Origin of the sequence: Hydrogenovibrio crunogenus (assembly GCF_004786015.1) — a bacterium.
Taxonomy (GTDB): domain Bacteria; phylum Pseudomonadota; class Gammaproteobacteria; order Thiomicrospirales; family Thiomicrospiraceae; genus Hydrogenovibrio; species Hydrogenovibrio crunogenus.
Genome location: NZ_CP032096.1, coordinates 980,416 through 1,209,715, shown reverse-complemented (window position 1 = coordinate 1,209,715; position 229,300 = coordinate 980,416). Strand labels below are relative to the sequence as shown.

At 42.3% G+C, this 229,300-nt stretch carries 237 protein-coding genes, 2 tRNA genes and 3 riboswitches (1 of these 242 cut by a window edge); of the genes, 88 read left to right on the top strand and 151 right to left on the bottom strand.

The genetic code is table 11. From position 1 onward, the window contains the following. The first annotated feature begins 115 nt into the window (after positions 1-115). Positions 116-685, top strand: a complete 570-nt coding sequence (locus GHNINEIG_RS05840; protein ID WP_135795780.1) for a PhnA domain-containing protein — start codon at positions 116-118, stop codon at positions 683-685. 65 nt (positions 686-750) lie between these two features. Here the strand turns inward: GHNINEIG_RS05840 and GHNINEIG_RS05835 are convergent, their stop codons facing one another. The 4 genes from GHNINEIG_RS05835 to GHNINEIG_RS05820 form a co-directional block, all read right to left on the bottom strand. Then, the gene (locus GHNINEIG_RS05835; RefSeq protein WP_135795779.1) at positions 751-2,109 is read right to left on the bottom strand and encodes a GGDEF domain-containing response regulator; all 1,359 of its coding nucleotides are present in this window, start codon (positions 2,107-2,109) and stop codon (positions 751-753) included. Positions 2,110-2,252: 143 nt separating this feature from the next. Then, positions 2,253-3,197 carry an alpha-L-glutamate ligase-like protein gene (locus tag GHNINEIG_RS05830; protein ID WP_135795778.1) on the bottom strand — a complete coding sequence of 315 codons (945 nt, stop codon included), beginning with the start codon at positions 3,195-3,197 and terminating at the stop codon, positions 2,253-2,255. Beyond that, positions 3,197-4,714, bottom strand: coding sequence for an inactive transglutaminase family protein (locus tag GHNINEIG_RS05825; RefSeq protein WP_135795777.1), 1,518 nt, complete (start codon positions 4,712-4,714; stop codon positions 3,197-3,199). Before GHNINEIG_RS05825 ends, GHNINEIG_RS05830 begins: the two co-directional genes overlap by 1 nt. Further along, positions 4,714-5,517 (bottom strand): ATP-dependent zinc protease family protein, encoded by an 804-nt coding sequence (locus GHNINEIG_RS05820; RefSeq protein ID WP_223260953.1) that lies wholly within the window; start codon positions 5,515-5,517, stop codon positions 4,714-4,716. Before GHNINEIG_RS05820 ends, GHNINEIG_RS05825 begins: the two co-directional genes overlap by 1 nt. Before the next feature lie 279 nt (positions 5,518-5,796). Between GHNINEIG_RS05820 and GHNINEIG_RS05815 the strand changes: the two genes are divergently transcribed. Beyond that, entirely contained in the window at positions 5,797-6,516 is a 720-nt protein-coding gene (locus tag GHNINEIG_RS05815) for a YebC/PmpR family DNA-binding transcriptional regulator (protein ID WP_135795775.1), read from the top strand. 46 nt (positions 6,517-6,562) lie between these two features. Here the strand turns inward: GHNINEIG_RS05815 and GHNINEIG_RS05810 are convergent, their stop codons facing one another. The 6 genes from GHNINEIG_RS05810 to GHNINEIG_RS05785 form a co-directional block, all read right to left on the bottom strand. After that, positions 6,563-6,826, bottom strand: a complete 264-nt coding sequence (locus GHNINEIG_RS05810; RefSeq protein ID WP_135795774.1) for a GIY-YIG nuclease family protein — start codon at positions 6,824-6,826, stop codon at positions 6,563-6,565. A gap of 129 nt (positions 6,827-6,955) precedes the next feature. Next, positions 6,956-7,600: a DUF4145 domain-containing protein gene (locus tag GHNINEIG_RS05805; RefSeq protein WP_135795773.1), complete on the bottom strand. Its 645-nt coding sequence runs from the start codon at positions 7,598-7,600 to the stop codon at positions 6,956-6,958. A gap of 9 nt (positions 7,601-7,609) precedes the next feature. Then, positions 7,610-7,981, bottom strand: coding sequence for a hypothetical protein (locus GHNINEIG_RS05800; RefSeq protein WP_189636937.1), 372 nt, complete (start codon positions 7,979-7,981; stop codon positions 7,610-7,612). Positions 7,982-8,228: 247 nt separating this feature from the next. Further along, positions 8,229-8,873, bottom strand: a complete 645-nt coding sequence (locus tag GHNINEIG_RS05795; protein WP_135795772.1) for a hypothetical protein — start codon at positions 8,871-8,873, stop codon at positions 8,229-8,231. Positions 8,874-8,962: 89 nt separating this feature from the next. Continuing rightward, positions 8,963-9,580, bottom strand: a complete 618-nt coding sequence (locus tag GHNINEIG_RS05790) for a uracil-DNA glycosylase family protein (RefSeq protein WP_135795771.1) — start codon at positions 9,578-9,580, stop codon at positions 8,963-8,965. A gap of 460 nt (positions 9,581-10,040) precedes the next feature. Beyond that, on the bottom strand, positions 10,041-12,260 hold the full coding sequence (locus tag GHNINEIG_RS05785; protein WP_135795770.1) for an NADP-dependent isocitrate dehydrogenase: 2,220 nt from the start codon (positions 12,258-12,260) through the stop codon (positions 10,041-10,043). Positions 12,261-12,364: 104 nt separating this feature from the next. Here GHNINEIG_RS05785 and GHNINEIG_RS05780 point away from each other — a divergent pair, with 104 nt between their 5' ends. From GHNINEIG_RS05780 to GHNINEIG_RS05765, 4 genes are read left to right on the top strand one after another with little or no spacing between them, the layout of a single operon-like run. Beyond that, positions 12,365-12,922, top strand: coding sequence for an rRNA large subunit pseudouridine synthase E (locus tag GHNINEIG_RS05780; RefSeq protein ID WP_135795769.1), 558 nt, complete (start codon positions 12,365-12,367; stop codon positions 12,920-12,922). Between the two features lie 12 nt (positions 12,923-12,934). Then, positions 12,935-14,074, top strand: a complete 1,140-nt coding sequence (gene mnmA / locus GHNINEIG_RS05775; RefSeq protein ID WP_135795768.1) for a tRNA 2-thiouridine(34) synthase MnmA — start codon at positions 12,935-12,937, stop codon at positions 14,072-14,074. A 9-nt stretch (positions 14,075-14,083) separates the two neighbouring features. Further along, positions 14,084-14,770 (top strand): high frequency lysogenization protein HflD, encoded by a 687-nt coding sequence (hflD, locus tag GHNINEIG_RS05770; RefSeq protein WP_135795767.1) that lies wholly within the window; start codon positions 14,084-14,086, stop codon positions 14,768-14,770. Between the two features lie 29 nt (positions 14,771-14,799). Next, positions 14,800-15,078 (top strand): cupin domain-containing protein, encoded by a 279-nt coding sequence (locus GHNINEIG_RS05765; protein WP_135795766.1) that lies wholly within the window; start codon positions 14,800-14,802, stop codon positions 15,076-15,078. 110 nt (positions 15,079-15,188) lie between these two features. Here GHNINEIG_RS05765 and GHNINEIG_RS05760 read toward each other — a convergent pair whose 3' ends face one another. Then, positions 15,189-17,105 (bottom strand): SurA N-terminal domain-containing protein, encoded by a 1,917-nt coding sequence (locus GHNINEIG_RS05760; protein WP_135795765.1) that lies wholly within the window; start codon positions 17,103-17,105, stop codon positions 15,189-15,191. A gap of 129 nt (positions 17,106-17,234) precedes the next feature. On the opposite strand from GHNINEIG_RS05760, the gene GHNINEIG_RS05755 reads away from it, so the two are divergent. Beyond that, entirely contained in the window at positions 17,235-17,591 is a 357-nt protein-coding gene (locus GHNINEIG_RS05755; RefSeq protein ID WP_135795764.1) for a response regulator, read from the top strand. 90 nt (positions 17,592-17,681) lie between these two features. On the opposite strand, the gene GHNINEIG_RS05750 is transcribed toward GHNINEIG_RS05755, so the two are convergent. The 13 genes from GHNINEIG_RS05750 to tsaE all read right to left on the bottom strand — a co-directional run bounded on the left by GHNINEIG_RS05750 (position 17,682) and on the right by tsaE (position 32,931). Beyond that, entirely contained in the window at positions 17,682-19,004 is a 1,323-nt protein-coding gene (locus tag GHNINEIG_RS05750) for an adenylosuccinate synthase (protein ID WP_135795763.1), read from the bottom strand. A 23-nt stretch (positions 19,005-19,027) separates the two neighbouring features. Continuing rightward, positions 19,028-20,197 (bottom strand): ATP phosphoribosyltransferase regulatory subunit, encoded by a 1,170-nt coding sequence (locus tag GHNINEIG_RS05745; RefSeq protein WP_135795762.1) that lies wholly within the window; start codon positions 20,195-20,197, stop codon positions 19,028-19,030. 10 nt (positions 20,198-20,207) lie between these two features. Continuing rightward, positions 20,208-20,396 carry a DUF2065 domain-containing protein gene (locus GHNINEIG_RS05740; RefSeq protein ID WP_135795761.1) on the bottom strand — a complete coding sequence of 63 codons (189 nt, stop codon included), beginning with the start codon at positions 20,394-20,396 and terminating at the stop codon, positions 20,208-20,210. 117 nt (positions 20,397-20,513) lie between these two features. After that, a complete protein-coding gene (gene hflC / locus GHNINEIG_RS05735; protein ID WP_135795760.1) occupies positions 20,514-21,368 on the bottom strand; it encodes a protease modulator HflC in 855 nt (284 codons plus the stop codon). A 1-nt stretch (position 21,369) separates the two neighbouring features. Continuing rightward, positions 21,370-22,587, bottom strand: coding sequence for an FtsH protease activity modulator HflK (gene hflK / locus GHNINEIG_RS05730; RefSeq protein WP_135795759.1), 1,218 nt, complete (start codon positions 22,585-22,587; stop codon positions 21,370-21,372). Positions 22,588-22,717: 130 nt separating this feature from the next. Further along, on the bottom strand, positions 22,718-24,775 hold the full coding sequence (locus tag GHNINEIG_RS05725) for a bifunctional diguanylate cyclase/phosphodiesterase (protein ID WP_223260952.1): 2,058 nt from the start codon (positions 24,773-24,775) through the stop codon (positions 22,718-22,720). Then, positions 24,768-25,724 carry an ABC transporter substrate-binding protein gene (locus tag GHNINEIG_RS05720; RefSeq protein ID WP_223260951.1) on the bottom strand — a complete coding sequence of 319 codons (957 nt, stop codon included), beginning with the start codon at positions 25,722-25,724 and terminating at the stop codon, positions 24,768-24,770. Before GHNINEIG_RS05720 ends, GHNINEIG_RS05725 begins: the two co-directional genes overlap by 8 nt. A 99-nt stretch (positions 25,725-25,823) precedes the next feature. Then, complete coding sequence (gene hflX, locus GHNINEIG_RS05715; RefSeq protein ID WP_135795758.1) at positions 25,824-27,134, bottom strand: ribosome rescue GTPase HflX; 1,311 nt, start codon at positions 27,132-27,134, stop codon at positions 25,824-25,826. Positions 27,135-27,336: 202 nt separating this feature from the next. Further along, entirely contained in the window at positions 27,337-27,606 is a 270-nt protein-coding gene (hfq, locus tag GHNINEIG_RS05710; protein ID WP_189636936.1) for an RNA chaperone Hfq, read from the bottom strand. Between the two features lie 163 nt (positions 27,607-27,769). Continuing rightward, complete coding sequence (miaA, locus tag GHNINEIG_RS05705) at positions 27,770-28,744, bottom strand: tRNA (adenosine(37)-N6)-dimethylallyltransferase MiaA (protein WP_135795757.1); 975 nt, start codon at positions 28,742-28,744, stop codon at positions 27,770-27,772. Beyond that, entirely contained in the window at positions 28,745-30,622 is a 1,878-nt protein-coding gene (gene mutL / locus GHNINEIG_RS05700) for a DNA mismatch repair endonuclease MutL (RefSeq protein WP_135795756.1), read from the bottom strand. A 201-nt stretch (positions 30,623-30,823) separates the two neighbouring features. After that, positions 30,824-32,305 (bottom strand): N-acetylmuramoyl-L-alanine amidase, encoded by a 1,482-nt coding sequence (locus GHNINEIG_RS05695; protein WP_223260950.1) that lies wholly within the window; start codon positions 32,303-32,305, stop codon positions 30,824-30,826. A 74-nt stretch (positions 32,306-32,379) separates the two neighbouring features. Further along, the gene (gene tsaE, locus GHNINEIG_RS05690) at positions 32,380-32,931 is read right to left on the bottom strand and encodes a tRNA (adenosine(37)-N6)-threonylcarbamoyltransferase complex ATPase subunit type 1 TsaE (protein ID WP_135795754.1); all 552 of its coding nucleotides are present in this window, start codon (positions 32,929-32,931) and stop codon (positions 32,380-32,382) included. Between the two features lie 71 nt (positions 32,932-33,002). Between tsaE and queG the strand changes: the two genes are divergently transcribed. After that, complete coding sequence (gene queG, locus GHNINEIG_RS05685; protein WP_135795753.1) at positions 33,003-34,214, top strand: tRNA epoxyqueuosine(34) reductase QueG; 1,212 nt, start codon at positions 33,003-33,005, stop codon at positions 34,212-34,214. Between the two features lie 116 nt (positions 34,215-34,330). Continuing rightward, positions 34,331-36,616 (top strand): bifunctional diguanylate cyclase/phosphodiesterase, encoded by a 2,286-nt coding sequence (locus tag GHNINEIG_RS05680; protein WP_135795752.1) that lies wholly within the window; start codon positions 34,331-34,333, stop codon positions 36,614-36,616. Here GHNINEIG_RS05680 and GHNINEIG_RS05675 read toward each other — a convergent pair. Further along, on the bottom strand, positions 36,613-37,971 hold the full coding sequence (locus GHNINEIG_RS05675; protein WP_135795751.1) for an anti-phage deoxyguanosine triphosphatase: 1,359 nt from the start codon (positions 37,969-37,971) through the stop codon (positions 36,613-36,615). The genes GHNINEIG_RS05680 and GHNINEIG_RS05675 overlap by 4 nt on opposite strands. A 267-nt stretch (positions 37,972-38,238) precedes the next feature. On the opposite strand from GHNINEIG_RS05675, the gene GHNINEIG_RS05670 reads away from it, so the two are divergent. From GHNINEIG_RS05670 to GHNINEIG_RS05645, 6 genes are all read left to right on the top strand, one after another. Beyond that, positions 38,239-38,442, top strand: coding sequence for a hypothetical protein (locus GHNINEIG_RS05670; RefSeq protein ID WP_135795750.1), 204 nt, complete (start codon positions 38,239-38,241; stop codon positions 38,440-38,442). Between the two features lie 27 nt (positions 38,443-38,469). Then, positions 38,470-39,015, top strand: coding sequence for a hypothetical protein (locus GHNINEIG_RS05665; protein ID WP_135795749.1), 546 nt, complete (start codon positions 38,470-38,472; stop codon positions 39,013-39,015). Between the two features lie 97 nt (positions 39,016-39,112). Next, positions 39,113-39,796, top strand: a complete 684-nt coding sequence (locus tag GHNINEIG_RS05660; RefSeq protein ID WP_135795748.1) for a YoaK family protein — start codon at positions 39,113-39,115, stop codon at positions 39,794-39,796. A gap of 164 nt (positions 39,797-39,960) precedes the next feature. Continuing rightward, positions 39,961-40,587: a PAQR family membrane homeostasis protein TrhA gene (gene trhA / locus GHNINEIG_RS05655; RefSeq protein ID WP_135795747.1), complete on the top strand. Its 627-nt coding sequence runs from the start codon at positions 39,961-39,963 to the stop codon at positions 40,585-40,587. Between the two features lie 100 nt (positions 40,588-40,687). Beyond that, a complete protein-coding gene (locus tag GHNINEIG_RS05650) occupies positions 40,688-42,406 on the top strand; it encodes a proline--tRNA ligase (RefSeq protein WP_135795746.1) in 1,719 nt (572 codons plus the stop codon). A 371-nt stretch (positions 42,407-42,777) separates the two neighbouring features. Next, the gene (locus GHNINEIG_RS05645) at positions 42,778-43,005 is read left to right on the top strand and encodes a hypothetical protein (protein ID WP_135795745.1); all 228 of its coding nucleotides are present in this window, start codon (positions 42,778-42,780) and stop codon (positions 43,003-43,005) included. 332 nt (positions 43,006-43,337) lie between these two features. On the opposite strand, the gene GHNINEIG_RS05640 is transcribed toward GHNINEIG_RS05645, so the two are convergent. Continuing rightward, complete coding sequence (locus GHNINEIG_RS05640) at positions 43,338-43,886, bottom strand: DUF2058 domain-containing protein (RefSeq protein ID WP_135795744.1); 549 nt, start codon at positions 43,884-43,886, stop codon at positions 43,338-43,340. Between the two features lie 45 nt (positions 43,887-43,931). Then, positions 43,932-45,986 carry a protein-L-isoaspartate(D-aspartate) O-methyltransferase gene (locus GHNINEIG_RS05635; RefSeq protein WP_223260949.1) on the bottom strand — a complete coding sequence of 685 codons (2,055 nt, stop codon included), beginning with the start codon at positions 45,984-45,986 and terminating at the stop codon, positions 43,932-43,934. A gap of 128 nt (positions 45,987-46,114) precedes the next feature. Between GHNINEIG_RS05635 and GHNINEIG_RS05630 the strand changes: the two genes are divergently transcribed. After that, positions 46,115-47,041, top strand: coding sequence for a DMT family transporter (locus GHNINEIG_RS05630; protein WP_135795743.1), 927 nt, complete (start codon positions 46,115-46,117; stop codon positions 47,039-47,041). Between the two features lie 70 nt (positions 47,042-47,111). Here the strand turns inward: GHNINEIG_RS05630 and GHNINEIG_RS05625 are convergent, their stop codons facing one another. Next, positions 47,112-48,374, bottom strand: coding sequence for an MgtC/SapB family protein (locus GHNINEIG_RS05625; protein WP_135795742.1), 1,263 nt, complete (start codon positions 48,372-48,374; stop codon positions 47,112-47,114). 126 nt (positions 48,375-48,500) lie between these two features. Here GHNINEIG_RS05625 and GHNINEIG_RS11755 point away from each other — a divergent pair, with 126 nt between their 5' ends. Further along, positions 48,501-48,770: a hypothetical protein gene (locus tag GHNINEIG_RS11755; RefSeq protein WP_223260948.1), complete on the top strand. Its 270-nt coding sequence runs from the start codon at positions 48,501-48,503 to the stop codon at positions 48,768-48,770. Between the two features lie 8 nt (positions 48,771-48,778). Beyond that, a complete protein-coding gene (locus GHNINEIG_RS05620; RefSeq protein ID WP_223260947.1) occupies positions 48,779-49,783 on the top strand; it encodes an APC family permease in 1,005 nt (334 codons plus the stop codon). Here GHNINEIG_RS05620 and GHNINEIG_RS05615 read toward each other — a convergent pair. From GHNINEIG_RS05615 to GHNINEIG_RS05600, 4 genes are all read right to left on the bottom strand, one after another. After that, the gene (locus tag GHNINEIG_RS05615; protein ID WP_135795741.1) at positions 49,780-52,458 is read right to left on the bottom strand and encodes a cation-translocating P-type ATPase; all 2,679 of its coding nucleotides are present in this window, start codon (positions 52,456-52,458) and stop codon (positions 49,780-49,782) included. The two genes, GHNINEIG_RS05620 and GHNINEIG_RS05615, sit on opposite strands and share 4 nt — an antisense overlap. A 2-nt stretch (positions 52,459-52,460) precedes the next feature. Further along, entirely contained in the window at positions 52,461-53,222 is a 762-nt protein-coding gene (locus GHNINEIG_RS05610; protein ID WP_135795740.1) for a universal stress protein, read from the bottom strand. A gap of 78 nt (positions 53,223-53,300) precedes the next feature. Next, entirely contained in the window at positions 53,301-55,256 is a 1,956-nt protein-coding gene (locus tag GHNINEIG_RS05605) for a hypothetical protein (RefSeq protein WP_135795739.1), read from the bottom strand. Positions 55,257-55,382: 126 nt separating this feature from the next. Further along, positions 55,383-56,522 carry a sensor domain-containing diguanylate cyclase gene (locus tag GHNINEIG_RS05600; protein ID WP_223260946.1) on the bottom strand — a complete coding sequence of 380 codons (1,140 nt, stop codon included), beginning with the start codon at positions 56,520-56,522 and terminating at the stop codon, positions 55,383-55,385. A gap of 86 nt (positions 56,523-56,608) precedes the next feature. On the opposite strand from GHNINEIG_RS05600, the gene GHNINEIG_RS05595 reads away from it, so the two are divergent. Next, a complete protein-coding gene (locus GHNINEIG_RS05595; protein WP_135796803.1) occupies positions 56,609-57,817 on the top strand; it encodes an IS256 family transposase in 1,209 nt (402 codons plus the stop codon). A 12-nt stretch (positions 57,818-57,829) separates the two neighbouring features. Here the strand turns inward: GHNINEIG_RS05595 and GHNINEIG_RS05590 are convergent, their stop codons facing one another. From GHNINEIG_RS05590 to GHNINEIG_RS05580, 3 genes are all read right to left on the bottom strand, one after another. Further along, the gene (locus GHNINEIG_RS05590) at positions 57,830-58,396 is read right to left on the bottom strand and encodes a 7TMR-DISMED2 domain-containing protein (protein ID WP_223260945.1); all 567 of its coding nucleotides are present in this window, start codon (positions 58,394-58,396) and stop codon (positions 57,830-57,832) included. Positions 58,397-58,533: 137 nt separating this feature from the next. Then, complete coding sequence (locus GHNINEIG_RS05585) at positions 58,534-59,472, bottom strand: DUF808 domain-containing protein (RefSeq protein ID WP_135795737.1); 939 nt, start codon at positions 59,470-59,472, stop codon at positions 58,534-58,536. A 20-nt stretch (positions 59,473-59,492) separates the two neighbouring features. Continuing rightward, positions 59,493-60,068: a hypothetical protein gene (locus GHNINEIG_RS05580; protein ID WP_135795736.1), complete on the bottom strand. Its 576-nt coding sequence runs from the start codon at positions 60,066-60,068 to the stop codon at positions 59,493-59,495. Positions 60,069-60,252: 184 nt separating this feature from the next. On the opposite strand from GHNINEIG_RS05580, the gene GHNINEIG_RS05575 reads away from it, so the two are divergent. Together GHNINEIG_RS05575 and GHNINEIG_RS05570 are read left to right on the top strand one after the other, a co-directional pair. Next, positions 60,253-60,483 carry a YrhK family protein gene (locus GHNINEIG_RS05575; RefSeq protein WP_135795735.1) on the top strand — a complete coding sequence of 77 codons (231 nt, stop codon included), beginning with the start codon at positions 60,253-60,255 and terminating at the stop codon, positions 60,481-60,483. A gap of 266 nt (positions 60,484-60,749) precedes the next feature. Then, positions 60,750-60,956 carry a cold-shock protein gene (locus tag GHNINEIG_RS05570; protein WP_135795734.1) on the top strand — a complete coding sequence of 69 codons (207 nt, stop codon included), beginning with the start codon at positions 60,750-60,752 and terminating at the stop codon, positions 60,954-60,956. Between the two features lie 127 nt (positions 60,957-61,083). Here the strand turns inward: GHNINEIG_RS05570 and GHNINEIG_RS05565 are convergent, their stop codons facing one another. Beyond that, on the bottom strand, positions 61,084-61,404 hold the full coding sequence (locus GHNINEIG_RS05565; RefSeq protein WP_135795733.1) for a hypothetical protein: 321 nt from the start codon (positions 61,402-61,404) through the stop codon (positions 61,084-61,086). A gap of 232 nt (positions 61,405-61,636) precedes the next feature. On the opposite strand from GHNINEIG_RS05565, the gene GHNINEIG_RS05560 reads away from it, so the two are divergent. The 3 genes from GHNINEIG_RS05560 (at position 61,637) to GHNINEIG_RS05550 (ending at position 63,784) form a co-directional block, all read left to right on the top strand. After that, positions 61,637-61,876, top strand: a complete 240-nt coding sequence (locus GHNINEIG_RS05560) for a hypothetical protein (RefSeq protein ID WP_135795732.1) — start codon at positions 61,637-61,639, stop codon at positions 61,874-61,876. Positions 61,877-61,955: 79 nt separating this feature from the next. Then, positions 61,956-62,903: a ribosome biogenesis GTPase YlqF gene (gene ylqF, locus GHNINEIG_RS05555; RefSeq protein ID WP_135795731.1), complete on the top strand. Its 948-nt coding sequence runs from the start codon at positions 61,956-61,958 to the stop codon at positions 62,901-62,903. A 32-nt stretch (positions 62,904-62,935) separates the two neighbouring features. After that, positions 62,936-63,784 carry a 23S rRNA (adenine(2030)-N(6))-methyltransferase RlmJ gene (locus tag GHNINEIG_RS05550; protein WP_135795730.1) on the top strand — a complete coding sequence of 283 codons (849 nt, stop codon included), beginning with the start codon at positions 62,936-62,938 and terminating at the stop codon, positions 63,782-63,784. Positions 63,785-63,790: 6 nt separating this feature from the next. Here GHNINEIG_RS05550 and GHNINEIG_RS05545 read toward each other — a convergent pair whose 3' ends face one another. The 6 genes from GHNINEIG_RS05545 to GHNINEIG_RS05520 form a co-directional block, all read right to left on the bottom strand. Beyond that, entirely contained in the window at positions 63,791-64,687 is an 897-nt protein-coding gene (locus tag GHNINEIG_RS05545; RefSeq protein WP_135795729.1) for a hypothetical protein, read from the bottom strand. A 5-nt stretch (positions 64,688-64,692) separates the two neighbouring features. Continuing rightward, positions 64,693-65,514, bottom strand: a complete 822-nt coding sequence (locus tag GHNINEIG_RS05540; protein ID WP_135795728.1) for a PilZ domain-containing protein — start codon at positions 65,512-65,514, stop codon at positions 64,693-64,695. Positions 65,515-65,522: 8 nt separating this feature from the next. Then, entirely contained in the window at positions 65,523-65,804 is a 282-nt protein-coding gene (locus GHNINEIG_RS05535; protein WP_135795727.1) for a hypothetical protein, read from the bottom strand. 81 nt (positions 65,805-65,885) lie between these two features. After that, complete coding sequence (locus GHNINEIG_RS05530) at positions 65,886-66,389, bottom strand: TlpA family protein disulfide reductase (RefSeq protein WP_135795726.1); 504 nt, start codon at positions 66,387-66,389, stop codon at positions 65,886-65,888. Positions 66,390-66,464: 75 nt separating this feature from the next. After that, complete coding sequence (gene hda / locus GHNINEIG_RS05525) at positions 66,465-67,178, bottom strand: DnaA regulatory inactivator Hda (RefSeq protein WP_135795725.1); 714 nt, start codon at positions 67,176-67,178, stop codon at positions 66,465-66,467. Between the two features lie 53 nt (positions 67,179-67,231). Further along, positions 67,232-68,281, bottom strand: a complete 1,050-nt coding sequence (locus GHNINEIG_RS05520) for a DUF2066 domain-containing protein (protein ID WP_135795724.1) — start codon at positions 68,279-68,281, stop codon at positions 67,232-67,234. A 221-nt stretch (positions 68,282-68,502) separates the two neighbouring features. Here GHNINEIG_RS05520 and purM point away from each other — a divergent pair, with 221 nt between their 5' ends. The 5 genes from purM to apbC all read left to right on the top strand — a co-directional run bounded on the left by purM (position 68,503) and on the right by apbC (position 72,897). Beyond that, complete coding sequence (gene purM, locus GHNINEIG_RS05515; protein WP_135795723.1) at positions 68,503-69,546, top strand: phosphoribosylformylglycinamidine cyclo-ligase; 1,044 nt, start codon at positions 68,503-68,505, stop codon at positions 69,544-69,546. Between the two features lie 109 nt (positions 69,547-69,655). Beyond that, positions 69,656-70,288, top strand: a complete 633-nt coding sequence (gene purN / locus GHNINEIG_RS05510) for a phosphoribosylglycinamide formyltransferase (protein ID WP_223260944.1) — start codon at positions 69,656-69,658, stop codon at positions 70,286-70,288. Between the two features lie 4 nt (positions 70,289-70,292). Continuing rightward, the gene (locus GHNINEIG_RS05505) at positions 70,293-71,039 is read left to right on the top strand and encodes a DUF3108 domain-containing protein (RefSeq protein ID WP_135795721.1); all 747 of its coding nucleotides are present in this window, start codon (positions 70,293-70,295) and stop codon (positions 71,037-71,039) included. Continuing rightward, complete coding sequence (dcd, locus tag GHNINEIG_RS05500) at positions 71,036-71,659, top strand: dCTP deaminase (protein ID WP_135795720.1); 624 nt, start codon at positions 71,036-71,038, stop codon at positions 71,657-71,659. Before GHNINEIG_RS05505 ends, dcd begins: the two co-directional genes overlap by 4 nt. Positions 71,660-71,772: 113 nt before the next feature. Next, positions 71,773-72,897 carry an iron-sulfur cluster carrier protein ApbC gene (gene apbC / locus GHNINEIG_RS05495; protein WP_189636935.1) on the top strand — a complete coding sequence of 375 codons (1,125 nt, stop codon included), beginning with the start codon at positions 71,773-71,775 and terminating at the stop codon, positions 72,895-72,897. 2 nt (positions 72,898-72,899) lie between these two features. On the opposite strand, the gene GHNINEIG_RS05490 is transcribed toward apbC, so the two are convergent. From GHNINEIG_RS05490 to GHNINEIG_RS05475, 4 genes are read right to left on the bottom strand one after another with little or no spacing between them, the layout of a single operon-like run. Further along, entirely contained in the window at positions 72,900-74,483 is a 1,584-nt protein-coding gene (locus GHNINEIG_RS05490; protein ID WP_135795719.1) for an ATP-binding protein, read from the bottom strand. Positions 74,484-74,488: 5 nt separating this feature from the next. Further along, complete coding sequence (locus GHNINEIG_RS05485) at positions 74,489-75,748, bottom strand: ATP-binding protein (protein WP_189636934.1); 1,260 nt, start codon at positions 75,746-75,748, stop codon at positions 74,489-74,491. Then, entirely contained in the window at positions 75,738-77,441 is a 1,704-nt protein-coding gene (locus tag GHNINEIG_RS05480) for a fused response regulator/phosphatase (RefSeq protein WP_135795717.1), read from the bottom strand. Before GHNINEIG_RS05480 ends, GHNINEIG_RS05485 begins: the two co-directional genes overlap by 11 nt. A 17-nt stretch (positions 77,442-77,458) precedes the next feature. Further along, positions 77,459-77,761, bottom strand: coding sequence for an STAS domain-containing protein (locus tag GHNINEIG_RS05475; protein ID WP_135795716.1), 303 nt, complete (start codon positions 77,759-77,761; stop codon positions 77,459-77,461). Between the two features lie 368 nt (positions 77,762-78,129). On the opposite strand from GHNINEIG_RS05475, the gene metG reads away from it, so the two are divergent. The 9 genes from metG to GHNINEIG_RS05430 all read left to right on the top strand — a co-directional run bounded on the left by metG (position 78,130) and on the right by GHNINEIG_RS05430 (position 86,929). Continuing rightward, positions 78,130-80,172 (top strand): methionine--tRNA ligase, encoded by a 2,043-nt coding sequence (gene metG / locus GHNINEIG_RS05470; RefSeq protein WP_135795715.1) that lies wholly within the window; start codon positions 78,130-78,132, stop codon positions 80,170-80,172. A 32-nt stretch (positions 80,173-80,204) separates the two neighbouring features. After that, positions 80,205-80,783: an electron transport complex subunit RsxA gene (gene rsxA / locus GHNINEIG_RS05465; protein WP_011370458.1), complete on the top strand. Its 579-nt coding sequence runs from the start codon at positions 80,205-80,207 to the stop codon at positions 80,781-80,783. Continuing rightward, positions 80,780-81,352 carry an electron transport complex subunit RsxB gene (rsxB, locus tag GHNINEIG_RS05460; RefSeq protein ID WP_135795714.1) on the top strand — a complete coding sequence of 191 codons (573 nt, stop codon included), beginning with the start codon at positions 80,780-80,782 and terminating at the stop codon, positions 81,350-81,352. The genes rsxA and rsxB overlap by 4 nt, the downstream gene beginning before the upstream one ends. Positions 81,353-81,363: 11 nt before the next feature. Next, a complete protein-coding gene (gene rsxC, locus GHNINEIG_RS05455; RefSeq protein ID WP_135795713.1) occupies positions 81,364-83,451 on the top strand; it encodes an electron transport complex subunit RsxC in 2,088 nt (695 codons plus the stop codon). 72 nt (positions 83,452-83,523) lie between these two features. Then, positions 83,524-84,555 carry an RnfABCDGE type electron transport complex subunit D gene (locus GHNINEIG_RS05450; RefSeq protein WP_135795712.1) on the top strand — a complete coding sequence of 344 codons (1,032 nt, stop codon included), beginning with the start codon at positions 83,524-83,526 and terminating at the stop codon, positions 84,553-84,555. Between the two features lie 2 nt (positions 84,556-84,557). Next, entirely contained in the window at positions 84,558-85,211 is a 654-nt protein-coding gene (gene rsxG, locus GHNINEIG_RS05445) for an electron transport complex subunit RsxG (RefSeq protein WP_135795711.1), read from the top strand. After that, complete coding sequence (locus GHNINEIG_RS05440; RefSeq protein WP_135795710.1) at positions 85,204-85,935, top strand: electron transport complex subunit E; 732 nt, start codon at positions 85,204-85,206, stop codon at positions 85,933-85,935. Before rsxG ends, GHNINEIG_RS05440 begins: the two co-directional genes overlap by 8 nt. Positions 85,936-85,946: 11 nt before the next feature. Then, entirely contained in the window at positions 85,947-86,579 is a 633-nt protein-coding gene (nth, locus tag GHNINEIG_RS05435; protein WP_135795709.1) for an endonuclease III, read from the top strand. Positions 86,580-86,695: 116 nt separating this feature from the next. Continuing rightward, on the top strand, positions 86,696-86,929 hold the full coding sequence (locus tag GHNINEIG_RS05430; RefSeq protein WP_135795708.1) for a DUF2789 domain-containing protein: 234 nt from the start codon (positions 86,696-86,698) through the stop codon (positions 86,927-86,929). 13 nt (positions 86,930-86,942) lie between these two features. Here GHNINEIG_RS05430 and GHNINEIG_RS05425 read toward each other — a convergent pair whose 3' ends face one another. Continuing rightward, on the bottom strand, positions 86,943-87,380 hold the full coding sequence (locus GHNINEIG_RS05425; RefSeq protein WP_135795707.1) for a hypothetical protein: 438 nt from the start codon (positions 87,378-87,380) through the stop codon (positions 86,943-86,945). Positions 87,381-87,546: 166 nt separating this feature from the next. Here GHNINEIG_RS05425 and GHNINEIG_RS05420 point away from each other — a divergent pair, with 166 nt between their 5' ends. Further along, positions 87,547-87,837 carry a hypothetical protein gene (locus GHNINEIG_RS05420; protein ID WP_135795706.1) on the top strand — a complete coding sequence of 97 codons (291 nt, stop codon included), beginning with the start codon at positions 87,547-87,549 and terminating at the stop codon, positions 87,835-87,837. An 87-nt stretch (positions 87,838-87,924) separates the two neighbouring features. On the opposite strand, the gene GHNINEIG_RS05415 is transcribed toward GHNINEIG_RS05420, so the two are convergent. After that, positions 87,925-88,539, bottom strand: a complete 615-nt coding sequence (locus tag GHNINEIG_RS05415; protein ID WP_135795705.1) for an FKBP-type peptidyl-prolyl cis-trans isomerase — start codon at positions 88,537-88,539, stop codon at positions 87,925-87,927. A gap of 127 nt (positions 88,540-88,666) precedes the next feature. On the opposite strand from GHNINEIG_RS05415, the gene GHNINEIG_RS05410 reads away from it, so the two are divergent. Beyond that, entirely contained in the window at positions 88,667-89,278 is a 612-nt protein-coding gene (locus GHNINEIG_RS05410) for a DUF938 domain-containing protein (RefSeq protein WP_135795704.1), read from the top strand. 44 nt (positions 89,279-89,322) lie between these two features. Here GHNINEIG_RS05410 and nfsB read toward each other — a convergent pair whose 3' ends face one another. The 8 genes from nfsB to GHNINEIG_RS05370 form a co-directional block, all read right to left on the bottom strand. Continuing rightward, positions 89,323-89,979, bottom strand: a complete 657-nt coding sequence (nfsB, locus tag GHNINEIG_RS05405; protein WP_135795703.1) for an oxygen-insensitive NAD(P)H nitroreductase — start codon at positions 89,977-89,979, stop codon at positions 89,323-89,325. Positions 89,980-90,406: 427 nt separating this feature from the next. Continuing rightward, the gene (locus GHNINEIG_RS05400; protein ID WP_135796833.1) at positions 90,407-91,309 is read right to left on the bottom strand and encodes a GGDEF domain-containing protein; all 903 of its coding nucleotides are present in this window, start codon (positions 91,307-91,309) and stop codon (positions 90,407-90,409) included. A 123-nt stretch (positions 91,310-91,432) separates the two neighbouring features. Further along, entirely contained in the window at positions 91,433-92,518 is a 1,086-nt protein-coding gene (locus GHNINEIG_RS05395; protein ID WP_135795702.1) for an acyl-CoA dehydrogenase family protein, read from the bottom strand. Between the two features lie 213 nt (positions 92,519-92,731). Further along, on the bottom strand, positions 92,732-92,968 hold the full coding sequence (locus tag GHNINEIG_RS05390; RefSeq protein WP_135795701.1) for a hypothetical protein: 237 nt from the start codon (positions 92,966-92,968) through the stop codon (positions 92,732-92,734). After that, on the bottom strand, positions 92,965-93,597 hold the full coding sequence (gene parA, locus GHNINEIG_RS05385; protein ID WP_135795700.1) for a ParA family partition ATPase: 633 nt from the start codon (positions 93,595-93,597) through the stop codon (positions 92,965-92,967). The genes GHNINEIG_RS05390 and parA overlap by 4 nt, the downstream gene beginning before the upstream one ends. Positions 93,598-93,882: 285 nt before the next feature. Continuing rightward, complete coding sequence (locus GHNINEIG_RS05380; protein ID WP_135795699.1) at positions 93,883-94,182, bottom strand: hypothetical protein; 300 nt, start codon at positions 94,180-94,182, stop codon at positions 93,883-93,885. Positions 94,183-94,335: 153 nt separating this feature from the next. Further along, on the bottom strand, positions 94,336-94,776 hold the full coding sequence (locus GHNINEIG_RS05375) for a hypothetical protein (protein ID WP_135795698.1): 441 nt from the start codon (positions 94,774-94,776) through the stop codon (positions 94,336-94,338). Between the two features lie 228 nt (positions 94,777-95,004). Further along, entirely contained in the window at positions 95,005-96,654 is a 1,650-nt protein-coding gene (locus tag GHNINEIG_RS05370) for a sensor domain-containing diguanylate cyclase (protein ID WP_135795697.1), read from the bottom strand. A 329-nt stretch (positions 96,655-96,983) separates the two neighbouring features. Here GHNINEIG_RS05370 and GHNINEIG_RS05365 point away from each other — a divergent pair, with 329 nt between their 5' ends. Both GHNINEIG_RS05365 and GHNINEIG_RS05360 read left to right on the top strand, forming a co-directional pair. Further along, complete coding sequence (locus GHNINEIG_RS05365) at positions 96,984-97,238, top strand: hypothetical protein (RefSeq protein ID WP_135795696.1); 255 nt, start codon at positions 96,984-96,986, stop codon at positions 97,236-97,238. A gap of 124 nt (positions 97,239-97,362) precedes the next feature. After that, complete coding sequence (locus tag GHNINEIG_RS05360; RefSeq protein WP_135795695.1) at positions 97,363-98,256, top strand: NHL repeat-containing protein; 894 nt, start codon at positions 97,363-97,365, stop codon at positions 98,254-98,256. A 157-nt stretch (positions 98,257-98,413) separates the two neighbouring features. On the opposite strand, the gene wrbA is transcribed toward GHNINEIG_RS05360, so the two are convergent. From wrbA to GHNINEIG_RS05285, 15 genes are all read right to left on the bottom strand, one after another. Then, positions 98,414-99,019 carry an NAD(P)H:quinone oxidoreductase gene (gene wrbA, locus GHNINEIG_RS05355; RefSeq protein ID WP_135795694.1) on the bottom strand — a complete coding sequence of 202 codons (606 nt, stop codon included), beginning with the start codon at positions 99,017-99,019 and terminating at the stop codon, positions 98,414-98,416. 161 nt (positions 99,020-99,180) lie between these two features. Next, positions 99,181-100,266, bottom strand: a complete 1,086-nt coding sequence (locus tag GHNINEIG_RS05350) for an ADP-ribosylglycohydrolase family protein (RefSeq protein ID WP_135795693.1) — start codon at positions 100,264-100,266, stop codon at positions 99,181-99,183. A gap of 227 nt (positions 100,267-100,493) precedes the next feature. Next, a complete protein-coding gene (locus tag GHNINEIG_RS05345; RefSeq protein WP_135795692.1) occupies positions 100,494-101,069 on the bottom strand; it encodes a hypothetical protein in 576 nt (191 codons plus the stop codon). 147 nt (positions 101,070-101,216) lie between these two features. Beyond that, on the bottom strand, positions 101,217-101,687 hold the full coding sequence (locus tag GHNINEIG_RS05340) for a GNAT family N-acetyltransferase (RefSeq protein WP_189636933.1): 471 nt from the start codon (positions 101,685-101,687) through the stop codon (positions 101,217-101,219). A 77-nt stretch (positions 101,688-101,764) separates the two neighbouring features. Further along, positions 101,765-101,974, bottom strand: a complete 210-nt coding sequence (locus GHNINEIG_RS05335; RefSeq protein ID WP_135795690.1) for a DUF3820 family protein — start codon at positions 101,972-101,974, stop codon at positions 101,765-101,767. Positions 101,975-102,110: 136 nt separating this feature from the next. Then, positions 102,111-102,536, bottom strand: coding sequence for a hypothetical protein (locus GHNINEIG_RS05330; protein WP_135795689.1), 426 nt, complete (start codon positions 102,534-102,536; stop codon positions 102,111-102,113). A 23-nt stretch (positions 102,537-102,559) separates the two neighbouring features. Continuing rightward, positions 102,560-103,201 carry a hypothetical protein gene (locus GHNINEIG_RS05325; RefSeq protein ID WP_135795688.1) on the bottom strand — a complete coding sequence of 214 codons (642 nt, stop codon included), beginning with the start codon at positions 103,199-103,201 and terminating at the stop codon, positions 102,560-102,562. A 64-nt stretch (positions 103,202-103,265) separates the two neighbouring features. Continuing rightward, positions 103,266-103,709: a hypothetical protein gene (locus tag GHNINEIG_RS05320; RefSeq protein WP_135795687.1), complete on the bottom strand. Its 444-nt coding sequence runs from the start codon at positions 103,707-103,709 to the stop codon at positions 103,266-103,268. A gap of 119 nt (positions 103,710-103,828) precedes the next feature. After that, on the bottom strand, positions 103,829-104,329 hold the full coding sequence (locus GHNINEIG_RS05315; protein WP_135795686.1) for a hypothetical protein: 501 nt from the start codon (positions 104,327-104,329) through the stop codon (positions 103,829-103,831). Between the two features lie 69 nt (positions 104,330-104,398). After that, the gene (locus tag GHNINEIG_RS05310) at positions 104,399-104,869 is read right to left on the bottom strand and encodes a hypothetical protein (protein ID WP_135795685.1); all 471 of its coding nucleotides are present in this window, start codon (positions 104,867-104,869) and stop codon (positions 104,399-104,401) included. A gap of 78 nt (positions 104,870-104,947) precedes the next feature. Beyond that, the gene (locus GHNINEIG_RS05305; protein WP_135795684.1) at positions 104,948-105,265 is read right to left on the bottom strand and encodes a hypothetical protein; all 318 of its coding nucleotides are present in this window, start codon (positions 105,263-105,265) and stop codon (positions 104,948-104,950) included. A gap of 333 nt (positions 105,266-105,598) precedes the next feature. Next, positions 105,599-107,365 (bottom strand): dihydrolipoyl dehydrogenase, encoded by a 1,767-nt coding sequence (gene lpdA, locus GHNINEIG_RS05300; RefSeq protein WP_135795683.1) that lies wholly within the window; start codon positions 107,363-107,365, stop codon positions 105,599-105,601. 12 nt (positions 107,366-107,377) lie between these two features. Further along, a complete protein-coding gene (aceF, locus tag GHNINEIG_RS05295; RefSeq protein ID WP_135795682.1) occupies positions 107,378-108,700 on the bottom strand; it encodes a dihydrolipoyllysine-residue acetyltransferase in 1,323 nt (440 codons plus the stop codon). 116 nt (positions 108,701-108,816) lie between these two features. Continuing rightward, a complete protein-coding gene (gene aceE, locus GHNINEIG_RS05290) occupies positions 108,817-111,477 on the bottom strand; it encodes a pyruvate dehydrogenase (acetyl-transferring), homodimeric type (protein WP_135795681.1) in 2,661 nt (886 codons plus the stop codon). A gap of 427 nt (positions 111,478-111,904) precedes the next feature. Further along, positions 111,905-112,402 carry an RNA pyrophosphohydrolase gene (locus GHNINEIG_RS05285; protein ID WP_011370422.1) on the bottom strand — a complete coding sequence of 166 codons (498 nt, stop codon included), beginning with the start codon at positions 112,400-112,402 and terminating at the stop codon, positions 111,905-111,907. A gap of 297 nt (positions 112,403-112,699) precedes the next feature. Here GHNINEIG_RS05285 and GHNINEIG_RS05280 point away from each other — a divergent pair, with 297 nt between their 5' ends. After that, positions 112,700-113,356, top strand: coding sequence for a histidinol-phosphatase (locus tag GHNINEIG_RS05280; protein ID WP_135795680.1), 657 nt, complete (start codon positions 112,700-112,702; stop codon positions 113,354-113,356). Positions 113,357-113,404: 48 nt separating this feature from the next. Here the strand turns inward: GHNINEIG_RS05280 and ffh are convergent, their stop codons facing one another. Then, positions 113,405-114,784, bottom strand: coding sequence for a signal recognition particle protein (gene ffh / locus GHNINEIG_RS05275; protein ID WP_135795679.1), 1,380 nt, complete (start codon positions 114,782-114,784; stop codon positions 113,405-113,407). Between the two features lie 216 nt (positions 114,785-115,000). On the opposite strand from ffh, the gene GHNINEIG_RS05270 reads away from it, so the two are divergent. From GHNINEIG_RS05270 to GHNINEIG_RS05260, 3 genes are all read left to right on the top strand, one after another. Next, positions 115,001-115,810 (top strand): cytochrome C assembly family protein, encoded by an 810-nt coding sequence (locus GHNINEIG_RS05270; protein ID WP_135795678.1) that lies wholly within the window; start codon positions 115,001-115,003, stop codon positions 115,808-115,810. 98 nt (positions 115,811-115,908) lie between these two features. Beyond that, positions 115,909-117,195: an HlyC/CorC family transporter gene (locus tag GHNINEIG_RS05265; RefSeq protein ID WP_135795677.1), complete on the top strand. Its 1,287-nt coding sequence runs from the start codon at positions 115,909-115,911 to the stop codon at positions 117,193-117,195. A 13-nt stretch (positions 117,196-117,208) separates the two neighbouring features. Next, on the top strand, positions 117,209-118,009 hold the full coding sequence (locus GHNINEIG_RS05260) for an inositol monophosphatase family protein (RefSeq protein WP_135795676.1): 801 nt from the start codon (positions 117,209-117,211) through the stop codon (positions 118,007-118,009). A gap of 76 nt (positions 118,010-118,085) precedes the next feature. Here the strand turns inward: GHNINEIG_RS05260 and radA are convergent, their stop codons facing one another. The 17 genes from radA to GHNINEIG_RS05175 all read right to left on the bottom strand — a co-directional run bounded on the left by radA (position 118,086) and on the right by GHNINEIG_RS05175 (position 132,316). Next, the gene (radA, locus tag GHNINEIG_RS05255) at positions 118,086-119,459 is read right to left on the bottom strand and encodes a DNA repair protein RadA (RefSeq protein ID WP_135795675.1); all 1,374 of its coding nucleotides are present in this window, start codon (positions 119,457-119,459) and stop codon (positions 118,086-118,088) included. Between the two features lie 54 nt (positions 119,460-119,513). Further along, on the bottom strand, positions 119,514-120,173 hold the full coding sequence (locus tag GHNINEIG_RS05250; protein ID WP_135795674.1) for a cytochrome c1: 660 nt from the start codon (positions 120,171-120,173) through the stop codon (positions 119,514-119,516). Then, the gene (locus GHNINEIG_RS05245; protein WP_135795673.1) at positions 120,174-121,406 is read right to left on the bottom strand and encodes a cytochrome b; all 1,233 of its coding nucleotides are present in this window, start codon (positions 121,404-121,406) and stop codon (positions 120,174-120,176) included. Further along, the gene (petA, locus tag GHNINEIG_RS05240) at positions 121,406-122,014 is read right to left on the bottom strand and encodes a ubiquinol-cytochrome c reductase iron-sulfur subunit (protein WP_135795672.1); all 609 of its coding nucleotides are present in this window, start codon (positions 122,012-122,014) and stop codon (positions 121,406-121,408) included. The genes GHNINEIG_RS05245 and petA overlap by 1 nt, the downstream gene beginning before the upstream one ends. Positions 122,015-122,302: 288 nt before the next feature. Beyond that, positions 122,303-123,043: a Nif3-like dinuclear metal center hexameric protein gene (locus GHNINEIG_RS05235; protein WP_135795671.1), complete on the bottom strand. Its 741-nt coding sequence runs from the start codon at positions 123,041-123,043 to the stop codon at positions 122,303-122,305. A gap of 121 nt (positions 123,044-123,164) precedes the next feature. Further along, positions 123,165-124,466, bottom strand: a complete 1,302-nt coding sequence (gene hisD, locus GHNINEIG_RS05230; protein WP_135795670.1) for a histidinol dehydrogenase — start codon at positions 124,464-124,466, stop codon at positions 123,165-123,167. A 95-nt stretch (positions 124,467-124,561) separates the two neighbouring features. Next, positions 124,562-125,188 (bottom strand): ATP phosphoribosyltransferase, encoded by a 627-nt coding sequence (gene hisG, locus GHNINEIG_RS05225; RefSeq protein WP_135795669.1) that lies wholly within the window; start codon positions 125,186-125,188, stop codon positions 124,562-124,564. Positions 125,189-125,263: 75 nt separating this feature from the next. Beyond that, positions 125,264-126,520, bottom strand: a complete 1,257-nt coding sequence (gene murA / locus GHNINEIG_RS05220; RefSeq protein ID WP_135795668.1) for a UDP-N-acetylglucosamine 1-carboxyvinyltransferase — start codon at positions 126,518-126,520, stop codon at positions 125,264-125,266. A gap of 3 nt (positions 126,521-126,523) precedes the next feature. Then, a complete protein-coding gene (locus GHNINEIG_RS05215) occupies positions 126,524-126,745 on the bottom strand; it encodes a BolA family protein (RefSeq protein WP_135795667.1) in 222 nt (73 codons plus the stop codon). 44 nt (positions 126,746-126,789) lie between these two features. Next, positions 126,790-127,557, bottom strand: a complete 768-nt coding sequence (locus tag GHNINEIG_RS05210; RefSeq protein WP_135795666.1) for an ABC transporter permease — start codon at positions 127,555-127,557, stop codon at positions 126,790-126,792. A 1-nt stretch (position 127,558) separates the two neighbouring features. Then, a complete protein-coding gene (locus GHNINEIG_RS05205; RefSeq protein WP_135795665.1) occupies positions 127,559-128,485 on the bottom strand; it encodes an ABC transporter ATP-binding protein in 927 nt (308 codons plus the stop codon). A gap of 79 nt (positions 128,486-128,564) precedes the next feature. Further along, the gene (locus GHNINEIG_RS05200; RefSeq protein WP_135795664.1) at positions 128,565-128,867 is read right to left on the bottom strand and encodes an STAS domain-containing protein; all 303 of its coding nucleotides are present in this window, start codon (positions 128,865-128,867) and stop codon (positions 128,565-128,567) included. Between the two features lie 3 nt (positions 128,868-128,870). Next, complete coding sequence (locus GHNINEIG_RS05195; RefSeq protein ID WP_135795663.1) at positions 128,871-129,515, bottom strand: MlaC/ttg2D family ABC transporter substrate-binding protein; 645 nt, start codon at positions 129,513-129,515, stop codon at positions 128,871-128,873. Continuing rightward, positions 129,512-129,988, bottom strand: coding sequence for an outer membrane lipid asymmetry maintenance protein MlaD (gene mlaD / locus GHNINEIG_RS05190; RefSeq protein ID WP_135795662.1), 477 nt, complete (start codon positions 129,986-129,988; stop codon positions 129,512-129,514). Before mlaD ends, GHNINEIG_RS05195 begins: the two co-directional genes overlap by 4 nt. Positions 129,989-130,034: 46 nt before the next feature. Beyond that, positions 130,035-130,820 carry a lipid asymmetry maintenance ABC transporter permease subunit MlaE gene (gene mlaE / locus GHNINEIG_RS05185; protein WP_189636932.1) on the bottom strand — a complete coding sequence of 262 codons (786 nt, stop codon included), beginning with the start codon at positions 130,818-130,820 and terminating at the stop codon, positions 130,035-130,037. After that, entirely contained in the window at positions 130,817-131,614 is a 798-nt protein-coding gene (locus GHNINEIG_RS05180) for an ATP-binding cassette domain-containing protein (protein ID WP_135796831.1), read from the bottom strand. Before GHNINEIG_RS05180 ends, mlaE begins: the two co-directional genes overlap by 4 nt. 96 nt (positions 131,615-131,710) lie before the next feature. Further along, entirely contained in the window at positions 131,711-132,316 is a 606-nt protein-coding gene (locus GHNINEIG_RS05175; RefSeq protein WP_135795661.1) for a DUF72 domain-containing protein, read from the bottom strand. A 109-nt stretch (positions 132,317-132,425) separates the two neighbouring features. Here GHNINEIG_RS05175 and GHNINEIG_RS05170 point away from each other — a divergent pair, with 109 nt between their 5' ends. The 7 genes from GHNINEIG_RS05170 (at position 132,426) to mgtE (ending at position 137,978) form a co-directional block, all read left to right on the top strand. Beyond that, positions 132,426-133,415, top strand: a complete 990-nt coding sequence (locus GHNINEIG_RS05170) for a calcium/sodium antiporter (RefSeq protein ID WP_135795660.1) — start codon at positions 132,426-132,428, stop codon at positions 133,413-133,415. A gap of 12 nt (positions 133,416-133,427) precedes the next feature. Beyond that, positions 133,428-133,970 carry a KdsC family phosphatase gene (locus tag GHNINEIG_RS05165; protein ID WP_135795659.1) on the top strand — a complete coding sequence of 181 codons (543 nt, stop codon included), beginning with the start codon at positions 133,428-133,430 and terminating at the stop codon, positions 133,968-133,970. 88 nt (positions 133,971-134,058) lie between these two features. Beyond that, the gene (lptC, locus tag GHNINEIG_RS05160) at positions 134,059-134,643 is read left to right on the top strand and encodes an LPS export ABC transporter periplasmic protein LptC (RefSeq protein ID WP_135795658.1); all 585 of its coding nucleotides are present in this window, start codon (positions 134,059-134,061) and stop codon (positions 134,641-134,643) included. Positions 134,644-134,685: 42 nt separating this feature from the next. Beyond that, positions 134,686-135,237, top strand: coding sequence for a lipopolysaccharide transport periplasmic protein LptA (gene lptA / locus GHNINEIG_RS05155; protein WP_135795657.1), 552 nt, complete (start codon positions 134,686-134,688; stop codon positions 135,235-135,237). Continuing rightward, positions 135,238-135,960 (top strand): LPS export ABC transporter ATP-binding protein, encoded by a 723-nt coding sequence (lptB, locus tag GHNINEIG_RS05150; protein WP_135795656.1) that lies wholly within the window; start codon positions 135,238-135,240, stop codon positions 135,958-135,960. A gap of 154 nt (positions 135,961-136,114) precedes the next feature. After that, positions 136,115-136,450 (top strand): ribosome hibernation-promoting factor, HPF/YfiA family, encoded by a 336-nt coding sequence (gene hpf, locus GHNINEIG_RS05145; protein ID WP_011370394.1) that lies wholly within the window; start codon positions 136,115-136,117, stop codon positions 136,448-136,450. A gap of 166 nt (positions 136,451-136,616) precedes the next feature. Then, on the top strand, positions 136,617-137,978 hold the full coding sequence (gene mgtE / locus GHNINEIG_RS05140) for a magnesium transporter (RefSeq protein ID WP_135795655.1): 1,362 nt from the start codon (positions 136,617-136,619) through the stop codon (positions 137,976-137,978). 15 nt (positions 137,979-137,993) lie between these two features. Here mgtE and GHNINEIG_RS11670 read toward each other — a convergent pair whose 3' ends face one another. The 5 genes from GHNINEIG_RS11670 to GHNINEIG_RS05120 all read right to left on the bottom strand — a co-directional run bounded on the left by GHNINEIG_RS11670 (position 137,994) and on the right by GHNINEIG_RS05120 (position 143,515). After that, entirely contained in the window at positions 137,994-138,134 is a 141-nt protein-coding gene (locus GHNINEIG_RS11670) for a hypothetical protein (protein WP_189636931.1), read from the bottom strand. A 94-nt stretch (positions 138,135-138,228) separates the two neighbouring features. After that, positions 138,229-138,312: riboswitch (cyclic di-GMP riboswitch) on the bottom strand. Positions 138,313-138,583: 271 nt separating this feature from the next. Further along, entirely contained in the window at positions 138,584-140,158 is a 1,575-nt protein-coding gene (locus tag GHNINEIG_RS05135) for a peptide chain release factor 3 (protein WP_135795654.1), read from the bottom strand. A 491-nt stretch (positions 140,159-140,649) separates the two neighbouring features. Further along, a riboswitch (cyclic di-GMP riboswitch) is annotated at positions 140,650-140,724 on the bottom strand. Between the two features lie 95 nt (positions 140,725-140,819). Next, positions 140,820-141,494 (bottom strand): response regulator, encoded by a 675-nt coding sequence (locus GHNINEIG_RS05130; RefSeq protein ID WP_135795653.1) that lies wholly within the window; start codon positions 141,492-141,494, stop codon positions 140,820-140,822. An 11-nt stretch (positions 141,495-141,505) separates the two neighbouring features. Further along, on the bottom strand, positions 141,506-142,924 hold the full coding sequence (locus GHNINEIG_RS05125; protein ID WP_223260943.1) for an ATP-binding protein: 1,419 nt from the start codon (positions 142,922-142,924) through the stop codon (positions 141,506-141,508). A 45-nt stretch (positions 142,925-142,969) separates the two neighbouring features. Next, positions 142,970-143,515: a cytochrome b gene (locus GHNINEIG_RS05120; RefSeq protein ID WP_135795652.1), complete on the bottom strand. Its 546-nt coding sequence runs from the start codon at positions 143,513-143,515 to the stop codon at positions 142,970-142,972. A 274-nt stretch (positions 143,516-143,789) separates the two neighbouring features. Between GHNINEIG_RS05120 and GHNINEIG_RS05115 the strand changes: the two genes are divergently transcribed. The 6 genes from GHNINEIG_RS05115 to GHNINEIG_RS05090 all read left to right on the top strand — a co-directional run bounded on the left by GHNINEIG_RS05115 (position 143,790) and on the right by GHNINEIG_RS05090 (position 149,073). Further along, entirely contained in the window at positions 143,790-144,224 is a 435-nt protein-coding gene (locus GHNINEIG_RS05115) for a DUF1841 family protein (protein ID WP_135795651.1), read from the top strand. 19 nt (positions 144,225-144,243) lie between these two features. Then, positions 144,244-145,113: a sulfurtransferase gene (locus GHNINEIG_RS05110; RefSeq protein WP_135795650.1), complete on the top strand. Its 870-nt coding sequence runs from the start codon at positions 144,244-144,246 to the stop codon at positions 145,111-145,113. Then, positions 145,110-145,322, top strand: a complete 213-nt coding sequence (locus GHNINEIG_RS05105; RefSeq protein WP_135795649.1) for a hypothetical protein — start codon at positions 145,110-145,112, stop codon at positions 145,320-145,322. Before GHNINEIG_RS05110 ends, GHNINEIG_RS05105 begins: the two co-directional genes overlap by 4 nt. A 64-nt stretch (positions 145,323-145,386) precedes the next feature. After that, positions 145,387-145,902: a DsrE/DsrF/DrsH-like family protein gene (locus GHNINEIG_RS05100; RefSeq protein WP_135795648.1), complete on the top strand. Its 516-nt coding sequence runs from the start codon at positions 145,387-145,389 to the stop codon at positions 145,900-145,902. A gap of 58 nt (positions 145,903-145,960) precedes the next feature. Beyond that, positions 145,961-146,186, top strand: a riboswitch (cobalamin riboswitch). A gap of 172 nt (positions 146,187-146,358) precedes the next feature. Next, a complete protein-coding gene (locus GHNINEIG_RS05095) occupies positions 146,359-148,203 on the top strand; it encodes a TonB-dependent receptor plug domain-containing protein (protein ID WP_135795647.1) in 1,845 nt (614 codons plus the stop codon). A 3-nt stretch (positions 148,204-148,206) separates the two neighbouring features. Further along, the gene (locus GHNINEIG_RS05090; protein WP_135795646.1) at positions 148,207-149,073 is read left to right on the top strand and encodes a cobalamin-binding protein; all 867 of its coding nucleotides are present in this window, start codon (positions 148,207-148,209) and stop codon (positions 149,071-149,073) included. Positions 149,074-149,105: 32 nt separating this feature from the next. On the opposite strand, the gene GHNINEIG_RS05085 is transcribed toward GHNINEIG_RS05090, so the two are convergent. The 5 genes from GHNINEIG_RS05085 to GHNINEIG_RS05065 are packed head-to-tail and all read right to left on the bottom strand — an operon-like array spanning position 149,106 to position 153,932. Then, the gene (locus tag GHNINEIG_RS05085) at positions 149,106-149,315 is read right to left on the bottom strand and encodes a hypothetical protein (protein ID WP_135795645.1); all 210 of its coding nucleotides are present in this window, start codon (positions 149,313-149,315) and stop codon (positions 149,106-149,108) included. Then, positions 149,316-150,095, bottom strand: coding sequence for a 3-deoxy-manno-octulosonate cytidylyltransferase (gene kdsB / locus GHNINEIG_RS05080; protein ID WP_135795644.1), 780 nt, complete (start codon positions 150,093-150,095; stop codon positions 149,316-149,318). A gap of 24 nt (positions 150,096-150,119) precedes the next feature. Next, positions 150,120-150,323, bottom strand: a complete 204-nt coding sequence (locus GHNINEIG_RS05075) for a Trm112 family protein (protein WP_135795643.1) — start codon at positions 150,321-150,323, stop codon at positions 150,120-150,122. A gap of 41 nt (positions 150,324-150,364) precedes the next feature. Beyond that, positions 150,365-151,372, bottom strand: a complete 1,008-nt coding sequence (gene lpxK, locus GHNINEIG_RS05070) for a tetraacyldisaccharide 4'-kinase (RefSeq protein ID WP_135795642.1) — start codon at positions 151,370-151,372, stop codon at positions 150,365-150,367. 31 nt (positions 151,373-151,403) lie between these two features. Then, positions 151,404-153,932: a DNA internalization-related competence protein ComEC/Rec2 gene (locus tag GHNINEIG_RS05065; RefSeq protein WP_135795641.1), complete on the bottom strand. Its 2,529-nt coding sequence runs from the start codon at positions 153,930-153,932 to the stop codon at positions 151,404-151,406. Between GHNINEIG_RS05065 and GHNINEIG_RS05060 the strand changes: the two genes are divergently transcribed. Continuing rightward, positions 153,933-154,466: a DUF2062 domain-containing protein gene (locus GHNINEIG_RS05060; RefSeq protein ID WP_135795640.1), complete on the top strand. Its 534-nt coding sequence runs from the start codon at positions 153,933-153,935 to the stop codon at positions 154,464-154,466. 3 nt (positions 154,467-154,469) lie between these two features. On the opposite strand, the gene GHNINEIG_RS05055 is transcribed toward GHNINEIG_RS05060, so the two are convergent. Both GHNINEIG_RS05055 and GHNINEIG_RS05050 read right to left on the bottom strand, forming a co-directional pair. Then, positions 154,470-156,863 (bottom strand): Lon protease family protein, encoded by a 2,394-nt coding sequence (locus GHNINEIG_RS05055; RefSeq protein WP_135795639.1) that lies wholly within the window; start codon positions 156,861-156,863, stop codon positions 154,470-154,472. A gap of 84 nt (positions 156,864-156,947) precedes the next feature. Beyond that, positions 156,948-158,165 (bottom strand): ammonium transporter, encoded by a 1,218-nt coding sequence (locus GHNINEIG_RS05050; RefSeq protein ID WP_135795638.1) that lies wholly within the window; start codon positions 158,163-158,165, stop codon positions 156,948-156,950. Positions 158,166-158,271: 106 nt separating this feature from the next. Between GHNINEIG_RS05050 and GHNINEIG_RS05045 the strand changes: the two genes are divergently transcribed. Further along, the gene (locus GHNINEIG_RS05045; RefSeq protein WP_135795637.1) at positions 158,272-159,216 is read left to right on the top strand and encodes a 1-aminocyclopropane-1-carboxylate deaminase/D-cysteine desulfhydrase; all 945 of its coding nucleotides are present in this window, start codon (positions 158,272-158,274) and stop codon (positions 159,214-159,216) included. A 51-nt stretch (positions 159,217-159,267) separates the two neighbouring features. Here GHNINEIG_RS05045 and GHNINEIG_RS11750 read toward each other — a convergent pair whose 3' ends face one another. The 3 genes from GHNINEIG_RS11750 to hrpA form a co-directional block, all read right to left on the bottom strand. After that, positions 159,268-159,846, bottom strand: coding sequence for a c-type cytochrome (locus tag GHNINEIG_RS11750; RefSeq protein ID WP_223260942.1), 579 nt, complete (start codon positions 159,844-159,846; stop codon positions 159,268-159,270). A 100-nt stretch (positions 159,847-159,946) separates the two neighbouring features. After that, entirely contained in the window at positions 159,947-160,180 is a 234-nt protein-coding gene (locus tag GHNINEIG_RS05035) for a hypothetical protein (protein WP_135795636.1), read from the bottom strand. A gap of 191 nt (positions 160,181-160,371) precedes the next feature. After that, positions 160,372-164,358 carry an ATP-dependent RNA helicase HrpA gene (gene hrpA, locus GHNINEIG_RS05030; RefSeq protein ID WP_189636930.1) on the bottom strand — a complete coding sequence of 1,329 codons (3,987 nt, stop codon included), beginning with the start codon at positions 164,356-164,358 and terminating at the stop codon, positions 160,372-160,374. Between the two features lie 299 nt (positions 164,359-164,657). Here hrpA and GHNINEIG_RS05025 point away from each other — a divergent pair, with 299 nt between their 5' ends. Together GHNINEIG_RS05025 and dbpA are read left to right on the top strand one after the other, a co-directional pair. Further along, a complete protein-coding gene (locus tag GHNINEIG_RS05025) occupies positions 164,658-165,110 on the top strand; it encodes a DUF302 domain-containing protein (protein WP_135795634.1) in 453 nt (150 codons plus the stop codon). Positions 165,111-165,264: 154 nt separating this feature from the next. Continuing rightward, positions 165,265-166,674, top strand: a complete 1,410-nt coding sequence (gene dbpA, locus GHNINEIG_RS05020) for an ATP-dependent RNA helicase DbpA (protein WP_135795633.1) — start codon at positions 165,265-165,267, stop codon at positions 166,672-166,674. A gap of 49 nt (positions 166,675-166,723) precedes the next feature. On the opposite strand, the gene GHNINEIG_RS05015 is transcribed toward dbpA, so the two are convergent. Then, complete coding sequence (locus tag GHNINEIG_RS05015; protein WP_135795632.1) at positions 166,724-167,467, bottom strand: slipin family protein; 744 nt, start codon at positions 167,465-167,467, stop codon at positions 166,724-166,726. After that, positions 167,454-168,854 (bottom strand): NfeD family protein, encoded by a 1,401-nt coding sequence (locus tag GHNINEIG_RS05010; protein WP_135795631.1) that lies wholly within the window; start codon positions 168,852-168,854, stop codon positions 167,454-167,456. The genes GHNINEIG_RS05015 and GHNINEIG_RS05010 overlap by 14 nt, the downstream gene beginning before the upstream one ends. A gap of 202 nt (positions 168,855-169,056) precedes the next feature. On the opposite strand from GHNINEIG_RS05010, the gene GHNINEIG_RS05005 reads away from it, so the two are divergent. Next, positions 169,057-169,755: an SDR family NAD(P)-dependent oxidoreductase gene (locus tag GHNINEIG_RS05005; RefSeq protein ID WP_135795630.1), complete on the top strand. Its 699-nt coding sequence runs from the start codon at positions 169,057-169,059 to the stop codon at positions 169,753-169,755. Between the two features lie 3 nt (positions 169,756-169,758). Here GHNINEIG_RS05005 and GHNINEIG_RS05000 read toward each other — a convergent pair whose 3' ends face one another. Next, positions 169,759-170,487 carry a pseudouridine synthase gene (locus tag GHNINEIG_RS05000; RefSeq protein ID WP_223260941.1) on the bottom strand — a complete coding sequence of 243 codons (729 nt, stop codon included), beginning with the start codon at positions 170,485-170,487 and terminating at the stop codon, positions 169,759-169,761. Between the two features lie 189 nt (positions 170,488-170,676). Here GHNINEIG_RS05000 and GHNINEIG_RS04995 point away from each other — a divergent pair, with 189 nt between their 5' ends. After that, complete coding sequence (locus GHNINEIG_RS04995) at positions 170,677-172,689, top strand: copper-translocating P-type ATPase (protein WP_135795629.1); 2,013 nt, start codon at positions 170,677-170,679, stop codon at positions 172,687-172,689. A gap of 86 nt (positions 172,690-172,775) precedes the next feature. Next, positions 172,776-173,090: a hypothetical protein gene (locus tag GHNINEIG_RS04990; RefSeq protein WP_135795628.1), complete on the top strand. Its 315-nt coding sequence runs from the start codon at positions 172,776-172,778 to the stop codon at positions 173,088-173,090. A gap of 75 nt (positions 173,091-173,165) precedes the next feature. On the opposite strand, the gene GHNINEIG_RS04985 is transcribed toward GHNINEIG_RS04990, so the two are convergent. The 5 genes from GHNINEIG_RS04985 to GHNINEIG_RS04965 form a co-directional block, all read right to left on the bottom strand. Further along, complete coding sequence (locus tag GHNINEIG_RS04985) at positions 173,166-173,795, bottom strand: OmpH family outer membrane protein (RefSeq protein ID WP_135795627.1); 630 nt, start codon at positions 173,793-173,795, stop codon at positions 173,166-173,168. Positions 173,796-174,201: 406 nt separating this feature from the next. After that, on the bottom strand, positions 174,202-174,711 hold the full coding sequence (locus tag GHNINEIG_RS04980; RefSeq protein ID WP_135795626.1) for a hypothetical protein: 510 nt from the start codon (positions 174,709-174,711) through the stop codon (positions 174,202-174,204). A 17-nt stretch (positions 174,712-174,728) separates the two neighbouring features. Beyond that, entirely contained in the window at positions 174,729-175,019 is a 291-nt protein-coding gene (locus tag GHNINEIG_RS04975) for a hypothetical protein (RefSeq protein WP_135795625.1), read from the bottom strand. Beyond that, positions 175,001-175,285: a hypothetical protein gene (locus GHNINEIG_RS04970; RefSeq protein WP_135795624.1), complete on the bottom strand. Its 285-nt coding sequence runs from the start codon at positions 175,283-175,285 to the stop codon at positions 175,001-175,003. The genes GHNINEIG_RS04975 and GHNINEIG_RS04970 overlap by 19 nt, the downstream gene beginning before the upstream one ends. Beyond that, a complete protein-coding gene (locus tag GHNINEIG_RS04965; protein ID WP_135795623.1) occupies positions 175,286-175,582 on the bottom strand; it encodes a DUF883 family protein in 297 nt (98 codons plus the stop codon). A 387-nt stretch (positions 175,583-175,969) separates the two neighbouring features. Here GHNINEIG_RS04965 and GHNINEIG_RS04960 point away from each other — a divergent pair, with 387 nt between their 5' ends. From GHNINEIG_RS04960 to GHNINEIG_RS04940, 5 genes are all read left to right on the top strand, one after another. After that, entirely contained in the window at positions 175,970-176,371 is a 402-nt protein-coding gene (locus tag GHNINEIG_RS04960) for a hypothetical protein (RefSeq protein ID WP_135795622.1), read from the top strand. A 184-nt stretch (positions 176,372-176,555) separates the two neighbouring features. After that, positions 176,556-177,539, top strand: coding sequence for a zinc transporter ZntB (gene zntB / locus GHNINEIG_RS04955; RefSeq protein ID WP_135795621.1), 984 nt, complete (start codon positions 176,556-176,558; stop codon positions 177,537-177,539). An 81-nt stretch (positions 177,540-177,620) separates the two neighbouring features. After that, the gene (cls, locus tag GHNINEIG_RS04950) at positions 177,621-179,027 is read left to right on the top strand and encodes a cardiolipin synthase (protein WP_135795620.1); all 1,407 of its coding nucleotides are present in this window, start codon (positions 177,621-177,623) and stop codon (positions 179,025-179,027) included. A gap of 17 nt (positions 179,028-179,044) precedes the next feature. Next, positions 179,045-179,788: an endonuclease/exonuclease/phosphatase family protein gene (locus tag GHNINEIG_RS04945; protein WP_135795619.1), complete on the top strand. Its 744-nt coding sequence runs from the start codon at positions 179,045-179,047 to the stop codon at positions 179,786-179,788. Positions 179,789-180,003: 215 nt separating this feature from the next. Further along, positions 180,004-180,693: an MBL fold metallo-hydrolase gene (locus tag GHNINEIG_RS04940; protein ID WP_135795618.1), complete on the top strand. Its 690-nt coding sequence runs from the start codon at positions 180,004-180,006 to the stop codon at positions 180,691-180,693. 76 nt (positions 180,694-180,769) lie between these two features. On the opposite strand, the gene GHNINEIG_RS04935 is transcribed toward GHNINEIG_RS04940, so the two are convergent. After that, complete coding sequence (locus tag GHNINEIG_RS04935; RefSeq protein ID WP_135795617.1) at positions 180,770-181,195, bottom strand: FKBP-type peptidyl-prolyl cis-trans isomerase; 426 nt, start codon at positions 181,193-181,195, stop codon at positions 180,770-180,772. A 93-nt stretch (positions 181,196-181,288) separates the two neighbouring features. Between GHNINEIG_RS04935 and dnaQ the strand changes: the two genes are divergently transcribed. Both dnaQ and GHNINEIG_RS04925 read left to right on the top strand, forming a co-directional pair. Further along, positions 181,289-181,984, top strand: a complete 696-nt coding sequence (dnaQ, locus tag GHNINEIG_RS04930) for a DNA polymerase III subunit epsilon (RefSeq protein ID WP_135795616.1) — start codon at positions 181,289-181,291, stop codon at positions 181,982-181,984. Positions 181,985-182,042: 58 nt separating this feature from the next. Further along, positions 182,043-182,624, top strand: a complete 582-nt coding sequence (locus tag GHNINEIG_RS04925) for a pyrophosphohydrolase domain-containing protein (protein WP_189636929.1) — start codon at positions 182,043-182,045, stop codon at positions 182,622-182,624. A 4-nt stretch (positions 182,625-182,628) separates the two neighbouring features. Here the strand turns inward: GHNINEIG_RS04925 and rnhA are convergent, their stop codons facing one another. Further along, the gene (rnhA, locus tag GHNINEIG_RS04920) at positions 182,629-183,066 is read right to left on the bottom strand and encodes a ribonuclease HI (RefSeq protein WP_135795614.1); all 438 of its coding nucleotides are present in this window, start codon (positions 183,064-183,066) and stop codon (positions 182,629-182,631) included. A 4-nt stretch (positions 183,067-183,070) separates the two neighbouring features. Next, positions 183,071-183,856 carry a class I SAM-dependent methyltransferase gene (locus GHNINEIG_RS04915; RefSeq protein ID WP_135795613.1) on the bottom strand — a complete coding sequence of 262 codons (786 nt, stop codon included), beginning with the start codon at positions 183,854-183,856 and terminating at the stop codon, positions 183,071-183,073. A gap of 57 nt (positions 183,857-183,913) precedes the next feature. Here GHNINEIG_RS04915 and gloB point away from each other — a divergent pair, with 57 nt between their 5' ends. From gloB to GHNINEIG_RS04900, 3 genes are read left to right on the top strand one after another with little or no spacing between them, the layout of a single operon-like run. Next, entirely contained in the window at positions 183,914-184,720 is an 807-nt protein-coding gene (gene gloB / locus GHNINEIG_RS04910; protein WP_135795612.1) for a hydroxyacylglutathione hydrolase, read from the top strand. Further along, the gene (locus GHNINEIG_RS04905; RefSeq protein WP_135795611.1) at positions 184,713-186,353 is read left to right on the top strand and encodes a lytic transglycosylase; all 1,641 of its coding nucleotides are present in this window, start codon (positions 184,713-184,715) and stop codon (positions 186,351-186,353) included. Before gloB ends, GHNINEIG_RS04905 begins: the two co-directional genes overlap by 8 nt. 4 nt (positions 186,354-186,357) lie before the next feature. Beyond that, positions 186,358-188,349, top strand: a complete 1,992-nt coding sequence (locus GHNINEIG_RS04900) for a lytic transglycosylase domain-containing protein (RefSeq protein ID WP_135795610.1) — start codon at positions 186,358-186,360, stop codon at positions 188,347-188,349. A 207-nt stretch (positions 188,350-188,556) separates the two neighbouring features. On the opposite strand, the gene cysS is transcribed toward GHNINEIG_RS04900, so the two are convergent. Beyond that, on the bottom strand, positions 188,557-189,927 hold the full coding sequence (gene cysS, locus GHNINEIG_RS04895; protein ID WP_135795609.1) for a cysteine--tRNA ligase: 1,371 nt from the start codon (positions 189,925-189,927) through the stop codon (positions 188,557-188,559). Then, the gene (locus tag GHNINEIG_RS04890) at positions 189,927-191,606 is read right to left on the bottom strand and encodes a glutamine--tRNA ligase/YqeY domain fusion protein (RefSeq protein ID WP_135795608.1); all 1,680 of its coding nucleotides are present in this window, start codon (positions 191,604-191,606) and stop codon (positions 189,927-189,929) included. The genes cysS and GHNINEIG_RS04890 overlap by 1 nt, the downstream gene beginning before the upstream one ends. Positions 191,607-191,911: 305 nt before the next feature. Between GHNINEIG_RS04890 and GHNINEIG_RS04885 the strand changes: the two genes are divergently transcribed. The 3 genes from GHNINEIG_RS04885 to GHNINEIG_RS04875 all read left to right on the top strand — a co-directional run bounded on the left by GHNINEIG_RS04885 (position 191,912) and on the right by GHNINEIG_RS04875 (position 193,890). Further along, positions 191,912-192,487 (top strand): peptidylprolyl isomerase, encoded by a 576-nt coding sequence (locus GHNINEIG_RS04885; RefSeq protein ID WP_135795607.1) that lies wholly within the window; start codon positions 191,912-191,914, stop codon positions 192,485-192,487. Positions 192,488-192,574: 87 nt separating this feature from the next. Continuing rightward, a complete protein-coding gene (locus GHNINEIG_RS04880) occupies positions 192,575-193,081 on the top strand; it encodes a peptidylprolyl isomerase (RefSeq protein ID WP_135795606.1) in 507 nt (168 codons plus the stop codon). Between the two features lie 71 nt (positions 193,082-193,152). Then, complete coding sequence (locus tag GHNINEIG_RS04875) at positions 193,153-193,890, top strand: UDP-2,3-diacylglucosamine diphosphatase (RefSeq protein WP_135795605.1); 738 nt, start codon at positions 193,153-193,155, stop codon at positions 193,888-193,890. Here the strand turns inward: GHNINEIG_RS04875 and dmeF are convergent. The 6 genes from dmeF to GHNINEIG_RS04845 form a co-directional block, all read right to left on the bottom strand. Continuing rightward, positions 193,887-194,840, bottom strand: a complete 954-nt coding sequence (gene dmeF / locus GHNINEIG_RS04870; RefSeq protein ID WP_135795604.1) for a CDF family Co(II)/Ni(II) efflux transporter DmeF — start codon at positions 194,838-194,840, stop codon at positions 193,887-193,889. The genes GHNINEIG_RS04875 and dmeF overlap by 4 nt on opposite strands. A 34-nt stretch (positions 194,841-194,874) precedes the next feature. After that, complete coding sequence (locus GHNINEIG_RS04865) at positions 194,875-195,219, bottom strand: hypothetical protein (RefSeq protein ID WP_135795603.1); 345 nt, start codon at positions 195,217-195,219, stop codon at positions 194,875-194,877. A gap of 24 nt (positions 195,220-195,243) precedes the next feature. After that, a complete protein-coding gene (locus tag GHNINEIG_RS04860; protein WP_135795602.1) occupies positions 195,244-196,506 on the bottom strand; it encodes a dicarboxylate/amino acid:cation symporter in 1,263 nt (420 codons plus the stop codon). A 124-nt stretch (positions 196,507-196,630) separates the two neighbouring features. After that, the gene (locus GHNINEIG_RS04855; RefSeq protein WP_135795601.1) at positions 196,631-196,927 is read right to left on the bottom strand and encodes a rhodanese-like domain-containing protein; all 297 of its coding nucleotides are present in this window, start codon (positions 196,925-196,927) and stop codon (positions 196,631-196,633) included. A 54-nt stretch (positions 196,928-196,981) separates the two neighbouring features. Next, entirely contained in the window at positions 196,982-197,485 is a 504-nt protein-coding gene (locus GHNINEIG_RS04850; protein WP_135795600.1) for a phosphatidylglycerophosphatase A family protein, read from the bottom strand. A gap of 79 nt (positions 197,486-197,564) precedes the next feature. Beyond that, positions 197,565-198,773 (bottom strand): argininosuccinate synthase, encoded by a 1,209-nt coding sequence (locus GHNINEIG_RS04845; protein WP_135795599.1) that lies wholly within the window; start codon positions 198,771-198,773, stop codon positions 197,565-197,567. Positions 198,774-199,016: 243 nt separating this feature from the next. Here GHNINEIG_RS04845 and asd point away from each other — a divergent pair, with 243 nt between their 5' ends. From asd to GHNINEIG_RS04815, 6 genes are all read left to right on the top strand, one after another. Further along, positions 199,017-199,913, top strand: coding sequence for an archaetidylserine decarboxylase (asd, locus tag GHNINEIG_RS04840; protein ID WP_223260940.1), 897 nt, complete (start codon positions 199,017-199,019; stop codon positions 199,911-199,913). Between the two features lie 105 nt (positions 199,914-200,018). Further along, a complete protein-coding gene (locus GHNINEIG_RS04835) occupies positions 200,019-200,357 on the top strand; it encodes a P-II family nitrogen regulator (protein WP_135795597.1) in 339 nt (112 codons plus the stop codon). A gap of 223 nt (positions 200,358-200,580) precedes the next feature. Continuing rightward, complete coding sequence (locus tag GHNINEIG_RS04830; protein WP_135795596.1) at positions 200,581-200,940, top strand: hypothetical protein; 360 nt, start codon at positions 200,581-200,583, stop codon at positions 200,938-200,940. 35 nt (positions 200,941-200,975) lie between these two features. After that, positions 200,976-201,806: a DUF6502 family protein gene (locus tag GHNINEIG_RS04825; protein WP_135795595.1), complete on the top strand. Its 831-nt coding sequence runs from the start codon at positions 200,976-200,978 to the stop codon at positions 201,804-201,806. Next, positions 201,793-202,719, top strand: coding sequence for a DUF5666 domain-containing protein (locus GHNINEIG_RS04820; RefSeq protein ID WP_135795594.1), 927 nt, complete (start codon positions 201,793-201,795; stop codon positions 202,717-202,719). Before GHNINEIG_RS04825 ends, GHNINEIG_RS04820 begins: the two co-directional genes overlap by 14 nt. A gap of 19 nt (positions 202,720-202,738) precedes the next feature. Beyond that, the gene (locus GHNINEIG_RS04815; protein WP_135795593.1) at positions 202,739-203,497 is read left to right on the top strand and encodes a hypothetical protein; all 759 of its coding nucleotides are present in this window, start codon (positions 202,739-202,741) and stop codon (positions 203,495-203,497) included. A gap of 32 nt (positions 203,498-203,529) precedes the next feature. On the opposite strand, the gene GHNINEIG_RS04810 is transcribed toward GHNINEIG_RS04815, so the two are convergent. From GHNINEIG_RS04810 to GHNINEIG_RS04790, 5 genes are read right to left on the bottom strand one after another with little or no spacing between them, the layout of a single operon-like run. Continuing rightward, positions 203,530-204,300, bottom strand: coding sequence for a hypothetical protein (locus GHNINEIG_RS04810; RefSeq protein WP_135795592.1), 771 nt, complete (start codon positions 204,298-204,300; stop codon positions 203,530-203,532). An 18-nt stretch (positions 204,301-204,318) separates the two neighbouring features. Continuing rightward, positions 204,319-205,782, bottom strand: a complete 1,464-nt coding sequence (gene ntrC / locus GHNINEIG_RS04805; RefSeq protein ID WP_135795591.1) for a nitrogen regulation protein NR(I) — start codon at positions 205,780-205,782, stop codon at positions 204,319-204,321. A 37-nt stretch (positions 205,783-205,819) separates the two neighbouring features. Beyond that, complete coding sequence (gene glnL / locus GHNINEIG_RS04800) at positions 205,820-206,902, bottom strand: nitrogen regulation protein NR(II) (RefSeq protein WP_135795590.1); 1,083 nt, start codon at positions 206,900-206,902, stop codon at positions 205,820-205,822. A 27-nt stretch (positions 206,903-206,929) separates the two neighbouring features. Continuing rightward, positions 206,930-207,586, bottom strand: coding sequence for a metal-dependent transcriptional regulator (locus GHNINEIG_RS04795; protein WP_135795589.1), 657 nt, complete (start codon positions 207,584-207,586; stop codon positions 206,930-206,932). Between the two features lie 10 nt (positions 207,587-207,596). Continuing rightward, positions 207,597-207,860 carry a hypothetical protein gene (locus GHNINEIG_RS04790; RefSeq protein ID WP_135795588.1) on the bottom strand — a complete coding sequence of 88 codons (264 nt, stop codon included), beginning with the start codon at positions 207,858-207,860 and terminating at the stop codon, positions 207,597-207,599. A 186-nt stretch (positions 207,861-208,046) separates the two neighbouring features. Between GHNINEIG_RS04790 and GHNINEIG_RS04785 the strand changes: the two genes are divergently transcribed. Next, a complete protein-coding gene (locus GHNINEIG_RS04785; protein WP_135795587.1) occupies positions 208,047-208,814 on the top strand; it encodes a hypothetical protein in 768 nt (255 codons plus the stop codon). A 166-nt stretch (positions 208,815-208,980) separates the two neighbouring features. On the opposite strand, the gene GHNINEIG_RS04780 is transcribed toward GHNINEIG_RS04785, so the two are convergent. From GHNINEIG_RS04780 to GHNINEIG_RS04710, 15 genes are all read right to left on the bottom strand, one after another. Next, positions 208,981-209,056: transfer RNA gene (locus tag GHNINEIG_RS04780), tRNA-Lys, on the bottom strand. 45 nt (positions 209,057-209,101) lie between these two features. Then, positions 209,102-209,177, bottom strand: a tRNA-Lys gene (locus GHNINEIG_RS04775). A gap of 72 nt (positions 209,178-209,249) precedes the next feature. Continuing rightward, positions 209,250-209,948 (bottom strand): 7-cyano-7-deazaguanine synthase QueC, encoded by a 699-nt coding sequence (gene queC, locus GHNINEIG_RS04770; RefSeq protein WP_135795586.1) that lies wholly within the window; start codon positions 209,946-209,948, stop codon positions 209,250-209,252. Next, positions 209,948-210,757, bottom strand: coding sequence for a tol-pal system protein YbgF (gene ybgF, locus GHNINEIG_RS04765; protein ID WP_135795585.1), 810 nt, complete (start codon positions 210,755-210,757; stop codon positions 209,948-209,950). The genes queC and ybgF overlap by 1 nt, the downstream gene beginning before the upstream one ends. 17 nt (positions 210,758-210,774) lie before the next feature. Beyond that, on the bottom strand, positions 210,775-211,392 hold the full coding sequence (gene pal, locus GHNINEIG_RS04760) for a peptidoglycan-associated lipoprotein Pal (RefSeq protein ID WP_135795584.1): 618 nt from the start codon (positions 211,390-211,392) through the stop codon (positions 210,775-210,777). Between the two features lie 59 nt (positions 211,393-211,451). After that, positions 211,452-212,750, bottom strand: a complete 1,299-nt coding sequence (gene tolB, locus GHNINEIG_RS04755; RefSeq protein WP_135795583.1) for a Tol-Pal system beta propeller repeat protein TolB — start codon at positions 212,748-212,750, stop codon at positions 211,452-211,454. Between the two features lie 33 nt (positions 212,751-212,783). Next, complete coding sequence (gene tolA, locus GHNINEIG_RS04750; RefSeq protein ID WP_135795582.1) at positions 212,784-213,809, bottom strand: cell envelope integrity protein TolA; 1,026 nt, start codon at positions 213,807-213,809, stop codon at positions 212,784-212,786. 1 nt (position 213,810) lies between these two features. Continuing rightward, a complete protein-coding gene (locus GHNINEIG_RS04745) occupies positions 213,811-214,224 on the bottom strand; it encodes an ExbD/TolR family protein (protein ID WP_223260939.1) in 414 nt (137 codons plus the stop codon). Between the two features lie 52 nt (positions 214,225-214,276). Next, a complete protein-coding gene (gene tolQ, locus GHNINEIG_RS04740; RefSeq protein ID WP_135795581.1) occupies positions 214,277-214,966 on the bottom strand; it encodes a protein TolQ in 690 nt (229 codons plus the stop codon). Next, complete coding sequence (ruvB, locus tag GHNINEIG_RS04735) at positions 214,959-215,981, bottom strand: Holliday junction branch migration DNA helicase RuvB (protein ID WP_135795580.1); 1,023 nt, start codon at positions 215,979-215,981, stop codon at positions 214,959-214,961. Before ruvB ends, tolQ begins: the two co-directional genes overlap by 8 nt. A gap of 216 nt (positions 215,982-216,197) precedes the next feature. Continuing rightward, complete coding sequence (gene ruvA / locus GHNINEIG_RS04730; RefSeq protein ID WP_135795579.1) at positions 216,198-216,800, bottom strand: Holliday junction branch migration protein RuvA; 603 nt, start codon at positions 216,798-216,800, stop codon at positions 216,198-216,200. Positions 216,801-216,809: 9 nt separating this feature from the next. Then, positions 216,810-217,328 carry a crossover junction endodeoxyribonuclease RuvC gene (gene ruvC, locus GHNINEIG_RS04725; protein ID WP_135795578.1) on the bottom strand — a complete coding sequence of 173 codons (519 nt, stop codon included), beginning with the start codon at positions 217,326-217,328 and terminating at the stop codon, positions 216,810-216,812. A 126-nt stretch (positions 217,329-217,454) separates the two neighbouring features. After that, a complete protein-coding gene (gene nadA / locus GHNINEIG_RS04720) occupies positions 217,455-218,531 on the bottom strand; it encodes a quinolinate synthase NadA (RefSeq protein ID WP_135795577.1) in 1,077 nt (358 codons plus the stop codon). Positions 218,532-218,559: 28 nt separating this feature from the next. Beyond that, positions 218,560-220,347, bottom strand: a complete 1,788-nt coding sequence (aspS, locus tag GHNINEIG_RS04715; protein WP_189636949.1) for an aspartate--tRNA ligase — start codon at positions 220,345-220,347, stop codon at positions 218,560-218,562. Between the two features lie 94 nt (positions 220,348-220,441). Next, a complete protein-coding gene (locus GHNINEIG_RS04710) occupies positions 220,442-221,134 on the bottom strand; it encodes a DUF502 domain-containing protein (protein WP_135795575.1) in 693 nt (230 codons plus the stop codon). Positions 221,135-221,374: 240 nt separating this feature from the next. Between GHNINEIG_RS04710 and GHNINEIG_RS04705 the strand changes: the two genes are divergently transcribed. Together GHNINEIG_RS04705 and GHNINEIG_RS04700 are read left to right on the top strand one after the other, a co-directional pair. Next, positions 221,375-222,223, top strand: coding sequence for an SDR family NAD(P)-dependent oxidoreductase (locus GHNINEIG_RS04705; protein WP_135795574.1), 849 nt, complete (start codon positions 221,375-221,377; stop codon positions 222,221-222,223). Further along, positions 222,210-224,453 (top strand): patatin-like phospholipase family protein, encoded by a 2,244-nt coding sequence (locus GHNINEIG_RS04700; protein ID WP_135795573.1) that lies wholly within the window; start codon positions 222,210-222,212, stop codon positions 224,451-224,453. The genes GHNINEIG_RS04705 and GHNINEIG_RS04700 overlap by 14 nt, the downstream gene beginning before the upstream one ends. A 9-nt stretch (positions 224,454-224,462) precedes the next feature. Here GHNINEIG_RS04700 and GHNINEIG_RS04695 read toward each other — a convergent pair whose 3' ends face one another. The 8 genes from GHNINEIG_RS04695 to carB form a co-directional block, all read right to left on the bottom strand. Next, complete coding sequence (locus GHNINEIG_RS04695; RefSeq protein ID WP_135795572.1) at positions 224,463-224,795, bottom strand: thioredoxin family protein; 333 nt, start codon at positions 224,793-224,795, stop codon at positions 224,463-224,465. A gap of 57 nt (positions 224,796-224,852) precedes the next feature. Next, the gene (locus GHNINEIG_RS04690) at positions 224,853-225,749 is read right to left on the bottom strand and encodes an ROK family protein (RefSeq protein ID WP_317616032.1); all 897 of its coding nucleotides are present in this window, start codon (positions 225,747-225,749) and stop codon (positions 224,853-224,855) included. Between the two features lies 1 nt (position 225,750). Further along, positions 225,751-226,404, bottom strand: coding sequence for a class I SAM-dependent methyltransferase (locus GHNINEIG_RS04685; RefSeq protein ID WP_135795570.1), 654 nt, complete (start codon positions 226,402-226,404; stop codon positions 225,751-225,753). A gap of 24 nt (positions 226,405-226,428) precedes the next feature. Continuing rightward, the gene (locus GHNINEIG_RS04680) at positions 226,429-227,244 is read right to left on the bottom strand and encodes a ferritin-like domain-containing protein (RefSeq protein WP_396278661.1); all 816 of its coding nucleotides are present in this window, start codon (positions 227,242-227,244) and stop codon (positions 226,429-226,431) included. An 87-nt stretch (positions 227,245-227,331) separates the two neighbouring features. Continuing rightward, positions 227,332-227,694 (bottom strand): hypothetical protein, encoded by a 363-nt coding sequence (locus GHNINEIG_RS04675; protein WP_135795569.1) that lies wholly within the window; start codon positions 227,692-227,694, stop codon positions 227,332-227,334. A 138-nt stretch (positions 227,695-227,832) separates the two neighbouring features. Then, positions 227,833-228,264, bottom strand: coding sequence for a DUF4149 domain-containing protein (locus GHNINEIG_RS04670; RefSeq protein ID WP_135795568.1), 432 nt, complete (start codon positions 228,262-228,264; stop codon positions 227,833-227,835). A gap of 31 nt (positions 228,265-228,295) precedes the next feature. Next, entirely contained in the window at positions 228,296-228,772 is a 477-nt protein-coding gene (gene greA, locus GHNINEIG_RS04665; protein ID WP_135795567.1) for a transcription elongation factor GreA, read from the bottom strand. 82 nt (positions 228,773-228,854) lie between these two features. Continuing rightward, positions 228,855-229,300, bottom strand: partial view of a carbamoyl-phosphate synthase large subunit gene (gene carB, locus GHNINEIG_RS04660; protein WP_135795566.1) — the final stretch only. The gene runs 2,767 nt beyond the window's last position; 446 of the gene's 3,213 nt are visible here — the last part of the coding sequence; its start codon lies beyond the right edge, outside the window — the gene reads right to left on this strand; it ends in the stop codon at positions 228,855-228,857.

Here is a 229,300-nt window from a genome sequence, read left to right as displayed (position 1 = left end):
AACGTCAATCTTTCCATTCACAACTCTTTCATTTTGGAAACCGACCTATTGATTCACCTTTAAAAAAACGTACTTTCTGTGCATAATATGCATTCTCATTTTAAAAGGAAAAGACATGACGATTGAACAAAGCCTATTGGATAGAAGCGGCTCTAAATGTGAACTATGTGGCTCTGAAGAACAATTAAGCACTTATGAAGTCCCTCCTTCAGATGGCTCAACAGATCAAACAATTGTGGTCTGTCAAACATGTAAAAACCAGATTGGAGAGCCTGACACTATGGACGCAAATCACTGGCGCTGTTTGAATGACAGCATGTGGTCTCCTGTTCCTGCTGTTCAAGTCATGGCTTACCGTTTATTGAATGCACTTCGTGCAGAAGGCTGGCCACAAGACCTTTTAGACATGATGTATTTAGAAGATGAAACCAAAGCCTGGGCTGAAGCCGGCATGCCAGACGAAGATGAAGAGACCATTATCCATAAAGACAGCAACGGTACGATTCTACAAGAAGGCGATGATGTCACTTTAATCAAGGATTTAGATGTAAAAGGTGCAGGATTCACTGCCAAACGCGGCACCTTGGTGAAGAATATTCACTTGACTGACAACCCTCTTCACATCGAAGGAAAAGTCAACGGAACACAGATCGTTCTAGTGGCTGCTTTTTTAAAGAAAGCTTAAACTTTTCCTGGGACTTAGCCTCAAAAATGGCCAGGCCTGGCCATTTTTGATGGCCCTGGCTCATTCTATTCTGAGTGTTCAACGTCCATGAGCGAATTAACACACACCTGATCCCTACCTGATTGCTTTGCCATATAAAGCGAATCGTCTGCCGCTTTAAATAAAGTTTTCAAATCCACACTGACATTGTCCGCATCACCATTTTGGCTTCTCAATAACTGCATCAGCTCTGGTTTATTCTTCTTATCACAAGCAGTCGCACCAATTGTCACCGTCACAGGCACATTAACCGGGTTTAATCGAGCTACCTCTGCTCTAATCACTTCCAAACGCTCGGCGGCCATCGTTTGATCTACATCTGTCATTAAAATCAATAACTCATCGCCCCCATACCGAACCACCAGATCATTGGAATGACAATGGCTTTTTACCAGGCTTGAAACCTGTTTCAATACAGCATCCCCTGTCGCATGACCTAATGAGTCATTGACACTTTTAAAGTGATCGATATCAACCAGCGCAAGTGTAATCCCTTCATTGCGATTACATGAATCCGCCACCATTTTTTCGCCATATTCTTCTAGGTAATGACGATTATTCAAACCTGTAGCGGCATCTATATTCGCTTTTAAGTATAAGGCCTTCTTAGCGGTTTTTACGGTATCTAACTGTTTTTTATTCAAGATCAAGTTAATGGCGCGTGCTAAGAAGTCTGTTTCATGAAAGGGCTTGGCAATAAAATCCCCGGCACCATGCTTTAGCACATAAACCTGCCGTAATAAATCATTCCAACCTGATACAGCAAGTATTGGAATATCGCGAATACTCTCGTGCCCTTGTCGAATTAAGTTAATCAAGCCGATACCACTCACATTACCTTCCAAAACCAGGTCGGTAACCACTAAATCGTAATGCCCTTTACGCTTATCCAGCAACTCGGCTGCCGCTTCGCCACTTTTAACATGATCGACTTCCCAGCCTGCTGAATACATAATATGGCTGGTGTAATCTGCCGTGCTTTGCGTATCTTCTACATATAACACCTTCGCCGAAATATGCATCGTTGCATATAACATCAAACTTTTTAACGCACGCTTTAAGGTTGGGAAATCAGATTTTACAAAAATCTCTGTAAAACCAGCATCATAAGCTTCTCTTTTAAATTCTTTCGAGGCATTAGAAGTTAATAAAAACTTCGGAACATTACATAAAATGGTATTTAAATTGACCTTTTTTAAAAACTTAAAGCTGTCCATATCCCCCAGTTCATGAGCGATGCTGATCGCACTTGGGGTTTTATGTTTTAAATAAGTAAAAGCTTCTTGGCCGCTTTTTGCTTCAATGACTTTCACATCATCGTTCGACAAGATTTGTTTGACAACTTCCCGATAACTTTTGGACGGATCCACAATTAAAATATTCATTTAGAGTGCACTATTCGTTTTTTTATAGTTGATAATCAAAATTATGGCGTCATATTATATGGGTTACAGCAGGAATGCATGTTTATTTATGATATAAATCAAGATCATAATAAAGAAATGTGAAAGGAAAATGATTTTTTAAATTACTTCAATGACTTCAAAACATAAGCCACACGGTCTTCTGCGTTCATATGTGTTTCTTCTAACGCTTCAACTTGGCGCAATCTGGGGAGCAGTCCTTTTCCATTAGCAAGCTGAATAGATAAGCCTGGCCGCGCATTTAACTCCAGCAACATGGGTCCCTTATCTTTGTCGAGGACAATATCTGCTCCCAGATATCCCAGTCCAATCATGTCATAGCATTTAGCGGCTAGCAATAATAAATCAGACCAGTTTGGAATTTCAATATCATTCAACACCTGTCCCGTATCAGGATGATGCTCTAATCGTTTTTCAAACTGAACAGCATAAGCTGCTTTGCCAGTTGCCATATCCAACCCAACCCCCACCGCACCTTGGTGAAAATTGGCTTTACCGTCAGAGACTCTTGTGGACAGGCGTAACATTGCCATAACCGGATACCCTTTAAAGACGATAATACGAATGTCAGGCACCCCTTGGTAGGAATATTTATCAAATAAAGGATCCGCCTGAATCAAGTCTTCGATCAACGCCACATCCGGTGCACCCGCTAAGGAATAGAGCCCAGCAAGAACATTAGTCACATGGCGCTCAATACTCTCTAACGTCATTTCTTTGCCAGAAGCACGCACAAAGCAATCCCCTTTTCGGCCAGTGATCACTAATATGCCCTTTCCTCCTGACCCTCGTGCTGGTTTAATTGCAAACCCTTCTTTATTGGCCAACAAATTCACCAATGTTTTTACTTCATATTGGTGCTCGATCACACCATGCAGTTTCGGTGCAATGACTTTATATTTCTGCGCCATTTGCTTGGTTTTGAACTTATTGTCCACCAAAGGGTAAAGAGAACGGTCATTATAACGACCGATATAATCGATGTTTCGGCCATTCATTCCCAAAATACCGATTTCATTCAAACGGCGGGGGCTAATCCACTTGAACATTATTGCTGATCCATTGCCTGAAAGCGGCGTAGTTCAAGCAAACGATATCCCGTGTATCGGCCTAACAGCATAATCAAAGCCACGACCACCAGATTCAATTCCGGGAAGTTAAAACTCAAATACCCTACCCAAGGAGATTGCATGCCCAAATATGCCATGACCGCAACAAGCAAGCTTCCTCCACCGCGAATCAAAACCTGCCTGGCCCCCTCTTCTTCCCAAAGAATCGACATCCGCTCAATGGTCCAAGCCAAGATAATAATTGGGAAAAAGGCGACGGTCATGCCCGTGTTAAACCCAAGCTTATACCCAACCAGACTCATCAAACCGATAATAAAAATCACAATGACAATAATGGTGGCTATTCGAGCTACCAATAACAGATTCAATGCAGAGAGGTAACTTCGTAACATCAACCCAATGGCAACAATCGCAATGAAATTAATCAGTCCTAATCCCAGAGAGGTTTGTATAAAGGCCATGGCAATCAGAACCGGCATAAAGGTTCCCGAGGTTTTAATGCCAACCAAAACCCGCATCATGACTGTTATTAAAGCCCCTATTGGCAACAGCAGCAACAGCTTGAACACACTCTGCTCTTCAATCGGTAGATGATGGATGCTTAGAATACCGAACCCTTCATCGCTGGAATATTCCTGAGCCAACTCAACAGGCGGCATTTTCTGCTCTATCATCGAAAAACTGACATGTGCATCTTCTCCCCCCATCAGCTCAATAAGAGACCGACCTCCACGATTCCATAATAAGAAATTTTCAGGTAAGCCTTGCACCCCTGTGTTCGGGTCAAACAAATGCCATTTTCCAGCCGTATAAATTTCTATCATAGAGACCAGTGACTGATTGCGTCGGCGATCCTCAAGATACAACCCCATCGGCACACGAACTGTAATACCCGCATCCGTCAGCAACTTTTGTAAAACTTCAGCTTTACTATGCCCTTCCAATAATAACGCCGCATTTTGCTTTTCAGAACGACTTGAAAGTAACTTAATCAACTCTCTGGTCAAACTTTCATCTGTACTGGACTGGTTATACGCCTTAGAGAGTAACTGCTCAGCTGCGATTTTTTCAGCCTGGTCCCAAATAAGATTAATCGTTTTCACAGCTGCTTCAGGCTTAGGCTGTATGACACCTTTCTCATTCTTATCAACCACCACCTGAACCTTATAATATAACGTTTGAGGTCCGGAAGCTTCTCGGATACTCCACTCTCCGCGTCGTACCCCCTCTCTATCAACAATGGTGAATCCATAACCTGGTGATGCAGTCTGTTCAAAAAACAACCGGAATCCAGGAATATGTTTGGGTAAATTCAAACTCGCCAAAACAGGTTTATCATCCATAGCCTTAAAATCAACGCGCGCTTCAATCATCCAGGCAGATGCTTTTTCCCCCGGTTTTAATGGAATGCCCGTATCAACATGCCGCATCCAAGCGGTTAGCAACCCAATCACCACTAACAAAACAATAAAAATATAAAATGAAGAACGAGACATTAATGAGCACTCTCTTTTTGCGGAGATGAAATTTCAGGCGGGGCAATTTTTTGTTTACTGATATCAACCAACATCAAATCTTTTAATACGTTTCGGCCGATCAACACTGAAAAATCTAAATGAGAACGATCGGTTAACGTGAACTCCACCACTTGCGACACATTACCAATGGTTAAGTTAAAAGCCACGACTGGGCGACGATCCTTCTCTTGTGTATTGGATTGAATAATCAACACAAACCGGCTCACAGGACGCTCAATTTCATGAACCTCTTTCGTTTGACGATCCACAAAGTTAAATTTCACCCACTCTTTACCATCACGCTCAAAAACTGTTAAATTCTGTGCATCTAAAGAAGAAGTTTGTGCCCCCGTATCGATTCGTCCTTCAAGTTCAAGGTTCACAGGTCTTAGATATATATCTTCAATTTCACCGATGACCAGCTTGTCACCTACATATAAATAACCTGATTGATTCTTTATTTGTTTAGTATCTGTTGGGCGGGTTTGGGTCTTTTTTTCGGCACGGCTTTCTGCTTCGGCTGCCATCTGTTTTTTCAATGACGAGACATCCGCTTCAATTTTTTTCAACACCGCTTGTTGTTTCTCAACCGAAGTCTGATAGTCTCCAACCAGTTTAAAATGCGCTTGATCCCTTTGAATTAGAGTTTGATCAAGCTTGGTCAAGCGCTGATCTATTGAATCCAACTGTGCTTTTTTCACAGTCATCTCCGAAGGAAGACAACCACTTAGCCCCAAAAAGACAGGTAAAAAAACACCCCAAAGTGCGTGATTAGCTCTCACAAAAAAACCCTTTTTTATATAAAACACACAAGCGCAGAATAATAGCATGCACCTGAACAATGACTATTGAAACAACCTGATTATCACGGAATCGCCATTGACATTTTCACTTCATTCAACACAAATCAAATGTAATCAAAATCACGTAACAAGTCAATTTACTCACTCTTAATATCTTTCTTTAAAATCAAAATCTTTATTTCAAAAGCTAAAGTTCGGCAACACAGCGTCTGATTGTGTAAAATTTACGTTTTAAAAAATTCGAACGGAAAAGAAAAGATGGGTAGAGCCTACCAAAACCGCAAAGAATCGATGGCGAAAACATCGGACGCCAAAGCCAAAGTCTATAGTAAATTCAGCCGAGAAATTTATGTCACCGCAAAAAGTGGCGGCGTGGAACCTGAAAGCAATCTGGCCTTACAAGGCTTAATTGAACGCGCTAAAAAAGCACAAGTGCCAGCGCACGTAATCGACAAAGCATTAGACAAAGCCAAAGGCGGTGGCGGAGAAGATTTTGCCATTGCGCGTTATGAAGGGTATGGACCAGGCAACAGCATGGTCATCATTGAATGCCTGACCGACAACCCGAATCGTACCTTTGGGGATGTTCGTAGTTGCTTTACCAAAACCAAAACCAAAATCGGCACACAAGGCAGTGTCAGCCACATGTTCGACCACGCCGCTATTTTGGTGTTTGCAGGGGAAGATGAAGAAGCCGTGTTGGAAGCTTTACTGATGGCCGATGTCGATGTATCCGACATTGAAAATGAAGACGGTAAAATCAGTGTCTTTGTACCGCATACCGAATATGCCAAAGCCAAAACCGCTTTAGTCGATGCATTTGGTACGATTGACTTTGAAGTGGATGAAATCCAATTCTTACCCCATATGACCAAACCCATCGAAAACGAAGAAGATCGTGAACTGTTCGAGAAATTCCTAGAGATGCTGGAAGACTTGGACGATGTGCAAAACGTTTATTACGACGTAGAGTTATAAACTTAACACACGCATTCCCTTTAAAAACGGCCAGGCCTGGTCGTTTTTAAGCCCCTCTCTCAAACAACCTTTCTTTTTGAATTCTCGATAGCTGTTTAAGATTATATTCGCGCTTCATAGCACTGCTTTTATCTTCACACCCTTCCTGATAAACCAACTCACAAGGCCTTCTTGCTTGGGTATATTTCGCCCCACCTTTAATCTCGCCATTGTGCTGACGTAAACGACGACTTAAATCATTCGTCACTCCACAATACAAACTATTGTCGCGGCACTTTAGCAAATACACTACCCAAGTTTTTTCAGCCATCACTTAAGCCTTTTTGAGTCTTCTCAAACAAAAAGCCCGTAAAAACAGCCAGGCCTGGTGGTTTTTTATTTTTCAATCAAAGGGTAACGTCCCCTTTTCTAAGCGAACTTGATGCTTTAGTTATGCATGTCATTCCCTCTTAGGCGTCGAGCTAGTAATTTCAATTAGCTTGTTTTCTAATGAGATTGACTTAAGTAGATGTTCGACAATATCCATAACTGAGTGCATAACTTCTTCACTTGGATTGTACCCTCGATGTGCTGTTGCACTACCTGCATCAATAGCGGCATCGAGTAAATCTACTTGGGTAGAATTGATTAAATGTAGCTTCTTCAACTCTAGTAATTTCTTTTTAAATCCCCCAATGTCTCCAACCTTCTCTTGCATAAAGATATCAAATATTGCTCTAACGCCCATCAATGCCAGTCTAAAAGAACCATTATTAAATGCTGTATATACCTCCGCCAGTAACTCAATATATGGCCGTTCCAGTGAAAATATCCAAGAAGGAACAACCCTTCTGGATTTGCCGGGCATTTGTTTTTTTGATGTATTTGAATTACCTATGTGAATTGTCTCTATTTCCAAGTTAAGCATTTCACAACCTAAACATTTGGATAGATTCCATAGCCTTTGTTCAACTACCCACCGAGATTCTCCTTGAAGCTTTTCGAAAAACACTTCACGGGTATCATATTCCGTCTCTGCGAATAACAAAGTTTGATTCGTATCTTGTCGACACTTATGGCAATAGGCCTTTTTTTTAGTATTCATTCGAAGAACTCACCCTATGTTCGGTACATACATGCAAACGACTAAGCTAAGCGAGCTGCGCTTTAGCGCAGTCCGCTTGAGTGCCTTGTTAGAAGCCTTATGCAACTGCTGTTTTGTATACTGTTGCATTTCATTCCATGAACTAAACGAAGTATTTCCTACGATAAATTCCTCCCACTCATCATCAGGGATTTCGGCAAAATCTTCAGGACTTTCAATAGAAAATCCGCTGGCATCAAATAAATCTTCAATTGAGTCGAACTTTGAACAACTGGCAACAAAACTAGGATTCATAAGTTCAGTAAGTTTTATTTCCGTTTTTTCACTTAGTTCGTGCATATTCTTTTGTAACTTTTCAAGACCTTTAAAATTTGACGGCATTTGTTTCACCTTATATTTGATTTGAAGTTGGGAGGATTACGGACTTATAAAGGGCTGCGGATAAGCGGCATGTCCGTTGAAAATTTATTTTCATAAGGTCTGTCCGCCCCATTCGCTTGCTAGTCCAGCGCTTGCGCGGGACACAAGTGGATGGCAATCCGCAACCCGTTAGTTCCGACGCGCAAGCATCGGAACTAACGTTTAAGCTAACCCGCCGCGCGTTAGCGCGGTCGGGTTGAGTATTTTGTTAGCCAAATGTTTCAACAACATACAAAATATTTTGAATACCGATAATCGTAAAGCAAATAAAACCAACAACATAGAAAATAAGCGAAGACCATATCCATGGTTGCCCATGTGTATCTGATAATTCATATACATAATAGAATGCGTTGCTATTTTTCCCTTCAATATCGGAAATATTCTCCAATAGGGAAACTCCGTCTTTATTGAGGTTTTCATCACTATACTGTAAGGGTAGCTTGCTGTATGTTTGAAGATATTTTTTCACAAATGAAACATATTTCTCTTTGAATTTTTTGTCTGATTGGTCCCAAGCCATATCTTTTAAAGCTGAATTAATTTGCAACCTGGTTTTACCATCAGATTCAAACTGAGCATGATTCTCATAGTTTTTAACTATTTCAGGACATGCAATTGAATAAATTATTCCTGCAATAGTAAAAGATATTGCCGCAAAAAATAATAATTGCCACGAAAATGGCAGAACAGTCGAAATAGAAATAGAGCCTTCAAAAATTGTAAGTTGTATTACATCATCAATGGTTGATAGTAATTTAGCAACAAACGGGACTATAAATAGCCAAATAACAGATGTTTTAACGATTCTGCTATTCGCGATAGTTCTTTGACTACTCCACTTTAAAGTCATTTGATTACCTTGATGGCTAACGCCATGCTAAGGGTCACGAGCGAAGCAAGTGTCCCAGTGAGCGAAAGCGAACGAACTTGAGCATTTTGTTAGATGATTTCATTCATACCTTCTATGAACTCGGATTTCCCACCGAAAGACGGATGCCTTATGTATTTGACCGAAACTCCCGGAAAAGCGCGTTTCGCACAATTTAGACCTGAATTACCAATGCCAGCCACTAACTCTGGTTTGAATATTTCATACAATGTACGTAAGAACATAACCCCATATTCAATTTCATCATCTGTTGGCGCTCGATTTTTATTTTCATTGCCTTCCGGGTGTGGATGAAAAGGAAATGAGTTCCAAAACAAAGGGGTGGTTGTTTTCGTTGATAAGTAGTTCCAGACAATAGTTGCCGTATTCTCTGCTTCAATTTCTGTAAGAACTAACTTCTCTTTAATTTTTAGCAAGAGTGGATGTTTGACTTTTTCAAAGACCTTTCCACTTGTAAAGGGAATGCCCGTAATTTTACATCCTTTATAACCCGGCGCTTCTCCAACCAATATAACTCTTTTCCCATCAATACTTAACATTGAATCTAGGTAGGCTTCGAGATTCTCTGCTACACCAGCCACAAGATATGGGTTTGAGACTGTAGGGGTGTTTTTCTGCTTCTTCAGCTCACTAATAAAGTTTGAAATCGCATCCATATCTTTTTTCATCTAACTATTATTAGACATCCTAACTTATATTTTTTACGTAGGTCAATAACTTATAAAATTGATGTTTTTTGTTATATTTTTGGTGAGGCATAATATGTAACTAATTGTTTTATTAACTTAATTAAAATAAAAAGTTATTTTATAAGGCCTAAACAATAGTGCCTAAACCATGTTTTTTGCCTTTGATGTGTGAATACATCCGAACTAAGTATTATTCTATACGAAAATAGGCTTAGTTTGCTGTTTATGCATAAAAAATGGAGCATGCATTCGATTAAAATGTGACACGAGCAAAACAGTCACACTTTTTTCCTCTCAGTTTAACAACAAGTGACGTCATTCCTTTAAAAAACGGATAAATCTACATTAAAAAACCCGCATAAAGCGGGCTTTTAATATCAAAAACAGCCAGGCCTGGCTGTTTTTACGGGCTCTCGTTTTAAACGATTTGAAAGATTATTTAGACAGCATCAATCAAAGTGTTTAGCGTAGCACTTGGGCGCATTGCCTGACTCGCCAACTCACCATTGAATTTGTAGTAACCACCGATATCAACTGACTTGCCTTGTGCCCCATTCAATTCCGACATAATTGCGTCTTCATTTTGCGTTAAGGCATCCGCCACTTTTTCAAAACGGGCTTTCAGCTCCGCATCGGTTTCTTGCGCCGCCAACTCTTGCGCCCAATACATCGCCAAGTAGAAATGACTGCCTCGGTTATCAATTTCCCCCACTTTACGAGAAGGCGATTTATTGTTTTCTAGGAAACGCCCAGTCGCTTTGTCCAGCGTATCCGCCAGCACTTGTGCTTTCGGATTACTGAAATGGGTCGCCAAATGTTCCAGCGAGACAGCTAAAGCCAAGAATTCTCCCAAAGAATCCCAACGCAAATGGTTTTCTTCCATGAATTGTTGAACATGTTTTGGCGCCGACCCACCCGCACCGGTTTCAAACAAGCCACCACCATTCATCAATGGCACAATCGATAACATTTTTGCAGACGTTCCGAGTTCTAAAATCGGGAATAAATCGGTTAGATAATCTCGCAACACGTTCCCCGTTACGGAAATGACATCCTTGCCTTCTTTTACATGGCGCAAAGTAAAGCGCGTCGCTTCCTCTGGCGACATAATGTGAATTTCCAAGCCTGTTGTGTCGTGATCCAATAGGTAGTGGTTCACTTTTTCAATCAATTGGTGATCATGCGCGCGGTTTGTATCCAGCCAGAAAACAGCCGGTGTATTGGTAGCTCTTGCACGGTTTACCGCCAGTTTAACCCAGTCTTGAATCGGTGCATCTTTAACCTGACACATACGGAAAATATCGCCTGCTTCAACCGTTTGCTCCAGCAACACATTACCATTCGGTTCAACCACTCTAACTGTTCCAGCACCGTCCATTTGGAAGGTTTTATCATGTGAACCATATTCTTCGGCTTTCTGAGCCATTAAGCCCACATTCGGCACAGTTCCCATTGTGGTTGGATCAAATGCACCGTGGTGCTTACAGAAATTAATGGTTTCCTGATACACACCCGCATAACAACGATCTGGAATCACCGCCAAAGTATCTTGTTGTTGTCCGTCTTTATTCCACATCTGTCCCGAAGTACGGATCATAGCGGGCATTGACGCATCAACAATAACGTCAGATGGCACATGTAAGTTGGTAATACCTTTATCCGAGTCCACCATCGCGATATCCGCTTTGTCTTCAATGGTTTTGGCAATGGCCGCTTCAATTTCGGCTTGCTTATCTGCTGACAAGGATTCGATTTTAGAATAAACATCACCCAATCCGTTGTTGGTGTTTACCCCTAACTGCTCAAACTCATCGGCATATTTTTTAAAGACGTCTTCAAAGAAAACTGACACAGCTTGACCGAAAATAATCGGGTCAGATACTTTCATCATGGTGGCTTTCAAATGAATCGAGAATAAAATACCTTGTTCTTTCGCTTCAGCCACGGCTTTGGCAAGAAAGTCTCTTAAAGCTTTCTGACTCATGACGGCCGCATCGATTACTTCCCCTGCTTGCAATGGCGCTGTGCCTTTCAATTCTTTAATGTCACCAGAGTCAGACACGAATTCGATTTTGAATTCCGTGGCTTCTGGTAAAGTCATCGACTTTTCTGAACCGTAAAAATCGCCTTCGGTCATGTGCGCCACTTTTGATTTTGAGTTTTCAGACCAAGCGCCCATTGAGTGCGGGTGCTTTTTGGCAAAATTTTTCACTGAAGTGGGGGCACGACGATCGGAATTCCCTTCACGCAGAACAGGGTTGACTGCACTTCCAAGCACTTTGGCATAAGCCGCTTTGATTTTTTCTTCTTCAGGTGTTTTCGGGTTGGCCGGATAATCGGGAATGTCATATCCCTGGCTTTGTAATTCTTTAATAGCGGCATTCAATTGCGGCACGGAAGCACTGATATTCGGTAGCTTAATAATGTTCGCTTCCGGCGTTTTCGCTAAATTACCCAACTCGGTTAAAGCATCCCCTACTTTTTGAGCCTCGCTCAGCTTGTCAGGAACGTTTGCAAGAATACGACCTGCTAACGAAATATCCTGTGTTTCAACCGACACGCCAGCCGCCTTGGTAAAGGCTTCAACAATCGGTAAAAGTGAATAAGTCGCTAGTGCAGGTGCTTCATCCGTTAATGTATAAATAATCTTTGCGGTCATTAGAGTTTCCTAATTAGAGTGCTTCAACGTTACGCGTTGAATTGTATTAAAGATGTTAGAATAGGCGTTATTTTACCCCACCAGCCGGAAAAATATAAGTCAACATGAGTGAACTGCTGCTTTTTAACAAACCTTTTAACGTGCTGTGTCAATTTACGGATGAACCGGAGTTTAGGGATCAGCGTCAAACACTGGCTGATTTCATCAATCAACCCGGGTTTTATGCGGCCGGTCGACTAGACCGTGATTCCGAAGGTCTATTGCTGCTCACTAATGATGGCAAGCTGCAACAACACATTGCCAACCCAAAACATAAATTACCCAAAACCTACCTGGTTCAGGTAGAGGGTGACATCAGCAAAGATGCCATCAGGCAATTGCAACAAGGGGTGACCTTAAAAGATGGTCTGACCCGCCCTGCTAAAGCACGGAAAATACCGGAACCCAAATGGTTATGGCCAAGAAATCCGCCGATTCGTGAACGTAAAAATATACCAACGTCCTGGGTGGAACTGATTATTACCGAAGGCAAAAATCGCCAAGTCCGTCGAATGACCGCTGCTGTTGGGTTTCCGACTTTGCGTTTGATTCGTACTCAGATTGGTGATTACCAACTTAAAAAGTTACAACCGGGCGAATCCATGCTCATCAAAAATTCGTGATAAAATAACAACATGCAAACATCAAAACAAGACAACTCAAATATAAAAGTCATCGTCGGATTATCCGGCGGTGTAGATTCTTCTGTCACAGCTTTACTGCTTAAGCAACAAGGCTATGATGTCGAAGGATTGTTTATGAAAAACTGGGAAGGCGATGACACTGAAGACTATTGCCCGGCCGCCGAAGATTTAAAAGACGTATTAGCCATTTGTGAAAAACTCGACATTCCTCTACACGTGGAAAACTTTTCAGGCGAATATTGGGATCGGGTTTTTGAACATTTTCTCGCGGAATATCAATCAGGCCGAACACCGAACCCAGATATCCTCTGTAATAAAGAGGTGAAATTTAAAGCCTTTTTAGAACATGCCATGACATTGGGCGCCGATTATATCGCCACCGGGCATTATGCTCGTATCAACCGGGATGAGAATGGCCAATGCTATTTACTGAAAGGTTTGGATAACAATAAAGATCAAAGTTACTTTCTTTACACGTTACAGCAACATCAGTTGTCAAAATCTCTGTTCCCGATTGGAGAGCTGGAAAAACCTTACGTTCGACAATTAGCGGAAGAAGCGCATTTAATCACGCATGATAAGAAAGACAGCACCGGCATCTGCTTTATCGGTGAGCGGAAATTCAAAGATTTCTTACAACAGTTTTTACCGGCGCAACCTGGGGATATCGTCAATACCGAGGGCGACGTGATTGGTCATCATGAAGGATTGATGTACCACACGCTGGGTCAACGCAAAGGCTTGGGGATTGGCGGTGGTTTCGGAGATTCTGGCTTGCCTTGGTTCTCAGCGGATAAAAATTTGGAAACCAATCAATTGATAGCCGTGCAAGGATCGGACCACCCATTGTTGAACCATGCGTTTTTAACGGCCGACACTTGTGATTGGGTATCCGGTCAATGCCCATCCTTAAAACAACCATTAAAGGCCAAAGTCCGTTATCGTCAACCGGAGCAGCCTTGCCAAATCCTTTCTGAGAAAGATGGCGAAATTATTGTACAATTTGATGAAGCACAAACGGCAATTACTCCTGGTCAATCCGTTGTGTTTTATGAGGGTGAGATCTGTTTAGGGGGTGCCATTATCACTGGACGCTACCATTCTTTATCTGAAATCAACAAAGACAAGTAATTACTATTTATGACATATACTGATCAAGACAAAGCGATTGCACTGATAGGCATTTACCAAGTTGCACAGCAAGTATTTCAGCTGGCAACAACAGGAAAAACGGACGAAAAAGCATTCCAAACCAGTATCAACTCACTTTTTTGTGAAAATCCACAAGACACGTTGGATGTATTCGGTGGAGAAGTTATGAATATTCAATTAGGAGTTGATACCCTATTGTCGCAAATGAGTTCCAATCAAGCTGTTTCATCACGTAATATTGAAATTACCAAATATGTTTTAAGTTTGATGATCTTGGACAAGAATGTCTCTAAAACGGAAGGCGCTTTGCAGAAAGTGTCTCGCGTTATTGAATCGGCTCGCTCACAGAGAGAGCATTTTAGCGATTTTCATGACAATGTTATCGCGACACTTGCAAGAGCCTATTCCGAAAACATCAGTCAAATCAGCCCAAGAATTATCGTCAACGGCCAACACGGACATTTGCAAAATCCAAAAACTGCGAATAAAATCAGGGCATTATTGCTGGCAGGCATTCGAGCAACGCTTTTATGGCGTCAAGTTGGCGGGACGCGATGGGGACTACTCTGGAGCCGCAAGAAATACCTGCAATCAGCTCAATCACTCTATCGAGTCCCACTCAAAAATGAACCGAAATCATTTGACGACAACGAGCCGCCGTCATCGCAATCATAGCAACGTAATCCGACCCAAGGAGCACGAACATGGATCAAGATGTAACAATTGAGTCAACGCCAAATGAAGACCGACTGAGCGCTCTCGGGGCGAGAGAATGGCCTATTTGGGAAAAGGAAGTTTCGAATTTTCCTTGGCATTACGATGAACAAGAAGTGTGTTATGTGCTTGAAGGTGAAGTGACGGTAACGGTTGAAGACGGCACACAATATCATATTAAGCCTGGTGATTTAGTAACTTTCCGTCAAGGGCTTAATTGCTACTGGTCGGTCGAAACGCCCATCAAAAAACATTATAAATTTGGGTAAACAACTCCCTCATTTTATTTACCCTCGCTATAAAAAAAGCCCTACTCTCTAATGAGAACAGGGCTTTTTTATGGGTTTAAAACGACCAGGCCTGGTCGTTTTACATTATGTTATCTTGCTGACTTAATCGTTTTATAGTTTTCTTTACGCTCAATGTCTGCAGCAGCCACCATCGCTTTGATACGCGCATCGGCCTCAGAAACCCCTGCCAATTGAACCAAAGCCGCTTTCATTTGCGCTAACTGCGCTTTATCATCCGGCAAGCTACCTTCTTTAACAGCCGATACTTCAATCACAACCGAATCACCAGTTGGCAAAGCATAAGTGGTATAAGTTGACTGCCCTTCTTTCGGCTTAGGTGCTTTGAAGATTGCTTGAGTCAACTGCGGCAGTACACGTTGGTTTTCACGCTCTAACCAGCCAACATTTGAATACTCTACACCGTCTTTTTCCAAGTCAGCCATTTTTTGCTCACCCTTTAAAAGTTTTTCGCGCAATGTTTTTGCAAGTTCGGCAGACGCTTTTACACCTGCTTTACGCTTTAGAATTTTTTCAATGTCGACTTTTACATCTGCTAATGATTGTTGTTTTTCATCAATCACTTTCTTAACACGAATGACAACAGAAGTATCCGGTGAAATTTCGATTGCAGTGCTGTTCAAGCCCGACTTCTTGACATCTTCAGAGAACGCAGCTGAAAGAACTTTAGCGTTAGAAGTCACTTCATCATCTCCACCCACTCTAGAGAAGGGTTCTGTGGTTTGAATTTTTAAACCGACCGCATCAGCAGCAGGAATCAACGAATCCGCTTGCTCATAAGCAATGGTATTCAACTGTTCCAGTTCATCAAAATACTGCTTATCAGCCTGCTGGCGACGATAAAGTGTTTCAGCCTCGGCTTTCACTTCGGCAAACGGTTGTATTTTCTTAGGTTGAATCTTGGTCAACTTAATCAAGTGGTATCCAAATTCTGTTTTGACAGGAGTACTGATTTCATTCAGTTTCATTGAAAACACCGCTTTATCAAATGCCGGAACCATCATCCCCTGCTGGAAAAGACCTAAGTCACCTCCCATATTGGCTGAACCAGGATCATCCGAATAGGCTTTCGCCAATGCCGCAAAGTCTTGCCCGTCGGCTAACTTCGCTTGAATTTCTTTAATTGTTTTTTGCGCTTCGGCATCCTGAGATTCTGCATCCACTTTGACCAAAATATGACTGGCTTGTCGCTTCTCAGGCTGGGTGAATTGGTCTTTATTATCTTGATAATAACGCTTTAGGGTCGCTTCATCCACACTGACCTTATCTGCCAAATCTTTCTTTGACAATAAAACATAACTCAACACCACTTGTTCAGGCGTAATGAAATCATCTTTATGTTGATTGTAATAGGCTTGAATTTCATCATCCGTGATTTGAGCTTCTTGCATGAACGGACGCTGATCCACTCTCAAATAGCTAACATTACGTTGCTGAAACTGAAGTGCCGCAAGTTGTGCTAATTGGGTATCGTTAGAGATAGCAGAAGCCATCGTCAATTGACGGTTTTGATTTTCAATCAAAAACTGTCTTTGCTCATGTTCAAAACGAGCCACATTCAACCCATTTTGCAACAAGATATCTTGATACCGTTGCTGGTCAAACTGTCCGTCTTTCTGAAAAACTTCCGCTGACTCAATGGTTGCTGAAAGCTGTTGGTTTGAAATCATCATGTTATGTGAATCAGCCCATTGGCGTACCACTTCTGATTCAATCAAAGCATCCATCACTTCATCACGCAACTGCTCATCTTTGACCACCTGGTCATACATTTCACCAAACTGGTTTTTAAGACGTGCTTGTTGTCGACTGTAAAGCGTTAAAAATTCATTGGCAGTGACGTCTTCTCCATTCACTTCTGCAACGACAACAATTTTGTCCCCTTTGGCATACTGATCAATTCCAAAAAGTGCAAAAGTTAGAATAATCAATCCAACAATAACCCAGGCTATCCAACCTTGAGCATGGTCTCTAATGCTTTGTAACATCTTGTTTCAATACCTTAAAAGTAAAAAAAATTATTGTAACAATGTCTGCCCTTGGTTTCAGATAAATTTTAGAAATATCGCTTATCTTTGTATGCTAAAGTTAAATTGATTTGAAACGGGAAAACCAGAATGAATAAAGTGCTTTATATTGATGATGCTTCGTCTATGCGAAAATTAGTCAATTTGGTGATTGGCAAGGAGTTTGACCTAACGCTTGCAGAAAACGGTCAACAAGGGCTGGAGGCGTTGGATAAAGAGACTTTTGATGTGATCCTTTCCGATGTCAATATGCCCGTGATGGATGGACTGACCTTTCTTAAAAAAGCGAGAGAACTTGATGCTTATCGGTTTGTCCCCATTTTAATGATGACGACTGAAGCCAGCCCAGAAATGAAGGCGCAAGGCAAAGCTTTAGGCGCGACCGGCTGGATTGTCAAACCCTTTAACCCTGACAATTTGGCCAATACAATTCGAAAAGTTATTTAAACCACCAGGCCTGGCCGATTTTTATGAGCTGAAACCCATAAAAAAAGCCGCTTTAAAGAGCGGCTTTTTATAAGCTAAAACATTAGCTGGTTATACGTCGAACGGATCTTGTAGAACCAGTGTTTCAGAACGATCCGGTCCTGTAGACAAAATTGAAACCGCCACACCCATTTCTTTTTCTAAGAAACGAATATACACTTTTGCTTCTTCTGGTAAAGCATCCCAAGAATCGATTCCAACCGTTGAGGTATTCCACCCCTTTAATGTTTCATAATGTGGTTCAACCAGTTCATATTCATCTGCACTCGAAGGAGGCAAAAATACATCCTGACCATCTTTACGATACTTCGTACACACTTTGATTTCTTCTAGCTCATCCAGAACGTCCAGCTTAGTAAGACAAACCCCTGTTAGCCCATTGACTTGCGCAGAACGACGCAACGCTACCGCATCAAACCAACCGCAACGACGCTGACGCCCTGTTGTTGCACCAAATTCACGACCACGCGTTCCTAGCTCTTTTCCAACCGCATCACCTTTGTCGGTCGCAACATCATATTGCAGTTCGGTCGGGAAAGGGCCGCCACCAACACGGGTTGCATAAGCTTTAGTAATCCCTAAAACATAATCTAACTGGCAAGGGCCAATACCGCTTCCTGAGGCTGCACCACCCGCTGTTGTATTTGAGGAGGTTACATAAGGATACGTGCCTTGATCAATATCCAACAAAGTCCCTTGTGCTCCTTCAAACATCAGGTTTTTGCCTTCTTTATTATACAAGTCAATCAAGTTTGGAATATCGGCCAGCATGGGCACAATCAAGTCGGCATAGGCTTGACATTTTTCCCATAAGGTTTCAAAGTCAACAGGATCTGCATCATAGTAATTGGTCAGCATGTAATTATGATATTCCATCGCTGCTTGCAGTTTCTGCTTGAACTGAGGCATATTTTTTAAGTCTCCAGCACGCAATCCGCGCCTTGCAACTTTATCTTCATAGGCAGGTCCAATACCGCGTCCAGTCGTACCAATGGCTTTATTGCCTCTCGCCAACTCTCTTGCTTGATCTAACGCAACGTGATAATCCAAAATTAAAGGACAGGCGTCACTGACTTTTAAGCGGTGTTTGACTTTAAGTCCGGTTGCTTCCAGTTGACTGACTTCTTTTTCCAACGCTTCCGGTGCCAATACAACACCATTACCGATAAAACACTCCACTTCTTCACGTAAGATGCCTGACGGAATTAAATGTAAAACGGTCTTTTGTCCATCAATTACTAAGGTATGACCCGCATTGTGTCCGCCTTGAAAACGAACAACAGCAGCAACTCTATCTGTTAATAGATCAACAATTTTTCCTTTACCTTCATCGCCCCACTGCGTACCGACAACGACAATATTTTTTTTAGCCATTTCTTTCTCTTTATTCTAACGAATTATTTAACAGATAAAATCCACTGCGAAGATTGCAGTGCCAAATAACGACTGCCTTTTTCCAAGTCATCAAACTCGTAAAAACGTTTTACAATCGTTTTTTGCTGTTTCAATGTTTCAATTTCAGCTTGCAAATCAGCATCATAGACATTAGGCGCATAGACAATTTCTTTGGTCGCTTCTGCAGGAGACGTCAATAAATCCAAAGCGCCACGTAAATCCAAGCTGAAACCTGTCGCCAATTGAGCTGACCCGAACTCGGAACCAATTCCATCGTATCGTCCGCCACGGGCTAATTGGTACATTTTTCGGCCTGCTGCATAACAACTGAAAATCATGCCTGTATGATACTGATAGCCTCTTAAATCGGCTAAATCCATGTGAATTTTCAACCCGTCAAACCCAGCAAAGTGATCGACAACCGACTGAAGGTGAGCCAAATGACCTTGCATGGCTTCAGAAAGTCCGGCAAGACCTTGCATCGCTTTCGAAACAGAAGCAATGTCACCACACAAAGACAATAAAAGTTCAAATGCCTGTTTTTGAGCATCCGTTACTGTCAATTCAGCAATAAAATCGGTGTACTCTGGCACAGCTTTACGTAAAAGAATATCGACCAGCGTTTCTTTTTGAGAAACACTCAAGCCCGCAAGGTTCATCAGTTCATCCACAACTGAAACATGCCCCAGACTCAATGTCAGATCTTGCAATCCGATGTTTCGTAACGAAGAAACCATCAGTTCAATCACTTCAATATCACTTTCAACACCTGAGTGGCCAAATAACTCAGCACCCACTTCAATTGGGCTGCGAGACCCTTTCGCCTTATTGTTCCGAGTCTTAAGTACTTCACCGACATAACACAAACGTTGAATTCCCGACTGCTTGATACGATTCGTTGCAATACGGGCAACCTGCGGTGTCATATCCGCACGAACCCCCATCATCTTACCGCTTTCTTGATCGGTAAAACGACAGGTATCAACCGCCAAATGTCGGCCTTTTCCTGTTAATAGCGAATCGGTAAATTCGGCAATAGGAGGCAGCACCAAGTCGTAACCTGATAATTCGAAACCGTCCAATAACTGACGGCGATAGAACTCAAGCTTTTTTGCCTCTTCCGGCAATAAGTCTTCAATTCCTTCTGGAGTGAACCAAATATTTTGTTGCATTGAACTCTTCTTAACTAAAAATAAATAATAAAATCATACCGATGGTGATGCTAATCAACCCCATCATTCTCAATTTTTTGTCATCCATCTGAACCAGCTCTATCATCGTTTTTCGCCACACACCAGGAAAAACAAATGGGAGCAACCCTTCTAAAATAAACACCAATGCTATCGCACTGAGTAAGGCTTCTACCAACATGAAATTTCTCCCAACGGTTCAGATGAGTCGTTAATCAATTTCTAAAAATTCGGCATAAAAAAGGTGGACTGAACCACCTTTTTAAAATTTAACCGAATGATTTAGAGTTCGTTAACATTACTTTTGCTGATTAAAAAACTTAAAGAAATCAGATTTAGGATCGACCACCATAACATCCGACTTATCTTTGAAAGCTTCTTGATAAGCCGTTAGGCTTTGGTAAAAAGAATAGAACTCAGCATCTTTGGAATAGGCTTTCGCATAAATTCCGGCTGCTTTCGCATCCCCTTCCCCTCGAATCGTTTCGGCATCACGGAATGCATCCGCGATAATAATCGTTCTTTGTCTATCAGCATCTGCTCGAATGCGCTCCGCGGCTTCAGCCCCTTGAGAACGCAAATCTTTTGCGACACGATTACGCTCTGCTTCCATACGCTGGTAAACAGATTCACTCACGTTTTGCGGCAAGTCGACACGCTTGATACGAACATCGATAATGTCAATCCCGAAATCAGCAACCGATTGGCGCGTATCCGCTTGGATGTCTTTAACAATCACTTTACGATCTTGTGAAATCACTTCTTGCACGGTACGGCTACCGAATTCGGCACGAAGGCCATCTTTAATAATCTGAGCCAAACGCATATTCGCTAAACGAATGTCACCGTTCATAGCGGTATAGAAACGTTTCGCATCACTGATACGCCACTGAACAAAAGAATCAACCAATAGGTTTTTCTTCTCACTGGTTAAATAACGCTCAGGATCAGCATCCAGTGTTTGTAGACGCGCATCAAATTTACGCACATTGTTCACAAACGGCGTTTTGAAGTGCAATCCCGGTTTTAAGTTATCTTCAACGATTTCACCAAAACGGAATACCAATGCCGTTTCACCTTGTTGAACGGTAAATAAAGCGCTGCTTCCAATAAACAAGAGCGCTGCAATTAAAATAGATAATGCTGACTTCATCTTAACGTAGCTCCCTTGTTCTTAAATAATCACGAATATTCCCTTTTTGCTGGGTATTTGACTGTGTATTGGTGTTATTCGTTGTATTTGAAGACGACTGAGCTGCATCCGCCGGAATTCTGTAAGGCACAGAATTACCTGCTCCACCTGTCACCATTTTATCTAATGGTAAATAAAGTAAGTTAGACCCGCTGTCAGATCCCACAAACACTTTCGATGTTGCACCTAGAACACCCGAAATAGCATCAATATAAAGACGCTCGCGTGTTACTTTTGGTGCCTTCGTGTACTCACTTAGAATACTCGTGAAGCGATTTGCCTGACCTGTTGCACGTGCAATCACTTGATCATGATAGGCACGTGCTTCTTCAATCTGACGTGCCGCCTGACCTCTTGCCTTCGGCAAGATATCGTTTGAATAAGCTTCCGCTTCATTGATCAGTCTTTCTCTATCTTCTCGAGACTTGACCACATCAGCAAAGGCGTCTTGAACTTGTTCAGGTGGCTGTGCATCCTGCAAGTTTAATGAAGTAATCATTAAACCAGTATTATAGTTGTCTAGTTTTTCTTGCGTTAGGTTTCTCACCTTATTGACAACTTCATCACGCCCTTCAGTTAAAACGAAATCCATTGTGTTACGCCCGACAACTTCTCTTAATGCACTTTCAGTCACATCACGCAAAGTCATATCTGGCACCGCGACATCAAATAGATATTTCTTTGCATCACTGACTTTGTACTGCACAGCAATTCGGATATCGACAATATTTTCATCCTTAGAAAGCATTAATGCTTCTGAAGGCACACTGCCATTTCGATTGCGGCTGTCAGAGCGATACCCAATTTCAGCTGTTCGAATTTGGTCAACATTGACAATAGTGACCGTTTCAATTGGCCAAGGGATATGCCAGTGTAACCCAGCTGTGGTTTGCTCGGAGTATGCACCAAACTGTTTAACCACCCCTCTTTCTGGAGAGTCCACTGTGTAGATACCGCTTAATAACCAAATGATGATTAAAGCAACAACAACCAGAAACGATCCCTTTCCTCCGCCAAACTTATCATTAGATCCGCCTAAAAAATCTTGTGCCTTTTTTAAGATCTCTTGTAAGTCAGGGTCATTCGGCCCATTTGGTTTTCTTGAATCATTCGGACGATTACCGTTCCCTGAGTTGCCCCAAGGATCTTGTCCAGGTTTTCCCGGCTCATTCCACGCCATTAGTTTCTCCAGAAGATTAAAAATCAGTGGGTCATTTTAAATTTTATCGAGCTAAATGTCATCAATTAATCCAATTCCGCTCAGGATTAATTTTTTCTATAAGCTATTTTCGAAATAATTTTAACTATTTTCAAGCAACTTTTGAATGTTTAGAATGGGGTAACGGTCCCGGACGACCCGTTAAATACCCTTGGATGATGTGACAGTCTTGCGCTTGTAAAAAGGTGAGTTGCTGTTCCGTTTCAACCCCCTCCGATACGACTTCTAACTGAAGTTTCGACGCCATTGCAATAATGGTTTCAATAATAGCATTATCATTTAAATCCACATCAATATCACGCACAAAAGACTGATCAATCTTCAAACGATCCAAAGGTAGTTTTTTAAGATAACTTAAAGAAGAATATCCCGTACCAAAGTCATCAATCGCGATTTGGATGCCTCTCGCTTTAATGGCTTCTAGAATTGGAAGTTTCGATTCAATATTGCCAATAAAAATGCCTTCGGTAATTTCTAACTCCAGGCAGCTCGAAATGGCTTTAAATTGCGTTAACAACCGGTCTAGATTCTTCAAAAAATCCATATGATTGATTTGCATAATCGATAAGTTTAACGATAAAGACGGAAGAGGTGCTGGCTTTTGCTCTAGAACCCATCGCTGAAATTCAGACATGGCATTCTGGTACATCACATTGGAAAAGTCTACCATCCATCCATTTTCTTCAATAACAGGAATAAATTGAGCAGGGCTGATCCAGTTACCTGTTTCATCTTTCATTCTAGCCAATGCCTCAAACCCGACAATCTGCTGGGTTCGAACATCTACCTGAGGTTGAAAAAGTGGATAGACCTCACCCGCTTCTATCGATTGTTTAATGTACGTTCTAAACGACAAGTAGTTCAAGGTATTGTGATCAAATGATTCTTGATAAAAACTCATCGCCACTGCATCTTGAGATTTCACTTGATACATTGCAATATCGGCTGCTTTTATCAGTTCATGAATCGTTCGGCCATCCTGCGGAAAAAGAGAAATCCCAACACTGGCGGAAGTAAACAGGTTCTGTCCGTTAACCTCTACTTGTTTTGATAATGCCTTTAACAAACTCTCTGTTTTGGTTTGAATCTCAGTCTTTGACGAAACAGATTCTAAACACAAAACAAACTCGTCCCCCCCAAACCGAGAGACAATGTCTTTTGAGGCAGTATTCTCTAACAAGCGGCGTCCAATCACTTTTAAGTGCTCATCTCCTGTTTGGTGCCCTAAGGTATCATTAATAATTTTAAAACGGTCTAAATCAATGAATAACAATGCGAACATCTTATTCGGATACGCATGAATACGTTTTTCGAGTAGCCGATAAAACTTGTAACGATTTGTCAGCCCTGTCAGGGAATCCTGTTCTGCCAACACTGTCAATTGTTTGGTTTTACTTTCCAGCGAAGCCGCCATTCGATCAATGGACTTTGCAATCAGACCGAATTCATTTTTTTCTTTTAAATTGATTCGGTAATCATATTGCCCGTGAGTGAGTTTCTTGGTTCCAGTTAAAATCTGTCTTATTTTTTGCTTAAACCCAAAATATAAAACAGAAAACCCCAAACTTAAGATAATGAATAAAACGCCCCAAGTATAAAACAACTCTTGTTGATGTCGGTATCGAAGCAATTCGATGTCGCCTGATAAATCGAACTCAGCATATAAATAAGCGCTATCCAATACTTTTTCTGGTTTATTCAAAGATAGCGATTCAAGAGGAAACACACCGACAACGGTTGAATCATTCGGCGTTAACCAAACTTTTCCAGGACGTGTTGAGTCTAAATTCTCCAATGTCTTTAGAACAGTAGATTGAGGTGAAAGCGAGGTGTTTCTCAATGCTGGGCGAGAGGCATGATAAATAAAACCATCTGCGCCAACAATTAAAATCAGTCGTAAATTCTTGTTCGACGTGAGCCGGGACACCTCTCGAGTGATTGCGCGATGGTTTTCTCGGCGATTAAAGTCATTAATCGTTCCTTGAAGTTCAACCAGTCGCTGTTGTATTTCCTGAAGACGGGTCTCTTTAAGCACTTCTTTTTGTTCTAAATAACTTAACCCGAAACTAAACAACCCGACAACCAGCCCCGTCATCAGCGTCACGATGAAGAAAGACAACGCAATAGGCAGTTTCGATAGGCTATTCATTTGGAAGAAAACGACCGTTTAAGTGTTGTGAGAGCAGCAAGGCATCATGTTCCGCTGGATTCACGAGCCCTAAACTGAATAAGGTTTTTTTCAATTTAGGTTCTAATTCGTACAGTGGACTTTTTGAAGAATTTAATAGCACTTTATTTTCTGCTAATGAAGTAAATTTGAGACCAGAAAGCGATTTTAAATATTCTTCGGTTGAAACCTTATAACGTGGCAAAGCATATTCTGCCGCTTTTTTAGGGTTTGCTTTTTGAAAGGCCAGCGCTTTAAACCACCCTTTGACCAACTGACGAATCACTTTGGGGTTATTCTGGACCACATCCGTTCGTACCACCAAAACATCTATGATTTCATTCGGAATGCTTTTAGAGGTAAAGATAGGCTGTTTACCGGCTTGGATTAACTCGGTGCGATACGGATCAAAAGTTACAGCTGCAACGACTTCGCCGTTCTTAAATGCTTGTTGCTGTTCCATGGCATGGGTTGAAATGACATCAATATCATTTAAGGTCAGTCCATTTAATTCTAGTGCCCGCTGTAACACATAAGCGCCTACGGCAGAACTTTCTACAGCAACCGGACGCCCCTTCAAATCTGAAATGGATTGTATATCCGGGTTCGCCAAAATCACATCCCCTCCATCAGAGGTGTCCATAACCAACACAATCTGGACATCTACCCCATCAGCAAGCAGTTGCAACGTCTCATCCAGCGTAAACGCACCGGCTTCCAAGCTATGATTTTTAAATGCGGCTATCGCATCCGTATTAGAGAGGTAATCGAGAATTTTAATCGGCGCTTCTTGAAAATAGCCAAGCTTTTCCGCTAAAACAAGTGGTTCATAACCCGGCCAAAGCAGTGAACTGATACGTAATTCTTGCTGCGGCTTTGAAGCACAAGATGACAACAGAAGCCCGCTCAACAAGGTTAATAAAAAAAACACCCACTTCGTTTTTTTCAGGAATATCATCAATATAGCCACACAACTATTAAAAGTACTTAAAAATATACCACTTTATATGAGGTTTAACAAATAAGCGACTTAAACGTTTTCCTCCGAGAGCTCTTTAAAGCTGAGCACTTCTTTCCACTGTTTTACCTGTTCCCACTCGTTTTCAGTCAAACTCATCTTGAAAACACTGTTACCTTCCTCATCAAACCCTTCATCCAGAATGGTGCCTAATGTATACAGTTCCGCTCTTTTTTTACCCGCTTTAACATCCAAAACCAACTCGACAGTTTTGAATTTGCCACGAAAGTGCGCCGCCACTGCATCAAGCATTAATTCAATACCTTCCGATTCCTTGGCAGAAATCCAAACACGGTCAGGCAACCCTTCATCATTCAAGTCAACATGCGGTTGAATTTCAGGATCTTTCAAGCGGTCAATTTTGTTAAAGACGGTTAATTGCGGCACCTCTTCGGCACCGACTTCCTTAATGACCTCTTCAACATCCGCCATTTTTTCAGTACGATGCGGATCCGCGGCATCAACCAGATGAATCAATAAATCCGCCTCACTGGTTTCTTCCAATGTGGAGCGGAACGCAGCGACTAAATCATGTGGAATGTGACGGATAAACCCAACCGTATCTGCAAAAATAACCGGGCCTGCACCAGGCAAATGCACTTTTCGAAGGGTTGAATCCAGGGTCGCAAACAGCCGGTCTTCTGCATAAACACTGGCGCGCGTCATCTGGTTAAACAAAGTCGACTTTCCAGCATTGGTATAGCCGATAATCGTAATTGTCGGTAAATCTGATTTCTTTCTTGAGCGGCGCCCTAAGCTTCGTTGTTGTCGAACTTTCTCAATACGAGCTTCCAGTTGTTTGATTTTACCCTGAACTAAACGACGGTCGGTTTCCAACTGAGTTTCCCCGGGGCCTCTCGCACCAATCCCGCCTTGGCGATCCAAATGCGACCAGCCTTTTACGAGACGAGTTGACATCCGCTTTAATTGTGCCAGTTCCACTTGAAGTTTCCCCTCATGTGAACGAGCTCTTTGCGCGAAGATGTCCAAAATCAAACCGACTCTATCCAATACTTGGCAGTCTAGAAACTGACTTAAGTTTCGCTCTTGAGCGGGGCTTAAAGCATGATTCACAATCACAACATCCGCTTGATGTGTTTCAACCGCTTCTTTAATTTCCTCAGCCTTCCCTTTCCCAATAAAAAACTTAGGATCGGGAGACTGGCGTTTTGTTGTAATCAGCTCTGCCACTTCCGCTCCGGCAGAATCGACTAATTCATAAAATTCTTCCAAAACTTCACGGTCAGCTTCGTGATAAAAATCAACATGAACCAATATCGCTTTTTCGAGTTGCTTTTGTTCAAGCTTGCCAAATAATTCCATGGATACTGTCGGACACCTGTGTTAAATCGTCATAATATTCTCCTGTTAATAGCCTCGATGATGACTAAAGGAGAGCGTAAAGAGTAAGTGTTGGGGGACTTAAGAGTCCCTATATCGGGTTGTTCGAGACCAAACGATATAGGGAAAAGTCAGTGGAGATAAGTCTTTGATTTATGGGAATCAAAGAAAACAAAAAAGAACGTTATTCAGAATCTTTTGCTTCCGTTTCCTGTGCGTCAAATTCATACGCTTTTGGGTCGCGGGCAGGCACAATCGTTGAGATAGCGTGCTTATAAACCATTTGTGTGACGTTACTGCGCAACAACACCACAAACTGATCAAAAGAATCCACTCGACCCTGAAGCTTAACCCCATTTACAAGATAAATTGCGACATTAATCTTTTCTTTTCTCAGCGCATTTAAGTAAGGATCTTGTATTGGTAAAGCTTTTGCCACTTTTTTATTCTCCATGATTATTTCCTATATTTATTTTTTATTATTTAATTGAAAGTGTTTTAAAAAAAACCGGAAACACTTTAAAACCGCCCTTTTTTAAAAACAAGGGAAAAAACGGTATCTTGTTTAGTTCTTGACGCCAAAAACCATTGAAATCATAACATAAACATTTCATTATTTAAGCATTTTTCGCTAAGCCAGACAAGTAATCTAAAACAGCTTCAACCCTATCGTCAACATTTGTTTTAAAGGGATCTAACACCAGTAAATCTTGCTCTTTTCTTAGCCAGGTTATCTGGCGTTTTGCCAACTGACGGGTGGCCACAATGCTTTTTTCGACAAAGGTATCGTAATCATATTCTTGTGCAAAAAACAGCCAGGCCTGGCGATAACCGACACTGCGAATGGCAGGTAAATCGGCACTTAAACCGTCTAAAGAAAACACCTTTTCCGCTTCTTTTAAAAACCCGTTATTCAGCATTTCATCAAACCTGACAGCAATTTGTTCATGCAGTTTTTTACGGTCTTCAGGAATCAAAGCCACTTTCGCCAGTTTAAATTCAGTCAACCCTTCTTGCTGACCTTCTCGCTGCAACTGTGTCAGCGGTTTTCCCGTCATTTCATAGACTTCTAAAGCGCGAATTAAACGCTGCGGATCATTTTGATGAATACGTTCCGCAGCTTCAGGATCCACTTGCTTCAAGCGCTCATGAAGTGCAGCAGGGTCTTTTTGCCAGGCCTGGTGGATTTTGGCACGAATCGCTTCATCCGCTGAAGGCAGTTTTGCCATCCCTTGTTGTAGGGCGTTAAAGTACATCATGGTACCACCCCCCAAGACGGGTAAGTTTCCTCGTGCAAAAATCTCTTTTACCAGTTCGTGCGTATCTTCAACGAAATCTGCTGCCGAATAACTTTCTGTTGGTTCCAAAATATCGATTAAATGGTGCGGCACAGCAACCTGTTCATCTCGTGTTGGTTTGGCGGTTCCAATATCCATTCCACGATAAATCAACGCAGAATCTACACTGATGATTTCAATCGGAAGATGTTTGGCCAATGCCATAGTCAATCCACTTTTACCCGAGGCCGTTGGCCCCATAATCGCGAGACAGGTTTTTTCTTTAATGAGTTCCGCCACATTCACCGATTGCATTTATTGTCCTCTCATAAACAGCCCGTCTAACTGTTCCATACTTAATTGAACCCAGGTCGGACGGCCATGATTACACTGAGCGGAACTTTCGGTTGCCTCCATATCTCGCAACAAGGCATTCATTTCATCCAAGGTGAGGTGACGGTTGGCTCGAACCGAACCATGACATGCCATGGTACTTAAAATGGCATTGATTTTTTCATCCACTAGCTGAGTTTGTCCTGCAACCGCCAAATCAGCAATCATATCATTCACTAAAAGCGGAATATCGGACTTCGCCAACAAACTCGGCACCATGGTAAATTTTAATTGTTCGGGCCCAAAAGCTTCTGCTTCAAACCCCAGTTTTTGAAACTCTTCTTGATAGGTCTCCCACACCTGAACCTGTGAAGACTCTAGGCTCACCACAATCGGCACCAATAGCGGTTGAGAAATCAAACGATCCTGTTGCCACTGCTGCTTCATACGCTCATACACAATACGTTCATGCGCTGCATGCATATCCACCAGCACCAACCCTTTTTCGTTTTCCGCCAGAATAAACACGCCATGAATTTGCGCTTTTGCATACCCGAGTATGGCCGTGTCATTTTGAGAGGCCGAGCGGTCATCGTGAAAACGATTTTTCAAGGAATCAACCGTTTCTGCATCAGGCGCCATCGCATAGTAAGGTACAGATTCAGACACGCCTATACTGGAACTTCCCGTTGAAGACGATGGCATTTGAAATTGCATCGCTGATTGCGAGATTTGAGGGTCTACCGGTCTAGATTCCGCTGAATAATCACCTGAAAAAGCGGATGAAGGTGTTAAGGTTGCATTATTTTGATTGGAAGCCACACCAACAGGCTGAGTGACCGCCTCACGGACTGAGCGGCGTAAAAAGTCATAGACCCAACGTCCATTTGCAAAACGCACCTCATATTTTGCAGGGTGCACATTCACATCGACCAAATCATGCGGAATCTCTAAGAACAATAAATAAGCAGGATGGCGTCCATGGTAAAGTACGTCCGCATAGGCTTGTTTAACTGCATAAGAAAGTAACCGGTCTCTTACAATACGTCCATTCACAAATAAATACTGCATGTCCGTTTGGCTACGGTTAAAAGTCGCTTGTCCGACCCAACCACTGAGCTGAATATCCTGTGCTTCAAAATTCAATTCCAGACTTTGATCCACAAAAGGTGTGCCCATCAATTGTTTCAAGCGTTGTTTTAACGCGACCTCATCATGTGCAGCATGCACTTGTCGAACAACTTTTTGGTTATGCACCAGTTTCATGGAAATTTCAGGACGACTCAGCATCACCCGCTTAACCAGCTGGTCAATATGCATGAATTCCGTGCGTGCGGCTCTCAAGAACTTTTTACGCGCTGGTGTGTTGAAGAACAAGTCTTTGACTTCAACATGTGTACCTTGCGGATGTGCCGTTGGCTTTGGATCTGACCAACGCCCCTCTCCTTCGCCACTTAATTGCCAAGCGGCGGTTTCACCCTGAAACTTACTGGTTAAGGTTAAGCGGGAAACCGAGCTGATACTCGCCAATGCTTCGCCTCGAAATCCTAATGTACTCACTGCAGCCAAATCTTGAGCCGTATGAATTTTGCTGGTGGCATGCCGACTCACTGCCAACATCAATTGTGACTGACGGATGCCCATGCCGTTATCAATCACAGAAATCAGCTTCTCACCGCCTTCTTCAATCTGAATGTCTATTTGAGTCGCCCCGGAATCCAACGCATTTTCCAGCAACTCCTTAACAACGGAAGCCGGTCTTTCAACCACTTCTCCAGCCGCAATCTGATCGGCTAAATGCGAAGGCAACAAGGAAATATCAAGACATTTTTCTGACGGAGTATTGGACAATTGAGACACGACTTTTCTTTTATGAACGAATGAAAAAGAGATTCAAAATTAAATTGTAATGCACGCTATTATAACGATTTATAAAATGATTGATAGGAATGGGATCAAGTTGATAGACACTGGCATGCCCTATCAACAAAAAACCACCAGGCCTGGTGGTTTTTTATGTCGGAATTTTGACAAAGTTAAGCTTCCGCTTGGTTTAGCCCTTTACAAGGTCGCAATAACATCTTCTGAAACCGGAATACGGAGTTTTTTACCAACGTATAAACGATCTGCTTTTTTAATTCCGTTAATTTTTTTCAACTTATAGGTTGAGATATTATAGTTCTCTGCAATTTCCGACAAAGTATCGCCACTTTGAACACGGTAATGAACATACAGCTGCTCTCCCCAGCGAGGCTTGGTTGCATTGTGCTGAACAAATTTATCAAGTCCGCTCACGATAGACTTCGCCATTTGCGTTTGAAAGTGGTCAGAGCTTAATTTTCTCGCTTCTACCGGGTTGGAAATAAACGCGGTCTCGATCAAAAGAGACGGCATGTCAATAGACTTCAATACCGCAAAGTCAGCCGATTGTACCGATTTTTTATGCAGGCGAACCGAACGTGCCATCTCACCTAGTACAGCCTGACCTAACTTACGACTGGCACGAATGTTAGCCGAACGAGTTAAATCAGATAACACAAACGCCACATCCGCATCACGCCCTTTTAATTTCACGTCTTGAAGAGAAGCGTTTTCAGATTTGGCCAGGATACGAGCCATCACACTACTCGCCCCATTAGTTGACAAGATATAGACAGATCCTCCTCGAGCACGTGCATCAGGGAAAGCATCCGCGTGCAATGATAAAAAGATATCCGCATCTTTTTTGTGCGCAATTCGCACACGTTTATGCAGCGGAATAAAGACATCTTTATCTCTTGTCAAAACAGCACGCATACCCGGTTGCGCATCAATATATTTTTTCAATTTTTTAGCCAATTTCAAAACAACGACTTTTTCACGTAAGTTGTTATGCCCAATTGCGCCGGTGTCTTTTCCACCATGCCCGGCATCAATCGCGACAACCAAGTCTTTATTTTTTGTCTGAAACACATCACTGCCGCTGTTCAGCATAGAACGTGTTACGCGGTTATTGGCAACATCCTCTTTACGAGAAGATTTATTGGTTTTAGGTTTGGTACTAAAAGAAGCTTGAGCGACTTGACGCGTTACTTTTTCTGGCGCTGCTTTTTTAGCAACGACGATTTTTTTGGCGGTTTTCTTGGTGTTTTTAACCGTTTTTTTAGCGACATGTTTGGTTACTTTTCGGTTCGTAACGTCAATCACAACACGCTCTGCACCACTTTTGTTTTTGGCTAGAGCGAAATAGCTGTAATCAAAATCGTCACGCAAATCCAAAACAACGCGAGTGCGTTTAGCTTGATTCTTGACGCGAGCCTGTTTCACTCGTGCGTCTAGGAATTTCATTTTTGAAAACGTCAGCTGGTTTTCGGCTTTGTAAAAGTCCACCACAATACGAGCCGGATTTTTCAACGTAGTAATCTCAAAACGATGGTTTTGTTTGATTTCGAATACCACTCGGGTTTTATCTTCACCTTGCCCCATTCGCATCTTCACCAAAGATGTCTTGGCAAAGACTGAAGTCGACATCACAACCACTAACATTGCAGCCATTACTGTCATGAAAGCTTTTAAAGGATTTACGTTATTTTTTCTGATCATGGCACTACCCACTCAATATTTTTGTTTTGATTGTGCTAGTCACTATCAAGTTCCATGCCAACTTTTTCTGTCAGCTTTTTGACGAAACCATTTGCGCGGTCCTGACAGGCAGAAATCGTCACTTTTCGAGCCTCTCTCAACACATTCAACTCAATCAGAATATCTGCTTCAGGAAGGACGCCCTTTCCTTTCGACGGCCACTCTACCAGCGCCACAAATGGAGGCGTCAATAAGTCACGAATGGCTAAAAATTCTAATTCTTCCGGGTCACATAAACGATAAAGATCGAAATGCTGAATGGTTCCCAATGACGTGGGATAATTTTCAACTAACGCATACGTTGGACTTTTTACTTTCTGCCCAGGTACAAAGGATTGCACAAAAGCGCGAGAAAAGAAAGACTTACCTGCACCTAAATCGCCTTTTAAATAAATCATCCACCCTAAATCAAACGTCTTTAGCTCTTCGCATAACTGCGCAAAAATATGCGCCAACTGCTGCGTATCTGCTTCCGTTTCTAGCAATAAGCCACATTCAAGCAAATCATCCGTACTTTTAGGGTGTGCTGTTGATTTGGTAAAATTCATCAATAGGTATTCTCAAAAGGCACTAAAATAGAGGTGTCATTCATAATTCTTGAAGTTTAAAGCGAACATCCATGCCAAAAAACGCTCCAACGACCCTCAAAAACTCAACTGATTCAGCATTATACCAGCTTGCGGAAAAGATTAAACAATGGGGGCTGTCGCTTGGTTTTGCTGATGTCGGCATTACCGACATTGATTTAGGTCAGTATGAATCCAGTTACTTTGAATGGCTTGAAAAACGGTTTCATGCCGACATGGAGTATATGGTAAAGCACGGCACGAAACGAACGCGCCCAGAAGAATTGGAGCCTGGAACGCGTCGAGTCATCAGTGTTCGTATGAATTATTTTGATACTGAGGCTTACTCACCGATTCCTCAACTGCAAGCCAGCGATCACGCCTATATTTCCCGCTATGCCTTGCACAAGGATTACCACAAACTGATGCGGAAGCGCTTGCAACAGCTTGCAGAAAAAATCAATCAAACGATTGAAAATGATTTTCACTACCGCGCTTTCTGTGATTCAGCCCCTGTATTGGAACGCCCTTTAGCGGAAAAGGCCGGGCTTGGGTTTATCGGTAAAAACAGTTTAATCATTCATCCACGCGCCGGCTCTTGGTTTTTCCTGGGAGAACTGTACACCAACCTACCCTTACCGATTGATCCTCCTTTTGAAAAACAAGGGTGTGGTCCATGCACTGCGTGCATTCAAGAATGCCCGACTCAAGCAATTGTGGCCGATGGCGTAGTGGATTCCAGGCGCTGTATTTCTTATTTAACCATTGAAAACAAAGGTTCCATTCCTGCGTCGCTTCGGGAAAAAATGGGAAACCGAATTTACGGTTGTGATGACTGTCAGCTTGTCTGCCCTTGGAATAAGTTCACACAAGACACGAATGAAACTGCTTTCAAAGCCAATTCATTATTAGATGCCAGTACCTTACTTGAATTGTTCAATTGGTCTGAAAAAGACTTTCTCAAACAGCTTGAAGGTTCTCCTATTCGTCGTATTGGCTTTGAACAATGGCAACGTAATCTTTGCGTTGCTATAGGTAATGCGCTAGAAAATTCAACACTAAGCGAAGAGATCATTCATGCTTTAGAAAGCCATCAGAGTGATTCAGACCTCGTCAATGAACACAAACACTGGGCATTGCAACGCCAAAGGCACTTTTTGAAGGCGCCGGAAGAAATAACCAGGCCTGGTCATTTTTCATCTCCTTCAAAGCCGCATAAAGCCAAAAAATACTATTTACCGAAAACCATTGCCGTGCGGAAGTAATCCCCTTATCAAAGATAGGAATCAGAATTTTCTTATAATGCTTGAATATCTTTTCAATTGGGTTAAAGTTTCACATCTAACTATATAAACAAAAGAAACAGCACCCGTTTTACAATATGCGTCAATTTAAAGCCAATATCTGGACCCTCTTCTACCTGATTGCCTTCAGTGGCTTTGGATTGTTAATTTGGTTGTCCATCAACACCTTTCAGCACGAAAAAAAGGAATTACATGATCATCTTTTAGTGGATGCGAAGTTTTTATCGCAAATGGCGCATGCATCCTTAGCTGAAAAGGAGCTTTCGTTGGATGTGCTCGGCTCCAGACTATTTGAGGACCAAACCTATCAAGATAAAACAGAATCTCAAAAAATTTTGGACAAAGCGCTGGAATTAACGCCAAGTTTGACGGGGTTTGGTGTTTTTTCTCCGGACGGCAAAATCCTAGCCAGCACTTCAAACATGGAACACAATATCATCCCCAACCTCAAAACGCATGCTGCGACCAGAGATAGCTTTACAAGAACGCTTCAAAGCCACAATATGGTGATTGGAAAAACGTATTTTTTCAAGCCGCTCAACGAATGGATCATCCCGATTCGTAAAGCCGTTAGAAATCATCAGGGGAAAGTAATAGGCGTCATCACTGCAGGTTTAAAAATCGGTAAAAACGGATTTATCAATCAGGAACACGCCTTAAAAAATCGTAATATCCTTATTGTAAATGACGTCACTAAGAACCGCATCCTGCTGACAGGTATGTCTCAAAAAGCCTACACCACACTTTATCGAGATGCTATCCCGACTCAAACGATTGAACAGGTCGAGCAATTCTTTAAAGAAGAATACAACCTGTCAATCGAAGACGTGAAACAACATAAAGAAACCACCTTTTTAGAATTTTACTCAATAAACACTGGGCAAGAAGTCGCTGCCGCCACCCTGTTTGACCCGCTATATCAAGTCTGGTTTGTGTTATTTCAAGACAAACAAAAATTACATGACGAAGTGTTCCATACGATTACGATTTACTTTTTGGTTTTTATGATCATTCTGGTCTTGATCTATCAATTGTTTAGTGTCATTTATCGTAATGAAAGAGAAACGAAACAAAAACTGATTCATCAACTAACGCATGACCCTTTAACGGGACTACCCAACCGTGAATATATTGATATTGAGCTCAAGGATGAATTAGCAAATCCTCAAAACCGTTATGACTTGCTGTTTTTAGATTTAGACAATTTCAAAGACATCAATGATAACTTTGGTCACGAAATTGGTGACAAAGTGCTCATTGAAGTGGCAAACCGATTTAAAACCGTGCTTGGAGAACAAGGCTGGTTGATTCGTTTTGGTGGGGATGAGTTCGTGTTTATTAAACTGCCTGTCAAAACTGAACTCAGCCTTTTTGCAGAGCAAATTATCAAAGTGCTTTCCGACCCTTTCATTATTGAAGACATGAACTTCAACATTGGTGCCAGTATTGGAATGGCATCCTATCCAAACGATTCAGACGACCTGAAAACCCTTCTGAGCTTTGCCGATTTGGCAATGTATGAAGCAAAAAAACAAAAAAATACCTTTGCCCATTTCTCAAGTCATTTACGCGAAGATGCTCTACAGAAGGTTTTGATTGAACACTTACTGAAACAAGCCATTATTGATAATGAAATCAGCATTGTTTACCAACCGCAGCTCAATGTAAAAGAAGAATTGATTGGCGCAGAAGCGCTTGTTCGCTGGCATAACGAAACATTAGGCGAGGTGCCCCCCAGTACTTTCATTCCCATCGCAGAAGAAATGGGCTTTATGCCTGAATTAGGACGGCATATTGCAGATTTAACACTCTCTGAAATAGGACCACTACAAAGCAAACTGCGCCAGTCATTTGAAGTTTCCATGAATATTTCTGTACGCCAATTTATGTCTATCGGTTTTTACGAAGATATCACTCGTATGATTAACGAAAGCACTTTGAAACCAGAGTTGATTATGCTTGAGGTGACAGAGTCGATCTTTATGGAAGAATTAGACTTTGTTATCGACATTTTAGAAAAACTTAAATCACACGGCATCATGCTTTCAATGGACGATTTTGGTACGGGGTTCTCATCCCTCAGCTTACTGAGAACATTGCCTATTCATGAACTCAAAATCGATAAAAGCTTTATTGATGACATTCTTCATGAAGAAAAAAATTACGGCCTGGTAGAGAACATTATTGAAATAGCTCAGAAATTGAAGATGCAAACCGTTGCTGAAGGGATTGAAAGTGAAGCACAAGCCAAACTGCTTACACAATTTGGTTGCGATATTTTCCAGGGATATTACTTCTCGAAACCGTTGACCTATTCACAATTAGAAGACTACTTACAAACCACCCCAATTGGAAAGCTTTAAATACGATCGAAAATCGACCCTTGTGAAGCGGTAAAGAACTTTTCGTACATCCTTGAAGCATACGTATTGGTCATGCCCGCGATATAATCAGAAAGCACTCTAAGCTGCCCTCTTTCCGTTTCTGAACTGACAAATTTTGTATAGGTATTACGCGGCAATAACGCTTCAGGGTTCGCTCTTAACGATTTAAACAAATCCAACACTATCAACTGCCCTTTGTATTCCATCCCTTTGACTTCCGGCAGCGTAATCACATGAACATATACAAATGTTTTTAACAATTCCAGCACCGCCATTTCTGATGTTCCTAGCTTCGCCTGATAGCGTAACAAAGGGTGTTCAAACACGGTGTTTTCATCCATATAAATACTTTCAACCATGATGCCCACCATTTTGCTGATGGCATGCTTTCGGTCTTTTGAGCGAGAACTGAACAAACGTTCAGACATGGTGTGATCCCATAAAGGATGTTCTTGAAAGATGGGGTTCTCCATCACCTCAGCTTGCCATAAATCACGTGACACCATTCCCATCGCCACAGCATCTTCCAAGTCATGAATACCATAAGCGATGTCATCCGCCAGTTCCATAATCGTGGTATCCAACGCCTTATATTGCGTTTTATGAAACCCTTTGTCGTCCGGTTTGAGTTGTGTAAACAGCTTCCTATCGGTTTCGGAAAACATGCCCAAAACCCACTCAAACTGTTCTTTCTCTTCCAAATACACACTGGCTTTGGGCGGATACCAGCGACTCATGTCTAAGGTGCGAAAATCATGTGCATCCTTTTCTTGCATCTGAATTTGATAATCTTTGTTTAACGCCACAACTTCATCGTAAATAGCCGGATATTTCAAAACGCCTAGTGTCGCTCGACGAGACAGGTCAATACCATTTTTGGGCGTATATTCACCTAGTCTCGACAAAATACGCAAGGTTTGTGCATTACCTTCAAATCCACCATGACGTCGCATCATATAGTTCAAAGCCACTTCGCCCCCATGTCCATAAGGAGGGTGTCCCAGATCATGTGCCAGGCAAATCGCTTCAATCAAATAAAAAGAAGGCAACCAATCCAAATACTCTTGCCCTTCTCCCACCGTAATCAGCTGTTCAACCAAACCGGAACCGATCTGTGCCACTTCCATGGAGTGGGTTAAACGCGTACGGTAGAAATCAGATTCATTCAATCCAAAAATCTGAGTTTTGGCTTGTAACCGCCGAAATGATGCGGAATGAATGACTCGAGCACGATCCCGCTGATAAACGATTCGAGCCTCTCGCGAAGCCTTACCTTCCAAAAAATCCGTATAACGTTGCGTCCAATCTCTTTCTTCTTGGTGCGCCTGATGCATTGATGCACTCCTGCTACAAATCAAATAAGGATTCCCGTATATTTTTCGACAGATACGCTCACCCCGATCCTATTAAATTATCATTACTGGCGTTATCATACTGAAAACAAAGCCATTCCTCTAATTAAATACAGTGAATCCATTCATCAAAGTAAAATCCTTCCCTTTGTAATGAAATTAATCCACACAAAAATGAGTAAAATTACTTGTTCAAGTATAAAGATTTGGTAAACTTTAATCTCAACCTAATTTAAAAGTGAAAAGTCCATGAATTCAATCATGCTCCGAACTGTTTTGATTACATTTTTTTTATCCTCTTTATCTGTCTTAATGACAGGTTGTGGAAACCCCGAACTGGATGAGTGTAAAGCCAAAGCCAGTGCATACTGGGACACGACAAAAGATAATCCTAAAGACAATAAAGCATACTGGGATGCTATCCAGCGTTGCAAAGACAGATACGACAAATAACGCTTTTCGTTTTATTTAAAGTAACCTATGAAAAACCTTAAAGGCATTCTCATCTACACTTTGTCTGTTTTTGGAGTGTCTATCGCCTATTATTTCTATGCCCGAAACACCCTACCCCGACAAGAATCAGAAACCTTTTTATCTGAAATTGGCGAAGGGTTTGGAGAAATCGCCTTATGGATGCTTCTGTTCATTTATGCGCGCACACTGCTCAAACTGTTATTTGAAAAAGGGGCATTACAAGAACGAATATTACCGAATTATGTCTATGAACCGACGCAAACACTCGTTCAAAAAATTTTAATCCCTCTTAATCGCACCCATGTTTATGTTGGAATCGCAACCCTAGCGGTGACATTCCTACATATTATTATGGTTGGATTTCATTTCGAAATCGTATTGTTTCAAGTGGTAATGATTTTATTGATCTGGCAAGGCATTTTCGGTTTTTTTCTGCGATGGAAATTTTCTCCCAAACAACTCAAGCAATTTTCGTATTTAGTTCACGCTCAATTTTTAACCGGTATCATGATCGGCATCTTTGCCTATGTTGGTCACTGGATGGTGGATTAACACGAGCTCCCTAGAACCCAAAAAACCAAACAATTAACTTTATATAATTTTAATAACTGACTCATAATTAATCATGAATTCATAGGTACTGAACAAAATGCCCTACCCAAAAATGGTCTCTGATTACTCTAAACCCATCGTGTTTGCCATTGCGTTCATAATGGCAGCCATTGCAGGTTACATCAACAGCATTATGCTGATTGAGTTCGGGATGCCAGTCAGCCAAATGACAGGGATTGCATCTCACCTCAGTGAAAGCGGGTTTTATTTTGAATGGCAGACGTTCATGACCAGTTTATTAATTCTGTTCAGCTTTATCGCTGGTGCATTTTTATCGGGCTGGATTATCGATCATGGTCAATATCAAGAAGATAGAAGTTATGGCATCGCACTTTTTTTCAATGGTCTTATCCTACTCATATCCACCCTGTTTATGTTTTATTTCACCGCACTCGCACTCATGTTCAGCGCTGTCGCCTGTGGCTTACAAAATGCAATGGTCGCCAGCTACAAGGGCTTACAGGTTCGTACGACCCATGTCACTGGCATTTCAACCGATATCGGTGTTCATCTGGCACATCGTTTTAAAAACAAAACACCTTTCAGCTGGCGGGTTTGGTTATTGTTTTGTATTTTAGCTGGTTTCATACTGGGCGGACTGTTCGGTATTCTATGCCTTCAATTTTTTGGCAACTTCGCCTTAATGATTCCTGCTTTAACGGATGCTTTACTGGCCATTCTTTATTTCCATTTCATTCCCTCCACATCACTCCCTCATTAATGCTTTAATCGAGTTCAAAATTCATTAAACAACCAGGCCTGGCTGTTTTTAACATTCATTCTAAGGTTGAATCGCATGAATTTTTAGCTTAATCAGAAGCAGTTTGTTACACTCACATCACATTTAACTTCCCTCTTTAAGATAGAAAAGGTTGCTAAAACGTTATGTATGATTCCGAAAAATTTAACAGTATTTCGCATCTAGTCGGCGCCATTTTTTCGATAATGGGGCTGGGCGCACTCCTTACAGTCAGTTTTTACGAACAGAACCTGCTCCTGTTTATCGGTTTTTTAACGTTTGGTTTGACACTGGTCATGCTGTATATTTTTTCGACACTCTATCATAGTCTCCGAGCCCCTTATGCCAAACGCGTGTTTCAAAAACTCGACCATGTCGCCATTTATTTATTGATTGCCGGAACCTATACCCCCTTTACCTTAGTTACTTTAATCGACAGTAGCGGCATCAGTATGCTCATTGCCGTCTGGTCACTGGCACTTATTGGTATCAGTCTCGACTTGTTTGTTAAAAACCGCATTGAACTGATTCAAATTGCCATTTATCTGATTATGGGATGGTTAGTGGTCGTTGATTTCTCCGAGCTCCAGCAAGCGTTACCTGCTGCAGGTATCTTTTGGCTTACCGCTGGCGGCATCGCATACACGGTCGGCATCACTTTTTATGTACTCGACCATCAAAATCGGTTGCGACATGCGCACGGCATCTGGCATCTATTTGTGCTGGCGGGCTCCATTAGCCATTTCATTGCTATCATCGGCTACGTGCGTTGAATCATTCCCTTTTATCATCGCTACATTTCAATTAAAGCGCGTATCATTCATGTTAAAATGCTCCTTTTTAAAACGTAATTTAAAGAGTCTCATTTAAACCATGAAAACATCATCGCTTTTACTTGCTACCACGCGTGAAACCCCGGCCGACGCGGTTGTTATCAGTCACCAACTTATGCTCCGTGCGGGCATCATTCGCCCATTGGCGGGGGGATTGTACAACTGGTTACCACTTGGTGTCCGCGTGCTACGCAAAGTGGAAGCCATTATTCGTGAAGAAATGAATAAGGCACAAGCACAAGAAGTCTTAATGCCGGTTGTTCAACCAATGGAACTTTGGGAAGAATCCGGACGAGCGGAAGCCTATGGCCCGGAACTACTGCGATTTAAAGACCGTCACCAAAGAGACTTTGCGCTAGGCCCGACGCATGAAGAAATCATTACCGACTTGGTACGTAAAGAAATCCGCAGTTACAAACAGTTACCTGCCAACTTCTATCAAATCCAAACCAAATTCCGTGATGAAATCCGTCCTCGTTTCGGAGTAATGCGCTCTCGTGAATTCATTATGAAAGATGCTTACTCTTTCCATATGGACAAAGACAGCCTCCAAGATACTTATGAAGAGATGTATGACACCTATAACCGTATCTTCACACGTCTAGGGTTAGACTTCCGTCCGGTACAGGCAGATACCGGTTCGATTGGGGGCGAAGGCTCGCATGAATTCCATGTTTTGGCTGATTCAGGAGAAGATGATATTGCCTTCTCAAGCGATTCCGATTATGCCGCAAACATTGAGCTTGCAGAAGCCCTTGCCCCTCGTGGAGAGCGCGCAGCAGCAACCGAAGAATTGACCAAAATTGAAACGCCTAATAAACACAGCATCGAAGACGTATGTGACTTCCTGCAACTGAAGAAAAAGAAAGTGGCGAAAACATTGGTGGTGAAAGGCGCAACGGAAGAGCATCCTGTTGTCGCCCTTTTGATCCGCGGTGACCATGATTTAAATGAAATCAAAGCGGAAAAGCTCGACTTAGTGGCAGAACCGTTTGAAATGGCCAGTGATGAAGACATTCAAAATGCCGTAGGCTGTAAAGCCGGCTCCATTGGCCCGGTGAACTTAAACATTCCAGTTATTGTCGATCGCACGGCGGCACATATGGCCGATTTTGTTTGTGGCGCCAATGAAGATGGATTCCACTTCACCGGCGCGAACTGGGACAGAGATGCCACACAGACGTTAGTGGCCGATATTCGCAATGTGGTCAAAGGCGACCCAAGCCCTTGTGGAAAAGGCAAAATCGAAATCCGCCGCGGGATTGAAGTCGGTCACATCTTCCAACTAGGCAACAAGTATTCTGAAGCATTGAACGCGACTGTGTTGAATGAAAATAGCCGTGCTCAAATTCTGGAAATGGGATGCTATGGAATCGGTGTCACCCGTGTTGTGGCAGCAGCAATTGAACAGAACTACGATGATAAAGGCATTATCTGGCCAGAAGCCATCGCACCTTTCCAAGTGTGTATTGTGCCGATGCAAATGCACAAATCCCCTCGTGTAGAAGAAGCTGTTATGGCACTTTATAACGAACTGACAGCCAAAGGCATTGAAGTCCTGCTGGACGACCGTAAAGAACGCCCAGGCGTCATGTTCAACGATATGGAATTGATTGGAATTCCGCACCGTATTGTTATTGGCGAACGCGGTCTGGATAAGGGCGAAATCGAATACAAACATCGTCGGGATGAAAAATCACAGGATATTCCCGAAGCAGATTTCATAAGTTTTCTAATGGAAAAACTCAGCCAAAAATAACGCCTAAAAAAGCGGCTTTTAGCCGCTTTTTTATTACATTGTAATTATGTTCCCCTCAGCTTTTTAAGGACATTATTGCATCTTTAACCATCAATGAACTGCATTCATTAATTGCTATTCAACTCAATTAAATCGAGCATGCTTTACTCACCCTGTCTGATGAATTCTGAACTAAAGTCAACCTGATGTTTTTTAACCTACAAAGGGTTGACACAACTTGATAAAAAGATGACTGATTCCTGAAGATGTCGGCAATCATATTTGGTACCCCCTTAATATTTTCAGCTATTCGGCGTATAGTTGGAAGTGAGTGAAGAATTCACTCAAGTGATTTTTTTAACTTACGCTACGATAAATTCAGAGGTGAACGTATGAAAACACAACTGATTGGAATCATGTTAGCTGCCGTCTTTAGTTCAACTGCTTTTGCAGCAGATGATCAAAGCCCTGTCGAAGTAAAAGGCTCGGGATCTGCCATTGGGGCGGGTTTTGAAAATTGGGCACAGGACAATTTAAAATATGGAGATTCAGGCGGACAAATTATTGCCGCTGAAGTAGAGGCTTGGATTAAGACAAGCAAAAAAATAGGAAGAGTCTAGCGTCATCAATGCCTATTTCACCCTCCTAGAAAATCAAGCGGCTTATACAGCCGCTTTTTTTATATGAAAAAGTTATCCTGACAAAATTTAACCACCTTGCCATTACATTTAAGACTGACTTACTTTTGTTCATCGTTTGTGCTATGCCGATACTAAAAGTCTCTGCCATTATCACCGTTTGGAATCGTCTCAAGGCTGGTGCGGCGTCCATAATATGCTCTCGCCGGCAGGAAGATATGAGAGACTTGGACTAAAGCGGCCATTAAGAAAGAGTTCAAATCAGGCCTGGCTGATTTTAACGATTTTAAACGTTAAATCTTGCACCAGTCCATTTACCAGATCAAATCATCCGGCACTTCAAACTGCGCGTAATATTCTTCGTCTTCTTTGGAAAGCGAGTCATCCTTTTTGGCAATGGGAATCAGTACGTTTTCATCACGTTGCGCTACTTTTTCAGCGACGGTTTCTGGAAGTAATGCATAGCCACTTTTAAATTTCGCAATCCGAATCTTATCGCTCACCAGGCGTTTATGTATTTCGGCGGTTACATTCAACGTTTTCACCACTGTTCCATCGACAAAATTATAGGCAATGTCGCCATCCACCTTTTTTAAACGGTTGGAATCGATTAACTGATACAATTCCGCTTTCGCTGCTTTTTGCGCTTGCTGTTGTTGGCGTTCTTGGTTCAGCTGTCGATCGCGCTCGGCTTTTTTCTGTGCCGCCTCCGCAGCAAGTTTAGTCGCTTCGGTTTGGGTCGTCTGCCCTTTTTTGTTTTTGCTTTGCTTAGATTGCTGATACTTTTCTCGTTTGACTTTTTTGGCCTTTTTTTCATCGACCAAGCCCGATTTTTTCAGTTGATCAAATAACGATCCCGCCATATCTTTTGCTCACCTATACTTTTGAATGGCAGGCATTTTACCTTATTAAACCCCGAATGGGTAAGTGTCAGGCACGCCACTGATTTCTTCGGTGGTTAAAGGCGTAACCGCTTGTGTTTCGTCAATCCAAATATACTCATCAAATTGAAGGGGTAAGACCGCTTCGAAATAATGACTGGCAAGCTCGGTCTCTGGACGGTAAATCACCCCAATAGCTCGTTCTAATCGTGGTTTATTTAACTCTTGAATCAACTGAGGGTCTGAATTGTGACGTAAAGGCAGAATCAATCCAGCCTGTTGAGTTTGATGAAAAAGGTTTTCATAACTTTGCGAATGAGAGGGTTGGACTTGTTTAACCTCCATAGGTTGATCCCAGTTGGAAGCGGCTGCGACAGTGCCATGATCGGTGCCAAATCCGATTCGGTAAGCATCCTCACCAAATGCTTGGCGACACAATTGACCAATATTATGCTCGCCCCGTTTGGACATTTCCGTGGCAGAAGCATCTCCAATATGAGAATTATGCGCCCAAACAATCGCTTTTTCTTCTTCACCACGCGACTGCATAACACGGTTCAAAGTATCGAACATATGTTGATCTCGTAAGTTCCATGAGGCATGAGAACCATAATACATAACACGATAATAACGTTCCGCATTGGCAATCAATTCGGCATTTTGACTGGCGTCTAAAAATCGCTCTCCGTCATTAAGTACATAAGATTGACGCTTTTTGTATAACTCCGTCAACATCTGCGCCACATCATTTTCACAATCTTGATATTGATCACTTAATGCCGCCCTGCCGTAGGCTGCAGGGTTAGCTTCCCACGGGCTCAAACAACCGTATCGCCAACGCGCCACTTCTGCCAAGTCTGGATCAAGTTCTTCTAAATACTCCACCACTGCATTAATGGACGTGAATAGACTGTACATATCCAGTCCATAAAACCCGGTGCGTTGCTCCATATCCAATGTTTTATTGTATTCATGCAACCAGTCGATAAAATCACGCGTTTCCGTATTACGCCACATCCAAGTCGGAAAACGTGAAAATGCAGTCCATTCGGAAGGTGATGTGTCTCGATGCCTTACATAATGATCAATTTGGGCTGCATCTGGCCAATCAGCTTCAGCGGCCACGATTGTAAACCCTTTTTCTTCGATTAAACGCTGGGTAATGCGCGCACGCATGGCATAGAACTCTGACGTACCATGACTGGCTTCGCCTATCAGAACCACTTTAGCATTGCCTATACGTTCTATTAAGCCATCTAAGTCGGCATTCTCTACTGATTCAAACGTCTCACTGTTTTGTAGAATCTGGTCGGGCAAAGATTGGTTAACAATTGGCCTGGTCTGAATGACACGAGGGCTGGTTTCTTGAGACAGACCAGCTTCCAATTCCCATCCTTGTTCTCCAATTAAAGGAACAAAGCGAACATCCGCCAATTTTTCCAGATCGAACTGCGCTTGACCTCGACGTGTTATTCGAACCAACTCTTGTACATTTTTATGCGCTCCGACGGGAACCACCATACAACCCCCAATGGCAAGTTGATGCTTAAGGCTTTCAGGAATACTCGGGGCACCCGCCGACACCAATATGGCATCAAACGGTGCGACTTCTTTCCAGCCTGTGGTGCCATCCCCACTAATGACTGTTACATTGTCATAACCCTCCTGAGAGAGACTTTTAGCTGCGTTTTCGGCCAATTCATCAATACGTTCCACCGTATAAACTTGACTGGCAATTTCGGCCAGCACGGCAGCGGCGTAACCTGAACCGCCTCCTATTTCGAGAACTTTTTCTCCTCCTTTCAATCCTAACGCTTCAATCATATAACCCACGATGTAGGGTTGAGAAATGGTTTGACCTGCGCCTATCGGTAAAGGCGAATCTCGATAACTCAAGTCTTGCATATCTTCTGGTACAAAAGCTTCTCGATGAACGGTTCGCATTGCTTGCAACACCTTAGAGTCGCGAACACCTCGCGCTTCAATTTGGTCGTTAACCATCAGGTCACGTGTTCTTTCAAAATCAATCATCCCCACCCCCACAAATTGAACAGGTCTTAATGCATTTATAGAATCAAACACTTACGGTTATGTTAAAAAGATACTCTTAGGTAATGAAATTCTCAAGACAAAAACATAAAAGTTTTGCTTCCTCGCCGGCATTCATTAGAATATGCTGATTCTTCAGACCCCGCAACGCTAGGAATCCTATGACACCTGCTTTATTGATACAAACGGCTTTATTGACCCTCTTTGCGATGATTGCATTCGCTGCCAACGCCGTCATTTGTCGCTGGGCATTGGATGGCGGTTGGATCGATCCGGTCAGTTTCACCAGCCTGCGATTAGGATCAGGGGCAGTCATGCTGTTTATTGTTATGACTCTATTTGCATGGAAAAATTCACAAAATAAAACCAACCAGCCCATTGAAAAAAATATCAGCAGAGGCAGCTGGAAAGCCGCATTTATCTTATTTGTTTATGCGTTGACCTTCTCTTATGGTTATGTGGCAATCAGCACGGCCACCGGCGCTTTGATTTTAGCGGGAGTAGTGCAATTAACGATGATTGGCTATGCTTTAAAAAATGGTGACAAGCTACACGGTGCAGAATGGGTTGGTGTGGCCTTAGCACTATTGGGGTTGTTGTATTTAATGTATCCAAAACTGACCACGCCCTCTTGGTGGGGCTTGGTCATGGTAATTATTTCAGCTTATACTTGGGCACTGTACAGTTTGAAAGGTCGGCAATCTTTAGCCCCTTTAAAAGATACCGCGTATAATTTTTATCGAACCTTGCCAATGATAGCGATTGCAAGCGGCATCAGTTTACTGTTTATCGACGTAGTACATTTAACGCCTTTTGGCGTGGGAATGGCAATATTTTCAGGAGGCGTCACTTCCGGATTAGGCTATATACTTTGGTATAAAGCCCTTCCACGAATATCTTCAAGTCTCGCCTCTGCCGCCCAACTTTTGGTGCCCCTATTTGCTGCTATCGGCGCAACCTTACTGATTTCAGAACCAATTACGCTGCGACTGACATTGGCAGCCATCATGATGCTGGGTGGGCTTGGATTGGTACTGATTGGACGAAACCAACATCGCAAAGCGGCTATTAAAAATTTATCGCAATAAGAAAGTTAAAAATGAAAGATCGCTAATACAAAAATTAGCCAGGCCTGGTCAATTTTAACCTTTCCCCTCATCACCACACAAAGAACCAAACCGTCAATCCACCCCCTAAGCTACTGATGGCTAAAGGTAATCCTACTTTTATAGCCATTTCTTTCCCACCAATAAAACTGGCCATCATCGCTTTGACCAAATTATTACTTACGGCAGCTATAACCAGCGCTGTTACGGTGACATTCAAGGCCAAACTATCCTGACTCATTCTGGCCAAAGACAAAGTAATGGCATCAACATCAAAAACACCGGATGCAGCAGCCAAAGACAGTATGCCGGCATCACCGTAGGTTTGTTTTAAAAATGCGCTTAGTAGCATAATCAGCACCAGAATCCCTCCAAAGGCTAATGCTACCTTTAAATCCAACGGGTTGGTTAAAACCGATGTCGTGTCAATATTTTTCCCGGTCTGAGTTCGCCAGTACAAAATGGCTGGAAGATAAACCAATAACGCCATGACGGTTGCTGGTAACCACAATTGATTAACCAAGTTTAAATTGAATACGCCCGCCACCAACATCATACGAGGTAACATTGTTCCGCACGCTAGGAGCACGCCTATCGACAGCATTGAACGCATATTGGCATCTTTACGTGCCAACTGCGAAAACCGAAGTGTCACTGCCGTAGAGGCTGACAATCCACCAAACACCCCTGTAAACACCACCCCTCTTTTAGCTCCACCAATTTTAATAGCGAAATACCCGACAAAAGAAATCAATGCGATTAGTACAATCATCCAACCGATGATATAAGGGTTTAGAGTTTGCCAAGGACCATAGCCTTCATTGGGTAGAATAGGTAACAGCACAACTGTCAACAACAAAAGCTTAAGCCCCGCACGCAACTCTTTTTTTTCAAGAGCACCAACCCAGCGATGCAATATCGGTTTATACCCTAAAAGTAACGTCATCACCACCGCTGACGTTGATGCCAATATCACTTGGTCCATGACCGCTAATGCACCGAGAATAAAGGTTAATAATGCTGCGATAAGGGTTGTGATACCCAAATCCTGGTTTTGTTTTAATGCTGCAATATATGCTGATGCTAAGATGACGGTCAAACCTATAAAAACAGTACCGAACACTAGCGCACCAAAGGTTTGTGACAGCAATGCTGTGACGCCGCCTAGCAACCCAATTAACCCGAAAGTTCGCACACCTGCGATGCGTGTTCCTTCAATAGACTCACGCTTTTTCCAGCCGCGCTCAATACCTATCAACAAGCCAATTGAAAGGGCCACAGCTAAAGTATAAAAAAGCTCTAAAGACGTATTCATTATTCAATATTATCACTCTAAGATACGATTATCATTATCGAAAAAGATAATTGGCATTTTTTATGGGTTATTTTTAACATACGTATAATTATTCATAAAAAAGATTTCATATTATTTAGGAATCCGATGACACAATCAAAAACAAAACTCGGCTTTAACGGTACTTGGTCAATGGCCGTTGGTGGCATGATCGGGGGCGGAATCTTCTCAACATTGGGCGTTGTCGTCGCTATTGCTGGTGCTTGGGCCTGGCTGAGCTTTTTAGCTGCAGGTCTAATCGCTTTAGCAGCAGGATACAGCTATGTTAAGCTCGCTACTTTTTATGATGAAGGCGGCGGCGCATTCACTTTTCTGAGGAAAGTCGATGCAGAAGGGTTTGCAGGCAGCTTAGCTTAGCTTGGATTTTGATTATCGGTTATGTTTTAACAAATGCCGTCTATGCTTTCACTTTTGGACAATACCTGGGCAATTTGTTAGATCTTAATAGTTGGTTTCCTCGTGCGTCTGCTGTTGCCATTATTGCCTTGTTCATTGCTCTCAACCTAAAAGGGGTTGCCGAAGCCAGTGGCGTTGAAATTTTTCTTGTCTGGTTTAAGCTGGTCGTGCTGGCTGGCTTGTCGGCTTGGGGACTCTCTTACTGGGACATCCCAATGTTGTCACAAGGGGTAAGCGTGCCAGATGCAGGGTTAGCCGCAGCGCTATTTGGTGCTGCAGCCGTCTTTATGGCCTATGAAGGATTTCAGCTACTGACCTATGATTATAATGATATAGAGGCGCCTAAAAAGACCCTACCACGCGCTGTATTATCAGCCATTATCACGGTTATTCTGGTGTATATTTTAGTGACACTGGGGACTGCGATGCTGATTGGGGCAGATGAGATTGTCAAGCATGAAGAAGTTGCATTAGCCATTGCAGGCGAAAAAGCGTTTGGAATAACGGGACTGGTTGTTGTTACCATCGCGGCAGCTTTTTCAACAGGCTCTGCAATCAACGCAACCTTGTTTGCCACAGCGAGATTAGCTCATAAGGTTGCTGAAGCTCATGAACTGCCAGCGGCATTCTCACACACCAACTCAGAGGGCATTCCTGATCGAGCGGTCATCTGGTTAGGCAGTATTGCTGCTTTACTGGCAGCTATCGGAAATTTAACTTCTTTGGTTGAAGCAGCCAGCTTAGCTTTTTTATTTACCTTTACGGTAGTTTGTGGACTGGCTTTCAAGCAGAAAGCCGGTTCTCGTTGGATTACAGGGTTTGGAGCACTGTCTGCCTCAGCAGCATCTATCGCATTAATTGTTCAATTAACGCAGACCGATTTATCTGCATTGCTGTTTCTAACCGCTTTGATTGCCGTCTCGGTTTTCGGACGCCCAGCCATCTTACGGTATTTAAAAAACTCACGCTTTTAAGCTATGGCCTTCTGCCATTTAGCTTTCTGACGAATTTTATACCATTCATGATTTAATACTAATAGTATTGGAAATGGCAATAAAAGCCATAAATTTTCAAGCGGAACCATTGCGGTATTAAAAATAGATTGAATCATGGGCACATATAAAATGGCAAGAATAAAGACCATTTCCATAGCAACACCGAACCAAATCATTTTATTGATACGGGTTAAATGCCATAAAGAATCCTCCCAGGATCGTAAGGTAAAGACATTTGCCATTTGACACGTTATCGCTCCTAACAGCGTCATGGTCATAGCTTGACGGTGAAACTCCTGAGACAAATCTAAATCACCATATTGCCAACCATTCAAGAATAAGAACCCTAAAAAAGCAAACATGGCGGCCATTCCTTCAAATACCCCAGCCATAAAATAGCCACGTTTGAAAACTTCCCAATCAAGGATTTTTTCATGCCTTCCAATCGGCGGGCGCTGCATAATATGCTTTTCAGGCTTTTCGGCTCCCAACCCTAATCCCGGTAATTGGTCGGTTCCCAAGTCAATAAGTAAGATTTGAATCACGGATAACGGCATCGGTATCTTTAAAAAGAACTGTAAGACATAAGGCACAATTTCAGGCACATTGGAGCTCAAAATATAAGTAGTCAGCTTTTTGATATTGAAGTAAACCGTACGTCCCTCTTCCACTGCTGACACAATGGATTTGAAATTATCATCCAACAAGACCATGTCACCCGCTTCTTTTGCCACATCAGTTCCAGACCCCATCGCGATACCGATATCAGCTTGTTTAAGAGCTGGTGAATCATTAACGCCATCGCCAGTCATCGCAACAACTTCACCATTTTCCTGTAACAATTTGGCAATACGTAACTTTTGTGCTGAAGCCATTCGGGCAAAGAGAATACGCTTGGTTTTTAATTTTTCTTGTAACACCGTATTCGATAAATGTTTCACCTCCGGTCCGGTTAAAACCTCATCTACCCTCAAACCGATATGTTCACCAATCGCTCGTGCAGTCACCGGATTATCGCCCGTAATCATCATGACCTCTATCTGGGCTGAATGACACTGCTTAATCGCTTCTTTCACACCAGGTCGAGCTGGATCGATTAAACCGACTAACCCAAGAAAAACAAGGTCATGCTCTCCATCCCCTACTTTCATTGCAATCGCCAGAACCCGATAAGATTGTTCGGCTAATTGTTTATTCTTTTTTTCAATTTTTGACTGTTCACCAGAGGTCAAACCAACCTTTCCAGAAGAGTGCTGCACTTGAGAACATAAAGGCAAAACACTCTCGACAGCTCCCTTAACAAACAATTCATCATGGTCATTCTTCTTAACCAAAGTAGACATCATCTTCCGGTCGGAAGAAAAAGCATACTCTTTGATTTTGTCATATGGGTTGAAAGCGCCATATTTGTTAGCTGCTACAACCAAGGCAATTTCTGTTGGATCCCCTATCACGGTTCCTTGTTCAAGGTTAATCGTTGCGTGAGTGTTATTAGCTGCCACTGTTAAAAGTTGTTGTAAGTTATCTTCACTGTCTTCTGATGCTCTCCGCTCAAACTTAAGCTGACCTGATTCCAGATAACCGCCCCCGGAAATGGAAACCTCACTGCCATCCGCTAAATAAATGGCTTTTGCTGTCATTTCATTTTGAGTCAAAGTACCGGTTTTATCTGTACAAATCACGGTTGCTGATCCAAGCGTTTCAACAGAATTTAAGTTTTTAATAAGTGCCTGGCGTTTGGCCATTCTCTGGGAAGCTAACGATAAAGATAAGGTGATCGTCGGCAACAACCCTTCAGGGACATTCGCTACAATTAAAGACAAGGCAAAAATGGCTGAAATTAAAACGCCTCGTTCTGAAAACCAACCTAATAAAAAGAACACAACCCCTGCTGCCAAAGCTAACAAAGTCAGTACGGAAGTCATGTGCCTGATTTCTTTTTCAATCGGCGTTACCGTCACGGCCACTTCAGCCGTCATTCGGGCAATTTTTCCGAATTCAGTGGCGTTCCCTGTTGCAATAACAATGGCGAGACCATTTCCATTGGTCACAGCAGAGCCGGCAAATACCATATTTTTAGCATCCAGTTCGCGTTGGGCATCACCAGGCATTAAGTTTCGAGCTGAAGGCGTTGATTCTCCATTTAAAACCGATAGATTCAAATACAGATCATTGGCCTCTAGTAAAATCGCATCGGCTGCAATTTTTTCACCTTCATTCAATTGCAAAATGTCACCTGGTACAACTTTTGTCGCATCAATTGTCTGCCATTCACCATCCCGTAGCACGGTGGCCTCAGACCTGATCAACTTCAACAAGGCTTCCATTGCTTTATCTGCTTTAAACTTCTGCCAAAAGGTAAACGTTGCATTTAGAAAGACAGCACCAAATACAGCATAAGCCAATATATCATTACCTTGATTGGGTTGATAATAGTCGGCAATTAGCGCCAAAATAGCAGCCACTTCCAACAGTATGGGAAAAAATGAAATGTATTCCTTGAGGTATTCAACACGGTAATCTTTATGTTTTTTTTGAGCGATTTGATTTAGACCAAAAGATTGCAGACGTTGTTTCGCCTCCACTTGAGACAAGCCTGCCTTAGAGCTTTGTAATGATTTTAAAACATGGTCAATCGGTTGGCGAAAGAGCATTATTACGCCTTCCAGGGGTAAAACAAGATACTGTTAATGCAGGACTGGTCTGTAACTTGGTTTAATGTTTTCCTTGAATAGGAATCGGCGTTATACACAACCAAATCCATGTCATTTTCAATCAAATAACTCTCCATTAAAGACGGATTGATTGGTTGCAATACCTGGACAACTTCAACTTGTTGTTTGAGCATCCCGGCCAATTGAACATATGGAGCCGCTTGGTATTTAAGGCCGGACTTACTCGAGGCCTTTTTAACAGTTCGACTGTTTTGCAAATACAACTTACCTCGTGCCTGATTTGCTGAGATGAGTGCAATCCATAAAAGGTAGCAATGCGGGTTAATCTTTTCTCCTGCTGCCAACAATACTCGATGAAAGGAACGCACTTGAGATACATTCTTGACCTTCACGACGGCAATGGCTGTTTCAATACCGGAACGGACGATTTTTTCACTAAAAGAATGTGTGTTTGATTGTTTTCGTGTTGCACAAAACAGAGTATCGATTGAATAGAGTTGAGCAAAGTGCTTTAGTTGCTCAATGACATCCCCTTTTAAAATAACGGCCTCAAAAGAAAGTCCACTGGCTTCAGCAATTTCTTCCAATGTTGCCAAAGAGGACTGGAACTTTTCAATAGATTCCAGTCCATTATCAACAAACAAAAAAGTAAGCGGCAATTCAATCGATTTTGCATAAGAAATGGCATAAACACTTGCTGCTTCAGACAGTAATGAACCATTTACTAACGATACCACTCGCATAGGAACCTCTCTTAAGAATAAACTGTCTGAATTCCTGCAAAACACGCCTTAGACGTGTTTAACATTACGCTTCGCATTTTAAAGAGAAGGATAGGTTGCTAAAACTTCCGGTTCCGGTGGGGTGTTTTTATACATTGCTTTAAAACGCCCCACATAGCTGTCCCCTTCTATTTCATCATCGGCGTGCATGCTGTCTACAAAACTCGGACGAATGGTCTGATAAAGCAATTCTGCTTCCACTGAAAATGGCGCTGAAAACCCTGTCGTATTAACCTGGTAGGTTACCGTATCCTTACCATCTGACCCCGCCCCTGTTTTGCCTGAGGCAAAATTAGCATCACTCACCGCCGCACCGACAATGTCATCATCATAAAGGGTTTGATCGACCGGGTTCTGATGTCGCCCTGCTTCGGTCCAACCTTTAGGAGGAATGCGGTTGTCTTTTAAATACTGACGTGCGTGCAGCAGAACATGCGTAATGTCCTGATTCACATCTCCCAAGACATCTTCATAAATCATCACCTGATCTGATGAGGTAATCACGTCATGATGCGGCTCGTAACATTGATTGGTCAAAGAATCAAACCCGCTGATTTTATGACTTGCCAAACAGGTACTGGACGTAAACAAATCATCTTTCCCTTCAATTCGCCCTTCTTCATGCTTGCCAGATTCAAACACCACCTGACCCGCGCTGTCTGTCACTTTTAAATGAACCCAAACACGACGAGATGGAAAACTGGTAGGCAACTTATGCCCCGCATTATTTGTAATCACCACAGGAACCGTCAGAGTGTTTCCTGACAAGGATTGGGATAAGGTAAAGTCTACCGCTTTTCGGAGCATCGATTGTGTTTGAGCGATTTTCTCATTAAACCCTGCTTCTGTGGTTTTATCAGCAATGCCGAGCTCTACCATATATTTACTTAACAGCCCTAGTAAGTAAGTATTACCTCCAACCATTTCATGTTCTGAAAAATTACTACGCTCCCACGCATTGGCTGGTCGAGTTGTTACTGCTGTTTGATAAGGAGGCGAACTGACAGGTTCCGGCATATGGCAGGCCTGGCAGGTTTTTCCATCTGCAAGGTATCGGCTGTTTAACCATTCCCAATAAGGGGCCTGCTCAGGAAATTGAGCTATCTGACCAGTCGGATCATAATTCCCTGTTGCCGGATCGATTTTATGAAGTTCCCCATCCAAGTTTAAGGTGGGCGTATAAAGGTTATGGCAAGTGGCACATTTAGCTGAGTCACTCATGTGCGCTGCATATTCGGGAATATATTGCGTTGCATTCTGCATTGCTTGGTAATATGGATTGAGAACAATGGGGCCAAAAATTTTAGGATCAGTTGAACCATTTTCAGCAGGAGAGTTGATTTTGTAGTTTCCACTCATATTAGAAAGCGGCATCTCTGTTTCGGTTAGCCCTGTTGTTTGGTTCACCATTGGATCTTGCATCTGATGACATGCAGTACACGAAATGCCTTCCCGACTATGCGGATCGGTCATCGCCGTCTCAAAAGCATAACCACCATCTGACAATAACCCAGTTGGATCTGGCACTAATAATTCTGGATTTTGATGGGCATGAGTATATCCCATTGGGGCATGGCATCTTAAACAAGTATTTTCGATAAAAACTTTTTTATCCGGGAAAAGATGTCCTTCTTCTTCGACCACCGCATTATAGTAAGGGTCATTTAAAGAATGTGCCATCACACCATGCTTCCATTGAGTGGCCGGACTAATATCTTTACCGTCAAATTCCATCACCGTCGTGCCATTTCCAGTATGGCAGCTGGCACAAGTTGTCGCATTGGCAAAAACACCTAGCACGCCCCAGTTTGCGGTGTAGCTGGGACTGTTAAATATCTCCGAAGTTACCTGATCATTTTGAGATGTGTCATCACCATTAGAAGCTGATGTGCCACTGTCATCACTTCCTCCAAAGCAGGAGGCTAACAATACTGAAACCAACACGATTGATAAAGATGGAATGGCTTGAAAGTTGGGCGGGAAGAAGGCTTTCATGATGACAGCTCCAGTAAAAAATGAGTATCCTTAAGTAAATTACAGCACTTTCAAGAAAGACTGTCAAAGACAACTGATTCTTTTAAGTCGAAAGATGATTTGAATTAATAAAACATTCCTCCTGGCTTAACGAACAGCCAACACGACTTTATTTCGACCCGAGCGCTTCGCATCATAAAGTGCTTTATCCGCTAATTGAATGGTGGAGATCAAACTGATATCTTCCATCAGAACTTCTGCCATACCGATACTTGTCGTAATGGAAATGGCACTACCGTTTTTATCAGTCACCATTTCTTCAATCGCAAGCCTGATTCTCTCTGCTACTTTTTGTGCATTTTCAATATCAGTGTCAGGCAATAAAATCAAAAATTCCTCTCCCCCCATCCGGAAGATTTGGTCTGTACTTTTTGTATTGCTTCTCAGCAGATTAGCCACTTTTTGCAACACGATATCACCCACCGAGTGACCATAAGTGTCATTAATTTCTTTAAAGAAATCGATATCCAGCATCATGGCCACCAGTTTTTCTCGATAGAACTTTTGAGAACCACTGTCAAATTGTTCGCAGAAATGATTGAAAGCACGACGATTTGCCACATTCGTCAAAGCATCGGTATTGGCAGAGATTTCTGCCAACAGTTTTTCTTTCTCGGTACTTTTGACTCGGTCAACCAACGCAAAAGACAAGAGAATCGAATCAATCGCCAATCCATAATCTACGGCTTGATAACCGACATGGCTATAAGGAATAATGGCCATCACCGTTAAAGCCGTCACACTGGTTCCGACTAAACCGGCCGTGGTACCCAATAAGAAAAACCGAGCCGTTTTATTCCCTTTGACATAGCTCAAAAAAGCAATAACAAAGACATACAAACTGAAGATCACCGACATGCCGATCGCAAACATCACATGCGCGTGATAACCGAAAAACACTGTAATCAGCATAACACTGACAAACAGCCATATCATGCCTTTTGTAATTTTATAAGCCAGTGGAATATATTTTTCTAAGTTAAGGAAAGCTTTTGCAAACAACAGCCCTGCAATTGCAAACAAAAAGATAGTCGTCCCTTGTATCCAGTTTTGAATAACCGGGGAGTCTTGCAATAAAAACTGAAAAGTATAGCCGTTATAACTGACATTCATTGCCAGAAACGACATCAAATAAAGCACGTAATATGCATAGTATCGTAATTGAATACTGGCAAATAAAATAAAATGATACAAAATCATCGCGATAATGATGCCGTAGATAAACATCGAGGTCGCAAAAAGGGCCTGTAAACCAAATTGTGTAAACGCTCATAGTTTAAAATTCCCCGAAAAGGAAAATCACTATGAGCAACATCGACCAAGAAAAACTCAAAGCCATGGCCGCTGAGCTGGCCAAGGATATCAAAACTCAGAGCGACTTGTCTGACCTCTCAGCCAGTCTGCTTAAAATGACCGTTGAAGCCGCCCTCGGTGCTGAAATGGAAGAGCACCTGGGCTATCCCAAGCACCACAGTTCCGACAGCGACAACAGCCGAAACGGCTATTCATTTAAAACCCTCAAAGGCGACCATGGCGAAGTGGAAATCGCCATCCCTCGGGATCGCCAGAGTGAGTTTAACCCCACCATTATCAAAAAAGGCGAAACCCGCCTGACCAGCATGGATGACCAGATACTGGCGCTTTATGCCAAAGGCATGACCACCCGAGACATTGTGGCAACGTTCAAAGAGATGTATGGCGCTGATGTCTCGCCAACACTGATCTCCAAGGTCACCGAAGCGGTCATGGAAAAAGTCACCCTCTGGCGTTCTCGTCCGTTGGACGAAGTCTATCCGCTGCTGTATCTCGATGGTATTGTCATCAAGGTCCGCCAGGACAAACAGGTGGTGCGAAAAACCATGTATGTAGCGCTTGGCGTCAATACCGACGGCCAAAAAGAATGCCTGGGCCTGTGGCTGTCTGAGACCGAGTCATCCAAGTTCTGGTTGAGCGTTTTAAACGACCTTGAAGCCCGAGGCGTCAAGGACATACTGGTCGCAAGCGTTGATGGCCTGACGGGCTTTCCTGAGGCCATCAATACCGTCTACCCTCAGGCAGATGTTCAACTTTGCATTGTGCACATGGTGCGCAATTCCCTGCGTTATGTTGGCTACAAAGAGCGCAAACAGGTCGCCAACGACCTCAAACAGGTTTACCAGTCAGTGACCGAAGAAGAAGCTCTGTTGGCGCTTGAGCAGTTCGAGACCAAATGGGATGACAAATTCCCCAATATCGGTCGTTCCTGGCGCAACAACTGGGACAATGTGGCCACGCTGTTCCAGTACCCTCAGGCGATCCGCAAGGTGATCTATACGACGAATGCGATTGAATCTTTGAACTCGGTGATTCGCAAAGCCACCAAGAATCGCAAGATCTTCAGCCATGATAACTCGGCCTTTAAAATCATTTTTCTGGCCATTGAATCGGCCTCAAAAAAATGGACCATGCCGATTCGAGACTGGAAATTAGCCATGAACCAGTTTATGATTCTGCATGAAGAACGCTTGAAACCTTATGTTTGATCAACCGAGCGTTTACACAGAATTATTTACAGGCTCCGCAAAAACAGAAACATAGTTCTTAAATAACGATTCTCTATCTAAAATTGAAATCGGCACAATAAAGGGATCGCGTGTTTTGATTTGAACATACACCGTTGAGACTCCTGGCTTAAATTCATGTTCAACATTAGGATATGGATGCTCTGCCGCTCGTTGCTTGAAAGGAAATAACGTCCCTGTCAAAAATGTTTGTTGCGTTTGATCAGGCGAAATAACTTTGACTTGAATGGAATCCAGCCAAGGCGTTTCAAAAACCAATAAACGGTTTAATGCGCTTGAGTGAGTATTCACAACTTTAAACTTGTAATACAAAGTTGAACGCGTAAACAAATAAGAGCAAATGTCTTCATCAACAGGTTCAAACCGAGCATCAGGTATCTTTTCTATTTCAGCAAAAGAAAGGCTACTGTCTTCATCCTCCAGAAACAGCATGGATTTACCGATTTGGTAATGTGGCTGGGACAGATCAATCAACGGCATGGCATGGGATTGAATCACCACACCCAACAAAAGAAAAAGAAAGCTGACAGTTTTAAACATGGACAAGTGCATCAATTAATTCGTAATTATGCCCTGATAATACCATATTCTTTATGGAAAATATCATTCTAAACAAAAGTGCGTATCAGAAAATAGAATCAAAGCGTCCAAGCCTGATGCCAATAAGAAATGAGGTGCTATTTAGATGCCTGAACCCTACTTTTGACCCAGCTACCACTGATAACCAGCAATAATACGATGGCACCCAAAACCACCCCTGTCAAAGCATTAAAGCCTTGTGAGGCTAAAAAGATAGCCCACCCGGTCATGTCACGGGTCAAGATCTCCACCAGTGGATGCAAAAAAGGTATTCCATGAACAATTATGCCGCCGCCCACTAAAAACATGGCGATCATTCCTACAACGGAAAGCGTTTTCATGAGTTTCGGTGCAAAACTGAGCATGCCATGACCTAAAGAGCGTTTAAACCGCCCCCACTGACTGGGTCCCGAACTCTGAATCAATGCTAAACCACCGTCATCTATCCGAACAATTCCTGTCACGAGTCCATAAACAAGTATCGTGATCAGAATAGCAACCACCGAAACGGTTAGAGCCTGCGTTAAAAAAACGGCTCCTTGGGTTGCGCCCAAGACCAACACAATAATTTCCGCTGACAAAATAAAGTCCGTTCGAATCGCCCCTTTGATTTTTTGCTTTTCAAAAGCAACGATGTCAACCTTGTCGTCCTTAATGGCATCGGTCAAGGCACGTTGATGTGACTGGTCAGATTCTGGCGAATGTAGCCAACGGTGGGCAATTTTTTCAAATCCTTCATAGCAAAGGAAAGTTCCCCCTAGCATCAACAAAGGCATAATCAGCCAAGGTAAAAAAGCGCTGATTAACAAGGCCAGCGGTACCAAAATCAATTTATTGAGAAATGACCCCTTCGCCACAGCCCAAACCACAGGCAACTCTCGATCCGCTTTCACGCCGGTCAGCTGCTGTGCGTTCAGTGCTAAATCATCACCCAACACCCCTGCGGTTTTCTTTGCAGCGACCTTGGACAGTACGGCAACGTCATCTAATAATGTAGCGATATCATCAATGAGAGCAAGTAACCCGACGCTGGCCATACAGCCTCCTCAAATGATCTTTATTGCAGAGCTTCTTTAGGTGTTTCTACCATTTTTAGTTTTAGCAACCGAATTTCTTCTCCATTATCTGGATTACGATAAATATCATGCATCGGTTCTTCTCGAACCAATTCATAATTCTCCTGCATATAAAGGGTACGCTCTTCATAAAAGCGCTTTAATATCGACACTTCTATTGCCCAGCCTTTTGGGAAAGCCACACCATCAATCTTTTCTTCCGACTGGAGTGCCGCCACACAAATCAAAGTATCGTCTTTTAGCTTAGTAAATTGCACACTCAACCAAGGACAGGTCACATTGATCTCACCGAACTGGGTTACCATTACAATGTCCCGGGCTATTTCTTCGCCATTTTCCATACTGTTATAACGCAACCCGGCACTTTCCAATGCCATGACAAATTCATTAGCATCTTTCAAATCCATAAACCCGATACGTAGCAATCCGGCATCAGAACAGATCGCCATTGGCTGGAGGGTTCCCTCTACCGAGGCCAAAGCAGAAAGCGCCTCTTGGTTTTTCATAGCTTGCGCCTTATTAATAATGATGGAATACCCTTCAACTAAAACGGCCACTTAATGACTCCTTTCGATAAAAATGAATGTCATTATTCTAGCACCACTTTTGTATTTGTTAAAAATAGACGGCTGAAAAATTCATGACGATTAGTTAAATGGCGGCACTTAGACACATCTAGGTTGCTTGAAGTGAAAATAAAAACATTTACACTGTGCATTCAAAATAAAAAGCGGTGTTTAAATGAAAAATTTTTTAAGAATATTGGTTCAAGACTACGGGTGGATTCATCTTTCGCTTGGATTATTCGGCAACCTGATGTTTTTTATCGGCAGTATTTTATTCCTGCCTTCATTTGAAATGTATCGGACCTTCGCTGTTTGGCTTTTTATTGTCGGTTCGTTGTTTATGTTAATAGGCTCTGTCGGCCGATTACTGGTTGATCTTTGGGATCGATCTTTTCTGAAAAAATAATTTCTAGTTAAAACTTGATATAGAACAAGGGCTTTGAAAGATTTTTTTCTTAAGCATCAAACATTTACATAAATAAAGATTGACAGATTCGCGAAACTAGCGTCTAATGGATTTCACTAAGAAAGAAATTCTATTGTTTATCTGCTCGACTTCGTTGTTTTATTCGTAATAATTCTCCGTGCTGTGTAGTTTTAAGTACAAGTTTATTTTTCTGATGTTCACGCCGTAAGGCACTCTTTAATATTATAAATTTACAGGATATTATTATGTCTAATACAACAGGAACTGTTAAGTGGTTCAACGAAGCTAAAGGGTTTGGTTTTATCGAGCAAGAGTCTGGTCCAGACGTTTTCGCTCATTTCAGCGCAATTGTAAGCTCAGGCTTCAAAACTTTAGCTGAAGGCCAAAAAGTTGAATTTACTGTAACTGACGGGCCAAAAGGTCCTCAAGCAGAAAACATCGTTGCTCTTTAATCCTTTGCGTTAATTCGTAATCGCTTAAAGCAATAATAAAAAGCAAGGCATCAAGCCTTGCTTTTTTTTCGTCTTCAATAAATGATTTTAGCCAGGCCTGGCAATATTTAATGGCACAAACACCCTCTTATTCCACCAAATAATCCATTAACTGTATATACAACTTTTCTAATACCTTAATATTGTATTGTGTGGCTTCAATGTCGCAATCAGGATGCGATAAAGCATCTTTATTCAACTGCCAAACCCGTTTACAGGTTTGAATTGTTGTACGCAATTCATAGGGCGATGGATTTCCCGGGTCACGCCAATCTCCTGGCATCATATCAACCTCTTTTGGAACAAACTCGCAGACCTTCCCTTCGTTTGCTTCATTGGGTGTTGGTAAAAAAAGAGGCTTATAGCCGCTAATCGTTTCGTTCGGAACTCTCTTTCTCGCTCTTGGCATAATTGACTCCTAACCACTCGTTTAAAAACATTAAGAAAATTTATACCTCGACACCAGTATATAACCTAGTTAACAGGTAGGAAATAGATTTTTTTATTCAAATCATGCAGACCAAGCATTTTTTCTATAAGATTTAGTTCTAAAAACAAGTTCGATAACAGTGTGTTATTGCCTTTTTTCACCCTATTTTCGGTACAATTATTATCCGTTAAAAACATCAACGAGGATCATCATGGACATTTGGCAAAAATTGTTTTTATATTTAGGTGCTTTGATTGGCGCAGCTTTTTTACTGGTGGTCATGATTGTGTTGGGCACGGCCGAAAACGGTCAACTGACAACGGAAGGATTGCAACATCTTCAAGCGTCCTTAACCTCGTTTTATGAGCTCTTTCGCTGGTTTGTCTACATCTGGCTAATAGCCGGTGCTGTGTTATTGGTGCGTTTCTTAAAAAGCTTCTTTTCTAAATAGTTATTTACAGTTTAAAAATCTTTAAAACGCTATAATTCTTTTTATTTTGAACGCTTAACCAACTTTCTCAGGAATCACTATGCAAATCCAATGGTATCCCGGCCACATGCACAAGGCACAAAAAGAGATTCGCGAAATCTTGCCACAGGTCGACATGATTATCGAAGTGCTGGATGCTCGTATTCCCTTCAGTAGTGAAAACCCTATGATCGCCAGTCTACGAGGCGATAAACCTACCCTGAAAATATTTAACAAATCCGATTTGGCCGATCCGGCTCAAACCGAAGCTTGGCAAACTTATTTTGAGCAATCAAAAAACATCAAGACCTTAGCGCTGAATGCTCAACAAGCTGACCGGAAAACCCAAGTGTTAGACATCATCAAAAAGATGATTCCTCGCAAAGCCGACTCTGTCAAAGTAATTCATGCCCTAATCATGGGGATTCCAAATGTTGGGAAATCGACTCTAATCAATACCCTTGCCAGTCGCCCGATTGCCAAAACAGGAAATGAGCCCGCGGTGACTAAAATACTCCAACGCATCAAACTGGAAGACGGTATTACATTATTTGACTCACCAGGCATGCTTTGGCCAAACATTGAAAATGAACACTCCGGATATCGTTTGGCGATTACTGGTGGCATTAAAGAAACCGCATTTGAGCTACCGGACATTGCCAGTTATGCTGCAGAATATTTAATGCAAACCTATCCGCAACGCCTATTGGAACGTTATGATTTAGATGAATTGCCCATTCATGACCCTGCGCCGGACGTCGCTTTTCTTGAGCAAATCGGTCGAACTCGTGGCTGCTTGGTCAGTGAAGGACAAGTAAATCTAGATAAAATCTCACGCATATTCATTACTGAAATTCGCGATGGTTTATTGGGGCGCTTAACCCTAGAGACCCCTGATCTAATGGAAGAAGAATGTCGCCAAGTGGAAATACAACGCATCAAAAAAGCGGAAAAAAAACAAGCGCGCCTTGATGCTCGCAAACAAAAGAAAAACAAACGTAACCGCTAAGCACCAATTGTTAGCCTTCTCAAAGGAATTTTATGCTCAGCTATCTGCACTCGTTTCATGCTGGGAATTTTGCTGATGTACTCAAGCACAGTGTCAGCGTCCAAATTTTAAGCTACTTAACACAAAAACCTAAACCGCTTTATTATCTAGACACTCATTCCGGTGCAGGGGCTTTCGCTTTAGAGCAAACAGAAGCACAAAAAAATAAAGAATATGAGAATGGTATCGGTCAATTATGGGAACTCGATCCAAATGCTGAAAACCTGCCAGGCCTGGTCTCTGAATACCTTACGCTTACCCATACTTTCAACCCGGACAATAAGCTAACACGATACCCAGGCTCTCCCTGGTTTGCACAACAACAGCTTCGCGAACAGGATCGGCTCGGATTGTTTGAACTCCACCCCAGAGAACAGGCAACTTTACGACAGAACTTTGCTGGTGACCGACGCATTCATGTTTTTCAAGACGATGGATTTCATGGCTGCATCAGCCAGCTACCGCCTAAAGAAAGGCGTGGTTATGTCTTGATGGACCCGCCTTATGAAGTCAAGCAAGACTACCAAACCGCGGTCAGCAGCTTAATCAAAGCGCATAAGAAATTCACAAACTGTACCTATGCTTTATGGTATCCAATGGTTGATAGATACCGTATTAACGCAATGGAAAAAGCATTTAAAGACAGTGGCATCCGCAACATTCAGTTATTTGAATTAGGGATTAAGAAAGACAGCGAAAAAGGCATGACAGCCAGCGGTATGATTATTATAAACCCTCCTTGGACATTGATGAAAATCATGCAAGAAGGCTTACCATTTTTAAGTAAACAACTCGGTGGTAAACATGGTCATTTCCGTATTGAGCAACTGGTAGCGGAATAACCTCAATCAAAATTGATAATCCAGTTTCAGCCCTCCACCCCAACTCGGCTGGACTTTATACTGATCTTGCCTAATACCTTCACGGTTATAGAAAGCGAACCGATAATCAGCTGAGTAATGGCCGAATACGCCGACTCGCCAGTGAGCATCTGGTTGGAAAGACACCATCACATCGCCCTTCCAACTTTGCAGTTCCACATAGCCTTGCGGTTCAATGCTACTGTCATTTGCCAACTTTGCCATAAACTGTCGATATGAGATTCCACTGCTGACTTTCCACTGCTCGGTCAGTCCATAAGCAACAAACAAACGTGGAAAACCAATAACGGCCGACACCCCCTGCTTGGCATTTGCTCGATAAGATGCTCCGACAATAGGATACAATCGACTTCGAACCGAATGGTAGTTATACATTGCACCCGCTAAGAGTGTGACATCTGAGTGATATTGATACATCACAAAACTGCGCAGGTTCACACTATAAGAATCCTCCATTTCAGCCTCATAAGCGGATGAAGCGCCGATAACATTAATCCAGCGCATTCTATCGTTTAACCGTTTGCCCAGCTTTCCACCAAGTTTCAGTTTATGCAAATGGTTAATGGGTTGATCTTGTCCATTACCAAACGGAAGCTGTTCGGCGTTGTACCAATCCAAATTCCATTGAGTATAACCAAAATAACCAACCGCATTTTGTATCTGGAAGTCATAGAAATGGTCGGAAAACTTACCGTTGGATCCCTGAATGCCACCTTGGTTCAAAAAACCATATTCTAAAGTGACTTTGGGGTCAAAAGGACTTGTCTGGGAGGGAGTATCGGCAATTGATACATTTGAAAGACTGAACCAAAACGGCCATAGCGAAAGCATCCAAGCCAATCGAATAGAATATCGACGCCCCATCGCGATTACTTCTTAAGGTATTCTTGTGCGATTTCCAAAGCTTCTTCTGCGTCTAACCCCTGATGCATAAAATCATAAGCGACTTGTTGTTCTTCACTCAAAAAACGGGTTTCGAAGTCTGAAATCAGGGTTTTCCATGCAAGCTTATCTTGCGGCTCAGCTGGTGTATGTGCCAAAAGCTTTGCCAAGGTTGCAAAAGCAATGGTGCTTTCATTCATTTTCCCTAGATACTGCTTAAAATCTTCAAACTCTTCTTTTAAATCTTGTAACTTCATATCTGATGATTGTGTACTGGCAAAGATCGACTCTACCGATTGTACAAAGCGTGCCACTTCTTGTTGGTTCGACTCTGATTGAGACACCGCCAAGTTGAGAGCCATACTCGCTTCTTGAAAGTCCGATTCATCGGTTGATAATTCAGAACCATCTTCCATAAAATTAAATTCAGACAGCTTTGAAGTTTCCATGGAAACTAAGGCTGTTTCTGCATCGGTCATCACCAAGCGGTGATGTGCCAATAATTGATTACTGGTAACATGAGAAATATGACAACCGCAAAGATACTTGCCGCTATCATCAGGTCGTAAATGAATCACTTCGACCCCTTCCAAACAATAGACTTCATCTGTCTGTTCGTTTTTGATTCGTAAGCTTAGGCGTTGCTGCGGTAAAAATAGATCTGGATCATCAATAAAGAACCCTAACCCGGTCAGGTTTACATCAGCCCCTTCAAAAGCGGCTGAAAAAGTTTCATCTTCATGATTCGTCACCTGAAAAGGCCGCACAAACCGCGAGGACTGTCTTTGTTCAAGATCCATTTGAATCATAAACGCAATTACCTTTGACTCTTTTTAGCAATCTGTTTTTGATAGCCCAAAGCTTCACAGTCCGCTTGTGGAATCCAACCTAAACAACTCCTGACTTTTAATGACTGGTAATTACGCAGGATCGGCATGATCGTGACAATCCCCCATAATATTTGATACCAACGCCATCCAATCGCAGAAGGCTGTTTGGCCCACCAGAGGTTGTTCACGCCAAAATGTTGTGTTTTAAAAATTAGATGAATGGCGAGTCGCCAATACTTTATGCCGAAGCGAATTTGTGTTGTATTCATAGCGCCCTATTCTAACATAACGAAAATATTCAACGGATAGGGCGAAAAGCAGCCTTAACTTGCCTTTCATCCCATTTAAACTTACTTCGTATTATTGAATTTTTTAATAAAATCTTCTAGCATTTTTTGATCCACCATACCGGTTCTGGCAGCAACAACTTCTCCTTTTGGAGAGATCATATAGGTTGTCGGCAATCCTCTCAAAGGACCAAAGTAAGTGTTCTTGCCATCCAGTTTCCCAACTTGTCTGACAATCGGAAATTTAATCATTTCCTGATCCAAGAATTTTTGCACAACACTCGTATCGACATCTTCATAATTCACGCCCAAAACAATTGCATCATTGTTTTTGTGCGCATCATGAAAAAAACCTAGCTCAGGCATTTCCACTCTGCAAGGCGGACACCAGGTTGCCCAATAGTTCACAACAACCCACTTGCCTCGAAAATCCGACAATTTAACGGTTTCCCCTTTAAGGGTTTTAAATTCAAAATCGACTGCGGCTTGCGCTGCAAAACTTCCGACAACCAATACGATCGCAAGGAAAGATTGAATAAGTTTGGCTTGTAAAGATGATTGCGTCATTCTGTATCCTTCTTTTGTATCATCAACGCTTTAGTGCATTGAAACAATCTATGTTAGTGAGTTGTTTATTTAAAACTATGAATGCTTCGTTAATATCTGCTTCACAAATGGTAACGTCATGCGTCGCTTTTCAACAAACGTGGCCTGTTCTAAAATTCTTAACACCGATAACAGTTCCTGTAAATCCGTCGAAAACTGTTTAATCAAATAATTCCCGACCTCCAACGGTAGTTCAAAACCGAGTTTGAGAGCATGTCTTTGCATCGCTAAAACAATATCAGATTTATTGGTTAATGGTTTAAGTGTAATTGGAAGAACCGACATCATTGCATGCGTTAATTCCGTTGTTGCAATAGGCCAGTTTCCGGCAGGCGTTGTTCCCGACAATACGACTTTATGACCAAGCTCTTTAGAACGCATCAACAAGCTCGTTAGTGCATGTTCCCACTCTGGTTGTCCGATAATCTTCTCGACATCATCCAAGCACACTAATAACGTCTGTTCCAGTCCATTCAACACATCAGGAATTAAAGGTAAACTGTCATCCCCTAGTGGCAAATAGACACTGGAAGATTTCTTTTCCGTCATAAAACGACAGGCTGCTTGCAAGATATGAGTCTTACCAGAACCTGATTCTCCTTGAAAATAGAAAGCCTCACCGTTATTACTTTTCAACAATGTCTGTTGAAAGCGGTTTAACGCCAGAACCACACCTTCTTCTTCAGCAATAAACGTATCAAAACAGACTTCTTCTCTTAACCCTATCTTTAAAGGCAGTTGTACAAACACACACTCTTCCTAACTAAGTTGGTGGGCTGACGAATATTCAACCCTATATTGTTTTATAACCACTTGGCAATCACTTGACCAATCACAGCATCATCTTGGATCAATTGCAAATCATCTATTTTTTGCAAATGTTCCAAAAGGCGATTGTAATCGCCTTGATAGACAATCTCAAAAATGGCTTGTTTCTCTGAAACAGATGATAAACGGGCTTGGTGCACAATCGGTTTTAAATTAATCAATGCCTCTTCTGCCTTTGTCAGTCGTTCAACCGAAGTCATATCTTTAACCACTAAAGTCAAAGACCCTAAAAATTCAGCTTGTTCTCGATAAGATGCTGAATAAGCCTGCATCAATTGCTGTAACGTTGTTTCAAAATAGACACTTGGTGAACTGCCTGAGGCCTCTGCCTGCATCAGACTTTGACCATTGCGATTAAACAACTGCCACTTGAATCGCTCAGAACCATCCATGTCAGAAATCACTTGAAAGCTAAGCAGATAAACCGCATCCGTCCCTTGCAACAAATCCGGAATACGCGGATTGAATCCGTCGGTTGAATCAGGATAAATCCACTGTCCTTGGTTTGCCGGTATCTCGAAAGGCAGCCCTAACTGATTTGCTTTATTTCTAAAATCCAGCTTGGGTGAATAGCTTAAATTTTGTCGATTAAGTTTCACCAACGTGCCAGCAATCAATTGAGACCCCATCACATATGTCACAGGACGGTTCACATAAGGCCAGATCACCAACCCTTGTTTTTGGAAATAATCATAAAAACGTTCTTGATCAAACTCAAACACTAAAAAAGTGCCGACTCTAACACCATCTTGTTCGTAAGGTTCATATCGATAACTTTTCAACCAGGCTTTAGGGGTTTGAATAAAGGTTTGTGCCTCAGGCTGAAGAATGAATTCCGGGTTGCCTGTTAAACGAACCAGTTCGATTTTAATGGCATCTAATAAACTGTCATCGAGACTTTTTTTACTGTCTGCCGCTTCATTTTGCAAAATACGAACATCAAATAAATCCGTCTTCGGATCGGCATAACCATAAACCGTATGCGTTATCAGCATAAAAAATACAATTGAGACAAAACTTCTCATATCTACCTCATCATTTTTGGTTACAATATAGTATCCGATTTTGCTGTAAAACTCTGGTTAATTCAAAATGGGTTTGGGTAATAAATACCAAATGATTGCTTTAAAGATATTCTACTTTGATTGAAATCCTTTAATGCATTGAATTCATTTTGAATGCGCCTTTGAAATACCAATAGGCAATAATTTTCATTTAAATTTAAGTAAGTTTTTAAATTCCTCTTATGACGACAAATAACCAATCTATAAGCTACAAAGATGCTGGTGTTGATATTGACGCTGGTAACGCCCTTGTTGAAGCCATCAAGCCTATCGCAAAAGCAACCGCCAGACCAGAAGTCTCAACTTCCTTAGGAGGGTTTGGTGCACTTTTTGAACTTCCTATGGATAAATATAAAAACCCTTTATTGGTTTCAGGAACAGATGGTGTCGGCACCAAGCTTCGTCTAGCCATCGAAAGCGGCAAGCATGATCAGGTTGGGATTGATTTGGTGGCCATGTGCGTTAACGATCTGATCGTACAAGGCGCAGAACCTCTTTTCTTTCTAGATTATTACGCTACCGGCAAACTGGATATTTATACCGCTCGAGACGTGGTCGCCGGTATTGGTGAAGGGTGTCAGCAATCTGGTTGCGCATTAATTGGCGGAGAAACAGCTGAAATGCCAGGCATGTACCCTGATGGCGATTATGATTTAGCTGGCTTCTGTGTTGGTATTGTTGAAAAGGCGGACTTAATCGATGGTACAAAAGTCAAAGCGGGAGACGTATTACTGGGGCTAGCCTCTTCAGGACCTCATTCCAATGGTTACTCCTTAATTCGAAAAATCATTGAAGTAAATGCTGCGAATCTGAATGACGATTGCGATGGACAGCCTTTAATTGATGCTTTAATGGCTCCAACACGAATTTATGTTAAGTCGATCCTGGCATTAATGAAACAAATCGAAATCCATGCGATCTCTCACATTACCGGAGGCGGGTTACTCGAAAACCTACCGCGTGTTATGCCAAACAACACTAAGGCAAAAATTGATACCAAAACCTGGAATCGTCCGGCAGTATTTGATTGGATTCAAACACACGGGAATGTTGAGTTCCATGAAATGCACCGTACCTTAAACTGCGGTATCGGCATGGTTGTCGTTGTGGATGAGAAAGACCAACAAGCCGCTATTGATGCGTTAACCGCACAGGGTGAAGTGGTTTCAGTCATCGGTAAAATCGAAAGCAGCGACACAGAAACCCCAGAAGTCGATTTAGTTTAATTTTGTCATTCTGGGAGCCAAAGCTTATCTCTTCATGGCTTCCAGAAAAGACAATCTCTATTATGCATTCCCATTTAAGCGTTAACTCTCATAACTCATGACTACTAAAATGCGTATCGCTGTTTTAATTTCAGGCAAAGGCTCAAACCTACAGGCTTTGATCGATCAAGCCGATCAAGCGCAATATGAAATCGGTCTAGTGTTATCAAACCGCCCTCATGCAGAGGGTCTTCAAAAGGCTAAAAAAGCAGGGATACCGACGGCCATATTAGATCATGCTCAATTTGATTCTCGAGAAGCCTTTGATACGGCGATGATCCAAATCATCGACAGCCATAAAATCGAAGCTGTTATTCTCGCGGGGTTTATGCGCATTCTAACCCCGATCTTCACAGACCACTTTTTAGGCAGAATGCTCAATATCCACCCTTCTCTTCTCCCTAAATACCCAGGCTTGAACACCCATCAACGTGCATTAGAGGCTCATGATAAAGAACATGGACTCAGCATTCATTTTGTCACCTCCGAGTTAGATGGAGGGCCTGTCATCCTTCAGGCAAAAATAGCGATCACCCAAGACGATACGATTGATTCTTTACAGAAAAAAGTCCAAGTCCAAGAACATATCGCCTACCCTTTAGTGACAAATTGGCTTGCCAGTGGCGACCTAATGTTTAAAAATAACCAGGTCTGGTATAAAAATACCCCTCTTACAACACCGATACAATTAACGGAGCTGTAATACCATGAGCTGGTCAAATGACACCCTCTCCTCTATTAAACCTAAAATCATGGCCTTCTTTTTGATGACCATATGGTCACCTGTTACGCTAGCTGAACAGCTACCAGACTTTAATGCCAGTTTTGATATTCGAGTACTCGGTTTCCACATTGGTGAAGCCCACCAAGAAATGACATGCCAAGGCTCCGAGTGCTTGCTAACCAGCAAAGCGGAACCCCCCGGTTGGGCACGTCAATTTATCAATGAATCCGCTATTGAAAAAATATGTCTAAAACAAACGAATGACCAGCTTAAATGGCTAGAGTATAAAAAGTTCCTAACACGCTATTATGATGATAAAACCATCCATAAAACCTATACATTAGTGCGTAAAGAAAAACTTAATAAAGTCGAATACATTGAAAAAAACAAGTCTTGGCCAAACCAAAAACACCTGTATGATGTCATCTCAATGGCTTACGGAATCCAGTTCCAGGTTCTCAATAAAAAACCACTGACTAATCTTTATTTACAAGATGATAAAATCCAACAAAAAATGAACTTCACCGCGAAAAATGAAGACGATGAAATCGACTTACCTTTTCAAGACGAAGCACAAACAAAACTTTTTGCCTTTCATAATGGTAAAATTGATGCCCAATTGTGGCTAATGCCAAAACTTAACTACTTTCCGGTTCGAATCATCATCTTAAACAAAGAAGAAGATCGAAAAATCGAACTGGAACTTAATCATAAGCCGACACTCAAATGAAATTAAGCGATAGAGATATTATTCAACACTTAAAAATTGGTAAGATTGGAATTGATCCCATGCCTGAACAGCATAAGATTAAAGGCATCAGTGTTGACTTACGTTTAGCCAATAAATTCCGCGTGTTCAATGATCATACTGCGCCTTTTATCGACTTAAGCGGCGCCTCGGATGAAATGCAGAAAATGATGGACATCATTATGGGCGATGAAGTGGTCATTGAAGAAGGACAAGCTTTTTTCCTGCACCCTGGAGAGCTGGCATTGGCTTCTACATTTGAATCGGTTTCTATCCCTGACGACCTTGTTGGTTGGCTTGACGGTCGATCCAGTTTAGCGAGATTGGGATTAATGGTTCATGTCACTGCGCATCGAATCGACCCCGGCTGGCAAGGGCAAATTGTTCTGGAAATATTCAACAGTGGAAAATTGCCTCTGGCACTGCGACCAGGAATGGATATTTGCGCCATTAACTTTGAAACGCTATCCAGTGCAGCAATAAAACCTTACAACAAACGTGCCGACGCAAAATACCGAAACCAAAAAGGACCAACAGCCAGCCGCATCACGCAAGATCAGGCATCACATCAAGACGAAAGACAACTCGACTTACTCTCTTAATACCCCTTCTTTTATTAACGTAGAGTTTGACGACTCCCTTGTTTTCCCCTATTAAATGAGCAAAATTGACCAGGCCTGGTCAATTTTGTGACCGACTGTTTACGGAGACCCATATGAGCATTCTTAAAAAATTATTTGGTAATGGCATTTCAGAGTCTTTGCAAGAAGCCATCACCAACGCTATTACGGATTTAGCAATTGAACCTTTTGAAGCAGGCGCCTTAAATTCAAAAAACATTGAATCGGCTGAAATGAAGAAAGGACACTTAAAGCTCTCTCTTGCTCTCCCATTTCCAGCAAAAAGCATGTGGCCCGCATTTGATCAAGCATTACAGGATAGTTTATTAAAACTGGAAGGGGTTGAAAGTGTATCCATCGACTTCACAACACGCATTCAAGCTCATGAAGTACAAGGTAACACGACCCCTTTGAAAGGCGTCAAAAACATTATCGCGGTCGCATCCGGTAAAGGTGGGGTTGGAAAATCCACTACCAGCGTCAACTTAGCATTGGCTTTGCAGCAGGAAGGAGCTCACGTCGGAGTATTGGATGCCGACATTTATGGTCCAAGCATTCCGACAATGCTAGGAGTTCACAATAAGCCTGAAACCAAAGACGGTAAAAGTATGGAACCAATCTCCGCTTATGGTTTACAACTCATGTCCATTGGCTTCTTAATCAATCCGGATGACCCAATGATCTGGCGAGGCCCCATTGTAACCTCTACCTTGACGCAACTGCTCAACGAAACCAACTGGCAGGATTTGGATTACCTTATCATCGACTTACCTCCGGGAACAGGAGATGTGCAATTGACTTTGTCGCAACAGATTCCTGTAACCGGCTCCATCATCGTTACCACACCACAAGAAGTGGCATTAATTGATGCCCGTAAAGGCTTACGAATGTTTGAAAAAGTGAACATTCCTGTTCTAGGTGTGGTTGAAAATATGGGTACACACATCTGTAGTCAATGCGGGCACGAAGAAGCTATTTTTGGCGAACATGGTGGGGAACGTCTTGCTGAAAAGCATCAGGTAAAATTTTTAGGCGCTTTACCACTTAACAGCAAAATTAGACAACAAGCTGATGAAGGCAAACCAACCGTCGTAGCTGAACCAGCTGGCGACATTACATTAAAATATCGTCATATCGCTTACTCTGTTACCAGTCAGATCGCTTTAAAACGCCGTAACTTCAGTTCAGCGTTCCCTAACATTGTGGTAGAGAACTCTTAAAATTAAATTTCAGATAGGCTTATTGGAAAAGTTAAAGTAAAACATGCGCCATTGTCTTTGGATGATGTTACTTCAACTTTTCCACCGCTCTTATTCATGAAGTTGGCTACTGAGTGCAAACCATGCCCAGAACCTCCCGCTTTCGTGGTATAGCCATAATTAAATATCTCTGTTAAATTTGACATTTCCACCCCGCCTCCTGAGTCCTGGACACTCAATAGCACTTCACTTTCCGTTTGACATGTTTGCAAGGTAATCTGACGAATCTCCTTAGCTGAAACTTCAATCGCCTCCACAGCATTTTTAATCAAATTCAATAGTGCTTGATGTAACTGATTATGGGAAAGTTTCAAAAAAATTGAGGGGTCGGTATTTAACACCTGAATATTAATCTGCTTCTCATTCAGCAAAGCTTGACTCGATAGAACCACTTCCTGAATAAGGTTATATAAATTGATCACTTCCTTGGCGCTTTCAACGGGTAAGATCTGTTGTTTCGTCCCCACCGCATCAATTAATAACGCCAAATCATTTTTCAAGGCAAGCGTGGTTTTTGAAAAATGCTTATCTAATATAAAATGACAACTATTTTCAATGGCTTCAATGAAATTATAAGAGGTTTCAACGGGTAAACTTAGTGACTGCTTTTCTTCACACCAACGTTCTATATAATTGGCTACGCCTTTAAGCTGTTCAACGCCAGACGCTAACACGCCATAAGTCGCATTCATACTGTTTAACGTATTACCGATATCATGAATCAAATCACTCTTGGCTTTCAGTATCCCTTCTTGGTAGTTCTCATACTGAAGTCGTCGAGCAAATTGCTTTTGCTCGGTAATGTCTTTACCAACAAAATAAAAAAAACTGCCATTTTCTTCTTTAATTTTTTTAACTTGAGCAAAAGCCCATCTTTGTTTTCCCTCGTTATCAAAATAACGCGTTTCACCGGAAAATGTTTCAAAATATTGAACAATGCCCGAACCATCATTAGACCACAACACAATATCATGAATAGAGGTACCTAATACCTCGGCATTACGCCACCCCATCTCCTTAGTACCATGTGGGTTAATACTGATTATGTGTCCTTCCAAGTCGAACTTAATGACACTCAAAAGATTATTAAATAGTTTGCCGCGTACATCGAGTTTCTGTTGAACCGTCTCAAGCTGATCCGACTTTTTTGCAATTTCTGATTGCAAGTCTGCCAACCGAGCAATCTGAATTTCGGCTTGTTTTAACAATACATATTCAGGCTTTTCGTCAAGAATCACCACTTGATTCTTCATTGCTTTCTGCAACTTTATTAACAACTCTTCATTCAAACCAGAACAGCAAACCAGATAAAATAATTTAGGATTCACTTCATGCAATCGCTTCAGAAATGATTCAACATCCGATTTAGAAAACACCGATTCATCAATGAAAACCAAGCGATATGACTGCTTTTTACCGGTACCGCTTTTTACCAGCTCAAGCAAATCCGAAAAACTGTCACACACTGTCAGATTATCGGTATCATTTTGTTCAAAGTACGTTAAGAAATAAGGCTCTTTTGTTAATGCAAGAACATTTTTTTGCATAACGCTCACGCCATATCAACCCGAAAAGGAAAGTGTAAAACAACCTCCGCGCCTTGGTCTCTTCCGGCACTGTCAAATAACACATCACCTGATACCCTATCAATAAACTGTTGAACAAGAGTGAGACCAACTCCAGACCCTTCTTTTTTACTTGAATACCCTTCTTTAAACACCTTTTTAAGATCCGGTTCATTAACGCCAAGCCCGTTATCACTCAATCGTATCGTGACAAACTTGCTTTCACTGTGATTAGCCTTTTCAATCACTAACCGAACTTTCCCTTTAAAACCTGGGCGTTTAAGAGCTTTTGCAAATACTGAGTCCAAGGCGTTTCGAATAACCGAACTGATGGCCAATATTAAACAACTATAAGGTAATTGAAATGAAACCTCTTGGTCTAAATGGCATTCAATTTCAAATTCAATATGCTCTGGTAAAGCATTGAGTTCCGGCATCAAACTTAAAATATAATTCACTAAATCTTTTACTGAAAAAACCATCACTTTGTCTGAAGACATCGAAAGGCGTTGCAAAGAACTGACCATCTGAGATAGCAACTGAGCTTCACCAAAAATTGTTTGCGTGATTTGTTTGTAAGCCGACCTTTGTTCCGGTAAAACATCGAACTCTTTATTTAAATAGGAAATCAACCCAGCTTGTGCATTCACATTATCCGCCAGAATTGCCAAAAGCGAATTGGATACTTCATACATAGAGGCTTCAAACAGGTTTTGTTTAACCTTATGCCCTAACGTCTGTGTTATCTGCTCAATATAACGATCTTTATCCCAAGCCCGCACAAAATTGAGCGCCATCTGCTCAATTTCTTCACTTTGGAACGGTTTACGCACAAAAAGTACATTCTCTTGTAAAGACTGAGTAATTTCGAACAAATCAAAATCCGAATATGCTGTTACCATAACAATATAGACACGCGGATCTATCTCTCGAATTTTCTTCGCAGCATCTAAACCATTCATACCCGGAGGCATACGAACATCGATAAAAGCCACCTTAATGGGTTTTTCTTCCGCTAAAGAAGCCGATACTTTTTCAATCGCTTCCTCCCCTTGCAGGGCCGTCACTAGTTGAAGTCCTCCTAACAAGAGAGCACTAGAATGAGTATCATTTTCTTCCTGATGTTCCGTATCAGAAAAAAACGATCCTAAAGTATTCACTGGCTGATTATCATCCAACTTAAACAGAGATTTATAGGCCTCTATTTGTCTGACATCATCATCCACGACCAAAATTTTATGAGGCATATTGACCATTCCCCCATTCATAAACCGCTTCAACCTGAGCGCCGCCTTTCTCAAAATAAAAGCCCTTACAAAGCGACTGAATAATCTTAATTCCTCTTCCAAAGAAAGCCTTATCCGATATGCGTTTCTCTACTTCTAAGTCGACTTTTCCCTTCCCGCTATGAGAAACAATAAAGTGCATATTTCCTTTCTGTGCTGAAAGAGCCACATGTTTAATCTGAATAATAATTTCACCACTTTCAAGGCCGCTTAAAGCGCGTTTTCTTTGCTTAACGTACTCAAAAAAACCATTCTCTTGCTGTTTTATAGTCGAATCCAACTGCAATAGACCATGTTCCAACGCATTGTTAAATAATTCACTTAAAATGATGTGAAAATCTTCTTTAAAGTTCACTAACGACTGAATGCCCATCATCGCATCTATGATAGATTCAATCGGGTTATCATTTTGCTTTAGAACATTTGCACTTAAACAATAAGACAGGCTCCAGTCCGCTGGCGCAGGAATCTTTTCAGAGACCACTTCAGCAATTTCGTTGGATTCAGCTTTGAATATTTCATCCACATCCAATTTGATAATACTGACATCATCTAAAAAAGGTTCATGGCTACAAAAATTTTGGCTGTCATGCACTAAAAGCTCTATATCTAGTGCATCTGTATTCAGAAGCGCATCAATTAAACGAGACAAGCCAAACAGTTCGCCATCACAGTTCATGGCCTCAACCACACCATCCGTATACAAAATGAACTGTTCACGCCCTCTTAAATTTACCTCCGTTAACTCTATTCCTAACAAGTCACTGGCAATGACTCCTAAAGGAACGCAAGTAGACTGGTACTGTATGACTTCACGGGTTTTCTCATCGATCATGATTAAAGGTTGCATTCCCGCATTAAGCAATTTAGCCGTTTGATGTCTTGGAGAAACTTGCACAACTGTGCAACTAAAGAAGACATGTACCGGCAAAATCAATAAAAGTTTTTCATTAATGACGGACACTATTTCTTTAAGCGTTCGGCCTTTTCGAACCATGGAATAGAACACTTCTGCTACCGGAATCGCTCCAATCGATGCAGGGAGTCCATGCCCAGTGAAATCGCCTAATAAAGTCACCACATTTCCTGCGGGCGAAATGGAAGATAAAAACACATCTCCATTAAAGATGGACGCTGAAGAGATATGCGTTTTGAGCCCAGGTACTTCTTTTCTTGGCCCATGCACAAACTTTTCAAAAATACGTTCAGCCGACTTATGCTCTAACTCTAAACTGGAATGCAAACTAGACACCAGTTCTTTAGAATTTTTTAAATCATTATAAAAGTCCAAATTGCGTAGCAAAGAAGCGACCTTGGCGAGAAAGAGTTTTTCAGGGTAAGGTTTTTGCAAGAAATCGTCAGCACCGGCTTCTAGAATTTCTTGAATGGATTCCGGGCTGGTCGCATTAGTGACAACAAAGATCGGGTAGAACGTTTCTTCTGTCAGGGATTTAATTTCTGAAACTAATGATTCGCCTGATAGTAATGGCAACTCAATTTCGGTAATGATGAGATTAGGATGAATCTGGTTAAATTGATTAAGAGCTTCTTCTCCATCTTTGGCTTCAAAGACTTGATAACCTGCTCTTTCAAGTGTCAGTTTTAGATAAAGTCGATTAGAATAGGACGGATCAACAACTAGAATACGAATCATAACGCGAAAGAGCGAAATTATGAATTAATAGTGAAAAGTTGATCAAACTTCGCATCACATAAAATTTTCATCACTGAATCATTAACATTGATGAATTCCACTTTTGAAGATTGCCCGCCCAGTTTTTCTCGCAGTAGCAACATCATACCTAAGGCTGAACTATCCATGTATGTGGCTTTTGACAAATCGATCACAAATTTAGAGCTGGTTTCCAAGTTGTCATTCAGTGCCTTATTGAAGTCATCATAACAACCGATGTCAAAATTACCTTCAACATAAATATGGACGGCATCTTCAGTCACCCGACTCATTAAACTCATTCCCCCACCTCCGGCAGCCCGTAAATCATTTTTTGTTTTCTTTAAACTATGAACAAATTATTGAATTCATCATAATTTATCATATTTAAACATACTAAAAACATAACTCATATGAAATTTTACCCTTATTTCTTAGTCAAGTTTAGGGTAATCCCATAAAAATTATGTATGTTCTACAAAACAAAATTGCCTTACAATTTTAGACACCTCAAAATATTGGTTTTGAAGCGTCTCGCGATTTGATGAAAACTCGACATTTTTCATACAAATTTGACAAAAAAATTCCCAGATTCACTCGGATTACACAAGCTAAAACCTTCAAAAAAGCTTATAATTGTGCGATTGATTTTTGGACTTAGAGTATAAAAATGAGCAATACGAGAAAAATATTAATTACCAGTGCACTGCCTTACGCCAATGGCCCGATCCATTTAGGTCATTTAGTGGAATATATTCAAACAGACATCTGGTCTCGCTTCCAAAAAATGCGTGGTCATGAATGCTACTATGTTTGTGCTGATGATGCGCACGGCACGCCAATCATGTTGCGAGCGCAGGCTGAGGGTATCGACCCTGAGGATCTCATTGCGCGAATTTCTGAAGAACACCAAACCGACTTTGCTGGCTTTAATATTAACTTTGATTTTTATCACAGCACGAATTCACCAGAAAACAAACATTTCGCCAGCTACATTTATACTCAACTCAAAGAACAAAATCACATCAGTCGCAAGACCATCAAGCAGTTCTACGATCCGGAAAAAAAGATGTTCTTACCGGACCGTTTCATTAAAGGCACCTGCCCGAAATGTAAAACGGAAGACCAATATGGTGATAACTGTGAAGCCTGCGGGGCAACCTATAGCCCAACTGACTTGCTAAACCCGAAGTCTGCGGTATCCGGCGCAACACCAGTAGAAAAAGAAACCGACCACCTTTTCTTCGAATTGTCCCATTTTGAAGACATGCTTAAAGGATGGACACACCAAGGTCACTTACAGACTCAAATTGCCAACAAATTGGATGAGTGGTTTGAATCGGGATTGCGTGCTTGGGACATATCACGCGATGCGCCTTATTTCGGGTTTGAAATTCCTGGCGAAAAAGACAAATTTTTCTATGTCTGGCTCGATGCACCTGTTGGTTACATGGCAAGCTTTAAAGCCCTTTGTGACAAAACCGGATTAGATTTTGATGAATTTTGGAAAGCCGACTCCACCACGGAACTTTACCACTTTATCGGGAAAGACATTATTTATTTCCATGCGCTTTTCTGGCCAGCCATGTTATCAGGCGCCGGCTTTAGAACGCCTAACGCGATTTTTTCACATGGTTTCTTAACGGTCGATGGTCAAAAGATGTCTAAGTCACGTGGCACCTTTATTATGGCAAAAACGTATTTGGATCATCTAAACCCTGAATATTTACGTTACTACTTTGCAGCCAAATTAAATAGTCGTATTGATGACATTGACCTAAGCTTGGAAGACTTTGCACAACGTGTTAACTCTGATCTTGTCGGGAAAGTGGTAAACATCGCCAGCCGTTGTGCCGGCTTTGTCGTTAAGAAATTCGATGGCAAATTGAGCCAGGCCTGGTCAGATTCTGCTTCAACGCTTTATCAAAGCTTCATCGATAAGTCTGAAACAATCGCTAACCTATATGAACAACGCGAATATGCCCAAGCCATGCGTGAAATCATGGCATTGGCTGACAAAGCGAATGAATATATTGATGAAACTGCACCTTGGGTTTTAGCCAAACAGGAAGGTAAAGAGGCAGAGTTGTATGAATCTGTCAGCTTAGGCATCAACTTGTTCAGGGTGTTAATCACTTACTTAGCGCCGGTCATCCCCACCACGGCGGAAAAGGCTCAAGCGTTCTTACAAGTTGACACCTTAAATTGGAAAGACATTAGCACCCCTTTGAAAAATCATGAAATCACCAAATTCAAAGCCTTAATGACACGGGTTGAAATGGAAGCCATTGAAAAAATGACCGACGCCTCAAAGCAAGATATGAAAAAAATGCCTCCGATGAAACCGGAAATCAAAGAAGAAGCTTCGGATCTAGACCCTATTGCGGATGAAATCACCTTTGATGAGTTCGCTAAGGTCGACTTCCGCATTGCCAAAATCGTCAATGCAGAACAGGTTCCCGAAGCCGACAAACTCATTAAACTGACACTGGATATCGGCTTGGGAGAGCGCCAGGTATTTGCTGGCATTAAATCCGCTTACAAGCCTGAAGAGTTAGTGGGTAAATTGACCGTGATGGTCGCCAACTTAAAACCTAGAAAAATGCGCTTTGGCTTATCAGAAGGTATGGTTTTAGCTGCTGGCCCAGGCGGTAAGGATTTATTCTTACTTAACCCTGATGAAGGTGCTCAGCCAGGTATGAGAGTTAAATAATTTATAACCTCAAATAAAAGATTCGCTCATTTATGATGGAATACATTCTCATTATTATCAGCACGGTTTTGGTCAACAATTTCGTGCTGGTCAAGTTTTTAGGCCTCTGCCCATTCATGGGCGTGTCTAAAAAAACCGATGCCGCTTTGGGAATGGGCATGGCGACGACATTCGTCATGACACTTTCTTCCGTCTTAAGTTATCTTATCAATACTTACCTGTTAGTGCCTTTTGGGCTAGAATTCCTGCAAACCATTGGGTTTATTCTTGCCATCGCCGCCGTGGTCGGGTTTACTGAAATGGCCATACACAAAACCAGTCCGGTGCTATATCAAGTGCTTGGAATCTACATTCCTTTAATCACTACAAACTGTGCTGTTCTCGGTGTTGCCTTGCTAAACGTAGGAGAACGTCATGACTTTATCGAATCGGCGTTCTATGGCTTTGGAGCAGCACTCGGGTTTACGTTAGTGATGATTTTATTTGCCTCTATTCGTGAACGCATTGCCTATGCCGATGTACCAAAGCCGTTTCAAGGAGCTCCCATTGCTTTAATTACGGCTGGACTGATGTCGGTTGCCTTTATGGGATTTGGTGGTCTCGTTAAATGATCTCAGCAATATTGATTTTCTTAGCGCTGGCGATCATCTTTGGAATTCTGTTGGGATACGCCTCTGTTCGCTTTAAAGTGGAAGGCAACCCGGTTGCGGAACAAATAGACAACGTCCTGCCACAAACACAGTGCGGACAGTGCGGTTTTCCAGGGTGCAAACCTTATGCCGAAGCCTTAGCAAAAGGCGAATCTGAGGTGAATTTATGCGTTCCAGGCGGACATGAAGTCATGATCCAGATTTCTGAAATCACCCACCGTGAACCGAAGGAAATGGAAGCGGAACCCGAAGACATTGCTCAGAAAATCGTTGCCAAAATAGATGAGGACATTTGTATTGGCTGTGTTCATTGCATCAAAGCTTGTCCGGTAGACGCCATCTTAGGTGCCACCAAAATGATGCATACCGTGATTGAAAGCGAATGTACCGGCTGCGAAAAATGCATCCCGGTGTGTCCGGTCGACTGCATCGACATGATTCCACAAGAAGTGACACCGCAAACATGGGGTTGGCCTGAACCCACGCCTCAAGAAGCACCATTGATTCAAACTTTTCCGTCAAAGGAATAGATTCACATTCTATGAAAACCACACTGACACAAACTTTAAAGCAAAAACTGATTATCGGTTTGTCTAGGCTTTATCCTATGGCTAAGCGAGCTTTGTATCGTTTTCATGGTGGTGTGTTTCCCCGCTATAATAAAGAATTATCTTTGAGTCACCCGCTGGTGACTGACTTTATTCCTGAAATTTTGGTTTTACCGCTTCAACAGCATGTTGGTATCAGCACTGAACCATTAGTCAAACCGGGTGACCACGTCTTAAAAAACCAGTTGTTAGCCGATACTGAAAAAGGATTGGCCGCGCCTATCCATGCACCGACCTCCGGGAAAATCATTGCAATTGAACCCCGTACATTACCACATGCATCCGGTTTATCAGGATTAAGCATTATTTTAGAAAGCGACCAAAAAGATGAGGTCATCGAAAACAGTTTAGAGGTGGACGGTTCCACGCCAGACACGCCCAACAAACTGAAAGCACTGGTTCACAAAGCCGGCATCGTCGGCATGGGTGGAGCTGGATTCCCCACTTTCGCTAAGATCCCTTCTCAACCAGGACAAATCAAATATCTGCTAATCAACGGGGCTGAGTGTGAACCGTTTATTACTTGTGACGACATGTTGATGCAAACCCGTGCGGAAGAAATCGTCCAAGGCGCCTTAATTGTTGCTCAATCTTTAGGGATTAATCAGATTTTATGTGGCATAGAGGACAATAAAGCCAAAGCCATCAAAGCCATGCAAAAAGCCGCCGCCAATACATCAGTTCAAATCAAAGTTGTGGTCACCGCTTACCCGATGGGTGGGCAAACACAACTCACACAAGAGCTGACTGGCATTGAGTTACCCGCTCATACGCATGCGATTGATGTCGGAGTCTTGATGATGAATGTCGCGACGTTCGCTGCCATCTACCAAGCAACCGTTCACGGCAACCCTCTCACATCAAGATACATCACCGTCTCTGGTTTAGGGTTAAACAAACCCTTTAACATTGATGCTCGTTTGGGCACTTCCTTTAAAGAACTGGCGCTTTTAGCCGATCCTAAAACACCATTAGAGTATCCACTTATCAAGGGCGGACCAATGATGGGAATTGAAATGCAAAGCAATGATGTGCCTGTCATCAAAACCACGAACTGCATTTTAGCCACCCCACCAGAACCCATGGAAGAACCGATGCCTTGCATTCGTTGTGGCGAATGTATGGATGCTTGCCCAGTCAACTTATTACCTCAACAATTATATTGGCATAGCCGCAGTCATGAATTTGATAAAGTAGAATCGCTCAAGGTGTTTGATTGCATCGAATGCGGTTGTTGCAGTTTTGTCTGCCCAAGCCACATACCACTGGTACAGTACTATCGTTTTGCCAAATCTGAAATCAAACACATCAAACAAGAAGAAGCCACCGCCGAGCTGGCCAAAAAACGCCATGAATTCAGGCAAGAACGCTTAGAACGCGAAAAAAGAGAACGTGAAGCACGCATTAAAGCGAAAAAAGAAGCGGTCAAACAAAGGGCCGCACAACAAGCTAAGAGCGAAACCACCGAAACGGACAAACCTAAAACCAGCGCAGCCGCAGCGGCCGCTGCGCGTGCAGCTAAAGCACGTGCCGAAAAAGCAGGAAAAGATACTTCCGGTAGCGTAGAGCCAAAACTGTCAGCACGAGATAAAGCCATTGCCGCGGCTAAAAAACGCGCTGAAGCTGCAAACAAATCTTCCGCTTCAAAAACATCAGAAGCCGCAGAAGAAAAAAGTAGCCCGAAACCAAAAGATCCGAAAGCCGCAGCGATGGCGGCGGCTAAAAAGCGCGCTGCACAAAAAGCGAAAGAAAAACAATCATCCAATCATCATGTCGCCGATCAAGCTCAGTCTGATACAGTCGAAGACAAACGTGCTGCAGCCATTAAAGCCGCCCGCCAAAAAGCCGCTGAGAAAAAACGTACAGAACTATCGGAACAGTCAGAAAATGACGTTCCACCGGAAGAAAAAACAAAAACCGCTTCCAGTAAAACCACTCATGCAAAACAGAAAGCGGCAATGGCAGCCGCCAAAGCGCGGGCAAAAAAACAACACTCTAAATCCGGTGAAGAAAAAGACTAAAGCATTTAAAACGGTTTACAAAATACATTATGATGACAAACAACATTTACAAAGGCTGAAATAGGTTCAATCATGGCAACCATTCCGCATACTTCCCCATTCACGCATAACGCCAGTAGCGTTAGAAAAGTGATGCTACAAGTCCAAATCGCTGCTTTTCCAGCATTGATGACGCACATCTATTTTTTCGGGTTTGGCATCACGATTCAATGGACGCTAGCGGTGCTGACCCTGATTATCGTCGAAACCGCATTACTAAAATTACGAAACCGCCCTGTTGCTCCCTATATATTCGATTTGAGTGGTTTGATTACCGTTACTGGCATTGTATTCTGTATCCCACCAGAGTCACCTTGGTGGGTGATCGTATCAGGGGTGACCTTCGCACTTATTTTTGGGAAGCACCTTTATGGGGGCTTAGGTTACAACCCTTTTAACCCTGCCATGCTGGGCTATGCTTTCTTATTGATTTCCTTTCCGGCGGAATTAACGCAATGGACATTACCATCCGAGGTGTCTGGTCATCACATCAGCTTCATTGAATCATTCCATTTGATTTTTACTGGTCAATCCCTGAATTTATCTTTTGACCAACTCACTGGCGCTACGCCGCTTGATGAAGTGAAAACGGCTTTATCCATGGGCGTACCGGTAACCACCACACTTAACAGTAGCAACTTCAATGGTGAACAAATCCCCTACGGTTGGGCATGGATTAATATGGCTTTCTTTTTGGGTGGTTTATGGATGCTGTATAAACGTGCCATCCGCTGGCAATATCCAGTCGGCTTTCTAGGCACCTTAGCGGCCATTGCCTACATCTTTAACTGGATTGATCCGAACACTTACGCCCCTGCCAGTTTCCATTTATTAACGGGGGGTATCATGTTGGCGGCATTTTTTATTATTACCGACCCTGTTACTTCCAGCACCACCCCGCTTGGGCGGTTCATTTATGCTGCTGGTATTGCCGTACTGGTATATGTCATCAGAAACTGGGGGGCTTTCCCGGATGGCATTGCGTTTGGAATCTTAATCATGAATATGTTTGTTCCCTTAATTGATCAATATACGCAACCGCGTGTCGTTGGATATCAGAGATAAATATGGCTAACAAAGATACGACGAAAAAATCTCAACCCAAACAAGAGCTCTGGCAAAGAATGCTGCGTGCCGCGCGTTTACTCAGCATCTACACCGTCATTGGTGTCGGGCTATTACTATTGGTCAAACAATTAACCGACAAACCGATTCAAACCGCAGAGAAACGCGTTTTGCTTGAAACCATTAACCAGCTGCTCCCTTCAGAAGAGTATGATAATGCGTTATTAAATGACACTACTGAAGTCACGGCACCCAAATACTTAAATACGACCGACCCCGTAACGGTTTATCGAGCACGTAAAAATGGCCAACCGGTCGCATTAATTTTGACTACACACGCGCCAGATGGATACAACGGAGATATTAAAATCATGTTGGCAGTTTATAAAGATGGCCGTATTGCGGGAGTTCGTGTATTAAAACACAAAGAAACCCCGGGGTTAGGCGACAAAATCGAACTGAAAAAATCCAATTGGATTCTTGGCTTCAACGGCCTGAAACTGCGTGAAGACAACGCCAACCTCTGGGCGGTCCGAAAAGACGGAGGCGGATTTGATCAATTTACTGGGGCCACCATTACCCCGCGTGCGGTCATTAAAGCCGTTAAAAACGCACTCCAATTTATTCAGGAGAAAGGAGCGAAATTGTATGAGTAACTCTTCTGAGAATATTCTGACCCATAAATGGACGGAATACCAAAAAATTGCTCGAAACGGTCTTTGGAATAACAACCAGGCACTTGTCGCTTTATTGGGGTTGTGTCCTCTTCTCGCCGTAACCAACAACACAGTCAATGGTATTGGATTAGGATTAGCGACCATGGCGGTTCTGATTGTCTCCAATGTACTCGTCTCTCTGATTCGGGATCATGTGTCCGATGAGGTACGCATTCCCGTTTTTATCGCCATCATCGCTTCAGCCGTGACAGTGATAGATCTCCTAATGGAAGCCTATTTGCATACCTTACACGGCATCCTCGGTATTTTCATTCCGTTGATTGTCACCAACTGTGCCATCCTTGGACGTGCTGAAGCCTATGCCTCTAAAAATTCGGTCGATAAATCGTTAATCGACGCATTTTTCATGGGCTTAGGTTTTGCGTTGGTGTTGATTGTATTAGGCGCGTTACGCGAAATTATCGGCAATGGCACTCTGTTCGACCAAATGGACTTGATGTTCGGTGAATCGGCCAAAGCGTTGACCATTCACTTATGGGAAGATTACCATCCGGTTCTATTAGCCATTCTGCCACCGGGTGCCTTTATTGGACTTGGCTTACTGGTCGCCTTGAAGAATGCCATTGAACAACGAAAAGCCGCCAAAGCGCAAAATGTGTTGGGCGTCCAGGTATCGGTTAACCCACTAAGAGCACCAGAATAAGATAGAAAACCATGAACAAGCAAAAACGCCTAGAAATTTTCCAACGTTTAGCTGAAGCCATCCCGGAACCGGAAACAGAGCTGAATTACAGCACGCCCTTCGAGCTGCTGATTGCCGTGATTCTGTCGGCACAAGCCACTGATAAAGGCGTCAATATTGCCACCGACAAACTCTTTCCCGTTGCCAACACGCCGGAAGCCATTTATGCGTTGGGTGAAGAAGGATTGAAAGAATACATCAAAACCATTGGCTTGTTTAATACCAAAGGCGCCAATATCATCAAAACCTGCAAAATGCTGATTGAGCTGCACAATTCACAGGTGCCTGATAATCGAAAGGACTTGGAAGCCCTACCCGGTGTGGGTCGCAAAACCGCCAATGTTGTTCTCAATACCGCATTTGGCCATCCTACGATGGCGGTCGATACTCATATTTTTCGAGTCTCAAACCGCACCAAGCTCGCACCAGGCAAAAATGTTTTGGAAGTGGAACAAAAACTCCTGAAAAACGTGCCAAAAGAATACATTATCCCCGCCCATCATTTACTGATTCTTCATGGCCGTTATACCTGCACGGCTCGCAAACCCAGATGCGGCGCCTGCTGTATTTACGACCTGTGTGAATACAAAGAGAAAACAGCTTAAAATAGCCAGGCCTGGCTGTTTTAACGTTTTAACATCACCGTTTTCATTCTGGTTTTCATTTTCTTTTTTCAGGTGTAGAATAAATAATCATTCAGCACAATAAGGAAGATAAACAGATGGATACGTCCGCTCACGACTTAAATGCATTATTCTCTCAACTGGGATTAGACAATTCGGATGAAGCCATTGAAGCTTTCTTAAGCAAGCAACCCAAACTGTCTCAAGTCACTTTGTTACATGAAGCCTCTATCTGGAATCCTTCTCAGGCAGCATTCTTGAAGGAAGCCGTAGAAGAAGATGCCGCTTGGGTGGATGCGGTCAACCACCTAGATACTCTGCTGAGAAAATAAAGTACGTTTTACGTTACTCTAAGATAGGAAACCAAGGCGAGGATTCGGTTTTTTGATACAAATGACGAAAATCCGTCTTTAATGTATCCTCCAATCCTTTTTCTCGGGCCTGTTGGCAACCGCCAAGCTGGTAAATCTCGGCATAAAGTTCTTTTTTTAACGCCGCTTCCGTTTCTCTCGGATCACGGGTTAAAAACTGTTTGATAAAGTTATTAATCGTTAAATTATACTTCTCGATAAACAACCGATTTACTTTCGCTTCCTTTTGGGAGGCGCTGACCCCACGGCAACGTTGATTAAAATAATCATACTTTAATGCGGTTTTCACCAACGCCACATGAAGAGCTTCGCCTTTCAATTCTTGATCGGGTGATGCGGAAACGGGTAAAACCAACATCCACCCCATCAAAACCAATCCATAAATAAACCTGGTTTTCTGCATAGCAATCATCTTATTTTAACCTTCATTCCTTCAAGCAGATAATAGCAAAACTTTACCATATAAAAGCGAACGACAGGCTGATTCTTATCAGAAAGCGGTTACTTTTCAAGAAGTGCCCATACACCTTCAAACATCCCTATAATAGAAAGGTAATATCATTAAAGAGTCATTATTTATGAAAACATTCTTCACTAAACTGTTCTCTCCCATTCTTAATATATTTGAAAAAGGCGAGGAACCAGAACATTACACCCCTTCACACCGAAAAATTCTGCTGATCATGGGCATCTTGTTTTCGATTTTATCAGTGGTGTCCGTCTATTTTGGCTTTCGCACCGAGGTGATGGCGGCACTGTTCCCTGCCATCCTTTTTGCAGGCATAGGGATAGTTTGTGTGATAATCGCTTTATTAGGAAGTGATCGCGCCGTAACGAATATTTGGCAAAGCACTCGACAAAGTCGCTAATAATCGACGTAGCTCATCGCGAACGCTATGTTATAGAAACAAAAAAGCCCACAAATGTGGGCTTTTTTAAACTCGGCCGGTCTTTACTTAAGACACGATATCCAATAATTCCACATCAAAGATCAATGCAGAATATGGTGGAATCTTCCCACCCGAACCTTGCGGGCCATATGCCAAATCTTGCGGAATATATAAACGCCATTTAGACCCTTTTGGCATCATCTGTAAGGCTTCTGTCCAACCTGGAATCACTCGATTCACTGGAAACTCAGCAGGCTGACCACGCTCTACCGAACTGTCAAATACAGAGCCATCCACTAACATACCGTGATAATGCGTTGATACCACCGATTCTGCTGATGGCTTATCACCCTCGCCTTCCACCAAAATCTCATATTGCAGTCCAGATTCTGTCACCACAATATTGTCTTTTTTGGCATTCTCAGTCAAAAAGGCTTCGCCTTCTGCCGCTGCGGCTTCAGCGCGCTCAGCTTCTTTGGCTTGCATCATGTCATTGATTTCTTGAAACGCCTGTCTGAATTGTTCATCCGCAATCGGGCTGGCTTTACCTTGTAAAGCATCCATTAGCCCTTGCGCCATCGCTTCGGCATTCAATCCTTCAAACGGGTCAGCGGCTAATTGGTCACCAAACTGACGACCTAAACCATAACTTACAATATCCGGTGTGGTGGTATAAGACATAATTCAACACTCATTTATTCAAAAAAAAGCATCATAGCATAAAAGCACTCTCTAGACTAAAAAGCCGCCTCATAAAAGGCTGTGCCCTTTTTGTTATAATAAAACCCATTACATTAAAAGGTGCTCCATGTCATTAACCGCCACTTTTGCAAAACCGTTTGCGCAATCCAGCGATGAAAACAAACACGTCATTTTAAAGGCGATTCATCCCTTTTTAAAAGACCGGTCGTCCGTGTTAGAAATTGCCAGTGGCACTGGCCAACATGCGGTTTATTTTGCCGAAAAAATGCCGCATCTTACTTGGCAGACATCTGACTTAATGGAAGCCCACACCGGCATCAAACAGTGGATAACAGAAGCCGGTTTAGACAATGTGCTACCACCGCTTAAGTTGAATGTATCAGAAGATAACTGGCCCAGTTGTCAGTACGATGCGCTTTTCAGCGCCAATAGCTTTCACATTATGGCAAAACACCATATTGAAGATTTCTTTAAGAACGTCTCTCAAGTACTTGAGAAAAAAGGCATCGTGATGATTTACGGCCCTTTTAATTATCAAGGACACTTCACCAGTGAGAGCAATGAACGGTTTGATGCCTGGTTAAAACAACGCAACCCACAAAGCGGCATTAAAGCGTTTGAATGGTGTAACCAATTGGCTGAGAACGCTGAACTAATGCTCTTAAAAGACATTGAAATGCCGCAAAATAATCGTATTTTGATTTGGGAAAAGAAATGACGTCAACTCATCGCCCAACACATAAGCATCGGGCGTAGCTTGCATCATTTTAAGAAAGTAAAAATCTCTGCTTCTGGAAATCTGGACTTGGGTAACGCCGCATTAAAATCGTCTTCAGCGCGATAGCCTAATGCCACCACCGCAACAGTGGTGAAGCCTAGATTTTTAAGGTCAAACTCTTCGTTCAACACGTCAAGATCCACGCCTTCAATTGGAACAGCATCAATTCCTAACGCTGCGGCGCCCAACAATAAATTCCCCATATTCAGATATACCTGGTTTTGTGTCCAACACGCCACATCATCTCGTTCTTTTCGATGAAGGTCGGCATAAAAACCACGTACCTTTAAAGCCATCTCTTTTCCTTCCGGTTTAGGAAAACGCCCATCCATATCTTCTTGATCGGTTATCTTTTCCAGATATGCGTCCGTGATCTCTGTTTTAGCGCAAAACAGCACCACATGCGATGCGTCTAAAATCTTCGGATTATTCGCCGCATACGCCCCTTCAGCGCCTTTGGCAATGCGTGCTTTCCCCTCAGCTGAATCAGCAATGATAAAGTGCCACGGCTGAGAATTAACTGATGACGGGCTTAGATGTAATAATGCCTTAATCTGCGCAAATTGCTCATCGGTAATACGCTGATTTGGATCAAATTTTTTCGTGGCATAACGCGAGTTTAATATTTCAGTTACGTTCATAATTTCTCTCATGGTAAACAAAAGCCATTCTTTTGGCGTTTTTAAAATTTTATCCTGATGATATAGATAATAGCATTCTGACTGGCCAGCAATCGAGCCTGATTCTATTGAATTTTTATTTTTTCTGTCAATTAATACCAGTTTTAGTATCTATTGGAAACAACAATAGCCGTCTTCCAATACGGTTTTTTGAGTAATTAAGCATCATTTATTATAAAAAAATAACCAGGTCTGGCCATTTTTCAGAAAGATAAGCGAATTATCCTCTTATAAATCCCACACTGTCAATTAGCGCAAAGCTTCACGACTACGATCCTACATCAATAACAATGACATGGTCAGAGATAGCGAGCATGGGCGTCGGACTCGTATTGATTTGTAATTTAATCAATAGAAACTCAATAGTGTAGGCTGGAAGAAACTCAAATCAGTCGATAACGATTTGGTTTTTACCGTTTTTCTTAGCGGTATATAAAGCTTTGTCGACACGCTTCAAGGTGTCTTGGTAAGATTCATCTACTGGCTTAATGGTTGTCATGCCCATACTGACACTGACCTTAATGCCATCAACACAAAAAGGAGTCAGCCCCCGTTTAAATTCTGCAGACAGCTTTTCAGATAAAGACACCGCTTCTTCCAGTTCGGTTCCTGGTAAAACGACGATGAATTCATCTCCCCCAAAACGGCAGGCGATATCATTTTTATTTAAATGAGACCGGCAGATACGGGTAACGGCAAGAATCACATCATCCCCGGCATGATGCCCAAAACGGTCGTTGACCTGTTTTAAATTATCAAGGTCAAACATCAATATGGAAGTTGGCGTGGCATGTTGTGCAAAAGCGTCAAAATGCAAAAGGAGGTCATGTTCCAATCGTCTTCGGTTGAAAATGCCGGTCAATTGATCAGTATCACTTAATGCACGTAATTTAACTTCCAAATCATGTCGTTCGGAAATATTGCTCGCCACCCATAAAACCACTTCTTCTTCATCAACAAGAAAATCCAGTGCTTGAATACGCCCTTCAAACCAAATAGGGTTTTGCGGCCCTTCATCTGGCAACCCTTTCACATCTTTATTACTGAGCTCATACTCTTCAATCAACAGTTTTTTAGACCACAAAGCTTCTTCAATTTTTGCTAAAAACCAATTCGATTTTTCCGCTTCAATTAAATCAGCAATATACAACCCGACAAGACCACTGCCATCATGGTAATAACGATTGTCTCGGCCACCGTAAACCGCCACATATTTACCACTTCTTGAGAACAAAAAGGCCGGATCCGGCAAGGCATCAAGAACGGCGGGCATTTTTTCAAGACTGATCATATCTTCTTTCTTTATGCTCATTGAAAGGTAATGAAACCCTAGCGTGATAATTCAAAACGGCTCACAATTTATCATTCGCCATAGAATAATATTACCACTATTTTTTGAAAAAACTTAGATTAATCAATCAGTAGGGCTGACAATGACATGTTGACTCAAGGTGTGTAAATCACGCCAAGCTCTGCCAAATTCAGAGGTTGTAAACACGGCCATCATGCCCGAACGAGCTTTCAAAGCATCAACCCCTTTTAGGCAATTCTGAACCATTTCGATTACTTCTTCTGAAATCTTCTCACGCAATTCCTCCGATGGAGGCTGTCTTGTTTCAGCTACTTGCCAAACCTGTTCCGCACGTTGATACAGTCGGGTACGTGCTTCATCAAGTAACCGCTGTGCTTGCGTGCATTGCTGTTGAATTTCTACTTTATCCATCAAGGAGTCGGTAGCACCGAAAACCTGTTTTTGCTTGGCAAACCCCATGAACGCTTCAATGGCATGATGCGTAATGCCGATGGCCACACTGCCAAAAGACAGACTGGCTAAGGTTTCCAATGGACAAAAGAAAATCGGGTCCTGCAATAAAGGAGGCTTAGCCAACGAAAACGTATGAGCCTTTGGAACGTCAATCGAATCGATACTGAAATCATGGCTACCAGTGGCTTTCATGCCAATCACATCCCAAGTGTGGTGCACCGTCACTTCAGCGGCCGGCACGGCAATGGATAAAATCTCATTATCGCTCCCTGCAACTTTGCAATTTGCCGTAAACCAGCTGGCATAATCCGACCCACTGGCATAAGCCCACCTTCCCGAAATCTCAAACCCATCTTTTAAAGGAATGGCTTCTCCACTGGGCATACCCGACCCGGCAATGACTGCTCGCTCCGGTGAAAAAATGTCATGCGCCGCCTGTTCTTCCAGAAAACCGGAAAACAAACCACCCCCCGCACCAATCATGACCAACCAACCGGTCGCGCCATCTGCAGAGGCCACACACTCAAACACTTTTAACGCCGTGGTTAAATCGGTGGCTTCTCCGTCAAATTTTTCAGGAATAAACAAGCGAAACACTCGGTGTTCAAACAGAGCCTCCAAAACGTCTTCTTGTATACGTCCAAGCCGTTCTGATGCTTCAGAGCTTTGCTTGATAATGGGTAAAATAGATTGGATGTTGTCTAATAATTTTTCAGGGGAAAGATGCTTAGGCATGATGTTTTAACAGCTTTAATCAATTAATTAATAAGTAAGGTCGAACATAAGATAGGAAACATTTTAATACAACCTGACTCATTAAGCTCGACAAGTCAGCCGTCTTTATTCCCCAGAGAGTCAAATAAAAAAACCACCGCCCTAGCACGCTTAGGGGTTGGTGGTTCGGTGATTTAATGAGTAGTTAGTAATTACTCATGAACTAAAAAAAAGTTAATCCGGCCAAACCCGGTTAGACCCCATGGGTTTAACCGCTTCTTCTTGCTCCGGTTTCTGTGCATCTGGTTTCTTTGTGGCCGGCTTTTTAGCAGCTGGCTTTCTAACCGGTGTTTTTCGTGCTGGCGTACTCGCTTTAACGTCCTTTTTTTCTTCCTCTGTTTCCGGTGTTTTAGCTCGGCGCACGCTGCTGGCTAACTTAGACGCAGTTGTTGCATTGTTTTTCGTTGTCATAAGACCTCCTCAATAATATCATCGATTTCTTTGGCGGCCATTTCACCGCGTTTCCCCATACAATAAACACTCACACCATCGACCGCTGCATTGCGATACACCGCACGACGGCGAATGCCGCTTTGCAATGCAGGAATATCAAATTCCTCCAAAGCTTCCTTCATGGCTGTTGATAACGCGCTACGCGGTTCCAGTTGGTTGACCACAATATACGGCTTCAATTGACGATTTCGAAGCTTAGCGTGCTCAATGGCTTCCGCAATGCGAATACTGGCCCATAAATCAACTGGAGAGGGCAAGACAGGAATCAACACCGCTTCCGACACTTGCAACGCCGATTGCATCACCCCTGTTTCCAAAGTAGGTGGACAGTCCAACACAATAAAATCATAATCTTTTGCAAAACGTTCCGCCTCGCGCGCCAACTGCCCTCCGACTGAAATGACCGAGACCGGAAACGGTTTATCATCCGAAGACAAACTACTCCACTGACTGGCCGACCCTTGCGGGTCCGCATCAATGACCAAAACGCGACCTTGTTTTACTAAACCCGCGGCAAAATTCATACTCAAGGTGGTTTTACCGGTGCCACCTTTTTGATTGGCAATAGAAAAAATACGTGCCGACATAACGCTTCCATAAAATTAAAAGAACCCACTCAGACGAAGCTTGTTCAAAACGACAATATGCTAAACAGGCCAGGCCTGGTGGTTTTTAGATAGGTTTAAGTATTACAGACAAAGGCGGGTTGGAAGAGATTTTTTCCATTCGAATATACTATTGGTTACAAGAGAAAGTAAGCAATGTGCCTATAACTTGAAATAATTGGCTCGGCACATTATTCATTGATTTGAAAAATAAATAGTCGAATGACCTGCTCACGCAGGCTTGTTGCTATCAAAGCAAAAAGATTTTTACATTAAATGTTCAACAATTAACGTTTGCACAAAGTTGCTATCAAACCCGTCATTACTGACATCATCAATCCAACATGGATTCGGATCAAATCCTTCATAAAGGGCGAACCCCACTTTATATTCTTCGCCAAAACGCGCAAACATAAAAACAAATTTATTACTGTTTTCTGTGTTACTCATCGTACAAGAACCGTTCTCTGCAATGTCAAATTTAATGGTGGCATCCTCATGCTGCGCCAAATAATTTTCAATTTCCGATGAAATCAACTGGTGTAAATCTTCATAACTTTCGACCACAAAAAACTCCTAAATTTAAAATAAAAAATCCTTCGCCCAAACCTTAACCGGTCAGACAGTTTTCAAATATTCTAAAGCAAGGGAACTCTTTCGTCTTTAAAAATTAAATTTTTAAAAATAAAAAACAACTCTATGGCTGTCATTATCAAATCGTTATGGACCAATCCATTTTCCCGCTTGGATAGCGCATTGGCGGACTCTGTTCGCTCTTTGTTGTGGTGAACCATACACCGGAAAATTAGAGCTGCTTCCCCCATTTACAAATAAATAATAGGCTGCCAGTATTTCCTGAGGAATACCATTTGAAGCGGCCCAGCAATCGGCTTCCGCTTCTCTTGCTGCGGCGAAAGCTCCAGGCGGCATCAACTGGTGATGGTGAACGACATGGCCATATTCATGTGCACGAAAAAAGCCACATGCTGGCCCAATTTGTTGACAAATAATCGGATTATAAAAAATCACAGCGCCATACATTGGATGAGGCTGAACCATCGCAATATCATTTAACTGTGGGTTAGGAATTTCAGGCACCGCATTGGCTTGGAACGACACAAGCAAACTGAACAACAGCGCAATGACTTTAACCGGTTTCATTGTCTTTCTCCTGGTAATCCTATTTGCCTGCCTAATGTTCACTTCATACATTAAACCAAGCAGAGTTTGAATTATTTACTTAGCAATCTTTTCTAAGTAAATATTATTACCAACAAAAACATAACACAATGTTTTTATTACAAAAATAAAATTTAAAAATTCCAGTAAATATTTTTTGACAGCGTACCAACATAAAAAATAACCAGGCCTGGCTGTTTTTGAAAAGCGTTAGATGAAAGAGGAATCACTGACTTTTTGCTGAAAACTTTGCTTTTTTCGCTGTTGTTTATTTTCGTACATTCGCATGTCAGCTAGATGCTTCAGTTCTGAAGTATTCGCCACCTCATACATAAAGGCCACACCCGCACTCACCCCGGCATGCTCGAATCCGATTTGCTGCATCTTCTCAACCACGCTTTCTATCACTGTCTGCACTCTATTTGTATCGCCATCTTGACTGATTACCGCAAACTCATCCCCTCCCACTCGATAAATCTTTCCTTTCTCGCCTAGGCCTTTTTTCATTAAAGCGGCAAACATTTTCAATAACTCATCGCCTTTTGCATGTCCAAAGCGGTCGTTGTACAGTTTTAAGTTATCCATATCAATGTAAGTTAAAGAAGAAGCTTGTTCGAAAGAAGCCAACTCAGCTTCCAAAGCATAACGATTCGGCACCTGCGTAACCGCGTCCGTGTGTGCCAACTTATTACTTTGATCGAGACTAAAAAGCATTTTCATACGCTCACGATATAACTTTCCAACCTGATAGGTGAGCACTAAGGCGAGCAAGATAACCTCCATGGCGATTGCAGCCAACCCATAATGTTCAACGTAAATGGTGTTTGAACTCAATTGTGTTGGCAAAGTGGCCATACTCGCCAGCACGATAAAACTCATTAAAGCAACCAAATACAAACGCGCCACCATACTGCCTTGCAACGATCGTGTGACCCCAGCGACCAACCCATATAACAGAAAAACCCATACTCCATAACGCGCCATCTCATTGATCCAATTGGGGAACAGCATGGCAAATAAGGCAAATAAAACCAATAACGCCACAGAGATGATGCCCATTGTGTGCAGCCTTTTGTTTTTAATAGGGTGAATTTCCAAAAGCTTCATCACAAAAAGTATGTAAATAACGTTAGAAATCAAAATGGGAAAAGACGTCAGATAAAAGTTATGCCAATGAAACAGTTGAGACAAAATCAAATGCGCACCGGCATTAAACAGCAAGTTTGAAAAGATAAAGATGGCATACAGAATTTCTGTATTACGTGAACGCGCAAAAGAAAGCGCCCCGTAATAAATGCCCATTGAAAGAAAAATACCAATACCAATCAATACAATGGCATTACCCAGCTTAATTTCCTGCTGGTAATGAGCAAGCGTACTGACATAAGGAACAGGCTGGGCGATAAAATAAGGTGAAGCCACTTCCACACGAAGCGTATATTGCCCCGTTTTTAAATGAAATGTGCGACCATGTCGGAGAAAAAATGGATTTGGTTCACTGCTACCTATCCCGCCTGAGGCACGATCAACCAGTTTGTTATTCTGGTCGTAAATATAAAAAGAAAACTGGTCTATCGTAGAGGTGTTTTTAAAGTCAACAACATAAAAACCCTCTTTTTCAATTCTCAGCTCACCAGAATAAAGATAATGGCCGCCGACTAAAGAAATGCCATCTTGTTTTTGTAAAGTATTTTCCGCTTCAGGGGGTTCAGGTTTAAATTGTTGGCCTTCATTAAGGCTAAACAATTGCCAGTCAATATTCAGAGCTTTAGCTTGAGCTTGGCTAGCAAAAATAAAACTGATGAATAAGCTGGCATAAAACACAGCCTTATAAATTGAATACTTATTAGAATTCCGCACGTTTATCTCTTATTAACTGAGCAGCAAAAAAGAAAAACGCTCCATACATAATCCGCAACACAAAACCGGAAAAAACCATAAAAAAATGACTAATCAATACTAACCTCAATTAACTTATTCAGTGCTACAAAATAATAAACCTGCATTATCTTATGCTTTTTTTCAAAAAAAATATAAAAATAATCATGATTTTCAATAACTTTTTCTTTATCCAACCATCAAATAAATCAAATCAACAGTCATGCTTTTTCAAACAAGAAACTTTTTATATGCTTTAAGATAGTTTGTTCAAAGCTTCTCCATTAAACACTCAACATAAGGACGAATAAATGGATCACTCAGCAAAACCAGCACGCTCATCAGGCAAAGAAGCCCTTAAAAAGGCCATTATTTTTAGTATCCCTTTATTTATTCTTAACTACCTCATCGTCTCTCACCTGATTCAAGATATTGGTTTGCCTTACTTCCTGTCAGCCTATCAACCTGCGTTTTACCTGTTATTTAATTTTATTCTGGATTTTATTATCTTTAACATCGTATTAATAGCATTCCACAAACTCGAACATCACCGAATGACGCCCTGAAACAAATAATAGAAGATAAAACAACAAACCACTTTGGTCAGTATAAATAACTAGAGAGCATGGTAGAATAATTCTAAAAGTGCTGTAACCGAGTTAAAACAATCCATTAATCTTTCAGGAGTTGATGATGAAACCTATCCAAAGCTTTAAAAGCAGTCTCTTAGTATTACTGGCCGCATTTTGGTCTGTAACCGCTATGGCAAACCAAGAAAGCGCAAGAATCATGGTCAGCGATGTCGGTTTTGCTACACCGGAATCGGTCGAATATGATGCTGCCGAAGATGTGTATTTGGTCTCGAACATTAATGGTAGTCCGTTCGAAGCGGATGACAATGGGTTTATCTCAAAACTGAGTCCTGAGGGCAAAGTGATTGATCTAAAATGGATTGATGGCGCCAGTGACAACGTCCAATTACATGCCCCAAAAGGTATGACCATTATCGGCAATAAACTGTTTGTGGCCGACATCACGCAAATACGTGTCTTTGAACTGCCAAGTGGAAAGCAACTGCCTTCCATCAACGTTCAAGGCAGCAGCTTCTTAAATGGTATCACGGCGGGTAATGGCGATTATGTCTATGTCTCCGATACTGGCATGAAACCCGGGTTTAAATCTTCAGGGACCGATGCCATCTATAAAGTCTGGGAAAATGGCAAAGTTGAGACCATCTTGAAAGACCCGAACATGGGCAGACCCAACGGCATTTTGAATGATAATGGTGATATTTATGTGGTGTTTTTCAGCACCGCTAAAATGATTAAAATGGATGAGAAAGGCCACATCACCGAAATGCCGAAACCATTCGGAGCACGATTAGACGGTCTGGTGAAATTACCAGATGGTAGCTTGGCGATGTCTAGCTGGGAAAGTTCGTCGATTGATGTCTATAAAAACGGTGAATACGAAACCATTGCCGAGTTTCTGAACTCCCCTGCGGATATGGGAGTCGACACAAAACGTAACCGCTTACTGATTCCGCTCTTTAATGAAGATAAGGTGTTGATTTTACCGCTGTAAAAACGGGTTCAACTTAAAGCGTTTATTGACACACTCAATAAACGCTCATTGATAATCAATGCCAGCCTGTCATGTTTTATTGAAAAAAGAACGTGACCTTTTCCTACATCTCAAAAAAAAACCGAAGCCCCACGGCTAATTGTTCGAATGATTGTATTTATGAAGCGGATTGTTTCTTCGCGACTTCCGCTACATGGACACCTTGACACTTGGCAATCTTAATTTCATTTTCTGAAGGTTGTCGGCTACCGTCACCTCCAGCTAAAGTGCTCGCCCCATAAGGTGTGCCACCGGTTATTTCACTCATATTAGTCATTTCCTGACAAGAATAAGGAACGCCGACAACGATCATGCCGTAATGAAACAGATTTGTGTGAAACGACGTGATGGTCGTTTCTTGACCGCCATGCTGTGTCCCGGTGGAGGTGAATACGCTACCGACCTTGTTTATCAATTTTCCACCTGCCCAAAGTCCCCCTGTCTGATCTAGGAAATTTCGCATCTGCGCACACATATTGCCAAAGCGCGTCGGGGTACCAAATATGATGGCATCATAATCGGCTAACTCGCTCGGTGTTGCGATTGGTGCTGATTGATCAAGTTTAACGCCAGCCTTTTGCGCTTGCTCATCCGTCATTAACTCAGGCACACGCTTAATCGTCACTGCCACACCCTCAACGCTACCTGCGCCCTCAGCAACTGCTTTAGCCATCGTTTCAACGTGACCATACATGCTGTAGTACAAAACAAGAACTTTCGTCATATTCCTTCTCCCTAGTTTCGGTAAGAACCACAATACAAACGCTTACAGCCATGTTAAATGAGCTATATTACGTATGTCAACCATCCTTAAAAAAGGTCACTTTATCTTAAAAAATCCCTCTAAAAATAGCATTAACGTTAACGTATCCAGCTTTGTTAAGCTTAGATTGGCTCGATATCAGAAGCCAATTTTTCAGCTAACTGGGTCAATTCATCTGCGTTATTGAGCCCGTCAAGAAATCGCTTAGGGATACCACTCAAACCGACTTGGGCACCTGTAAGCGTTGCGGTCAATATTGCCCGTGCCTGATTTTGACCACCGCCGTTAACGGCATGCAGCACGGCTGACTCAAAGTCATTATGAAATAAAGCAGATAGATAATAAGCGGCAGGCAGTTGATGGTAAATGGCGCATGGCATCCCATAAACGATAGAGACTTTCCAAGGCGGATCAATTCGAATATCCGAATCAAAGGCCGCCGCCGCCATATAAGAAGGTGAAAGTAATGCATCAGGCGAAGCAAAACGCCCAGCGCGTGGCGGATCAGGGTCCCCTTTTTGCGGAGGTTGCAAATCATCATTCGTGACGGCATGAAAAGGCAACGCACCGCTTTTCACCCGCTTCATCAATTTTGCAGAAATATCCGCATCCAAGCGGTTCCCTTCAACAACAAGCCCTAATACAGCGCCAAAGGCAACCGTCATGGAGACGACCGTCTCATCCTCCTGTGTCAAAATAGCATTTTGGGTAATAGCCGCGGCCAGTTTGTCAGGCTGAAATGCATAACGAACCGCAATAGCAAGGGTGCGCTCAATCGCTTCGGTTGTGTCCGCATGCCCGCCCGTTTGACCCCAGGGTAAGTTTTGCTGAACCCGTTTGCGCCACGCATCGCGAATGGATTGGCTGGTATAGTTCCCCGGTCCGCTTATGGGCGTACCATCAAGCAGAGGAAAAAGTTCCTCATCCATTCGGCGGCAAAAATCTTTCTCATCGTAGCCTTTGTTTTCGACCAGAGAATGCAGCATAAGTTCCAAGATGAACCCTGCCTGAGAAAGTTGACCTGCTTTCAAGCCATCATGATATCGACCCGGTTTTGGATCGGTGTATTCATCTATCCAATCACCATAGTCTCTACGCAGTTCCGTCAGGTCGTAATACCAATGAGGGCCAACTGCAAGGGCATCGCCGATAAAAGCCCCCATAATCGCACCCGCAGCACGATCTTTCACTTCCGAAGGATTAATCATAATTACTCCTTAATTGCCGCTTTTATACTAACATTATTTTTCAGAGTAATAATTCAATTATCACGTTTATAAGATATTGTTTTAATTAAATTTATTAATAGAAACTTAATAAAAAACCCGCTAAAAAAATACTAAGCGGGTTAATGAAGTGCGTTGAGGGGCGTTAAATTGACCAGGCCTGGCTGTTTTTTTTGTTTGGTCCAATTATTCGCTCAGCCTTCTATTCATCAGCCAATCCAAGACATCACGGTGTTTAACAGCCCTCTTTCGGATGTCGGCGCTATCTGTTTCATTCTCACCATGAGGCCTGTTTGGGTTTTTAACACCGTGTATACCGTATCGGTTTTGATTTCTTTATACACAGAGGTGCCGTATGTCGTATCCACCAAAAAACTAAACGTATTAATCAATGCATCACTTTCCAATTGATAGGCTTTGTGCTTATGGATGTTTTGTTTTTCGATGTCGTTATATCGACCTTCAAACCTATTTAAAATATATCTTGAATCCACGCCAAACACATTGGCCCAATATTCCATCTTAATGAAGCCAGCATCCATTCTCCATTGGTCACCATATATTTTATAGTCGCCCATTTTAAAACCATCAGGCTTATAAAGATGCGCGATGTAAACATCCTTTTTATTGTCTACGGCATCAAAGGTGATCGTTGCAATAACTTTTTCTTCCGTTAATGACGAATAGGTCAACGCTAATAAAACGGCCAAAATGGCGTTTAACATCAAGCTGACAATTATCACAAAAACGGGGATTGCTAACACCCTACCAATTAACCGACGCATTGAGTTCCTTCTTGTTTATTTAGTTTTTTCACTAACTCACAATAATCATACTTGATAAAAATAGCTAATCAAAATAATCATTCCCAGAATTCGGATACAAAAAAACCCGCATAAGCGAGCTTTTTAATATTCAAAAATAGTGGTTTGTTAAGTAATTTTATATTCCATAAAAACAGCTTCGGGGTGAGGATTAAATCGGTAAGGCTCTATTTCCTTAAAGCCATACCATTGATACAACTGTAACGCTTTATCAAGCGCTCTAATACTGTCTAACCGTATAGAACAATACCCCATTTCTCTTGCCTGACATAAAAACGCCTTTGTCAGTGCTTTGCCTATACCCATACCATGACAGTTTGATAAAACATACATTCGTTTCATCTCAGCGATACCCGGTTCAAGCTCTCTAAGACCAACCGCGCCAACATAAGCGCCTTCTAGTTTTGCCAACAAGAGAGCGCCTTTAGGTTCACCATACATCTTCGATAGTGACCTCAGTTCATCAGAAAATCCCTGAAACTCAAGATCAAGACCTAAATATTTTGCATAAGCTCGAAATAGCTGAGAGCCTGCTTCAAACTGTTTTTCTGTTTTGGCTATTTCAACCTCTACAGGCATGTAGTATCTCCTAACTATCATGAAAAGAAAAAAAAGGGAAAAACAAAGGGGTAACGTCCCGTTTTCTAATTAAAAGTCTATTTTCTTAACGGATCAAGAAGATGCTTTAAACCATTGTGATCTAACTCGTGCATTAGAGCCAATAACTGCCCTAAATTACCCGGTGGAAAGCCCTCACGCGCAAACCAATTAAGGTAATTGCCTGGCAAATCAGCAATAATTCGCCCCTTGTATTTGCCGTAAGGCATCGTGACTGTCACGAGTTTCTTTAAGTTCTCTGGATTCATAAGTTAACGTAGTGAAATAAGTATTTATTAAGCATTTTTACCTTTGGTATACAGATGCATTATTCAGTAGCATTTAAGGGTAGCGTCCCCTTTCCACGAAGGCCTTATTGATCTGGTTTATACACTTGTTATATGTTTAACCAACTACCTCTTCACATTTTCTTGTTAAAACATAAAGTTCTTCAAGCATGCCATGAAATACATGATCATATTCATGCTTAGGCACACCTTCATATATTTTGTCGTATGGTTCTTTATATAGTTGATGGACGATTTTGTTTCTAAGGGAATTTAATTTGTTAAATTTATCAAATTGTTCTTTAGATATTTGATTTAAAATAAATAATACCTTTAAAACAGCATTAAAACCTAATGTGTCACTCAAGTCATATACTTCGTCTTGCTTAGAGTCAAAGTGAACACAACCTACAAGGGTAAGTAATGATTGAGCTTGGTTTTCCATAAACCCATGTAAAATCTGAATTGCTTCTATATAGAAGCCTTGCTCATATGCTTTTTCAGCCTCAATGTCAGGCATTTCTTTTTGTTTGATATATTCCATAATTTGATATCTAACGTTAAAATTCAGCCGTGCCGCTTTCCGGCGTCGGCTGGAACGACTTTTTGTGTGTATGTTTTGAATTCATTGATGATATTTTTTATTATAGCCGCATTTTCATCATTAATTGCTTGATCAAGTTCTTCGTTTTTACGTCCTTGTGTTGCAAAGTATGGCATTTCAATAAAGGGGATGCTTCTTGCCAAACAATTTTTTATTACCTCATATCTCGAAAGTTCGTAAACGGAACTATTACCTGTTGAAAAAATCACGGCGCCGACCCTACTTATTAATTTTAAGTCGAATATTCCATTTATATGCGACATGATATCATTCTCTTGTATAGTAACCCTGAGCGCATCCTTGTTTTGTTGAGCATTCGGAATCGGTTTTGATAATGCATTTGTAAAAACAATTGGAGACATGCCAACATTAACGCAACTCTGACGAAATTGCCCTTTCCACGTAGTTAGCCTCTGAACGAAACCATATGTTCGATTCCAAAATGTAGAACCTGATGAGATGGCTTCATCATAGATGCTTATGCCTGGAATAATTTGCGCCTTTCCATTGTTTTCCCTGCCAAAAACCAAGATTAAAGGAAATTTTTCTTGCTCGGTACTGCCAACTGCAACTACCGCATAATCTGTGAAAATGCTTTCGTTCATATAGTTTTACATCCAACGTTTAAGTTAACCAGCCGCGCGTTAGCGCGGTCGAGTTGACATTGTGTTAGGTGTTTTTATTGGTATCATTTAAAATTTCGATTCCTACATTTTCATACCTAGCAAAAACGCTATCCGTTTTTTCATTCCAACCATCTGGCATTTTCGATCTCAAGCCTGCTGCGTTTAGATATTTATCTTCATCTTTAGTAATTTGACAAATAATGTAAAACTTATTCAAAACAGCAAGAATATTTTGATCTGTCAGTGAATCCAAGTTTAAGAGTTTGTTCATGATGAAGAAATGTGGAACAACGTGTTCATGAGTGACCTCTTTTCTTTTTAAACCATTAGCTTTGATTGATGTACAAAAATTTATTTCCTTGAACTCATCTAAAGCATATCTAATGTATTGTGAATAAATTCTAGTTTTATCACCTGCTTTAACATGCTCTTTTGAGTTGTTAATAACTCTTCTTAAACACTCTAATTTCTGATTAATTGTTTGCATTTTTTTATAAAAACTTTGTGTTTAATTTTTAGAGAACTTAATTGAAATCGAGACCTAACGTTTAAGCTAACCAGCTGCGCGTTAGCGCAGTCGGCTTGAGTGTTTTGTTATACGTTTTATCATGTTTCTGGAATCATTTTAAGGGCTTCAATTGTTTCGGAAGACGCCGCACCAGCAAATAAATGCGTATTATTTATTAATGTTGTAACGGCAGGGCCATTTGACGCCCTTTTTTTCTCTATTCTAGATTTTGCCGCCCAAGCGTTATTTTTTCTTTGGTATACATCTTCCCACCATTCTCGACCATATTTTTTTAGTAATTTCTTTTTGATATCGACGAACCTAGCTTTACTATCTGGACCTTCGGCGGATGCAATTACACTTGCCCAAATCATTCTTTTTTGAAGGTCGTTAGCAATCCACGATTGGTTTTTAAGCTGTTTTGCAATATTGGGATGTACAAATAATTTGCCTTCTCGATACATGCGTTCAAGCCAGAGTGGCTCAGCTAAGTTAAAAGCTTCTCTTTTATTTATAACTTCAATATGAACTGACTTCTTAGACCATTGGTCAAGTTCATCAATCTCAGATAAATATTTTGCTGCTTGGTTTGTATCCATAATCTGACTTAGGTATTATAACGTTTAAGCTAACCGGACACATGTTAACAGGTCCGGTTGAGCATATTGTTAAGCTTTTGCAAGCCTTTGAAAATTATTAGCAATATATTTTTTAAACCGTTCATGGCAATGCTCAGTGTATTCACCTGTTTCTTTATTTTTTCGTTTGCCATTGAACCAAATAGAACGTTTTCCAGTATTTTTGCCAGATTTATTTTGAACTGATTCTTCTATAAATTCTTGAGAACTCATAATCCAAAACGTATCTAAACGTTCAGAATAGAAAATAAAGAAATAGTTTCCTCGATATTCATGTGAGAGAGCAGCAAAAAGTGCCGCATCACCCATAACAACATCTTTTGAACGTGCTTTAATTTGTACTTCTACAAAAGTGCCATCTTCACGTCTGACTACAGCATCAATTCCATTGTCATCGATTAGTGGCATATAAACATCTATGCCTTCTTTGAGCATTAAGCCTGCAACCCAGTATTCAATTCTTTTACCAAACCCTGCTGAATGTCTAAAAGTGATACTCATATTTCAAAAATCCTAACGTTTAAGCTAGCCGGTCGCGCGTTAGCGCGGTCGGGTTGAGTGTATTGTGAGGTTGTTTTTTTACAGTTCATCTTTGTTTTTAGAAATAAGACCCCAAAGCTCTTCAGTGCCATTATTTCTTTCAAAGCGAACCGCGCCAGAACGAACAAGGACTTTTCGTAATTCGTCATCTTCAAAACCACCCAACCTTTTTTTAATTTCGGAAAAAGAGCGTTTCTTCCATTTTTCTTCACTTAGTAGTTTTTTAGCTACTTTTTCAGCCATAAATTCAGTTTTCAATTCTTGTTTAAGACGACGCTCTTGCACTCTAAATGTTACATAGCCTGTGAATGCTGCGATCAATATAGTTACTAGAGTCTGATAAATAATATTTTCCATATTGTTTCACGCAACCTAACTATAATTAGACATCCTAACCTGTATATATTTACGTACGGAAATAAATTATAAAGTTGACATTTTAAGATAATAATTTTAGTAGATTAATTTTATACAACCACATGCTATTATTATATAATTCAATCGCTTAATCTATTTTACAAGGCATAAATCATAGCGACTAAACCACGTTTATTAGATCTTTAGCACAAATGCATTCAACTCTTTAATTTTCCAGCACAATTGAATAACATCATACATAAAATACGTATTTAAACCAATAAAAAACCCGCATAAAGCGGGCTTTTTAATCTGAAAAACAACCAGGCCTGGCTATTTTTTCTTTTTAAGTGGCATCAAATCAGTAATCGTTCCTTCCGCCATCTCCGCTGCGAAACAAAGCGTTTCTGACAGCGTTGGATGTGGATGGATAGTCAAACCGATGTCTTGCATATCGGCCCCCATCTCAATGGCGAGCATGGCTTCTGCCACCAGCTCACCGGCGTTAGGCCCGACAATACCGCAACCGAGTAAACGATGCGTTTCGGCACAGAATAAGGCTTTGGTTAGCCCTTCGTCTCGTCCTAAGCTTAAGCTACGACCTGAGGCTGCCCATGGGAAGGCACCTTTTTCGTATTCAATGCCTTCGGCTTTAAGCTCGTCTTCGGTTTTACCCGCCCAAGCGACTTCTGGGTCGGTATAGGCCACGGATGGAATGCCCATTGGCGTAAACGCGCTTGGCATGCCGTTAATGACTTCAGCCGCCACTTTCCCTTCATGCACGGCTTTGTGAGCTAGCATTGGTTGACCAACAATGTCACCAATCGCATAGATGTGATCGACATTGGTTTTTTGACGCTCATCCACTTCAATGAAGCCCCAGTCGTTCACGGCCACACCGGCTTTATCCGCATCAATCAACTGACCGTTTGGTGCACGACCCACCGCAACCAAGATACGATCAAACGTATCTGTTTCCGGGCAGTCTTTACCTTCAAACGTCACCACCAAACCTTCTTCCTTGGCTTCGACATTGGTGACTTTTGATTTCAAGTAAATGTTTTCGTATTTCTTTTTGATTCTTCTCAGCAATGGCTTAGAGATGTCTTTATCCGCACCAGGAATAATGGTGTCACCCAATTCCACCACGGTGATATTTGACCCTAATGAATCATACACTTGCGCCATTTCCAGACCGATGATCCCGCCACCGATCACCAACATGCGGTTTGGCACTTCTTCCAGTTCCAATGCATCGGTAGAATCCATGACACGTGGATCGTCATGCGGAATGAATGGAAGCTTCACTACACGCGATCCGGCCGCGATGATGGCGTTTTCAAATGCGATGGTTTTGGTGCCACCGTCTGCCAAATCAACCGTGACCGTATTGGCTGAGCTGAATTTTCCGTAGCCTTGTACCACGTCCACATTTCGTGCTTTAGCCAGACCTGATAAGCCGCCAGTCAGTTTACCGATGACGGAATCTTTATAGTCACGCATTTTGTTGGTGTCGATTTTCGGCTCGGCGAATTCAATACCATGCTCGCCCATTTCACGGGTTTCGTTTAAAACGACGGACATGTGTAATAACGCTTTAGATGGAATACAACCCACATTCAAGCACACCCCACCGATGGACTCGTAACGTTCGATCATCACGACTTTTTTGCCTAGATCAGCGGCGCGGAATGCGGCGGTGTAACCACCCGGGCCAGAGCCTAATACCAACACTTCACATTGCATATCCGCATCGGGCAAGTCTGCCGCAGAAACGGCTTGTGGCGCTGGTGTTTCTGGTGTTTTTTCAGGTTCTGGGGTCACACTTTCTTCTACATTAGAAGAAACGGTTTCCACGTCGGCAATTTCGATTTTACCCACGACCGAGCCTTCTTTAACCTTGTCACCCACATCAATGTTCATTTCCACCACGCGACCTGCGTAAGGCGCAGGGATTTCCATGGTGGCTTTATCTGACTCTAGGGTTAACAAAGAGTCGTCTTGAATAACTTCTTCGCCAGCAGACACTAATACTTCAATGACATCGACTTCTGCGAAGTCACCGATATCTGGAATCAGGATGTCAACAATCTTACTCATACACTTCTCCGATTACAGAATCAATTGGCGTAAATCAGTTAAATACTGACCCACCGTCGTGGTAAAGCGAACGCCTTCCGCACCATCGACCACACGGTGATCGTAAGACACACTGAACGGCATCACCAAACGCGGTTCAAATTCAGACCCGTTCCAGACCGGTTGCATTTTCGCTTTTGAAAGCCCCATGATAGCGACTTCCGGAGCGTTGACGATTGGCGTAAACTGCGTGCCGCCGATACCGCCTAAGCTGGAGATGGTAAAGGTGCCGCCGGACATATCTTTTGGCGACAATTTACCGTCACGTGCTTTGCCGGAAATTTCCATCAGCTCACGAGACAGCTCATAAATGCCTTTTTTATCGACATCACGTAGAACCGGTACGACCAACCCATTTGGTGTATCAACCGCCACACCGATGTTGTAGTAATGCTTTTTAATCAAAGACTGACCGTCTGGCGATAAAGAGCTGTTGAAACTTGGAAAGTCTTGCAACGCTTTGACCACGGCTTTCATCACGAAGACCAGTGGCGTTAATTTCACGCCTTCTTTTTCCGCTTTCGCTTTCATGCTCTTACGGAAGGCGTCCATTTCAGTGATGTCGCATTCGTCAAACTGCGTGACATGCGGGACATTCAACCAGCTTGTTTGTAGGAACTTACCAGAGATTTTCTTGATACGTCCCAACTCTTCGGTCTCAGTTTCACCGAACTGACTGAAGTCGATTTCCGGTACAGATGGAATGCCCATGCCGCCTTGTGCTTGACCTGCGCCCGCACCGCCTTGCATGACTGATTTAATCATGGCTTCAATATCAGATTGCTGGATACGCCCTTTAGGACCTGTTCCAGACACGGTATTGATGTCGACACCCAATTTACGCGCGAAGGCTCTGACCGATGGAGAGGCATGAGAGGCTGCGCCCATAGACTGTGCATTGACAGGTTTGGTTAACGCTTGTGCAGTTGGAGAAGGCGTTGGTGCCGGGGCAGATTCTGCTGCTGGCTTAGGCGCTTCTTTAGGGGCTTCAGGTGCTTTTGCTGGAGCTGGCTTTTCTTCGGCTTTTTGCTCAGCCTTTTCAGGGGAAGCAGCCGCTTCAGACACTTCAATTTCGAAAACCGCATCGCCTTCCGCGACTTTATCGCCGACTGAAACAGTGACTTTGGTGATTTTTCCGGCGTAAGGCGCAGGGATTTCCATCGTTGCTTTATCTGATTCTAACGTGAGTAAAGAATCATCAACAGCGACCTCATCTCCTTCGGCGACTAAAACTTCAATAACTTCTACTGAATCAAAATCGCCGATATCCGGGATATTAATTTGCTGTGTAGCCATTTCATTTAATTCCTTCTTAGTATTCAGCTTGATTGGGTTTAAACGAATCAATCAAGCCAAATATGAATTCTTTCGCTGCTAGGTCACTAACAGCGATGTCTGGTTAGACGTTTCTATTAAGCATGAACGGGATAGGTTTTTTCGCTATCAATCCCGTATTTTTCAATTGCTTTCTGAACCACTTCTGGCTTGATGCTACCGGCATCTGCCAAGGCTTTGAGTGATTCCACTACTACGTAGTAGCGATTCACTTCAAAGAACTTACGAAGTTGTTCACGCGTATCAGAACGCCCGAAACCATCCGTTCCTAACACATAGAACTCACCCGGAACATATTCACGAATACGGTTAGGGTAATCGCGGATATAATCCGTTGCCGCAATAAACGGGCCTTTCGCACCCGATAATGTGGCTTCACAATAAGAAACTTTTGGCTTTTCAGTTGGGTGCATGCTATTCCAGCGTGTTGTTTCAATTCCGTCACGACGTAACAGGTTGAAACTTGGTGCTGCCCAGATATCTGCGGCAACATCCCACTCGTTTTCTAGCATGTCAGCTGCGGCGATCACTTCACGGAAAATCGTACCGGACCCCATCAACTGAACTTTGTTTTTATGTTTCGCTTCAGACTTCTTGAAGGAATAAAGACCTTTTAGAATGCCTTCTTCCGAGCCTTCCGGCATCGCAGGGTGCGAGTAGTTTTCATTCATACACGTAATGTAGTAGTAAACGTCTTCTTTTTCGTTGAACATACGTTTAATCCCATCACGGATGATGACGGCCATTTCATAAGCGAAGGTTGGATCGTAAGACAAACAGTTCGGTACATGATCGAATTGAATCAAGTTATGACCGTCCTGATGCTGTAGCCCTTCACCTTCTAGTGTGGTACGACCTGCTGTTCCACCCATTAGGAAACCACGGGCACGAGAATCCCCTGCGGCCCATGCCAAGTCACCAATACGCTGATAACCGAACATAGAATAGTAGATATAGAAAGGAATCATGCTCACGCCATAGTTCGCATAAGCAGTCGCTGCTGCGATCCAGTTAGACATGGCACCGGCTTCGTTGATCCCTTCTTGGAAAACTTGACCGTTGGCAGATTCTTTGTACCACATCAATTGGTCTGAATCCATTGGCTCATAGAGCTGACCGGCCGGATCGTAGATACCGACTTGACGGAACAATCCTTCCATCCCGAAAGTACGCGCTTCATCTGGAATAATCGGGACACAACGTGGCCCAATCTTCTTATCTCTTAACAAGATTGAGATGATACGGACGAACGCCATAGTCGTAGACATTTCACGGTCTTCCGTGCCTTCTGTTAACATTTTGAAAACAGACAGGTCTGGAACAGGAAGTGGCTCTGCCGTATCTTGACGACTTGGTAAATCGCCACCCAATGCTTCACGGCGCTCTTTCATGTATTTCAGAACATCGGAATCTTCATCCGGACGATGGAACGGAATGTCTTTTTCCAGTTCTTCATTTGAAATTGGTACAGAGAAACGATCACGGAAATATTTCATCCCTTCCAGATCCAGTTTCTTCTGCTGATGCGCCGTGTTCGCGGCTTCACCATACTGTCCCATTCCATACCCTTTAACGGTTTTGGCTAGGATAACAGTCGGTTTACCTTGTGATTCGGTCGCACGCTTATAAGCGTTGTAAATCTTACGCGGTGAATGACCCCCACGGGTTAGACGGAAAATTTCATCATCCGTCATGTCTTTAACCAGCTCGGCTGTTTCCGGGTATTTACCGAAGAAGTGTTCACGGACGAAAGCACCATCTTTTGCTTTATAAGCCTGGTACTCACCATCAACCACTTCACCCATACGCTCGATCAGCTTACCGGTGACGTCTTTTGAAAGCAGACGATCCCAGCCTGACCCCCAAATGACTTTGATAACGTTCCAACCGGCACCACGGAAAACCCCTTCCAGTTCTTGAATGATTTTGTCATTCCCTCGAACCGGGCCATCCAGACGTTGTAGGTTACAGTTGATTACAAAAATTAAGTTGTCTAGGTTTTCACGCTTGGCAAGCTGTAAAGCACCACGTGATTCCGGTTCATCCATCTCACCGTCACCCAAGAAGGCCCAAACCTTACGCCCTTGAGTTTCTGCTAAACCACGTGCTTGCATGTATTTCATGAAACGCGCTTGGTAAATTGCCATTAAAGGCCCCAAGCCCATTGAAACTGTTGGGAACTGCCAGTAATCTGACATCAACCATGGATGAGGATAAGACGATAGGCCATTACCATCGACTTCTTGACGATAGTTTCTCAGTTGATCCGCTTCTAAACGACCTTCCATATAAGAGCGTGCATACATCCCTGGGGCAGTGTGTCCTTGGAAGAAAACCATATCCGCACCTTGCTCATGCTTTGGTCCTTTAAAGAAGTGGTTCATCCCAACTTCATATAAAGTACAGCTGGAAGCGTACGAAGCGATGTGACCACCGACACTGGTGTATTTGTTTGCTCTTGAAACCATTGCCATGGCATTCCAGCGTAACAACGCACGCATTTTGCGCTCGATGCCTACGTCACCTGGATAGTTATCTTGTTCTTCTGGGGCAATGGTATTGATGTAAGGCGTATTTGCCGAATAAGGGATGTCGATACCATGAACACGCGCTTTCTCGATCAAAGTGCCAATGATATGTTGAGCCTTGTCAGATCCTTCAAAGGAGACAACGGCTTCTAATGCGTCAATCCACTCTTGTGTTTCTTGTGGATCCTGATCAACGAACTTATCGTTCATAAAATTTAACCTCTTTGGTTGGTTCAAACCTGCTTCAGGGGCTGGGTTTTCCTAAAGCCATTCAGTAGAATGTAGTTCTTACTTCTACCGCCAACAAAACCGTTTTGGTTTCCAGCTACTTAGTATTTCCAAAACGTATGAACATCTTGAAAGGCATAAATAAGACAATGCATCAGCCATTCTAGTTCATGTAAATGCGCAGGCATAATAACATTTTTTACCTATTTTGCATAACTAAGATAGCGGCTTTTCCCTGCATTTTTGTACAAATCGAAGTTGTTACAATCAAATAAAAACAGTTTGAAAAGAGGATAAGGGAAGGATATAAAAAGGTAACTTATTAAAACTTGGATGAATTTTAATAAGTTACCTTCGTTTTAACGTGAATATCATCTCATTTAATGAGACAGGAAAGTTTAACTAAAAACTACCCAACGTGTTCTTTCGTCCAGAATTTATGTAAATGCGTTTCAAGTTCCGTCAGGGCTTGATGATAAACCGATTGTTTAAATTCCACCACATTTTGAACCGGCACCCAATAATCCACCCAACTCCACCCTTCAAACTCTGGGGTTTCATGGGTATTTAAATTAATTTTTTCATCATCACTTAACATGCCCAGCAGAAACCAAATCTGCTTCTGACCAATACAGACCGGTTGGCTGTAGTGTCGAATCAGGTGTTTTGGTAAATCATAAGTGAGCCAATCCTTGGTACGACCTAAGACCCTGACATCTGAAGGCTCCAACCCCACTTCTTCTTTCAACTCACGAAAAACGGCTTGTTGCGGCGTTTCATTCTCACGAACGCCCCCCTGAGGAAATTGCCAGGCATCTTGATACAGGCGTTTTCCCCAAAACAGCTTACCTTCCTTATTTACAATAATGATACCTACATTGGGGCGATACCCATCTGCATCAATCACATATGACCCTTTTATTCTTGTTATTCTTTAATATTCAATACGTATAATTATTGCAAGAAAAGACCTTTTTTTTCAATCTCTTTTATCATTATTCGTGATTTTTTTCTAACCATAACGCTTAAACACAAAGAAAGTGCGTCGTTTTTACTCAAAACGCACGTTATTCTTAAAGATGCCTTTTAAAATACCACGTTCAAACCACATCGCAACACTATTTTCTGAACAGACCGATTTTCATCAGGTAAAATACCGCACATTAAATTCATTCCACCTTAACCAATTTTAAAAAGAAACCTTATGGCTTTAGCAATATTTGATCTTGATAACACTTTAATTCATGGTGACAGTGACTACCTTTGGGGAAAGTTTCTGGTTGAAAAAGGCGTGGTTGATCCGGACGTTTATGAAAAAACCAATGAACAGTTTTACACCGACTATAAAAATGGTTGTCTAGACATCTACAAATTCCAACGTTTTTCCTTAGCGCCTTTAACAAAACACAGCATGGAAACATTAAATGCTTGGCACGAAGAGTTTATGCAAAACTATATTCGTCCCATTTATCAGGACAAAGCGCAGGCATTAGTAGATGAACATCGCAGCAAAGGCGACCAACTTTTGATCGTGACGGCAACGAACAGCTTTGTGACCCGTCCAATTGGTGAGCTGTATGGTATTACGGAGCTTATTGGCACCGAACCCGAAATTGTTGATAACAAGTTCACAGGTGAAGTGGCTGGCGTGCCCTCTTTTCAAGAAGGGAAAGTCACACGACTCAATGACTGGCTAACAGAACATAACCAGAGCCTGGAAGGCAGTTATTTTTACTCCGATTCCCGTAACGATATTCCATTACTGGAAATTGTCGACCACCCGATTATCGTTGATGCCGATGAGTATCTCACCCAAGTGGCAAAAGAACGCCAATGGCCAAGCTTGTCTTTCAGAGACTGAATACAAAAAAACCACCAGGCCTGGTGGTTTTTTGAACGAATGAAACCCTTAACGCATTCCGGGTGGCAACATACCGCCCATTCCGGGAGGCATTTTCCCAGCCATCCCGCGCATCATGTTTTTCATACCGCCTTTCGAAACTTTCTTCATCATCTTCTGCATTTGAGTAAACTGTTTCATCAGCTTGTTAATATCTTGCACAGACGTACCAGACCCATTGGCGATACGTTTTTTACGAGAGCCTTTAATGATGGCCGGGTGCGCTCTTTCCTGACGTGTCATCGAGTAGATGATCGCTTCGAGGCGTTTAAAGTCTTTCTCAACGGCCTCGTTATTGATCTGGCCTTTCATTTGCCCCATGCCTGGCATTTTACCCATCAAGCCACCGACACCACCCATGCTGTTGATTTGCTGAAGCTGCTCGAGAAAATCTTCCAGGTCAAACTGACCGGATTTTTGCATTTTCTTGGCAAATTTCTGCGCTTTCTTTTGATCGATTTTACTTTCGGCATCTTCAATCAAGCTCAGGACGTCGCCCATTCCTAAAATGCGACCCGCCATACGGTCCGGATGGAACGATTCTAAAGCTTCGGTTTTTTCACCTGCCCCGATAAATTTAATTGGCTTACCGGTAATTTCACGGATGGATAATGCCGCACCGCCTCGCGCATCCCCGTCCGTTTTAGTCAGGACCACCCCTGTCAAAGGCAATGCATCATTAAACGCTTTGGCCGTGTTAGCGGCATCCTGCCCAGTCATGGCATCGACCACAAACAACGTTTCAACCGGTTTGATTGCTGTATGCAAGCGTTGTACTTCTTGCATCATGTCTTCATCGATATGCAAACGCCCTGCCGTATCAAGGATCAATACATCGACAAACTGTTTCTTCGCTTCTGCATGAGCTTTTTTGGCAATATCGACAGGATCTTCATCGGCAGACGAAGGGAAAAAACTCACATCGACTTGCTCAGCGAGCGTCTCCAACTGCTTGATTGCCGCTGGACGATAAACGTCTGCGGAAACCACCATGACTTTTTTCTTTTCACGTTCCTTTAACCAACGCGCCAGCTTACCGACCGAGGTGGTTTTACCCGCCCCTTGCAACCCGGCAACCATAATAATGGCGGGGGGTTCCACATTAAAGTTCAGCGGTTCGGCTTCCTGCCCCATGACGTCAGTCAATTGTTCACGAACAATCTTAATAAAGGCCTGACCAGGGTTTAAGCTGGTGGACACCTCTTGACCGATAGCTCTTTCTTGAACTTTATCGATAAATGTTTTCACGACCGGAAGCGCCACATCCGCTTCCAGTAATGCACGACGCACATCTCGCAGTGCATCTTTAATATTAGATTCTGTTAAACGCCCTTGCCCGGTAATCGCTTTAAACGATTTGGCTAAACGATCCGATAAATTATCAAACATATTTCTTTTCCCTACACGAAACTGACGACAAAGCTGACTGATCTTGAAAACAGCTAAGTCAGTGCTTTATTTTTAATTTCGTTTCATTTAATGCTAATTTTCGATATTATACGGTTTTATGCGTTAAATATCTAAAAGAGCGTTAACTTGATAGACATTTAAAGGCGTCTTCAAATATTTCGTACGCTTTCTTTTAAACCAATTGGAAGGATTAAGATGGTCATAAGCGCCCTGGTTGCCCTTTTTTCTAGCTTGCTGTACTTATTTGCCACCCGTTTACTTTGGCAGCGCTTTAAAACAGATGAATCCTCAGAACCCAATTTTAACCGCAAGAAATTACTTACCCTGGCCTTATTAGCCGCAATAGTGCACCTCTTTTCTTTTGCTGGCCACCTTTTTACCAAAGATTTAATTTTATTCAGCTTCGGAACGGGATTGTCGCTGATTAGTTGGATTGCAGTGGTGGCATTGCTAATCACCAATATCAATAAGGCGACAGAAAACTTAGGGGTGTTTATTTTCCCGATTGCGGCCATTACCACGTTACTCCCTTTCGCTGGAAGCACATTACAGCCCTTACCATTTGAACTTGGCAGCCATGTTTTGATTTCCATTACCGCCTACAGCATTATGGGTCTGGCTGCGGCACAGGCAACGTTATACGCCATTCAGGAAAAACGCTTTCAAAAACGACAACTGAGCATTATTTTCAAAAACTTGCCACCATTGCAAATCATGGAAAAAACCCTCATTCAGTTAGTCATTATTGGGTTTATCTTTTTAAGTTTCGCACTGATCAGCGGTGTGTTTTTCATGGAAGATATTTTTGCCCAACATTTAGTGCATAAAACCTTTTTTGCAATCTTGGCTTGGTTAACTTACGGCTTATTGATTTTTGGTCATTTCAAATTTGGTTGGCGAGGCCAGAAAGCCGCTTATTACACCATCTGGGCATACTTCCTATTAATCCTCAGTTACATCGGTACAGAAATCATTCTATTGTTCTTTGTACACGGTCCCCAATAAAAATTAATGCAACGATAAATTCGATTTAAAAATGTCATGGCGATTCTATTTCAGAACCGCTATAATTTCCTTTCGATTAACTACCCAAAAGACCCATTTTGAATAGTCTGCCCATATCTGCCCTTTTCGGCATATTAGCTTTATTAATTATCCTTTCCGCTTTATTTTCCGGTACTGAAACCGGAATGATGGCACTGAATAAATATCGCCTGAAACATAAAGTGAAAGAAGGTCATAAAGGTGCCATTAAGGCGCAAAAACTTCTTGAAACACCAGATCGTTTGCTTGGTGTCATCCTTCTTGGAAACAACTTTGTTAATATTTTCGCTTCTTCTGTTGCAACGATTATTGCCATGCGATTGATTGGTGAAGCCGGCATTGCACTTGCTGCTGGGATATTAACAATGGTCATTCTGGTTTTTTCTGAAGTCGCGCCCAAAACATTGGCGGCGTTGCATCCGGAACGCATTGCTTACCCAGCCTCTTTCGTATTGGAGCCGCTGCTAAAACTCTTATCGCCTTTGGTTTGGTTGGTGAACTTTTTCGCCAATAATTTCTTACGGTTATTCGGTGTCAAAGTAAAACGAAACAACCCAGACAGCCATTCTTTGAGTCGTGAAGAGCTTCAAACCCTTATTAATGAAGCAACTGGACGTTTACCAAAACAGTATCGCACCATGCTCAGCGGGATCATGCAACTGGAAAGCATTACGGTTGAAGACGTGATGATTCCAAAGCAGGATATTTATGGCATTGATGTAAACCAGCCGATTGAAGAAATTGTTAAACGCATTGTTAAATCACCCTTCACACGCATTCCGGTATATCGAGATAACTTGGATGAAGATATTTTAGGGGTTATCAATTTACGTAAAGCATTACCGTTATTGACTAAGCCGGACTTGTCTTTAAAAGACTTGATCAAAGCCACCCGACCAGGCTACTTTATTCCGGAAACGACCACTTTGAACATTCAGTTGTCACATTTCAACAAACACAAGCGCCACATGGCTTTAATCGTAGATGAATACGGTAATCTGCAAGGCTTGTTGACTTTAGAAGATCTGCTAGAAGAGATTGTGGGTAAATTCAGCACAGACACGCGTGAAAAAGCATTTACGCGAGTGCACATGCATGAAGATGGGTCGATTACTTTTGATGCTTCTGAATTTATTCGTGATTTGAATAAAACCTATCATTTTGACTTACCAACCGATGGTCCCAAAACATTAAACGGGCTCATTCAAGAAGAACTGGAAACCTTACCGGAAGTGGGCACCTGTCTTCGTGTTGGTAACTATACGCTCGAAGTCATTGAAACCTCTAAACATGCGATTGAAAAAGTCAATTTAAACCAAATCGACCCGACGCAACGTTTTCAATAAAAGGAAGATTTATATGACGCAATTGTTTAACAATGCACAAGAGTGGCAAACATTAAAAGACGGCATCGTCACCTTGGCCAAACAAGAAGTCTTATCGCGTTTTGAAAAAGTCACTTCCACTACCAAAGCCGATGGCTCGGTTTTGACAGAAGCAGACACCGAGATGCAAAAAGCCACCGCAGAATTCTTAATGAAACAGTGGCCACAATTCGATTTCCTGGGAGAAGAATCCTCACAAGAAGAACAAGCTGAAGCCCTTAGATCAACTCAAGGATGTTGGATTTTAGATCCAGTGGATGGCACCAGTAATTTTGCCAGTGGCATTCCCATTTTCAGTGTTTCTCTGGCTTTGGTGGTGAATGGCCAGGTAGTCGCGGGCATGGTGTATGACCCAGACAGAGACGAACTGTTTGCAGCTCGAAAAGGATTAGGTGCAGAATTAAACCATCAACCCTTAGTGGCTGAAACACCCAAAACCACTTTAAAAAAATGTATCGGCATTGTCGACTTTAAACGCTTATCAGCGGAACTGGCTTTAAAACTCGTCCAAACACCGCCTTATGCGTCTCAAAGAAGCATTGGGTCTGTCGCTCTGGATTGGTGTTGGATTGCGGCTGGGCGCGGACAGGTTTATTGCCATGGTGCCCAAAATATTTGGGATTATGCAGCAGGTTGGCTAATCGTAGAAGAAGCGGGTGGGCAAAGCGCCACACTTGATGGAGAGTCGGTTTTGGTCGACCGTGTTGTGAAACGCTCAGCCGTCGCAGCCACCACGCCTGAATTATTTAAGGAATGGCAGGACTACTTGGCTTAACGAACCTTTAGACCTATCCTGTTATAAAAAAACCGCCAGGCCTGGCGGTTTTTTTATTTCTAGGAAGAAGCGAAATTTAAATTAGGTCCAGAGCTTGTTGCAAAGTTGAAACACCTTGCACCTCCATTCCGGCCACACCGCCTTTCGGGATATTACCATTCGGAACGATGGCCCGCTTAAAACCATGCTTAGCCGCCTCTAAAATGCGCTCTTGACCACTGGAAACCGGGCGAATTTCACCTGACAACCCGACCTCCCCAAAAATGATCAAGTCCTGCGAAAGGGTCTTATTTTTTAAACTGGACACAATGGCACTCAAGACAGCCAAGTCCGCACTGGTTTCCGTCACTTTAACCCCACCGACGACATTGACATAAACATCCTGATCACCCGCCTGCACCCCTGCATGACGGTGCAACACTGCGAGCAACATGGCCATCCGATTATATTCCAGCCCAACTGTCACACGTTTCGGTGCGCCATAGGGCGACTCATCCACCAAAGCTTGTATTTCAACCAACAATGGACGAGATCCTTCCCACAACACCATAACCACCGAACCTGGGGATGGCTCATCCGCACGCGACAAGAAAATGGCTGATGGGTTTTTAATCTGCTTCATGCCTTTATCAGTCATGGCGAAAACACCCAACTCATTGACAGCACCAAAGCGATTTTTAATGGCACGAAGTGTTCGAAAACGGCTATCCGATTGACCTTCCAAGAATAATACCGTATCAACAATGTGTTCCAATACGCGCGGACCCGCCACTTCTCCTGACTTGGTCACATGCCCGACAAGAAAGATCATCACTTGGTTTTGCTTTGCATAACGTGTTAAGAAGGCTGCCGATTCACGTACTTGAGACACACCACCCGCCGCACTGGAAACTTCTGACAGCTGCATGGTTTGGATAGAGTCCACCACCATAATGGCAGGCTTTTCATTTTGCGCCGCCATCACAATCGATTCGACATCGGTTTCCGTTAAAAGCCGCAGTTTGTCTTCAGGCAACCCCATACGTTTGGCACGCATGGCGACCTGTTGAAGCGATTCTTCTCCCGTGACATAAAGCACTTTCTGAGACTGACTCAATTGACAAGAGACTTGCAGCAACAAAGACGATTTCCCAACACCTGGATCACCACCAATCAACACCACAGAGCCCGGGACAATCCCCCCACCTAGCACACGATCAAGCTCCGATAAACTGGAATCCATGCGGGGGATTTCTGACAACTCAACTTCATTCACTGACAAAACAGTGCTTTCAACTGCGCCAGCATAACTTCCTGTTGCATGCGACACACTAGATTTTGCTTTAGAGGCTGAAACTTTAAATTCTTTTAATGTATTCCATTCCTGGCATGCATTACACTGACCTTGCCACTGAGCAAAATCAGCGCCGCATTCCGTACAGACATACGCCATTTTTATTTTTTTCGCCATCTAGAGATTCCTTAATAAAAAAGCCCGCAGAGCGGGCTTTAATAATAATGATGATTAGTGTTTCACATCTCGCCAATATTCTTTTTTCAGCAAGTAGGTAATCACAATCAACACCAACAAGAAGAGCAACACCTTCCAACCAAGATCATGACGCTGCAACTTAGCTGGCTCCCCGACATATTCCAAGAAGTTGGCGATATCACGGGTTGCTTGATCATACTCCTCAGCACTCATATGACGTTGCATTCCTTCTAACACATTCGGCATAGAGGTACCGTGAAGTAACTTGTTATCCCACTCCCCAGTCTTCTCATCGATTTCATAACCTCTTAAGAAGCTATAGATATAATCCGTACCTTTCAAACGTGCCATCAAAGAAAGATCTGGAACGTTCGTGCCCAATACTTCTTTATCCACACCCGGTAACATACGAGTCATAACTGAATCGACCGGCTTGTTTTGGTTATAGGTCATATAGGCAACCGCTTCTTCATCTTCCCAGCCTAAATCACGTGCAATTCGGTTATATCGCATGTATTTAAGGGAGTGACACGCCATGCAATACTCAGAAAATAAAATGGCCCCTCTTTGCAGAGAGTCTTTATCTTCTAAGCTGTTATTGGCTTTTTCCAGTTCAATACTATATCCCCCTGCGGCAAAACCAGTCAGGGGAAGCGTCATTAAAATCGTTAAAGTTGCTAGAATTTTTTTCATTTAACTGACCCTCTCTGGTACCGGCTTCGTTCGCTCGCTCGCAGAAGTGAACGGCAGAATAATAAAGAATAAGAAATAGGTCGCGGTGAAGATTCGCGCTAATTTTGTCAGCTCAGGTGTCGCAGGCTGTGTTCCTAACCAACCTAGCACAAAGAAACTGACCACAAACATCGTTAGCAAGACTTTATAAGAAACCCCACGATAGCGAATTGACTTCACTTTACAACGATCAAGCCATGGCATGGCAAACAAGACACCAATAGCGGCTCCCATTGCAATAACGCCAAGCAACTTATCCGGTATGGCGCGTAGCACTGCATAGAAAGGTGTGAAGTACCAAACCGGTGCAATATGATCAGGCGTCTTCAATGGGTTAGCTGGTTCAAAATTAGGGGGTTCGATAAAGTAACCGCCTCCTTCTGGCATATAGAACACCACAAAGGCGAACAAGAACATAAAGACGGCAGCACCAAACAGATCTTTTACCGTGTAATAAGGGTGGAAAGTAATCCCGTCAATTGGCAACCCTTGCTCGTTTTTATATTTTTTAATCTCAACACCATCTGGGTTGTTCGATCCAACTTGGTGAAGCGCAACAATATGCATGAAGACTAAGATCAATAGTACCAAAGGCAAAGCAATGACATGTAACGCAAAGAAACGATTCAACGTGGCATCAGAGATAACAAAATCACCTCGAACCCAAACCGCTAAATCCGGTCCAATCACAGGGATGGCCCCAAACAATGAAATAATTACCTGTGCCCCCCAATAAGACATTTGGCCCCATGGCAACAAATAGCCCATAAAAGCCTCAGCCATAAGAACAACAAAGAGCAACATTCCAATTAACCACACCAGTTCTCGTGGGTTTTTATAGGAGCCGTAAAGCAGTCCTCGCATCATATGGAAGTAAATCACAATAAAGAAGGCCGAGGCTCCAGTGGAGTGCATATAACGTATCAACCAGCCCCATTCAACATCTCGCATAATGTATTCGACTGAGTTAAAGGCTTCTGCTGCACTAGGTTTGAAACTCATCGTCAGCCAAATACCGGTCACAAATTGATTGATTAACACTAACAATGCTAAAGAACCAAAAAAGTACCAGAAGTTAAAGTTTTTAGGCGCATAGTATTGTGCAACATGGACATTCCAGGTGCTCACGAGTGGATAGCGGGCATCTAGCCATGCTAGTAAAGAATTTTTCGGTGTTGGATGTGATGGTTGCATTATGCTGCTCCTTCTTCTGGGTTTTCACCAACACGGATAACCGTAGAGGATAAATAGCGATAAGGAGGAATGGCCAAATTCGTTGGTGCAGGCACACCTTGGAATACGCGACCAGCTAAATCAAAGCTTGAGCCGTGACAAGGACAGAAGAAACCGCCTTTCCACCCCTCAGCCATATCAGGCGAGTTCACCGCTGGGCGGTATAAAGGAGCACACCCTAAATGCGTACACACCCCAACAACCACTAAGAATTCTTCTTTGATAGCGCGAACTTCATTTTCACAATAATCAGGCTGTTCTGAAACTTCTGAATGAGGATCTCTTAAGGTGTCATCAAGTGTTGGAAGAATATCCAACATTTCAGGGGTACGGCGCACGACCCAGACAGGCTTGCCTCGCCATGAAACCGTTAACATTTGCCCTGGCAATAATTGACTGATATCAGCATCAACAGGCGCGCCTGCTGCTTTGGCTTTTTCACTCGGTTGCCATGAACTGACAAAGGGTACGGCTAGAAAAGTCGCACCCGTTGCACCCACAACCCCAGTGGCAGCGGTCAACACTTTTCGACGTGTCAAATTCGTTTTTTCTGTGTTCTCTGATGACATAGAGACGTCCTCTTTTGTCCATTTTATAGGTAATTATTCTATTCAGAATTTCTGGCTAACCCCGTAAAACCGGCATTAGCAGCTTGTTTTGTATTTTTAAATTTTGTCAAAAAAATGCAAAAACACTTTCAACAAACCTTAAAAATAACCAACTGAGCCGAGGTATTTTACCAAAGCAAAATTAATCGTTACATCAATATCTCTTTATGACCATCAAAAATTATTTTATAAATAAAACTAATCACAATTATAAAAAAAATTATTACTCACTAATACTTAAGCTTATTTTTAAACCGGGTTATCAATATCAATAAAAACAACTTCTAAATCAAACGCTTGAGACAAATGCTCTCCCAAGGCTTTAACACCAAGTCTTTCAGTCGCGTGATGACCTGCTGCCAAGTAATGAATTTTATTTTCCAGCGCTTGATGCGTGGTTTGCTCTGAGACTTCACCGCTGATATAAACATCCGCGTCCCATTCAATCGCTTTTTCAATGTAACCTTGCGCTCCACCACTGCACCAAGCAACAGTTTCAACTTCTGATGGACCACCAGGCAAATGCAACGGTGTTCGGTGCAAGCTGTTTTCAACAGATTCAATCAATGCATCAATTCTCATGGGAGACGATAGGCGTCCCAGCCTAACCAAACCTGGCTCAGGGGTGATATCTTCTAACGACCACAACTCACCTAGCATGGCATTGTTACCTAACGTTGGATGAGCATCGAGCGGTAAATGATAGCCTAACAGGTTAATCTCATTTTCTAACAAAGAACGAATTCGCTTTTGTTTCATGCCGGTAATCGTTATCGGTTCATTTTTCCAGAAATATCCATGATGAACGATAATCGCATCGGCTTTTTCTGCGATTGCGGCATCAATTAAAGCCTGACAAGCGGTAACGCCTGTCACAATTTTAGTAATTTCTGACTTGCCTTCTACTTGCAACCCATTAGGCGCATAATCTTTAAAGGTTGTCGCTTCTAAAAAATCATCTAAATACTGCACCAGCTCTGTCGTTTTCATATATCCATCCAATGATTTATGACTCTTACAAAATAAGCTTGATTCAAATAAGTAACATCAAACAGGCAAAAAAAATGACCAGACCTGGCCATTTTTTTATTTTACGCAAGTGGATTAATGTTTAATCTTTTACTCGGTAACGTGCAGAAGCAGCATGAGCCTGCAAGCCCTCACCATCGGCTAAAACACCCGCTACCTGCCCAAGCATATTCGCGCCTTCGGCAGAACACATAATTAAACTTGAACGTTTTTGGAAATCGTACACGCCTAGTGGCGAAGAGAAACGTGCTGTTCTTGATGTTGGTAAAACGTGGTTCGGTCCGGCACAGTAGTCTCCCAGCGCTTCCGCAGTGTAACGCCCCATAAAAATTGCTCCGGCATGCTTGATTTTTGGCAGCAAAGCTTTCGGCTCATCAACTGATAACTCTAAATGCTCTGGAGCAATATAGTTAATCATTTCAATGGCTTGATCTTCATTATCCACCACAATAATCGCACCACGATCGGTAATCGCTTTGGTAATAATTTCTTCTCTTGGAAGTGTTTTAACCAATTTATTCATACTTAAATACACTTTTTCAGCAAACTCAGCATCTTGCGTCACTAAAATAGATTGTGCGTCCTCATCATGCTCGGCTTGTGAAAATAAGTCCATCGCAATCCAGTCCGGGTTGGTCTTGCCATCACAGTACACCAAAATTTCAGATGGACCGGCAATCATATCAATGCCAACCGTTCCATAAACTTCACGTTTCGCCGTTGCGACAAAGATATTTCCAGGTCCCACCACTTTATCAACCGGCGGAACAGTTTCGGTTCCATAAGCCAATGCGGCGACAGCTTGCGCCCCGCCTAAAGTAAAGACTCTATCAACGCCGCAAATCGCCGCGGCTGCCAACACCATATCATTGACTTCACCGTCTGGAGTAGGCACAACCATAATCAGCTCAGGTACACCTGCCACTTTAGCAGGAATGGCATTCATAATAACAGAAGACGGATAAGCCGCTTTTCCGCCAGGCACATAAAGCCCAACGCGGTCTAAACAAGTTACTTGTTGCCCCAGAAAAGTGCCATCATCTTCGGTATAAGACCAAGATTTCATCACTTGTTTTTCATGATACGCTTTAACACGTTGTGCTGAAAGCTCCAGCCCTTCTCGTTGATCTTGTGGAATACGCTTTAAAGCCGCTTCAAGCTCTGATTTTGGAATTTCAAGGTCAGACCCTTTCGCCAAGGTCAAACGATCAAACTTAGCGGTATATTCCAGGAGTGCTTCGTCGCCTCTTTCACGAACATTTTTGAGTACATCTTTGACAATTTCATTGACTGAATCATTAGAAACGGTTTCCCAGGCAAGCAAGGCTTCTAATTCAGCTTTAAACCCTTCTGCATTGGCAGATAATTTTCTAATATTTAACATTTTATTTTCCACTCTAACTTATTTTGACCGAGTTTCTTCTTGAAATCCGCAGCCATTTTATTATGTATCACACTGATATTCATTCATAACCGACATTAAATCGCCGCTCTAAATTTCTCAACAATATCATTTATTTGTTTAAACTTGGTTTTATAGGCATGTTCATTCACAATTAAACGTGAACTGATATCCGCGATATGCTCTTCCGGAACCAAGCCGTTCGCTTTTAAAGTATTCCCAGTATCCACCAAGTCGACGATTTTGTCGGCCAAATCAATTAAAGGTGCAATTTCCATTGAGCCATAAAGCTTGATCAAATCAACTTGTTGACCTTGTTGTGCATAATAAGCTTTCGCTGATTGAATATATTTGGTCGCAATTTTCAAACGATGTCCATGCGGTTTCGCCTCTTTTGGCCCGGCCACCATCAATTTACATTTCGCAATTTTTAAATCCAGCAGTTCGTTTAAGTTATCCGATGGCGCTTCCATCAAAACATCTTTCCCAGCCACACCGATATCCGCAGCGCCATGAGCGACATAGGTTGGTGCATCAGTTGCACGCACAATTAAAAGACGCACATTTTCGTGGTTTGTCGGAATAATCAACTTACGCGACTTACTTGGATCTTCCTGCGGAATAATATTTGCAGCTTCCAAAAGCGGAAGCGTATCTTTATAAATTCGACCTTTGGATAAGGCAATCGTTAATTGGTCTGCCATAATTCTATCTTCTTATAAACTTTTATTGAATATTGGGTTAAACAGTGATGGTCCTTTTAAGAACCATCATAGTTATTAATTTGCTCGGTAAATGTGGGCGCCTAGCTTATGAAATTTTTCTTCAATCAGCTCGTAACCACGATCAATATGGTAAATACGACTGACGACCGTTTCACCTTTTGCGACTAATCCTGCCAAAATCAAACTTGCAGAAGCTCTTAAATCAGTGGCCATGACCGGAGCACCAATTAATTGGTCCACGCCTTTGGTATGAGCCACATTCCCTTCAACATGAATATCTGCTCCCATTCTGACCAGCTCAGAAACATGCATAAAGCGGTTTTCAAAAATGGTCTCTTCCACACTTGCTTCCCCTTCCGCCAAACAATTCATCACGACAAACTGAGCCTGCATATCCGTTGGAAACGCTGGATAAGGATCCGTAACAATATTGACTGGTTTCAAAGAACGGTTACGCATATCTAATGTAATGGTGTTATCAGTCGTTGTTACCAAGGCACCCGCCTCTGTAAATTTATCTAACACGGCAGTTAGATGGTCTGGAACAACCTCTTTTACGGTCACACAGCTTTGGGTTAAAGCGGCTGCGGCAAGATAAGTACCAGCTTCAATTCGATCCGGTATCACTCGATAAGACACACCGGTTAGCTTTTCAACCCCTTCAATGACAAGCGTATCGGTATCAATACCACTGATTTTCGCGCCCATTTTATTTAAAAAATGCGCTAAGTCAGACACTTCAGGCTCTTTCGCAGCATTTCTCAGCGTAGTACGACCTTCGGCCAATACCGCTGCCATCAAAAGGTTTTCAGTCCCTGTTACAGTTACAGGTTCCATTGTAATATCCGCACCCACCAATCGGTCAGCCGTGGCAATAATATAGCCTTGCTCAACTTTGATTTCAGCGCCCATTTTCTGCATGCCTTCAATATGAATATTGACTGGGCGTGACCCGATGGCACAACCGCCAGGCAATGACACTTTCGCTTCACCAAAACGAGCCAATAAAGGCCCCATCGTCAAAATAGAAGCACGCATGGTTTTAACCAATTCATAAGGCGCTTCTTTAGTGGTAATGTTTGAAGCATCAATTTCAATATTTAATTCTTCATCAAACATCACTTCAACCCCCATCGTTGCAAGCAACTGAATGGTCGTTGTCACATCTTTTAAATGCGGAACATTAGACAATACGACAGGTGTTTCAGATAACAAACACCCCATCAAGATTGGCAAAGCCGCATTCTTTGCACCTGAAATTTGTACCGATCCCTCAAGCTGGCATGGTCCTTCAATGACTAGTTTATCCATGGTTTACTCAGGCAACTTGGTTTTGATGGACAAGGCATGTAATGCACCACTGGCAAATTCATCTTTAAAGATATCATTGACCATTCTATGACGTTGCAAAGGCGATTTTCCTTCAAACGAAGCACTGGTCACTTCAATGGCAAAATTACAATCTTCTCCGCTCATTTTAACTTGAGCATCTTCAATGACTGATTGAATCATCTCGCGAATTTTTTCTGGGGACATACTTTATTCTTCACTTTTTAACTTATTGAAAGTCATTTTAAAATTTAGTTGCGTATTTTAACGCCTTTATACAATAAAATCAGATTTATCGCAGTGATGCCTAAAAAGAACAGCGTTGTTACGGCTAAACTTAAATAAATAGAGACATCCGATTGCGTAAAAAAACCATACCTAAACCCATCTACCATATAGAAGAAAGGATTAAAGTGTGAAAACACTTGCCAAAAGTCAGGCAACGCATGAATTGAATAGAAAACCCCACTCAAAAAGGTTAATGGAATAATGATAAAGTTTTGAAATGCCGCCAAGTGATCATACTTATCGGATAAAATTCCGGCCGTCATACCAACGCCACCCATGATTGCCGCACTCAATACAGCAAACAATAAAATCCACATTGGTGATTGCCAGGCAATGTCAAACCCAACAATCCCTACGACTAACACCCCTAACCCGACAGCCAGACCTCGCACAATGGAAGCGCCAACAAAGGCAAGATAGAATTCTAAAGGGGAAATGGGACTCAGCATCACGAATGTTAAATTGCCATGCATTTTAGATTGAATCAGACTCGACGAGGTATTCGAAAATGCATTTTGCAGAATCGTCATCATCACCAGACCTGGAATCAAAAACTGACTATACGACAAACCACTGAACACTTCAATTTTGGTGTCAATCACTTGCCCAAAGATTAACAAATACAACAATGAAGAGACCACCGGTGCAAATACTGTCTGTACAGCCACCGAGTAAAAACGACGCACTTCTTTAACAAAAAGTGCCCAACATCCAATCCAATTTGTTTCCATCTTAAGCCTCTCCTGTTAAATCTAAAAAGACTTCTTCCAAAGTCGCATCTCGACTAGTCAGATCTCTCACACTCAAATGACTTTGGGACAGCCAGCTTAACATTTGATTTAAAGGCACATTCTTTTCCAATTTAAACATCAGGCCATTCGCATCCTGCTCAATAAAACGTTCTTTTAACTCAGGGGATAACTTTTTCTCCTCAAACCCTGCTGAAGCCTCCAAAACAACTCTCAAATAACGGTAGTTGTGGCGAGACAGCAGATCAGAAGTGGTCTCCATGGCTTTAAGCTCACCTCCTTTTACAATGGCAACCTCTTCACACAACGCTTCCGCTTCCTCCAAATAATGCGTGGTTAGAATGATTGTATGACCTTTTTTATGCAACTCTTTAGTGAATTCCCAAAGTGTGCGCCTCAAGTCGACGTCAACCCCTGCTGTCGGTTCATCCAACACCAATACTTCCGGGCGATGAACCAGCGCCATGGCAATCAACACTCTTCGTTTCATCCCACCGGACAACTCATTGGTTACAGAATTGGCTTTATCTGTTAAGGCTAAGCGCTCCAGCAACTCATCAATCCATAATTTTTGCTCACGACTTCTTAAACCAAAATAACCACTTTGAATATCCAACAGCTCACGTAAAGTAAAAAACGGATCCGAAATCAATTCCTGCGGAACCACGCCTAAATAACGGCGAGCTTGACGGTAATCGGTATTCACATCGTACCCATTCACCAAAATCTTACCGGATGTCGGCTTGACCAAACCCGCCATACTGTTAATCAAAGTGGATTTTCCGGCCCCATTCGGACCTAACAAGCCAAAAAAACTACCAGGCCTGACATCAAAAGACACCCCTTTCAAGGCGTCTAAAGAACCATACTGCTTTTTAACAGCCTGAAATGAAACAGCGGGAGCTGACATAAGTTAAAACCCCTAAAACCAATTTAGAATGTAAAAAGAAATGTATCAAAACACACTGATTTAATAATGAGCGATACAATTAAGAAAAATGAAAAACATCATCCAAGTTATACAGATTGACGAGTACTTTCAGGTCATCAGGTAACGACAACACCTTTAAAGGGTGATCAATTAGTGATTGAAAATACAGCAATAATGCCAAGCAGGAAGAATCGGCTTCTTTCACTTTCGAACAGTCAACCACCTCTATCGGGGTCATCAAGCTTTTAATACCTTGCGCATAAAAGTTGGAAACCGCATCCATATTGATGTGTCCTGAAAGCTTAATCAGATTCTCTTCAACAATCGCGACTGTTTCCTTTGACACATTAACAACCATCATTGCTTAGCTCTCTTCTGGCTCAACCAATTTTGATTCATTATTTTTGATGACCAACCCTTTAATCACGTCATCAATACCTGATTTTTGAAATTCCGATGCGAAAGATTTTCGATAGTTCAACAACATGCTAATTCCTTCAATAGAAACATCGTATAAAAACCACTTTTGCTTTTTCTTGTTCCAATAAGCCCGGTAAACCACGGTCGACTTATTACCATCGGCTTGTGTGACTTCAGTTTTGACAGATGCACGCCCTTCGCGTGTTTCAATCATTTTTTCAACCACAATACTGGTGACTTTTAACTTTAGGATACTTTTAGAGTATGACCGTAACAACGTGTTCGTAAAGGCATCAACAAATGCTTCTTGCTGAGCTTTCGTTGCGGTTCTCCAATAACGCCCCATTACATAACGCGCCATTTTGGGGGTGTCAACGTAGGGTAGAACAAATTCATCTGCAAAAGCTTTAATCTTTTGAGGGTCTGCTTCCAGTTCTTCTCGTCGAGCATCAACTTCGGATACAACTGTTTCTGAAAGCTCCTTAACAAGCGTTTCAGGGTTGTCTTGTGAAATAGGTTGAGCACAAGCAACACCACCGCTAAACCCTAAAAGTGAGAGCATTAACAAAAAGGGTTTAAAATAATTCATTTTGAACTGTCTCCACTGTCTGCAAATTTGGTTAAAAACTGCCCGATCAACTCTTCCAAGACCAAAGCTGGCTGAACCAAGTCGAGCTGGTCACCCTCTCTTAAATACACATCATCCGCTCCGGGTTCCAAGCCAATATACTGATCTCCAAGCAAGCCCGACGTTAATATAGACGCTGATGTATCTAAAGGAAGCTCATCATAATCCTTGTAAATTTGCATCTTTACGCGTGCTTGATATGTCGTCTTATCAACCGAAATATCACTGACCCGCCCCACGACAACACCACTGATTTTAACGGGAGAGCGCACTTTTAAACCACCGATATTACTGAACAAGGCATTAATTTGGTAAGTCGGCTTTTCTTGAAGACCTTGAAAGTTACTGACTTTTAAGGCAATCATGATCAAAGAAATCATTGCCAGCAAGACAAAAACGCCTACCCAAATTTCAATTATTTTTCGTCGAGTCATTCTTTTTATCCTAAAAATTTGTTGCTCTGTTGTTAAATCTATTTATTTAGTGAAACATGATCGCTGTCAAGATAAAGTCCAGCCCTAACACTCCTAATGAAGAATGAACAACCGTGCGAGTGGTTGCCCGACTGACCCCTTCTGACGTTGGAATAGCATCATACCCTTGAAATAAAGCAACGATAGCAATCAAAACTGCAAATGCAATTGATTTAATAATGCCATTCAGCACATCTTCATTCCAGTCAACGTGTTCATTCATTTGAGTCCAAAAAGCGCCTTCATCGACGCCAAGCCAACCAACACCGACAATGTAACCACCCAAAATCCCCATGGCAATAAACATTAGTGACAGCATTGGCAGTACAATTAAAGCCGCTGTAAAACGTGGCGAAAATACAAATTTTAACGGATCGACCGCCATCATTTCTAAGGCTGACAACTGCTCTGTTGACCGCATCAACCCAATTTCAGCGGTTAATGCCGAGCCGGCGCGACCTGCAAACAATAAAGCAGCCACCACAGGCCCCAACTCTCTCAATAAAGACAAAGCGGTCATCGTGCCAACCGCCTCTTCAGAGTTATAATCAACCAACACGTTATAACCCTGTAAACTTAAGACCATACCGACAAACAGGCCTGCCGTCAAAATGATTGGCAAAGACAATACGCCTGAAAAATAGACTTGTTTAACCAGTAAATCTAATCTCAAAATGGAATAAGGCAGTGCGGGTAATAACGATAAAATAAAGATAGCACCCCGTCCAAAACTGGTAAATATCCTTAAAGCTGATTCACCCAGGCTGATCAGTAATCGAAACAACGGATTCATAAGCTTAAATCCTGTAAGTAAGGTTTGGTTGGGTAATCAAAGGGAACAGGGCCATCGGGCAAGCCTTTCAAAAACTGCTGAACATAGTCCGAAGAAGACTCCAGTAAGGATTCAGCCGTGCCTTCAGCAATAATCCTTCCTTCTGACAGAACACAGGCGTAGTCTGCGATGGATAATACTTCATTCACATCATGTGACACCGCCACGCTGGTTAAATTAAGGCTGTCATTTAGTTTGCGTATGAGCTCAATCAACACTCCCATCGTAATCGGATCCTGTCCAACAAAAGGCTCGTCATAAAAAATCATGTCAGGATCCAATGCAATGGCTCTTGCCAAGGCAACCCGTCGAGCCATGCCACCAGACAATTCTGAAACTTTTAATGCCTGCGCACCTCTTAATCCAACAGCTTGTAGTTTCATCAACACCAAAGGACGAATAATTTCTTCCGGAAGCTTTGTATGTTCGCGAACCGGAAAGGCCACATTATCAAAGACATTTAAATCTGTTAATAAAGCACCACTTTGAAAAAGCATGCCCATTTTTCGACGCAGTTCATACAATTTTTTTCTTCTTAACTGATGAACATCTTCCCCGTTTACCAACACTTGTCCACTATCAGGCTGCAACTGCCCTGCTATCAGTTTTAATAACGTTGTTTTCCCAGTACCGCTTGGCCCCATAATCGCCGTCACTTTTCCCGCCGGGATATTCAACGAAAGATCCTCAAAGATTTTGCGATCACCACGAGAAAAACTTAAATTTTTTATTTCGATTATCGATTCAACTGACATATGTTTCAAAGCACAACTTTAATTATTTAAGCCACTTTCTAAAAAGTTAAGGAAAAGATATTAACAAACTTTTATTTAAACCCAAAGACAATAAACCTAATAGCCCATAATTTCACCGACAATTTTTAAGTTTTTCACTTGGTCTATATCAATCTTTTCTCCACCGACAAAAAAAGGCGCACCATTTAGCTCATTTGGTAAAGATTGCATAAACTGCTTCAACATGCTTGACTGAACTTTTCCATCGGCATTTAACTTTTCAACAAACCCTACTGGCTCACCCGAGACATAGACTCCCTCATATTCCCAGCACCATCCGCTTTTCTTAGCGGTTTTCGAAACCAGTGTTACGGTATACCCTTTAAGGTTTTCAGGAAGCTCTTGATTGATGTTTTTCAAAATAATACCCGATGCCTGGTCTTGTAAAATCTGCTTTATTTTTTGAAGTTGATGAACGCTTTGTTCGTTAAACTCACTCACAACCTCTAGGTAAAACCAAAAAGATTCTCCTTCAAGCATATCAGCCAATTCTTCCAGCATTTCTTCTGACCATGACCGCCACACAGATTCTTCAACTAATACACACTCAAAAAAATTACTGTAATAATCAAGCCGCCAATCTTCAGGCATATCTTCCTGATAAAAAGAGTCTAACCAGCTTTCGGACTCCCAGCCTTGTGTACCGATGATTAAGTTGTCCACGTTTACTTCCTTGCGCTTTATAAACTTTATTTATTTTCATTATAAAAAAACATATAATGTTGGCTTTATATTTTTCAACTTGAAAAGAAAAACAAGCAAAAGACATTACATGACAAGTAGCCTCATTCTACCACTAATTGTTTTATTCGTAGGTTTAGCCCTCTTGGTTTGGAGCTCTGACATCTTCATTGAAGGTGCTGCCAGCACGGCGATTCACATGAACATTTCACCGCTCATTATTGGCGTTGTCGTCTTAGGGTTTGGTACCTCCGCTCCGGAAATTTTAGTGGCGATATTGGCCTCTATCGATGACAGCCCCGGGTTAGCAATTGGGAACGTGGTGGGATCAAACATTGCTAATATTGGTTTAGTGCTCGGGGTTACAGCAATCATCTCTCCCGTAGTGATCAAGTCTTCACTTCTTAAGCGCGAATTCCCAATCTTACTCGCCATCTCTTTAGTGGGTATTTTGCTGATGTTGGATCAGGATTTAGATTTCACAGACGGCATCATTCTACTGGCCTTACTGTTAATCGTAATGACCTGGATGATCCGAGCAAATAAAAACATCAATCCGAATGACCCTCTAGCAGAAGAAACCATCGAAGAACTTGAAGACCTTCCCAAATTAAGCAACCAAAAAGCGTTAAGCTTTCTTATCTTAGGGCTGGTCATATTAATGATCAGTGCCAAGATGATGGTTTGGGGTGCGGTTGAAATTGCGCACTTCTTTCATGTTCCTGAAATGATTATTGGTCTAACCATTGTTGCGATTGGAACAAGTTTACCAGAACTTGCAGCCGCTATTACAGCAGCTAAAAAAGGCGAGGCCGATCTAATGATCGGGAATATTCTAGGTTCAAACCTATTTAATTTATTAGCCGTTATGTCAATGCCTGCATTGATTGCTCCTTCGGTTATTGACAATGCGACTTTATTACTCGACTATCCTATTATGCTTGCCTTAACACTGGCTATGCTATTAGTAGCACTCCCTAGAAAAGGCAAAGCGGTAATTACCAAAACAGAAGGCTACATTCTGTTAATCAGCTTCATTGGTTATATGCTATTACTTTACTTCAGAAGCGTCGCAGGCTAAAGGAATTCAAACATGTCTATTGAACAACACTTAATCGATAAAGCATCGAAGATCAAACTGCTGATTCTAGATATCGATGGCGTCCTTTCTGACAATAAACTGATTTATGGTGATGATGGACTGGAGTATAAAGCTTTCTTTACCCGTGATGGTCATGGCATGGTCATGCTACAAAAAAGCGGGATTGAAATCGGTATCATAACTGGACGTAAATCTCCATTAACTGAAAAAAGAATGCAGGATTTAAAGGTCAAGCATTTATATCAAGGGGTTCCAGACAAGCTGCCAACCTTTTTAAACCTGGTCGAAAAACTCGGTTTACACTTTAACGAAATTGCCTACATCGGAGATGACATCTTAGACCTTCCGATATTAACCCGTGTTGGTCTATCTGTATGTCCTTTGGATGCAGACCATGAAGTTAAACCACGCGTGGACTATATTTCGAAATTTAAAGGTGGACAGGGATGCGTGCGCGAAATTTGCGAACTGATTCTTAAATCTCAGGATCTGTGGCAAGCTCACATGGATTTTTATTTACGTAAAGAAGTCTGATACAATCTTACCCATTACGTAAATCAGCGTGTTTTAATGCTTTGCAGCGATTGCCGCAGACAGCAAAAAACACGAATATCAGGCTGTCATGTCAAAAAAACTTTCCGTCATTTTATTATTTGTAGCGGCACTGGTTGTTTTAACCATCGCATTCAAACAATCCATCAATAGAGATGCCTCTTCCGTCCAATCGAAGCCTCTGTCTCTGACCCACAGTTGGCAAATCTTTGAATCTACCAGCTGGCAAATTCCAAAGCTGACTCCCAATACCAAACAAACCATTATTTATTCTGATGAAGTTTTTTATCAAAACAAAACAAAACAAAGCCGTTTTAAAAACCCTTACATCATCCAAGACAAAGAGACCAGTGCGTTTACAATCAAGAGCTTGCAAGGACAGTCTGTAAATGACCAAATCGTTCACTTCAATGGCGATGTCGTTATCCACATGGTTGAAAAACAATCCCCTTCCGAAAATAAAACATTAAAATCTGAACAGATTTCTTATAATACTTTGTCAGAAACATTAACGAGCAAAGTGTACACAGAAATAATTGAGCCCGGTTTAATGATTAGCGGCATTGGCTTTAAAGCCAATATGACTTCAGGAAAATACCGTTTTCTATCTGACGTAAAAACGGTTTACCAACCTCAAAAAACAGAAGACAAATAAACATCATTAACGATAAACTTAATTAAAAGCAGAAAAAACGCCATGTCCCATAAAACTTTACTCACCAGCTTTTTCTTACTGCTTACCGCTATAAGCACTCAGGTCAATAGTGCCGAGTCAACACCAAATACCAATGAAGAATCCTTACCCATTGAAATTAAAGCGGACAGTCTTATTTCTCAAGACCAAAAGGGTCAAAGCATTTACAGTGGCCGAGTCATCATTACCCAAGGCACAACGGTCATTCATGGCGACAAAGTCACCATTTTCCACCCAAACAGAAAAGTGATAAAAGCAATAGTGATTGGGCAACCTGCCACTTTTAAACGCTTTTTACCGGAAGAACAAAACTGGGTTGATGGTCGAGCAGACACCATCACCTACCATGCAGAAAATCGTACTGTGTTGCTTGAAGGTAATGCCTTCGTCAACCAGGAAGGTAAAAACAGCATTTCCGGCCCTGAAATACTTTATAACCTGAACGACAAAACCCTTTCTGCCAAAGGGAACAAGGTAGAAAAGAAACGTATCACCGTTATTTTTGAACCCGAAGAATCAAATACAACTCAAAAACAGTCGGAGTCACAACCATAAATGGCTCATTTTTATGCACGGAAAATCGCCAAAAGCTATAAACGTCGTCGCGTTGTCAGCTCCGTCGACCTAGATGTTGAAAGCGGTCAAGTTGTTGGGCTGCTTGGACCGAATGGCGCAGGAAAAACAACCACCTTTTACATGATGACAGGACTCGTCCCAAATGATGCGGGAGAAATATTCCTTAACAACCAAGAGATCAGCAACCTTTCGATCGATCAAAGGGCAAAATTAGGTATTGGATATCTCCCCCAGGAAGCGTCTGTTTTTCGAAAACTGACTGTTGAGCAGAATATTATGGCCATTCTTGAAATGCGCCCTGAACTGACGCTAGATCAAAAAAAACAACATTATGAAGAATTGATTGATGATCTGCAGATTGGTCACATCACCACACAATTAGGGCAGGCACTATCCGGTGGAGAAAGACGTCGCGTTGAGATAGCGCGAGCCTTAGCTATGGAACCTGATTTCATCTTATTAGATGAGCCTTTTGCAGGGGTAGATCCGATTTCGGTCAAAGACATTCAAAACATTATTTTGCATTTAAAAATGAAAGGCATTGGCGTTTTAATCACTGACCATAATGTCCGAGAAACCCTTGGGGTTTGTGATCAGGCTTACATTCTTCATGCAGGAACCATTCTCGCACAGGGCGCACCGCACGAAATTCTGAGCAATGCCGATGTTAAGCGAGTTTACCTAGGTGAAAACTTTCATTAGAGAAACACGGCAACTCTTACAAAACTTTTAATTAACCTGAAAACGCCTTTTACTTTCTTGACTGTATGCTATACTGAAATTGAAAAACAAGCTTAGATTTTCTTTTAAGCTTCCCTGTAAAATCGCAGCAAAAATAAGATTAAGGAGCGATACTATGCAAATCAATATTACAGGCCATCACATCGAAATTACAGATGCACTTCGTGACTATGTAACTGAAAAAATGCAAAAATTAACCAGACACTTTGATCACGTGACGAATGCTCATGTTATTTTAACCGTCGAAAAACAACAACAAAAAGCGGAAGCAACCGTTCACGCCTCTGGAAAAGATTTATTTGCAGAGCATACATGTGATGACATGTACGCTTCTATTGATGCTCTTATTGACAAGCTAGACCGTCAAATCATCAAACATAAAGAAAAAATCGGCAGTCATCACCAAAAGTCTGGTGGTGTTAAAAACATGACCACTGAAGAAGAAGCTTAAACCTCACTCTTCAAAAAAAGGGCTTTTAAAGCCCTTTTTTTACGTCTGTCTGTAAAGAAAAAGAGTGACCGTTAAAATACAAATCGTAAAATTTTAGTTGCGTTACACCCTTTTCAAGGCATAATCAGACTAAAACATAACAACCTAATTGTTTCGAGAAATGCCCATGTCTCAAATTCATCATACAATTGACAAACTTCAGATTACCGAACAACTCCACAAAGCCGTTAGCGAACAAAACACGGATTACATTCAGCAACTTTTACAAGGTCTTGTTGCCGAAGAAGTTGCCGAAATATTAGAAGCCACACCACCGAAAGAACGTTCGCAATTATGGGGATTACTCCCCTCTGATACGCAAGGGGAAATCTTAGGGCACACCAATGACGAAGTTCGGGCCAACTTATTAAGCCATCTCGATCAACACGAAATCATTCAACTGACAGAAGCGCTTGAAACCGATGATATCGCGGATATTATTCAATCTTTACCAGATGAAGAAAAAAGCAGCTTACTGGCTAAATTACCGGAACAAAACCGCCGTGCTGTACAAACCGCATTATCTTATCCGGAAGACACTGCAGGTGGATTAATGAGTACTGATTTCATCGCTGTTCGCTCTGATGTCACACTTGAAGTAGTCATCCGTCTTCTACGCAAAATAGGCTCTCTGCCGAAAGACATGGTTGATCTGATTGTCAGAGATCGAGATGGGAAATATCAGGGGACATTGAAGCTTAATGAGCTCCTGGTGCATGATGAAGAAACGCTTGTCGCTGACTTAGTCGACCCGAAACGGTTTGCTATTAAAGCTTTAGTACCAGACAAAGAGGTTGCCACTATTTTTGAAAAAAACGACTTGATCTCGATTGCCGTCGTTGATGAAAATAACTTTGTACTGGGACGCATCACCATTGATGATGTTGTCGACATCATCCGAGAAGAAGCTGAAAGAGCTCAAATGGCCAGCGCCGGTCTAGATGATGAAGAAGATTTGTTTGCCCCGCCTCTTCGCTCCGCTAAAAGACGTTCTTTTTGGCTAGGGATCAATTTATTAACCGCTATTTTTGCATCTATTGTAATCGGTTTTTTTGAAGCGACGATTGAACAAGTGGTGGCTTTAGCCGTTTTGATGCCAATTATCGCAAGCATGGGGGGAATAGCAGGCACGCAAACGGCCACTATTGTTATTCGAGCCATCGCGACAGGAAAACTAGGTGCCAAAAATAGTCATAAACTGATTTTAAAGGAAACGGCGGTAGGAAGTTTTAATGGGCTTTTATGGGCCATCTTAACCAGTGTTGTCACCTGGTTTTGGTTTCAAGACAGTGCGCTAGGGATTATTTTCGGTGCTGCGATGCTAATCAACCTTGTTGCAGCGGCATTTGCAGGCGCTTTAATTCCCTTGTTTCTTAACAAAATCAAAGTCGACCCTGCCTTAGCATCAGGATTAATGCTGACGACCGTAACAGATTCTCTTGGTTTCTTCGTCTTCTTAGGATTAGCGACGATTGTATTTACAATCTAAGATCATATCCTATTATTACAGCATGTCGATAACAGTCGGATCAACTGAATAGACATAAGAAACAAGTACCATCATCGCGACGACAAAGAAAGTAATCGTTTTAAAGTGAGATTTCTTTTGCGTTCGAAAAATATTTTCTCTTCTTTTAAGCTTCATAACAATCTATATTACCTTTCTTTTGACCTAACTATTAACTCCATTTGTCCTTAAACGGGGCAGAAAATGTATGGTTTTGATTCTGTCACTTCCTCTACGCAACCCGGCTATCTTTATTTGATGACAAAGACCCGTGGCTTTCCGTCCTTACTTCACAGTAAGTTTGGCAAATCTACATTAATAAGGTGATTGATATTAATGAAACCTGAACTTAAATCAGGTTAACTTATTAATCTTACGAAAAATTAACTATTAAACAATAACATATTTTTTAAAAGAATCAAAATTTTTAACATTTAATCAAATGCTTAGCGATAAAATTTAAAATAAAAGTGATTTGTCTTCACGCTTTATTCAAATTTTGAAACATGATCGAATGAAATTTTTAAGAAGAAAAATTCATGCCAATCGGTGATTGGCATGAATTTATATGAGATAGGATAATTTAATCAGTGTTCGCGTGTGGCAACAAACTGAAGCTCAGGCCAACGCTCTTCAATCAGTGTTAAATTAACACGAGTAGGGGCAATATAAACCAACTCTCCAGCAGCATCATAAGCCACGTTCTCTTTAACTTTCGCCAAGAACTTGTCGATCTCAGTTTTATCACCAATGACCCAACGTGCCGTTGAAACATTAACCGGTTCGAATAAACAAGTCACGTTGTACTCATCTTTTAGTCGCTGGGCCACCACTTCAAATTGCAGAATCCCAACCGCACCCAAAATCAAATCATTATTAATAATTGGACGAAATAATTGCGTTGCCCCTTCTTCTGACAGTTGCGTTAATCCTTTTTGCAATGCTTTCATTTTCATTGGATCTTTCAGCTGTGCCCGCCTGAACAATTCTGGCGCAAAGTTTGGAATCCCTGTAAATTTCAGGTCTTCACCTTGTGTGAAAGTATCCCCGATTTTAATCGTGCCATGGTTATGCAACCCGATAATATCACCTGGATAGGCCAATTCTGCTTGATCGCGCTTATTTGCTAAAAATGTAATTGCTTTCGCAATTTTAACGTCTTTACCAATCCTGACATGCTTTAAACTCATGCCCTTTTCATACTTACCAGACACGATTCGCATAAATGCCACGCGATCACGATGCTTAGGGTCCATGTTGGCTTGGATTTTAAAAATAAAACCGGTTAATTTTTCTTCATCAGATTTAACAAATCGCGTGCTGGCTTCACGCCCTTCTGGCGCAGGTGCATATTTTGCAAAGCCATCTAATAACTCTTGCAAACCGAAATTATTCACGGCTGATCCAAAAAATACAGGGGTCATTTTCCCTTTTAGAAAAGCATCCAACTCGAATTCATGGCTGGCCCCTCTGACCAGTTCAATTTCATCTCGTAATTCTTCTGCAAGACTGCCTAACTTTTCATCTAGCTCAGGATTATCCAACCCATGAATCAACTCCCCTTCCGAGGCATTCAACCCATCAGCCGATTCAAAAAGACGTACGGTATCATTATAAAGATGATAGATCCCTTTAAAACGTTTTCCCATACCAATTGGCCAAGTCATCGGGGCACAATTGATTTTCAATACCTCTTCCACTTCATCCAACAGCTCTATCGGCTCCTTTCCTTCACGGTCCAGCTTGTTGATAAACGTTAAGATAGGCGTGTCTCTTAGGCGGCATACTTCCATTAATTTAATGGTTCGATCTTCAACCCCTTTAGCCACATCAATCACCATTAAAGCGGAATCCACAGCCGTCAGAGTACGATAAGTATCTTCCGAAAAGTCTTCATGCCCAGGGGTATCCAAAAGATTGATCATGACATCTTTATAAGGGAACTGCATCACGGAGGACGCAACAGAAATACCTCTTTCTTGCTCCATCTTCATCCAATCGGATGTAGCCGAACGATCTGTTTTACGACTTTTTACCGCCCCAGCCATCTGGATGGCGCCACCGTATAACAATAGTTTTTCAGTGACCGTGGTTTTCCCGGCGTCCGGGTGGGAAATGATGGCAAAAGTACGCCTTTTATTTGTTTCTAATTGCAGTGACATAAATCGATTTATCTACTTAATTGGGCTTGAGGTGTATTTGAATAACAAAAAACAGCCAGGCCTGGTCGTTTTTATGAGAACGTTAAATACTTTTGGGCAGAATTATACCTGATATTAAGAGCGATTCCTAAAGGAATCCTTTAGAGAAGGAAATGCGAATCAAACGGGTCAGATCAAAGAAAAAAATGGGGGCAAAAAAGCCCCCCAAAAATTTTCCCCCTAGTGTGGTATTCCCACGTCAGAAATGGGAAAGAGGAAAATTAGTTGCACTCTGAACAAGGTTATAACTTGATAAATCATCAATAGATAATGCAGTTAAAAAACAACACAACATCAGCAAAATGAAAAAAGCGATAAACGGCTTGATGCATAACTGCCATGTCATTAATTTTTTAAAAGGCTAAATGAAATCCAATCACATAGAAAGGATCTAAACAGAACATATAACGATAGGTTCTTAAGTGTTTCCACTTAAATAAATGTGTCGTTAAAAAGGTAACCCGGCCATCTCAGAGAGATCCGTGGCTTTCTGTCTTCGCCTCGCGACGAATTTAGCTTTATCAAATTAAGATGAGGTAATACTAAAAGATTCGATACAAAAAAACAATAGTTTTTTTACGTAATTTTTAAAAAAAGCGCCTTTTTTCAATACTTCTAAGCATTAAGCGTGAAACTCAAACTTATAACCGACGCCATAAACTGAGTAAATCAATTCTTTTGAAGTCAATTCGTCTGCCAGCTTATGTCGTAGCTTTTTAATATGACTGTCTACCGTGCGATCAGAAACCACTCGATTGTCTGGATAAATACTTCCAATCAACTGACTTCTGGAATAAATACGCCCGGGGCTAGCGCTCAATAACTTTAAGATCGCAAATTCAACCATAGATAAATTAACCGTTTTTCCATGGTAACGAACCTGATAACGTTCTTCATCCATATGCCAATCTTCATGATCTTCCTGGCGTAAAGAACTTCGTCGAAGCAAGGCCTTAACGCGTGCAACCAATTCACGAGGACTAAACGGCTTACAGATATAATCATCTGCACCTAATTCCAGGCCTAAAATCCGATCAATTTCTTCTACTTTAGCCGTTAACATGATAATCGGTACCTGGCTAATGGCTCGGACTTCTTTACAAACTTGCAGTCCATCTTTTCCCGGCAACATAATATCTAATAAAATCAAGTCAACAGGATGCTGCTGAACCCAGTCCAATACGTCTGACCCATTATCAATACACACCGTTTTAAAACCACTGTCTTGTAGGTACTCTTGAACAATATTGGCAATTTTAATTTCATCTTCCACAATTAAGATGGTTTCATTACTCATCGAAATTCCTTTTAAACCGGTAACTTTACTGAAACTTTTATGCCACCCAATTCAGACGGAGCCACAGAAACCTTGCCCATGTGAGCTTCCACAATCTGCTGTACAATTGCCAACCCAAGGCCAGCACCGCCATGCCGTCGGTTTCGAGACCCTTCTGTGCGATACAATCTCTCAAATAAATATGGAATTTCATCTTCATTAACGGAAGGCGCAGAATCTTCAATGCTAAAAATGACATGACTTGAAGTACGACTTAACGAGATTATAACTTGTCCCTGTTCTCCTGAAGCCGTCACGGCATCTGTATAAGCAATACTATTCCATAGCAAGTTGGTGACCAGTTGCTGCAAACGCGATTCATCACCATTTAATTTGAAGGTATCTTCAGAAAAGTGCACCGACAACCGCAACCCTTTTTCTTGAGCTGCATCGTCTACCATCGCCACTGAGCTCGTCACAACACGTTTAAAATCAACAGGGTTCATTTTATAGTTCAATCCCCCAATATCATTCAAGGTGACCTGGTATAAATCATCCACCAACCGATTGAGCCATAAAACTTCTTCATGAATTTGCTGCAAATTTGTTTCATTAGCAGGACGAATACCATCTTTAATAGCCTCTAAACTGCCCTGTAAAATCGTCAACGGTGTCCGTAATTCATGAGAAATATCGGCAATCCACTGATTTCTACTTTGCTGACTTTTTTCCAGACTGGCGGCAAGATAATTGAAGTCTTGTTGCAGCTGCCCGAACTCATCTTTTCGGTCATGCTGCAAGCGTGTTGCAAACTGACCTTGAGATAACTTTCGCATCCCTAATGTCAGTTTTCGTATTGGAGATAAAAAGTGACTGGCGAAAGGCAACAAGAGCAACAGCGCCACCCCTGTCATCAAAACCGCTCCCCAAGTGAAAACCATCGACTGATCTTCTGTAAACTCAATATCGGTCTTTTCCGTCAGCTCATCGCGATGGTTGTACCCCAGCTGCCCGACTTCTTCACGATCGACAATAATGGATTCTTCCATGCCATTTTTAGTTGGCTCTGGCCCAATAATCACCTGACCTTCTTTGCTGATGAGACTGACACGACTCTCAAACTCATCAGGATGAATTTGTAGCATTTTAGGGTACTCTCGTTCTAAGAGAATATCCATCGGAATATAGGTATGCGTTAAATCAACACGATGAGAGGCTGTCAACAAGCGTTGCCACACGTCTAAATCCAGGTCATTTGTATCAAACACCCCTTTTTCATCCATGTAGACTTCAATGTTATTTTTCAAACGCTCTAGACGAAGCTGATCTCGCTTATCCACATACTTAACCATGGTGTTATGCAGCAAGTATTGATTGCTCCACATCATGGCTTCAAGCATCAAAAACCCAAAGCCAAGCAATACTAAGATCAGTTTTAAGCGTAATGTCATAATCGAATCAAATTCTTTATCATATGAGCCAAGATTCTTGCCGTATTATTCTTTGCCAACCATGCGGTTTAAAGTAGCGTCTTTATAGAAATAATGATGTTTCAAGGCCCCCGCTATATGCAACACAATAATGGCAGGCAAAATCAACTCACCCAAAATTTCATGAAATTCTTCAGCCGCTTCATGTAAGCCCTCATTTTCAGATACAATCGCAGGCAAGACAAACCAATCAAACACGGCCACGTCATGCCCACCGGAGCTGGACATCACCCACCCCGATAAAGGCATCAGAACCAACCCTAAATACAGCAGCCCTTTCACACTGTGCGCTAAAATATGTTCAAAGCGTGTTGAAGACAAACTTTCAGGATTCGGCGACAGTTTCAGCCATAAGAGTCTAAAGAAGAACAATCCAAGAATAATCACCCCTATTGACTTATGCAGGTCATAGAGATCACTTCTTTCTGGTCCTTTGGGTAAAGAACCCATATAAATACCCAATGCAATCATGCCGATAAACAAAACGGCCGTTACCCAATGATTCACAATACTGACCCAACCAAACTGTGTGGATGTGTTCTTAATTCTCATCTTTTTTCCTTAAAAATATCGTCAGAAAACAATTTCTCGCAATAACACATTACTAACGTCAATGCTTACTTTACTCCGTGTATTGTATTTAGTATAAAATTTTAAAGCCAATTTAAATGTGCAATAACTGTGAACGCCGCTTTTACACTGGTTTTCTCTCACACCCAATCATGCTAAAACGCATACCAGATCCAAAAAACTTTGCGCAAATCCGGCGTGTTTTCGTTAAACTATCACTTAATTACAACCTTCCAAGAATACCGAAAAACACACTATGTTTTACACTACCGAACGAGACAAAATGCGTCAGTTTTATGTTGAAACCTGGCAAAAAGCAACTCAAAACCAACCTATGGATGCGATGGAAACCATGGTCGCCCGTGTTATTGAAATGCATCCTGAATATCACATGATGCTGACAAATGAAAAGCATTTGGGAAATGATTACTTGCCTGAGCTGGGTGAAACCAACCCTTTTTTGCATATGGGGATGCACCTTGGTTTACAAGAACAAGTCGCATTGGATCGCCCGGCAGGCATTCAAGCCCTCTATCAACAACTGGGAAATCAGATTGGTGATGTACATGAAACAGAACATGCCATGATGGACTGTTTAGGCGAAGCTCTGTGGCAATCGCAACAACAGCAAGGAATGCCTGATGAAGAAGCTTACTTGACCTGTTTGAAGAACCTTCTCTCTCCTTCTTAATTTACATTTGGGTCTCCTTATGCGTGTATTACCATTATTATGTTTATTATTCAGCTCTTCTGTTTGGGCAAAGCTACCCGTTTTCGTTTCCGCTGACTGGGTTCAGGAACACCAGGAAAACATCAAGCTGATTGATCTCAGCAGTCGAGATCAATTTCAAAAATACCATCTTCCCAATGCCATCTGGGTGAATTATGCTTGGCTCATCAAACCACAAAACGGATTGCAATTGAGTGGTGGACCGGACTATATGGCCAAAGTACTCTCTCAACTGGGGATTACACCCAAAGACCAAGTTATTCTTTATGACAACCAAGGGAATTTAGACGCCAGCCGACTGTATTGGGAGCTTAAAAAGCTCAATCACGAAAATGTTGCTCTGTTAGATGGCGGCAGTGTTCAATGGGTTTTAAAAGGTTATCCAGTTACTCAAAAAATGCCAAAAATCACCCCTGCAAACTATCCTACACCTTCAACCTCATCGACCGATCGACTCACAGCCAACAAACAAGAAGTCATGGCGGCCATTCAAAATAAACAGGTCGCTTTACTCGACACTCGAACCAAAGAAGAATATTTAGGGTCTTCTAAAGAAAAACGTACTGGACATATTCCTGGTGCTCAACTGTTCCCGTGGCAAGCGGCTGTTGATTTTCGCAATGGATACCAGCAACGTTCTGCACAACAACTGACAGCTTTTCTAGAGCAAGTCGGCATAACAGATAAAAACCAGCAAATTATTTTATACTGCAATACCGCCCATCGGGCAGCGCGTTTGTTTCCGATGTTGCAAAGCTTAGGGTTTGAACAAGTGCGACTTTATGATGGTTCCACTCAGGAATGGAGTCAGGACAAATCCTTACCATTGACGACAGGAGCAATTCAATGACAACTCAATCCCATCCTCTGAAACGGGCAATACGAAATGGACTTTTAATGGCGGTGGTCGTTGGTGGCGTAACACACTTTCAAGGAAGTGAAGCACCTGAAGTAATGACGTCCATGCTGTTTACTTTTGGTATCGTAACCCCTGCCTTGTGGCTCTCTTATCGCTTTACCCAAAAACTTCTGCAACGTCAACGCCATAAGCCTGATTAAAAACAACCAGGCCTGGCACTTTTTATCCTATAGACAGTCAATTTAGAAAAAAGGACAACCGAAGATGACTTCTCCTTCCTCTGCCGACTTTAGCATCATCCAATCGAAAGGCACATTAGACTGGAGTTATCCATCCATGATTCTTGCCAGCAGTGCCGTAGCGATGGGAAAAGAAACTGAAATTTTCTTTACCTTTTATGGCATCAACTGTTTATTAAAAGATACTTCAAAACTCAAAGTATCCCCGGTCGGCAATCCCGGCATGCCCTTAAAGAGTCCTTTCGGTCCAGAATGGTTTCAGGAAATTAACTGGCGATTCCTGCCTGACATTGTTTGGTCTCTTCCAGGAATGACTTCAGCAGCAACCTGGATGTTTAAACAAACGATCAAAAAACAAAACCAACTCAGTTTTGAAGACTTTCGTGATCTTTGCCTGGAAATGGGCGTGAAATTTACCATCTGCCAAATGAGTATGGAACTATTGGGATATACTGAAGAAGATATGATCGACGGGGTTGAATATGCCGGTGCCGCGACTTACTTTTCCCAAACCCCCCAACAGCAAAGCTTATTTATTTAATATGAATTAAATTCATAAACGAATGAATTTAATTCAGCAACCTCTCATTTAAAAACGATTATAATACCTTTTTTTAGGTGCCTTTACTTTTAGAAAGTAATGTTAAACGGGAAACTTGGTGACCACCGCAAAAGGTTATAAAACTGATTTGCGTGTCCATTCCAGTGCTGCCCCCGCAACGGTGATAGAGAAAACCTGATTCCATGCCATTGAGTTCCAGAACTTGAGAAGGCGTCAGGAAATTGCTCTTAAGCCCGGATACCGGCCTAAACTCGACTCTTTGAGTCACCCATAGAAACCGATTGCGGTGGGCAATACGGAAAACACGCTGAATGTTTCGCTTATGATTGACCTCTGAGGCCTTGCATTCAACCCCGTTGTTAACGGTTAATAGGGATTAACCGCCGTTTTGTCTTCGTTAAATAATTTAAAAAAATTTACACGAAGGAAATTTCCATGACTTTTAAAATAAGGTCTTTACCTCTTACTTTAGGCTTTTGCTTAAGTGCTTCAGCCGTTTATGCCACCCCCAAAAGCCTCGATAAAATTGTCGTTTCCGCTAATAAAACAGAACAAAAAGCGCCTTCTGTTTCAGCCAATATATCAATCATTACCGCAGATGAAATTGAGCAAAAGCACTATCAGACATTGGATGATGCTTTAAAAACCGTCCCAGGCTTAGCCATCAAAAAATCAGGCGGCACCGGACAGCAAACCTCGATCTTCTTGCGCGGCGCTTCTTCTTCAGATCGCCAAGTGTTAATCTTACAAGATGGTATTGAACTTACCGATCCAAGTGGACTTGGTGCCAGCATTGCTAACATTCAATTAAGCGGTATTGAACGTATTGAAATAATTAAAGGCCCCCAATCAGGTACATGGGGAGCTAATGCCTCGGCTGGAGTCATCAATATTATTACTAAAAAAGGTGGTAAACAGGCTTCAGTTGATTTGAAAACAGGCTCTTTTAATACAAAACGCCTCAGTTCCACTTTAGGCGCGGGTAATGATAAAGTCGATTTTCTGGTACATTTCAATCAACATACGACAGATGGCTTCAGTTCGATTCGAAAATATGATGAATCGCAAGCTCAGTTTGAAAACGATGCGTTTAAACAAACCGACGTCCGCTTTCAATTAGGGCTGACACCAGTCAAAAACCACCGCTTTGAGACAACTGTCAATAAAATCTCTGCCACAGCGGACTATGATAGCAGCTCCAACCCTGATGATACTTCTAGCAACAGTGCTTATGACAGTACGATAAGGCAGGTGCAGTATCTATATTCTGGTCAAACTATCAGCACCAAACTCTTTGTTCAAGACCATCATATAGAGCGCACCTTAAACGATGGCAGTTATGGGACCAGCCAATACGAGGCGTCTATTGAGGAATATGGAGGGCAGGCAACTTTCGATTATCGTTCAACCGATCAACTCATTCTCTCGGCGAACAGTAAACATTATCGGGATATAGCTAAAGAAAGAAACTTTTATAATACAGGGATAGGGGTTAATAACACCAATCATATAACGGAAACCTTACTGCTTACTGAAGCGCTACGATATGATCATTTCAATCGTTTTGAAAATGCAACGACAGGCAAAATCGGTGTAAAAAACTATTTTTCTGCCAACACGTTTGTCAGTGCCAACTATGGTACAGGGTATAATGTTCCTTCTTTATACCAGCTCTCTACTAACAATCCAGAACAATTGAAACCGGAATCGATTGAAGGGTACGATGTCACTTTAGGGATTTACAATACGACGTTAACGTATTTCAGAAGCACCACGCAAGATTTAATTACGGCACAAGGAAGTTGGCCGTCTAATTATTATGCCAACGCTTCTGGAAAAACTCTGAGTGAAGGGGTTGAATTTGCGTACCAGCGCGCCATTGATTCACTCGCAACAGACGTTAACTTCAATGCAACCTGGTTAAATGCGCGCAACAAAGATAATCAAGTTTTAGCTTATCGCCCGGAACAAACCGCCAACTTGACTTTCGATTACTATGGTTTACCTCAAACACAAATCGGCCTAGTGACGCGTTATACGGGGACGACGTATTCAGCCGATAACCAGCAAGGGGCACAAATTGGAGAATATTTTGTGACGGATTTGACGGCAAATTATCAAGTAAATCGTCATGTCTCTTTGTATGGTCAAGTATTAAACCTGTTCAACCAACAGTACGTTGAAGGTGTAGTAGATTACCCTGCCACCAATCCTGTACCGAATTATGTATACTCAACAGGTGGTGTTCAGGCATTTGTGGGTGTGAAAGGTGAACTCTAATTCATGATTCAAACCGTTTTTAGTACATTTGACAAAAAAACGTGGCTACTCAGTTTGTTACTGAGTGGCTTACTCTGGAGCAATTGGGTTAATGCGGCACCTTATGAACGCGTCATTACCCTCTCCCCACATCTGACTGAAATGGTTTATTCTGCAGGCGCCGGTTCGAAACTTGTCGGGGCCATCGCTTATTCTAATTATCCTGCTTCAGCCAAAACGCTCCCGATTGTCGGAACCTATAATGCTTTGAATCTGGAAAAAATCATTCAATTAAAGCCGGACCTGATCCTGGCCTGGCAATCCAGCAATCAATCCAAAGTACTTGAACGACTTCAGCAGCTTGGATTTAAAGTGGAATTATTTGAACCGCGTAAATTAAGTGATATTCCTCGCGATATCAAACGCATCGGCACACTTCTAAATACATCTCAAATTGCAGACGCTCTGGCTAACCGTTTAATGTCCACGTTAACGACGGTGAAACGGCAATACCAAGAGTTAACTAAAATACGATTTTTCTATCAGATATGGGATGACCCGATGATGACTGTTAATGGCCAAGTTTTTATCAGCCAAGCCATTGAAACCTGTGGCGCTGAAAATATTTTTGCACAGCAAAAAATTCTCGCTCCCGAAGTCGATACGGAATCCGTTTTAAAAAGAAATCCAGATGTTATTTTACTGGGAGGAGAAACTGCCGTCCAAAAAACTTGGTATCAAAACTGGCTGAAATGGCCCCAAATAAATGCCGTTAAAAACAAACAAATATATTTAATCAACACCAATCACTTTCAGCGCCCTACTGCACGTTTAATCCATCATTTGCCCGACCTTTGTCAACGGATACATAATGCCAGACAAAAACACTAAGCACCATCTATAAGCACCATCTAAATAAAGAACTAATCCGATCCTTGAAAGACAAAGTACAGCATGTAAGCACCATACATGACCAGCATGACAATACTTAATAAGGTAATGGGACGAATCCCTTCCTGTTTAATTTCAAAACCTTGCGCTGCCAATTTTCGGTGACGAAAATGACGTTTGACCATCCAGTAAATAAAATAAATGACTGCAATTAGCGTTAGAATATTAAGCAACTTTCCCACTTAAAGTGCTCCATCCGGGTTCATTTCCGCCATGATTCTACGAACTTTAATTAAATCCTGTTCCGTGTCCACACCGACACCAGCCTCACAAAGGGCGTCCAGCACCAGTATTTTTTCACCATGCCACAATACTCGGAGCTGCTCCAATTTTTCAACTTGTTCAAGTGCGCAAACAGGCCATTCTACATAGCGTTTTACAAAGCCTGACCGATAGGCATAAAGTCCAATATGGCGACGATAAGGCCAGTTTCCCGGTAAAGTTTTCGGCTCAGAGCCAAAGGTATCTCGAGACCAGGGCATGGGCGCACGAGTAAAATTTAACGCATAGTTATTACAATCCCGAATCACTTTAACCGCATGCGGATCAAAGACCGTTTCCACATCTAGAATTGGCTCGCAAAGTGTTGCCATTAGAGTATTAGGGTGAGTTTCAAGCCCTTCCGCAACCTGATGAATTAAATCCGGCGGAAGTAAAGGTTCGTCCCCTTGGACATTAACGAGAATATCATCGTCATTCAGCTCTAATACACTGGCTACTTCAGCAATGCGCTCTGTCCCCGACTCGTGGTGTTCGGACGTTAAGCACACTTCCGCACCAAAAGATTCACAAACCGCCTTGACCCGGTCAGACTCAGTTGCGATCACAACACGTGTTGCCCCTGATTTTTTCGCCTGCATCCAGGTCCATTCCACCATAGGCTTGCCTTGAATATCCATCAAGGGTTTACCAAGCAGGCGAGAGGATTCATAACGCGCAGGAATAATGACAATAAAAGACATAATAGTTACCGATTCAATACCTGGTTAGCCACGTTTTTGTTTTACAAAACGTTCTTTTTCTTCCGCTGTCAAAATACGCGCTTCTTCTTCCAGCATAATGGGAATGCCATCACGCACTGGAAAAGCTAAGTTTGCCGCCGTTGAAACCAACTCTTGTTGAGCTTTGTCAAACTGCAGAGGGGTTTTGGTAACGGGGCACACCAGAATATCTAATAATTTTGAATCCATACACTCATTCTCTTTATTGTTCGCTGTCTGTCTCTGACAGATTAAATCGTAAAATCATAATGCCCTAATTTATGAAACAACTGGTGTGCAAATGTTGCTGGGCACATGGGCTGCACTTCTAAATACCACCAGTTGGGTTGTGCGAATGCTCGGCATTTTACCGCATCTTTCTCTGTCATCAGTAACGGTTTTGTGCTTTCAAAAGCGTCAAAATCGCTTGGCTGAAATACTTTATGGTCCTCAAAAGGTGTCACTTCTGCATCAATTCCAAGCTCGGATAAGGTATTAAAAAAACGCTGAGGATTACCAATTCCCGCCATCGCATTCGTCTTTTCATGCCTAAAGCTACTAATCGGTAGAACCATTTTAGGATTAGCCACGGAGCGGAAGTGCTGTGGCACCAGTTTCATAATAGTACTGGTTTCACTGGCTAACTCAGAGACTTCTCCTCCGTTCCACACCACAAAATCCACTAACGCTAAACGCCTTTTTGACTCCCTTAATGGGCCAGCAGGAAGACAAAATCCATTTCCTAAAAGCCGCTTTGAATCCATCATCACAATTTCAATATCGCGTGCCATTTTATAGTGTTGTAAGCCATCATCACTGATAATGACATCCAAATCATATTTCGATTCCAATAACGCAATGGCTTCAGGCCTGTTTGGCGAAACGGCCACTGGACAGTGCAATGATTGCGCCAACAAAACTGGTTCGTCACCGACCATAGTAGGATCAGAGTGTTCAGTAACCCATTGTGGCCATACTCTGCTTTGTCCTCCATAGCCACGACTGACAATACCAAACTTTAACCCATGCTCAGATAATTGCTTACCAAACCATTGAATAAAAGGAGTTTTCCCAGAACCACCGACGATGATATTACCCACCACCACAACTTGTGCATTGGTAGTCTTTTTAGGCCCCTTCCTTTTAAAGCGTTTTAAACGCCTCGCAGCAAACCAGCAAACCAGTTTGCCCATAGGCCATAACAAAGCAGTTTTCCAAGACTGTTTAGGGGGTTTGGACCAAAAAGTAGGCCAACTCATAAAACTCTCTCTTTCCGAAACAGGGTTAATTTCATTGTGTTTCACTGTCTTTAGCAACAGACAACCCGGCTTTAGATTTTAAACCATCAAAAGCTTCACAGGTCGTTCTGTACCACTTAGAATTCATCTCTTGGTAGGTACCTAGAAATACCAATGGCTCTTGATCAGATTGTGTTATTTTATACTGAATTGCGCCTCGACAGGCGGTATTTCGCCAAAGAATTTGTTGTTTTTCAAGCCGCTGAATCACCGTTTTTGCAGGAAAATGATAACGATTGGCAAACCCACTGGAAAAAACCACTTCCTTAGGATGGACGGTGTTAAGCCAAATTAATGACGTTGAGGTACGGCTGCCATGGTGACCGGCAACCAATAAATCTGATTGTAACAGAGAGCCGACCTGACGTGCCAAAGGCTGTTCTACAGCGCGGGTTAAATCACCAGAAATCAGAGCTGTCCCTTTGCCATTTTCTACTTTAAGAACACAAGAGGCATCATTATCGTTATTGGCGACCGGCAAATCACTTCTTGGTGCTAAAATACGAAACTGTACCCCCGAAAATGACCAGGCCTGACCACTTTGACAGGCACTAAACCGCTGAGTATGATGCAAAGCATTTAATTTTTCAGACTGTCCTGAAATCATTTTTCGAATCGGCATCTCTTTTAATAATGTGGCCACGCCTCCGGCATGATCCATATCACTATGACTGACGATCAATAAATCAATCTGAGTGTGACCCTGCGATTTCAAATAAGGTAGCACGGCCAATTTCGCACCGTCCATTTTGGCACTCCATTTTGCCCCTGTATCATAAACCACCACGGCGTTTTCCGTTTCAAACACAATTGATTCTCCCTGCCCCACATCTAGAACGGTCACTTTTACTTCATGAGGTGGTACTTGATGTGTCAACGTCGGCAAGACAATAACCGCCCAACTGCCAATAATGACGCTACTCAATAAGAGCAATTTAAAACGAGCCTGAAACTGAATGCTCTGTTGTTTTTTGCGCCATAAAACAACCCCGGCAATAGGCACAGCGTATAGCAATCCTACTTGCCAATCGTCTATATTCCCGATAACCCAATAATCAAATTGTGCCCCTAAAAATTCCAATATCGACCACAATGTTTGCCATAAAAAGTTATTTAAATTCATAAACAGGCTGGCCAGGGTGGTTGAAACAAGACTTAACAAAACAGTTATGAACAACAGAGGCAACCCAATCAAACTGACAAAAGGAACCGCAACCAGATTACTCAAAAAGCTGGCTAAGGCAATTTGATGGTAATAAGACACCAATAATGGTACCAACCCTATCGTTAAAGCCAATTGCACCGCAATCATCTTTTGCCAGTTTGGCGCCACTTTAATTTTTGGATGCCTTAAGACTGCAAAAATAAGCGCCACGGCCATAAATGATAGCCAAAATCCATGACTGAGGACTGAACGTGGGTCAAATAGAACAATGAGAAAAGCCGCTAAAGACAAAGCCGACCAAGGTTGAAATTTTCGGCGAATAAATAAAAACAGCAACACAACCATTACCATCATCCAAGCGCGCTGTGTGGGAATAGAAAAGCCTGCCATCGCCATATAGAGCGTTGCCAGAAAAATTGCCCCCATTGAAGCAAAAATCAATTTGGGCGTTTGAGCAACCCATTGCCAGTTACTGAATCTGATTAAGAGTTTCCAAAGTAAACCAAACACCCCAAACCCTAGAGCCGCAACAATACCAATATGCAACCCGGAAATCGCCATGAGATGAATGGTGCCGGTTTTTTGAAGCAACGACCAATCCTCTGCCGATAACTGACTTTTATCACCATAAATCAATGCCCGGTAAATACCATTAAAGTCACTGTTTTCAAACAACGGTCTTAAATGCTGAGCCAACCAATAGCGATATTGCCACATCCCGCCGTCTTCTATGAAACTGGCGGCATCTTTTTGGTTTAACACATAGCCTCTAGCCACAAGGCCCTTTTGAAACAAATAAGTTTCATAATCAAACCCGCCAGGATTTAAACTCGCATGACGTGGTTTCAGCTTCACTTTAAAACGCCAAGTTTCGCCTGTTTTAGGAACCGTGCTTGCCCCATACCAGCTTAGTTGAATTTTAGGAGGCAAGATTGCCCAGGCCTGGGCATTTTTGTGGACCGACTCTTTTAACTGAATCACCTCTAATTGAAATTTTACCCGGGAACGTTTTCCAGTATGGTTAAAGGACTGCACTTGAGGTAAATCGAGAATTTTGCCTTCAACTTCAATAGGAGTAAAATAAGCAGTATTTGGTAATGATGCTGTCAAAAAAGAATGTAAAAATACCCAGATAAAGCCAAAAAGAAATCCTATAATAATATGGATTAAAGTGTGGTTGAGAACCGTTTGATAAGATGAAAATAAATCTTTAGACAATGCGGGAATCGATTTTAAGATAAGCAACCCACTGAACAGCGCAAAACTGATAGCAAAAACTCCCCAACTCGGGAAACTCGCCAATTGATAAAAGGCATAACTACTGCAAACAAACCCTAGAACAAAGTAACGAAACATATGCCGAAGAAAATATTCAAAAAATACTCTCCCAATCCTGAAAAAATTAAAAATATGCAGGGGTTAGGTTTTTTAGCAAAATGGCTTGGCAACCCAAACTTATGGCATATTCACCGACATAATACTGCAAAGGCATTTGCCAATGGATTATTTTGGATGGCGATTCCCATCCCCTCTCAAATGGTAACGTCCGCCATTACCGCGATTTTAATCCGAGCCAACCTCCCCCTCAGTGTGGCACTGGTTTGGATCAGCAACCCGTTTACAATGCCCCCTATATTCTACTTCAATTACTTGGTGGGCACATGGATTCTCGGAACCCCCGCGGAAGAAGGCTTACACTTTGAAATGAGCTGGAATTGGATTTTAACGACCCTTGGCGAACTGTGGTTGCCGCTTTATTTAGGCAGTGCTGCTGTGGGAGCTGTGTTAGCAGTCAGCAGTTATTTTGGATTACATATGTTCTGGAAATGGCATGTACGTCGCTCTTGGGAACGACGCATGCAAGCACGTCAAAATAAACAAAACGTCTAAGCGTTAATCATCATCGTTATCATGTTTTTCGTTCATCTTCTCAAGCGCTTTTAATACTCGGGCATTAATGCTGCCATCAGGGAAAGAGCCGTCTTCCTGTTCTTCCCCGACTGCCATGTCCGACAACAAACCTAACGCATCATCAATATGACTCATCGCATAGACGTGAAATTCTCCGGCATCAACCGCATTTCTGACTTCCGCATTCAGCATCAAATGCTTGGTATTGGCTTCCGGAATCACAACCCCTTGTGAACCCGTTAAACCACGTGCTTTACAGACCTTAAAGAACCCTTCAATCTTTTCATTCACCCCACCAATCGGCTGAATTTCTCCGAACTGGTTCACAGAACCGGTAATCGCAATATCTTGACGTAAGGGGATTTGGGCAATCGACGAAATCAAGGCAATCAATTCTGCAGAAGACGCACTGTCACCTTCAATCCCGTCATAGGTTTGCTCCATGACCACCGAGGCACTAAACCCTAATGATTTAAGCTTCATATAGCGGCCACGTAAATACCCAGACAAAATCAACATCCCTTTAGAGTGGATCGGTCCGGCCATTTCTATTTCACGTTCGATATCCACCACACCTTCATCCCCGGCAGAGGCTTGTGCGGTTATACGAACAGGCTGACCAAATGATTGACGCCCCATAGTGAGAACCGTCAGGCCATTGACCATGCCTATATGATGTCCACTGACCTTAATTAAAACCTGTTCTTCAATAATTGCTCGATGGTAATAATCTTCCATCAACCCGGTATGAAAATCCCGCTGTTGAATAGTTGCTTCAATGGTCTCACGCGTCACTTCTTGTTCATCATGCGCTCGCGCAAAAGCATTCGCTTCCGCTAAAACATCTCGCAGAATTGCTTTATTGGTATACAAGCGCCCTTGCGACTCGACCAAACGCGAAGCATACTCAATCAAACGTTCCAGCGCCGAAGGCACCACAGGTAAATCTTCCCAGGCCTCCACTTCACTGGACAGTTGCTGTGCTAAAACCAATTCATGCTCAGACGTTCTTTCCAATTCCACTTCAAACTCAACTTGTACTTTGAATAAACGATTGAATTGAGCGTCCAGCTCTTGCAAGGCATAAAAATGCTCTGCCTGACCAATCAACACTAACGTCACTTCCAACGGATAGTCAGGTAAATGATAAGGCACCACACTACTGGACGAAGGAATTTCAAAAGTCAGTCGTTTACTCATTAATGCAGCTTTCAGATTTGACCAGATCTCGGGATCTTTTAAGACCGACTGAATACTCAGCATCAAAAAACCGCCGTTTGCTTTCTGTAACAACCCTGCCTGGTGGTTCATCGCCAAAGTTAGAGTATCGGTTGCGTTGGCACTGGCAGAGTTAATCGTATAACCAAACAGTTTTGGCATGGTCGCATTCTGTTCATAAATCACGGGGGCATGCTTTAAGCCGGAATGGTCAACTAGCAAGTTCACTTCAAATACCGACATACCTGACTGTTCTGCCAGTAACTCTTCCATGGATGTTTGTGCATTACTGGTCACTTGCTCTGCTGACTGATCCCAAAACAAATGCAACTTAGAAACAATGGCATTTTGCAACGCATCCAAATACGCTTTAACGCCATGATTTTCACCAAACTCCATTTTTAAAGCATCAATTAAAGGCTCTAAATGCTCATTGGTAACATCGGTATTCAGTTTTTTACCCGCATCCATATATTCATGCTGCAAGAATGGAAAGTGCGTCAACCCTTTGTTTAAAGCTTCTTCAACCTGATCCAATGCATCCATAAAATATTTCTGCAAAGGTTCATCCAGCTTTTTCAAGTCGGCCATGCGTAAGCGTTCGCCTTCGACAACCGCAAACAACACAAAATTATTTTCATTTTGTTGGACTTCAATATTTAACGACTCAGCTAAATCCAATGCAGGTTCCAAAGCGCTTTCTTGCTTTTGTGCCAAATCATTTTCAAGTTGCTGATTTTTTAGCTGATAGGCATGCCCATCAAACACGACGGGTAGCTGTGTTTTTAATTGCGTAATCAAGTCTTCAATGGCATGTTTAAATCCCAAGCCGTGTCCAGCTTTAAAATACAGATACTGGGTTTTATTGGCTTCGCTAAAATCGGAAACCAACACCACATCTTGCGGAATCTCTTTGCGTTTAGCCGCTTCCCGAAGCATCGATTTCGTCATACCGATTCGACCCACTCCCGGCTCTCCCATAATGAAAATATGGTTTTGGTTACGCCTTAAATGTAAACCAAAGTTAAGCGACTGATACGCTCGAGGGTGAAAGCGTTTCATAAACTCTTTAGTATCCGATGTACTGGCTTGAAAGTCTTGCGAGTTTATTTGAGAGAATCGATACAATTGATCGGCAGGTAATTTACGCATAGTCATGATGATCTTAAAAACAAAAAAGAAACTATAACAAAAAACCCGCCTAATCAGCGGGTTTAAATTAAACAGAAAGGTAAGAAGTGTTTAAAATTCTTCTTTAGGTGGGTTGGCATGAATTTTATGAATTGACAAATCAGCCCCTTCATATTGATCTTCATCCGACATACGCAGTCCCATTAGTTTATCGACCAAAATATACACCAAGAATCCACCTATTAGAGCCACGGCGACACCTGCAAGTGTCCCTAGAATCTGGGACATCATTGAAACACCACCAAGTCCGCCTAGTGCTGTGCTACCAAAAATACCGACGGCAATCGCACCCCATACGCCACACAAACCATGTAAAGGCCAAACCCCCAGAACATCATCAATTTTTAAATTTTTCTGTGTCCAGGTAAACGCTTTCACAAATAGAGCACCAGCCACTAGCCCAATCACAAGTGCACCTAATGGGCTAACTACATCTGATCCTGCACAGATTGCAACCAACCCTGCTAAAGGACCATTATGAATAAAACCAGGATCTTTATCACCAACAAATGTCGCTGCGATAATGCCACCCACCATCGCCATTAGAGAGTTCATTGCGACTAAACCTTGAATCCCCTCAATCGCTTGGGCTGACATCACGTTAAAGCCAAACCAACCGACGGATAAAATCCATGCCCCTAGCGCCAGGAAAGGAATACTGGAAGGCGGATAAACGTGACGCATATTACCATTGCTGTCATAACGTCCTGTTCGAGAGCCAAGCACGATAATCGCAGCTAACGCAATCCAGCCCCCAACGGCATGAACAACGATGGAACCGGCAAAATCATGAAAAGGCGCACCATAAGAGGTTTCTAACCAGCTTTGCATCCCCAGGTTTCCGTTCCAGGCCATTCCTTCAAAAAACGGGTAAATAAAGGCAACGGTTAAGAAGGTCGCTAATAAAACTGGATAGAACCGAGCTCTCTCGGCAATTCCTCCGGAAACAATCGCGGGAATCGCCGCCGCAAAAGTCATTAGAAAAAAGAACTTAACCAGTTCATAGCCCGATTTTTCTGTCATGGCTTGCGTTAATTGTCCATCCAAGTTGAAGCCGAGGAAAACGCCATAAGCCACACCATACCCAATAAAGAAATAGGCAACGGTGGACACACCCAAATCGGTCATTATTTTAACCAATGCATTTACCTGATTTTTATGTTGAACGGTTCCAACTTCTAAAAAAGCAAAACCTGCGTGCATAAAGAGTACCAAGATGGCACCCAACAAAATAAACATCACATCCAAACTGGTGGTTAATTGTTCCATTTACTCAGTTCCTATTTGGGTTAAAATTGCCTCATATTCTACCAAAAGTTCTGATACGCGTAAGTAATTACCTGCTTAATTTCTATTAAAACAGAGGATTTTACCGATGAAATCACTCAACACGCTCCAGGAATTCACGCCTCTTACTCCTTTAAACCATCCGCTATTTGATGAAAAGGCCATTCAAGTATGGATAAAACGGGATGATTTAAACCACCCCACCATTCAGGGAAACAAGCTTCATAAACTTAAATACAACTTAGCGGAAGCCGGACAGCTGGGCAAAAAAAGTCTACTGACATTCGGCGGGGCTTACTCCAATCATATAGCAGCCACGGCTGCTGCAGGATACTCATATGGATTTAAAACCATTGGTTTCATTCGAGGAGACGAGCTGGCTAACCAGCCTGAAAAGTGGAGCCCAACACTACAGACAGCATATCAGAATGGCATGCAGCTGCACTTTTTAAACCGAATGGACTACCGGCAAAAGACACGCGCTCACTTTTTCCAACAGCTACAACAACAGTTTCCTGACAGTTACATTTTGCCAGAAGGCGGAACAAACAACTTAGCCATACAGGGATTCGAAGAATTATCGCAACAGCTAGCCATGCAATGTCCTGACTGGACCCACCTTTACAGCGCCGTTGGCACGGGGGGCACTTTAGCAGGGTTAATCAAGTTCAGCGCTTTTTTCTGCAATCAACCCCGCCATATTTTAGGCGTTGCCACCTTAAAGCAAGCAAGCTACTTAATTCCAACAATAGAACAATTGAGTGGTGTTCGCCACAATCAACAAGGCTTAGCTCAGTGGCAACTGCTGTTAGATTATTGTGGTCAAGGATACGGAAAAGAAAACAGTGAGATTTATGCCACACGTAAATGGTTTGAAGAACAGTTTGATATTCCCTTAGACCCTGTCTACACCAATAAAATGATTTATGGTTTTTTAGAACAGTTGGCTACCGGCAACATCCCGCCCGGTTCTAAAGTCATCCTATACCATTCCGGCGGATTACAGGGTCGAAGCCCGGAAAAGCAAATATAAAAAACCCAGTTCAAAAACTGGGCTTTGATTAAACACAATATCTAAAAGCAGTTAAAGCGTTGTAATGTAACTTGAAACGGCTTTTATTTCTGCATCCGACAGTTGCTGAGCATTAGGAATCATCATCGCACTCATTGGGCCAATTTCTTTACCAGAACGATATGTTTTTAATTTTTCAACCAAAGCATCTTCGGCTTGTCCAGAAAGTTTCGGACCAACGCCCCCTTCTCCGTTCGCGCCATGACAACCGACACAAGTTGAATAAACATCTTGACCAGATACAGAAACAGCTGCAACCGCTTCATCCACTTCTTCAGAGGCTTCATTAATGGCCTCTTGAGTCGTTTCACTAGCAGATTCAGCCATATCAGAAGCCTCTTCACCTGCCGATTCGGCTGCCTCTTGGGCAGAATCCACAGAATCTGAAACGGCTTCTTGCGTCTCATCCATCACCTCTTGGGTTGTCTGTTTCGCTTCCTCATAAGCTTCGCTGGTTGATTGCTTAACGTCTTCAACCGCTTCAGCCGCTTTTTGTTGCGAATCATCACTGCAAGCGGTTAAAAAAACGCCGCCAAACATAACAGTCAGACTCAACACTAAAGGGTTTAATTTCCATCGATTTAAATGCATAAATACTCCTTTTGATTTATGCTAAATCTCAACATTGAGTTCAGCAAAAGCTAATCACAAACTAACTTAAATGACGCTTTCTATCAGCCATTAAAAGAGGTCACTCCTCCATCTTATCTTCGGCTGCTTCGGCTGCGTCTTCAACACTTTCACCTGCATCCTCTACTGCTTCTTGAGTATCTTCAGCCGCTTCTCCCATGTCTTCCTTAGCTTCTTGATAGGTTTCTTTCATGTTATCTTCCGCACTGTCGGAACACCCGGTTAAGGATAGCGTTCCAAAAGCAAATGAAAACAACATAAATAAAGAGACTAACTTCGATTGATTTAAGCGCATAACAACTCCTTGTAGCTTATGCAAAAGAAAAAGCAAATCACCAATACGTTAACAATAGTAGATAATTATGCTTACAATCGAGTATATCAGAAAGAGATCAAAACTGACAAACAATGCTTTTTGAAAGCAATCATTCTTCAATCATCTATTTTGGACCAAGCCAATAGCAGTAAAAAACATTTAGAGCAGGACTACAGCGCTTTCAGTTTTTTTTGTATCCGTTGAATTGAAACCGGCTTCAAGGTTTTCATCGGTTGTGCGAATAAAGATAGGCGCAATTCCTCAATTAGCCAGCGAATTTCGACCAGGCCTGGGTGATTTTGATACGCCGGTTCTTTTGCCAGAGCATCATAAGCATCCAAAATCGGTTGAATCTCACGAATTGCTTTCTGGTCTTTACTCGGATCCACATCAATCTTAGCAAGGCGTTTTTCCAGGCCTTGTAAATAACGAGGTAACTGTTTAAACCATTCCTCGGGAGTAACTCTTACAAAATCTTTGCTGATAAGCTGGTCTAGTTGTGAACGTATATCTGCCACGGAAGCCAACCAACGCGGATTCACATTCCCTTTCACTTGCTTGGCAATTTTCTGATGCGCCGTCAAAATAGCATTCACTTGCGAGGCGACCTGTTGCGCTTGCTCAATCCATTGAGAACGGGCATTTTCTAGAATTGCTTCAAATGCCGCTTGCTGCCGAACTTTTTCCGGTTGAGGAATCAATTGAAACAATGCGCGATCTATCACCTGTTGCGTCAACTCCTGACACGTCCCATAAGGCGCGTAACACAAACACGCTTTTTGCATCGGCAATTTCTTCTGCAAATATTTTTCTTTTTCGACCAACTCTTTTTTCACTAACGCCAAGACCGCTTCAGCATGATGTGCTTGGGCAGTTTCTTCATCTCCCAACAAGGCCAACTCTATGGACTCGCCTGATATTTGTAACGCAGGATAGGCCACCATCTCCACCCCTTGTGTTCGAATCGTCTGAGAGTCGGCTAGGTCACCGAAATCCCAACGGTCAATCACACGATTTTCCGGCGCTTTCTTTGATTGGTGTTTTTGAATTCGAGCATCAACCAAGTGTTGATAATTCGTTTTCAAGGCCTCCAGGTCGGCCTGCTCAGCAATCTTTTTACCTTTATCATCTTGTAACACAAAGTAAGGTTCTAGGTATTCAGGTAAATCAACCGATTCAAAATCGCTGGTGGCGACTTTTTGTTGCGCGCGTCGATTCAACGCCCACACCAGTTGAGTGACATAATCGGCTTTTCGCCCATCCAATTTTTTATTGGGTGCCATTTCTTTCAATACCAGTTCAGCCGTATTCGGAGCCGGAATGAACTGTTTGCGAAGTTGTTTTGGTAAAGCTTTGATATAAAAGGCAGTTTTTTCTTTCAGCAACCCTGGCGTCAACCATTCGAAATCTTCAGCTTGGACCAAGTTCAATGCTGATAAAGGGACTTTCACTACCATCCCATCTTGGGCTTTGCCCGGTTCAAAATGGTAATCGACATCAAGGTCGAGCTGGTTTTTAATCTGTAATTGGTCCGGATATTCTACGTCTAAACGACTGTCGTACGATTGTTTTAACAAAAAATCCTGCGTTAGATAGAGCGCCTTCAGTGCCTCAGGATCATTTTTTTCAAGTTTGCGCACCCATTTTTCAAATGCCGGCAGACTATAAATATGCCCTGGAATATGCTCCGCATAAAACTCATATAACACGTCTTCTTCCACCAAAAAATCCGGGCGGCGCAATTTCGATTCAATATGATGAATCTCCGCAATCATTTTTTGGTTATGCACAAAGAACGCCACTTTGGAGTTCAACTCCCCTTCCACCAACCCATGGCGCAAGAAAATCTTATGGGCTTCTTTCGGATTGATCGGGCCGTAATTACAACGACGACGGTTCACAATTGGTAACCCATAAAGTGTTACCGATTCAAATGCACCAACCTGCCCGGCTTTTTTCTGCCAGTGCGGATCGGTATAACTGTGCTTAATCAGGTGTGGCGCAATGCCTTCCACCCAGTTCACATCAATCACCGCGTTATTGCGGGCATACAGTTTAGTGGTTTCGACCAGTTCACCCGACAACATCCATTTTGGCTTACGCTTAAACAACACCGAACTCGGATGGATAAATAACTTGGTATTACGCGCACCGAGATAGGTATTTTCATCGTCACGCATGGCAATATTGCCCAACAACCCGGCCATCAAGGAACGATGAACTGCCATTGAATGCGTATCAGACAGCCGTTCTGTGACGGTTTTACCTTGTTTGACTTCTTCATACAGATGCAGCTCACCGACTTTAACGCCGATGCGCTTCAAGCTCATTTCTAACTGGAAAAACAAATCATGCCATTCTTTCATACGCAAATACGACAGGAAGTTGGTTTTACAGAGTTTACGCAATTTGTTTTGGCTTAAATGACGCCGTTTATCTTCATAAAAACGCCATAAGTTTAAAAAGAACAGAAAATCTGATCGCGGATCTTCAAAGACCTTGTGGACTTGGTTCGCCGCTTGACGATTCGATTCATTCATGTCACGCGGGTCTTGAATACTGATGGCTGAGGCGATAATCAACACTTCTACCAAGACACCGTTTTTCTGACCCTCTAATACCATTTTCGCCATTCTTGGATCGAGAGGCAATTTCGCGAGCTGACGGCCACTTTCAGTCAAACGGCGCTTTTCATCCAACGCACCAATTTCATGCAACTGGCGGAAGCCATCATTAATTGCTTTGTCTTCCGGTGGTTCGATAAAGGGGAAATGCTTCACCGACCCCAGTTTCATCTGCGTCATTTGTAAAATGACCGTGGCTAACGATGTGCGATGGATTTCCGGTGGCGTAAATTCCGGACGGCTCTTGAAATCGTCTTCATCGTATAACCGGATGCACACACCCGAACTGACACGACCACAACGGCCGGCGCGCTGATTAGCAGACGCTTGCGAGATTTTCTCAATCGGCAACCGTTGGACTTTAGAGCGCACTGAATAACGACTGATTCTGACCAGGCCTGGGTCTATCACGAACTTAATGCCCGGCACGGTCAAAGACGTTTCTGCCACATTGGTGGATAAAATGACCCGACGTTTCTGCGAGGTTTGAAAGACTTTGTTTTGCTCTGCCATGCTCAAGCGAGCATAAAGCGGCACAATTTCGGTATTCTTTAAATTCTGTTTACGGAGCACCTCTGCAGTTTCCTTAATGTCGCGCTCTCCCACCTGAAACACCAGCACATCCCCAAACGGGTCTATTTCAGACAATTCTTCCAAGGCATACATAATCGCCGTTGGAATATCCTGCTCAAACTCATTGCCGTCATCATCTTCTATTTTGACCAACGGGTTATAACGCACTTCTACCGGATAGGTACGACCACTCACTTCAATAATTGGCGCCCCTTCAAAAAAGGAGGCGAAGCGCTCGGTATCAATCGTTGCCGAGGTGATAATCAGCTTTAAATCGGGACGTTTTGGCAACAGTTTTTTCAAGATGCCGAGTAGAAAATCGATATTGATGGAGCGTTCATGGGCTTCGTCGATGATGATGGTGTCATATTGATTGAGATAAGGATCATTCTGAATTTCGGCCAGCAAAATACCGTCGGTCATCACTTTTAACAAACTTTGCTGATGCACTTGATCGTGAAAACGAACCTGATAGCCTACCAGTTGTCCGAGGCTCGAACCGAGTTCTTCTGCGATGCGTTCCGCCACACTGCGCGCGGCCAATCTTCTCGGCTGCGTACACCCAATACGACCGAAGACCCCTCGCCCCGCTTCCAGACAGATTTTTGGAATCTGAGTTGTTTTTCCCGACCCGGTTTCCCCGGCAATGACTACCACTTGATGGTGTTGAATCAACGCCAGTATTTCATCCCGTCGCTCAGCGACAGGCAAGTTGTCATAAGTGATTTTGGGAACGGCTTGTTGATTCTTCTGAACGGCTGCAACGGATTTAGCAAGCCGGTCACAGAATTTCAGCCAGGCCTGGTCATTTTTTAATGCATCAAAGTCAGTCTGAGAGGTATTTGCATCCACGTTAAACCGTTGTAATTGTTTAGACAGAAAAAAACGATCCTTCACCAACGCTTGGTCAACGGCTTTTATAACAGCAGATTTATCGCAAAAATCAATCAATTCAGACATGGGAACAGAAAAAAGACACTCGAATTTAAAATAGAAACGCATTTTACGCTAGATGAAGAGGTTTGCCAAAAATGAGTGATACTTGAGCACAACCAGAACGAAAACATCCTCCAAAAAACGTACCTCACGATGGAAACAATGAATAGCCTTTCAAGACAACCACCCCCCATTTGCAATTAAAATCAACCAGTTACCGTAAAAAATTCTTTATTTATCGTTGACAACCTTTATAAAGAGGCATAGGGTAACTTGAAATACGGTTTTACCGGTTCACCGAACATTTAAAGAGGGGTGGCAAAATGAAAAGTTTACGTTTTATTTTAATAACGATTTTTATGATAATCTCTGCCCCAGCATGGTCCGCCGACGGATTAATCTCCATTAAAAGTCCGTATTCAGTTAATCAAACCATGCAAAAACTGGAAACCGCTGTCAAAGAAAACGGCTTAAAGGTTTTTATCAAAGTCAATCACACCGCGGGCGCCAAATCCGTTGGGCAAACATTACGCCCCACATCGGTATTGATATTTGGCAATCCCAAAGGCGGCACACCTTTTATGCGCTGCGCACAAACTATTGGCATAGATATGCCTTTAAAAGCTTTGGTTTGGAAAGACCAAAAGGCAAACGTTTGGTTAAGTTATAACGATCCCGCTTATATTGCGAAACGCCACCAGACAGAAAACTGCCCTGCAGTAGAAAAAATATCAACGGTATTAAATCGTATCAGCCGAACTGCTACCTCAAGATAGCTTTAAAAGGCCTTAACTAAAGGCCTACCGTTTTTATTCAACAACATTAAAACTTATTGTTTTTAATGTCTTTTTAACGGATTAAAAGCTTTATAATACCGCCACATCATGATCCCACGATTATTTTCCATCTTTCACCGTAAGGAACGCTTTTTTGAGTACCTCATCATCCACTTCTAGCCCTTTAGCTTTTTCAACTCTTGATCTTCATCCTGATCTTTTAAGCAATCTGAAAACCTTAGATTATCATTTTTTAACCGACATTCAGGCACAGAGCTTACCGCCTATTTTGGATGGCAAAGATGTGATTGCTCAAGGCAAAACAGGCTCGGGAAAAACAGCCGCGTTTGGCTTGGGCGTGCTGCAAAAATTAGACGTGAAAAATTTTAACGTACAAGCGTTAGTACTGTGTCCAACTCGTGAACTGGCGGATCAAGTGGCAAACGAAATTCGTCGATTGGCGCGCCAATTACAAAACATTAAAGTGCTCACATTATGCGGTGGCATGCCAATGGGGCCACAAATCAGTTCTTTACAGCAAGGTGCGCATATTGTTGTGGGCACACCCGGACGGATTGAAGACCATCTCAAAAAAGCACGGTTAACGTTGGATCAAGTCAAAGTGCTGGTATTGGATGAAGCCGATCGTATGCTAGAAATGGGCTTTCAACCATCTTTGGATACGATTATCGAGCAGTTGCCCCAGCAGCGACAAACCTTATTATTTAGCGCGACCTTTCCACAACAAATTGAACAGATCAGTCAACGCATTATGCGTCAACCAATTCGTGTGGAAGTGGCATCCAAGCATGATGACAGCACCATTACCCAACATTTTTATCACGTCGACAGCACGGAACAACGCTTACAGGCGTTACGACTGGTGCTGCTACAAGTTAAGCCCGAATCTGGTGTGGTATTTTGCAATACCAAAAAAGACGTTCAGATGGTGGCCGATATGTTACGCGATGCAGGATTCAGTGCTTTGGCATTGCATGGCGATTTGGAACAGAGAGACCGAGATCAAACCTTAATTCAGTTTGCGAACAAAAGTATTTCGATTTTAGTCGCAACGGATGTCGCGGCTCGCGGCTTGGACATTGAGGCGCTGGACGCGGTCGTCAACTTTCACTTAGCCCATGATCCGGAAGTGCACGTCCACCGTATTGGTCGAACAGGACGCGCCGGCAGTCAGGGGGCCGCATACAGTTTTATTAGCGACAAAGAAAGTTATAAAGTCGCCACACTGGCTGAATACCTGAATCAGGACATTCAAGCTGAACCGTTACCGGATGCCAACCTACTGAACCAACCGCCGCTTCAAGCGAGGATGGTGACTTTATTGATTGATGGCGGTAAGAAAAACAAGCTTCGTCCCGGGGATATTTTAGGGGCATTAACGGCCAATGACGTTCTGAATGCCGGACAAGTGGGTAAAATCAAAATTACCGACAAAAAATCGTATGTTGCCGTCACTCGATCGGTATTCAAACAAGCCCTCAAACAACTGGGTGCAGGCAAGCTGAAGGGACGAACCTTTCGAGTGCATAAACTCACCCGCTAAAGCCTTCGCTTTTCAATGTTTCAGATCCGGTAATCGTCAGGCCTGGCGATTATTTGGCTTTATTAAACAAAGACTCTATCAACTCCAACGGAAAGACAATGGTGTTGGATCGATCATTGGCAATTTCCGTGAGCGTTTGCAGGTAGCGAAGCTGCAAGGCCTGTGGTTGTTCTGCCAAAATCTGAGCGGCTTCCAATAATTTTTGCGACGCTTGCATCTCCCCTTCTGCGTGAATGACTTTGGCACGACGCGTTCTTTCAGCCTCCGCTTGTTTGGCAATCGCTCGAATCATACTTTCATCCAAGTCGACATGTTTGATCTCCACATTACTGACCTTCACCCCCCAGGCATCAGTTTGTTGATCCAACACGGTTTGAATGTCCGCATTCAGCCGGTCACGTTCCGAGAGCATTTCATCCAATTCATGTTGCCCAAGCACCGATCTCAAAGTCGTTTGCGCCAACTGGCTGATGGCTTCATTAAAATGTTCGACCTGAATAATCGCCTTATCCGGTTCGATGACACGGAAATAGACTACCGCATTGACATGCACCGACACATTATCTCGTGAAATCACATCCTGACTGGGCACATCCATCACAATGGTTCGCAAATCGACTTTTTCCATTTGCTGAATAATGGGAATAACCAGAATAAACCCCGGCCCTTTCACCTTCCAGAAACGCCCTAACATGAAGATAACGCCTCTTTCATATTCGCGCAAGATACGAATGGCGCTGATAAAAAACAGCAACACCACTGCAAGTACAATGTACACACTATAGCCCGTCATAAGCTTTCTCCTCTGTTGTCGATTCAACCGGTTCCACCGTTAACGTCAAATTTTTCAGTCCAGTCACTTTAACCTTCTGATTCTTTTTCAACGGTGTTTGGCTCATGGCTTGCCAATGCTCACCATGAATAATCACGTGACCTTGGTGATCAAAATCATCCACCACTCTGGCTTCGCCCCCAACCAGTTCTTGAACGCCGCTGACAATCGGCTGACGATAGGATTTAAGCGCTAAATGAACAACCGCAATCAATATCAACGCACTGATGACGGCAAATGTGATAATGACCGAAAGATCGATGCCATATCCTGGCGCATCGGTATCCATCAAAATAATAGAGCCGAACACAAAGGCTACCGTTCCCCCAATACCTAAAATGCCGAAGCTGGGTTCAAAGGCTTCACCAATCATCAACCCGACCCCTAAAAGGATCAATGCCATGCCGGCATAATTAATCGGCAAGAGTTGGAAAGCATATAGTGCCAACACCAATGCAATCGCACCGATGGTGCCAGGAACAATGCCACCTGGATTAAGAAACTCAAAAATCAATCCATAGACCCCAATCAACAATAAGATATACGCAATATTGGGATTGGTAATCACGCTCAGTAATTCACTGCGCCAATCCGGTGCCAACTCAACAACAGGCGCACCTGCTGTGTCTAAGACAATCGTCTGCCCGTTTAATGTCACTGCCTTGCCATCGACTTGTTGCAACAAATCACGCAGGTTATCGGCCATCAAATCAACCACACCCAGATTCAATGCTTCGCTTGCCGGCAAGCTGGCCGCTTCCCTGACTGCTTTTTCAGCCCACTTCGAATTTCGGCCATGTAATTGTGCAAGCCCCTGAATATAAGCTACTGCATCATTCATCGCTTTACGCTTACTGGCATCTTCGGAGTCAGTTTTACTAGGTTTATCTGGAGAATTTTCAGAAGGGTTTGGTAAGGAAATGCCCCCTATTTTGACAGGGGTGGCGGCGCCGAGGTTCGTGCCGGGAGCCATTGCGGCGATGTGGCTGGCATAAAGAATGTAAGTGCCTGCACTGGCGGCACGGGCACCGGAAGGTGCGACAAAAGTGGCCACCGGTACAGGAGAACGGGCGATCGCTTGAATGATGCTCCGCATTGCGGAACTGAGTCCCCCTGGTGTATCCAATTGAATCATCACCAGTTCCGCATGCTGTTGGGCGGCTTTTTCTAAAGACCGCTCAATATAATCCACTGTCGCCGGACCAATCGCATCCTGAATCGTCAACTGGACAACGGGTGGATGAACCGTATCGGTTCTTTCAGCACTGAATGCCGGAGCGCTTAACAAAAAAACACCCAACAATATCAGCAAGACCATCCCTGTATTGAGCTTTACAACGTGGTTCATCGTCCACTCCTTATGCGCGCTCTATCATCCTGATAAAGTCTACATTTAGATTAAGCTTCTTAGTGTCTACTTTACGCCACTTTATAGAGTCTTTTCAATAAAATAATTTCAATTTCCTCTCACTTCATAATCAAACCATTTACGCTCAAATACAATTTGTGATAGGCTAAAATTCAATTGATTACAAAAACAACCAACGATTATGAAAACAGCATTAATTACCGGTGGAAATAAAGGCATAGGGCTTGAAACCACTCGTTATTTTCTAGAACACGAGTATGAAGTCATTGTTTTGGCGCGCGATTTTTCAACCTTTCCATTAGCCGATCACACCGGCATCACAATGGTGGAATATGACTTGTCGAATATCAAAGGAATTCCCGATCTGATCGCAGAGCTCGACCCAATCGATGTGCTCATCAATAACGCCGGAATTATGTACTCTCTTCCATACAATGACTACCCCGAAGAAAAAGTTCACCATTTAATGACCTTGAATTTGGAAGCCCCTGTCAGGCTCATGCAAGAAATCGGAGAACAAATGGCCAAATCAGGTGGTGGTCGTATTGTTAATAATGCTTCTATTGCTGGCCAAATCGGCCATCCCGATGTGTGGTATGGTATGAGCAAGGCCGCTTTGATTAACGCAACCAAAAGTTTTTCAAAAATTTTCGGTCCTGCTGGGGTGTTAATTAATGCCGTGGCACCCAGCCCGGCCGAGACAGATATGCTGGAAGTCATTCCAGAAGCTCGTCGCGAGGCTTTTAAACAAAATGTCATTACTGGCCGTTTCGCCACGGCAAAAGAAGTGGCGGAAACCATTGGCTGGTTGGGAACGGCCTCACCAGAATATATCAATGGTGTCTGCATCGATATCAACAATGGTGCTTTCCCACGATAAGGACTAAGATGGAAGCAGTTGTTGTAAAGCCAGTTTTTCCATGTCATTCAACTCTCTGAGCGTATTCACGGGCAAATCATCCAGCCAAACCTGAGCTATGCGAATGCGTTGCAAATGCAACACTCGATACCCCAATGCTTTACACATTCGGCGTATTTGTTTGTTCAGGCCTTGCGTAAGCACAATCTTGAAACAGTATTCTCCGGTGGCTTCAATCTCACAAGGTTGAGTGATCTGTCCCATAATCTCAACCCCTTGCTGCATGTTAGTTAAAAAGTAGTCTGTCAATGGCTGATCAACCTCAACCCAATATTCTTTTTCATGGGCAAATCCCGGCTGTAAAATTCGATTCGTCAAATCCCCTTGGTTGGTCAGAATCATCAAACCTTCAGAGGCTTTGTCTAAACGTCCCATTGCGGAAAAATGCCGTGTAAGCCCTGTCGTCACCACTAAATTATTAGCCACCGATATGTCATGGGTACAAACCACACCAACCGGTTTATGGTAAGCCATTAAAAGCACCTCTGGAGACCAATCAACCGGGCGATCATCCAGCAAAACCTGATCTTGCTGATTGACTTTCTGTCCGACGCTGGCGACCTGCCCATTAACCGTCACTCGGTTTTGCATAATCCAAGCATCCGCTTGTTTTTTGGAACCCAGTCCTGCTTGACTGATGAGCTTATTGAGTCGCATGCTACTGAAATCTGTCGCCATAATATTTTGTTTCATTTAACTTATTTTACCGTTTTTAGCGCCACCCGTCCGGTTTAACGCAGGCCTGGTTATTTTGAACCGTATGTCGCTTACCATCACAAAAACCTTATATAAAATAAGTAATTAAGCTTATATTCTTTGACCGATTGACAAGACTGGTTTAGGATAATACAAACATCGCTCCCAAACCGACAAGGAGTCCGCATGAACCATCACACACAGCATCAATCGCACGCGCATCATAATCACGATCAGCACCAAGGCCACTCACCGGGCATGTTTCGAGATAAATTCTGGGTTTCTTTTTGGCTCTCTTTGCCCGTCATATTTTGGTCGCCCCACATTCAAACCCTTTTAGGCTACCAAGCACCGCAATTTCCGGGTTCAGAATGGGTGGCTCCTGCCCTATCTACTTTCATTTTCGTCTATGGCGGCATGGTGTTCTTAAAAGGTGCTTGGCACGAGCTCAAAGCAAAATTACCGGGTATGATGACGCTCATCTCACTTGCGATCCTCGTGGCTTTTATTTTTTCTTGGGTGGTGCAACTGGAAATCATTAAAGCACAGTCGCTTTGGTGGGAGCTGGCCACTTTAATTGTCATTATGCTGTTGGGTCACTGGATTGAAATGCGTTCGATTCACCAAGCACAAGGTGCACTGCATCAGCTGGCCAAATTGCTGCCCGACACAGCGCTGAAAATTGACGACTCCGGCGAACATGAACTCCCGGTAAGTGAATTAAAAAAAGGCGATATTATCCTGGTCAAACCAGGTGACCGAGTGCCGGTTGATGGGGTCATTCGTAAAGGGCAAAGCGATCTGAATGAATCGATGATTACCGGAGAATCCCGTTCAGTTAAAAAACAAACAGGGGACGAAATTATCGCCGGAACCGTTAACGGCTCCGGTTCACTGAGAGTAAAAGTCACCGGAACCGGAGACGACACCAAACTCAGCGGTATCATGCGTTTTGTGGCCGAGGCTCAAAAATCAAAATCTCGTGCACAACATTTGGCAGACCGTGCCGCACAATGGTTGACAGCAGTCGCCATCGCCAGTGGGGTATTAACTTTGATTGTCTGGCAATTTATCGGTGCATCAATCGACTTCTCTATCATTCGGGTCGTGACAGTGTTAGTGATCGCATGCCCTCATGCATTGGGCTTGGCAATTCCTCTTGTGGTTGCTATCTCAACGACCTTAGGTGCGCAAAATGGCTTGTTAATTCGGGACAGACGAGGATTGGAAGAAGCTCGAAAAATAGACACTGTCATCTTTGACAAAACGGGAACACTCACACTTGGTGAATTCCGTGTTGTCAAAACCGGATTAGCCGACAACGTATTAGAAGATGACATGCTCAGCATTGCCGCCAGCATCGAATCTGAATCCGAACACCCTATTGCAAAAGGCATCGTAAAAACCGCTCAGGAAAAAAACCTCTCTCTTGTTGATGTTGAAGATTTCCACGCATTAACAGGCAAAGGTGTGAGTGCAACCATTTCAGGCGCAAATTATAAAATGGGAGGCGCATCCTTGCTAAAAGCGGAAAATATTCAGTTTCCAGATGCCTTGCTCAAGACGGCTAAAAATGCCGCCGATAATGGTCAAACAGCCATTTATCTCATTAAAGATCTTCATGCATTGGCTGTTTTCATTATTGCCGATGCCATTCGAAAAGAAAGCCAAGCAGCTGTAGATGCGCTACACAAACATGGCATTGAAGTGGCCATGTTAACAGGAGATGATTCGGCAGTGGCTAATGCAGTGGCGGAATCTCTTGGCATCGACACTGTCTTTTCAGAAGTCTTACCCGAAGATAAGGCCAACAAGGTACAAACCTTACAGCAAAAAGGAAAAAAAGTGGCTATGGTCGGTGATGGTGTGAACGATGCCCCCGCATTGGCCACAGCCGATGTGGGAATCGCCATTGGTGCAGGGACCGATGTCGCGGTTGAAGCAGGTCATATTGTTTTAGTTCGCTCAGATCCACGCGATATTCCTAAAATCATCTCATTGTCACGAGCCACCTACCAAAAAATGGTTCAAAATCTCTGGTGGGCTGCGGGTTACAATATCTTTGCGATTCCACTTGCCGCAGGCGCTCTCATTTCTTGGGGGATTCTGCTTTCACCAGCTGTTGGCGCGGTTCTAATGTCATTAAGCACGCTGATTGTTGCTTTAAATGCACAGTTATTGCGACGGGTTAAAATTTAATACCATCTAATACTTGAATAGAAACTGAAGTGGGTTTTAAATAAGAATTTGAATAAATTGAAAGACACAACCCAAAAAGGTAGGTTATGTCACAAACAGAATCCGTCATTGACATCAAAAAAACCTTAAAAGCACGTCAACTCTTGGAACAGTTTGATATGAATCTCAAACGTCTCAAGGAAACAGGGTTGCATCAGGATGAAGACGAGGTGGATACCCTAGAGATGCTCTCAAGCTGTTTAGAAGAAGCCATTGAAAATGGCATGGATACTTCAATATTGCAATCCCGGGCAAATGCGCTGGCTCGATATGCTTTAGAACGGGGATACGAACAGCATGAAGTCGAGAACCTTCTCACCATGCGCCCAAACCCGAACGGGAAACGATTACCCAACGACTAACAATTATTTAAACTAAACCCAATAAAAAAGCCGCTTTAAAGCGGCTTTTTCGTCTTTATGGCATCAAGGTATCGCTTATTTGCTGCGCATCATCGCCATGGCTTTTTGACGCAACTGTTGAAGTTTTTTCATTTGATTTTCTAAACGAACAATCAAAGATTTTCCTTTCGGACCCGTTGCCTGAATTTTCGCTTTCACATTCTGTTGCAGATTCTCTGCCATTTTACGAATCTCAGGGTCTTGAAAAACCTTTTGCTGGCGAGACTGAAATTCTTGCTGACTGGCTTGAAACTCTTGAATTTCGGCTTGCGAGGGTTTCTCATTGCTGTTCTGATATTTATCAACCAACGCATTCATTTTCTTCAATTCTTTATCCGCGTCATATCCGCCGTGTGACATTTTTTCAGAAACTTTAGATTGCAATGCATCTCGTTGTTTTTGAAGTTCTGGAGATTCTTTATAAACCTGCTGTTGAATTTTTTGTAATTCTTGTTGGGTTTGTTGCAATTGCTGCTGCGTTTTTTGCAGTTCCATCATCATGGATTGTTGCTCCGGCGTCATTTTTGGCATTTGTTGCATGCCACCACCGTGCGGAGCAGCTGCCGGTGCTGTCGGCTGAGCTTGAACTTGAGACATGACAGAAACGCCTGTCATAAAGGCAATGGCCGTTAAAGTTTGACGAAGCGGCATTTTCAGAAAATACATAACAATCCTTCTCTTTTTAATTTTTTTAATTTGACGGTTAGCACACTAGCATAGACCGAGGTAAAATGAAACCATTCACAATTAATTTTACGTAGCTCTCAAACCAACCTTCTCACTTCAATCATTCATGCTAAGCCCATTAAAACGGAGTTTTTACCAAGAGTGCTGTCATAATGAAGAAAACATGATAAAACCATTACGCCGCCTCACTGCTTGGAGTACACCGCAAACTTTGTTGTTAAACCTATTGGTGTTTTATAACAGAGTCGAGATGGGAAACTGTTGTGCGAACAGCCGGAGCAATGGACCTTACTGTTACCCCTTTTCAAACCCGGTGGTAAAACGGACCTGACTTTATTAATCGATGACCAATAAATAGCCAGGCCTGGCTATTTTTTCTAGGAAACTATTCAGGTAGTTTCACTTCAATATCAACTGAATTGATATTGGTATTACGATCCTTATCCGCTTGCACACCTAATTTTACGTTTAAATTATCTTTCTCCACACCAAGATTCAAGTTATAAATATCTTCCTCTTTTCCTTCATAGCCATATTTAAAATATTTTTTAGGAACGGATTTTTCCGGTAACAACTCATTAATCGATTGCGAGGATGATGGACTGACAACTGAAGACGTTGACATATTTGCCTTGGGACCCTCTTCATCAGCATTATTCCCTTGGTCGTCAGAAAGGAATCGAGGAATATTCAAGTTTAATTCTGGCAGATTCTCAGATTTTTTTTGGGTCGAATCTGATTCTGAAACACTTTCTTTTGCTTTAACTTTATCCGGTTCAAACACCGGAAGAATGTCCTGACTAGACGTTTCATGCTGTTGATAAAGGGTCCATCCCCAAGCGGATAACAGGATAATCAGGCCTAATAAAAGCGCATTTTTTAAAATTCGATACATATTTCCTCATAAAACCGTCATTCTTTAACGAGCTCCCCGTCCTCGTTTTGATCAGGTTGAGAAGATTTTTTCTGGGTAAACCACTTAACCACGATAGGCGTTAAAAAATTATCACATATAAAGTAGGCCAGCGCTTCTTTTCCATTACCTTGGTTCAAGCATTGCAAGGTTTGCGTTATTTCAACGCCAGGATCTTTCAACCGTACTCTTGCCTTGGCAACCTCTAAAGGAAGCTTTCGGTGCGTCCAAGAACGCCCTTCAAGCATGGCCGTGACTTTATTAAGGCGGGCTATTTTTTGGCTACCCATGTTGCCACCTTTGCTACTAGAAAAGACAGTATCAGCGTTAAAGCAGATAACACAAAGTAAGAACCTGTCTCTCCAACATAGGTCTCTACAATTAATTTAATGCCCCACAAGGAAAACAAAAAACCAATCAAGAGTAGGAGTGAAGAAACCAAAACGAAGGCCATGCTCCATGCACTTTTATGAAGAGACACCCGCATTTCTTCAAATTGAGCCTCCACCAGCTCAACCACAGAAATAATGAATTCCGACAACGTTACTTTAGACATTTATTTCTTATTCATCATTAACGCGATTAAAAATCCAATCCCAAAGCTTATCGCCGTACTTTGAAAGGGGTGTGATTGAATTTCATTTTCTACTGCGCCAAGGCCATCTTTTCCTTTAGATTTTAACGCGTCCAACTGTTCTTTCAAGTCATCAATATGAAGCTCATCAAATACTTTAGATTTTCCTTCAGTAGCCTTTTCTTGAGCCAGTTCCTTGATCGTATGAGAAAGTTGTTGAACATCACCTTTAAGCGCTTCAATATCCTTCTTTAACTGTGTTACTTCTTGAGTTGCCATACTTCCCTCCTGTTTGCATTGACATGCATCATCACAATCTAAATAAAATAGGCAATTTTCAGTATAATGGTTTTAAACTAAATATCAAAGAAGACATTCAAGTCTAACCCTCCCCTACCCTCTAATAGAGAGTTCATGAAGGATTGCTTAACCTTTGTTTCCAAACGCCTAATATAGCGTTCATCAAAGAACACAGCAAATTTATAAAATCTGAGTAAACCTACGTGCTTAGCACGGTATACAAAGCTGAATTGACTTATCATCTTATTCGTTGACTAAGTAATAATCCTCAACTATGATTAATTAATGATAGTGAAAATATCTCCATATTGGATTTGAGATGATCACTGTCATTTAGTGATATCCCAAACATAAGGAGTTACAACGATGAAACATTCAATAATTGTTGCCGCACTTGCAGGCACGCTGTCTTTAAGTAGTGGGGTTTTAATGGCCGCACCAGGTGATGGCTCCTCTCAGATTTATGGCAGTCAAATGATGACCCAGCAGGAAAGAGCGGAACATCGCGCGAAACTACGAGCCGCTAAAACCGAAGCCGAAAGAAATCAAATCCGTCAAGAAAACCATGAACGCATGCAGCAGCGTGCGAAAGAGCGAGGAGTGCAAATGCCGGATATGCCACCTCAAAACCGAGGCCATATGAACCAGGGGCAAGGAATGGGCATGGGCCAAGGTCAAGGAATGGGTCAAGGTCAAGGAATGGGTCAAGGTCAAGGAATGGGTCAAGGCCAAGGCATGGGGTCTGGAAAAAGACAAAACCAACAATAAAACCCTGTCATTTCAACACGGCGCACACTGTGCGCCAATGAATGTTAATTCTCTCCATAAATGCGTTAACACAATACAAGAATGCTATAGAATCTGATTGACAGCTTTCTTACATCTCATCAAAATGTTCTAGAAAGAATGCTTAACCATATTTTCTTCCGCTTAATTCGACAAGGTCATCCTTATGCAGCAACAATCACCCAACACCGGATTAATCCATGCTTATTTACTCGATGGAACTGGCGGTGGTCAGTTCTTGGATTGGCAGGCTGTTCAAGATTGGACCCCTTCTCAAGGCAAGCTTTGGTTGCATTTTGACTATACTGGCGCTTTTTCTAAAGATTGGATAAGCAACCAAAGCGGACTTGAGTCGTTAGCCGCAGAAGCTTTATTAACTGAAGAAACCCGTCCACGTGCTGTCACATTAGGAGATGGTCTGTTGATCGCATTAAGAGGGGTCAACCAAAACCCGGATTCAGATCCTGAAGACATGGTGTCGGTTAGGTTGTGGGTCGATAATGATCGAATCATCTCAACACGTAAACGCGACTTACTCTCTATTCAGGATATTTTACTTCAATTAGAAAAAGGCAACGGCCCAAGTGACTGCGCCGAATTTCTAGTTTCACTAACTGATCGCTTGGTTTGGCGGATGAGCGATACCATCAATTTATTTGAAGATCGCGCGGGCGAACTTGAAAGTCATGCTTTATCCGAAAACCGAGAGACCCTGCGCTTCGATTTGGCCATATTACGCCGGCAGACCATTACACTCCGGCGCTATTTAGCACCGCAGCGCGAAGCACTCAGCCGCTTAATGGTTGAGAAAATCAGTTGGCTCAATGATGCTCACCGCTTGGAAATTCGCGAAACCAGTGATCGACTCGTTCGTCACATTGAAGACATTGATGCGGTAAGAGAAAGAGCCGCCGTCACCCACGAAGAATTACTCAGTCGTGTTTCAGAACAGCTCAATGAACGTATGTATGTGCTGTCCATCATTGCGGCCATTTTTTTACCACTGGGCTTTTTTACAGGGTTACTCGGCATCAATGTAGGAGGCATCCCTGGCGCCAATAATGCCAACGCGTTCTTTATTTTTGTGGCACTTTTAATTGGTATCGTTGTGCTGCAACTGATACTGTTAAAATGGAAAAAATGGTTTTAAAATCAGAGTTGATTGGCTGAAAATATGGCCAGGCCTGGTTGTTTTAGCGTCCTAACCCTTTAAAAAACGAGTGTGTTTTTTATGCAATATGAAACAAGCGAATTAGTTATCGGTTTTTACCTGCTCAATATCGTGCTGGTTCTGATCGCAATGTTTCATATGCTTTACCAACGCCGCTCGCCCCAGAATTTAATGGCTTGGATCCTGGCATTGATTCTGTTGCCGTTTGTCGGAATTTTCTTTTATGTCATTTTCGGCTCACGAAAACTTCTTTATAAGAAGAACAAACCCAACATCTCTTTGCCGACCTTAATATCGTCACGCCCTAAGAAAGGGTTAGCCAGACTCAATGACACCCTTCTTCTTGCCAATCAAATTGACGGCACCAGCATTGGAAACAATGTTACTTTTCATCAGGATGCCGTCGAGACATATCAGCAGTTTATGCAGACATTGGAAAATGCTCAGTCACACATTTGTCTGGAAACCTATTCCTTTGAATTAGACAAGACCGGACAGGAAATTTTAGACGTGCTCATTCGAAAGGCTAAGTCGGGTGTCGAAGTCAGATTATTAATGGATGCCGTTGGGTCGTTGAGTATTTATCGCAACCAGGGGCAGCTTGCCAGATTGACCGAAGCAGGCGGGAAATACAGTTTTTTTCAACCCTTATTCAAAAACGTGTTTAACAGTCAGTTGAATTTAAGAAACCACCGTAAAATTTATTTGATTGACCATCACACCCTTTTTACGGGCGGTATGAACTTATCTAACAATTATTTTGGTTCAAAAGAGAATGAACCCAAAGAAGGTTATTGGGTTGATTTGCTATTTAAAATAGAAGGCCCCCTTACCGAGCACTACCAAAAAATATTTAATGAAGATTGGCACTACACCACGCAAGAACGTATTCACACTGAGAGAACGGTGCTTGATAAACCGCTGCTTACCAGAGGATTTATGCAAACAATCCCTTCTGGACCGGACATTAACAGCGATGCTTTATTTGAATCTCTTTTACAAGGTATCTATTTTGCCAAACACCGAATTGTCCTTGTCACCCCCTACTTCATTCCCGACAGTGCAATTGTAAATGCCTTGATGATTGCCATCAAACGCGGCGTGAAAGTGATTCTGATTACACCTGAAACATCAGATCATCTTATTTTTGATTTAGGCAGAGGATCTTTTATGCGTGATTTCTTAGAACATGGCGGTGAAATTCACAGCTACGCGCATGGCATGATGCATGCAAAACTGGTACTCATTGATGATAAAGCTGCACTTTTTGGCTCAGCCAATTTAGACTACCGTTCTTTATTCATTAACTACGAAGTTTCCAATATCACCTATTCCAAACAATTCATTGCTCTACTGTCCGATTGGATTGATAACTTGATCAGTCAAAGTATGCCCTATCACCCGTCAGATAAAAAAATTCGCCGGCTGCTAGAAAACCTGACTCGAACCATTGCACCGATTCTATAAAGTTTTGACGATTTCACATGTATAAACCCAAACTAACCCCGATATCCCATTTATTACACTCTGAAAATAAGGACGCCCTTCCAAATTATTTTGGTTTGTTAACCTGGAATTTACACAAGGTCGATTTTTCACATTTTATTCATCGCCCAATAGAACAGTTATTGCCGATTGATCCGCCTCACCTGCTATCATTACAAGAAGCTACGGCCAGACAATCTCAACATAAATTCTTTAACTTACCTTTCATTATGGCCCCCAACATTGAAACAAAGAAAAAACATTTCGGGGTTCTGACCGCATCGGCTTTTGAAATGAAAGCCCATCATCAATGTCTAACACAAAGTCGAGAACTGGGCTGGATGACCCACAAAACAGCCTTGATTACCGAGCATCCACTACAAAATGGTGAAACTTTAACCCATGTCAACATTCATGCAATCAACTTTGTTTCTCATAGCGCCTTTCGAAAAGAATTGCAATTGATTTGGCATTTTCTGTCTGAGAAAAAAGGGCCGATGATACTCAGTGGCGACTTTAACACCTGGAATAAAACACGGGTTAAAACCCTCAACACCGCCATTAAACAATTGAACCTGACAGAAGTTCGCTACCCAACGCATAAAGCGATAAAAACCCTTAATTGGCAACCGCTTGATTATGTCTTTTATCGGGGACTCTCTGTCGAAAAATCACAAGCATTGGATGTCCCGGAAATTTCAGATCATAACCCCTTAATCGTTTATTTTTCGGTATTGTCGTAAACATCTTCCATTTATCTTGCACAATTACGAATTTCTATTTATTCTCTGCGATAAGTTGTTTTTATTACAGATGTTTCTTTCACATTTGTTGCAATATTAGCGTTTGTTTATTTATTTAAAAAAGAGGATAATGCATCGTTACTAAATCGTGAAAGCATCCTTAACAAACCTTTAGAAAAAGGTTGTTTTGCACCTGAACAAAGGAGTTCCTAAATATGAAAATTCGACAATTGTTTGATTACGACACTTGGACGTACACTTATCTACTTTGGGATGAAACGACTAAAGAGGCTGCTGTCATCGACTCGGTTCTGGAAAAAGTGGATCGTGATGAACAGCACATTAAAGAACTGGGATTAAACGTTAAATACCTTTTAGAAACGCATATCCATGCCGACCACATTACTGGTGCGGGCCCGCTTAGAAAACGCATGGGCGGACAACTGGTGGTGCATAAAAACTCTGGCTCTGAATGTGCTGACATCCTCGCTGTGGATGGCGATGTTTTTAAACTGGGTGACCAGGAAATCCATGTACTACATACTCCAGGACACACCAATAACGATATCACTTACCAAATTGAAGGTGCCGTTTTTACTGGTGATACGCTCATGGTCAGAGACTGTGGTCGAACAGACTTCCAACTGGGTGACAATAAAGCCATGTATCATTCATTGACGGAAATCTTATTCAAGTTGCCAGAAGACACCATGGTGTTTCCGGCGCACGATTATAAAGGCTTCAGCCAGTCGACTATCGGCGAGGAAAAGCAATTCAACCATCGTGCAGGTAGCAACAAATCTTATGAAGATTTCTCAACCATCATGGACAACCTGAATCTTCCTAACCCGAAACGAATTGATATTGCCGTACCAGGCAACATGAAGTGCGGAGATTTAGACTAAGCATTCCTGAACGGATTGAGTTAATACAAAAAAGGCCCCGAATTCGGGGCCTTTTTTATGCAAGACACAATCGACTTTAAGCGACTTCAACCACCTCAACACGGTATTCCAGTGTTTGGTTAGCTAAAGGGTGGTTTCCATCCAAGAATACTTTGTCTTCTTCGATTTCAACAATACGGAACTGAATCATATTCCCTTCAGGGTCTTCGGTTTCAACCACTTCGCCAACTTTTAATTCAACAGAATCATCAAAATTTTCAGGCGAGGCAAACACCACTAAATCTTCACGCGTCACACCATACGCTTTTTCAGGCTCAATGGTCACTTTTGCTTCAAACCCTGGTTCTTCTCCTTCTAGAAAAGTTTCAAGCCCTTCAACGATTTCGCCTTCGCCATGAACATAATGGACTGGCTCGCCCCCAAAGGTACTGTCTAAAAGATCGCCTTTATCATTTTTGAGTTCATAGTGAAAAGTGACTTCACTACCTTTTTTAATTCTCATACTCATCACTCTCAAATTACATTAAAATACAAATATTGAATAGGGGTATTCTACCCGAAAAAAACCATCAAGATTAAAGAGAAAGACCCAAGCATGCGCCAAATATTGCTAGATACGGAAACAACCGGTTTTGACCCGAAAAACGGCGATAAAATTATTGAAATCGGAGCGGTTGAGCTCATCAAACGCAAACTGACACATAACAACTATCATCAATACATCCAGCCTGAAAGAGATGTGCCGATCGACGCCATTGAGGTACACGGAATCACCAATGAATTTCTGGAAGGAAAACCGGTTTTTGCAGAAGTGGTTGATGAATTTATGGAGTATGTTGCCGGTGCGGAGTTGATTATCCATAACGCCCCTTTTGATGTTGGCTTCATCAATCATGAACTGTCACAACTCTCCCACAACAAGTGGGGAAAAATCGAAGACCATTGCACCATTACCGACAGTTTAAAAATGGCGCGTAAGGCGTATCCCGGACAACGTAACTCGTTGGATGCACTCTGCAAACGCTTTTTAATCGACAATTCAAACCGAACGCTTCACGGCGCCCTACTCGATTCGGAAATCCTAGCGGATGTCTATCTTGCGATGACGGGCGGACAAACGGCTTTGGTTCTGGCGGATGAAGAAGGCAGTTCAAGTGATGCCTCTCGAGTAAATTTAAACACGCAACGTGCACCACTCAAAGTCCTGAAGGCGTCAGCCGAAGAACTGGCAGCTCATAACGGAAAGTTACAGCAAATCAGCGAAAAGTGCGGCAATACGATCACTTGGTAATAAGATCATATTTTGACCAGGCCTGGCTAATTTTCAATAAAACAACAAGATGACAACCATGACACTAAGACAGCAACTATTTACCTCAGACGATGCAAGAAAAATCTTTTTAGAACCGACCGCTTCCTGGCAAAACGTTGCCGGAAATACCGCTTCACACCAGCATGGCATTAATCATTTATTTTTTTATGATGAAGAAGCCAAGGAATTTTTAGACGCTTATGATGAACAGGATCAAACCGAACAGCTGGATGCGCTGGGTGATATGCTATTTGTGGCATGGGGAATCACACATCATCTAGATCTTCCTGAACCGATGGCGGCTTCGCAAATGTCGATTCTATATGTGCTGGAAAAAATGCAGTTGGCGAACCCTTTTGCAACGTCGCAAGCCGTTTTTGAAGAAGTGGTGCGCTCTAACTTTTCTAAGTTTTGTCAAAATCAGGCCGAAGCCGATGCAACCGTCAAACATTATGACGACCAGCTTGGGGTGAAAGTCGTCTATGATCAAGTCGAAGATTTTTTTGTCATTCGATCCGACCAAGATCAAATCGGCTCCGACGGTAAGCAATACCGCAAAGACAAAATTTTAAAGTCCATTCATTTCTCAGAGCCGGATTTTTCTCATCTTGTCTTATAACAAACTAGCCGGTTAATTCATCCATCGCTTGATTGGCCAATTCATCGACACGTTCATTTTCATCGTGTCCTGAATGACCTTTTACCCAGGCCCAACTCACATCATGAGGCTGTAAAGCCTCATCCAGAGCCTGCCACAAGTCTTTGTTTTTAACTGGCTTTTTGGCAGCCGTTTTCCAGTTATTTTTTTTCCAGTTCGTCATCCATTGGGTGATACCATTTTTGACATATTGAGAATCGGTTGTCAGCGTCACCTTACAGGGTCTTTTCAGGGCTTTAAGACCTTCAATTGCCGCCGTGAGCTCCATCCGGTTATTGGTCGTATCCATTTCTGCGCCCTTCAACTCTTTTTCAACGCCTGCAAACCTTAGTAAAGCCCCCCAACCTCCAGGCCCCGGATTTCCTCGGCAACCACCATCTGTAAACAGTTCAACTTCTTGCATGAATTTATGAATCCTTTTCTACTCTATTATGATGTGTTTGATGACTTCGGTTTGAAACGACTGAGCGCCCTTTATTCACCGCCAGCCAGTTTGAAATACGCCAATTCAGTCCGACAGGCGTGGGAGAAGACACCCGTTTTTTTGCTAAAATACAGTAAGTATTACCAAAATTGAGCCCCATTTTTTCTAACAAGCGCTCAAACGCTTCCACCCATTTCCAACGTTTTTCTGACGAATCGGATTTCATTAGACAACTCGGTGACGTATAAGACACCATTTCAATGTCATACCCCAATACACTCAACCAATCAATGATTCGATGCGCGCGAACCAAGTTGGCTTTTTTGAAATACCGGCGATGTTCTCCGAAAAGATTACGCATAATACGACAACCCGCGGGATTAAACCCCGTTATTAACACATTGCCTTCTGCAATCAGGACGTCATCAACCTGTCTTAAAATATGATAAGGGTCCGTTACGGCTTCTAAGGTATGCGGTAACACGACCACATCAACGGAATCACTTTTCAATGGAAGGTAATCAAAATCGGCTGCTACAAATCTAGCACCGTGAAAACGGTGCCAATGCGTATCAATCATCACTTTACAATTGGCTCGACTATTGGCGAGTAAGTCATCTGACGACACAATACCCAGCTGGACAAGATACAAGCCAAAAACTTGTTCCAAAGCCTGGTCGATTATCACCTTCTCTTGTTGTAATAAAGAGTGTCCTTTTGGGGATCGAAAAAATCGATACAAAAAGGATTGAAATCTTGGATTCATCATCACTTTGAAACACAGATTTGTTAGAATATGGCCATTATATCAATTAACAGGTCTGACATGAAAATCGTTGGTTTACCGACTCTCTCTGACAATTATACTTGGGTTATTCAATCTGAAGATGCCTACTACAAGCACGCTTGGATAGTTGATCCGGGAGAAAGTCAAAAAGTGATTCAATACTTTGAAGAAAACCAACTTCAGCTTGATGGCATCCTCTTAACACATCACCATTATGACCATACAGATGGTATTCATGGTGTATTAAAAGCGCTTGGCGAAGTGCCAGTTGTCAGCAATGCAAAAGGACCTTTTAAACCGGTCACGCATTCCGTAAAAGAAGGCGACAAGGTTCAGGTGTTAAACGAAACCTTTCGAGTGATTGAAACACCGGGGCACACCGATGAGCACATTTGCTTTTATCACCCTGAAGCGCTTTTCAGCGGCGACACCTTATTTACAGGAGGGTGTGGAAAAATCTGGCAAAACCCGCCTGAGCAGATGGCTGAATCGTTGTTGAAGTTAAGAGCCTTAAATGATGACTGTATGGTTTACTGCGGTCATGAATACACTTACGCAAACCTCAATTTTGCCAACATCGCAGAACCGAATACATCTGCCATTTTAGATCGCCTAGCAGATGTCAAAACAAACACCCAACGTGGCATTCCCTGCGTTCCAGCACGTCTTGGTTTGGAAAAACAAACCAACCCTTTTTTACGTTTCGATCTTCCCCCTTTAAGACAAACACTGATGGCGAAACAAGCTCAACCAAACGAATCGATGGGGGCTTTATTCGCCACATTAAGAGCTTGGAAGGATGAATTAGACCAAACCAATATTCTTGAGGCGGGTTTAAATGACTAAGCACACTCTTTTTTCTTCTGTCTTCACCCTAACGATGATGGGCGTTTTACTATCGGGGTGCAGCCAATTTCCTTTTCATAACAAAAACCATGCATATACCAACGCTGATGACATTAACTTTTCAAAGCTCCCCGTGACAGATCCTGTTACCACGGATACCGAAGAAACAGATGCTTTTGAAAAAACCATTCAAAACTCAACCAAACGTTTCCTGGCATTAAAAACCAGTGATGACTTATCCAACCAGTTGGATCAAGCGTTAATTTTATTAAATGACAAGCCAACCTATGATGACTTGTGGCAGGAGCTCAGTGAACATCTTTTTTTAGCGCCAGCCAATAGTGAGCATTTTGAAGACTATCAAAATTATTATGAGAATAAAAAAGCATATTTGAAGCGCGTTTCAGTCCGAGCAAAACCTTATCTTTACTTCATTTTAAATGAAGTAAATCGTCGACACATGCCATATGAAATCGCTTTGTTACCGGTAGTTGAAAGTGGCTATTACCCTTATGCAAAATCTTATGTCAATGCCTCCGGTTTATGGCAGTTTATGCCCGCAACAGGCTATATGTTTGGATTACATCGTAACTGGTGGTATGACGGCCGTCAGGATGTTTATAAAAGTACACTTGCAGCGCTCGACTATCTTCAAGCCTTATATAAACAGAATGATTATGACTGGCTATTGGCGCTTGCTTCCTACAACGGCGGTTATGGCAATGTTCTAAAAGCTCAAAAACGATATTTAAGAAAACATCCAAATGGTGAACCTTCTTTCTGGAATATTCGCACTTATTTGCCAAAAGAAACACAGCATTACGTTCCGCAACTTCTTGCGATATCGAACTTAATCATTCATCGCGAAGACTATGACATCGACCTCGAACCCGTTCCTAATACACCGTTTTTCAAACGTGTTGAGATTTCGAACCAGATCAGTCTGCCTAAAGTGGCTCAATCCACGCAAACGTCCCAAGCCATTTTAAAAGTCCTTAACCCAGGATATCTAAGATTGGCAACACCGCCTAGTGGTTCTCACTCCGTTCTACTGCCTATTGAAGTAGCGGACGCCTTCAAAGTTGATTACCAGCAAAAACCTCACTTTTATGAAGTTAATTGGATGAGGCATAAGATTCGTTCAGGGGAAAGCTTAAGTGTCATTGCGGCCAAATATAATACATCCAGTCGTGAAATTAAAAAACTGAATAATATGAAAAACAGTTTTTTGAGAGCGGGCAAAACACTACTGATTCCATTACCGCAAAGTCAACAACTGGCACAAACACCCTTAAAGAGATCAACAAGCTATAATGGCAAAAAACATATCCATAAAGTTCAAGCTGGAGAAAGCTTATGGACAATTGCTCGGTATTACAACACATCACCGCGCAAACTGTGTGAGTGGAACCGAATCAGTATTCGTGAACCCATCCGTAAAGGCCAGAAACTGGTCATCCGTTCAGATCGTTATGGTCGTAAAGTGTCACACACTTTAAAAGAAGGAGAAAGCTTATGGGTGGTAGCTAAAAAATATCGAGTCACCACGCAAGAATTATGTAACTGGAATGGGATTAAAAAATCAGCTGTTTTACACCCAGGCGTTAAAATAAAAGTATGGATAAAAAGTTAGCGTAATGCATTCTGCAACGAGAACATTGAAATTTCTATTACTTCTCTTTATATCCCTTAGCGTAACTTTCCAACAGGTTCATGCATCCAGTCGTTCTGAAAACCTGTCTGAGAATCAAAAAAAGTTTCTCGATGCCTATGAGGCGATCAAAGCCAATGATCGTCCTTTAATCTCAAAATACAAATCTCAACTTAAAAACTATCCTCTTTATCCATATTTGGTTTATCTGGATTATAAATATCATTTTAAAGATACTCCAAATCCAGTGATTGAATCATTCATCAATAATACCCCTAATAGCCCACTGCCCTTTTTCTTAAAAGCAAAATGGCTACACCATCTCGCTGGGACCTATCAATGGGATGAATATCTTAAACACTATCAAGAAGGTGAGTATCGTGCTGTGTCTTTAAAGTGCTATTTCATACAAGCCAGTATCGCTCGAAATCGAACGGACCAAATTCGAAAGAAAGCGCAGACTCTTTGGAAAACACACATAACGTTACCGAAAGACTGTCGGCCCGTTAAACGGTTTCTTAGAAAAGAAAAGTTGATTACAGGTTCAATGGTTTGGTCAAAACTCCAACTGGCAATGACAAAAGGAAAAATCAAACACGCCAAAAAGATTGGACGCGACTTATCGAAAATGGGACGCCGAGCATTACATTTTTGGATCGACACTTATAAAAACCCTAAAAAAGTGACTCGAGCCATTCCAGCGTATATTTCGCCAGTCATTCGCCAGGCTATCTTCAAACAAGGAATACAAAGATTAGCTTATACAGAACCAGAGTTGGCATTAAAAACGTTGGAAAAACGTGCCGAGCAGTATGGCTTAAACACCCAAGAACTCGCGAGCCTACAAAGCCAAATCAGTTTGCGATTTGCTTATCAGTATCACCCCAAAGCCAGTGAATATTTAGCTCAGATTGACCGCGCCAGCAAAAATGAAAAAACATTAGACTGGGAACTCCAAGTGACCATTAGAGAATCCAACTGGGTAAACTATCTTGATTTGTATGCGTTATTGCCAGAAAAACAACAAAATGAGACACGTTGGCGCTATTGGAAAGCACGCGCATTATCCGAGCTGAATCAGAATAAAAAAGCCTTGCCAATTTTTAAAGCATTGGCTCAAAAACGAAATTTTTATGGTTTCATGTCCGCTGACCGTTTAAAGCAGCCCTACCAGTTCAACCCAACTCCCAGTCAGAAAAAAAGCTTCACCAAAATGGTTGAAAAATATCCTCAACTTAAAGTGATGCAAGAACTGATTGCGATCAACTGGAAGTTAAGCTTGAAACGGGAATGGTATCATTTACTCGACCACATTGATGAGGATGACTTTGAAGCCATCGCCAATTTCATGTCCGACTGGAACCAGCACAACTTAGCCATTCAAACCATTTCAAAGGTCAAGAAATGGGATGATTTATCTTTGCGCTTTCCAACCCCTTACAAACAGCCGGTTTTACAGGCAGCCAACAAAAACACCATTGACCCAGCATGGGTATATGGCGTGATTCGACGTGAAAGCGCTTTCTCTCCGAACATCAGCTCCGCAGTGGGGGCCGTGGGATTGATGCAACTGATGCCGAAAACAGCGCGCTACATTGGTCGAAAAATGGGCTTCAACAAACGACAATATACTCGTTTAACCAGTCCAGAATCCAACATCAAACTGGGCAGCGCTTATTTAAGCTATCTACATAAGAAATATAATGGCAGTCGTGTTTTGGCCACCGCTGCCTATAATGCCGGCCCACACCGTGTGGATCAATGGATTCCGGAAGATACGGTTATGGCAGCTGATCAATGGATTGAAACAATCCCTTTCTCAGAAACGCGTGCATATGTCAAAGCGGTTTTAGAATATACAACGATTTTTAAATCCATGTTGAATAAGAAGTATGATCGTTTGGAAAATTTTATGCACCCGATTGGCTTACCGAAAACGCTCTCTGCTCATGACACAGGCGATTCCTCACAATCTTAAGACAAAAAAAAAGCTCTAGGGACAACTAGAGCTTTAAATACATTATTTCTTTTTACAAGAAATAATCAGAGGAGGATACTCATGAAGAAACATGAATAGGCGTATTTTATTAGAAAAAACTTATATTGTCAAACCCTAATATTAAAAAAGTTAAAAATAACATTAACTTATTTTCAATAGCAAAAGTAAGGTTTAACTTACTAAGTACTAAATCTTACGCCAACTGGTTCCTTCAGCACTGTCTAACAGTTCAATGCCTTGTGCTAAAAGCTCATCTCTAATCTCATCCGATCTTGAAAAGTCTTTGGCTTTGCGTGCTTCAGCTCTCTCAACTATCAACGCTTCAATCATTTCATCGCTTAAATCCGAATCTGAAGGTTGCGACTTAAAGAAATTTTCAGCAGTTTGCTCTAACAAACCAATCTGATTGGCCAATTTCTTCAACAAAGCTGCCAGGCCTGGTGATTTTTGTTTATTAACCTCTTTCGCCAGCTCAAACAAAACGGCCATCGCTTGTGGTGTATTAAAGTCATCATTCATGGCTGCCATGAAATCCTCTTCTAACTTGGATTCCGCCGGCCCAACTTGGTCAGCTGGCACCAACTCCAACGCAGAATACAAGCGTCCAACACTTGCCTTTGCAACGTCTAAATTCTCTTCCGAGTAATTAACGGGGCTACGATAATGACTGGCCAGTAAGAAATAGCGGATGACTTCCGGATGATATTGCTTAAGCACCTCTCGAATCGTGAAAAAATTTCCAAGCGATTTAGACATTTTTTCATCATCAATTCGAACAAACCCGCAATGCATCCAACTGTTCACATAATGTTCCCCAGTGGCGCATTCAGATTGGGCAATTTCATTCTCATGGTGTGGAAAACTTAAATCCAGCCCTCCACCGTGAATGTCAAAATGATTGCCTAGGCACTTAGTCGACATAGCGGAACACTCAATATGCCAACCTGGACGCCCTTCTCCCCAAGGAGATTGCCATGCAGGTTCATGCTCTTTGGAGGCTTTCCATAATACAAAATCTAGCGGATCTTTCTTAACCGAGTTAACTTCAACTCGAGATCCAGACTCTAATTCTTCAATATTTTTGCCAGAAAGGCGTCCATAATCCTCATCAGACTTGACATGAAAATACACATCGCCATTGTCCGCAGGATAAGCAAAACCTTTTTCAATTAGGGTTGAAATCATGCTTTCGATTTCACCCATATACTCTGTCGCTTTCGGCTCCATATCAGGACGCAGCACGTTCAATGCGGTTTCATCTTCATGCATGGCATCAATAAAACGAGAAGTCAAAGATTGAATTGATTCTTTGTTTTCCAATGCTCGTTGAATGATCTTATCGTCAATATCGGTTATATTTCGAACATAGGTCACGTCATACCCTAATGAACGTAAATGGCGTACCACCGTATCAAACACGACCATGACCCGAGCATGGCCAACATGACAATAGTCATAAACAGTCACGCCACAGACATAAAGTCCGACTTTGTTCGGCTGAATAGGGGTAAAGGTTTCTTTCTGACGTGTTTCAGTATTATAAATTTTCAAGGCCATTATTTTTGGCTCCAAGTATCTCTTAATCCGACGGTCTTGTTAAAAACAAGGGCTTCATTCGCTTCACTATCACGGCAAAAATACCCTTCACGCTCAAACTGGTAAGCAGTTTCTTTTTCTGCAAATTGCATTGAAGGCTCAACAAACCCTTGTTTAATAATTAAAGAATCAGGGTTAATCACCGCTTCAAAATCCTCTTCTTTAGCTGGATTCGGCACAGTGAACAAACGATCATAAAGCCTGAATTCAGCCGGCAGTGCTTTTGAAGCTTCCACAAAGTGAATGACTCCTTTAACTTTTCGACCATCCGCGGGATTTTTCCCTAACGTATCAGGATCATAAGAACAATAAACCGTAGTGACATTTCCATGCTCATCGGTTTCCATACGTTCAGCTTTCACAATATAAGCATTACGTAATCGCACTTCTTTATCTAGTGCCAATCTTTGCCATTTTCGGTTAGGCGCCTCTTCAACAAAATCGGCGCGATCAATATACAGTTCTTTTCCAAAGAAAATCTCACGTTTGCCCATTGCTTCATTCTGAGGGTGTACTGGGGCATTGATGGATTCCACTTCATTGTCAGGATAATTCTCAATCACCACTTTAATTGGATCAATAACCCCCATTGTTCTAGGAGCGACAACATTTAAATCGTCTCGAATCGCGGCTTCCAAAATGCCCATTTCGGTCATGCTGTCTACTTTTGAAATCCCAATGCGATCCGCAAAGTCCCGAATCGCAGCAGGCGTCACACCACGTCTGCGCAATCCCGAAATAGTCGGCATACGCGGATCATTCCAACCTAACACCAATTGGTCTTCTACCAACTGGTGCAACTTGCGTTTTGACATCACGGTGTATTCAAGGTTTAAACGTGAAAATTCGTATTGGAATGGGCGGTCCGGTTTATTGAAATCATTTAAATGCTCTAAAACCCAGTCATATAGGCGGCGATTGTCTTGGAACTCCAACGTACAAAGTGAATGCGTCACGCCTTCTATAGCGTCGGAGATACAGTGCGCAAAATCATACATCGGGTAAATACACCAGGTATTACCTGTTTGATGATGCTCGGCATATCGCACTCGGTAAAGCGTCGGATCACGCATACACATAAAAGAAGACGCCATATCAATCTTGGCACGCAAAACACATTCACCCTCTTTAAATTCGCCATTTCTCATTTTGGCGAATAGTGCGAGATTCTCTTCTACCGAGGTTTCGCGGTAAGGGCTGTCTTTACCAGGCTCTGTTAAGGTTCCGCGGTAAGCGCGTGTTTCTTCAGCATTCAAAAAACACACATACGCTAGGCCTTTACTAATTAACTCGACAGCATAATCATGAAATTTTTGGAAATAATTAGACGAATAACAAGGTTCTCCAGCCCATTTAAAGCCTAACCAAGCCACATCTTTTTTAATTGCCTCAACATACTCTACATCTTCCTTGGCTGGATTCGTGTCATCAAACCGTAAATTGCAGTCGCCTTGATAATCTTCAGCCAACCCAAAATTCAAACAGATCGACTTCGCATGCCCAATATGTAAATAACCATTGGGTTCTGGTGGAAAGCGCGTATGAACCTTGTTATATTTGTGCGTAGCAAGATCTTCATCAATGATGTTTCGGATAAAGTTTGTCGGTTTATCAACTGCAACTGTCGTGTTTTGACTCATGTTCAAAAAAACCTATCGAGTGTAGAATATGGAAAAGGCTTGGCAATCACTTTAATTCAGACGGAACACCCTGCTCGCTCAGTCATCCATCAAAATAATTCCCGCTAGAATAACCGCAGATTATAGCATTAATGCGCTTAGAAAATGAGCCGGATAATCTGCAAATCCGTTTGATAAAAACTTTTACAGACGTTTTCAAGCCTTTCGTCATAGAGAAAAGGCATCACTCTAACGTCATCATGTTAAAATGCCGATTATAAACCATAATCTGAAATCTGACATAACAAGGCAAAGCGGAGAAAAGCATGACAAGAAGATTGGCATTCATAACTTTATTTTTAAGTTTTTTCAGCATCAGTAGTTTGGCCGCAGACAAAACCAACCCACAGGTTCTGGTTCAAACCAATATGGGCAACATCATTATTGAGCTCTATCCGGATAAAGCGCCAAAAACGGTCGAAAACTTCCTGCGTTATGTGAATGAAGGCTTTTATAATGGCACCATATTTCACCGTGTTATTCCAAACTTCATGATTCAAGGTGGCGGTTTCACACCAGATATGACTAAAAAAATCACGCACAGCCCGATTCAAAACGAAGCGGACAATGGGTTAAGAAACCGCATTGGAACCGTTGCAATGGCACGGACAAATGACCCTCACTCAGCCTCTTCGCAGTTTTTTATCAATGTGGCGCAGAATACTTTTCTAGACTTCAGAGAAAAAACACCCCGGGCTTATGGTTATGCGGTTTTTGGACGTGTCATCAAGGGCATGAAAGTTGTGAACCATATTCGTAACGTTAAAACAGGATTCCACAATGGTATGGGCGATGTCCCAGTGAACCCTGTGGTCATGACAAAAGTTACTCAAATCAAATAACCCTCTCCCCTTTAACCTTCCGTTAAAAACAGTCAGACCTGGTTGTTTTTAACGGCAAAATTTAAGACTTTTAAAAGGAAATCTAATATGACACAAGTCACTTTCCAAACAAATATGGGCGACATCACCATTGAAGTAGATCATGAAAACGCACCGATTGGCGCTGAAAACTTCGTTCACTATGCGATGGATGGCTTCTACAACGGAACCATTTTTCATCGAATCATTCCTGGATTCATGGTACAAGGCGGTGGCATGTTGCCGGGGATGGAAGAAAAACCTTCTGGTGAACCAATTGAAAATGAAGCGGATAACGGTCTAAAAAACGTTCGTGGCGCTTTATCTTATGCACGAACAATGGATCCGCATTCAGCCACCACGCAGTTTTTTATGAATCTGGTCGACAACGACTTTTTAAACCATACATCAAAAGACATGAATGGCTGGGGGTATGCTGTATTTGGTCGCATCATTGATGGATTGGATGTCATTGATAAAATGGCACAAGTCGAAACCACGTCTCGTCGTGGTCATCAAGATGTGCCGGTTGAAGATATCGTCATCGAAAAAACCCTGGTTAAAGAAGCGGATTAGTCTTATCCGAGGCCGTCATTTACCTTCCCATATCGTTTTTATTGGAGGTAAATGATGCCACAAGGAGTTTCATGTCTTATACCCTATTCACTGCAGACATTCATTTACACCCGGATGATTTACATCCTATCAACCAAGCGTTTTATCAATTCTTAGAATTTGAAGCGCCCAAAGCCGATGCGCTATATATTCTTGGGGACTTGTTTGAAATGTGGGTTGGAGATGATATTGGTTTAGAAGCTTATGCCACGGTTATTGCGCTTTTCAAAAAACTCACAACCAAGGGAACGCCAGTTTATCTGCTTTACGGTAATCGAGATTTCTTAATGCGCCATGCCTTCTGGGAAGCCACGGGAATACAACACTTAAAAGAACCGGTAACGATTTCACTCTATGATCAATCACTTCTGCTCCTGCATGGCGATGTTTTATGTACCGATGACAAGGCGTTTCAAAGAATGCGCAAAATTCTTCGCAACCCCATCATCATGCGGTTGTTTCTACGCTTACCGAAAAAGAAACGTCTTCAGGTTGGCGATTCGATGCGACGTAGCTCACAACAGCATACACAACACAAATCGGAAACGATTATGGACGTCAATACTAAAGCCATTGAACATCTGATGGTAAAGCATCCACGCTGCGACCATTTAATTCATGGTCATACTCACCGTCCCGCACACCACCCTTTCGTGGTTCAAAACAAACAAAAACATCGCTGGGTATTAGGGGATTGGCGCCCGGAAACCCAGATCTTAAAAATTTCTTCCAGTGGCACTTTAGAGCTGATTGAACCCAAATTAATTTAGTTGGACTGACTAACTGGGTTCACCTCAATAGTAATGTGCTTTAACTGCCAAAACTCCGCTAACTTTGCTTTATAAAACTCTGGGGGCTTAGGAGCATTCGATACCAAACCAATAATAACTGCATAGTCATCCGTACTCACTTTCCAAGCATGAAAATCCACTACCTTATCGGAAACATCTTCTTCCAGCTTCTCAACGATTTTATCGGTGACCTCAACAGAAAGACTGTGGTCCAGCAAAATTCTGGAAGTTTCCTTAATCAGTTTTCGTGCCCAGATAAGGATGATAATACCGCCTACAACTCCCATCATAGGATCCATCCAGTTCCAGCCAAGCCATTTTCCGGTTAATAATGCCGCAATGGCTGCGAAAGAGGTTAAAGCATCGGCCAGCACATGTAAATATGCCGCTTGGTGATTTTGGTCCTTACTTTGAGAATGCGCATGAAGCCCGTCGGATGACGCGTTCAACACCTGTTTTTCATCTTCTCCATTATGGTCATGACGCAGTAAGAGTGCGGACACTAAATTGACCAACAAACCAATCACGGCTACGATCAACGCCTGATTAAAAGCGATATCATGGGGTGAAATAAAGCGTGATATGGATTCCACCACCATCATAATAGCGACTATAACCAGGAAAATCCCGCTACTATACGCCGCTAAGACAGAAACTTTTCCTGTGCTGAAGCTGAATACAGGGTCTTCTTTTTTGACCATCGCATAGCGCCAGGCAAACAATGTAATACCGAACGCTACCATATGGGTGCTCATGTGCCAACCATCCGCCAATAAAGCCATAGAGCCATACCAGATCCCTGCTGCTATTTCAGCTATCATGGTCAAGGCAGTAATGACGAGGACGATCCACACCTGACGCTCATTCTTTTTGGAGTACCGTACAAAATCATGTGATTGCTGAAAATGACGGAGCGTTTCTTGGTTCATTCAATATCCGATAAGGCAGCTAAAACAATTGATATTATGACGCTAACACCAGCAATTTAAAATGAATTTCTCCTGTGCCAGATACCGTAAAACGCACCTTATCATGAATAAGACCTTCATCGACTTGATCGGCACAACTCCAATTCATTTCCCATGGATAACTGTAATCCATACGATATAGATTATCTTTTTGAAATACCACCTTTTCTACGGTCATTCCGCCAGGGTACGTAGCAAAATGACTGATATGAGAAAGATCTTGAACCAACTCCTTATCAATTTCAGCAATGTGTTTATTTAACACCGTTTTTAAGAAATCATTTTGCTCAGCACCATGCGCTAAAGACAGATTTTGCAATTCAGGAATGACTACTTTCATTTATATCTTATCCATTCAATGTGATTAGAAATGTTTTGAAACCAAAACTTGCTCTTCCCCTTCAGAGCGCGCAATAATCACCGCACCGACAGAGTCACTGAAAATATTGATAGTGGTTCGCATCATGTCAAGCAATCGGTCAACCACCAACAACAACCCGATGGCTTCCGCAGGCAAGCCAACAGCCACCAAAATAATACTGATGGCTACCAAGCTGGCTGAAGGGATGCCAGCCACACCAATCGACGTTGTTAAGGCAATCACCACAATTAAGAGCTGGGTTGAGAAATCCAAATGTACCCCGAATAATTGTGCAATAAACACTGCAGCGACGCATTCATATAAAGCGGTCCCATCCATATTGACTGTTGCCCCCAGTGGCAACACAAAACTGGATACGCGGTTAGAAACCCCTGCTCGCGTTTCCACAGCATTCATGGTAATAGGTAATGTCGAAGAAGAGGAACTGGTTGAAAAAGCCGTTAACAACGCTGGTGCCATAGCTTGAAAATGCAACCAAGGGTTCTTCACTCCCCCAAGAAAACGAAGTAATAAGGGCATGACAATTAAAAAATGCACACCCAGTGCCAACGTGACCGTCAAAAAGAACAACGCCAAGTTTCCAAACTGTTCAAAGCCAGTTTTTGCCACGGAAGCTGCCACCAAACCAAATACACCAATCGGAGCAAACTTCATAACCCAAGCCGTCATCATCATCATGACTTCAAAAATCGCTTGCCAGAAATTGCTTAATGTTGTTTTCAATTCACCTTTTAGGTGCGTAATGAAATAGCCAAACAGTAAACTGAAGAAAATCAGCCCCAGCATTTGACCTTCTGCAGCTGCATCAACGACATTGACCGGAATCATGCGCAAGAACACATCCACCACATCCCCGGCAGATTTACCTGCCACGGCACTCATCACTTGCTCATTACTTTCTAGAACCGGAATGCCGTTATCAGACACCCCCGGTTGAATCAGGTTAACCAGTGTCAACCCAACCAAAATAGCGATAAAGCTGGTTAGGATATAATAGCCAATGGTTTTACTTCCTAACCGGCCAAAACCGCCTTGTTCGCCAATATTCGCCACCCCGGTAATAATGGCAGACACCACTAATGGAACCACAATCATTTTCAATGCGTTTAAAAACAAGGTTCCAATAAAAGTATAAATCGCAACCCACTGGATACCGGCAATCATTCCTTCCGTGCCAGTCCACACCCCCATTAAAACCGCAAGTACTAAGGCAATCAATATCTGCCAATGTATGGCTAACCTCATAACGTCTCCTCACCCCGATTAAACTTTCCTGTCAATTACATATAAAAAAAGCACCAGGCCTGGTGCTTTTTAATCATTAGAAACAAAGGATGATAGCAGAACCATCCCTCTTTAATGTATTCGCTTATTCGTCTGGGCACTGATACCAAGCTTGGTAAGGCCCCATGTTGTAGACTTCACCAAACCCTAGCGACAGTAAAATTTGCATTGCCATGTGAGATCTTTGTCCTGAACGACAGAACACAATCACAGGCAAATCTTTATTTAACATACTGTCACCAACACGATCAATATCCTGTAATGGAATATTAACCGCGCCTGGCAACTTACTCATTGCAAACTCTTCTGGTGTGCGGACATCAACAAATTGTGCGTTTTTTTCTTTAATTAAGCGCTTAACATCTTCACATGCAGTAAACATACTTTCTTTATCTCTTCAATCATTAACGAATAGGACTGAATATACCTTAAAGCCCTATAAAAAACCAGTTTGCAAAGCCCAAATAATAATTATGGCGTAACAAGCAGCAATTATGTCATCCAACATAATTCCCACACCACCCGCTACATTTTGATCGGCCCAACTAATAGGCCAAGGCTTTGCAATATCAAATAATCTAAATAAAATAAAGGCGAGCCCCCAGTAGAGCCAACCTTGCTCAGGAAGTGCCAGAATGACCAGCCAGACGCCGGCAAACTCATCCCAGACAATCCCTCCGTGGTCATGCACACCGATTCGGCGGGCTGACTCACCGCAAACATAACTTCCCACTAACAAGCTGAATAGAAAAAGTCCCCAAGCGGCGAGTTCATTCCATAATAAGATCGGAATAAACACCAACATACCCACCAAGGTGCCGAGTGTGCCGGGTCCTTTAGCGATTAAACCCGATCCAAAACCAAACCCTAAAAACATCACTGGGTGACGAATAATCATCGCAAAGGTGGGAGCTTTAATAGCTGATTTAGGGGCTGACATATTTCGGCATTTCTATCCAAGTTGGTTCATGTGCAACTCAGACCGAAAAGTCTTTTCGATCTGAGCGATAGACCTTGTCTTATCGACGCTTTTTAGCCGCCGTTCTCAAACGCAAAGCATTCAACTTAATAAAGCCTTCTGCGTCCTTATGGTTGTAGGCGCCGCCGTCATCTTCGAATGTGGCAATGTCTTCATCAAACAAACTGTTTTCTGAAGTACGTCCCACCACAATGACATTGCCTTTGTAGAGTTTCAGACGAACATTACCTGAAACATATTCTTGAGATTGATCAATCAATGCTTGAAGCATTTCACGCTCTGGGCTGAACCAAAAACCGTTATAAATCATTTCCGCGTACTTCGGCATCAACTCATCTTTTAAATGTGCCGCATTACGATCTACAGTCAACGACTCGATTGCACGGTGTGCTTTTATCATAATGGTACCCGCAGGCGTTTCATAACAACCACGCGCTTTCATTCCCACAAAGCGGTTTTCAACAATATCATCTCGCCCGATACCGTTTTCGCCACCGACTTTATTCAAATATTCCATCACCGTTGCTGGAGACATGGCTTCCCCATTAATCGCAACAATATCGCCTTTATCATAAGTAATGTCCAAATAAGTCGGTTGATCCGGAGCATTTTCAGGGGAAACGCTCCATAACCACATATCTTCTTCTGGCTCATTAGCAGGATCTTCAATAATCCCGCCTTCATAAGAAATATGCAGCAAATTGGCGTCCATTGAATAAGGCGACTTCTTGCCTTTTTTCTTTTCAATCGCAATATTATGCTCTTCGGCATACGCCATCAGTTTTTCACGGGACAGCAAGTCCCATTCACGCCAAGGAGCAATGACTTTCACATCCGGCATTAATGCATACGCATTCAATTCGAAACGAACCTGGTCGTTTCCTTTTCCTGTTGCCCCATGAGAGATGGCATCTGCACCGGTTTCTTTTGCAATTTCAACCAAACGCTTTGAAATCAATGGGCGTGCAATAGATGTTCCCAAACGGTACTCACCTTCATAAATCGCATTGGCACGCATCATCGGAAAAACAAAGTCACGGGCAAACTCTTCACGCAAATCTTCAATATAAATTTCTTTAATGCCCATTGCTTCAGCTTTGGCACGTGCTGGCGCAACCTCTTCACCTTGCCCAATGTCTGCGGTAAATGTCACCACTTCACACTGATATTCTTCCTGTAGCCATTTGGCAATAATTGAGGTATCTAAACCACCGGAGTAAGCTAAAACAACTTTTTTGATTTGCGACATGCTTTTTCCTTATTGAGTAATTCTTAATCGCGCGAATTATACCTTAAATACAATCATTTTTTTAATGGGAAAGCCTATTAAATTCAATAATTTTTATCTAAATTGAAAATAAATCTTGTGATTAAGACGTTTTATTTTTCCTGAATAAGTACTTTTAGGAGGAACAATTCATCAACAAATCTAACAGGTTGTTTTTTATCTAATATAATAATGCCCCTTATAAAGTTATAAATGGATTATTTCATGCGTTTTTTGGATTTTTTTAGAGTCGTTCCCCAGTACCTTATCCCACAGCATTTGCTGTCAAAAGGTATGCATTGGTTTATGCAAGTCAAACAACCCTGGATTAAAAACAATACCATCAAACTATTGACTAAAATTTATAAGATCAATATCCAAGAAGCTGCTGATGAAGAAATTGAAAATTATCCCCACTTCAATGCCTTCTTTACCCGCGCCTTAAAACCGGATGCCCGCCCTATCGACGCGACTGAAAACGCTTGGTGCAGTCCGGCGGATGGTGTGATCAGCCAATCACAGGCCATCCACGGAAAAACCCTCATACAAGCAAAGTGCCATGACTATTCTCTCGATGCTTTATTAGGAGGCGACATTGAATATGCCAAGCACTTTATTGATGGCGACTCGGCGGTTATTTACTTATCACCCAAAGACTACCATCGTATCCATATGCCAGTGGATGCCAAACTGCATTCAATGACTTATGTTCCGGGAGATTTGTTTGCCGTGAACCCTACGACTGTTCGCAATGTCGAAGGGCTTTTTGCTCGAAACGAACGATTAATCATTCGTTTTGAAAACGAACACGGCGTATTTTGTTTGATTATGGTGGGGGCCATTTTTGTCGGCAGCATGGAAACGGTCTGGCAAGGAAAAATCACACCAGACTACCAACCAACGATTCAACACTGGGACTACCAGGAAGATGATCTTTCCTACTTCAAAGGAGATGAAATCGGGCGTTTTAATATGGGATCAACCGTGGTTCTTCTCTCTCCGAAAGGCAAAATGCCAGGCCTGGGAGAAATTGAAAAAAATACCCCTATCCAAATGGGCCAAATGCTGGCACAATATGCAGAATACAATTTTTCAACTCAGGATGAACACTCTCCTGAATAAAGAACAAAAGATAAAACTTATTTAGTTGCCCTGACAGCTCTTAACGTCTGGTAACATCTATTGCACTATTTATAAATAAAATCCCAACGATAAGGAATTGCTCTTATGAAAATGGTTACCTCAATTATTAAACCGTTTAAATTAGATGATGTTCGTGAAGCACTTCATGATATTGGCGTCCACGGTATGACTGTTACTGATGTTAAAGGATATGGTCGTCAGAAAGGTCATACTGAAATGTACCGAGGTGCTGAATATGTAGTCGATTTCTTACCGAAATTAAAAATTGAAATTGCGGTCAGTGAAGACAAGGTCGATCAAGTGATTGAAACCATCACCCAAACAGCACAGACCGGTAAGATTGGCGATGGTAAGATTTTTGTCACCAGCATTGAACAAACCGTACGTATCCGTACTGGAGAAACAGGGCCGGAAGCTCTTTAAGATCTCAAGCATTAACGCCATCTCAAAAAGCCCGCTTATGCGGGCTTTTTTATTCTCTTTTCCCTTCCTTCTATCAGAGCTGACTCCTCAAGACAGTCATAAATGTTATTTTTTTACATTTTAAGTTGACAGCAACTCCCTTATTAAATACACTGTTTTTTAATTATGTGAATGTTTCACATTTTTATAATTAATTCCTCTAACCATTTCTGGAGTATTTAAAATGAAAAAAGTTATTTTAGCTTCCCTCGTCTTCCCTTTTATGACAGCCATTGCATCCAACAGCATGGCAGAAGACTTGGTTCAAGACCAACTTCAAACACAGCAACAAATCACCGCACAAGATAAACTTCAGTTACAATTACAAAACAGAGAACAAGTACGCTCACAAACGCAAACACATTCCTCATCGGAAAATGCGTTAAGAACGCAAAATAGATTAATGGTTCAAACTCAATTGAAATCGCAACGCCAATTACAAGTGATGAACCAGTATCAACAGCAAATTAGACAAAACAGACAGGCAATGCAAAATGTTCAAAGCATGCAACGAATGCAAACTGCTGCACGCACTGGGCATTAATTAACGACTCATTAACTGGATTTTTAAATTACTTTATGCAAACACCACACTCTTCTGAACTGGATAAGGTACTGGCTAAAACAATTAAAACCATGTTAAAACCATTGGTTAAATTGCTTTTAAGTCGTGGGATTACCTACCCCAATTTACTGGAACCACTTAAACAAATTTTTGTTGAAGTGGCAGAAGAGTCGTTTGCTTTAGAAAATAAACGTCAGACAGATAGTCGTGTCAGCTTAATTACGGGCGTGCATCGAAAAGAAGTCAAACGCTTAAGAGAGATGATTTCAAATACGCAATCCCCTCCTGAGATTAAAGCTGGTTTAAGTGCTCAAATCATGTCTGAATGGACAGGAAATGATGATTTTCTGTCTGAATCCGGTCAACCTCTGCCTTTAACCAAACAAGGCAAAAAACATTCTTTTGAAGCTTTAGTTTTCACGGTTTCAAAAGACAAACATCCTCGTTCTGTGTTGGACGATTGGCTCAATCAGGGAATTGTTTCGATTAACGAGCAAGGATTAATTTGCTTGAATGAAGCCGGTTTTGTGCCAGCGCAAGATGAAACAGAAAAATTGTTTTTTGCAGGTAAAAACATTGGCCACCACCTCTCCGTGGTGACGAATAACTTAGATAATAAACAGCTTCCTATGTTTGATCGAGCTGTTTATTATCGACACTTATCGCCTGAATCTTTGCATGAAATTGAAACGATCGCTAAAGAAAAATCTTTAGCACTTCTCTCTGAAATCAATCACTTGGCACATGAACTTCAGCAGAAAGATGAATGCGATACGTCTGCTGTCTCGCAATTCCATTTCGGTAGCTATTTTTATCGTGACAAGGAGAACCATGATGAAAAGTAATTTTCTGACAACCGTCCTCCTTATCACAGGATTTCTTTTATTACTGGGATGCCAAACAAGTCCTTCACACCCTAATTCTTCTACCACAGTCGTTCAAAATGACTCGGGCATAGGAGGTACCGGACAAAAACTGACCGCTCAAAACACGGATCCTACTGGTGGATTTGGTGGTACAGGGCATAGTTCAAGTGGTTTTGGCGGCACCGGTGTCATCGGAACCATTACAGAGTTTGGAAGTATTTGGGTAAATGATATTGAAATTGAATACCCAGATAATGTTTCGGTTACAAGCCCTTTAGGAACCTCTCAGGCTCAACGCTCATTAAAGTTAGGCCAACAGGTGATTTTAGAAACGCAACCGACAGATCTAGAGACGGTCACAACGCACATTGAGCTTTACTATCCCGTTGCAGGTCAAATCCGTCAAATAACAAAAGATCAGATCCAAGTGGAAAACACCTGGATCAGGTTAACGGATGGTACACAATATGATGATACACCACTGACCCAGGGAGCATACATCGCCGTTAATGCTTTCCAGTCTTCTAATGGACAGTGGATTGCAACACGTATCAATGACAATCCAAACCATGTGTCGTTACAAAAACCTTTGCCGAAGCTTACTTTCAGCTCAGGCGTTAAAAGATTTGTTGTCCAAACGGAACTGAAATCGGTCTTCAAAGCCTTAAATCGGTCTGAACCCGTACAGTATCAAGATTATTCTGAACTGGAACACGACCAAATAAGGATTGAAAAAAACGCCCGTTTAAAAGCTCAACAGATCAGGCAGCAACGCAATGCTCTGATTCAGCAACAACAAATTAAAAACAGCTCTAAACAGGTACATGATTTACAGCGCTTTTTAAAACAGCAGAATCAGGGCAGCCTTCGACAATTGAAACATGGTAAATAAAACCAAAATGGTCTTTAAAATGATTCAAACAAACATATCCATGATGAAAAAAATTAACGCTTCCCTTCCACTCGCCTTACTTTTGACTTTTGTTCATGCAACTCCTGCATGGGCGACAGAAACGGAAGCACAGCTTTTATTGGGAGCATTTTATGCCAGCGGTCAAAGTGACATTGTTGCCAGCTCCGACAGTGAAGTAATAGGAATTCCGATAGGTCTGAATGTTCAAAAAGGCCGCTGGTCGGGTAGTGTCTTAACCAGCTATCTGAATACCTATCGTAAAGATGATTCTCTCACGAACCAGTCGGAATCCGGCATGGGCGATACGTTTATTACACTAGGCTATGACTTAACTCAGATGCCTTGGATAACGTTATCCTTAAACCATAAAATCCCGACAGGCTCAGTTTCTAAAGGATTAAGTACGGGAGAAGCCGATACAGGCGTACAGCTGGATTACTTCAATACGCTCAGCGCCTCCAATTCGGTTTTTGCATCCATCGGCTATAAATCGGTAGGACGCGTTTCAGGCGTGGCGATGCAAGACCCGATGAATGCCAGCGTGGGCGCAAGTCAATTCATAACAAAATCGGTATATATTGGAGGCTCTATTGACTACAATGAGAGTATCTATAAAGAACTAAAAGACACCACTGGCGTGAGCCTGTTTTCTGGCATAAGCCTGACCAAACGTCATCAACTGCTGTTAACCACCTACTACGATAACACCGACAGCTATCAAATCAGCGCAAACATCAGCATTTCGCTGTTTGACTAAATGTCGTCAAAACCACCAGGCCTGGTGGTTTTTTACCAAATCGAAACACCGACCTGGTTGATTTGAACTGTCTTCTGCTTAGATTCTCCTGGAGGAATAACCTGCCATTGCCAGGAATCAATGACATCAGGCAATAAAACATCCCAAGCAGGGTCAAACTGGTCGATTAATTCGCCCGTCGCATCATATTCAAAAATTTGACGATCGGCAATCAAACAACGAACCCCTTGAAAGCTTTCCATCAGATTGAGATGACTTTTAACCATCTCCTTTCCCAATTTGCCGGCTTCCGACTCATTCAAACCATGATGCTGCATTAACCAACGAACCGGAATTAAAGGAAGTTGTGTCACCAGGTTAAGCGACACCAGGCAATCCGTCTCCTGGGGAAGAGACCAACTGGCATCAGCTTTAAATGCTAATGTCCCTTCAAAAAGATTCGACAATCTATTTGATACATCTGCTTCTTCTAAAAAAACATTTGTATAATCGGCCGCTTTTTTCCGAGCCTGTTTTAAAAAAACAAGATCGACCAAGACCACCTTTTGAAACTGGCGAGAAAGTGAATCCAAAGGAATATCGTTTAAAGATCCGGCTCCCATAATAACAATGGTATTTTTTTGTAAACAGGCATCAACGGCTTTAAGAATAGCCTGCTGGCATTTTAGATAATGCGTTTGCCATTGAGTAAAACAGCGTTTGTGTCGCGCGTCCATGGCAATGGCTTCAAAAAGATACCCTCTTTTTCTCGCATAGGAAAGAGCAGGTCTCGTGCTGATAAATTGAAAAAATTCTTGAATCAAGACGAGAGCACCTGAGAGCTAGTCATCCAAACCCAGTGCTTGGGTTTTGCGCGTCAGTGTATTTCGTCCCCACCCCAATAACTGAGCTGCTTTTTGACGATGGTTCATGCTGTGTTTCATTGCCACCTCAATCAAAACTTTTTCAAAAATCTTCTCGGCTTCGGTATGCAATTCTGTGCGCCCGGCGTTTAAAAAGTGTTTCGCCCAAGATCGCAAAGGGGTTTCCCAATCGTCTGAATTTTCCGTACCATTCTCACCGCCTGGAGTCATGATTAAAGGGTCTGAACCATTTTGTAATTCCAAAGGCAAGTCTTCCATATGAACCGTTTTGTCCGGTGCCATAATCGTCAACCAGGTACACAAGCTGCGTATTTGACGGACATTTCCAGGCCAAGGTAATTCGACCAAATACTTTTCAACCGCTTTGCTTAATCGTTTTTCTTCTAACCCATAAGATTTTGCTTCTTCCGACAAATAATAACGAACGATAGGCAGAATATCTTCACGTCTTTCGCGTAACGCAGGGACCTTAATACGAATGACATTCAAGCGATAGAGCAAATCTTCACGGAAACGACCTTGTTTCACCAGTTCTTGCATATTCTGATGTGTCGCCGCCACAATTCTCACATCCGTTTTGATTGGGGTTTTCCCACCGACACGATAGAAAGTGCCATCATTCAGCACACGCAATAAACGCGTCTGTAAATCCACTGGCATATCACCAATTTCATCTAAGAATAAAGTTCCTCCGTTTGCTTCCTCAAAACGTCCAACACGCTGAGTATGCGCTCCGGTAAACGCGCCTTTTTCATGACCGAACAGTTCGGATTCAAGCAGATCCCTTGGAATGGCTGCCGTATTAATTGCCACAAACGGTCGATTAGAACGACTACTTAATTCATATAATGCTCTGGCAACCAACTCTTTCCCGGTTCCCGTTTCACCGGTAATCAAAACCGTCACATCTAATTGAGAAACACGCCCTAAGATTCGGAACACTTCCTGCATCGCTGGCGCAGAACCGATAATATTCAAAGGCTGTTTGGTTTGCTTCACTTTTCGAACGCGTTTACCACCTGAAAGCTGGCGTTTGACCGCTCGATCAATAATCATCAGAGCATCATCAATTTCAAACGGCTTAGGCAGGTACTCAAAAGCCCGACTTTGAAACGACTTCACCGCTGTATCCAAATCTGCATGCGCCGTCATAATGATGACCGGAATATCTTTATCATGCTCATGAATGGCTTCCATAAATTCAAGACCATCCATACCCGGCATACGAACATCGGAAATAACGACAGTGGGGTGTTCTGTCGGCAAAAGACGCAGTGCTTCAAATGCTGAATCAAAAGACCGAATTTGATAAGGACGATCTTCTAACGATTCATTTAAAACCCATCGAATAGAAGCATCATCATCTACGATCCAAACAATCGGATGATCTGGTGAATGGTTTTCAGTATTGTCTTGTTGCATGTACTTTCCTATTTCTTGTTATTTCCGATTAGACGACTCAATGAAGACGCTTGCCTTCGATACGATTATGATCAAAGGGTAAATAAATATTGAACACGGTATTCCCGGGCTCACTGCTGGCAACAATCAACCCTCCGTGCTGGCGTACAATATTTTGTGAAACCGACAACCCCAGGCCAGAACCGTCTTTCTTACTGCTCACCATGGGGTAAAAAATAGAGTCAAAAACGTCTGGAGGAATCCCCTCTCCTTCATCAATCACACTGATCACGGCCACTAAAGGATAAGTTTTGGTTCCCAAAGTAAACTTGGACTCAACCCGTGTTTTGAAAGTCAAAATGCCCCCATGTTTTTCCATGGCTTGAATCGCGTTTTTCGCTAAATTCAGTAGCGCTTGTACCATCGCTTCAAAGTCCATCGATATCTCAGGAATACTCGGATCATAATCCAGCTTAATGAAGACATTTTCCGGTTTTTCACCCCGAACCACATCGATGACATACCCAATCAATTCATGGATATTGAAAGGTTCTTTATCAGAGTCCCCTCTTGGGCCCAACATACGATCCACTAGATTTTGTAGTCGTTTGACTTCCCTTAAAATTACTTCTAAAAACTGATCTGCTTTTTCATTATCCGGAAACCGTTTTTGTAACAACTGTGTCGAACCATAAATACCCGCCAGCGGGTTTTTAATCTCATGCGCCAAGGTTCTGACTAACAGATTTCCCGCTTCATATTGATGCCAACGCTCGTCTTCTTCGGCAATTCGGTGGTGACGCTCAGTGTTATATAGTTCGATTAACCACCCATCTTCACTATCCATTTCGTAATAAGAGATGGTACACGTCACATGAATTTTCTGCGCATCCGGCAGTCGGATCGTATACTCGTGAATCGTTAAGCGGCCGGTACCACAAGCGTGTATATCATCCAACAGCTTTGGAAGAATATAGCGCCAGTTCATGCCGATCACTCTTTGCGAGCTTAATTGCAACAATTCAGCGCCCGCTAGATTAATAAAGCCGATGTTTTCATTTTTATCAATCCAAACCACGGCGGTCGTAAGCCCCGAAAGAATTTCTTGTTCACTGACGTGTTGCTTAATAGGATTCGTCATGTCGTTTTAATTTCCTTATACTCGGTTTTAGGCAACAAATATCGATTGTGCCAACCGATAATCCAATGCATGCTGTTCACCATTTATTTCAATCGATAAAGGGCCTTCAAAAGGCGCCTTTTGATGAACGATCACCCCTGCATCCCTCACTAAACCGATGGAAAATAAATAACGCAACTCTTCAGGCGAACGGTTTTGAATCCGCATCACTTTTGCTTTAGTGGGTGCCTCAATTTCTGCCAGACTGAGCATCTTAGGTTGCACCATCTCCCCTTTTTCATTGGGAATAGGAGACCCATGTGGGTCTTGAGTCGGTTGCCCTAGCTCTTCCCACATTCTGTTCGTTAACTTATCCGATATGGCATGTTCTAAAATTTCAGCCTCTTCATCCACTTCATCCCATTGATACCCTAATCGTTCGACCAAAAAAAGCTCCAAAATACGGTGTCGTCGAATCATATTCAGCGCTACCTTTCGGCCTTTCGCTGTTAAGGAAACGCCGTAATAAGGCTCGTACTGAATCATTTCCTTATCGGCCAATTTTTTAAGCATGTTGGAGACGGACGCTTGCGAAATCGTCAATCTTTCAGCAATTGCAGAGGTACTGACACCTTTATCAGATTCGTTTTCTTCTTCCAGCTTATAAATAATTTTAAGATAGTCTTCAAGTGCCTTACTGGCCATATTCGCAACCCTAAGCGTTTGAAATATCTGTCGCCATCATTTCCTGCACCACACTGGCATCCGGAAAAGCAAAGATGTATAAAATAAAAAATAAAATCAAAAAAACAAAACGGGTCACCCCCTGAAAACTCAAAACCGGATGACTTAATATCGCAAAAGCCAGCGCACTGACAACCGATCCCCAGGCAGACAGTGTCGCAGCCAACATAGCCATTAAAACACCAATCGCCATGGCATAATAATGCCAGGTAAAGGCCACTTTTTGTTTTTTCATTCTGATCCCCTAAACAGTTTTTCTACTTTGCACTATTTTAAAGCATTGTGCCACAAAATTTGACACCTTTACATTATGAATCTAAAAACTTTTTAGGGTACAATTTTTCACACGAAAATAACCATGAATCAATCACGCCACAAAGAAGCGATTCTTTGTGCTTATCTTTTTAAATAAAGGGTCATTATGAAAAAACCTATTATCGTCATCGGAATGGGAGAACTCGGCAGCGTTTTTGCGCGAGGCTTTCTAAAACTGGGGTATCCGGTTCAACCAGTAAATCGTAGTCAATCCATGCAAGACATTGCAGATGAAATTCCAGACCCGGCTGCTGTTTTAATCGCAGTAGGAGAAGCCGATATCCACCAAACTTTGCAAGAGTGTCCTGCTGTCTGGGCGGATAACCTTATTTTATTACAAAACGAACTCCTCAAACGAGATTGGGAAAACACGCACGTTACCGACCCAACAGTGATCTCTGTCTGGTTTGAAAAGAAAAAAGGCATGGACAGCAAAGTCGTGCTTCCCTCGCCAGTGTATGGGCAACACAGTAAATTGGTCTTTAATGCACTGTCACAACTTGACCTGCCTTGCGTTCAGTTAGACAGCCAAGCCGAACTCACTTATGAACTGGTTCGAAAAAACCTGTATATTCTTACCACCAATATCGCAGGACTCGTGGTCGGTGGCAACGTGGAATCTTTAATGAACCAGCATAAAGATATCATGAACGCTGTTGCTGATGAGGTATTGGATATCCAAGACGCCCTCACGGAACAACAAAACGATCGAACTAAGCTCATGAAAGGACTTATAGAAGCCTTTGAAGGCGACTTAGAACATAAGTGCATGGGACGTTCAGCCCCAGCCAGATTAAAACGCGCACTGGAGCATGCCGAGACACTTAATATCAATGTGCCTTACCTTCACAAAATTGCTCAAACTCATACATAAGTCGATTTCCGATTGCTTTAAAATCTACCAGGCCTGGTAGATTTTTTCTTTTCTTTATTCTTAAACCGGCACCAACCGCTTGCTTATCACAAACAAAGATAGACAGAACAGTGGCGTCTGCTTAAAAGTTCATTAAAAAGGAAAAAGAAGAAATGGACTGGGAAAATGGTGGGTCGTGCGCGATTCGAACGCGCGACCAATTGGTTAAAAGCCAACTGCTCTACCAGCTGAGCTAACGACCCTGATAGAAAGTATTCCGTGAATGAGGTTACCATTTAAAGGATAAATGGTGGGTCGTGCGCGATTCGAACGCGCGACCAATTGGTTAAAAGCCAACTGCTCTACCAGCTGAGCTAACGACCCTCTCTGGAATGGGGCGTATTATACAAGCTGACAGACTTTTGGCAAGATGTTTTTACGGTTTTTTATAACTTTTTAAAGGTTTGAGACATAAATGGTGGGATCAGCAACACCCGCTTTTTCAAAGCCCTGTTTTCTCAAACGGCAAGAATCACATATTCCACAGGCGGCACCGTTTTTATCAGCTTGATAACAAGAAACGGTTTTACTGTAATCCACTCCAAGCCTGACGCCCGTTTGAATGATTTCAGCCTTGGTCAAATCAATTAAAGGCGTTTGAATATGCATCTTGTGACCTTCAACTCCAGCTTTCGTTGCTAGATTAGCCATTTTTTCATACGCCGCAATATACTCAGGGCGACAATCCGGATACCCTGAATAATCTACGGCATTCACCCCGATAAAAATATCGTCGGCCTGTAGTACTTCAGCCAACGCTAAGGCATAAGAAAGAAAAACCGTATTACGTGCTGGCACATATGTCACCGGAATCGTTTCTTTATCCACGCCAGAGACAGGCACATCAATCGAGTCGTCCGTCAATGCAGAACCACCAATCGCGTGCATATTCATTTCCATCACTCGGTGTGTCTTCGCGCCTGAAGCACGAGAAACTCGCTCTGCAGCCATTAATTCGGCACGATGGCGTTGGCCATAATCAAAACTAATGGTATGACATTCAAACCCCTGCGCTTGTGCAATCGCCAGAACCGTGGCTGAATCTAAACCACCAGACAACAATACGACGGCTTTTTTAGTATCGACACCCGCCACTACTTAACTCCCATTGCCGAGAGCCTCTTACGAGCTTTTTCTGCCACATTCTTTTTAGGGTAGTCTTGAATCAACTGTTCATACAATGCTTTTGCTTTCTTTTTCTCACCCACTTCTTGATACATATCTGCTGCTCTTAGCATGGCTGCAGGTGCTTTTAGTGAAGTTGGGTAAGTTTCATAAACATCGATAAAGGCTTTCAAGGCGGCTTTATCATTTCCCAATACCGCTTCGGCTTCCCCTTCCCAGTAAGCCGAATTACTGGCTAAATCACTGTTAGGGTAGGATGCTTTAAATGCTGAAAAGGCTTTACTGGCACCCTGATAATCCGATTTTTTCATCAAAGCAAAAGCGGCTTCATAAACACGTTTCTCTTTGGCCGTAGCTGAGTGTGTCATTACACCAGAGGTAGAAGAAGATGACGCAGTAGCAACGTCTTTACCTTGCGACTCGGTAGAGGTCTCTTCCGGCACAAGAACGGACGAAGATCCCCCATCTTGAACGTTTGATGCAGAAGATTGTGATGCTTCAAGCACGCTCAAACGCTCATCTGCTTCTTTATATTGTTTAGCCAGTTTTTCTTGGGTTTGCTTTAGCTGGTAATTTAAACGATCTACTTCATCATACAAACTTTGAATTTGGCGCTGCTGTTCTGCCAAACGTCGGCTTAATTGAATAAGAACAGGGTTATCCGCCATTCTTTCCAGACGTTGCACCCGCTCTTCTATCGGCTGCGGTGCAGCACTCGCTACAGGCATCACACTGTTCAATATGGCTGTTGTAATGATCAAGGAAAGCGTCTTTTTCATTTTAAATTCCGATATTTTTATTGAGCTTTAATTTCAACACGGCGATTTTTCGCCCAAGCTTCTTCATTATGCCCTTCCATCAAAGGAAGTTCCTCTCCTAATGAAATCACTTCAATACGGTCTTTATTCACGCCATACAGCATAAAGGCCTCCGCTACAGCTTTAGCACGTCTTTCCCCCAAAGCTAAATTATATTCCGGCGTCCCTCTTTCATCTGTATGACCGACCAACTGAATTTTTTCTGATGGATTATCAACCAATATAGCAGCATAATGCTTAACCGTTTCTAACGATGTATCATCGACAATGTATTGATCATAGCCAAAATAAATCACAGGTTCAAAGGTCTGGCCCAACGCTGGAACATCTTGACTCATGGCATTAAGGTCTTGACTAGCCAGTTCTTCACTACTGACATCTGAACCATTCGTTTTTGTTCCCAGGACTTCAACCTCATTCACTTCTCCAGAATTGGCTTTTTCCAATTCCAAACGCGCTTTTTCAGCATAATCCACTTCTTCTTGTGAAACAGGTTCAATATTCATATCCGCATCTTCCCCTTTCTTAGGGGTATTGGTACAGGCAGCTAATGAAGAGACCACACCTAGAGCAACCAACAATTTTAATTTATTCATTTTAAACTCCTTAAGTTTAAACTGTTATATACCTGATTCCGCGATTTGTATAAAAAATATTAACGGGGTAAATAAGGCCCCCAAGAAGGAGAGCGCACTTCTCCTTCTTGAACACTTAAAATTTGTGTGACATTACTGTTCACAGAAACCACTGCCAGCTTACCTTGCCCCCCCTGATTCATCGCATATAAAATCATTTCGCCATTGGGCGAGAACGTTGGCGACTCATCTAGGTAGGTTTTGGTTAAAATGTTAAATTCTTCATTATATAAATCCAGCACAGCAATATGGAATCCACCATTAGCATGCACCATGGCGACATAACGTCCATCAGGGGAAACTGCTGGGTTGGCATTATAACGACCAATATAGGAAATACGTCGCATTTCACCCGTATCTAAAAAAACTTGAAAAATCTGCGGCTGGCCGCGTCGATCTGAGTTAAAAAACAAAGAATGTCCGTTCGGAGCCCAGACAGCCTCTGTTTCAATGGCCCAGTTACGTGTCAGTCGGCGAAGTTTTCGCGTTTTCATATCCATAATATAAACATCGGCTGAACCATCTTTAGACAAAGTCAAAGCCAGTTTCTTACCATCTGGTGACCAAGCGGGCGCCCCGTTAATGCCTTTGAATTTAGCAATAATTTGTCGGCTTTTTCCATCCAGACTTTGTAACACAATCTGGGAACGCCCATTTTCAAATGAGACATAAGCCAAATGTTGACCATCAGGCGACCAGCTAGGTGACATAATCGGCAAACTGGAACGTAAAATAGGTTGCGAGTTATAGCCATCTGAATCTGCCACCTCTAAACTATATTGCTTTTTGCCATTGATTGCTTTGACAGTGACATAAGCCATACGGGTATTAAAAGCCCCTCGAATCCCAGTTAATTCCTCATAAATCAGATCACTCATTTTATGAGCGACCTGTCGTAACAACGTTTTGGAGATACCGGACCAACGCTTTCCAATGACTTGTTCTTTACGTAGCAGGTCTACGAAACGCATCTCAATCTGGTATGTCCCGTTTGCCTCTTCGGTAATGCGGCCCATCAACAAATTATCGACACCTAATTGTTTCCACTGATGAAAGTCAATATCATCCAATGTCTTAGGGCGTGAAGGCAACTTCGTTTCATCCACCGCTTTAAATTTACCGCTGCGTAATAAATCATTACCAACGATGCTGGTGATGTTTTGCGGCGGATGTAGTTGTGTCCCTTTCCATTCAAAAGGCACCAGTGCGATTGGCACGGCATTATCAGAACTCTGATCAATCTGAATGGTTAAATCAGCATATGCTGACGCATTCCACATGAAGAGAAAACTGACTAGGGTGTAAATAATTTTTTTCATTTAACCTACTTCTAACGCAATAGTTTTAAGGAATTAAGGATTAAAGATAAATTTAATATTTCGCTCAAACAACTCTTTTATAGGAGGCATCGGAAGTGGCTCTGCTCGATATACCGCTTTTTCCGCATCCTTTTTAAACTGTTCATTAGCGAACTTATTACACTTCTCTACTTTAACGCTGCTGATCATGCCTTTCGGTGTTTGTGTAATCGAAACAACACATTCCGCTTTTTCAGACACTTTGGCCGCAGTACGCCAATTATCTTTCACACTGGCTGCAATCGACGAGATATAGGTTTCACGTAAGCTCAACATTTCTTTCTGTTTCGCGGCTTGACGTTTTTTCGCCTCTTCTTCTTCCAGCTGTCTTTGTAGAGCGGCTTCTTGCTGCAACTGCTCTCTGCGTAATTTCGCCTGTAAAGCTTCCGCTTCTAAGCGTTTCTTCTCAGCATTATGTTTTTTAATCTGTTCTTCAAGCGCTTTTTTCTTAGCTTCTTCTTGTTGCCGTTTCTGTTCTGCTTCAGCAACAAGCTGTTTGGCTTGTTCACGTTTCTTTTCAGCTAATAAAGCTTCTTTTTTAGCACGTTCTGCAGACTGTTTGGCCTCTTGAGCCCGCTTCTGTTCCGCTAACACCTTTTGACGCTCGATTTCGGCCAACCGTTTGGCTTCATCCGCTTTACGCTGTTCAGCCAATGCTTTGCGGCGTTCGGCTTCGGCTTTCTTTTTCTCTTCTAATTGTTTTCTTTTCAATTCTGCCAAGCGACGTTTTTCGGCTTCTGACTGACGCTTCAACCTTTTTTGCGCTTCAAGCTTATCCGCCTCTTCTTGTTTTATTTTTGCCAATTGCTGTTTTACCAATGAAGAGTCCACTGCAAACGTTTTCATAGGCTGTATTTGCTTGATCGGCATTTGTTCAGATTCCGATGTTTCTCCATTTAACTTTACTTTTAAAACATCTTCTTCTTGAAACGAACTATAAACCAAGCCGATCGCAATGAGAATGTGTAACGCGATGGCTAAAGCCATTGAAACAGGGTGACGAATAATAAATGCAAACATGTTATTTCTCTTCTGGCTCCGTCATCAATGAAACCTGACTGACGCCATTTGCTTTAAGTAAAACGAATAGATGAACGACCTTTCCATAAGGTGTCTGACGATCACCTTGAATATAGAAAGGTTGATTAGGTTTAAGTTGAGAACGAGCAACCACCTCTGCGACTAACTGTGATAAGTCTTTTTGACCTAATACTCTATCCGGATTTTCAGACGTTTTATAAAATCCTTCCGCAGTAACGGAAATCACAAACGGTTTTATCGGTTTAACGACATCTGTCTTTTGTTTGTCTTGAATGCGAGGTGTCTGAGGCAGTTCAACCGTTACCGCTTGTTGCACAATTGGAGCGGTAATCATAAAAATAATTAACAAAATCAATGTAACATCAATATAAGGTACAACATTGATTTCTGCCATAAGACGCTTTTTATGCTGCGATCTGAAAGAACTCTGCATCATAGAGCTACCCTTAATCTTGTGTCTTTTGTTCGGTCATATGGGATTGACGCTGAATAATCGTTAAAAAACCTTCAGCGAAATTTTCATACTGACCAATAACTTTATCGGTATTGACACTCAAACGATTATAGGCAATGACGGCCGGAATCGCAGCAAACAACCCCATTGCGGTTGCTATTAAAGCTTCCGAAATCCCTGGCGCAACTGACGCTAGGGTTGCGTTTTGAATATCGCCCAATGAAGAAAATGCATGCATGACCCCCCAAACAGTCCCGAACAATCCGATATAAGGGGCTGATGAGCCAACCGTTGCCAGTAGCGGTGTTTGATTTTCTAGACGTTCAATCTGCTTTGAAAACGCCACCCGCATGGCTCGCTGTGTGCCATTAATCAAGTCGGCTGAATCAATGACACCCTGACTTTTCAAACTCATAAACTCTTTAAAACCGGCTTCAAATATCTGAGCATTCCCCGTGTTATCGGCTTCACGAGTGACCTGGTTATATAGCCCCGTTAATTCAGGTGTATTCCAAAACAGCTCATCGAATTCCTTGGCCTCGCGTTTTGCCTTACGTAACTGATAAGATTTAGCGAACGTTATTGCCCACGCCATAATTGACATCAATAATAAAATAACCATCACTGCTTGAACAACAGGGCTGGCATCTAAAATTAATTCCATTAACGAATGATCATTCATCTTCTAAATTCCTTTCTGGCATGGTTAAACCGAGGTGTCGATAAGCCGTTTGGGTTACGATTCTGCCTCGTGGTGTACGAATTAAAAAACCTTGTTGAACAAGAAACGGTTCAATCACATCTTCAATCGTTCCTCGCTCCTCACCCAACGCAGCTGAAATACTGTCAATTCCAACAGGTCGGCTTTCAAATTTTTGAATTAATAATTCTAATAGTCGTCGATCCATCTTATCAAGCCCTAGAGAATCAACTTCTAACAAGTTCAGCGCTGAGTCTGCAATCTCGGCTGTAATCACTCCATTACCTTTGACTTGAGCATAATCCCTCACGCGTCTTAAAAGACGGTTGGCGATTCTTGGTGTGCCTCGAGAACGTCGAGCTACTTCAAGTGCGCCGTCAGGCTCGGCAGACATGCCCAATATATTAGCAGAGCGCGTTACAATTTGTGCCAGCTCCTCAACTGAATAAAATTCCAAACGTTGTACGATTCCAAAACGATCCCTTAGAGGAGACGTTAACAAACCAGCACGTGTCGTGGCGCCAACTAAGGTAAAAGGTGGAATGTCGATTTTGACAGATTGTGCTGCAGGCCCTTCACCAATAATGATATCGATTTGAAAATCTTCCATGGCGGGATATAGCACTTCTTCGACAATAGGACTTAAACGGTGGATTTCGTCAACAAACAAAACATCATGTGGCTCTAAACGCGTTAGGATTGCCGCTAAATCACCGGGTTTTTCAATCACAGGGCCTGAGGTCTGTCGGAGCGTCACGCCCATTTCTTGAGCAATGATATTAGAAAGAGTGGTTTTTCCAAGTCCAGGCGGGCCGTACAACAAGACATGATCTAAATGTTCTTGGCGCATTTTAGCGGCATTAATCGAAAGCTGAAGCTGTTCTCGAACCGCTTGTTGACCAATATAGTCGGTAATTATTTGAGGACGAACAGACGGCTGAACATACATATCTTCTTCAAGCGACTGTCCACCGACAATACGATCTGTTTCTATCATCTCAACCCACTAACTTTAAGCTTTTTCAAGCCTGACTGAATAAAAAATAACGAATCCAATTATAATCTTTCTAACCAATTTTTTGAGTCGAATTTCGTTCTTGCTTCCATGAAAGCTTTTTCCTCAGGGCGAGATGTTTTTTTGAGTTTTATTTTACAGACTCACATGACTCACATCATTGAAAAACAGTGAAGCACTCACTTTTCAAAGACCACTTTAAAGCTTAACGGACTGCAGTGCTTTTTTAATTGTCTCTTCCAAAGTTAAGTCGGATTCAACAGCTTGTACCATTTTATCGGCTTGAGTCGGCTTATACCCCAAAGAAATCAGCGCTTCGACGGCTGAGGCTTTTTGATTATGCGGTGCAGGGGGTACCATTGTTTCTGATGAAACGCTGGAACTCGCTACGCTCCCCCATCCTTTTAAACGATCTCGCATTTCAATCACCAGACGTTCGGCCGTTTTCTTACCGACCCCTGGAATTTTTGTCAGCGCCGGCGCATCGCCAACCTCAACCAATCCGACGAAATCATTGACCGACATGGCAGACAAAATACCAATCGCCATTTTGGCACCAATACCATTCACTTTAATTAATTCTTTAAACAAGCTTCTTTCAAGCTCTGAGGCAAACCCAAACAACAGCATCGCATCTTCGCGCACATGCATATGCGTTAACAGCATCACCTCATCGCCAACTTCGCCGATGGCGTAAAATGTCGACATTGGGGCTTCGACTTCATATCCTACACCGTTGACATTAATTAAAATTTGCGGGGGTAACTTTGCGTGAAGTTTCCCAGATAAGAACCCAATCATCTCTTTTCCTTAAAACTTAGTGCCTTTTGAAATCTTTTCCGGATCAATACCAAGCGTTAAATAGCGATCATGGCAAAGTGCACCGGCTAGTGCATCTGCCGCATCTTCCTGTGGGCTTTCGGTCAACTTCAATAGGTTCTGAACCATAAACTGAATCTGGTCTTTCGTTGCATGCCCTTGCCCGACAATCGTACTTTTAATTTGCGTCGGAGTGTATTCCATAATCGGAATTTCTTTGATAGCAGCGGCACACAAAATGACCCCTCTGGCTTGCCCCAGCTTAATGGCCGAACTGGGATTTTTGTAAACAAACACCTTTTCAATCGCCATAACATGGGGCTGATATTGATCAATGATCTGACACACCGATTCAAAGATGGTCTTCAATCTTTGGGCCCCTGCCAGTTTTTCAACTCGAATCACACCACTGGAAACATAACTGGGATGAAACCGACCGGATTCAATAATTCCAAAACCGGTTTTACGCGAGCCTGGATCAATCCCTAAAATTCTTTGAAGTTGTGCCACACTAGTTCCTAAGTGCTAAAAAATAATTACGAGATAAGGTGCATCAATCATACCACCTCTGATATTTGACCGTCCTCTAAACACAAAAAAACCACCAGGCCTGGTGGTTTTGAAGTTAACCGCTCATTATGGGTTGGTTTTAACCAGTCCCTTTTCTCGCGAAAACGTCAACATGCGTTCTACCGACTGTAAGGCTTTTAAGCGAATGGACTCTTCAATCACAATTTCACCGGTTTCATTTTCTAAGCAATCCGCTAAGTTCTGCAAACCATTCATTGCCATCCAGGGACAGTGCGCGCAACTGATACAACTACCGGCTTTTCCACCAGTTGGAGCAACAATCAATTGCTTTTCCGGAGCCAATTGTTGCATTTTATAGAAAATGCCATAATCGGTCGCCACGATAAATTTCTGATCAGGTAAATTCTGGACCGCTTCAATCATCACTCGAGTTGAACCCACAACATCAGCTAAATCAACCACTTCTGCCGGAGATTCAGGGTGTACGATAATTTTGGCGTCAGGATGCTCCTTGGCCAATTCCATTAATCCGTAGGTTTGGAATTCATCATGCACAATACAATGCCCTTGCCATCGGATCATTTCCACGCCCGTCTCTTTTTCAATCCAATGACCTAAATGACGGTCTGGCGCCCAGATGATCTTTTCACCTTGTTCTTTTAAATGCGTGACAATTTCCAAAGCATTTCCGGAGGTGACCACCCAATCAGCCAGTGCTTTGACTTCCACACTGGTGTTGGCATAAACAACTACTTTATGGTCCGGGTATTGCGCGCAAAACTCGGCAAACGCTTTTGGTGGACAGCTTTCATCCAAAGAACAAGTTGCGTTTAAATCCGGCATTAAGACTGTCTTTTCCGGGCTGAGCATTTTGGCGGTTTCTCCCATAAAGCGAACCCCGCAGACCACTAACATGTCTGCATCAGATTGCGCACCAAAATTCGCCATCTCAAGCGAATCCGCTACTTTCCCACCGGTTTCTTCAGCCAATGCCTGCAAATCATCACTGACATAATAATGCGCAATCATCTGCGCATTTTTTTCTTTTAACAGACGTTTGATTTTAGCTGTTAATGTCGCTTTTTCTTCGTCATCCAGACTCATGGCTGGCTGAGTTGATTGCGCGAGTTTGTCAATTCGCCCTAAAAGCTCTAGAGGAACTGTTTTAGCTAAAGAAGACATATATAAACTAGAACCTTAATTAAACTGATTAACTCGCATCTTTTGCGACAAGAGACTTACGGAAACGTAATTCAAGATCCGCCAACTGGGTGTTATCAACATTGCCTGGTGCATCGGTCAGCATACAGGCTGCGGACTGAGTTTTCGGGAAGGCGATTACATCACGAATCGAATCTCGATTGGCCATTAACATCACTAAACGGTCCAACCCAAATGCCATACCGGCATGCGGTGGACAACCATATTTTAAAGCGTTCAATAGAAAACCAAACTTTTCTTGCGCTTCTTCATCTGAAATACCCAGCATTTTTAAAACGGCGGCTTGCATATTGGTATCATGGATACGAACCGATCCACCCCCTACTTCTATACCGTTAATGACCAAGTCATAAGCGCGAGATAACATTTGATGCGGTTCATCATGATTTAAAATTTCTTCTGTCGTCGCTTTAGGTTGTGTGAAAGGATGGTGAATCGCCGTCATCTTCGCGGTTTTTTCATCCATTTCAAACATTGGGAAGTCCACCACCCAAACAGGCGCCCATTCTTTTTCGACCATATCGAGATCTTCACCAATCTTACAGCGCAAAGCGCCTAAGGCTTCATTGACAATCTTCGCTTTATCCGCACCAAAGAAAACAATATCACCATCTTCTGCACCGACACGCTGCATAATTTCCATCGCTTGATCTGGGAAGAATTTCACAATCGGAGACTGCAACCCGTCCAAACCAGCTGATAAGTCATTTACCTTGATATAGGCCAGCCCTTTTGCACCATAGATACCCACATACTTGGTATAGTCATCAATTTCTTTACGTGACAACTTTCCACCTTGTGGTACACGTAAAGCCGCCACACGCCCCATTGGATCTTTTGCCGGCCCCGCAAATACTTTAAAATCAATATCCTGCAATAAGTCAGCCACGTCAACCAGCTGTAGCGGAATACGTAAATCCGGACGGTCAATGCCATATTTCTCAATCGCTTCTGCGTACGTCATGCGCGGAAAGTCATCTTCAAAATTAACCTCAACGCCTTCTCTAAAGATCGTTTTCGTTAATCCCTCCATCATATTCATCACTTCTTCTTCGGTCATGAAAGAGGTTTCAATATCTAACTGTGTAAACTCAGGTTGACGATCTGCACGCAAATCTTCATCACGGAAACAGCGAGTAATTTGATAATAACGATCAAACCCTGACATCATCAACAATTGCTTAAACAGTTGAGGCGACTGCGGCAAAGCAAAAAACTTATTAGGATGTGTACGGCTGGGCACCAAATAATCGCGCGCGCCTTCAGGCGTTGATTTTGTGAGGATAGGCGTTTCCATATCCATAAAACCATTATCATCCAAATAACGACGCATAGAACGCGTCACACGATAACGCGTTCTCATAGCCGATTGCATTTCTTCGCGACGCAAATCCAAATAACGGTAAGTCAAGCGAACTTCTTCCGAAATATGTTTATCATCCAATTGGAAAGGAATCGGTTCTGCAGAACTCAACACTTCCAAATTTTCTGCCACAATCTCAATCTTGCCGGTATTCATTTTCGGATTAATGGTTTCTGGCGTTCTGGCGCACACTTTCCCTTCAACTTTCAAGACGTATTCCGAACGAACACGTTCAGCAATTGCAAACATCTCTGCATTGTCAGGATTTACCACTACTTGAACCAAGCCTTCACGATCACGTAAATCAATAAAGATAACGCCACCATGGTCACGGCGTCGGTGAACCCACCCTGAAACGGTGACTTGCTGGTTTTCTAAAATCTCTGTTACTTGTCCACAGTAGTGTGTACGCATCATGTGTTTATTACCTTTCTTGCTGAATGTCGAGACATGCCCGAACGATTTCAATTCTTAATGGTTAATCTGTTAAATATAAATTCTGTTTTTTTTAATCTTGGGCTTTCTTGCCGGCATCGAAAAAATCATATTCCGAAGCAGTTTTTGGCGGTTCAATTTGACCAACTGCATTCTCTGTGCCGGGCCAATATGGAACGACGACGCCGCCAGAAATGACCATTTTCAAGGCATCATCCACACTCATATCGAGCTCTATAATTTCCGTATTCGACGCCATAATAAAAAAGCCTGATGTCGGGTTAGGTGTTGTCGGCACAAACAAATTCACCACTTCCGCCATATTAGTTTTAATCTGGGCTTCGCCTTGTGTTTTGCTGGTCTGAAAAGCCAAGGTCCATAAACCTGCTCTGGGATATTGCAACAAATACGCTTTTTGAAACGTTTGTGACCCATCGCCAAAAAGCGCTTCTGAAATCTGCTTTACCGCCATGTAAATAGAACGCACCAACGGAATTCGGGAAAGCAGCTTTTCCCAAATACCATATAAATAGCGGCCAAAGAAATTAGCGACCAACATGCCGGTGACAAAAATCAGGACAAACGACAAAATAATGCCAAATCCGGGAATGTGACGACCCAACAGCTCATCCGGTCTCAGATGCTCTGGCAACAATAGTAAACTTTGATCAAACAAATTGACCAAAAAAATCAGCGCCGCAATAGTAACCCCTAAAGGTAACCAGACCAATAACCCGGCAATCAAATAACGTTTTATGAATGACATTTTTTCGCTTCTCGGCAACGCAAATTAATAAATTAAAACAAGCCCATTATTATATAAGAATTTGGCAAAAGTTTGGCTGAAATCCAAGCATTCTTATTGAATTGACTCTTTTTTGTTCTTTCAGTCGTGCATTTTACAAACTATTAAACCTCACTATCTAATTTTATTGTTTTAGGCTATCAAGTTTGATGACTTTGCTCTAAGATAAATGCATTATTTTTCATCCACAATAGAGATTACATGCAAGACACTCCCACTATTTTAGTAACAGGCTGCTCCAGTGGAATTGGCTATCACACCGCAAAAACATTATTTCAAAAAGGCTATCAGGTCATCGCAACCTGTCGACAGGAAAAAGATGTGGCACGGCTCAATCAGGAAGGCATAACCTGTATTCAGATGGATTTGGCAGACCCGACCTCGATTCAATCAGCTGTTCAAATTATCTTAGCCATGCACCCTGTTATTGACGTATTATTCAACAATGCGGCATTCGGCTTACCTGGCGCGGTGGAAGATTTAAGCCGCGATGCACTACGTTTTCAGTTTGAAACCAATGTATTCGGCACACAAGAGCTCACCAACCTTATTATCCCTGTCATGCGTGCCCAAGGTCATGGAAAAATAGTGTATAACAGTTCGATTTTAGGGTTTGCCGCCATGCAATATCGCGGTGCCTACAATGCAAGCAAGTTTGCCATTGAAGGGCTTGCAGACACACTCAGGCTGGAACTTAAAGCAGACAATATTCACGTTAGCTTAATTGAACCGGGTCCGATCCGCTCCCACTTTCGCGCAAACGCTTACACGCAATTTAAACACTGGATTTCCCATCCAGAACAAAGCGCCCATCACAAAAATTATCAGGCGATGATTAACCGACTGGAAACTGTCGGACCTTCAGCACCTTTCACCCTCGGCCCGGAAGCGGTAACACAGAAATTTGAGCACATCATTAACAGCCAACGCCCAGCGATTCGATATCGCGTAACCGTTCCTACCATCGCTTTTGCCTGGTTAAAAAGATTGTTACCCAACCGTTGGCTAGATTTTCTTCTCATTAAGGCAGGTGGAGATGGCAAACGCTAATCGTTTTTTCATAAAGCTCGTTATTTATCTCTTTGCTCTTACAAGCACTAACAGCTTAGCCAGCACCGCCTCCTCCGCTTCTGAAAAAGATTCTTCACGCCCCAAAATAGGCCTGGTACTCCCTGGTGGCGGTGCGCATGGATTGGCTCACATAGGCGTGTTAAAACAATTAGAAAAATTCAACATCCCCATTGATTATATTTCAGGCACCAGTATGGGGGCAGTCATTGGTGGGCTCTATGCTTCAGGTCTCAGCACCAGTCAAATAGAAAGCTTTGTGACCCATGTTAATTGGGATCAAACCTTTACAGACGACAACTCAAGACACTTTCTGTCTTTTCGACGAAAATCAGACCAATATGATTATTTTGTAAAAGGCGAATTTGGCTATGGCAATGGGCGTTTCAAGTTACCAAACGGGCTGGTGCTCGGTCAGCAGCAAGCAATCTTACTCAAAGGCATGACACTTGCAACCAGCAGCATCAAAGACTTTGACCAACTCCCCATTCCTTTTCGTGCTGTTGCAACTAATGTCAAAACAGGAGAGGAAGTCGTTTTAAAATCAGGCGACCTTTCACAAGCACTTAGGGCCAGCATGGCAGTTCCCGGTATATTTGCACCTGTTTTAATTCAAGGACACTACTTGGTGGATGGTGGCGTCACCAATAACACTCCGATTAACATTGTCAGAAACATGGGAGCAGATATCGTCATCGTGTCAGATATTCACACCACTAATGACCCTAACATGGAAATGGACTCATACGTCAATATTGGCGGGCAAATCCTCTCCAGCATGATTACGGCTAACAGCTTAAGGCAATTAAAAACACTCAAGTCACAAGACATATTAATTCGGCCCACCATCCCAACCACTATCAGCCCCACGAACTTCAGCGATGCCAAAAAAATTATTGAGATCGGCTATCATGCATGTTTAAGCCAGCTAGAACCTCTTAAAAAACTCAGCCGACCCGGCTACACTGCACCCGATCCCAAGAAGACACTTCCTATAATCGATGCCATTCAAATTCACAATGACACTTCTGTTTCAAATCAACTTATTCGCCAGGCGATACAACAAAAAACAGGTACGCTAATTGATCGAACACAGTTGGAAACTGACATCACAAAACTATACGGCTTAGGTTTTTTTGAATTGGTTACCTATACCATCGAGCACAAAGATCAAAAAAATGTCCTAATCATCCATACTCAAGCTCCTTCTTGGGGACCACATTTTTTTAAATTAAAATTTAATTTGGCCTCAAACCTGGATGACTCTAACATTTTCAATCTCGGGCTACGCCATACTTATGCGCCAGCCAACATGCTCGGAGCTGAATGGCGAAACAAAATAGAAATAGGCCAAACACAATTATTAAAAACCGCTTTCTACCAACCGTTGTCCTATAGCCAAAAGCCGTATATCGAACCTTCGTTTCAAATTAAAAAACGAGTGTATAGCTTAGGAACAGAATCGAATATCACTTCCGTGCAACTAGAACAACAAACCATCTCTCCCAAACTGGCGTTGGGGTATAACTTTTCTCAAAACTGGCGAGCTGCAGTGTCTTATCAAAATGACCAAGGAGATTTAATCTTAGGTAAGTATGCCAGCTCACAAATAAAAGAACATTACAGTGATAATATTGTCAGCGTTGGATTACACCATGACAGCTTAGATCAGGTAACATTTCCACAAAGAGGAACCTTACTCAACCTGTCTTACCACAACACACTTGAAAACTTTGACCAAGCCAATAAAGTTATTGAGTACAAAGGACTGCTCTCGAGTTATTTCTCTTATCATCGTCATACCTTTAATCTACACATTGAAGCAACCAATATTGAGGCAGAAAATCAGGACAACATCCATCGTTTCTATTCTTTGGGAGGCTTTCAAAAACTCTCCGGTTATGCAGAAGATGAGCTGATTGGAAATCAGCTTCTTTTTGCTAAACTAAAATATTTATACCGATTCTCTGCTACCAACAATCCTTTAGATTTTCCTTATTACATTGGAGCAACACTGGAGGCAGGCAACGTTTACGACAAAGACGCCTTTACCAATGGCATCTCATCAGACATCAGTTGGCAGAACACCAAACAGGCGGGGAGTATTTTTTTCGGAATGAACACCTTTGTTGGTCCGATTCACTTTGCTTATGGATACCACAACAACCAAAGACAATCGCTTTATCTTTACTTCGGCCATGCGTTTAATTAAAAATACTTTTTAGCTTTCAAACAATAATTGATAAGGACGTTCAATTTCCTGCACAACCTTTTGCAGGCTGAAACTTCGAACTTCTTCAATAAAGCGCTGTCCGGTAAAGAAAACTTGTAATGTAGGCAGTGTAAACACACCTTCCTGTGCACAGATATCCGTTACTTCATGACAATCCACATAGACCATTTTGATCTTTGGATACCGCGCTTCAACCAACTCGATCAACTTAGGTTTGATTGAGTGGCATACATTACATTCTCTCCCACCAAACAACACCAGCAACGCATCTTCTTCTCGTTTCAAACGATCCAACATTTCTAGCGAAGTAATATCTTGCATATCTTTCCCTTATAAAAACCTTTAAAAATAGCCAGGCCTGGCCATCTTACAAAGTGGTTAATCCAACTTACTCAACCAAGCTGCACCACGAACGCCACTGGAGTCACCCCATTTAGGCGGAACGAGACGAGTTTCCACCTGATCACTAAAGACCCACTGCCCCCAAAGCTGAGGGACCCGTTGATATAAAAATACCATATTAGACAGCCCACCACCCAGCACAATCACATCCGGATCAACGATATTGATAACACTCGCTAATCCTTTAGCTAACCAAATGGCATAAGTTTCAAGCATTGCTTGTGCAGCGGTATGACCTTGCTGAGCTAGCGCATTGATTTTTTGTGCCGATGCGACCTCACCTGTCATCATTTCATAGTGTTTTGACAATCCAGGCCCAGATAAAAACGTTTCAAGACATCCCTGTAAACCACAATAGCATGCATTTTCAGTGTCTTCATAAGCGCGCCAAGGCAAGGGGTTATGCCCCCATTCTCCTGCAATGGCATTCGCTCCATTAACAATATGCCCATCTACAACCAAACCACCACCACAGCCGGTTCCCAGAATCACACCAAACACCACCTCTTCACCGGCTGCACCCCCATCAGATGCTTCTGACAAGGCTAAGCAATTGGCATCATTGGCTAAACGGATTGTCATCTTCAATCGTGAAGCTAAATCACCCCGCAAATCCTGACCAATCAAACAAGTCGAATTGGCATTTTTAATCTTCCCCGTCTTTTTGGAAACCGCTCCCGGAATACCGATTCCAACTTGGTCAAAAGGACCATAGAGCTCTTCTGTTTCTTGCACCAGCGTCACGATGGCTTCAACAGTCTTTTTATAATCACCTTGGGGTGTTTCTATGCGTTCACGAAACAGGACCTGATGGTCAAGACCCAGCACCGCAATTTCAATTTTTGTCCCGCCTAAATCAATGCCGACTTTCATTTTAATCATCCATTTTGGTTAAACAAACCGTAAAGTCATTTGGAAGATAATCCTGTCTGACAAACACTTGAGCTGCAAATTCTTCACAAAAACCCGTTATCGCTTTCGGGTCAAAACTCTGTAAATCGGGTCGTGAATTTGTCCATTCATGCGCAGCATTTAATAGATTAAACACCACGCCTTGTCGGCACAGTGCATACATTTTTTGAATCATTGTCTTGGCATACATGCCCTCTAAACCATAAGGGTCAACCACTTCATTCATCGCGCCCGAACAAACGACCCAATCAAAAGAAGCGTCAGACCAATCAAAATCAAACAACTCTCCACTCAACAAATGGATGTCTTGATACTTGAACTGCCCTGCTTGAACCATATCAGGCGAAACATCAATGCCGATATACTCCACCTCAAATTCGGATTTTTTCAGATACGAACACAAATCGCCAAAACCACAGCCTACATCCAGCACTGTAATTGGCTGGTTCTTCTTTCGCATGCTGTGCAAACGAATAAAGTCTATTAAAATATCAAAACGTTTTTCTTGGACGGATTGACTGCTCCAAAATAAAGCCGTCGCTTGATACCCTCTTTCTTGAATTGCATGCTGATGGCGTTTAATAATTCGTTGCCGCTGTTTATCTGGGAGTTTCATTCTTACAAGCTCTTTGCATAAAATTCATGAAGCCGTTTCCAAGCTTTTTAACCAATCAATCTCTTCGTCACTGAACCCGGCATCTTGCCGTGCTTCAAAATTAAAAGGCCCTTTTAAATCGCCATGAAAATAATTTTTAACGATATCGGTAAACGTATCAAATGGATTGAGATTTCTTTGGTGGCACAAATAACGAAACCATCGTGTCCCCACTTCTACATGGCCGATTTCATCATTCAGTAAAATTTTTAGAATCTCTACCCCTCTTTTATCACCTACCGCTCGGAGCTTTTGAATCATACTTGGTGTCACATCCAACCCTCTTGCTTCCAGTGTCCTTGGAACAAGAGCCATTCTAACCAACGGATCATGGTCGGTTTCATACGTCGTTACCCAAAGTCCATTATGGGCGGGGAAGTCACCATATTCATACCCTAAATGATATAAATGTTCACGTACCATCTGAAAATGGTAGGCTTCTTCACCAGCGACACCCAGCCAATCTCGATAAAACTCTCTGGGCATATCTTGAAACCGATAGACCGCATCCAAAGCCAGATTCACCGCATTGAATTCAATATGCAAGATGGAGTGCATTAACGCCGCATGCCCCTCCTTGGAACCTAAACGTCGGCGAGGTAACTCTTTTGGGGGAACCAAATCTGGTTTGTCTGGTCGTCCGGCATCGGGTACTTTGTGAAGTGTTTTGGTCGGTTCAAAATTGAAAGCGCCTTCTGTCCAATGTTGTTGCAACATTTGTAACTGTTGAACTTTCTCATCCAACGCCGTTTCCATCAGACAACGGTACACTTCTTCAAATAAATTATAACTCACACGCATCTCTTAATTTTGGAATGAAGAATTGTTAATATCCAGAAACAAAAAAACCGGCTTTAAGCCGGTTTTTTCAGTCCTTAACAAGGTGGCTTACTTATTGAAGTAGTAAGCTGCTTGTAAATAAGGTGTACCACGATATTGCTTAGCGTCAATTGAATCAAACAATTTTGCCCACTTAGCACGATCTTGAGGTGTCATTACAGAAGATGGGTTACGAGCAACAGTCTTATCGCCATACTTCGCTTCGATTTTGCTTAACTCACCAAAACACTCAACTAGAGTTGTTTTTTGCTCATAAGCACGAGCTGCTTCAGACCCTTTAGTGTTTGCTAGCTTGATAATTGTATCGCCGTCTGCAACACATAGGTCATACTTAGATTCTGCTGCTTGAGCATTTAAAGAAAACACAGCAACTGCTGCTGCGAAAAGTGCTTTTAGTGTCAATTGTTTCATTCAATCACTCCAAATATTAGGACTTAATTATTTAACGCATCTATTTTCAGCTTTTTCGGCTTAAATTGCAACAGAAAATCGTTGCTTTACACTAGAAAATAATTAATCACTCATAAGCTCAGTTTATATTCAAATCCCTTAGTCAGTGGACGCTGAATAAGTTTTTGAATAAACAAAAAGCCACCAAATAATGACAAACCCCAACGCCAACATAAAAATAATTTGGGAAACGGCATGCCAACCTGAAAAACTCATTCCTAGAGCTTGTGCATCAGCCCCTGCAAGCTTTAATTGTGCCATGATCGGGGAAAGATACAAAGCATTCAGCAAAATGAGTAACAGAGAGACCCAAAGCCATCCCTGTTTGTAGAACCCACGCTGTTTTCTTAGAAAGAGAATCAAAATAACCGCCAAAAGAATCAAAACATCTATTATGTAAAGTCCCGAGAAAAAAAGTCCCATAATTTTTCCCGCTACAGCAGATTCTAAATGACTAAACAAAACACTGGCAACCACGTATCCAATAGTAATATTGATGGATAAAAAGGCGACTATCAATGCGTTTATCATGCGTTAATTACACGCAATATCACGAAGATAATTAAACATATTGAATTTCAACAATTTCATATTCAATATTACCACTTGGTGCCTTAACCGTTATTTCTTCACCTTCTTCTTTCGCAATTAGCGCACGCGCAATGGGAGAACTCACCGAAATCTTATTGTGTTTAATATCCGCTTCTTCTTCTCCAACAATTTTATAGGTCACTTCTTCATCCGTATCGATATTCAAAATAGTGACCGTTGAACCAAAAACGACTTTTCCATTTGGATTCAATTTAGTGACATCGATAATTTGAACACTACCCAACAAAGATTCTATTTGTTTGATACGAGCTTCCATTAGGCCTTGTTGCTCTCTGGCAGCATGATATTCGGCATTTTCTTTTAAATCACCATGCTCTCTGGCTTCGGCAATCGCATTTGAAATAGCAGGACGCTCAACTTTCTTTAAATGTTGTAGTTCTTCTTGAAGTGCATCTGCACCTTCTTTTGTCATAGGATGTCTTTGCATTTTATATTCCTCTAACGTTTCTTTAAACAAAAAACGCCGAAGCATACTGCCTCGGCGCTCTCTGTCAAACCGTGTTTTTTAATTAGTCAGCTTGGAGCTTAGTCACTTTCTGGTTATCCAAGTAATCCATTGAAGCCACCATTGCTAAGGCGCCAGCCATTGTCGTGGTGTAACACGTTTTATGCATTAACGCTTCACGTCGAATGCTCGATGAATCTTTAATACTAACAGAACCGTCCGAAGTATTCACAATCAAATCCACCTCTTCATTAACAATCGAATCGACAATATTAGGACGTCCTTCTGTAACTTTATTAACGATTTCGCATTCAATCCCGGCTTCTTCAAGCGATTTGGCCGTTCCACGGGTCGCCAAAATCGTAAAGCCTTTCTTGATAAGCTTTTGGGCTAGATCAATCACTTTCGCACGGTCTGCTTGACGCACGCTTAGGAACGCTTTACCAGATGTCGGCAGAATGGTTCCGCCTGCAAGTTGTGCTTTTTGGTAAGCTTCAGGGAAAGTTTCTC

What these genes read in the sequence shown, in the direction of transcription:
- GHNINEIG_RS05840 (WP_135795780.1), top strand. Translation starts at nt 116, where the DNA reads ATGACGATTGAACAAAGCCTATTGGATAGAAGCGGCTCTAAATGTGAA.
- GHNINEIG_RS05835 (WP_135795779.1), bottom strand. Translation starts at nt 2,109, where the DNA reads ATGAATATTTTAATTGTGGATCCGTCCAAAAGTTATCGGGAAGTTGTC.
- GHNINEIG_RS05830 (WP_135795778.1), bottom strand. Translation starts at nt 3,197, where the DNA reads ATGTTCAAGTGGATTAGCCCCCGCCGTTTGAATGAAATCGGTATTTTG.
- GHNINEIG_RS05825 (WP_135795777.1), bottom strand. Translation starts at nt 4,714, where the DNA reads ATGTCTCGTTCTTCATTTTATATTTTTATTGTTTTGTTAGTGGTGATT.
- GHNINEIG_RS05815 (WP_135795775.1), top strand. Translation starts at nt 5,797, where the DNA reads ATGGGTAGAGCCTACCAAAACCGCAAAGAATCGATGGCGAAAACATCG.
- GHNINEIG_RS05810 (WP_135795774.1), bottom strand. Translation starts at nt 6,826, where the DNA reads ATGGCTGAAAAAACTTGGGTAGTGTATTTGCTAAAGTGCCGCGACAAT.
- GHNINEIG_RS05805 (WP_135795773.1), bottom strand. Translation starts at nt 7,600, where the DNA reads ATGAATACTAAAAAAAAGGCCTATTGCCATAAGTGTCGACAAGATACG.
- GHNINEIG_RS05800 (WP_189636937.1), bottom strand. Translation starts at nt 7,981, where the DNA reads ATGCCGTCAAATTTTAAAGGTCTTGAAAAGTTACAAAAGAATATGCAC.
- GHNINEIG_RS05795 (WP_135795772.1), bottom strand. Translation starts at nt 8,873, where the DNA reads ATGACTTTAAAGTGGAGTAGTCAAAGAACTATCGCGAATAGCAGAATC.
- GHNINEIG_RS05790 (WP_135795771.1), bottom strand. Translation starts at nt 9,580, where the DNA reads ATGAAAAAAGATATGGATGCGATTTCAAACTTTATTAGTGAGCTGAAG.
- GHNINEIG_RS05785 (WP_135795770.1), bottom strand. Translation starts at nt 12,260, where the DNA reads ATGACCGCAAAGATTATTTATACATTAACGGATGAAGCACCTGCACTA.
- GHNINEIG_RS05780 (WP_135795769.1), top strand. Translation starts at nt 12,365, where the DNA reads ATGAGTGAACTGCTGCTTTTTAACAAACCTTTTAACGTGCTGTGTCAA.
- mnmA (WP_135795768.1), top strand. Translation starts at nt 12,935, where the DNA reads ATGCAAACATCAAAACAAGACAACTCAAATATAAAAGTCATCGTCGGA.
- hflD (WP_135795767.1), top strand. Translation starts at nt 14,084, where the DNA reads ATGACATATACTGATCAAGACAAAGCGATTGCACTGATAGGCATTTAC.
- GHNINEIG_RS05765 (WP_135795766.1), top strand. Translation starts at nt 14,800, where the DNA reads ATGGATCAAGATGTAACAATTGAGTCAACGCCAAATGAAGACCGACTG.
- GHNINEIG_RS05760 (WP_135795765.1), bottom strand. Translation starts at nt 17,105, where the DNA reads ATGTTACAAAGCATTAGAGACCATGCTCAAGGTTGGATAGCCTGGGTT.
- GHNINEIG_RS05755 (WP_135795764.1), top strand. Translation starts at nt 17,235, where the DNA reads ATGAATAAAGTGCTTTATATTGATGATGCTTCGTCTATGCGAAAATTA.
- GHNINEIG_RS05750 (WP_135795763.1), bottom strand. Translation starts at nt 19,004, where the DNA reads ATGGCTAAAAAAAATATTGTCGTTGTCGGTACGCAGTGGGGCGATGAA.
- GHNINEIG_RS05745 (WP_135795762.1), bottom strand. Translation starts at nt 20,197, where the DNA reads ATGCAACAAAATATTTGGTTCACTCCAGAAGGAATTGAAGACTTATTG.
- GHNINEIG_RS05740 (WP_135795761.1), bottom strand. Translation starts at nt 20,396, where the DNA reads ATGTTGGTAGAAGCCTTACTCAGTGCGATAGCATTGGTGTTTATTTTA.
- hflC (WP_135795760.1), bottom strand. Translation starts at nt 21,368, where the DNA reads ATGAAGTCAGCATTATCTATTTTAATTGCAGCGCTCTTGTTTATTGGA.
- hflK (WP_135795759.1), bottom strand. Translation starts at nt 22,587, where the DNA reads ATGGCGTGGAATGAGCCGGGAAAACCTGGACAAGATCCTTGGGGCAAC.
- GHNINEIG_RS05725 (WP_223260952.1), bottom strand. Translation starts at nt 24,775, where the DNA reads ATGAATAGCCTATCGAAACTGCCTATTGCGTTGTCTTTCTTCATCGTG.
- hflX (WP_135795758.1), bottom strand. Translation starts at nt 27,134, where the DNA reads ATGGAATTATTTGGCAAGCTTGAACAAAAGCAACTCGAAAAAGCGATA.
- hfq (WP_189636936.1), bottom strand. Translation starts at nt 27,606, where the DNA reads ATGGAGAATAAAAAAGTGGCAAAAGCTTTACCAATACAAGATCCTTAC.
- miaA (WP_135795757.1), bottom strand. Translation starts at nt 28,744, where the DNA reads ATGCAATCGGTGAATGTGGCGGAACTCATTAAAGAAAAAACCTGTCTC.
- GHNINEIG_RS05695 (WP_223260950.1), bottom strand. Translation starts at nt 32,305, where the DNA reads ATGACAGTAATGGCTGCAATGTTAGTGGTTGTGATGTCGACTTCAGTC.
- tsaE (WP_135795754.1), bottom strand. Translation starts at nt 32,931, where the DNA reads ATGAATTTTACCAAATCAACAGCACACCCTAAAAGTACGGATGATTTG.
- queG (WP_135795753.1), top strand. Translation starts at nt 33,003, where the DNA reads ATGCCAAAAAACGCTCCAACGACCCTCAAAAACTCAACTGATTCAGCA.
- GHNINEIG_RS05680 (WP_135795752.1), top strand. Translation starts at nt 34,331, where the DNA reads ATGCGTCAATTTAAAGCCAATATCTGGACCCTCTTCTACCTGATTGCC.
- GHNINEIG_RS05675 (WP_135795751.1), bottom strand. Translation starts at nt 37,971, where the DNA reads ATGCATCAGGCGCACCAAGAAGAAAGAGATTGGACGCAACGTTATACG.
- GHNINEIG_RS05670 (WP_135795750.1), top strand. Translation starts at nt 38,239, where the DNA reads ATGAATTCAATCATGCTCCGAACTGTTTTGATTACATTTTTTTTATCC.
- GHNINEIG_RS05665 (WP_135795749.1), top strand. Translation starts at nt 38,470, where the DNA reads ATGAAAAACCTTAAAGGCATTCTCATCTACACTTTGTCTGTTTTTGGA.
- GHNINEIG_RS05660 (WP_135795748.1), top strand. Translation starts at nt 39,113, where the DNA reads ATGCCCTACCCAAAAATGGTCTCTGATTACTCTAAACCCATCGTGTTT.
- trhA (WP_135795747.1), top strand. Translation starts at nt 39,961, where the DNA reads ATGTATGATTCCGAAAAATTTAACAGTATTTCGCATCTAGTCGGCGCC.
- GHNINEIG_RS05650 (WP_135795746.1), top strand. Translation starts at nt 40,688, where the DNA reads ATGAAAACATCATCGCTTTTACTTGCTACCACGCGTGAAACCCCGGCC.
- GHNINEIG_RS05645 (WP_135795745.1), top strand. Translation starts at nt 42,778, where the DNA reads ATGAAAACACAACTGATTGGAATCATGTTAGCTGCCGTCTTTAGTTCA.
- GHNINEIG_RS05640 (WP_135795744.1), bottom strand. Translation starts at nt 43,886, where the DNA reads ATGGCGGGATCGTTATTTGATCAACTGAAAAAATCGGGCTTGGTCGAT.
- GHNINEIG_RS05630 (WP_135795743.1), top strand. Translation starts at nt 46,115, where the DNA reads ATGACACCTGCTTTATTGATACAAACGGCTTTATTGACCCTCTTTGCG.
- GHNINEIG_RS05625 (WP_135795742.1), bottom strand. Translation starts at nt 48,374, where the DNA reads ATGAATACGTCTTTAGAGCTTTTTTATACTTTAGCTGTGGCCCTTTCA.
- GHNINEIG_RS11755 (WP_223260948.1), top strand. Translation starts at nt 48,501, where the DNA reads ATGACACAATCAAAAACAAAACTCGGCTTTAACGGTACTTGGTCAATG.
- GHNINEIG_RS05615 (WP_135795741.1), bottom strand. Translation starts at nt 52,458, where the DNA reads ATGCTCTTTCGCCAACCGATTGACCATGTTTTAAAATCATTACAAAGC.
- GHNINEIG_RS05610 (WP_135795740.1), bottom strand. Translation starts at nt 53,222, where the DNA reads ATGCGAGTGGTATCGTTAGTAAATGGTTCATTACTGTCTGAAGCAGCA.
- GHNINEIG_RS05605 (WP_135795739.1), bottom strand. Translation starts at nt 55,256, where the DNA reads ATGAAAGCCTTCTTCCCGCCCAACTTTCAAGCCATTCCATCTTTATCA.
- GHNINEIG_RS05600 (WP_223260946.1), bottom strand. Translation starts at nt 56,522, where the DNA reads ATGTTTATCTACGGCATCATTATCGCGATGATTTTGTATCATTTTATT.
- GHNINEIG_RS05590 (WP_223260945.1), bottom strand. Translation starts at nt 58,396, where the DNA reads ATGTTTAAAACTGTCAGCTTTCTTTTTCTTTTGTTGGGTGTGGTGATT.
- GHNINEIG_RS05585 (WP_135795737.1), bottom strand. Translation starts at nt 59,472, where the DNA reads ATGGCCAGCGTCGGGTTACTTGCTCTCATTGATGATATCGCTACATTA.
- GHNINEIG_RS05575 (WP_135795735.1), top strand. Translation starts at nt 60,253, where the DNA reads ATGAAAAATTTTTTAAGAATATTGGTTCAAGACTACGGGTGGATTCAT.
- GHNINEIG_RS05570 (WP_135795734.1), top strand. Translation starts at nt 60,750, where the DNA reads ATGTCTAATACAACAGGAACTGTTAAGTGGTTCAACGAAGCTAAAGGG.
- GHNINEIG_RS05565 (WP_135795733.1), bottom strand. Translation starts at nt 61,404, where the DNA reads ATGCCAAGAGCGAGAAAGAGAGTTCCGAACGAAACGATTAGCGGCTAT.
- GHNINEIG_RS05560 (WP_135795732.1), top strand. Translation starts at nt 61,637, where the DNA reads ATGGACATTTGGCAAAAATTGTTTTTATATTTAGGTGCTTTGATTGGC.
- ylqF (WP_135795731.1), top strand. Translation starts at nt 61,956, where the DNA reads ATGCAAATCCAATGGTATCCCGGCCACATGCACAAGGCACAAAAAGAG.
- GHNINEIG_RS05550 (WP_135795730.1), top strand. Translation starts at nt 62,936, where the DNA reads ATGCTCAGCTATCTGCACTCGTTTCATGCTGGGAATTTTGCTGATGTA.
- GHNINEIG_RS05545 (WP_135795729.1), bottom strand. Translation starts at nt 64,687, where the DNA reads ATGGGGCGTCGATATTCTATTCGATTGGCTTGGATGCTTTCGCTATGG.
- GHNINEIG_RS05540 (WP_135795728.1), bottom strand. Translation starts at nt 65,514, where the DNA reads ATGATTCAAATGGATCTTGAACAAAGACAGTCCTCGCGGTTTGTGCGG.
- GHNINEIG_RS05535 (WP_135795727.1), bottom strand. Translation starts at nt 65,804, where the DNA reads ATGAATACAACACAAATTCGCTTCGGCATAAAGTATTGGCGACTCGCC.
- GHNINEIG_RS05530 (WP_135795726.1), bottom strand. Translation starts at nt 66,389, where the DNA reads ATGACGCAATCATCTTTACAAGCCAAACTTATTCAATCTTTCCTTGCG.
- GHNINEIG_RS05520 (WP_135795724.1), bottom strand. Translation starts at nt 68,281, where the DNA reads ATGAGAAGTTTTGTCTCAATTGTATTTTTTATGCTGATAACGCATACG.
- purM (WP_135795723.1), top strand. Translation starts at nt 68,503, where the DNA reads ATGACGACAAATAACCAATCTATAAGCTACAAAGATGCTGGTGTTGAT.
- purN (WP_223260944.1), top strand. Translation starts at nt 69,656, where the DNA reads ATGCGTATCGCTGTTTTAATTTCAGGCAAAGGCTCAAACCTACAGGCT.
- GHNINEIG_RS05505 (WP_135795721.1), top strand. Translation starts at nt 70,293, where the DNA reads ATGAGCTGGTCAAATGACACCCTCTCCTCTATTAAACCTAAAATCATG.
- dcd (WP_135795720.1), top strand. Translation starts at nt 71,036, where the DNA reads ATGAAATTAAGCGATAGAGATATTATTCAACACTTAAAAATTGGTAAG.
- apbC (WP_189636935.1), top strand. Translation starts at nt 71,773, where the DNA reads ATGAGCATTCTTAAAAAATTATTTGGTAATGGCATTTCAGAGTCTTTG.
- GHNINEIG_RS05490 (WP_135795719.1), bottom strand. Translation starts at nt 74,483, where the DNA reads ATGCAAAAAAATGTTCTTGCATTAACAAAAGAGCCTTATTTCTTAACG.
- GHNINEIG_RS05485 (WP_189636934.1), bottom strand. Translation starts at nt 75,748, where the DNA reads ATGCCTCATAAAATTTTGGTCGTGGATGATGATGTCAGACAAATAGAG.
- GHNINEIG_RS05480 (WP_135795717.1), bottom strand. Translation starts at nt 77,441, where the DNA reads ATGATTCGTATTCTAGTTGTTGATCCGTCCTATTCTAATCGACTTTAT.
- GHNINEIG_RS05475 (WP_135795716.1), bottom strand. Translation starts at nt 77,761, where the DNA reads ATGAGTTTAATGAGTCGGGTGACTGAAGATGCCGTCCATATTTATGTT.
- metG (WP_135795715.1), top strand. Translation starts at nt 78,130, where the DNA reads ATGAGCAATACGAGAAAAATATTAATTACCAGTGCACTGCCTTACGCC.
- rsxA (WP_011370458.1), top strand. Translation starts at nt 80,205, where the DNA reads ATGATGGAATACATTCTCATTATTATCAGCACGGTTTTGGTCAACAAT.
- rsxB (WP_135795714.1), top strand. Translation starts at nt 80,780, where the DNA reads ATGATCTCAGCAATATTGATTTTCTTAGCGCTGGCGATCATCTTTGGA.
- rsxC (WP_135795713.1), top strand. Translation starts at nt 81,364, where the DNA reads ATGAAAACCACACTGACACAAACTTTAAAGCAAAAACTGATTATCGGT.
- GHNINEIG_RS05450 (WP_135795712.1), top strand. Translation starts at nt 83,524, where the DNA reads ATGGCAACCATTCCGCATACTTCCCCATTCACGCATAACGCCAGTAGC.
- rsxG (WP_135795711.1), top strand. Translation starts at nt 84,558, where the DNA reads ATGGCTAACAAAGATACGACGAAAAAATCTCAACCCAAACAAGAGCTC.
- GHNINEIG_RS05440 (WP_135795710.1), top strand. Translation starts at nt 85,204, where the DNA reads ATGAGTAACTCTTCTGAGAATATTCTGACCCATAAATGGACGGAATAC.
- nth (WP_135795709.1), top strand. Translation starts at nt 85,947, where the DNA reads ATGAACAAGCAAAAACGCCTAGAAATTTTCCAACGTTTAGCTGAAGCC.
- GHNINEIG_RS05430 (WP_135795708.1), top strand. Translation starts at nt 86,696, where the DNA reads ATGGATACGTCCGCTCACGACTTAAATGCATTATTCTCTCAACTGGGA.
- GHNINEIG_RS05425 (WP_135795707.1), bottom strand. Translation starts at nt 87,380, where the DNA reads ATGATTGCTATGCAGAAAACCAGGTTTATTTATGGATTGGTTTTGATG.
- GHNINEIG_RS05420 (WP_135795706.1), top strand. Translation starts at nt 87,547, where the DNA reads ATGAAAACATTCTTCACTAAACTGTTCTCTCCCATTCTTAATATATTT.
- GHNINEIG_RS05415 (WP_135795705.1), bottom strand. Translation starts at nt 88,539, where the DNA reads ATGTCTTATACCACCACACCGGATATTGTAAGTTATGGTTTAGGTCGT.
- GHNINEIG_RS05410 (WP_135795704.1), top strand. Translation starts at nt 88,667, where the DNA reads ATGTCATTAACCGCCACTTTTGCAAAACCGTTTGCGCAATCCAGCGAT.
- nfsB (WP_135795703.1), bottom strand. Translation starts at nt 89,979, where the DNA reads ATGAACGTAACTGAAATATTAAACTCGCGTTATGCCACGAAAAAATTT.
- GHNINEIG_RS05400 (WP_135796833.1), bottom strand. Translation starts at nt 91,309, where the DNA reads ATGATCAGTCTTGAAAAAATGCCCGCCGTTCTTGATGCCTTGCCGGAT.
- GHNINEIG_RS05395 (WP_135795702.1), bottom strand. Translation starts at nt 92,518, where the DNA reads ATGCCTAAGCATCTTTCCCCTGAAAAATTATTAGACAACATCCAATCT.
- GHNINEIG_RS05390 (WP_135795701.1), bottom strand. Translation starts at nt 92,968, where the DNA reads ATGACAACGAAAAACAATGCAACAACTGCGTCTAAGTTAGCCAGCAGC.
- parA (WP_135795700.1), bottom strand. Translation starts at nt 93,597, where the DNA reads ATGTCGGCACGTATTTTTTCTATTGCCAATCAAAAAGGTGGCACCGGT.
- GHNINEIG_RS05375 (WP_135795698.1), bottom strand. Translation starts at nt 94,776, where the DNA reads ATGAAACCGGTTAAAGTCATTGCGCTGTTGTTCAGTTTGCTTGTGTCG.
- GHNINEIG_RS05365 (WP_135795696.1), top strand. Translation starts at nt 96,984, where the DNA reads ATGGATCACTCAGCAAAACCAGCACGCTCATCAGGCAAAGAAGCCCTT.
- GHNINEIG_RS05360 (WP_135795695.1), top strand. Translation starts at nt 97,363, where the DNA reads ATGATGAAACCTATCCAAAGCTTTAAAAGCAGTCTCTTAGTATTACTG.
- wrbA (WP_135795694.1), bottom strand. Translation starts at nt 99,019, where the DNA reads ATGACGAAAGTTCTTGTTTTGTACTACAGCATGTATGGTCACGTTGAA.
- GHNINEIG_RS05350 (WP_135795693.1), bottom strand. Translation starts at nt 100,266, where the DNA reads ATGATTAATCCTTCGGAAGTGAAAGATCGTGCTGCGGGTGCGATTATG.
- GHNINEIG_RS05345 (WP_135795692.1), bottom strand. Translation starts at nt 101,069, where the DNA reads ATGCGTCGGTTAATTGGTAGGGTGTTAGCAATCCCCGTTTTTGTGATA.
- GHNINEIG_RS05340 (WP_189636933.1), bottom strand. Translation starts at nt 101,687, where the DNA reads ATGCCTGTAGAGGTTGAAATAGCCAAAACAGAAAAACAGTTTGAAGCA.
- GHNINEIG_RS05335 (WP_135795690.1), bottom strand. Translation starts at nt 101,974, where the DNA reads ATGAATCCAGAGAACTTAAAGAAACTCGTGACAGTCACGATGCCTTAC.
- GHNINEIG_RS05330 (WP_135795689.1), bottom strand. Translation starts at nt 102,536, where the DNA reads ATGGAATATATCAAACAAAAAGAAATGCCTGACATTGAGGCTGAAAAA.
- GHNINEIG_RS05325 (WP_135795688.1), bottom strand. Translation starts at nt 103,201, where the DNA reads ATGAACGAAAGCATTTTCACAGATTATGCGGTAGTTGCAGTTGGCAGT.
- GHNINEIG_RS05320 (WP_135795687.1), bottom strand. Translation starts at nt 103,709, where the DNA reads ATGCAAACAATTAATCAGAAATTAGAGTGTTTAAGAAGAGTTATTAAC.
- GHNINEIG_RS05315 (WP_135795686.1), bottom strand. Translation starts at nt 104,329, where the DNA reads ATGGATACAAACCAAGCAGCAAAATATTTATCTGAGATTGATGAACTT.
- GHNINEIG_RS05310 (WP_135795685.1), bottom strand. Translation starts at nt 104,869, where the DNA reads ATGAGTATCACTTTTAGACATTCAGCAGGGTTTGGTAAAAGAATTGAA.
- GHNINEIG_RS05305 (WP_135795684.1), bottom strand. Translation starts at nt 105,265, where the DNA reads ATGGAAAATATTATTTATCAGACTCTAGTAACTATATTGATCGCAGCA.
- lpdA (WP_135795683.1), bottom strand. Translation starts at nt 107,365, where the DNA reads ATGAGTAAGATTGTTGACATCCTGATTCCAGATATCGGTGACTTCGCA.
- aceF (WP_135795682.1), bottom strand. Translation starts at nt 108,700, where the DNA reads ATGGCTACACAGCAAATTAATATCCCGGATATCGGCGATTTTGATTCA.
- aceE (WP_135795681.1), bottom strand. Translation starts at nt 111,477, where the DNA reads ATGAACGATAAGTTCGTTGATCAGGATCCACAAGAAACACAAGAGTGG.
- GHNINEIG_RS05280 (WP_135795680.1), top strand. Translation starts at nt 112,700, where the DNA reads ATGGCTTTAGCAATATTTGATCTTGATAACACTTTAATTCATGGTGAC.
- ffh (WP_135795679.1), bottom strand. Translation starts at nt 114,784, where the DNA reads ATGTTTGATAATTTATCGGATCGTTTAGCCAAATCGTTTAAAGCGATT.
- GHNINEIG_RS05270 (WP_135795678.1), top strand. Translation starts at nt 115,001, where the DNA reads ATGGTCATAAGCGCCCTGGTTGCCCTTTTTTCTAGCTTGCTGTACTTA.
- GHNINEIG_RS05260 (WP_135795676.1), top strand. Translation starts at nt 117,209, where the DNA reads ATGACGCAATTGTTTAACAATGCACAAGAGTGGCAAACATTAAAAGAC.
- radA (WP_135795675.1), bottom strand. Translation starts at nt 119,459, where the DNA reads ATGGCGAAAAAAATAAAAATGGCGTATGTCTGTACGGAATGCGGCGCT.
- GHNINEIG_RS05250 (WP_135795674.1), bottom strand. Translation starts at nt 120,173, where the DNA reads ATGAAAAAAATTCTAGCAACTTTAACGATTTTAATGACGCTTCCCCTG.
- GHNINEIG_RS05245 (WP_135795673.1), bottom strand. Translation starts at nt 121,406, where the DNA reads ATGCAACCATCACATCCAACACCGAAAAATTCTTTACTAGCATGGCTA.
- petA (WP_135795672.1), bottom strand. Translation starts at nt 122,014, where the DNA reads ATGTCATCAGAGAACACAGAAAAAACGAATTTGACACGTCGAAAAGTG.
- GHNINEIG_RS05235 (WP_135795671.1), bottom strand. Translation starts at nt 123,043, where the DNA reads ATGAAAACGACAGAGCTGGTGCAGTATTTAGATGATTTTTTAGAAGCG.
- hisD (WP_135795670.1), bottom strand. Translation starts at nt 124,466, where the DNA reads ATGTTAAATATTAGAAAATTATCTGCCAATGCAGAAGGGTTTAAAGCT.
- hisG (WP_135795669.1), bottom strand. Translation starts at nt 125,188, where the DNA reads ATGGCAGACCAATTAACGATTGCCTTATCCAAAGGTCGAATTTATAAA.
- murA (WP_135795668.1), bottom strand. Translation starts at nt 126,520, where the DNA reads ATGGATAAACTAGTCATTGAAGGACCATGCCAGCTTGAGGGATCGGTA.
- GHNINEIG_RS05215 (WP_135795667.1), bottom strand. Translation starts at nt 126,745, where the DNA reads ATGTCCCCAGAAAAAATTCGCGAGATGATTCAATCAGTCATTGAAGAT.
- GHNINEIG_RS05210 (WP_135795666.1), bottom strand. Translation starts at nt 127,557, where the DNA reads ATGGAAACAAATTGGATTGGATGTTGGGCACTTTTTGTTAAAGAAGTG.
- GHNINEIG_RS05205 (WP_135795665.1), bottom strand. Translation starts at nt 128,485, where the DNA reads ATGTCAGCTCCCGCTGTTTCATTTCAGGCTGTTAAAAAGCAGTATGGT.
- GHNINEIG_RS05200 (WP_135795664.1), bottom strand. Translation starts at nt 128,867, where the DNA reads ATGATGGTTGTTAATGTGTCAAAGGAAACAGTCGCGATTGTTGAAGAG.
- GHNINEIG_RS05195 (WP_135795663.1), bottom strand. Translation starts at nt 129,515, where the DNA reads ATGAATTATTTTAAACCCTTTTTGTTAATGCTCTCACTTTTAGGGTTT.
- mlaD (WP_135795662.1), bottom strand. Translation starts at nt 129,988, where the DNA reads ATGACTCGACGAAAAATAATTGAAATTTGGGTAGGCGTTTTTGTCTTG.
- mlaE (WP_189636932.1), bottom strand. Translation starts at nt 130,820, where the DNA reads ATGAATCCGTTGTTTCGATTACTGATCAGCCTGGGTGAATCAGCTTTA.
- GHNINEIG_RS05180 (WP_135796831.1), bottom strand. Translation starts at nt 131,614, where the DNA reads ATGTCAGTTGAATCGATAATCGAAATAAAAAATTTAAGTTTTTCTCGT.
- GHNINEIG_RS05170 (WP_135795660.1), top strand. Translation starts at nt 132,426, where the DNA reads ATGACAAGTAGCCTCATTCTACCACTAATTGTTTTATTCGTAGGTTTA.
- GHNINEIG_RS05165 (WP_135795659.1), top strand. Translation starts at nt 133,428, where the DNA reads ATGTCTATTGAACAACACTTAATCGATAAAGCATCGAAGATCAAACTG.
- lptC (WP_135795658.1), top strand. Translation starts at nt 134,059, where the DNA reads ATGTCAAAAAAACTTTCCGTCATTTTATTATTTGTAGCGGCACTGGTT.
- lptA (WP_135795657.1), top strand. Translation starts at nt 134,686, where the DNA reads ATGTCCCATAAAACTTTACTCACCAGCTTTTTCTTACTGCTTACCGCT.
- lptB (WP_135795656.1), top strand. Translation starts at nt 135,238, where the DNA reads ATGGCTCATTTTTATGCACGGAAAATCGCCAAAAGCTATAAACGTCGT.
- hpf (WP_011370394.1), top strand. Translation starts at nt 136,115, where the DNA reads ATGCAAATCAATATTACAGGCCATCACATCGAAATTACAGATGCACTT.
- mgtE (WP_135795655.1), top strand. Translation starts at nt 136,617, where the DNA reads ATGTCTCAAATTCATCATACAATTGACAAACTTCAGATTACCGAACAA.
- GHNINEIG_RS11670 (WP_189636931.1), bottom strand. Translation starts at nt 138,134, where the DNA reads ATGAAGCTTAAAAGAAGAGAAAATATTTTTCGAACGCAAAAGAAATCT.
- GHNINEIG_RS05135 (WP_135795654.1), bottom strand. Translation starts at nt 140,158, where the DNA reads ATGTCACTGCAATTAGAAACAAATAAAAGGCGTACTTTTGCCATCATT.
- GHNINEIG_RS05130 (WP_135795653.1), bottom strand. Translation starts at nt 141,494, where the DNA reads ATGAGTAATGAAACCATCTTAATTGTGGAAGATGAAATTAAAATTGCC.
- GHNINEIG_RS05125 (WP_223260943.1), bottom strand. Translation starts at nt 142,924, where the DNA reads ATGACATTACGCTTAAAACTGATCTTAGTATTGCTTGGCTTTGGGTTT.
- GHNINEIG_RS05120 (WP_135795652.1), bottom strand. Translation starts at nt 143,515, where the DNA reads ATGAGAATTAAGAACACATCCACACAGTTTGGTTGGGTCAGTATTGTG.
- GHNINEIG_RS05115 (WP_135795651.1), top strand. Translation starts at nt 143,790, where the DNA reads ATGTTTTACACTACCGAACGAGACAAAATGCGTCAGTTTTATGTTGAA.
- GHNINEIG_RS05110 (WP_135795650.1), top strand. Translation starts at nt 144,244, where the DNA reads ATGCGTGTATTACCATTATTATGTTTATTATTCAGCTCTTCTGTTTGG.
- GHNINEIG_RS05105 (WP_135795649.1), top strand. Translation starts at nt 145,110, where the DNA reads ATGACAACTCAATCCCATCCTCTGAAACGGGCAATACGAAATGGACTT.
- GHNINEIG_RS05100 (WP_135795648.1), top strand. Translation starts at nt 145,387, where the DNA reads ATGACTTCTCCTTCCTCTGCCGACTTTAGCATCATCCAATCGAAAGGC.
- GHNINEIG_RS05095 (WP_135795647.1), top strand. Translation starts at nt 146,359, where the DNA reads ATGACTTTTAAAATAAGGTCTTTACCTCTTACTTTAGGCTTTTGCTTA.
- GHNINEIG_RS05090 (WP_135795646.1), top strand. Translation starts at nt 148,207, where the DNA reads ATGATTCAAACCGTTTTTAGTACATTTGACAAAAAAACGTGGCTACTC.
- kdsB (WP_135795644.1), bottom strand. Translation starts at nt 150,095, where the DNA reads ATGTCTTTTATTGTCATTATTCCTGCGCGTTATGAATCCTCTCGCCTG.
- GHNINEIG_RS05075 (WP_135795643.1), bottom strand. Translation starts at nt 150,323, where the DNA reads ATGGATTCAAAATTATTAGATATTCTGGTGTGCCCCGTTACCAAAACC.
- lpxK (WP_135795642.1), bottom strand. Translation starts at nt 151,372, where the DNA reads ATGAGTTGGCCTACTTTTTGGTCCAAACCCCCTAAACAGTCTTGGAAA.
- GHNINEIG_RS05065 (WP_135795641.1), bottom strand. Translation starts at nt 153,932, where the DNA reads ATGTTTCGTTACTTTGTTCTAGGGTTTGTTTGCAGTAGTTATGCCTTT.
- GHNINEIG_RS05060 (WP_135795640.1), top strand. Translation starts at nt 153,933, where the DNA reads ATGCCGAAGAAAATATTCAAAAAATACTCTCCCAATCCTGAAAAAATT.
- GHNINEIG_RS05055 (WP_135795639.1), bottom strand. Translation starts at nt 156,863, where the DNA reads ATGACTATGCGTAAATTACCTGCCGATCAATTGTATCGATTCTCTCAA.
- GHNINEIG_RS05050 (WP_135795638.1), bottom strand. Translation starts at nt 158,165, where the DNA reads ATGGAACAATTAACCACCAGTTTGGATGTGATGTTTATTTTGTTGGGT.
- GHNINEIG_RS05045 (WP_135795637.1), top strand. Translation starts at nt 158,272, where the DNA reads ATGAAATCACTCAACACGCTCCAGGAATTCACGCCTCTTACTCCTTTA.
- GHNINEIG_RS11750 (WP_223260942.1), bottom strand. Translation starts at nt 159,846, where the DNA reads ATGCATTTAAATCGATGGAAATTAAACCCTTTAGTGTTGAGTCTGACT.
- GHNINEIG_RS05035 (WP_135795636.1), bottom strand. Translation starts at nt 160,180, where the DNA reads ATGCGCTTAAATCAATCGAAGTTAGTCTCTTTATTTATGTTGTTTTCA.
- hrpA (WP_189636930.1), bottom strand. Translation starts at nt 164,358, where the DNA reads ATGTCTGAATTGATTGATTTTTGCGATAAATCTGCTGTTATAAAAGCC.
- GHNINEIG_RS05025 (WP_135795634.1), top strand. Translation starts at nt 164,658, where the DNA reads ATGAAAAGTTTACGTTTTATTTTAATAACGATTTTTATGATAATCTCT.
- GHNINEIG_RS05015 (WP_135795632.1), bottom strand. Translation starts at nt 167,467, where the DNA reads ATGACGGGCTATAGTGTGTACATTGTACTTGCAGTGGTGTTGCTGTTT.
- GHNINEIG_RS05010 (WP_135795631.1), bottom strand. Translation starts at nt 168,854, where the DNA reads ATGAACCACGTTGTAAAGCTCAATACAGGGATGGTCTTGCTGATATTG.
- GHNINEIG_RS05005 (WP_135795630.1), top strand. Translation starts at nt 169,057, where the DNA reads ATGAAAACAGCATTAATTACCGGTGGAAATAAAGGCATAGGGCTTGAA.
- GHNINEIG_RS05000 (WP_223260941.1), bottom strand. Translation starts at nt 170,487, where the DNA reads ATGAAACAAAATATTATGGCGACAGATTTCAGTAGCATGCGACTCAAT.
- GHNINEIG_RS04995 (WP_135795629.1), top strand. Translation starts at nt 170,677, where the DNA reads ATGAACCATCACACACAGCATCAATCGCACGCGCATCATAATCACGAT.
- GHNINEIG_RS04990 (WP_135795628.1), top strand. Translation starts at nt 172,776, where the DNA reads ATGTCACAAACAGAATCCGTCATTGACATCAAAAAAACCTTAAAAGCA.
- GHNINEIG_RS04985 (WP_135795627.1), bottom strand. Translation starts at nt 173,795, where the DNA reads ATGTATTTTCTGAAAATGCCGCTTCGTCAAACTTTAACGGCCATTGCC.
- GHNINEIG_RS04980 (WP_135795626.1), bottom strand. Translation starts at nt 174,711, where the DNA reads ATGTATCGAATTTTAAAAAATGCGCTTTTATTAGGCCTGATTATCCTG.
- GHNINEIG_RS04975 (WP_135795625.1), bottom strand. Translation starts at nt 175,019, where the DNA reads ATGGGTAGCCAAAAAATAGCCCGCCTTAATAAAGTCACGGCCATGCTT.
- GHNINEIG_RS04970 (WP_135795624.1), bottom strand. Translation starts at nt 175,285, where the DNA reads ATGTCTAAAGTAACGTTGTCGGAATTCATTATTTCTGTGGTTGAGCTG.
- GHNINEIG_RS04965 (WP_135795623.1), bottom strand. Translation starts at nt 175,582, where the DNA reads ATGGCAACTCAAGAAGTAACACAGTTAAAGAAGGATATTGAAGCGCTT.
- GHNINEIG_RS04960 (WP_135795622.1), top strand. Translation starts at nt 175,970, where the DNA reads ATGAAACATTCAATAATTGTTGCCGCACTTGCAGGCACGCTGTCTTTA.
- zntB (WP_135795621.1), top strand. Translation starts at nt 176,556, where the DNA reads ATGCAGCAACAATCACCCAACACCGGATTAATCCATGCTTATTTACTC.
- cls (WP_135795620.1), top strand. Translation starts at nt 177,621, where the DNA reads ATGCAATATGAAACAAGCGAATTAGTTATCGGTTTTTACCTGCTCAAT.
- GHNINEIG_RS04945 (WP_135795619.1), top strand. Translation starts at nt 179,045, where the DNA reads ATGTATAAACCCAAACTAACCCCGATATCCCATTTATTACACTCTGAA.
- GHNINEIG_RS04940 (WP_135795618.1), top strand. Translation starts at nt 180,004, where the DNA reads ATGAAAATTCGACAATTGTTTGATTACGACACTTGGACGTACACTTAT.
- GHNINEIG_RS04935 (WP_135795617.1), bottom strand. Translation starts at nt 181,195, where the DNA reads ATGAGAATTAAAAAAGGTAGTGAAGTCACTTTTCACTATGAACTCAAA.
- dnaQ (WP_135795616.1), top strand. Translation starts at nt 181,289, where the DNA reads ATGCGCCAAATATTGCTAGATACGGAAACAACCGGTTTTGACCCGAAA.
- GHNINEIG_RS04925 (WP_189636929.1), top strand. Translation starts at nt 182,043, where the DNA reads ATGACACTAAGACAGCAACTATTTACCTCAGACGATGCAAGAAAAATC.
- rnhA (WP_135795614.1), bottom strand. Translation starts at nt 183,066, where the DNA reads ATGCAAGAAGTTGAACTGTTTACAGATGGTGGTTGCCGAGGAAATCCG.
- GHNINEIG_RS04915 (WP_135795613.1), bottom strand. Translation starts at nt 183,856, where the DNA reads ATGATGAATCCAAGATTTCAATCCTTTTTGTATCGATTTTTTCGATCC.
- gloB (WP_135795612.1), top strand. Translation starts at nt 183,914, where the DNA reads ATGAAAATCGTTGGTTTACCGACTCTCTCTGACAATTATACTTGGGTT.
- GHNINEIG_RS04905 (WP_135795611.1), top strand. Translation starts at nt 184,713, where the DNA reads ATGACTAAGCACACTCTTTTTTCTTCTGTCTTCACCCTAACGATGATG.
- GHNINEIG_RS04900 (WP_135795610.1), top strand. Translation starts at nt 186,358, where the DNA reads ATGCATTCTGCAACGAGAACATTGAAATTTCTATTACTTCTCTTTATA.
- cysS (WP_135795609.1), bottom strand. Translation starts at nt 189,927, where the DNA reads ATGGCCTTGAAAATTTATAATACTGAAACACGTCAGAAAGAAACCTTT.
- GHNINEIG_RS04890 (WP_135795608.1), bottom strand. Translation starts at nt 191,606, where the DNA reads ATGAGTCAAAACACGACAGTTGCAGTTGATAAACCGACAAACTTTATC.
- GHNINEIG_RS04885 (WP_135795607.1), top strand. Translation starts at nt 191,912, where the DNA reads ATGACAAGAAGATTGGCATTCATAACTTTATTTTTAAGTTTTTTCAGC.
- GHNINEIG_RS04880 (WP_135795606.1), top strand. Translation starts at nt 192,575, where the DNA reads ATGACACAAGTCACTTTCCAAACAAATATGGGCGACATCACCATTGAA.
- GHNINEIG_RS04875 (WP_135795605.1), top strand. Translation starts at nt 193,153, where the DNA reads ATGTCTTATACCCTATTCACTGCAGACATTCATTTACACCCGGATGAT.
- dmeF (WP_135795604.1), bottom strand. Translation starts at nt 194,840, where the DNA reads ATGAACCAAGAAACGCTCCGTCATTTTCAGCAATCACATGATTTTGTA.
- GHNINEIG_RS04865 (WP_135795603.1), bottom strand. Translation starts at nt 195,219, where the DNA reads ATGAAAGTAGTCATTCCTGAATTGCAAAATCTGTCTTTAGCGCATGGT.
- GHNINEIG_RS04860 (WP_135795602.1), bottom strand. Translation starts at nt 196,506, where the DNA reads ATGAGGTTAGCCATACATTGGCAGATATTGATTGCCTTAGTACTTGCG.
- GHNINEIG_RS04855 (WP_135795601.1), bottom strand. Translation starts at nt 196,927, where the DNA reads ATGTTTACTGCATGTGAAGATGTTAAGCGCTTAATTAAAGAAAAAAAC.
- GHNINEIG_RS04850 (WP_135795600.1), bottom strand. Translation starts at nt 197,485, where the DNA reads ATGTCAGCCCCTAAATCAGCTATTAAAGCTCCCACCTTTGCGATGATT.
- GHNINEIG_RS04845 (WP_135795599.1), bottom strand. Translation starts at nt 198,773, where the DNA reads ATGTCGCAAATCAAAAAAGTTGTTTTAGCTTACTCCGGTGGTTTAGAT.
- asd (WP_223260940.1), top strand. Translation starts at nt 199,017, where the DNA reads ATGCGTTTTTTGGATTTTTTTAGAGTCGTTCCCCAGTACCTTATCCCA.
- GHNINEIG_RS04835 (WP_135795597.1), top strand. Translation starts at nt 200,019, where the DNA reads ATGAAAATGGTTACCTCAATTATTAAACCGTTTAAATTAGATGATGTT.
- GHNINEIG_RS04830 (WP_135795596.1), top strand. Translation starts at nt 200,581, where the DNA reads ATGAAAAAAGTTATTTTAGCTTCCCTCGTCTTCCCTTTTATGACAGCC.
- GHNINEIG_RS04825 (WP_135795595.1), top strand. Translation starts at nt 200,976, where the DNA reads ATGCAAACACCACACTCTTCTGAACTGGATAAGGTACTGGCTAAAACA.
- GHNINEIG_RS04820 (WP_135795594.1), top strand. Translation starts at nt 201,793, where the DNA reads ATGATGAAAAGTAATTTTCTGACAACCGTCCTCCTTATCACAGGATTT.
- GHNINEIG_RS04815 (WP_135795593.1), top strand. Translation starts at nt 202,739, where the DNA reads ATGATTCAAACAAACATATCCATGATGAAAAAAATTAACGCTTCCCTT.
- ntrC (WP_135795591.1), bottom strand. Translation starts at nt 205,782, where the DNA reads ATGCAACAAGACAATACTGAAAACCATTCACCAGATCATCCGATTGTT.
- glnL (WP_135795590.1), bottom strand. Translation starts at nt 206,902, where the DNA reads ATGACGAATCCTATTAAGCAACACGTCAGTGAACAAGAAATTCTTTCG.
- GHNINEIG_RS04795 (WP_135795589.1), bottom strand. Translation starts at nt 207,586, where the DNA reads ATGGCCAGTAAGGCACTTGAAGACTATCTTAAAATTATTTATAAGCTG.
- GHNINEIG_RS04790 (WP_135795588.1), bottom strand. Translation starts at nt 207,860, where the DNA reads ATGAAAAAACAAAAAGTGGCCTTTACCTGGCATTATTATGCCATGGCG.
- GHNINEIG_RS04785 (WP_135795587.1), top strand. Translation starts at nt 208,047, where the DNA reads ATGAAAAAACCTATTATCGTCATCGGAATGGGAGAACTCGGCAGCGTT.
- ybgF (WP_135795585.1), bottom strand. Translation starts at nt 210,757, where the DNA reads ATGAAAAAGACGCTTTCCTTGATCATTACAACAGCCATATTGAACAGT.
- pal (WP_135795584.1), bottom strand. Translation starts at nt 211,392, where the DNA reads ATGAATAAATTAAAATTGTTGGTTGCTCTAGGTGTGGTCTCTTCATTA.
- tolB (WP_135795583.1), bottom strand. Translation starts at nt 212,750, where the DNA reads ATGAAAAAAATTATTTACACCCTAGTCAGTTTTCTCTTCATGTGGAAT.
- tolA (WP_135795582.1), bottom strand. Translation starts at nt 213,809, where the DNA reads ATGTTTGCATTTATTATTCGTCACCCTGTTTCAATGGCTTTAGCCATC.
- GHNINEIG_RS04745 (WP_223260939.1), bottom strand. Translation starts at nt 214,224, where the DNA reads ATGGCAGAAATCAATGTTGTACCTTATATTGATGTTACATTGATTTTG.
- tolQ (WP_135795581.1), bottom strand. Translation starts at nt 214,966, where the DNA reads ATGAATGATCATTCGTTAATGGAATTAATTTTAGATGCCAGCCCTGTT.
- ruvB (WP_135795580.1), bottom strand. Translation starts at nt 215,981, where the DNA reads ATGATAGAAACAGATCGTATTGTCGGTGGACAGTCGCTTGAAGAAGAT.
- ruvA (WP_135795579.1), bottom strand. Translation starts at nt 216,800, where the DNA reads ATGATTGGGTTCTTATCTGGGAAACTTCACGCAAAGTTACCCCCGCAA.
- nadA (WP_135795577.1), bottom strand. Translation starts at nt 218,531, where the DNA reads ATGTCTTCTTTAGCTAAAACAGTTCCTCTAGAGCTTTTAGGGCGAATT.
- aspS (WP_189636949.1), bottom strand. Translation starts at nt 220,347, where the DNA reads ATGCGTACACACTACTGTGGACAAGTAACAGAGATTTTAGAAAACCAG.
- GHNINEIG_RS04710 (WP_135795575.1), bottom strand. Translation starts at nt 221,134, where the DNA reads ATGTCATTCATAAAACGTTATTTGATTGCCGGGTTATTGGTCTGGTTA.
- GHNINEIG_RS04705 (WP_135795574.1), top strand. Translation starts at nt 221,375, where the DNA reads ATGCAAGACACTCCCACTATTTTAGTAACAGGCTGCTCCAGTGGAATT.
- GHNINEIG_RS04700 (WP_135795573.1), top strand. Translation starts at nt 222,210, where the DNA reads ATGGCAAACGCTAATCGTTTTTTCATAAAGCTCGTTATTTATCTCTTT.
- GHNINEIG_RS04695 (WP_135795572.1), bottom strand. Translation starts at nt 224,795, where the DNA reads ATGCAAGATATTACTTCGCTAGAAATGTTGGATCGTTTGAAACGAGAA.
- GHNINEIG_RS04690 (WP_317616032.1), bottom strand. Translation starts at nt 225,749, where the DNA reads ATGAAAGTCGGCATTGATTTAGGCGGGACAAAAATTGAAATTGCGGTG.
- GHNINEIG_RS04685 (WP_135795570.1), bottom strand. Translation starts at nt 226,404, where the DNA reads ATGAAACTCCCAGATAAACAGCGGCAACGAATTATTAAACGCCATCAG.
- GHNINEIG_RS04680 (WP_396278661.1), bottom strand. Translation starts at nt 227,244, where the DNA reads ATGCGTGTGAGTTATAATTTATTTGAAGAAGTGTACCGTTGTCTGATG.
- GHNINEIG_RS04675 (WP_135795569.1), bottom strand. Translation starts at nt 227,694, where the DNA reads ATGAAACAATTGACACTAAAAGCACTTTTCGCAGCAGCAGTTGCTGTG.
- GHNINEIG_RS04670 (WP_135795568.1), bottom strand. Translation starts at nt 228,264, where the DNA reads ATGATAAACGCATTGATAGTCGCCTTTTTATCCATCAATATTACTATT.
- greA (WP_135795567.1), bottom strand. Translation starts at nt 228,772, where the DNA reads ATGCAAAGACATCCTATGACAAAAGAAGGTGCAGATGCACTTCAAGAA.